Source organism: Phaeodactylibacter xiamenensis, assembly GCF_965229835.1.
Classification (GTDB): domain Bacteria; phylum Bacteroidota; class Bacteroidia; order Chitinophagales; family Saprospiraceae; genus Phaeodactylibacter; species Phaeodactylibacter xiamenensis.
The window spans coordinates 346029-576714 of record NZ_OZ245931.1 but is presented as its reverse complement, the minus strand read 5'-3'; the positions used below and the strand labels follow the sequence as shown (position 1 = coordinate 576714).

Genomic DNA, 230686 nt, shown 5'->3' with positions numbered 1-230686 from the left:
GAGCAGGCCACTTACAAGGCTTTGCTGGCACAGGGCGTGGTGCAGCCTACTGAAATGGAAATTTTCGTCTGTAACGTGGATGGCTCGGACATGCAGCAGATTACCGACCTTGGTGGTGCTAACTGGGCGCCTTATTTCCACCCTTCCGGTGAAAAACTGTTGTTCTCGACCAACCACCATGTGGAAGGTGGGCGGCAGTTTAACATTTTCTCCATCAACCTCGATGGCACCGGGCTGAAGCAGGTGACTTTCGATAAGACCTTCGATGCCTTCCCGATGTTTTCCTACGACGGCAAATACCTGGTTTTCTCTTCTAACCGCAATAACGGGGGCACGCGCGATACCAATGTGTTCCTTGCGGAGTGGCAGGATTAATAAAGACAGCCTTTCTGCAGTTATGGAAAGCCGGTATATCCTTTTGGGGTTATACCGGCTTTCCCGTATTAAATCTTAATTTTAGGGCCTGAAAAGCACCCTATGAAGTACCTACTGACCCTGTTCGCTGCATTATTAGCCATTTCTTCTCTTTTGGGGCAGAATGGTACACCTCCACCGGGGGGCGCCCGGGGCATTGGAATGGGCTTTACCGGCCTGACCTTCCATGATGTCCACGCGGTATTTAGTAACGCAGCCGGTATTGCCAATCTTGACCGCACTTCGGTAGCTGCTTTTGGAGAACAGCGGTTTCTCCTTGAAGAGTTGGGCGCCTACTCCTTCGCGGTGGCATTGCCTACCAATGCAGGTACTTTTGGGCTTGGTGTTCAGCACTTTGGGTTTGAAGGCTATAACGAGCAGCGTATAGGGCTTGCCTATGCACGCCCGTTGGCTGAAAACCTTTCCATTGGCGGGCAATTTCTGGCGCTGAACACCCAAATTGAAGAGTATGGCAGCCGGCTGGCTTTGACCTTCGCCCTTGGACTGCAATATCAGGCATTGCCACAACTGGAATTTGCAGCCCATATCAACAGCCCGGCGCGGGTGGAGGAAGGCAATGGAGCCTTTCTGCCTACCGTTCTCAGTGTTGGCGCACGGTATACGCCTTCCGGGCAGGTATCCATTTTGGTGGAAGCAGAAAAAGATATTGACTATCCGGTACGCACTAAAATCGGTATCGAATACCAGGTTGCCGATCCTTTTTACCTGCGGTTTGGCGCTGCTACGCACCCGGCAACGGTGACAATGGGTATTGGCTACCAAATTGCAGACCGGCTCTGGTTTGATGTAGCTTCCGGTTATCACGAAATCCTCGGCTTCTCACCCGCCGGGGGCATTCACTATCAGTTCTAAAAACGCTATTGCTTTGAATATACTTATCGTCGCTGCCACGCCATTCGAAATCGCGGCTCTCCGCGCTCACTTACAATCTGCATTTGTACAGACGGCTGAGCATCAATTTCAAAAAGGGGATGTCAAAGTAGCTCTTTTAATTACCGGTGTGGGCCTGCCGCTTACCGGTTATGCCCTGGGGCGGGTGCTGGCACTGGAGGAATGGAACCTCGTGATCAATGCCGGTATTGCAGGCTCTCTGTCTGCTAAGTTCAGTCCGGGCAGTGTGGTACAGGTGGTAACAGAACGTTTTGCGGACCTGGGAGTGGAAGAAGCGGACGGGCGCTTTACCTCCGTCCATGAAATGGGGCTCATCGAAAAGGGGCAGCCTCCCTTTGACGAGCAGGGGCGTATGCCTAATCAGCACGCGCAGGAGTTTGACTTTCTGCCTCAGGCACATGGCATTAGCGTCAACCGGGTGCATGGATCAGCGGCTTCCATTGAGCAATTGAGGCAACAATATCCGGATGCGGAGATCGAGTCTATGGAAGGCGCCGCTTTCTTCTACGCCTGCCTGATGGAGAAAGTACCATTTCTGGAAATCCGATCCGTTTCCAACTTTGTGGAGCCCCGCAACCGGGACAACTGGAAAGTGGAAGAAGCACTATCAGCATTGAATAAAACACTTATTGAACTGTTGCAATCGCTTTTTACCAGTTATTAGCGTTTCACCGCCTTCAAAATCCGGGTTTTGCCACTCATGTCCTTCTTCAGCTCAGCCTCCGCAAAGCTCTGGGCTTTAACGATTTGAAGTACTTCAGCTCCATTGAATTCATTAAGCTCATAGTAAAGCATACCACCCGAGGAAAGATGGATTTTCGCAAAGCGGGCAATGGCTTCGTAAAAGACCAGCGCGTCTTCGGTAGCGGTGAATAGCGCCAGATGAGGTTCGTGCTCAAGTACGTAATGGGGCATCAGCTTTGCTTCCGAGGGCGGGATGTAGGGCGGGTTGCTGACGATGATATCATAAACAGGGAATTGGGGCCAGTTTCCTTCGTCCAGAATATCGGCCTGCAGAAAATTGACAGCGGTTCCCAGCAGAGCTGCATTTTGGCGTGCGACCTTCAGTGCGCTCTGACTAACATCCAGCCCTTCGACTGACCAATTTGGGCGGTGGTGCTTAATGGTAAGCGGAATACAGCCAGTGCCGGTGCCTATATCCAAAGCGGAGCGTACCGGTCCTGCGGGATGGTCCTGCAATATTTCGTAGACCAGTTCTTCCGTTTCTGCTCTCGGGATAAGTGTATCCCGTGTAACCCTGAATTTCAGCCCGTAAAAATCAGCCTGCCCGAGGACGTACTGCAAGGGCTCACCATCGGTTAGCCTTTGTGTAATCTCCTGCAGCTTGAACACTTGCTCTGGTGGAAGGCCATCATCCCGGTTCAGGTTACGGACTCCGAAAGCATCCTCGAAAACCAAACGGGCGATGTTGCGGGCCTCCCGTTCATCGTATACGGCGGTAATCTGACGGACAAGCCCCCGGTAAGCATTGGCAATTTTCATTGCACAAAGGTAAGGATAAATGTAGAGCCCAGGCCCGGCTCGCTTTGTACTTCAATAGAGCCGCCGAGGGCTTCCACCTGCTGTTTGGTCATAAACAGCCCCAGGCCTTCACCCTGGCTATCCTGATGCAGGCGCCCGCCCAGTTTGAAAATTTTATCCCCGTAGCGGTCCAGGTCAATACCGATGCCATAATCCCGGACCCGTACCACGATCTGACTCCCTTCCTGCACGCCGATGATATCTACAGTTTTCTTGCGTTTAGTGGTGCCATATTTGATGGCATTGGTGACCAGATTGTGAAATATGCTATCCAGGTAAGCCGGTACAGATTGAACGTACAGGTCATCGGGCACGCCCACCAGAAATTGAATGCCTTCCCGGAAGATACTTTCGTTATTGAGCTCAATGACACGAGTAATGGTCTCCAGCAGATTGCACGGCACCCAGGTTGTCATATCAAGGCTCTGTTCAAAGTTCAGCAGCTCATTGACGTTGGAGATGGTATTGTTGAGCCGGTTGACTGTCAATTCCATCATATTGAGGTACTCCTCATTAGAGGGTTCTGAGCGGACCATTTCCAGTAGCCCCATAATATTGGCTACAGACGACCGGATGTTATGGGAAACCATGAAGGAAAAATCTTTGAGCCGTTTGTTTTGGTTGGTCGCAGTGCGGAGTAAATTCTGGTGCGCTACAGCAGCCGATTTCTGCTCGGTCACATCCTCGAAAATCCCGTACCATACCAATCCGCCATCAGCTTTGAGCTCAGGGCGTGCCCGCAGCCTGTTCCACCGGTGCTGCCCGGGCTGCTCTGATTTAACCCGGTATTCTATATTCAGCTCACTCAGGTCTCCGTTGGCGGCATTGGCAATTGCAGCCCTCAGCTGCTGTACATCATCTTTATGAATAGCTTCGAAGCCCGGTTCTGCAGACTCCCTGAGGAGTTCCGGCGTCAGTGTGTGCTGCAGGCGGTTGATTTCCCGGCTGATGTATGGGAAATACAATCTGCCGTCCGGTGTCAGTTCCATTTGGAATACCGCTCCCGGTACATTTTGCATCAGCTTACCCAACTGCTCTTGATGCCATTTTATGCTTTCCTGATGTGCTTTCTCTTCCGATATATCCTGCACAGTCGCAATAACGCCTACGGTTTGCCCAACGTCATTGACAATAGGGCTGTCGATGACTTTAACCGGGAAAATACGCCCTGATTTGTCTTTATGGATTTGTTCACCGCCCCATGTTTTGCCCGCCATTAGTGCCGACCGGGCAGCTTCTGTATCATCCGGCTTCTCTTCATGCACTGTAATATTGATCTGCCGTCCGAGCATCTCCTCCCGGCTGTAGCCATAGATTCTTTCGGCGGCTTTGTTCCAGTAGGTCACGACACCTTGCAAATCAAATGCCATCGCTGCCTGCCCTATAGTATCCAGCAGCCGGCTTTTAAACTCGACCTCTCTTTCCAGTTTTTTGTGAGGGCTCAGGTCGTAGCCAATGCACAGGACCTGTACAGGCATCCCGGCTTCATCTACCACAGCCTGAAACTCCCAGAGCGAAACCATTGTACCCGTATCTGTTTCTAATGGTTTGCGTAATTGGCCAATCACACTTTCGCCCGGGTTTGCCAGACACTCCTGCACCATAGCAATACAGGCAATCCGGTCTTCGCCAACTATCGAAAGCATGGAATCTTTGCCAATAGCTTTTTCCGGATCTACGTTAAATTTTTCGCAAAAGTGATGATTGAGATAAGTGTACTTTCCCTGCAGGTCTGTAGCAATAATGTAGATATTGTCGCTTTCTAGTACTTTTGCCGCTATAGCGTCAACTAAAATCTGCTCTTCTAACATTTTCGTGCATATTTGCGGGAGAAAGAAGGACAACGGAGGCTATATTCATCCGTCTGAATCCGAATGCAATATAATTGATTTTTTCTAATTTCTGACAACTTCGGATAATGCGAAAGGTAGCTGTTTACGCTCTTTGGGGGCTGGTCCTGATCACTGCCCTGCTCTTGTATTCAGGCCACCCGGTACTGAATTGGCCTGGCCCTTTTGGTCTGCCATTGGGCAACGGTATAGCATGGGCGGGCCTTGTTGCGCTGCCAACCGCGCAATTGCTCGGCCTGTTTCACAAGCACAATCGGGAAAAAGACCCCCGGATAGGTGTTTTCTACATAGCGTCTCTGGGCGCCCTTACGCTCAGCTTACTCTGGGGGGTGCTGAGTTATGGATTAGCTGGCAATTGGTCTTTTGTGTTCAATCAGCAGGAGGCCTCATTTGTCGGTGGCGCAGAGGCAGCAAGCTATTTCCTTTATCTCTCAGCAGCTACGGCAGGCATACCGCTGTTGATCTTATTGCTCTATCTCATTTACCGTTCTTTGTAACCTTGCGCAGGTACCGGGATTGCCTGTTGGCGAAAACGCTGCGTGAGTACGCCGGTGGACGGAGAAAACAATACTGCCAAAAGCAGAAAAACACCAGAGCTGACTGCCATGGCCCCTGCTACAGACCCATCAATCCATACGGCAAGGTAGTATCCGCTGACTGCGGTGAGAATACCGAGCCCAATGGTAAGCAGGAGCATATTATGTAGTTTTTCAGTAAGTAAATAAGCAGTTGCCGGAGGCACAATCAGAAAAGCAACCACAAGAATAGCACCCACTGATTCGAAAGCAACTACTGTAGTAACGGAGACTGCGCTCATCAGGAGATAGTGCCAAAATACCGTGGAAATCCCAACAGCCGCAGCGTACTCGGGGTCGAAAGTCGTAATCTTTAGCCCGCGGTAGCCGAGTATGATGATGAGCAGAATCAGAGCCAGCACCCCACTTAAGATCCAGACCGGCCGTGGCCCAAGTAAACGGCCGCTTTCCGTAATCCACAAGTCAAGTGGCACGTAGGCAATTTCCCCGTACAGAACACAGTCCTGATCAAGGTCAACCTGCCCGGCATAGAGCGAAATCAAAATAATGCCGATGGCAAATAGCCAGGTGAAAGTAATGCCAATAGAAGCATCAATCTGCAAACGGGCTTTCTGATAAAGAAATTCAATCATGAAAGTCGTAAGCACGCCAAGTGCAGCTGCACCAATGAGCATAGGCAAGACATCCCGGGATTCTGATAAAAGGTAGGCAATCACAATCCCGGGCAGCACCGCATGGGAAATCGCATCTCCTACCATGGCCATTTTTCGGAGAATGAGGAAAGTGCCAAGGAGCCCGCAACTTGTTGCCACGAGCGCACCGGTCAAAATGATCCAAAAGGCATTCATGAAGCAGAAGGTTTTGAAGGGTTCTGATATGGAATGACTGCATCGTGCGGATCCAGGATGGGATGGTCCAGCTCTCTGAGCAGCGCGGCTTCCACCTCAGGTGTAATCACATGCTCAATAGCCTCTGCGGTATTGTGTACGTGGTCGGCAGCGTAGTTCATCCGTTCGGTAAGGTATAATTCCCACAGCCGGTGGAGGCGGACGACCCGGCGGCTCTCCTGTAGCCCTGTGGGCGTGAGAGCGTAGGTACCGGGCTTGTGTTTATGGAGGAGCCCTTTTTTTACCAATTCCCGAAGCCCCAGCTGCAGAGCGATGTCTTCAAAGGGACGCTGTTGCCGAAGCATATCCACGGCTACAGTAGCAACAGGTGCATCCGCGGCTTCGCCAATACCGTAGAAGGCTTTCAGGATATTCTCCTGCCGGATTTTTCGGGCGTTGCTCCGCTGAAGCCGAAGCCTGGCCCAGATCCCACGCTTTGGGGCGACCACCACCGAAACCACGGCAATCAGGGAAAGCAGCACTACAATCCAGGGCCCGGTAGGCATAGAAGGCGCTGTGTAAGAAATCCAGGAGCCAAACAGGCCCGAAAGCAATCCAAATGCTGCAGCCAGCAATATCATCACCTGAATCCGGTCGGTCCAGAAGCGGGCAGCTGCAGCTGGCGTAATCAGCAGTGCTGCCATCAGCACTACGCCCACTGCCTGTATACCGGTAGCCACAGCCAGCACGGTAATTGTAGACAGCAAAAACTCCAGCCTGCGTACGGGCAGCCCGATACTTTTGGCGAAAGCCGGATCAAAGGAGATGAGCTTGAAGGAACGAAAAAAAGCCAGGACCAACCCCAGCAGCACCACCGCTACCCCACTGAAAACCCAAATGTCCCTTTGGGTCATGGCGGCAGCCTTTCCAAAAAGAAACTGGTCCAGCCCAGCCTGATTGGCACTGCCGGAATGCTGTATGGACGTAAGCAGGAGAATGCCTGCTCCGAAAAACACACTCAGGACCGCCCCTATCGCAGTGTCCGTGCTCAACTTCGTTCGGGAAGACAAGTAGTCCATCACAAGCAGAGATAGCCAGCCTGCAAGAACTGCTCCCACCAGAAGGTAGGCCGGATGTTTTTCTCCTGTGATCATAAACGAGAGGCATACCCCTGGCAAAATAGCGTGGGCTATGGCATCGCCCACCAGCGCCCGCTTGCGCAAAAAGGTGAAAGTGCCTACAATAGCCGCACTAATACCCAGCAGGATGGTGCCGGCAGTAACGAGGCGTACATTCGGATCAGAAAAGGTGAAAAAGTCACTCATAGCTACTTGGGCTGGTCTTTAAAGGAGCGCTCCCTGATCGGGAAATCCCGGGCTTTGACTAAATCGCTAACCTGAGAAAGGATGGTCAACTGCCCTCCATAGGCTTGCTTCAGATAGTCGGCTGTGAAAACAGAGCTGGTTGGGCCACATTTGATAAGCCGGGTGTTCAGCAACACCATCCAGTCAAAAAACTGATGGGCGGTATGCAGATCATGGTGAACAATCAGCACTGTTTTCCCTGCCTGTTTCATCTCTTTGAGCAGGGAGAGGATCGCTTCTTCTGAGGCGGCATCCACTCCGGCGAAGGGCTCGTCCATCAGGTAAAGGTCGGCTTGCTGAGCCAGTGCGCGGGCCACGAAGACCCGCTGTTGCTGTCCGCCGGAAAGCTGCGCAATCTGCCGGTCAGCAAAGGACAGCATGCCTACTTTTTCGAGCGCTTCGTCTGCCAGCCGGTGGTCTTCCTTGCTGAGCCGGCCCAAAAGCTTATGTTTCCGGTAACGCCCCATAAGAGCCACTTCCCGGACGCTGATGGGGAAATCCCAGTCCACACTTTCCCGCTGCGGCACATAGCTTATCCGGGAGCGCACCTCATCCAGGCTTTGCCCAAACAGGCGGACATAACCACTGCTGGGCTGTACGAGCCCCATCAGGCTTTTTAGCAAAGTGGTTTTGCCGGACCCGTTCGGCCCAAGTACACCGATCAGCTGCCCTTCCGGTATTTGAAAGTCAATATCCCAAAGCACCGGCCGACGGTTGTAGGCTACCGTTAAGTTGTGTGTTTCAATTGCAGTTTTCATGATTCCCGATTTACCTGAGCGCTTCTACAATGGTACGGACGTTTGCCTGTACCATGCCCGGATAAGTGCCCGCTGCTGTTCCTTCAGCACCCATCGCATCAGAATAGAGCGTACCCCCAATTTTGGTAGTGTGCCCACGCTGTTTAACGCCCTCCACAACTGCCTGCAGCGACTTTTCCGGTACCGAACTTTCCACAAACACGGCTTTGATGCCCCGACCGGTGATAAAATCCACCAGCTCTGAGACGTCACGCAGCCCGAATTCTGATACGGTCGAAATGCCCTGTAGCCCTCGCACTTCGATATCATAGGCTTGCCCAAAGTATTCAAAGGCATCATGGGCCGTGATCAAAACGCGCTGCGTTTCCGGTATCTTCCGGATTTCAGCAGCTACCCACAGGTGTAGTTCACTGAGTTTTTCCTGATAAGCTTTAGCATTGGCCTGATAGAGCTTCGCATGGGGTGGGTCAATTCGTCCCATCTCCGCTCCTATTATACCTGCTGCTTCTGACCAAAGGCTTACATCAAACCATACATGCGGGTCATGGGCACTTGCATAATCGGTGGAGTTGATCAGTCTGGCTTCCGGGAGCTGGTCCGCAACAGCGACTACAGGCTTCAGGCGCGCCAGCTTTTCAAGTACTTCTCCCATTTTACCCTCCAAATACAGCCCGTTGTAAAAAACAGCGTCCGCATCGGTTAGCCGTTTCAGGTCGCCCTGCGTGGCTTTGTATAAATGAGGGTCAACACCTGGCCCCATCAGCGCAGTGACCTCCGCCTGATCGCCAACGATTTCCTCCAGCGCATCGGCAATCATGCCGGTAGTGGCAATGATCTGAAGCTTGCTGTCATCCGTATTAGCCGTGGTGCCGGGGGGCTCACACCCACAGAGAGCAAGGAGGCAGAGTAAGAACATTATGGATTTGACAAAGCTCATAGATTTATCGCTTTTTACAGTTTGATGCTATGTTTACATTGCCGCCGACTCTTTTGTTTTAGACAAATCTAAAAATATTTTTCGATCAGCCAGGTGCGACAGTCAGGTAGATTTCTGAAGAAAATTTTGCTATTCGTTTCGTATCTTCCTGACAAGGGAAAGCCGTCATTAAAAAAACAATCCTCAATTATGCAGCAGCGGGAAGGACAACTGGTCGACCTACACCTCCGGAAAATATATCCTGCCCGAATCACCTGGGCATCAGGCAGAATTTTGGACATCGAGCCTTTGCAACAGGCTGAAGGCCCGTATTTTATACCAGGCTTCATCGATGCGCACGTGCATATCGAAAGTTCTATGGTAGTGCCTTCAGAGTTTGCCAGACTGGCGGTCCAACATGGTACAATAGGAACGGTATCTGACCCGCATGAAATTGCGAACGTCCTTGGCATACCCGGAGTCCTTTTTATGATTAAAAACGGTCAGCAGGTGCCTTTTCACTTCGCTTTTGGTGCTCCTTCCTGCGTGCCAGCCACTACCTTCGAAACGGCTGGTGCTGAAATAGACGTGGATGGCATCCGACAGTTGCTGGCTATGCCAGAAGTCTCTTACCTGGCGGAGATGATGAACTACCCGGGTGTACTGCACAAGGAGGAAGGGGTAATGGCGAAAATTGCTGAGGCTCACGCTGCCGGAAAACCTGTGGATGGCCATGCACCCGGCCTGAAAGGACAGGAAGCCCAACAGTATGCGGCTGCAGGAATCTCTACCGACCACGAGTGTTTCACCCTCGAAGAAGCCCGCTACAAAGCAAAACTGGGCATGAAAATCCTTATCCGGGAAGGTAGCGCCGCCCGGAATTTTGATGCCCTTATCCCACTGATCAGAGAATATCCGGGGCAAATCATGTTTTGCTCTGATGATAAGCATCCCGACAGCCTCCTGGAAGGGCATATCAATCTTCTGGTAGCCGAAGCTGTCGCACGGGGCTATGATTTTTTTGATGTCCTCCGTGCTGCATGTGTGCACCCGGTGGCGCACTATGGCATGGCAGCAGGGCTGTTACGGCCGGGCGAAAGTGCCGATTTTATCATGGTGGAAGACCTCAGGCATTTCAAAGTCCTTGAAACCTGGATTAAGGGGAGCTGTGTCTATCGCGAAGGGCAAAGCCTGATTGAGCGTGTGAGTGTAGAAACCCCTAATCAGTTTAACAGGCAGCCGCTCTCTGCCTCAGCCTTTCAGATCAAGGCAGAGAGTGGACAGGTGCATGTCATTGAAGCCATCGATGGTTCGCTCATTACAGGACAAACTACGCTGCCGCCGCTTGTTAGCTCCGGGTTGGCTGTTAGCGATCCGGGACGGGACCTGCTAAAGCTCACTGTGATCAACAGATATCAGGAGGCCGCCCCTCAGGTAGGCTTTATCCGTGGGTTTGGGCTGAAGCAGGGCGCTATTGCCAGCTGTGTGGGGCACGACTCTCACAACATACTGGCCGTTGGTACAGATGATGAATTGTTGGCCAGGGCAGTGAACCTCGTTATCGCCAATAAAGGCGGCATCAGTGCTGTGGGGGCTGAAACAGAACAGGTGCTGCCCCTCCCCGTTGCAGGCATTATGTCCAATGAAGATGGGTTTGAAGTGGCAAGTGCTTATCAGGCTATTGACCGATTCGTCCGGATGGAACTCGGCAGCCCGCTTCGCGCCCCCTTCATGACGCTATCTTTCATGGCACTGTTGGTCATTCCAGATCTTAAACTGAGCGATAAAGGCTTGTTCTCCGGGCAGCAATTTGAATTTATACCATTGTTTAAATCATAAACCTTCTATGAAGCAGCAACTATCTTCTTGGTGCCTTTTTTTCGGGCTTTGCACACTGGTCAGCGCACAATCTGTATTGGAAAATGAGCACGGCGACCCTATGACCATCAGGGGGGCTCCGGCTGAATACATTGGGCAGCACCTTCGCAACGAAGAAGCCATTATTCCTGCCGGAGACGAGGTGGAAGGAGATTATATCGGACAGATGGCCTTCACCGCAGATGGCGCCTATGTGCTTGTGCCCCACCGGCAGACCAACAACATTTCCGTGATCGAATGGGAGACCGGTGCTTTCGTGGCGGATATCCCGGTTGGCGGGAGCCCGATAGAAATAACAGTCATGGACACGATGGCGGTGGTACCTTGTTTTACCAGTAACGAAGCTTACCTGATCAATTTGAATGATTTTAGCGTCGCAGCAGTCATCCCCACCGGTGCTCAGCCCACCAAGGCACGCATCAGCCGGGACGGCAGCACAGCAGCCGTAGCCTGTGATGAAGCAGACGTGCTGGAGGTGATCGACCTGGCGACCCTTACCAAGCAAATGACCATCCCTGGATTCAATAATTACCTGTACAGGTTCTCCCTTATTACCTCCAATCCACGGAACACGCTTTTCTGGAGTGGGTTTGAGCTAAGCCCGGATGGCAGCCTTGCTGTTGTTGGTGGCGAAGATGCCCTGCAGTTTTTTGATACCCAAACCGGGGATTTGGTGGAGTCCATCCCTGATGTCCCAAACGCTGGTCAGATCAGCCTGAGCGGCGATGGCACGCACCTCGTAGCGGTCAGTACAGGCAATGAGGGGCAACTCTCAAGAATAGCACTAGAGACCCTAAGCCTCGTGGGGCAATTGTCGCCCCCGGGCAGCATTAGCAGCAGCTACAGCTCTGTGGCGGTCAATATGGACGGTACTCGTGCCGCTGTGACTGGTCTCTCCGGCACTATTTACCTGGCCCGTTTTGATGAGGGGGATGTGGTTGATGTCAGTGTCACGTCTTCTCCCAACTGGATCTTTTCTTCTGCCGATTATCAGTATGCGATTGGGGGGCAGTTTTACCTCAGTGTCATTGATTTTGAGACGGCAGAAATCGTTGGCTCCAGTCAGGGAATCCCTATCCAAAACGGTGCTGTTTCTCCGGCTAACAACCGGATGGTGGCGACTGACCCTCTGCGGTACGAGGGGCTGGATTATTATGAATTTGAAGACCCCACCAGCCTGAATTATCTGATGCGGACGCCTACAGGTTCGCCAATCGAGGCAGATGCCTCCTACTCGGCTACGCTTACCCCTGATTTAGACCGTGTCCTGGTTGCCAACCCACTTTCGGGCTCTCTTTCGGTCATCAATCTTGAGGAGGAGGCACTGGAAGCCCTGGTACCCTTCAGCAGTGAAGAGACCTACTTTGCTGCTACAGATGGTGCCTATGCCTACGTGGCTAAGCGTGGGGAAGACCAGGTGGAAGTGATTGACCTGGAGACTTTCGAAATTGTCAAAACCGTCAGCAGCGGTGGCGACCGGCCCGACCAAATTTACGTACTGCCGGGCGGAGACCGAGCTTACGTGCTGAATGCCGGGGGCGTGGACAGGATAGGTGTATTGCAGCAGGCAGGTGCAGGTACGTCACTGGAAGGCAGCTTCGCCTCAGGCAATACTGGTATCAGCTGGATCAACTATGGACTGAGGAGTAATCTGGCTATTGCAAAGGAAGGCGACTATGGTGTACTGGCCACTCCTTTCGACGATGCAGTGCAGATTATCGACTTGGGCGCTAATGAAATTATAGCCTCCGTGGAGCTGGAGAACTTTCCGCTGCGGAGCGCTATCTCCGATGAAGTTCCAGGTATTGGGCGCTTTGCAGCCGTAACCCTGCGTAATGGTGAAGGCATTGCCATCATCACACCAATTGGCCCAAATGCAGGGCTGCTTGACACCTATGATATTGGGGGTATTCCAACCCGGATTACCTATGACGCCACCCGCCGGGCTTTCCTGATCTGCGACCAAACCAACAAGGTCGTTCGGGTTTTTAGTATTGACAACCTGAGTTTTGAAGCCCCGATGAGCTTCAGTGGTGGGCGTATCCCCATCTCGGTAGCCGTGGACACCTTTGGGGTACAGCATACGCTGCTGCGGGGCGATAATCCGGATCAAAGTAATCAGTTGCAGATTGGCGAAGAGGTCTTTGAGCTGCCCGGAATACCTATTCACAATATGGCGGTGGCACCGGATGGCAGCGTTGTTGCCGTGCCCCTGATTGCCAATGACGCGGTTTTTGTCGTTAAGCGCACCGTGGTGGGGACCAAAGCTTTCTCCCTGCCGCTAGCCACGCCTTCCGGGTACAGTGTTTATCCAAATCCCGTCACTTCTACCGCTACCTTTGAGTGGAGAGACGGAGCCAAAGTGCCCAACGGGACGGTAACGCTCCGGTTATTTGATGCCACCGGCAAGCTGGTGCTGCAACAGGATAAGCTGCCGGCCGGACAGTTTACAGTCAGGAAGGGAGGATTGCCTGCCGGCACTTATAGTTATCAGGTGATGAGCACTAACCGCCTGCAGGGTTACGGAAAACTGGTGATTCGTTAATTAGGGCTTACAAGTTGCAGAAAGCTAAATGGGCAGGGTGTTAAATAGTACCCTGCCCATTCTGTTTACCAGAAGATCGCATACAATGCCGTCAGAATAATCATGATGGCAACAGCACTGATATTGAAGACCGGACCGGTAGCAAAATAGCCCGGTGCCAGCTTCAGCCCTTTCTCATCTGCTGCGCCTTTATTTTCGATCTGGCTTACAATCATAATGATGCCGATAGTGAGCAGGCAGGTATACAGCATCTGCTGCAGGAAAGGCAGGGATATGAACAAAACCTCCATAGCTAAGCCCTCTGCCCAGCCTTTGGGCCCCACCTTGAAGTACATCGCAATGGGAATCGATAGCAATACGCCCCAGATGGCAGCATTATTGGTAGCCTTACGCCAGAAGAGCCCCATAAGGAATACCGCAAGGATGCCAGGCGAGACAATACCCGTGTATTCCTGAATATATTGAAAGACCTGGCCCAGGTTCGCCAGCTGAGGGGCTACCAGGACTGCGATGACGAGCGCCACGGCTACCGTAATCCGGCCCACACGCACCATAGCGCTTTGGCTGGCGCCCGGGTTGATGTAGGGTTTGTAAATATCCATCGTGAAAATAGTAGAGGTGGAATTGACCATGGAAGCCAGAGAAGAAACAATTGCGGCGGCCAGTGCGGCCAGCACCAGCCCTTTCAGCCCGGCGGGAATGAAGTTGCTGATCAGCCAGGGAGCAGCATTATCATTGACAACTGTTCCTTCTGAATTAATGAAGCTCGGATCTAATGAAGCTGCCGTTACCGCTCCGTCCGGCCCCATATTGAGCACATAAGCAATGATGCCGGGAATGACCACGATAAGCGGGATAATCAGTTTGAGGAAAGCTGCAAAGGCAATGCCCCGCTGTGATTCTTTCAAGCTCTTCGCAGCCAGCGTACGCTGTATGATGTACTGATTGAAGCCCCAGTAATAGAGGTTGGCCACCCAGAGACCACCAATGATTACGGCTAGCCCGGGCAGGTCGAGCCAGGCGTCTCTTCCGTTGGGCGTAATAATCTCTCCTTTGGAAACGATCATAGAGAATTTTTCCGGAACCACTTCGTAAATGTAAGCCAGCCCACGGAAAAAACCACCTTCGGGCGTCACCTGATCCAGCGCCAGGTAGGTCATCACCAACCCGCCAATGATCAGCAGTGCCACCTGCACCACATCGGTCCAGGCAACGGCGGCCAGCCCGCCCCAAAGGGAGTAGGACGCTGCAAAAAGCGAAAGCCCCAGAATGCTGTACATGACGAGGCTGCCATCACCAGTGCCAATGATAGTATCCAGTGCCGTGGCGCCCAGGTAAAGAACGGAGGTCAGGTTGACGAAGATGTATAGCCCGATCCAGAAAACGGCGAGTATAGTTTTAAGGTTGGTGCTGTAGCGTTGTTCTACAAATTCGGGAATGGTGTAAAGCCCTTTTTTGATAAAAACAGGCAGAAAGTACTTTCCAACGATGAGCAGCGTAAGAGCCGCCATCCACTCGTAGGAAGCGATCGCCAGCCCGATCGCGAAACCGGACCCGGACATGCCAATAAACTGCTCTGCCGAAATATTGGCTGCGATCAGCGACGCTCCAATTGCCCACCACGGCAGGGATTTACCCGCCAGGAAGTAATCTTCAGCGGTTTTAGTTTCTCCTTTTTTGGTACGGGACACCCAAAGCCCAATGGACAGAATCAGCGCGCCGTAGGCGACGAAAATGACGTAGTCGATGTACGCGAATCCCATAGTTTGGTTTTTCGTTATTTGTTGGTTCCGAAACCTCTGTAGCTTGCTCAAAAGGCTCCTCTTCTATCTTGATCGTAAATTAGGAATCTTTTGCTGCTTTGCGACAAGGTCTCAAAATATAATTTGTCAGCTGTTCTATAGTATCCTGCCTAGACGCCTGAAAAAGCACTGAACCCTCCGTCAACGGGGACGACAATACCTGTAACGAATTTCGAAGCATCACTACAGAGCCACTGCACGGCACCGATCAGCTCCCCGGCTTCTCCAAAACGTCTCATTGGCGTTTGGGAAAGGATCGTTTGCGCTCTGTCGGTATAAGAGCCATCCGCATGGAGCAGGAGGCTGCGGTTTTGCTCGCCGATAAAGAAGCCGGGAGCGAGGGCGTTAACCCGGATGTGCTCTCCGTATTTTTGAGCCATTTCCACAGCAAGCCAGCGGGTAAAGTTATCGATAGCCGCTTTGGCAGCGCTGTAGCCCATGACCCGGGTCAGCGGTAACTGTGCTGCCATAGACGAAATATTCAGGATGACACCGCTCTTTTGCTGATGTGCCATGACTTCTCCAAAAACCATTGTAGGTAGAAGTGTGCCCTGTAAATTGAGCTGTACCACCTGATTGAAATCGGGGATTGAAAGGTCAAAAATTTCCTGATCGGGCTGTACGACAGCCCCGGGCTTGTTGCCTCCTGCTGCGTTGATGAGAATATCAATACGCCCCCATTCGCTAAGGACGCGCTGCTTGCTCTCAAGCAGATTTTCCCGGTCCAGGACATCAGCAGTAAGTGGTAAGGCCTCAAACCCTTCCTCCTTCAGTTCTTCGACCCTGCTATCCACTGTGGACGCCGTTCGTCCCAAAACAACCAGCTTGCATCCCAGTTCTCCCAACCCCTTTGCCATGGCTCCGCCCAATGCTCCGCTGCCTCCTGTGATGAGCGCAACCCGACCGGAAAGATTAAATCGATTCATAACTAGGTTTTTTGGTTCCCAATAAGAAAGAGGACGGGGCTGCTGTGTTGTAATCCCGCTTGTCTCAAGAAAGCAAGGGCCAAGCCCTCATTACAGGCTTCGGGCGCAGCGAAATCCGGTATGATTAAGCCCCGTATCCGGGCTGGAGCTCATCCGCCTGGCATTACGGTAGCCGGAGCAATAGCTGTCGTTGCACAGAAAAGACCCGCCCCGAAGTACTTTTTCTGCCTGATAGGGCTGCATAGGGTTCCAGGCTCTCTGCGACTCTGCGTTAGCCTGTTTAGCTTCCGGTTTTTTGTAAAAGTCATAATCATACCAGTCGCTGCACCATTCCCAAACGTTGCCGGCCATATCGTAGAGGCCGTATCCGTTTGGCTCGTAACTTCCTGCCGGCGCCGTCAGGAAGTAGCCATCTGCTTTGGTGTTTTCGTAGGGGAAAAAGCCTTCCCAGTAATTGGCCTTAGGCCCACCCTCTCCTACTGGTTCATCACCCCAGGGATAGATTGCGCCTTCCTTTCCGCCCCGGGCAGCCCATTCCCACTCTGCTTCCGTTGGCAACCGCTTGCCTGCCCATTTGGCATAAGCCTCGGCATCTTCCCATGCAATTTGTACAACGGGATGATCCATGCGGTCTGCTATTGAACTTTGAGGCCCTTCCGGATGCCTCCAGTTGGCACCGATGGTCCATTGCCACCATTGCCCGACGTTATCGAGAGGCACCGGGCCATCTGTAGCCTGGAAAACCAAAGCACCGGGCTGCAGTAGGCTGTCGGGTGGCTTTGGCGTGCCTGGGGGTACCGTAGATTTCAATTCCTCCCAGTCAATAGCCCTTTCAGCAACCGTTACATACCCGGTTGCTTCCACGAAAGCCTTAAATTCCCGATTGGTAACTTCTTTTTTGTCGATGTAAAAGGAATCGATATGTACAGGGTGCTTGGGATATTCGTTAGGGTCTGCCTGCTCGTTGTCGCCGCCCATTTGCAAGGTTCCGCCCGGAATGAGGGCCATACCTTCTGTGCCTGAATTATGATTGGTAAGGGTGGTAAAACCCGTTGAAGCAGAGGGGGCTGAATCCGCCTCCTTCGGTGAATCCGGGCTGCAAGCTTGAAAAAGAAGGGCTAAAGTCAGCCAAACGAGCAAACGATTATTCATATACAGTGGTTATTTTTTCAGTATTGTCCTTTTCGCACATAATAACTGGCGCTAGCGTTTCATTCAAGGTGATATCAAAAGTAGGAAACAAAAACAAAACCAGCGATGCAGCGGCACCTATTACTATTTGCCCTTCTGTGGATGACCACAAGCTTGTCTGCTCAAATGCCTGACCTCCGTTTTTTCAAAGAAGTCGAAATGCGGATTGACACTTCTGTCTTCCGCTGGACGGAGCATCAGTTGCAATGGCAAGACGAATCCTATCTCAGCTTTCATTACCGGGAGGAGACTCCCGTAGTGGAGTTCCGGTTCTTTCCTATTGGGCGCAGCGTGATCGAAAATGTAACCTTGTTGCCTTCAGGTGATTTCGAGTTGGTAGACAGTATCCGGCTCGTGAATGATGATCACTACAGGTTTAAAGTACGCTTTAAGTCTATTACCAATTTAGACTTCTTACAGCTCCCCCTGGAAGTTACCTCCATTTACGCCAGGCAACCCTACTTGCTGGAGTTCCGGCTTTTTCCGTGGACACGCACGCAGGTCAGCTTTCAGTCTCCGGTAGAGGAACTGTTTATCGGTGAGGAGCGGGTATTCGAGCTACAGACCAATAACCTGGATAATATCAGGGAGCAGCTCAACTGGTCTAAAAAAGGTGAAATTCCATACCGGATCACTAAAAAGGATGGCAGGTTGCTGCTGCACCTGCTTCCGGATGCCGTTGGGATGCGGTTGCTAAGCGCTACTTTCGAAACCCGGAAGCCTTACCTGGATTCACTGCGAATGCCTCATTATGCCCTACCGCCTTTGGAGCGGGACTTTACGGTCAAGCCGGCTAAACTGGGCTTCCTGAAGGTCCGTCCCGGCCAGTTTGTGCTGAATGATGATATTCGGGGCAAGGGCATCGAAGTAGAGCTGGATTATGACGCCGGGCTGGAGCTGGAAAAAACCTACCGTATGGAAGCTCAGGAACGGCCCGGCGGAGCATTGGTCGCTGAGCTGTTTACCCGTAGTATTCTCGGCAACGGCAAACTGCTTTGCTGGCTGCGCCTTTATGACTATCACCGCCGCAACAAGGGGTACCTGTACATCAAGGATGGGGATTTTGCCCGGTTTATAACGAATATGGATATCATGCCAGAAATGAAGATCGATCAGATCAGCCTGCAACGGGAAGGCCAAAGCTGGAAGCCCGGCAATCAGGTCTATCCGGGAGAGCGCGTTGGCATCCGCATAGAGGGACAGGAGCTCAATCGCGGCAGCTTCAGGTTTGAAGGGCTAAAGCAGGTAGAGCAGGATACCATCGCGAGTACTGCAGAGGCACAGGTTTTTTGGGCAAGAATACCACTGGACATTATTCAGCAGCAGGTACAAATTTTCAACCATGATCAGCCCACCGGCCGGGCACTTCAAATCAGGGAATATGACCGGCCCCGGGCATTGGACTTCATTACACTACAGTATGGCGATGAAGAGGTAGGGCTCAACGCTGCCGACAGGCTCCTGTTTGTGGAGGAAAACATGGATGATATTTTGCTGTCCTTCCACCCCGGGCGTATCGATAGTGGCATGCTGCATGGGCCACAACACCTCAAAGTGGAAGTGGAAATAAGAGATCAGCGCAATCAGCTCGTAGACCAGCGGGAACTACCAGGCTTTGTTGTCTGCCCCTCACCCAAATCGCCCCGGGCCAGCTTTTACAAGGAGCAGCAGTGCCAGACCTTCGACATGAGCCTCAACAAATTTCTGCGGAAAAAAATCTATACACTTGACCTTTGGTCTACGATACGGGTGACGATCCGACACGATGAAGACCATTACGGGCGGGGTAAGGGCTATAGTCATACTTCTGAGTTTGTACTCTACCGGAGCAGTAGTTTTGATATTGATGTCTCTTTCCCGGCAGGCTTGGTCATAAAGCGTCTGAATGAGCCAGGCTTTGGCAATCTTGGTGGTATCAGCATGGCTATGATTGCCCAGTTCAGCTTTTACAAAGACAAAAAGATTAATACCCCTAAGCCCTACAAATTTGGTGCGGGCTTCCTGGCGTTCAACGCCTTCAATTTTAGTGAAAACAATACCAACCGGGACGTGGGGCTCGTGGCACTGGCCAGCCTCTACCCCATCAAGACCAAGTACTCCAGCCGTTTGTCCTTCCCGCTGTTTGCCGGTGGGGGGTATTTTTTGTCCGAACAGAAGTGGTTTTTACTGTTCGGTCCGGGTATAAGGGTACGATTGTAAAGAAATGGTTTTCTTTGTACCATGAAACGTCAAACCCGCTACCGACTCCTCTGGCCGCTGCTGCTGCTTTCGGTGCTTTCAAGTTGCAATAAGCTGCGCAACTGGAAGTACAATCCGCCCAATGTGCTGCTGATCTCAGTGGAAGGACTGAGCCGCGCCCTGCCCTGCTACGGTGATACGGTTTTCCAGGCACCTAACATCGACCGGCTGGCGATGCGGGCCATAGTTTTTGAGGATGCGCTGGCGCAGCACCCTTTAGCAGAGGAAGCCATGACGAGCATTTTTACCGGGTGGTATCCCAATCTTTTTGGGACCATTCCCGGAGAGGGACCTTATCTGAATTCCCTGTTCCCGGGATTAGAATCGGGCGACTACCGTATTGCTTTTCCAGGGCTGAAGCCTCCGGGTAAATCTGCCTACGATCCGATCAGGGTAGCCCACTTCGCAAATAAAGCAGCATTGGAAACACCAAACGCAGACGGGAACGCTGGTGTTACAGAGCAGGTATTCAGTCTATGGTCAAAATACGGGGGCGACCCGTTTTTTATCAACGCCCACTACCAAATGACTGCCTTTTTGCGAGACAGCAATCAGGTGGCTTATCAGGACGCCCTAACGGAAGCAGACGTGGAAGTAGGCCGCCTGCTGGACCAGCTGATGGACATTCAGGAGGCCAGTAACACCATCGTCATCCTGTTGGGCGTAAACCCTATGGGTGTCCCAGCTGGAGACCTCGAACGGGAATACTTCAAACCACAATACATCAAAGTACCTTTCCTTTACTATGATTTCAAGCAGGATAGTAGCCACCGCGTACCCCAACTGACGGAGTTGCGCAGCCTCTTCCCCACCCTGGTGGAACGCTGCTTTGTGGATGGACAGCAAACGCATGCCTGTAATGCGCCTACGGTACAACAGATTTTGGATGGTGACTTTGGAGGAATAAAATATGCTGATTACGGGCGTAGCAGTAGCCTCAAGTATCATTCTTTATACACCCCAAACCTGCTTTACCTTTCTGATTATGAAGGTAATAGAGAACTGTTCCGCCTGAATGGTTTACAGACAGAACAGCTCCCCTCAGATTCCGTTTTGATGGATAGCCTTCGGTACATTTCCCATAGGAAGTACACCCTGTCTACGGTTGATTAACGATTAACCAAAATCCGGGTGTAAGCCACGTTTTCCTTCCCTTCTGCCCGGAGCAGATAAACGCCCGGCTGCCAGTCCGCAACGGATAGCCTTTGTACGCCTGTCCGCAATGAGGCACTCCAAATCAACTGCCCGCTGGCATTAAATACAGTAGCCATAGCCGGTTCATTGGTTTCCACAAAAATCTCCCCCTGAGCGGGTACCGGATAAGCCCTTAGTGCGAGCGCATTGGAGAGACCGGTCTGATGTGTGCCTGTAATGGCTGTTGGTGCCACGTCGCCTGGCAAAGCAAAGACATCCCCATCTGACTGCAGGAGAATCCAATCGGAAATCGTGAAATTGGGGTTATTTGCCAATAAATCACCGATATAGCCAGTGAGTTCGACGCCCTCCTGATTGGTCCGGACAATAGAGACAATCGCTTTATCAGTTTCCACTCTGACCAGGTTCAGCAAGGGGCTATGTGCCGAGTGGAAGGCGCCTTCCTGCGCTTCAAAATGTAAATGGGTAAGCGTGCCCGGCTCAAAGCGGAGGGTAAAGGACAAGCCATAGGCATCCTGTACAGGCTGGCTGATTTCACCCAGGTAGACCGGAATACGATACTGCCCGCCTGATTCGGCTACCGGGCCAAGTGATTTTGGCTGCTCTTTTTCCGGGAAGCTGAAGGGGACAATTGGCGCTAACGGATGCGTAAGCCCCCAATTTTGCTCAATGGCCTCCATATCATCTGCCGTGATGAAGCCATCCCCGTTACAATCGCCATATTTGGCATTAAATTCATAGGCAAAGGTGATGGTGCTCGGCCAGTTGAGCGCATATTGCCCCACCCAGTCAATACTGGCGTTCGCCCGCACAATACCTTCCCGGCCATAAGCCAGCCCGATCGCCCATTGGTCCATCTGATTAACGATACCATCGTTGCCTACATCGCCCGGCCAAACAAGATCGCACTGCCCTTCGGTTTCGTCGAGGAAGAGGAAAACAGTGGCCGTATCACAGCCAATGTCATTGCAAATTGCATAGCTGAAGGATTCTTCCTGAAGACAGGTGCTGAGATCGGGCTCGTAGAGAATGCTTCCATCCGGGTTCAGCGTGGCTATGCCAGTCTCAGGGAGGCTGACAAGGTACTGATCGGTAAGCGTAGTGCTGCTGATCCAGTCGTTGCTGAGCACATCAATGATTTTACTTTCATCATAAGCAGTGGTATCGTAGTCGTCTACTGCGTCCAGCAAATTCGTGAAGACACTCAGCACTAAGTAAGTGGTGTCGCAAAGCCCTGTATTGCCACAGGCGAGGAAGCAAAGGGTATCCTGCCCGGTTTGCAGGCCAGTATAAGTTGCGCATGCCGTGGTGGGATCGGTCAAAAGGGTAGCGGTTTGGATATTGCCGCAGGCTTCCGTGAAACTATCAACACTCTGGAACAAATCCGTATTCACACAGAGGGTGCCTTCCTGTCCTATGGCAATGGAATCGGTCAGCACTTCAGCTATCGGTTTCACCAGCAAGGTTAGCTGCACAAGGCTGTCGCATCCGTTAGCAGCGGTAAAGGCTTCTTCATAAGTGCCAGCGGCGGTCAGGTTTTGATTGGCGAAGAGATAGGACTGCCCTTCGTTGATGCTGACCGTAATTTCAGATTCCAGTGGCGTCACGAATACCGTATAATCCTGCGTACAAGTGCCCGCAGCATTGCCGTAAGTAAGCGTGTAGGTGGTGGTGGTAGGAGGATTCACTTCGATGGAGGCTCCAGTCATGCCATTGCTCCAGGAGAAATCGAAATCGGCCAATAGGGTGGAATCATGGGTTGCCGTAAGAGTCACAGGGTCCCCGGCACAAGCCGCTGCATCAGAGGGCCCTTCGATCAGGAGAGGGTCCAGAATCGTGAGCTCAAAGACTTTCTCCCGGCAGGTCGCTCCTTTTATTTCTATGCTTAGGGTATCAGCTCCTTGTGCCAGGCTGTCCGTCATGATATCTATTGGCAGAAGCCAGGTGTCCGCAATTTCATCAATGGAGCCAGTGAATGGGATTCCAGCTAAGCCGACCCCGGCTGTTGCACCACCGGTGATGGTATAAGTCAGCGGATATTCCTCTTCCGGAAAAAGGCTGAGGCCGACCTCCAGCTCCTGAGGTGCACAGTCTTCGGTGATAGTCAAACGCTCTGTAGTGCCATGGCTGCCGGAAAAGGAACAAAAGCTATTCGCCTCAAAGTAGATACCCGAATCCCACCATGCGTCTCCAACATCAGCAATAACAAGGGTCATTTGGTACTCCTGACAAGGCACTACATCAGCTTTGGCCAGGAGTACATCTGTAAAGCCATTATAGCTGGGCGCGACAAAGGGCGGCACCTGATTGAACAGGTTGGCGTAGTCGAGTGAACCGTTGAATTCTTCAGAGCACCATGCCGGATGGCTTCCGGGATACCCGCCCGGCACACCATTATTGATGCTGTTAATAGATACCGGAAGTTCCGTGCCCGGAATCTGGGCGAGGTTGCGAATCGCGGAAGTTCCCGTCTCCGGGTCTGTACCTTCCAGGAAGAAACCAAACACATCGTTAAAATTGCTGCATACAAAGTTGGGGTACTCATCAGAAGCAAAGACATAGCGGAACATGAGGGTATCGCCGGTGGGGACGAAGTTAATCCGGAATATAGCGACATCTCTGATCGTACTATTGTTGGAAATTGTAGCTATCTCCTCCGTGTAAGCATTGCTGTTATTAATGAAGGAGGCATCTCCAAAGCTAGCCATATCTGCCCCACCAAAGTTGCCGGAAGACTGTGCCAGTCCGGTTGTCATGAGGAAGCCCTGCTCCAGCCCAATAATATCACTGCCCCCGAGAAACCGGCCCACAGCCGGGCTTACCCCTTCAAATTGGATATTCGTGACTTCAATGCCCTCACCAAGGCATACATCTTCGATCAGCTCTACGGGCGTGAAGGTGGAATCAAGTGACCCAATCACGGTATAAGGTGCTTGTGCATACAGAGCACCGGTCAGAAAAAGCAAGCTCAAAATCGTAAAAAACCTCATCTTCATTGGTTATGGTTTGATATCAGGATTATACACTACTACGCCACCCGGGCCTCTCGATGAGTGGGTGTGAAGTGATGCCAATAGATTCAAAAAAGGGGGTGCTTACGATAAGATATCAGTGCATGATGCGCCAGACCATTTCTTTCATCAGTTCGCCTTCGGGCTTACCGGTGTTATTGTAGCCAACGCCTTTAGATTTCAGATCGAATTCTTTCAGGAGGGTAATGACTTGTTCAGTCTTGGAGTGGGAATAGTTGCGTGCTGCTGCCCGATATTCTTTCAGAAAGAAGCTCGAACGCAGCTGCAAAGTACTCAATAATTCGTTTTCCGGCAAATTTTTCGCGGCGTGGAATAGGTAGATTTTGCTGAAGTAGTTGTACAATGAGCCAATAAGCATAGGCATTGGGCCTTTCTTCGGATTGGCAGAAAAGTAGTTGACAATACGCTGCGCCTTGAGGGGGTCACGAAGCCCGATGGCCCGTTGCAGCTCGAATACGTTGAAGTCTTTGCTAATGCCGATGTGTTGTTCCACCGCAGCGTCGTCTACCTGTGTGCCGGGAGGGAGATTTAATGCCAGTTTGTCCAGCTCGTTGGCGATTTTTGATAAATCTGTCCCCAGGTTCTCCGCAATCAGCTCACCGGCTTTCGGGGTAATGGTCAGTTTATGGCTTTTAAGGTAGTTGCTGATCCAACCCGGTACCTGATTATCGTACAGGGGCTTGGACTCGAAAATCAGCGCGTTTTTCTTTAGCGCTTTACCAAACTTTGAATTGAGGTTGAGCTTTTTGTGCTTGTGGCAAATTACCAGAATGGTAGACTCCATGGGCTTCTCGATGTAAGAAAGCAGGTCAGACAGCGTGCGCATATCCTGAGCTTCCTTTAACAACACCACCTGATGGGAAGCCATCATCGGGAAACGGCGGGCCGTATCCACGATAGCCATGTGGTCTACATCTTTTCCATAGAAAACTGTTTGGTTGAACGACTGCTCCGCCTCCGAAAGAGCGTTTTTCTCAATGTAGTGAGAAATAGAATCAATAAAGTAGGGCTCCTTTCCATGCAGAAAGTAGATGGGGCGGAATTTTTTTTCCCGCAGTTCGTGTAGAATTTGCTGAAAGTCCAAAATGTAGCCGGTTACAGGTTCGGGGCAATAATACGTAAGGTACAAAGCAGTTTCTGTTTTTTCTGGCTGTTTTTTTTTGCCTTGTACGTTAGGAAGGCTGAAACAGAAAAAACAATTGCATTATTGCACTGCATTCCATCATGTCTCAATGGGCTGAGTGATACTTGCACCTAAAATAATAAAAGGCTGTGAACCAGCAGTAATGACTTTTGGGTATTTGCTGTTTTCGTTTTTATTTTTAAATTTTAAGATGCAAGAAATTTCTAAATGAGTAACAGAAAAAATTAAATGCAAAAACCGGAAATATCCAGTCAAAGCCAGTCAGCCCGACAAGCAAGGGTGCTCCGGCAGTTAAAATCAACCTTAAATGCTGCTGAAGGAGAAGAAAAGAGAGAAGCCTTTTTAAGAACGGCGGGCGCCTACCCGGTACTTGCTAAAGAAGCCCCGCATCCGCATTTGCAGGACCCCAAAGACAGCTTCCTTGATGATACCTGAAGACATCTTTGAAGTTCCTTCCACCCGATCGGTAAAGGTAATAGGCACCTCGATAATCTTATACCCCATCTGATAAGTTGCGAACTTCATTTCGATCTGGAAGGCATAACCCACGAAGCGGATTTTATCGAGGTCCATGGCTTTCAGGACCTCCCGCCGGTAGCAGACGAAACCTGCGGTCGGGTCATTGACCGGCATGAAGGTGATAATCCTGACGTAGAGAGAGGCACCATAGGACAGCGCAATGCGGTCGATGGGCCAGTTCTCAAGCTTTCCGCCCTTTACGTAGCGGGAACCAACGCTCATGCCAGCTCCGGGTTGGGCACACGCCTCGTATAACCGGATCAGATCATTGGGGTTGTGGGAAAAGTCAGCATCCATCTCAAAAATAAACTCATAGCCATGCTCCAGCCCCCACTTAAAACCAGCGATATAAGCCGTACCTAAACCCAGCTTGCCCTGCCGCTCCTTGAGGAAGACACGCCCGGGGTAAGCTTCCTGTTTCTCCCGGACCAAATCTGCTGTGCCGTCCGGGGAGCCATCATCAACGATAAGCAGGTGAAAATCCTTTTCCAGGTTCATCACTGTATCGATCATGCGAGGGATGTTCTCGCACTCATTGTAGGTTGGAATTATGACTAAACTATCAGACAAAGTCGGCAATTCTGAGATGAGTGTTGTAATAATATGGGCGACAAAGATAGACGCTTTGCCCTTTATTTTGAGCAGCGGAACGAAAAAGTTTGTCTACTGGCAGCTGCCTGTAAAAATTAATGGTTTTCGGCAGGAGCTGTCGTTGCTGCAACGTTAATTATGCCATCATAGCCCTACCTTTGTTCAAAACGACCGTATGCAGCCCGGAAAGCTAAAATTATTGACCGCTCTGACGCTCTTCCCGCTCCTCCTGCCGGCACAGGGGATGATTAGCGGATTTATGAACCCCAGGGGCACGCTTGATATCGCTCCCGGTTATGGTTACGAGCATTTTGATGAGTATCGCTTTGGAGATGAGCCCCGTGCACAGGAACTAACCACCATTAGCTATAACCTTTTTGCAGAATACAGCATGAGTGATCATGGTTCGGTGGTCATCAATCTGCCCTACCTTTATATAAACGAAAACATCAGGGGCGTTCAGGATGGCTCCATATTTATTAAAATCCGGAATGGGTTACGGGAGTTTTCATCCGGAAGGCTCAATACCATTACAGCCGTAGGGCTTACCATGCCTCTTTCCGCTTATCCGACTACTATAGATACGCCAATAGGCTATGGGGCAGTGCAGTTTCAGGGGCGCCTGGCAGTGCAATACAACGCCGGTTACGGTTTCTTTTTTCACTTGCAGAGTGGTGCTGATTTCCGGTTTTTATCCCCGCTTCAAACTTCCATCCCTATTTTGATCCGTACGGGTTTTGGCAGCGCCTATTACTTTGTCGAAGGGTGGGTGGAATGGTACAATACCCTCAATAATGCTGTTGACCAGCAAGTGACCGGAGGGGCAGGCTCAGATTGGACGCGGCTTGGCGGCACACTCTATGTTCCGGTCTACAGAGGGCTGGGCCTGGCAGGCAACCTGGCCTTTATTGTGGGCGGCCGTAACATCGGGCTTTCCAGCCGGTATGGTTTTTCACTTGTATATCGGCACCAATCGCGTTAACTTTGCGCGATGCATTCCAGAATCCGTCATCCTGAACGCGTATCTCCAGCTGAGCTCGACGATTACCTCCGGGCCGGTTGGCGCTGTACTGGCCAGGCTATCTATACCTCTCATTTCATGCGTTTCCCTCCGGAAACACATGGACGAATTTACTCCACTATTCCCACCCGGCTCAGCCTGCAGGGGTATAGTTTCCGCAAAAGCCTCAGGAAGCTTTACCGTAAGGTGCAGGAGCAGTTTGAGGTGCGCTCAGGTATGCCCCTTGCCTGGGATGAAGCGATGGAGGAAGTCCATGAAAAGTATCAGTTAGCATTCCCTGACCGCCCACTGGCTGACCTTGAGGTCTATCAGAAAAAGCCCACAGGCCCGTTTACTTTTGATACCCGCTGCGTCAAGGTATATCATGAGGGCCAACTTATCGCCTTCAGCCTGTTCAACCTTGGCGAAAAAAGCCTGTACAGCAGTCAGGGGATTTACGACCCGGAATGGAGCCGGTACAGCCTGGGCTTTTTTACTATGCTTGAAGAAATCCGGTACGCGCAGCAAACAGGCCGGTCGTACTTTTATCCCGGTTATGTGGTGCCCGGTTATCCGGAATTTGACTATAAAAAGCGAGTGGGGCCGCTGGAGATGTTTTTGTTGCATTCGCGTAAATGGGTACCAGAATCCGAAGTCAGGCCTGAACAAATCCCCGTAAATCGAATGCGGGCTGCATTGGAAATGCTAAAAACGAAGCTTCAAGACACAGGTATCGACAGCCACCTGCTGGAGTACGCCCTGTTTGACATCCGCTTTTTTGACAACCGCCCCCTACCCTTTTTGGAATTTCCTCTCCTGTTGCTGCTGTCTAGCCCGGAGCCTGCCCGTTACTGCCCGGCGGTCGTTTTTATACCTGAGTTGCAGCAGTACGCTGTACTGGACATCAAGTTCTTCGGTATCGGTGTGCACCATGTCCCTACTTATCAGGAAGTTATGGAGCGCAAGCCCACCGTTGTCCGTTACCCGATTGCTATTATGGAAATCATCGGGGAAAAGCTCGAACTGGAACCCACGGTAACCTTGTTGGAAAGAGAAATACGGAATACCAGTTTTTTATAACCTGATCAGCCACTTTTTTCGAGTATTTATTGTTAATATCGCCTCTACAAGAGCCTAACATGTTTGCAGAGAAGCATTATCCTGAATTACTGTTGCCGGAAGAATTGGATGCCTACCTGTCCCGAGGCTGGTACCGCATGGGGCAAACTGTATTCACGACCCACTTTCTCTGCTTCGGCCGGTCTTACTATTCGGCCATTTGGGTCCGGCTTCCCCTGACAGGCTACCGGTTCCGGAAAAGCCTCAGGAAAGTTTACCGAAAAGTAGGCCGCTACTTCGAATCCGAAATAGGACAGGCTGCGATTACCCCTGAAAAAGAAAGACTATACCGCCGCTACAAAGCTTCCTTCTCCGGTATGCTGGCCCCTACCCTGCGCGATGCATTAATGGATGGGGAAGATTTCAATATTTTCAGGACGTATGAAGTCAGGGTTTACGATAAAGACAAGCTCATTGCACTGAGCTACTTCGACCTTGGGCATCACAGCTCGGCAAGTATTATGGGGATTTATGACCCGGACTACAAAAAGTATAGCCTGGGCCTCTTCACTATGCTTAGAGAGATTGAATACTCGATGGAGCGGAAACTACTTTATTACTATCCTGGTTATGTTGTGCCCGGATATCCCCGATTTGATTACAAATTAAGGATTGGAGAGGTGGAATACTTCGACCTGAGCCTTCATGCCTGGCGCCCGCACACCGGCCTGGCTGAGACAGAGACCCCTTTGGGTGCAATGAATGCACGCCTTCAGGAAATGCAGCAGTTTCTTAGCCATAAAGGGTACAAGAGCCAGTTGCTGAACTATCCGCTTTTTGAAGCTAATTTATTCGGTTTTTGGAGTGCCCCTTATTTTGACTATCCCGTTTTCCTGCTTTGCTCTCCAAGAGACCACAACCGTCGTTTCCTCATCATCGTTTACGATCCGGCCGTGTCTTCCTACAAGCTAATGGTTGCAGCGCTCTTTGATGACCTTCAACTGTATTTCAACCATTCCTATACCGAGTCCTTCGACAAGCGGACTAACTTTGTAGAATTACTGGTCATAGAGCGGATGCTGGAGGAAAGCCGCACGCCCGGACACCTGCTTCAGGCCTTACTACAGGGAGCAAAGCTACAGTAACCGCTTACTCCGGCGACAGGCTTTCCTTAAATTGGTCGCGGTATTTAGGCCCTACCGGCAGCTTTTTCAAACCTTCCTCCGGCGCAGACCGCAATTCTAGATAGGTGTAATTGCTGGCGTAGCTTCGGATATGGTTTAGATTGACAACAAAGCTATCGTGTATACGCATAAAGTGGTCACGCGGGAGTTTTTGTTGCAAATTCTTGATACGGTTGCGGGTCACGTAAGTTCCGCCAGTCGTTACAATTCGTACGTCTACGTTGGCGCCTTCCAGATAGAGGATTTCCTCATGCGCCAATTTGACCCATTTGCTTTTGCTCTTGATGAGCAGATGCGCCTCTTGTTTAGTTATGGGCTTGCTATCATCTTTTTGTTCCAGGCTCCGCAGCGCCTTTTGAATGGCTTTATTAAGTTGCTCTTCCTCGATGGGCTTAAGCAGGTAACCAGACAAATCATAATCGTACCCTTTGACAGCATACTCTGCGAAGGCCGTTGTAATGATCACCCTGGGGCTTGAAGGGAGTTTTTGAATGGCTTCCAGAAAATTGAACCCACTGGCCTCAGGCATTTCAATGTCCAGAAAAATGAGATCCGGGACAAGGGTTGCGCTATCGGAAAGATAAAGGTAGGCGTCCTCCGCATTGTCAAATGCCCGAAGCAGCCGTAAGTCCAACCGGCTGTGCAACAAGTCAATAAGGTGTTCTCTCTGCAGCGCTACATCCTCAACAATGATAAAGCTGTAAACTGCACTCATAGCACAGGGATTTTCAGGTTAATGGTGTAGTAAGGCGGAGACTTATCCACTTCCAGCCGGTAACGCCCGCCATAGACCAGCTCGAGGTTTTCTATGGCTGCAGAAAGCCCGATTCCACTCTTTGCCTTTTGTCCATCTACCGTGCCTTCGTTGCGGGCGTGAGGTTTGAAGCTGTTTCGGATACAGGCTTCCAGCCATCCTTCAGTTATTTCAAAGTGGATTTGTATGAGTTTTTCTCCCGCTCCCCGGCTGTTGTAGTGTTTGAAGCAGTTTTCTACAAAGAGTAGCAAAATCATTGGTGCAATTCTTGCGTTATCGGGTGCCTGCCCTTCTTCCCGGTAGTCCAGTACGGTATGTGCGCCCAGTTGGAGCCGCTGTAGCTCAACGTAACTGCGGATAAAACGCAGCTCGTCCTGAAGCGGTACCAGCCGCTCGTTTGTTTGATAAACCAGGTGCCGCAGCAGTCGCGACAGTTCACCGATCAGGTCCGGCAAGCCCTCAGACTTTCGTCGTGCGAGGATTTGGAGATTCGCCAGGGTATTGAACAAAAAATGGGGCCGGATTTGCCGCTTGATGAAGTTCAGCTGCTGCTCAGCCTCCCTGCGGCGGCGGATGATATCCAGCCGTTCTTTCCGTTCCAGTTCGCGGCTTCGTTCGATAGCCTCTTTGGTATAGGAAATCCCGGTCGTGCAAAGAATGAAAACCAGAATGGCGATGACCAATTCATACCACTGCTGCTCGATGATGTCAAAAGCGGCATGCATGACAGGGGCGTAGATAAAGGAGAAGACCACTGCAGTGATGAGGCTCAGCAACAAAAAAAGATAGAAGGAACCATTCTTTACCCACTTCCGGTCATGAATGCTACGGGTCAGAAAATCCTGCAGCCGCCCCTGATACACAAAGAACAGGTTGAAATAAACCGGCACCCCCATCATAAGCGTGTACCCGAGGGCTTCCCGGAATACTTTCCAGAAAGCTTCCCGCTGATAGCCGAAGGTGTCCAGGAGCTCCGCTTTACCCTGATACCAGGCGTGCACCGCAAAGAAGCAGAAAACCACAATCAGCACCACTGCCCCAAATACCAGGTGCTGTACCAGGTCTCTGCGCAATGCTTCATAAAGCCGGTCTTGGGCATGTGTGATTTTCATTATTCCAGTCTCTGCTACAAAAACAGGGCTATCTGCTACAATTATTTGAATTTGGTGTCAGCAAATGGCAAATTAGTAATTGTAAGTGATAATGATAAACCTGAACAGGTTATAAAATACAGATTTGCATTCCCGACAATCCGCCAGCGTGGCTCAATACCCACTGGCGGATTTGTTTTTGATTAGGGGCGGATTTGCTCAAACAAGCCTCGCAGGGCCTCCCGTTCTACCGTATGCTTTCCTTCAAAAGTATGTACCTGATAATTCATAGGTAATTGCGCAGCAAGAGCTTCTTGGGCTGCTACGCGCTCCGGCGTGATAAAAGGGTCTTCCGTGCCATACACGAAGTGCAGGGGCTTGTCTTGAAAATGATGCCGGACAGGACCATAGTCAATATCCTCCGGAATACTACCTGCCCAAAGAATGAGGTGGGAGAAGGTGGGGTTTTCACGGGCTATCCACCGGAGCTGCGTGGCGCAGCCCTGAGAGAAGCCCAGCAGGATAATTTGGGCGCCGTCAGGCAAATCAGCCGTGAAGTGTATATACAGCTTTGTCAGGTAAGCCGAAAAATCCGCAATTTCGGCCAGGCGGTCCTCCTTAGTCATCCAGCTCGATACCACGTTGCCGGAAAGCCCGCCCCAGTAAAAACGGGAAAGCCCTTCCGGAGCGACTATGAGCGTATCCGGACGGGCAATAACATCAAATTTTTTGATAAAATGTTTAGCCAACTGCCCGTAGCCGTGGCAGGCGATAACCAGGCAATTGGTTTGCTCTGTACATTGGCCAAAGGTGAAATAGCGGGCCGTGCGCTGAACGCTAAGGTGGTGTTCTTCAATCAAAGCGGCAGTTATTGATTTCCACGCCCAAAGATATCTTTTTTGCGATTGTCTAAGATAGGTGATGGACGGGGCGCTTCCTCAGATACCTGATCGAAGACTTTCTCCACGTGAACCCATTTGCCGTCTTTTTCAAGCTTATAGGCTTCGTAGCTGCCATCCGGGTAATAGGTCAGTCCTTCACCATGAGGGCCGTTTTGCCCGATCAGATGGTCAAACATGATCATCTCCAGCACATCATCGTAGTTGAGGCGGGTGCTTACTTCAGCTGAATACTCCCGCACCACGCGGTGCTTAACCTTTCCCGGACCATGCTGGAAAACCGGCGCGCCAAATGTCGGCTCCCCATCTTTGAACACCAGCACGTCGATCAGCTTCCGCTTACGGAACAGCTCGTAGCCGTCGTACCCGAAAAGCAGGTAATGGCGGTCTCTTTTTTTGCCGGTTTGCTTAATATTGTAGTAAACCGTTCCATACCAATAGTCGGGGCTCATGACCTCATACTCCGGCATACGCACCTCTGCAGAGTGGTCTTCCAGCTGATAGACACTACCTGAGCTATGCTGCAAAAAACCACCGTAGCGGTAATCATTTTCACTCATATACAGCTGCCAGGTGAATATCCGGAAGGTACTGTCCTGAGGGTACTGAATGGAAATACCCTGTAATCCGGAAAAGGGATATTGAAAAGCATATTCTGCGGAAAGAGCCTTCTGAAGCAGGTTTTTGATTTCTGTACCTGCCTTTAACCGATGCTCCGCAAGCGTGTCCCTAAGCAGGGTTTTAGCAAGCCCCGAAAGAGAGTCCTCTACCATTTCAAAGTAGGTAAAATCTTGGGGAGCCTGAGCCGCCAGCGGAACCGCAGAAATCGTCAGAAGAGCGCAAATAAAGGACTGGATTAGCCTGGAAATCATACTATCGTTTTTGGACTAACCGAATAACGTTCAGTTGGCTTCCTATATTTTGAGCAACTAAAAATCCTTCCTGCAGTAACGGCTATAGCTTATTGATTACCGGTAACGTTTGCCCTTATTGTTTTTGTAATCCTGAAAAATAAACTCTCCCAGCCCCTGCAGGCTGCTGTAAAAGGCTTTGCCATTATTTGCCTGAGTAAATTGCTCTACAAAATTTTGAAGGTAAGGGTCACGGGCAATCATGAAGGTCGTTATGGGAATATCAATTTTTCGGCAGCGCTGCGCCAGATTGAGCGTCCGGTTGACAATGGTGCGATCAAGCCCGAAACTGTTTTTATAGTACCGTTTACCTTTCTTGATGCAGGTGGGTTTGCCATCCGTAATCATAAAGATTTGCTTATTCGGATTCTTGCGGCGGCGCAGGATATCCATGGCCAGTTCCAAACCCGCAACAGTATTGGTATGGTAAGGCCCCACCTCAAGATAGGGCAGGTCTTTGATTTCAATACGCCAGGCGTCGTTACCAAACACGATGATATCAAGCGTATCTTTGGGGTAGCGGGTGGTGATAAGTTCAGAAAGCGCCATGGCCACTTTCTTGGCAGGGGTAATCCGGTCTTCCCCATACAAAATCATGGAGTGCGAAATATCGATCATGAGCACCGTGCTCATCTGGCTTTGATAGAAGGTCTCCTTAACTTCCAGATCGTCGTGGGTCAGCTTGAACTCATCAATGCCGTGGTTGATTTGAGCATTGCGCAGGCTTTCTGAGACCGCCAGCTGATCGAGAGGGTCGCCAAACTGAAAAGGGCGGAGGTCAGAAGTCGTTTCGTTGCCCCCACCGCCGAAATTGGTGTTATGGCTGCCACGCTTGGACTTTTTGAGTTTGCCAAAGATATCCTCCAGTGCCTTTTGGCGCAGGGCAATTTCCATTTTAGCGGAAGGCACAAAGTTAGCGTTGTCACGGTCCTGTTGCTGAATATAGCCTTTATCAATCAGGTCTTGTATGAAATCTGCCATACCATACTCCTCGTCAGTCAGGTCATATTGCTTGTCCAGTTCGGTGAGCCAGGAAAGCGCTTCACTGACATCTCCCGAGGTATGTACCAGCAACTCCTGAAACAGCTTAAGCAGCTTCTCGAAAGAGGCCCCGTCTTCCTGTCCGGGAATGTATTCTGAGAATTTCCAACCTATCATACGTCTCTGTTTTTGGTAAGGCATCCGTTTTGGACCTACAGACATGAAATGACAGTCGCCCTGAAAAAGTTCAGAGCGACGAGGATTATGCTTTGTATGCAAGGCGGCTCAGGCAGGCGTATCGTTTTCTACTTCACAGCATTTTACCAACCCGAGATAGTCTACACGATCTGATGCCAGCTTGTGGATAAAGCTATTTCTAATTTCGCCATCCTGAATAACAAAGGCGCCGGGCATTTGAAAGCCATCGCCCAACTGCGGGCCAATGCCATGTCCTGCAACCACACCGGCAGAAAATCCACGTATCCAGGACTGCAACCCGAAAAGTTGGGTAAAATTACCTTTAACCAGGCCAAACTCTGTGTAGTACTTGCACTCAGGGTCACTAATATGCTGTACCCCTTCCAACCCGTAGCGGTTGAAGTAGCGCTCGGCCACCTCATTATCAGTCATGTGAACAAAAACCAATTCAGAGCCTGAAGCCTCAATATCTTCCCGTTCTTTGGATATATCAGCGAGAGCTTCCCGGCAGAAGGTACAGCCAAAATGCCGAAGAAAAACCAATAAAACCGGCTTGTTTTCAGATAACGCCATCAGGCTGGCGCCTTCATTGGTCACCATTTCCTTCAATAGCTCATTTTCAACTGGACGGTTGGTTTCCATATATTTTTTGATTTTCAATATTCTTCAACATCCGCAGCTGAACATTGTTCTGGCCTCAGCCAAAGAATGTATTTCAGGGTATCTGCTTTCAATTACATCTCCGACGATAAATATCGAATAAAAAATACAACTCTGGAAATGGAATTTGTCTGAAAAAAGCAACAATCCACATATAAAGCAGATGGGGCTCCCGCACGGTTACGAAAGCCCCATCTGACAGAGTCTAACGGACGGGACAATTTAGATGTCCATCTTCTCAAATACGTCCATTACAGAACGTACATGTTGAGCCGATTCAGTTAGCAGCGCTTTTTCGTCTTCATTGAGCTGCAGCTCGATGATCTGCTCAATACCATTTTTGCCCAGCTTAACCGGTGCCCCAAGGAACATGTCATTGATGCCATACTGTCCGTCGAGGCGCACGCAGCAAGGGAATATACGCTGCTCGTCGCGCACGATGGATTCCACCATTTGAGCAGCTGCCGCACCCGGAGCATACCAGGCAGAAGTACCCATCAGCTTGACCAGTTCGCCACCGCCAACTTTGGTACGCTCTACGATAGCATCCAGTTTGTCTTTGTCGATGAGTTCCAGCACAGGGATACCAGCAACCGTGGTATACCGGGGCAGTGGCACCATAGTGTCGCCGTGTCCGCCCATCAGTACCGCCTGAATATCTTTAGGAGACACATTCAGCTCTGTAGACAGGAAAGCCCGGTAACGCGCAGTATCAAGGATACCGGCCATACCAAATACACGGGAAGCATCAAGACCTGAAGCTTTGTAGGCTGCGTAGGTCATTACGTCCAGTGGATTGGAAACCACGATGATAATAGGGTTCTTCGAGTGCTCCATGATAGAGCTGGAAACCATATTGACAATCTTGGCGTTGGTGGCGATCAAATCATCGCGGCTCATGCCAGGCTTACGAGGAATGCCGGCGGTGATGACCACAATATCCGAATCAGCCGTTGCTGCATAATCTTCCGTTCCGATCAGCCGGGTGCTGTAGTAATCAATTGGAGCCTGCTGCCAGCTGTCCAGCGCTTTGCCCCGCGCCATGTCGCCTTTGATATCCAGGAGGACGACTTCGTTTACCAGGTCCTTATGGGCTAAAACATTAGCACAGGTTGCGCCCACATTGCCGGCGCCGACTACGGTCACTTTACTCATAACTTTTTATTGGTTTTTGCTAATTGACTTATCTGTATCCGCTGATCCTTAGTATCAGGAAAGTCAGCGGGGCAAACTTAATTAATTATCTTCAGCTTCCGAAGTAACTTTCGTCATATCAACTGCTGCCTTTAATCACTTCTTCAGGTCTCTTGCCCGGTTTTTAGCTTTGGATTTTAGCAGATTTGGCACACGTTAGACAAATCATATTTTAAATTTTTGCTACTTTTGCGGTGCCAAATTTACCTCTATAAAGATTAAGAGTAAAACAAATTTTGCCTCCTTCTACCGAGGTCTTCATCAGCAAAATATCTCTTGGAAATGTTAAAAAGGTTTTTCCTTCTGTTTTTTGTCGCATTGTCTGCCCTGCTTCCTTCACAGGCTCAGGAGACACACTTCCCCTGTGGGATCGACCACGAAGGTGCACAACTCCTCACCGAGCGCCTCCTCGAAAACAAAGCTGCTCTTGAAGCCGGCCTGATCACGGAACGCAGCACCAGCTATGTGCCTGTAAAATTCCACCTGGTCGGACAGGCGGATGGCTCCGGCCGCGTATCGCCTTCCAGAGTACTTGACCAGCTATGTGCCCTCAACGAGGATTTCGCACCAGCAGATATTCAATTCTATATTAAAGATGGTTTCAATGAAATCTTCAATAATGCAGTATTTGAAAACCATTCCAATACGCAGAATACCATTATGGAATTCGAAAGGGATAATAACGCCATAAATGTTTTCATTCCCGCTAATGCCAATACTGGCGGAGGTGGGATCGGTACCACTCTGGGGTATTATTCTCCCTTCAAAGACTGGTTGGTCATCCGTAAAAATGACGTGGGCACCTCTGAAATTACCATGACCCACGAGTTTGGCCACTTCTTCAGCCTGCCCCACCCTTTCAATGGCTGGGACTTTGAGCCATGGGATGCGGCCACGCATGGCACCACCGTCAATCAGACCACTGCTCCGGATAATTTTACGCCGGTAGAGCTGGCAGATGGCAGCAATTGCGGAAGTGCGGGCGACTTCATATGTGATACACCGCCCAACTACAACTTTGGCTTCGGCTGGGCCAACTGCAATTTCACAACAGAAGTGAAGGACCGCAATGGTGATGTGCTTGACCCGGAAGAGCGCCTGTTCATGAGCTACTTCCTGAATTGCCCACGGGAGGAGTACTTCTTCTCCGATGACCAGATTTCGCTCATGCAGGCAGACCTTGCTTCTTCTCAGCGGTCTTACATCAGGAGCAACCACACCCCGGTGCTGGAAGAAATTAATGAAACGCCGGTACTTACTGGCCCGATCAACAGCGAGATTGTGGAAGGCTTTAACGCGGTCAATTTGTCTTGGGATCCCGTACCTGGTGCTCAGGCTTACGTATTGCAGATTTCACGCCTGCCTACCTTCTCTGCCACGCTTACGGTTTATGATGAAGTGGTTTATGGCACCTCTAAAGTAATCAATAGCCTTCTGGAGAATACCAATTATTTCTGGAGGGTGCGTCCCTTCAGTGCTTACCGGACCTGTACAGAATTCTCGGATGCCGAAGCCTTTACCACCGGCAGCACCGTAGCTGCCGATGACATTGAACTGCTTGACGTATTCAACGTAGCACCAAACCCTGTAAGCGGGCAGGCCAACGTTCTGATCAACCTAAAGGCTAATCAGGCTTTCTCCGCATTCCTATCCGTACATAATATGGCAGGCCAGGAAATTGCTCAGCTGGGCGAAGTGAAAGTACAACAAGGCAGCAGTTCCTTTGAAATGCCCGCCCAAAACCTCAGCCCGGGTGTATACCTCATTGGGCTCAGCAGCCCGGAAGGCCGGCAGTTTAAGCGGCTGGTCGTCACCCGTTAACCTCCTGCCCTCCGCTGTCCTTCTTTTTCTGAAAGAGAAATGACAAATTTATCTTTACCGATAATGCCCAATGAACTACTTGTTTTATTGGGCATTATCATTGGGCCAGGCACCGTCACTGCGGCGCCTGCACATTAGAAATATGATAACAAATCTGCCAGATGAATTTAAAAAGACACCAATTCTACCTGTTACTGCTTGTTTTAATAGCCGGCTATTCCGAAATATCTGCACAGGCAACAGGCGACTTCTGCGCCACCCCTCCCGGAAAGAGCGAATGGCTGGAATCCTATCAGCGCAATCCGGAAAATTATGCCGTCCGTTCAGGAGAGCTACGCTACATTCCACTGACCATTCATCTTGTCGGCAATGATGAAGGCTCGGGCTTTTTTACCGGTGAGCAGCTGGCAGATGCGCTTTGCACTTTAAACGAAGATTTTTTGCCAGCTGATTTGCAATTCTTTATTGCCGGAGACATCCGGTATATCAGCAATTCTACCTACTACCAGCATACATTTGGGCAAGGCTTCCAAATGATGCAGGAGAACAACGTGCCCAATACGGTCAATTGCTACTTTGTACAAGACCCCGGAGGTGCCTGCGGCTACTTCTCTCCCGGAGCTGATGCGGTGGCGATGTCCAAGGGCTGCAGTGGCGTCAATAGCCATACCTGGGCGCACGAGCTCGGCCATTTCTTTTCCCTGCCCCATACCTTCTCGGGCTGGGAAGGTACGGACTACAGTCCCATTGACCCTACCCCTGCGTTCATCAATGGCCGGCGGGTAGAACGGATGGACGGTGGCTTTTGTGGCACTGCCGGCGATGGCTTCTGCGATACGCCACCAGACTATTTAAGCTACCGGTGGCCTTGCAATACTGAAGGATTGAGCAATGTACAGCAAAAAGATCCCGCCGATTCCACCTTCCGTTCTGACGGCACTTTCTTCATGAGTTACGCTAGCGACCGGTGCATGAATCGTTTTTCAGACGAGCAAATTGCCGCCATGCGCGCTAATATTGAGTTTCAGCGCCCCGGGCTTCTCCTCAACCCATTCCTGCCGGATTTGATTCCGGATACCTTTGAAGTGGCGCTGCTTGCTCCCGATTCAGGTGCGGTTTTTGACGTCACCAGTTCTGTTACTTTGGAATGGGAAGCCGTGCCCGGCGCCATTGGCTACGCTATAGACTTCGACCTCTATGTGCCTTTCAATGGGTCCACGATCAACTTCAGGAGCTATACTACATCCACCAACAGCCTGATGCTCAACAACCTGCAATCCAACCGTACTTACATTTGGAAAGTTCGCCCCTTCGGCCGTTACGATGGTTGCACAGCCTACAGCACTCCCAAAGCGTTCACAGTAGGCACCTTCGTGGATAGCAAAGATGCCTCATTGGCGGCATATGGGCTCCGGGCTTTCCCCCAACCAGCAAGCCTGAGTACCGGGCACTTCAGTGTGGAATACGAAATTCCCGGAAATGAACTGGCCCAACTCCGCCTGATCAACAGCAGCGGGCAGATTGTACAAACCCTGCAGTTTGAGGCTCAGCCCGGAAAGCAAACTGCAGAGGTCCCAACAAGAGGCCTGCCACCCGGATTTTACCTCCTGGAACTGACAACAAGCGCCGGGCGATGGGTGGAAAAGTTAAGCCTGTCCCGTTAGGCACTTCAGCTACCGGATGGAGAACTGCCTACCATTGTTTATCTTTCGAAAAAATGCAGACCAATGGCAAAAATTCTACACGCACTGGTTTTAATTCTTGGCCTGGCTACAGCAGTACAGGCACAATCCAACTGGGACTTCCCCTGTGGCACCCCACCGGGCAAATCTGACTGGCTGAAGCGCTATCAGGAAGCCCCGCAGCTTTATCAGCGGGACAATGACACGACCTTGTATGTCCCGCTTACCATACACATCGTAGGGACCGATTCCGGTAATGGGTTCTTTTCCCTTTCGGGGCTGAAAGCGGCCTTCTGCAAACTCAACGAAAGCTTTGAAGAAGCCAACATTCAGTTTTTCATGGCTGGTGAGATCAATTATTTGATGAATTCGGCATGGTACTCCCATGAGACTGTTTTGGAAGGAGCAGAAATGATGTTTGCCAACAACGTTGATGGCACCTTGAATATTTACTTCGTCAACGATCCCGCTGGCAATTGTGGTTACAACCTCCCCTATGCAGGCATCGCCATGCGCAAAAGCTGCTCCGGGCCCAATGACAATACCTGGGCGCACGAAATCGGGCATGCTCTGGCTATCCCCCACCCTTTCCTGGGCTGGGAAGGCGGTATCAGCCACGATGGGTCACAAACGCACAACTACAACAACCCGGCGCCCGAGATCATCACCTATGACTATACTTTTTTTCAGGATACCCTGATTGAGGATACCTTAATCATTGATACTGCCTACGTAGAATTGCTGGATGGCAGCAATTGCAGCTTTGCCGCTGATGGTTTCTGCGACACCTCGCCGGACTATCTGGCTCAACGCTGGTTTTGCGACGCCAATGGAGAAAGCCCGACTATTCAAACAGACCCTACCGGTGCCACCTTCCGCTCGGATGGAAGCCTGATCATGGGATATTCTGATGATGCCTGTCAGGCCAGATTTACAACGGAGCAGATTGCCGCCATGCGTGCCGATCTCTACGATGAAAATCCGGATTGGATTTCTCAGGAGCCGCCCATGGGCCTCGTAGCCAGTACAGTTACGGAATTCCTTAGCCCGGAAGAGGGCGCTGAGTTGCCTTTTGATGAAGTGTTGCTTTCCTGGACGCCAGTTGAAAATGCAACTCATTACATTGTGCAAATCAGCCCGCTGCCCACCTTTGGCCTCCGGTCTGAGTACATTGCGGAAGGTAATGCCCTTGTGGTAACCGACCTTGTGGCTAACCGCGACTATTACTGGCGCATCACACCATACAATGCCTATTCTTATTGCGCACCGATTTCGGAAGTAGGCACCTTTAGCACCACCGATGTAAGCAGTGTGTCTGCAATCGATCAGCTGGCCTCCCTCAGGGTTTTCCCTCAGCCAGTTAGTGGAGGAAATGCTTTTACGGTCGATTTCACAGTCAATGCGCCGATTGACGGCCGGATCAGGCTATTCAACAGCCTTGGACAGCCCCTTCAGGAGAGAGCGCTGAACTACAGTACCGGGCGGCACACGCTGGAGTTTCCAACCACACAGCTGGCAGCAGGGGTGTATTTTCTATCCGTTCAAACGGCAGAAGGCCAGGCAGTGCAGCAAATTGTCGTCAAATAATTTAAGCAGCGGCTATGGCTTTCATGTTAAGAAAAGCCACAGCCGCTACTCAAGCGCTATGATTACTCAGGCTTTTGCATCAGCAGTGTAAACAGATGTGGCGCTCCCACCAGAGGTTCACACTCAAACCACCCATCAGGCCTTGGTCTCATGTTGGGGAAGCAATCAAATGGCGATGCCGGATACTCTTCGAAAGCCTTTAGTTCCAGCCCTTGGCCCATCAGTGCATTGATCACTTCACTGATGCTGTAGCTCCAGGTGTACTCCATACGGGTGGTGCCCTCTTGCGGATTGGCGTAAGACCCCACGACTTCTTCCGCGTAGGAAGGCTCTGCACTCCCAAAATAACTGCAGACATATTTGCCCGTATCAAAATCGAACATCATCAGGCCCGGATGGAACTCGGCGATAAAGAAAATACCTCCAGGCTTCAGGTGGCGTGCCACTACTTCCCCCCAGCGCTTGAGGTCCGGGAGCCAGGTAAGGACGCCGTAGGAGGTAAAAACGATGTCATAGGTTTCTTTCAAATCGAGTACTAAAACATCCGACTGCACAAAACGGGCAGCAAGGCCCATTGATTCTGCCAGCGAGCGGGCGGTAGCAATCGCCTTGCCTGAAAAATCCACGCCTGTAGCCCGAGCTCCAAGCCTCGCCCAGGACAGGGTATCCTGTCCGAAATGACACTGAAGGTGAAGCAGGCTTTTCCCATCGACGGGCTGAAGCGCCTGCAATTCGGGTTCCATAAGAGAAGACGCTCCGTTTTTGAACGCTTCCATATTGTAAAAATCCGTCTGCGGATGGAAGCCGGCCCAGCCGTCCCAAAGTTCACGATTAGACTGCAGGTAGGTGTTCATGTTTTGCGGGCATGAGATTAATTGCGATATTGCCGTTCTTTCTAATTATTGGAAAACAAAAATAGTTCCAGAACATGGCAGACCAGAAGAAAAACCCACAAAATAAACTCAATATAGAGTTGCCGGAAGAAGTAGCCGAAGGTGTTTACTCCAACCTGGCCATCATTTCCCACTCCAATTCAGAATTTATTCTTGATTTTGTTCGCCTTGTGCCTAATGTGCCAAAAGCGAAGGTGAAGTCGCGCGTCATTCTTACCCCACAGCATGCTAAGCGGATGCTGAAAGCCTTGCAGGAAAACATCCAGAAATTTGAAGCCCAATTTGGGGCCATTGACGAGTCCGGCCAGCCACCGTTCCCTCCGATGAGTTTTAATACGCCAAAAGCACAGGCTTAAGGGGACAAAGGGGCGAGGCTGCCCGAAAGTAGCCTCGCCCCTTTACCAGTTATTTTTCCTCCAGAAATATCTCCGCCATCATACAGCGGGCACTGCCGCCGCCATGCTGCTCAATCGTATACAGCGGGCTATGGAGAATCTGGGTGTATTGGCCAATCAATTCCACCTGCGCAGGGTTGAGCGACTGATAAGCCTGCTCTGACATGACGAGGTAAGGCGTACCGTCTTTACCCGCTACCTGAAGCATATTTCCGGCAAAGGCCATCATCTGATCCAGGGAAATTTCGATAATCGCTTTTCCGGTGGCGGCAAACTGGTCTTTAAGGAATTGCTGCTCTGCTTTATCAGGCACAGCATCCAGGCAAATGACCACAAAATCCACGCCCAGCGCCATCATCACATTGGTGTGGTAAATAGCTTCCCCATCGCCATCTACGGCAGTGAAAGCGACTTTCTTGTAGCCCATCTTAGTACAAAAGGTGTCCAGCAGTTCCCCTTCCGTACGCGGGCTCAGGCAGGCATAGGCAATGCGGTTGGGACGGTCGAGAATGAGGCTGCCGGTGCCTTCCAGGAACCTGTCCTCGGCTTCCGTGCCTTCAAATTGTACCCGATTGGTGACCTCAAAAAGAGTGGAAAGCTGCTCAATAACATCCTCCCTGCGCTCTTTCCGGCGGGTCGGTGCATGCATTGGATAGGTGGCAACCGTCCCATCCTGATGGAAAGTAACCCAGTTATTGGGGAAAATGGCATCTGGCTTCACTGGTATGGCAGTGTCCTCGACTACATGTACCTGCACACCGGCATCGCGAAGGCGGGATACAAAAGTGTCGAACTCCTGAAGTGCTTTTTCTTCTACCTGATCAGAAGTTAGATCAGGGTTCAGGCTCTGAAAGGCATTATTGGCGGCAGTCTCCGGATTGTATCCGAAATGAGCTGGGCGTACCATTAGAAGGTGGCTGGTAATTTGGCGTTCTTTCACGGGCTGTAATTTTTGCCGCAAAGATAGGTTTTGGGAGGGACACCCCAAGCCCCTCCCCCGGCTTTTTTACGATTCCGATGCAGCAGTGGCTGCCGGGCGGGAGATGCTGGTCTTTTGCTGTTCCAGTACCAGGTCTGCCACGGTCTGAATCCACCTGGGATCGTCATTCAGGCTGGGAACAAGGTCGACGTGTTCGCCGCCCATTTCCTCAAATTCTTCCTGATACTCGGTACCAATTTCGATGATGGTCTCCAGGCAATCAGCTATAAAAGCCGGGCTGAACACCAACAGGCGTTTTGCACCTTTCTCCGCCTGCTCTTCGATGGTCTTGATGGTATAGGGTTGTGCCCAGGCTTCCGGCCCCAGACGGCTTTGAAAAGCGGTAGTGTACTGTTCCGGCTTTAGCCCAAGCTCTGCCACAATAGCTTTCGTAGTGGCATGGCACTGCGCAGAATAACAGAATTGGTTCACCGGAGAAATATTCATACAGCAGTCCTCCTTTTTCGTACAGTGGCTGTCCGTAGGATCACCCTTGCGGAGTTGCCGCTGTGGCAGGCCGTGGTAACTAAAAATGATGTGATCGTAGCTATTCAGGTCAAACTGACGGGCATTGTCCGCGAATATCTTAATCATGCTGGGGCGGTCGTAGTAGGAATTCACCATTTTAACATCGGGGATGATCTGCCGCTTGGAGAGCTCCTGCATGACCGCGTCGTGCACAGAACCGGTGGTAGCCGAAGCATACTGTGGAAACATAGGGATCACCGTAATTTCAGAAACCAGGGCTTTCTCCAGGTTTTCGATAGCATGGCCGATGGACGGATTCTGGTAGCGCATGGCGAGCTCCACAATATACTCCTCACCAAGCAATTCCTGCACGCCATCCCGAACACGCTCCCCGTAAAATTTGAGCGGAGAGCCTTCTTCCGTCCATAGCATTTTGTACAGCTTGGAAGAACTGCCGCTGCGAAAAGGCGCAATGATACCGCGCACCAGCAGGTTGCGGGGCAGCCACGGGTAGTCAATTACACGGGGGTCGAGCAAAAACTGCTTGAGATAGCGGTATACTGCTCCCCGGGAGGGGTCGTCCGGGGTTCCTAAATTAACCAGTAATACGCCTTTTTTTCCAATACTCGTCATGCTTACGTTCTGTCTGTTAGTACTCATTTTTCGGAATGTCAACCTTTCAAACGCTCACTTGCTTTCTTAGTTTAAAACCTTGTTTTTATTTATGGTCATGTTAATGTATTTTTGGCCACTCACCTGCCCAGCCCCAAGTTACGGGTATGGCTCAAAAAAAAATCCATGAAACGACCTCTGATACTGGTAACCAATGATGACGGCATCACCGCACCCGGCATTCGCACGCTGGTGGAAATTGCAAAAACACTTGGCGATGTGGTGGTGGTCGCTCCGGACTCCCCGCAGTCGGGCATGGGGCACGCCATTACCATCAGTGGCCCGATCCGGCTTCACCCCAACAAACAGGTATTTGAAGATGTGGAAGCCTACGAATGCTCTGGTACGCCGGTAGATTGCGTGAAACTGGCTAAACATGTGGTGCTGAAAGACCGGCAGCCTGATTTGTGCCTTTCGGGTATCAACCATGGGTCCAATGCCTCCATCAACATCATCTATTCGGGTACGCTCTCGGCGGCGATGGAGGCCTCGCTGGAAGGCATCCCATCCATTGGGCTCTCCCTGCTCGACTACTCCCACGAAGCAGACTTCGAGCCTTGTGTCCCTTTTGTTAAAACCCTGGCGGAATGGGTTTTGAATAACGGCCTGGAAGAAGGCAGCCTCCTGAATGTCAATATCCCGGCTATTTCCCGATCGGAACTCAAAGGGCTGCGGGTTTGCCGTCAGGCTGATGCCCGATGGATCGAAGAATTTACGGAAGCTGAAGACCCCCGGGGGCAAAAATACTACTGGCTCACCGGCCGCTTCTCCAATGATGACGAAGCCGATGATACTGATATCTGGGCGCTGGAAAATAACTATATCTCGGTAGTGCCATCCATGCACGACCTGACCAATTACCGGGCCATCAAGACTCTCAAGCAAATCGAAAAACTGTAAGGCATGTTCCAGAGAAACAACCTCTTTTATGGTGTGCTGATCGGGTTGTTGCTGCCCGCACTTGGCTTTGCGCTTATCTATTTTGGGTATGGCATGCTGGAAAATAGCGGCGTAGTGAGCGAGCGCGGTTTCTCCCCTTACTTTCGGGAACGGACATCCGCTGTAATTGCTATTTGCCTCAACCTGCTGCCGCTGAATAAGTTCATGAAAGCGCGCGCTACTCAATCCATGCGGGGCATAGTGCTTGCCACAGTCGTCCTGGTAGCAGCCTGGGTCATTTACTTTGGGAAATACATCCTTTCATGAAGTACTACATCATTGCCGGTGAAGCATCAGGTGACCTGCATGGCAGCAATCTGATGAAAGGGCTTAAAGCTGAGGATGAGCAGGCAGATTTCCGTATCTGGGGCGGCGATCTCATGGAAGCACAAGGTGGCCAGTTGGTCAAACATTACCGCGACCTGGCATTTATGGGCTTTTGGGAGGTCTTAATGAATATCCGCACTATCCTTGGGAATATCAAAATGTGCAAGCGGGACATCCTTGTCTTCCAGCCTGATGTATTGATTTTGATTGACTATCCGGGCTTCAACCTTCGAATTGCGAAATGGGCTAAAGCACAGGGCATACGTGTGTTCTACTATATTAGCCCACAGATTTGGGCCTGGCACAGCAGCCGGGTGCATGGTATTAAGGCCAGTGTGGACCGTATGTTTGTAATCCTTCCCTTTGAGCGTGACTTTTATGCGAAGTACGATTACGAGGTTGATTTTGTGGGCCACCCGCTTATGGACGTCGTGGAGACCTTCGAAGCGCCTGCGGATTTCACTACGGTCCACCAACTGAATGACGCTCCCATTATCGCTCTGCTGCCGGGCAGCCGCAAACAGGAAATCGAGCGCCTCCTCAATGTCATGCTCTCCATCGTCCCGGACTTTCCCGGTTATCAGTTCGTAATTGCGGGCGCACCTTCACAGGAGCGGGCGTTTTACGAGCGGGTCATACAGCAGTCGCCGCTTTCCAAAGAAGCGACAGAGCGGGTCCACTTTACTGACAACCAAACTTATGCCTTATTGCAACACGCGGAAGCAGCCCTGGTGACCTCTGGCACAGCCACTTTAGAGACCGCCTTGTTTGAGGTGCCTCAGGTCGTCTGCTATAAGGGCAGCCCCCTCTCCTACTACATTGCCCGGCAGGTCGTCAATGTGGATTACATCTCTCTGGTCAACCTTATTGCTAACCGGGAAGTTGTCAGAGAGCTCATACAAGACGACTGCAACCCGGAACGAATACGGGAAGAACTGTCAGCCATTCTGCCCGGTGGCCACCGCCGCCATTCCATGAAAGGCGATTATGCCTCCCTGAAAACCCTGATCGGGCAGGGCGGTGCTTCCCGCAAAGCCGCCCGGCTTATGGTGCAGTATGCTCAGCCTGAGGGTTAATCGGTAACGCGGACCAGCTTTGCGCGCTGTGTTTCCAGGACACCCAAAGGCTCCAAATCGAAGCCTTCTGCCTTTGCAGCTTTCTTAAAGTCGCTCACATGTCCGGGCGCTACTGCTGTCAGCAAGCCGCCACTGGTCTGAGGGTCGCAAAGCAAAAAGCGTTGTTCATCGGGCAGGTCCTCAATCTTGTGCCCGTAGCTGCTCCAGTTCCGATGAGTGCCGCCAGGTATGCATTTCTCGCTCAGGTAGTAATCCAGGATCGCTTTGTCGAGCAGTGGGACCTGTCTGAAGTTCACGGTAGCACTCAGCCCGCTGGCTTCACACATTTCGCTCAAATGCCCCAGTAAGCCAAAGCCCGTCACATCCGTCATGGCATGTACGTACGGCAGGCGGGCAAAAACCGCCCCCACTTTGTTGAGTTGGACCATACTATCGCGGGCGATGGTCCTGTGTGCTGGTTTCAGCTTTTTCTTTTTTTGTGCCGTACTGAGAATGCCTACGCCCAGGGGTTTGGTCAGAAAAAGCACATCCCCTGCTTTTGCGCCTCCGTTCATTTTTAGCTCGTCCATTTTTACCCGGCCGGTCACGGCGAGCCCAAAAATCGGCTCCGGGCTGTCGATGCTATGCCCGCCTGCCAGAGGAATGCCTGCTTCCTGGCAAGCCTGACGCCCCCCTTCAATCACCAGATTAGCTACCTCGGGCGGTAGTTTATCTATGGGCCACCCCAGAATGGCAATGGCGACCAAAGGCGTAGCCCCCATCGCATAAATATCGCTGATGGCATTAACGGAAGCGATCCGCCCAAAGTCAACCGGATCGTCTACAATAGGCATGAAAAAGTCCGTTGTGCTTACGATGGCGGTACCATCGCCCAGATCGAAAACTGCTGCATCGTCCCGTTTATCATTACCGACAATGAGCCCGGGGAATGGTACTTTTTCATTAGCATGCGCGAGGATTTCATCCAGGACTTTGGGAGCGATTTTGCACCCGCATCCGGCACCGTGGCTGTATTCAGTTAGCTTATATCCCATTTTAGTGTCGTTTTTGATTTGCGAACGCAATTAGAGTTTGGGCAGTTTGAGCCGGATCGTCTTTTTCTACAGGTACAGAATAAACGGTTTGCCGTCCCAGTTTCTCAAAAGTGTGGTGGTGATAGGCTTTATCGTAATAAACGAGGGCTATTTCAGCAGCCTTGTGGTAGTCCTTTTTCTCCAGGGCTTCAAAGGCAGCTTTGAGATTTTGCCCGCCGAGCCGTTTGCGGATACGCCCGAAAGCTTCTGTTAGTTGGGCATCAGAAAAGGACGCATACTGTTGCACCAGCCGGTTGAGCCGGTCATGGTGGCTCACCTGCAGGTCGAATAACGGGGCTTCGGTCATCGTTTTCCAAAAGCCCTCCGGAATGTAGACCCTGCCAATAGCCCTGCTTTCATTTTCGAGCCAAATCCGGCGATCAGGGTCGAGCTGCCGGAATGCCTCCCACAAGTCATTCTCAAACTGCCGCACGGTTGGCTGAGGAGCTTCCCCCAACGCACCGAAGGTAGAGCCCTTATGATGGGCCAGTTTTTCCAGGTCAATAATTTGCTCTCCTGCGGTTTTCAGCGCGTGAATGACCTCCGTCTTTCCGGCACCGGTAGGCCCGCCAACGATCAGAAAATTCGCTTTCACCTGAGCAAGTTCGGCTTGTACCCAGGTCCGGTAAGCTTTATAGCCTCCTTTAATGACCTGTACTTCGAAACCACTCAGGTCCAGCAGCCAGCCTACACTGCTGCTCCGCTGACCGCCCCGCCAGCAATGCAACAGTACCTTTCCAGCCGGAGCCAGCGCTTCAGCTTGTTCTACCAGTTCCCGCATTTTGGGGCCGACGAACTCCAGACCGCGCAGGAAAGCTTTTTTGGGGCTCACCTGCTTATAAAGTGTGCCTACTTCTGCCCGTTCTTCGTTTGAAAAGAGCGGTAAATTGTGTGCGCCCGTGATGTGCGCTTCCCCGAACTCAGCTGGCGTACGGACATCCAACATGGGGATGTCCTTTAATTGCGCAATAGCTTCCTTCGGAGAAATATAAATTATTGCCATTTATGTTTACTCTGCTTTTTCCCAATCCATACTGCGTTTGACGGCTTTTTGCCATCCCGCATAACGCCGGTCCCGCTCTTCAGCCGCCATCTCCGGCTGGAAGGCAATATCCAGTTGCCACTTCTGCTCCAATTCTTCCGGTTTCCAGTAACCCGTAGCCAGCCCGGCCAGGTAGGCAGCGCCCAGAGCCGTTGTCTCGATAATCTTCGGCCGTTCTACCTGTACGTTTAGCATATCGGACTGGAACTGCATGAGGAGGTTGTTAGCGCTTGCTCCCCCGTCTACACGCAATGCTTTTAAAGGGAAACCAGCATCCTTCTCCATCGCATTTAGCACATCCTTGGTTTGGTAAGCCAGTGATTCCAGCGTTGCCCGGATGATATGGGCTTTGCCCGTGCCCCGGGTCAGCCCAAAAATCGCGCCCCTGGCGTACATATCCCAGTAGGGAGCGCCCAGGCCTGCAAATGCAGGGACTACATAAACGCCATCAGTATCAGGGACTTTCATGGCATAGTATTCAGAATCCGGAGACTCATCGATGATTTTTAAGCCGTCCCGCAACCACTGAATGGCAGCGCCAGCAATAAAAACACTGCCCTCCAGCGCATACATTGGCTTTCCATCCAGCCCACAGGCTACCGTAGTCAGCAGCCCGTGTTTGGAAGTGACCATTTCATGCCCGGTATTCATCAGCATGAAGCAGCCGGTACCGTAGGTGTTTTTGCCCATGCCCGGCTTCACACAAGCCTGGCCAAACATGGCTGCCTGTTGATCACCTGCAATACCGGCAATGGGGATCGGTTTACCAAAAAGGTAGGCTTGGGTCTCGGCGTACACTTCGCATGAGGATTTCACTTCCGGAAGCATGGACTTAGGCACGCTCAGGATGTCGAGCAGGTGATCGTCCCATTCCAGTTTTTTGATATTATATAATAAGGTGCGTGAAGCATTGGTATAATCTGTCACATGTTGCTTTCCTCCGCTGAGTTTCCAGATGAGCCAGGAATCAACTGTTCCGAAGCACAGCTCACCCGCCTCGGCCTTTGCTCTGGCCCCTTCCACATTATCCAGTATCCATTTTACCTTTGTTCCGGAGAAGTAAGCATCAGCCAGGAGGCCGGTATTTTCACGCAGGTAGGGTTCATGCCCGTCTTTCTTTAGTTGGTCACAGATTTTGGCCGTACGGCGATCCTGCCAGACAATGGCGTTATGGATGGGCTCTCCGGTATTCCGGTCCCAAACCACTGCGGTCTCCCTCTGATTCGTAATGCCGATACCAGCGATACGATCGGCAGAAACACCCTGCTTGCGAAGAACGCCTTGCGCAACCTTCAGCTGAGTATTCCAAATTTCGTTAGGGTCATGTTCCACCCAGCCCGCTTTGGGGTAAATCTGGGTGAACTCTTGTTGCTCAGTCGCAACTATACTGCCTTCATGATCAAAAAGAATGGCCCGGGAACTGGTAGTCCCCTGGTCAAGAGCAAGGATATATTGGTCCATATAAATCTTGGTGTAATAATGATTTGATTAAGGGTAGCATGCCAAAAATATAAATTGTGGGTATATCTGCAAGAAATCTTATTTGATTTTCTCGCCATTACCCTTCTCTGGCAAAAAAACAGGTGGTCAGTCAACTATTGCCCACGGATTTGCTTTCTTCTAAAAAGCATCTGCAATCACCAATCTACAAACATTAAATGAGTAAACCGAAGCCAGGCCTTACCCGAGAACTTCTTTCTTTCGATAAAGTGCCGCAACTGTCTGAACGGGATCTAGCCTATACTACCGCCGACCCAAGACTCAAACCTTTTTATAAGTACCCGGTAACGCTGGAGGCCTTTGAATCTGTCATTCGGGACAAAGCCTTTGACCAGGAACGCCGGGAAACACTGGTCCGGGCTCTCAAAGCGCAATACGCGGGCAAGGAGCTGAGCAAGCTCACCAGCAGCAGAATAGATGCTCTGCTCGAAGCCAACACCTATACAGTGACAACGGCCCACCAACCCAGCCTGTTTACAGGGCCACTGTACTACATTTATAAGATCATTTCCACCCTCAATCTGGCGGAACAGCTCGGAAAAACCTATCCGGATTACAACTTCGTCCCCATATTCATTACTGGAGGGGAAGACCACGATTTCGAGGAAGTGAACCATCTGCATATTTTTGGCAAAACCGTAACCTGGGAAAACGGCCACACCGGACCTGTAGGACAAATGCCACTGGACGGATTGCAGGAAGCTTTGCAAACCCTTGCAGATATCATGGGCGATTCGCCTTCTGCTCAGGAACTGACGAACCTCTTCAAAGCTGCCCTTGAGGGGAAAACGAAGTACGGTGAAGTCGCTTTTGACCTGACCCACCGCCTGCTTGGCGAGTACGGGCTCGTCATACTAGACCCCAGCCATCCGGACTTAAAAGCTTCTTTTACTCCTTTTGTCCATAAGGAGATTTTTGAGCAGCCTTCCAAGCTACTCGTAGAAGGCACCGTCAAAGAGCTGGAAGCTGCTGGTTTTTCAGAACAGGCGTATCCCAGGGAAATTAATTTTTTCTACCTGGGCGAAGGCTTCCGGGAGCGTATTGTGCAGGAAGGAGAAACATTTAAAGTGCTCAATCAGGATATTTCGTGGACTACTGAAGCGCTCAGGGCAGAAATCGAAGCTCACCCACAGCGGTTCAGCCCCAATGTAGTCATGCGGCCTATCTATCAGGAACACATCCTGCCCAACCTGGCCTACATTGGCGGTGGCGGTGAGATTGCATACTGGCTGGAGCGAAAGAAACAATTCGAAGCTTTCGGCCTGAATTTCCCTATGCTCATCCGACGAAACTCAGTGCTTTTCGTTGACAAGGGCACCCGCAAACGCCTGGACAAACTCGATCTTCAGGTAGAAGACCTCTTTGGTGACATTGAAGCACTGATTAAAGCGTACGTAAGAGAAAATACCGAAAACGAGATCAGCTTATCGGAGGAGAAAAAAGCCTTAGCGCAGGTTTTCAAACAGGTAGAAGCCAAAGCTCAGGAAGTAGACCCTACATTGCGCAAAGCCGCAGCTGCTGAAGGAGCCCGGCAGTTGAACAGCCTGAATCAGCTCGAAGGTAAGCTCATGCGGGCGGAAAAGCAACGCCATGATACTGCGGTTAATCAGATGCGCACACTCAAAGACAAGCTTTTCCCCAATAACGGGCTTCAGGAACGCTACGACAACTTCACAATGTACTACCTCAAATACAGCCGGGGCTTTTTTGAAGCGCTGATGGAGCACCTCGACCCCCTTGACAACCGTTTCGTTGTGCTTATTGATGCCTAACCCGGCCCCCGGCCGAATTAAAAATGCACTGCTGAGACAGGTTCAGCAGTGCATTTTTTGTTTCCCGCAAATAAAAAATGAAAGTTTTTTGAGCTTTTTGCCCTGGAATCAGTGTCTGAAAAATGATTTTATTTTCACAAACTTAAAACAGATCCCTTTTTATATAGCATTTTATTTGCCTTACTTTATTTATTTTTTTTCACAATAGCCCGTTTTTGTCTTTGTTATCCCTTGTAATTATTAAGATGTTTGTAATGTCAAACGAAGATAGAAGCCGATGAATGAATTGGCTCTCAAAATTTGGGATTTTTATTTGGGATTTTAGTTTGCCACTTATAGCAAGTCGGATCTGGGAAAATCTGACTTGCTATACGGCAACTACTTCCAAACCTTGAAAGACTATTAAGCCTCCTCATCAGGAGAACTAAATATAAAGATTTATACTTTTCAACTAGCTCTTGCTAGTTTTCGTACATGTTCATGGGATTATGAATGATAAGTCGTACTGAGATTCAGTGCGACTTATTTTTTTTGCGCTAAAGATAACGTAAACCCTGGAAAGCAAATACTAAGAGCCGTGCGAACATCTAAAATTTTTCTTAATACGTTGGTTTTCAAGAAAAAGATGTGCTTTTTCTGGAACATTCAACAGAGGTATCCGTATAGATAACTAAAGGCAGGGATGCGGGCCCACCTTAAAAAGAAATGTTTGGTACACCTATTCCCGGCAAACTTCCAAAAAGTGATTGGAAGTTTGAAGCAAAATTTGTTTCTTTGTGACATAAGACGCCGGAATGCGTCTACACACACAGTAGCAAACATCTTGCCCCACCATTCCCCTTGGCTCCGGAATTTCCGGAGTTCCCTTCACGAAGAAAAGATCATAGCATTTGCTATGGTTGTTTGGTGTTTTTCCAGGTTTGACGATAGTCAGTAAACTTATTTATCGGTAGAAATTAGTGGTATTTAGTCTAACCATGACTATTATATATGCCTTGGTCTTTACTGATCCTAATCTGTTAAATACCATTTTTCAGCTAACAAATTCATAATCCAGATGCAAAGAATTTTACCATCTTCCATTCGCACAAGTTTGTTGTGTAAGCTGAAGAGCCCCAAAAACCGCATTATTCTAATGCTACCGCTCTTCCTGCTTTCCTTTCAAGTCTTACAGGCGCAGATCACAGTTGACTTTCAGGTCACTGAACCTGCCTGTTTTGGTCAACCGAACGGTAGCGTTACGGCAACCGCTTCCGGAGGGAACGCCCCTTACAGCTATACCTGGAACACAGGTGCGGTAGGGCCGGTACTTTCCGGGGTTACAGCTGGCACTTACACCGTTACTGTGGTGGATGCCTCCAATAATTCCGCCATTAAAAATATTACCGTTACTCAGCCGGATTTGGTCAATGTAGATATCACAGCTGATAATTGTACATTGCCTATCACCATTACGGCAACAGGCAGCGGTGGAGAATCACCTTACAATTACAACTGGAATACAGGACAAAACGGTTCGACCATTACTGTTCCGGGAGCAGGCACCTATTGTGTCACAATGACCGATCAGGACCTCTGTGGTGCAGTAGAATGTATAACCGTTGATTTCACGCCTCTGGATGTAAATGTTAATGTCAACAATATCACCTGCCCGGGCGACAACAACGGGCAGATCACCGCAACACCAATTGGAGGCACGCCTCCTTTCTCCTATCTTTGGAATACTGGTGCAACCACTGCCTCCATCAGTGGCCTTGCTCCTGGCACTTATACCGTTACCTTAACAGACAGTGAAGGCTGTCAGGCGGTAGGCTCAGGCACCGTGATTGAACCGCCCGCTCTATTTGCCAATGCAACCGGGCAAAACCCGGTCTGTGTGGGTGACGACAACGGCTCTGCCTCCGTAGTTGCTTCAGGTGGCACCCTGCCATACAGCTATCTGTGGAGTACCGGTGCAACGACTACTTCCATAGCAGGGCTTGTTCCCGGGGGCTATTCTGTAACAGTTACGGATGCCAACGGCTGTATTGCCGTAGATAATGTAGTCATCGCTCCTTTGTCTAACCTGAATGTATCCCTGCAAAAGAACGACGAGAGCTGCCCTGATCAGAACGACGGGTCCATCACCGCATTTCCGGTAGGTGGTGTACAGCCAGTTTCCTACAGCTGGAGTACTGGTGCAACCACACAGACAATTTCCGGGCTGGCACCAGGGGTGTATGCAGTGACGGTGACGGATGCACAAGGATGCCAGGATGTGGCTTCTACCATTATCATGGCCGCCACAGACCTTGAAATTGCGATTATTGCCAACGACGTTACGGTATGTGACGGCACGAACGGCTCCGCAACTGTTTCCGTTACCGATGGAGCAGGCCCCTTTACTTATCAGTGGAGCAACGGCGCAACGACTCAAACGATTTCCAATCTTCCTGGTGGTGTATATATGGTGACCGTTACTGATGTAAACGGCTGTATAGCTACCGAGGCGGTAATGATCGATACTCCACCCAACCTAATCGTTTCTATCATCACTTCTGAGTCGACCGTTTGCCTGGGTGAAAACACCTCTACGGCAACCGCAACCGTCTCAGGGGGCACGGCTCCTTTTACTTATCTCTGGAGCACAGGAGAAACCACACAGCAAATTACAGGCCTTGGCGCCGGCACTTATACGGTTACCGTAACGGATGCCGCGATGTGTCAGGATGTTGCCACGGTGGTTATTGAAGCTGCACCAAGCCTTGGCGTAACCATCAGCGGAGACGAGACCGTTTGTGATCCTGAAGGCGAAGGGTTTGCCACGGCCACTCCAATTGGCGGTACCCCGCCGTTTACCTACAACTGGAGCAACGGCAGCACCACAGCTTCTATCGGCAACCTGCCAGAAGGCACCTACACTGTTACCGTTACGGACGCCCTTGGTTGTACCGCGATCGAGTCTATTGACATTGAAATTGTGGATGACTTTATCTTAGATATTATTGTGACCAACCCACTTTGCCCGGAAGACGAGAACGGCAGTATCCTCGCTGAAGGCTGGGGTGGCACGCCACCGTACATCTATCAGTGGAGTAATGGCGTTACCGGCACCCCACTGCTTGAAAACATCGGCGCAGGCAACTACAGCGTGACCGTCACGGACCAGAACGGTTGTCAACTCATTGAAAACTTCACGCTGGTTGACCCACCAGCTGTAGTGGCAGATATTTCAGCGACTCAGGAATTGTGCCCCGGCGAAACAACGGGCATGGCGATGGCGATGGCCAGCGGCGGAACGCCTCCGTATACCTATCTGTGGAATACCGGTGCCACGACTCAAATGATCACAGGACTAAGCGCAGGAACTTATACAGTGACCGTGACAGATGCTAACGGATGTGAAGACCTCGCAGCGGTTGTTATCGAGGAAGCATCAGAGCTCATTGTGGTGATCAGTGGAGATGAAACCATTTGTGACCCGGAAGGCGAAGGGCTTGCGACCGCTATGGCTTCCGGCGGAAACCCGCCTTACAGTTATCAATGGAGCACAGGGGCAACCACACAGGCTATTGCCAACCTGCCCGAAGGTTCCTACAGTGTAACAGTAACGGATGCACTGGGCTGTACTGCCGTGGATGACATTGACATTGACATCGTGGATGATTTCATTCTGGATATCATCGTCACCAATCCGCTCTGCCCCGGTGATGAAAACGGTAGCATCCTGGCTGAAGGCTGGGGTGGCACACCGCCTTACATTTATCAGTGGAGCAACGGTGTGACCGGTACCCCGCTGCTTGAAAATATTGGAGCTGGCAACTATAGCGTTACCGTCACGGATCAGAACGGATGCCAGCTCATCGAAAACTTTGTATTGGCAGACCCTCCTACCCTGGTAGCAACGATCAATGCCACAGTTGAGGTATGCCCGGGCGAGTTTACCGGAACAGCCATGGCTGTAGGTATGGGAGGAACGCCTCCTTATACTTACGAGTGGAATACAGGAGCGATAACTCAAATGATTACAGGCTTAGGCGCAGGCACTTACACGGTTACCATCACCGACGCTAACGGCTGCCAGGCCGCAAAATCCGTTGAAATCGGTGAATACGATGGCGTTACGGCTGTAATTACCGGAACGGACATTGTATGTGGTTCTGAGACAGATGGTATGCTCACCGCCATGTCTACATCAGGCACACCACCGTTTACCTACGTGTGGAGCACCGGCGCGACCAGCCAAACCATTATGAACCTGGGTGCAGGAACCTACAGCGTTACGGTCACGGATGCTAATGGCTGTACAGACGATACGTCCTTCACCATTGATGTAAGCGATGACCTTGCCGTCAACGGTACAAGCAAAAACCTTCTTTGCTTCGCAGACGGCACAGGCGAAGCAACAGCTAACCCCACCGGCGGCACCCCTCCTTATACCTATCAGTGGAATAACGGATCTATGGCGCCTGCTATTCTGGGCGTCCCCGCAGGCTTCTACAGCGTTACTGTAACGGATGAAAACGGCTGTACGGCTTCTCAGACCTTTGTTATTTCTCAGCCTACCGAAATACAGGTAGATGGGAATGCCGGCGGGCTGGTTTGCCCCGGCGACATGAACGGAACAGCCATGGCAATGGCAAGTGGCGGCACGCCTCCCTACACTTATGAATGGAGCACCGGTGCCACCACACAAATGATTACCGGCCTTGGTGCTGGCACTTACACTGTCACTGTTACCGATGCCAACGAATGTGAAGCCACGGCAACGGTAACTATCGAAGAAGCGCCTGAACTCGACATCAATGTAGACGCCCCCGAGGTGGTTTGCGGAGCTGGGAATACCGGCGAAGCTTCTGTAGAGGCTATAGGCGGACTGCCACCTTACACCTACGAGTGGAGCACCGGTGAGTCCGATACCAATATTGAAAACCTCCCTGAAGGCACTTATTCCGTTACGGTGACGGATGCCAACGGCTGTACGAAGGTAGAGGAAATCTTTATTGAGGTCATTGAAGACTTCTCTATCACTGTGGTGCCAAGAGACGTGCTTTGCAACGGTGATAATACCGGCAGTATTTTGGTGACTGCTGAGGGCGGTACCGCACCCTACTCGTATGAATGGTCTACCGGCGATACGCTCAGCGAGCTGATTAACCTGCCGGCAGGGCAATACAGCCTGACTGTCACGGATGCCAACGATTGTACGCTATCCGAAACCGTAACAATTGGCGAGCCACCATTGCTTGAACTTGACCTCGATGTGACTGACGTTACCTGCGCAAATGCGGGCGATGGGCAGGTCATTATTAATGTATCAGGAGGCAATGATGCCAGCTACACGATCTTTGTAGATGGCAATGAAGTCGTTTCCAACACTATTACCGGACTCTCAGGACCGGACACGCTTATCGTTACAGTGCGGGATGCCAACTTCTGCGAAACTTCCGACACTGCCATTATCAATGAGCCGGAAGCGATAGAGCTGAGCCTTGATGTGCAAAACAATCCTTGTAATGGAGATATGCTCGGTGCAGTGATGACCACTGTTTCCGGAGGAAATATGCCTTACAACTTCGAGTGGAGCAACGGCGCCGGCACTCCGGACCTCATGGGCGTGCCCGCTGGTACTTACTCCGTAACGGTAACCGATATTGAGGGCTGTACCGCAACGGCAGAAGCTACCGTAGCTGAGCCAGACCCCATCAATATCACACTTAATAAAACGGACATTTTCTGTGACGACGATGGCACGGGTTCTATCACGGCTGTGGTAACCGGCGGTACGCCTGCTTACACCTACGAGTGGAGCAATGGTGAAACAACGGCTACCATTGATGGCCTTCAGCCTGGCCAGTACACCGTTACGGTAACAGACCTGAACGAATGTACAGCCATGTCTTCGGTCACCATAAACGCATTCCCAAGCCTGAGCCTGACACCGATCGCCACTTCGCCACAGTGCTTTGGCGAATCAACCGGTGCAGCAGCAGTCTCTGTTTCCGGTGGTACGCCACCGTTCTCCTATCAGTGGAACACGGGCAGCACCACGCCGGAACTTATTGACATCCCGGCAGGCATTTACGAAGTTACCGTAACCGATGATGCCGGTTGTACCGGAACAGCAATTGTAGGCGTAGCACAGCCGGAAGAATTAATTGCTTCCATATCCTCCTCTATGACGGAGGACGTTAGCTGTAATGGTTTGTCTGATGGCCAGGCCAGTGTGGAAGTAACCGGCGGCACCATGCCCTTCACCTACGAGTGGAGTGATGGTCAAACCACGCCAACGGCTACCAACCTGTCCGCCGGAACTTACACCGTAACAGTCACCGATGCTAACGATTGTGCAGATGTCCTTACCGTGGAAATTAATGAGCCGGAAGCGATTGACCTCAACATCTCTGCCGATGTAGGCAATACTTGTGAGAATACAACCGATGGTGCTGTAAGCGTTAGCGCAACGGGAGGTACGCCTCCGTTCTTCTACGAGTGGAGCAATGGTGCAACAACACCTTCTATTTCTAACCTGCCGGCAGGTACCTACACCGTCACGGTTACTGATATTGCAGAGTGTACGGCTACGGCGAGCATTGACGTGAATGCTTTCCCTGCTCCATCCTGCTCTATTGAAGTGACGAGCCCTATCTCCACGGCTGGCAACGATGGTGAAGCAACTATTACGGTCACAGGAGGCACAGCACCTTACACTTACCTCTGGAGTGATGGCCAAACCACGGAGACCGCAACCGGCCTTGCTTCCGGCGACTACACCGCAACCGTCACCGATGCTAACGGCTGTGAAACGACTTGTATGGTAACGATTGCACCACCGGCTCAGCTTGGCGACTATGTCTGGCTGGATGAAGACCGCGATGGCATTCAGGACCCGAACGAACAGGGCATCGAAGGCGTGATGGTCATCCTGCAGATTCCTGCTGAAAATGACCCGATCAATATCGATACGATGTTCACAGATGCCAATGGCTTCTACCTCTTCAATGTAGATCCGGGCGAGTACAAAGTACAGTTTATTGCACCGGGAGGCCTGGTCTTCACTGCTCCTAACCAAGGGGTGGACGATGCACTTGACAGCGACGCCGACACCCTCATGGGTATGACAGGTATCTACGTTATCAATGCAGGAGATTCTAACCTGACTGTTGATGCCGGTCTTTACACCAAGTGTGACAACATCGACGATCCGGGGCTCATTGGTCCAAACCAGTTCCTGTGCGGTCCTGGCAACGACCCAGACCCCATCATCAATATCGAATCACCATCAGGTGGTAGTGGTGCCATAGAATACCTGTGGATGCAAAGTACTATTGCCGGGCCATTCAACCTTCAGACCTGGCAAATCATCCCAGGCGCTACCGGAGACTCTTATGATCCGGGGCCACTTTCTGAAACCACTTACTTTGCACGCTGTGCCCGCCGGGAATGCTGTATTGTATACCTTGAAAGCAACATCGTTACTATTGAAGTAGGTAATGTGGCTGTAGCGGACATCAATGGTCCTGACTTCATCTGTGTGGATGAGCCAACGACCTTCTTTGCAGGCCCAACTGGTGCTAATGCTCAAATTCAGTGGTCCTTTAGCCCGGGGCTCAGCCCACAAAGTGCAACAGGCCCACAGGTTAGCGTTACGGCTTCCTCACACGGTTCCTTCACCATTACGCTGCAGGTGACCGAGAATGGGTGTACTTCCACGGATATCGAGACCATTACTGCAACCAACAGCCCGTTATACTGTGGTTCGCCGATGCCGCTCACCGCAGAAGTCACCAATGAGGTGGACGGAGAAGTCATGGTCAGCTGGATGACGGAAGAGTTTATTCAGGATCATACCTACACCGTCGAACACTCTGCTGATGGCGGAGAACGATTTGTGGAAATTGCGACCGTAGAAGAGCCCTCTGCCTACCTTGGTGTAATGAACTACTACGAGCAAATGCATGATAACGCCAAGCGCGGCCGCAACCTCTACCGACTGCGGATTGAAAACCCACAGGGTGATATCTTCTACTCTGAAGAGGCCGAAGCAATCCTCTACGGAGATTCGGAAATTGCGCTGCTTTATCCGAACCCTGCAGAAGAAGTGGCTACACTCGAGCTATTTGAAACCTTCGGGGAATCCGTAACAGTAGAACTCTTGGGTGTTCAGGGCAATGTCATCTATTCACAGCAGCTGGCACCCGATGCGCAGCAACTGGAACTGGATGTAAAACAACTGCCATCCGGCACCTACTTCGTTAAGCTGAACTACAGCAAGTCAGGCGTTAAAGTCCTGAAACTGACGAAGAAGTAAGCGAATTTGTTAGCTTTAGTATATCAAAAAGCTGTACCGGGAGACTCCCGGTACAGCTTTTTTTATTCCTCTCCTTTCTTTTTAAATTCCAGACTCCGCTTTTTTTGGTCCTGAAAAGTCCTTTTAGAAAAGAAAAAATTGAGCCTAAATACCTGTAATTCAACTGATTGACAGAATTACAAATCTATTTACCTAAATTCCTATCGGATTAGTATTGTTTTATTCGGAGTAAGGCTGTATACTTGCACTATGAAACAAAAGCAATATACCATGCAAGCTATGATGAGCCACGAGATATTCCGGCGGCATCTGCGAATGCGATGTTGTTGTTGCTCCTGCCCTACCCTCTGATTCACGATTCTTTCCCTGCTGAATTTTCAAACCAAATTGCCGGGCTAATTGGAACCGATTGCCCCTAAAATGCTATTGACCAAACCCAAAAAGTTTGACCATGTCTGCTACAACTATACCCACTGAAGACCACAAAGATATTGAGGAACTGAAGCAACGGATCGACGGCTTCTATTCCGGAAAAGAAGATGAAGAGCGTTTCAAACTGTACCGCCTGACCCGCGGTGTTTACGGGCAGCGGCAATTTGGGGTGCAGATGTTCCGTACCAAGATACCCTATGGCAAAATCACTACTACTCAGCTCAGGGCCCTTGCCGATATCTCGGAGCGCTATACCAACGGGAACCTTCACCTGACTACCCGGCAGAATGTGCAAATGCATTTTGTCAAGCTTAGCGATTCGCCGCTAATCTGGGAAGACCTGGCAGCGGCAGGCCTGACCGCCCGGGAAGCCTGCGGGAATACCGTACGCAACATTACGGCTTCTCCCACAGCTGGCATTGATCCGGAAGAGCCTTTTGATGTGGCACCTTATGTACAGGCGACTTTCGAATACTTCCTGCGCAACCCGATTTGCCAGGAAATGGGTCGTAAAATCAAGCCTGCCTTCTCTTCCAGCGAGCGGGACTCTGCCTATACCTATTTCCATGACTTTGGCTTCATCCCCCGTCTGCGGGAACACGGAGGCGAATTGCGCCGGGGGTTTAAGGTGGTCATTGGTGGCGGGCTCGGTGCCGTAGGTGCCATTGCCCAAACTGTTTACGAATTCCTGCCAGACGACCAGATTATCCCCTTCATGGAAGCCTGCATCCGGGTATTTGACCGCTACGGAGAACGCGAAAAGCGGATGAAAGCCCGTATGAAGTTTCTGATTAAGAAAATGGGCGTTGAGGCATTCATGAAGCTGGCAAAGGAAGAATGGCCCAGCCTGCCTCAGCAGTCTGTCCCGATAGTCCCGGAGGAAGAAGAGGTACTTCTGCCTGATGCACCCCAGGGGCGTCCTGAAATTAAGGATCAGGCTCACTACCAACGCTGGCTGGTCCTGAATACTTTCCGCCAGAAACAGGAAAGATTTTACGGCGTGCAGGTAAAAGTACCACGCGGAGACATTCACGCCCGCATTGCCCGCCCGCTGGCCGATCTCGTCAAAGCTTATGCTGCCGATGACATCCGGATAACGGTACAACAGGGATTGTTGCTGCGTTTTGTCCGCCCGGAGGCCCTGCCTTACCTCTACAACGGGCTACAGGCGCTGGGACTGGCAGACCTCGGCGCGGACAGCATCGCGGATGTCACCTCCTGCCCGGGTACTGACACCTGTGCATTAGGCGTCACCAACAGCACCGGGCTGGCTTCAAAGCTGGAGCAAGTCTTACTGGAAGAATACGACGAATTGCTGGAGACCAGCGATATCCGGATAAAAATCAGCGGCTGCATGAATTCCTGCGGGCAGCATATGGCCGCGCAAATTGGCTTGCATGGCAGTTCTATCAAGACCGGTGCGCAGGTGCTGCCAGCGATGCAGGTTGTGTTGGGCGGAGGTGTCTCTCCTGAGGGCGAAGGCTTCATCGCCCAGAAGGTTATAAAATTGCCTACAAAGCGCATCCCGCAGGCGCTCCGTACCCTGCTTGATGATTTCCAGTCAAACAGCACGACCGGGCAACGATTCAATGAATACTTTCAGGAACAGGGGAAGCGCTACTTCTACACCCTGCTCAAGCCCCTTGCTGAAACGGATAACCTGAACGCTGAGGACTACTTTGACTGGGGGCAGGACGAGGCCTACCGTCAGGAAATTGGCGTCGGAGAATGCGCAGGCGTCACCCTTGATGTGATCGGGACCATTTTGGGCGAAGCCCAGGTGAAGTACCAACTGGCAGAAGAAGCCGTGGGCGCAGAAGCTTTCGCGGATGGCATCTACCATGCCTACACCAGCATGATTATCGGTGCCAAAGCGCTGCTGCTCGCCAGGGATGTCAATTGCAATACCCATCGGAAAATCCTGAAAGACTTCCAGGAGCACTACATCGCCACCAACGATTTCCCGGCACTGACCCAAGACTTTGAAGCATTTGTATTGGAAATGAAAGAGCAGGCACCTACTCCTGAATTTGCGGCCACTTACCTGAAAAAAGCGCAATCCTTCCGCAAACGTGTCATTGCCGTGCGGGAGGCACAACTCAAGGAAGCCGGTCAGGACAAGCTCGTTGTCGATAACTACTACAAAGCCTGAGCCATGAACAAAGAACCTAAGATCACATTGGTAGGTGCCGGCCCGGGCGATCCGGAGCTGCTCACGCTGAAAGGCGCCCGGGCGCTGCGCACCGCAGATGTCATTCTGTACGATGCTTTAATTGATACCCGGCTGCTCAATCACGCCCGCCCCGAAGCGCCCCGCATTTTCGTAGGCAAGCGAGCCGGCGCACACCGCATGTCGCAGGAGGAAATCAATACCTTGCTCGTAAAATCAGCAAAGACACATGGCCACGCTGTCCGGCTGAAAGGAGGTGATGCCTTCGTATTCGGGCGAGGCAAGGAAGAAACCGCCTACGCACAGGAACAAGGCATCCCGGTGGAAATCGTACCGGGTATTTCCAGCTGCATCGCGCTTCCGGAATTGCAGCAGGTACCGCCCACAAGCCGTGGTTACAGTGAAAGCTTCTGGGTCATTACAGGCACTACCCGTTCCGGCGGCTTATCCGGAGATATTGCGCTTGCTGCCAAGTCTACCGCAACCGTTATTGTCCTCATGGGCATGCGGAAAGCAACCGCTATCGCGCAGGAATTCATCAAGCAGGGAAAAGCCGACCTGCCTGCAATGGTCATTTCCAAAGGTTCCACCGCTGATGAACGGCGCGTACTCGGTACCGCAGCAACCCTGCCGGCGCTCATTGAAGCAGCGGCACTGCCCCGTCCCGGTATTTTGGTCTTTGGGGAGGTCGTGCGGCTGCACCCCAACTGGAACTATCAGGCCATCGCTGCCGAACAACCCCTAAAAGAACGCGCCTGATGAAAAATACGCTCTATCCCGTTTTCCTAAAGCTTGACCGCCTGAAGATGCTCATCGTAGGTGCCGGAGAGGTGGGGTGCGAAAAGCTAACCTTTCTGCTCAAAAGCAGCCCGGATGCGCATATCACCGTAGTGGCCCGAGAGGTGCTGCCTCCTGTTTCAGAGCTACTGGAGCATTATCCGGATGTTGACCTCAATATCATTCGAAAAGACTTTGAACCGGCAGACACAGAAGGTTTTGACCTGGTTATTGCCGCAACGAACTTTGAAGATTTGAACCGGCAGGTACGTGACGCCGCAAAAGCCCACGGAGCCCTGGTCAATGTAGCCGACACACCGGCACTTTGCGATTTCTACCTCGGCAGTATCGTGACCCGCGGCAGCCTGAAAGTAGCCATTTCCACCAACGGGCAGTCCCCCACCTTTGCCAAGCGTTTCCGGCAGTGGCTGGAAGCTATACTCCCTGAGGAAACGGATGCCCTGCTCAGCCACCTCAAAGTCTTCCGGGACCAACTCAAAGGAGACTTCGAAACCAAAGTAAAGGAACTCAACAATCTGACCGCTTCCCTCGTGGAGGAGCGCCAAAACCAACAGACATGATAAGCCATACGCATATGACACAACAATGGTCAAAACTTGACGTCAAGCAACTCAACAAAATTTTCACCCCGCTGACCTTTGAGCAGCGGCTCCGGATGCTGAGCCGGTTCTTTCCGCAGGAGGATGTGCTATACACCTCTTCCTTCGGTACCCGTTCTGTGATGCTACTGCACCTGGTATCCCGCTTCCGACCTAAGCAGCCGGTGCATTTTATCAATACGACTTTTCATTTCAAGAAAACTTTGGAATACCGCGAGCAAATTGCGAATGAGTTTGGGCTAAATGTAATTGACGTGCTGCCGGACCAGGCTCAGAATGAGATCACAGCAAAGGAACGGTGGTGGCATTCTAACCCAGACGTCTGCTGCGCCGTCAACAAGGTGCTGCCACTTGAGCCGATCAAGGCAAAGCATAAGGTTTGGATCACTGGGCTAATGGCTTATCAAACCGGATACCGGTCATCCCTTGCCGTCTTTGAAGAGCAGGATGGCATCCTCAAATTCAATCCGCTGATCGACATTGACGAAGGCGAATGGTATTTTTACACGGAATACTACAAACTGCCACGCCATCCCCTGGAAGCCCTGGGTTATGGCTCGGTAGGTTGTGAGCATTGCACCGCCAAGGGGCAGGGCCGGGCGGGCCGCTGGAAAGGCAAAACCAAGACCGAATGTGGTTTGCACCCTGCCGGCTTTGTCAATCAGGTGCAAGAAGGTAAATAACGTTAAAACTCTATTTAGGCAAAAGTGTTTCTTTCACGGAACACGACAATTGGAATCAATGATACAGACTGACATTCTCATCATTGGGGCTGGGCCCTGTGGATTATTTACGGTATTTGAGGCGGGTTTGGTAAAACTGCGCTGCCACCTGGTTGATGCTTTGCCACAGCCGGGCGGGCAGCTTTCTGAAATATACCCTAAGAAGCCTATTTATGATATTCCGGGTTATCCGAGCATCCTGGCACAGGAACTGGTAGACAACCTCATGGAGCAGATCAAGCCTTTCAATCCTGGCTTTACGCTGGGCGAACGGGCGGAAACTATCGAACGGCTGGAGGACGAGTCTTTCCTCCTACGGACCAACCGGGGAACTGAAATCAACGCGCCAGTGATCTGTATCGCCGGTGGGCTGGGCTGTTTTGAGCCCCGCAAGCCGCCCATCAGCAACCTGGCACAATTTGAAGACCGTGGCGTGGACTACATCATCCGCAATCCGGAGGATTACCGGGACAAGCGGGTCGTGGTAGCCGGTGGTGGCGACAGTGCGCTGGACTGGACCATTTTTCTGGCGGATGTGGCAGAAGAAGTGACCCTTATTCATCGCCGCAAGCAATTCCGGGCGGCACCGGACAGTGTGGAGAAAGCCTTCCAACTGGCAGAAGAAGGCCGCATCAAACTGCTGACGGACGCCCAGGCTGTGGGTCTGAAAGGGAATGGCAAACTCACCGACGTGGTGATCAAGCACAAAACGGAAGGCGAGGTGGTCAAATCTACCGATCATTTCATCCCGCTCTTCGGGCTTTCGCCAAAACTGGGGCCCATTGCAGACTGGGGCCTGAATATCGATAAGAATGCCATTGAGGTGGACACCTTCGATTACAGCACGAATGTACCGGGTATTTATGCCGTTGGAGATATCAACACTTACCCTGGCAAGCTTAAGCTTATCCTTTGTGGCTTCCACGAGGCGACCCTGATGGTACAATCCGCTTACAAGCAGATCAATCCGGATAAGAAACTAAGCTTTAAGTATACCACCGTAAATGGTGTGGAAGGGTTCTAACCACACCCTCGTCAAAAAACGATCAGCAATCCGGTGTCAGCCCAGGTAGGGTTGCACCGGATTTTTAGTTATCCCAACTGCCCGCACGGGCTTTCATGGCCGCAGCCCGCTCCTGTCCAAGGTAGTTGTCGATAACGTAATGCGCCAGGTAGATCAAGGGTGTCAGGACAATCGCCATCATGAATTTGTAGGCGTATTGTACGGTCCCTACTGCCAGCAGCTGACTCCAACTCCAGGGCTCCACATTGCCCACCAGCTCCGGACCTAATTTAAAAGCAATAGCAAGTACAACAAAACTGTCGACCAGCTGTGAGATTAGCGTAGAACCAGTAGCGCGCAGCCAGATCATTTTTTCTCCGGTTGCCTCTTTAATTTGATGAAAAGACACCACATCCACCAGCTGTGCAATCAAAAAAGCCGCCAGGGACCCCACGATGATCAGCAGCCCCTGCCCCAGGATTACACTGAAGGCATCTTGCATATCCGGCACCCCTTTATTGACATTCTGCCCCACCCACCAATCGGCTGGTGACAGCTGAATAGCTGCGAAAATCATGAAGAAGGCATAGGTAATCAATCCTACCGCCAGAAAGGAAAGCAGGCGGATACCACGTTTTCCGTAATATTCATTGATCACATCCGTCATGACGAAAACGATGGGCCAGAGCAAAACGCCCGCTGAAAACTGCAGCGCCCCGCTTTGCCCGAAGAGGTTAAAATTGAAACGCTCCCACCCCATCGTGTCTTCCAGTGCGAAAATCTTGACTCCGATAAACTCGGCAACAAGAGCATTGGCAACAAAAAATCCACCGAGGATAACAAACAGAAAAGTAGGCCGGTGCTCAAGCACATCAAGAATCTTAAATTTTGAGGCGTTATTCGGTTCCGATTCTTGCTGCATGGTATCGTTTGTTTCTCCTCTTTTCATACCTTAACGAATGTTTACCCCAGCAAAATCAAATTTTATGCCCTATTGTTTGCTTTTTCCAGAAAAAATAGTTCCCTTTTTATACTGACGATTAAGTGGTTTGCCACAGCAAACCTACTCAATGTCAGCATTTACGCTGGGAAGTGGTTTGCGCTTGCCCTGACAAGCTACGCTTCGTCAGTGGCCAATGTCGCAAACCACTTCGTATTGCGTATATCCAAAATCCCGCCGGGTTCAACATCCTACCGGTAGGATCGTTTTTAGAATACAACCAACCAGTATATGGGAAAAAAGAATAAAAAGAAGCGCTTAGGCGTAGTGTACTCTACCAATCCGGATTTTGATTACGACTACAGCCAACAGGAAGAACAAGATGAAATCCCCGCCAATCAGCAGCGTCTGCGGGTGCTGTTGGACCGCAAACAAAGGGGCGGCAAGGAAGTCACCCTGATTACCGGCTTCCAGGGCCCCGCTGACCGCCTAAAGGAAATCGGCAAAATGTTGAAAACCAAGTGCGGGGTAGGCGGCAGTGCCAAAGATGGCGAAATCCTCATTCAGGGCGACCACCGGGACAAAGTGGTGGAGTTGCTTAAAAAAGAAGGCTTTTCGGATACTAAGAAATCCGGTGGGTAAGGCCTACGATTTCCGGGCTTCTTTCCAGGCTTTGACCATCATGACCACGCGGCTGTAGTTTTTAATCCCCTCTTTGATGCCCTGCGCCTTGAGGTAGGTATCGTATGCAGCGTAGCGCAGCTCCGGCATGATATCAGGGTACTTTCTCAAATTGTCATTGATGGCATCAAGGTCTGCCTGAATGCCTGCAGGCAATTGTTCCCGGAGTGCAAAGTAAGCTTCCCGGTCATAGCGGAGGTAATGCGCGGCAAGGGTGCGAAAATGGTCCAGGTGGCCAGCATAGGCAATAAGCGGGTCCGCTGAGCGGGTGCAGGCTACGTAGGCCCAGAAATTGCAAGTCCCTTCATCTCCAAAACCGTAGCCGTGGGACAGTTCGTGGGCCATTACGGGGATAATAGACAGCGGATCAAGCCCGGCATCCACCTGCCCTTCCCCCGACCAGGGAAAATACATTCCCGAAGAGCTAAACCGGAGGAAAATGCCCCTAGGATAGATACGCTTAGCCCGAACTTTACCGGTAGTGGGGAAGCCCAGTTCTTCCAGCACATCTTCCAAATCTGACCGCAACTGCTCTTCCAAATCTTCCGGCAGAAAAGACGCATCAATAGCGGCGGTATCCGCGCCCTGTATTTTTTTTCGTAGTGCGATTACCTGTTCCGCCTCATCGATCAGTTCTGCCTTCAGTGCCTCAATCGGCAGAGGGCTGAGCACCAAGCCTAATTGCTGCTCTACCGGCACCCGGCCATAGTTGTAGCCCCAAAGCACCAGAAAGAAAAAAACCGCCCCGCCCGCAAAGCCAAGCAGCCCGAGCACTGCCCGGATACCTTTTTCCAAACGGGATACCGACATGCGCCAGAGTGCTCTTGTTTTTACGAAAATGCCGACCAGCAACGCCAGAACAATCAGGTAAAGGACCGGAAAGGGAAGATAAGCTACCGTGTAGTCAATAAAAGTACGGATGCTCAGGAAAAATCCCCGGCTGTAATATTGTTCGGTCCATTCGGGGTAAGCCCCCAGCAAGAGGCGCAGCAGAATAGCTGAGACTCCCAACCCGGCCCAAACCAGGCTACTTTTGTATCTGTTCATGCAGCAATAAACTTTTCTTTTTGTGTGGTTGTTGTGTTCAGGTGACTAAAATCAGCAATTGGAGACGTCTTTCACAGGACGTTTAGATAAGAACAAAGTACTATCTTTGCAACCTCAGGCAAACAACTGCTGTTTTATTTCAAATCATTTAATAACTGACAAAACCACTGAAAATGGCATTTGAATTCACGGATGCAAACTTCAAAGATACCGTACTGGACAAAGAAGGCGTAGCTGTTGTTGACTTTTGGGCAGAATGGTGCGGCCCCTGCCGTATGATTGGCCCGATCATCGAAGAGCTGTCTAAAGAATATGATGGAAAAGCACAAATCGGGAAAGTCAATGTAGACCACAACCCGGAAATTTCCATGAAGTACGGCATTCGCAGTATTCCTACAGTACTCGTCCTGAAAAACGGCGAAGTGGTGGATAAGCAAGTCGGTGTAACGACGAAGAAAGTACTTGCCGATAAGATTGAAGCCCAGCTTTAATCCTTCGGTCAGAATAAAGTGTATCTTAAGCCCTTATCACGCGCAAGCGGTAAGGGCTTAAATTTTTATTTCCTCTATGACACTTAGCGACAATTACGACATTCGGGACCTGGATCAGCTGGAGCTTCTGGCCCGGCAGGTGGTGGAAGGCTTTATCATCGGGCTGCACAAAAGCCCGTTTCACGGTTTTTCGGTGGAATTTGCCGAGCACCGGCTCTACAATCAGGGCGAAGATACCCGCAATATTGACTGGAAGGTGTATGCCCGAACGGACCGTTTATTTACCAAGCGGTTTGAGGAAGAGACCAACCTGCGGTGCCAAATCGTTATCGATACGTCTTCCTCCATGTATTTTCCGGAAGCAGAAGGCAAAGACCGGGGCAACTACCTCAACAAGCTCCGTTTTTCGGCACTTGGCGCTGCCGCACTGATGAACCTGCTTCAAAAGCAACGCGATGCCTTTGGGCTCAGCCTTTTCGACGAATCCGTAAAGACCCATACCCGCTGCAAAAGCAGTACTTCTCACTACCGTCTGATGCTCACCCACCTGGAGGAAGCCATTAATAATCCGGTACGTAACCGTACTACTTCTGCCGCCGAAGCCATTCATCAGATTGCCGACAGCATCCATAAGCGCTCCATGGTCATGATCTTTAGCGACATGTTTGACCAGTCGAGCGATACCGAGCAGTTGTTTTCTGCCCTTCAGCACTTAAAGCATAACAAGCACGAGGTCGTCCTTTTCCACGTCGTAGACAAGGCTCAGGAAATGGACTTTGACTTCGAGAACCGCCCTTACTTATTTGTGGATATGGAGACGGGCGAAGAAGTCCGCCTGCAGTCCAATCAGGTAAAAGACTACTATATTTCTCAGATGAAGCAGTTCAAGGAAGACCTGAAGCTTAAATGCCTGCAATACCACATCGACTTTGTGGAAGCGGACATTAATGAAGGTTTTAAGACTATACTTCAGGGGTATTTGGTGAAGCGGGGGAAGATGCGGGTGTGATCACTCCTCCCCAACCAGCCACTTTTTGAAGTGCGGAGAGCGTTCCGTACTCACAATAACCTCAAAATCGGAAGGTGGTTCCAGTTCAATTTTCACCCTTGACTTTGAGTAGGTATACATCTCTTTGATCGCGTCCAGCCCGACAATAATCTGCCGGTTGATCCGGAAAAAAAGGCGGGGATCCAGCAATTCTTCCAGCTTTTCCAGGGAGTAATCTACCGGATAGCGTTTGCAGTCTTTGGTATTTACGAAGGTGATCTTGTCTTCTGTATAAAAGTAAGCCGCCTCCGCCACATCAATGACTTTGATCGATTGCCCGATTTTGACGAGAAATCGGCGGCTATAGGTATCCACACGCAGGGCTTTGGAGAGTTTTTGGTAATCCAGAGGCTGCGCCATGGAAGTATTACGATTACGGACCTTTCCAAGTGCACCGGCCAGTTCTTCCGGCTTTATGGGTTTCAGCAGGTAGTCCACCGCATTTACCCGGAACGCCTGAATAGCATATTGGTCATACGCCGTGGTAAAAATGATTGGACAAGTGATTTGAGTGTGATTGAAAATCTCGAAGCTCGCACCGTCAGCCAGGTGTATATCCAGGAGCACCAAGTCCGGCATTGGGTGTGCCGAAAACCAGTCCAGGGCGCTTTCTATACTATCCAGCTTTGCCAGGATATGAGCCTCAGAACGAATCGCCAAAATTTGTTTTTCCAGCCGCCGGGCAGCAGCCTGTTCATCCTCAATAATTAAAACATCCATGTTGAAAATCCATTTTTTTGTAAATCTGCAGTGGCATCCAGCAGAGGCAGCTCCACCCTGAAGAGATGATCGTCAGAAACTACCACCAATGGGGGCGCACCCAGCATTTCATATCGCTGCCGCAGGCTTTCCAGCCCAAATGAGGTGGACGATTCCTTCGTAAACTTTGGTTGTACATTATTAGCCACTATAATTTTTCTCCTTTTAATTTCAATTAGAATCCTAAGCTTGCGTGTTGAGGAAATCACATTGTGCTTGACCGCATTCTCCACCAACAGCTGCAACGCAAAAGGCACCACCGCGTACCGGTCGGCATCGGGTACCTTGTATTCCATTTCCAGATTCTCTCCGTAGCGATACTTGAGCAGATACCCATAATCTCTGACCAGGCTCAGCTCTTCTGACAGATTGATCACCGCCTGCTCCCTGTACTGCAGAATGCTACGGTAAAAATCCGATAGCTTATCCACATACTGAACCGCTTCTCCGGGGCTCTCCTCAATGATGGCCGCCAGCGTATTGAAACTATTGAACAGGAAATGAGGGTTAATCTGACTTTTCAGTGCCTCAAACTGGCTCTGCACTTTTTCCTTTTCCAGGCGGGCTATCCGCTGCTGCCGCCGGTCCCGTTGCCTGATCCAGCTAACCAACAACAGGAATAAACCAGCAAGTGCGAGGAGAATGAACCACCATCTCTGCCAGTAAGGAGGATGGATTGTAAACGCATAAGCCACTACCGGCTCGTCGCTGTAAGCATCATTTTCAGTGGAAACCACTTTAAAGGTGTAGGCACCAGGAGGCAGGTTAGAGTAAATCGCTTGCTGATCGCGGGTGGAAATCCAGTCCAGGTCAAAACCATCCAGCTTGTAACGGTATCTCACGGCTTTGGGGTCGGTATACCATAGTCCGGTGAATTCAAAAACGAGGTTATTTTGATTGTGATTGAAGGTGGAAACCAATGGATAATCCACGGGCTCCAAAAAGACAGAAACATTAGTAATCAGCGTTTGGGGGTGAATACTAAGGGGTTCTTCCAATGCGGTATACCTGAGCACCCTGTTTTCCATCCCCAGCCATACCGATCTTCCACTACCAGCGGCTACTGCATTAAGGTTGGGCTCCAGCCCCTTTACCCCGATTCCTTCGTCGTAGTAAATGATATGCCGGGTAAGGGGGTCCAGTAAGTCCACCCCTGAAGGATGAACGATTACGATATTGCCATCCGGTGCCGTGATCAAGCTTGTGATAGCCAGGTCGCGTATCCCTTCCCTAAGGGTCAGGTGGCGAAAGCGAACGCCATCGTATTCAAAGACTCCTTCCCGGGCTGTACTGAACCAAATATGCCCCTGCTTATCTTCGGTAATGGAGTAAACGGCCTGAATGTCGATGCTGTCAATAGTGTTATAGTTATGAAGCTTTCCATCTTCAAGCACACTCAGGCCTTCCCCATCCGTCCCAAACCAAATCCGACCGTGGCTGTCCGGAAAAACGGTATAGGTGAAATTGGTCCCCAGTGCAGACTGCTCATCAAACCTGGGGGTGATGACAGGGCGCTCACCGAATGGGGCTTCCTGAAAGCTATTGACCCCGCCCAGGGTAGCCAGCCAAATAGTGGACCCGCTACCCGTGATATCCAAAATACTGCCGTTGGATAAGCCATCTTTTGCAGTCAGATGAAGAGGCTGCCTCGTATCTGAAGTTAATATATACAATCCCTGCCCAAAGGTACCGGCGTAAAGCTGCCCACCGGGGCTTTCGTACAGGCTGAGCGTATTTTCGGGCAGAATTTTCTCAAATTGATGCGCGCTAAAGTCATAGCGGAACAACCCCGACTGACACCCCACCCAGAGAGCCCCGTCCCTGGATTCCAGGACAGCCTGAATGTCGGGTAGCTTTTGCAACACCTGCTCGAATTTCCGGTTGGCTTTCGAAATGCCGCGAAACTGCTGAATGTTCCAAAGGTTTCCTTCTGCATCTTTCAATAAGTCTAGAATGCGCCCATTTTCGAATGATGGATTTCGCAAATGCGTTAACAGGCTATCCCTGAAAGTGTAACGCAACAATCCGTCCCCATCCGTGCCAATCCATAATTCCTGATTTTGGTAACTGACCATAGCATTAATTGGTGCATAAGGCCAATATTCGAAAGGGATGCTTACTTCGCCCTTGGCAGCGTTGCATAATGCCAGACCTCCGCTATGCGTACCTACCCAGAACAGCCCGGCCTGCCCGGCGGGAATGACCGCACGGACAATTTCGTCAGGCATGCCCTCTGCTTTGCCGATGGTGGTAATTTGTTTCTGCTCCGCTCTAACCTTACAACGGCTCAGCCCCCCATCAGTCCCTACCCACGCATCACCTTCAGGGTCCACATGAATAGTGTAAATATCATCTCCCGGCAAGCCATCGTCTGTATTGATATTGTAAAGGTGCCTGCCGTTGTGGTAGTATAGCCCTTCGCCGTAGGTTGCCACCCAAATCAACTCGTTTGCTCCTTGTCCGAACCCGGTTATTGGTGCATTTGGCAAGCCTTCTTCAATCTGCCACAGCTGAAACTTTGCCTTAGCCTGAAAGAATACGCGACCGTCCTCATACCCCACCCAAAGGCGATCACCAATCTCACCTATTGCAGTTACTTTGTTGTTGCAAATAGAATCCGGCATTAAAAAAGGCTGATAATCCAGCCCGTCAAAGCGGAAAAGCCCTTGCTCCGTTCCTATCCAGATATATCGGTTACCAGCCTGGAAAAGGACAGTTGGCTTCACTTCCTGATATTGCTCGGGCATAGGCTGCAGCTCGAATGAAGGCACCTGCGCTTTCAGGAAGGCGGAAGTAGTGAGCAAGGTGAATATCAGGCTGATTTTATACATACATCAAGGCGTCTTGGGGAGGAAGACCGCCCGGATTTCCACTGCAATCTCTTCGGCAATTTTCTGGTGAACGATCTTAGGGATGCTAATGTCATGCTCTGCCAGCAGGACGGTAAAGTTGGCGTGGACTTCGATCTGCCCCTCTTCCACCTGCAGCTCACTGCGGATGATCCGTTCCCGCTTTATGCCATGTACATTGAGCTGTCCTTTGGCTCTTACCGTATAAAGCCCATCTTTTGTGAAGTCAATGTTTTCGATGATCTTACCGGAGAAAGTGGCATTGGGGTACTGCTTGCTTTCCATGTAATTCTCATTGAAGTGCACCCGCTGCAGCGGGCTGTTAAATCCCTCGAAGGAAGACATAGGCACTGAAAAGGCAAAGGTGCGCTCCTCCGCGTTGATCAGCCCCTTTAATTCCGTGGAAGATGCTTCGATAAGCTCCAGGGGAGCGTCAGACCGGAAGTCTACCGAGCCTTCATTTACTTCGTATAGCTTTGCATCGGGAAGCTGCCCGAAGGTGAGGCCTATCAATGCTATTATCCAGGTAAAGTTCATGTGCTTTCATTTCAGTAAAAGACGAATAGCTCCAAATTTATTGAATTTTCGGGCGGACAACCGTAAAGACCCGGGAAACATTAAAACCAAAGTGGATACCGCCGTTGCCCCAGGTTTCAACGGTTTGGGTCACCAGGCCAGGCTCAATCATAGAGGTGGAATTGGTAAAGTGAAGCTGGAAAACATGCCCGCCGGTTTCAATATCAAACCCTACAGAAAGTGCATTCCGGAAGCCCGGCAGCAATTGATCAGGCAGCACGTAGGTGTATTCTGCATTCAGGGCGACCCGTTTCGTAAGTTTAATTCGGCCGGCAGCAGCAATAGCGTATACATCATGCGCCTCTGCCACTGTTTTGACCAGATTCCGGTGCACCACGGTTGGCGAAACCTGCAGGGAAAAATTCTCACTGAATTTACGCCCTAAAATCAACTGAAAGGTGTAGTACATCCTGGAGCTGAAGTAATTCTCCCGGTCGGGGTTCTGCCATTTCATGGACTGAATGGCGGTGGTAGCCAGGAAGGCCGCCGTGACGGGCATTACTTTTTTTCCCTTGCTTTGCCGGAGAAACTTGTACTTCACAAAACCGTCAAAGGTTTTCTGATAGCTGCTCCGCCCAAGACCTACGGTCAGTTGGTCGGTTATGCCGTAATCTCCCCCGATACGGATAGAGGCGTTGTCCAGCCCAAAAAGCTCATACGCGCCCCGGTTAAGGGTACCAAAGCGGTGGCTGATCTTGATATCCAGTACACCAGCAGAAGTACTTTCCAGGGAATGCAAATTGATCACCCGGTTGGTTTTGAAACTGGCATTAGCATATTCTATGGTCTCTTCTTCTTCCCCCAGTAAGGCGAGCAGGTCGTCTTCCTGAGCATAGAGCACTGCCCCTGAGCCAAGCGTGAACAACAATAAAAACAGTGAAAATTTAGACATAATCCGGCAAGATAAAGGAAGCCGGGCAATTCGGGGGGAAGCAGCCCGGCTTCTACGAAGAGATTAAATATTAGTTCTCATAGCCTTGAGGCAGATGCATGTGATGAATCCAGTCCCCAAAATGCGCTGCTTAGCGGGACAGTGGCTGATAATCAATAGCGACCGTGACTTTTACTTCCTTAGCTATATTGTCTCTGACCACCGCTGGAATTTCAATGTCGTAATCGGCTACAGCGATCGGGAACTCGGAAGCAGCGGAGATAGCATCGCCTTTAACCGTTATTACGCCGGGGGCTTCCACCCTTTGGGTAACACCGTGGATGGTCATATCTCCCGCTACGGTGACCGGGTACTCCCCGTCTTTAGACAGGTTGACCTTCGACCAGTCTTTCACGGCACCCTTAAAGGTCGCCTTGGGATAGGTACTGCTTTCCATGTAGTTTTCATTGAAGTGCTCCTGCATCAGGGCTTTTTCAAACTGAAAGGCTTTGATGAGAATGGCAAATTCCATGCGCCCGCTTTCAGTGTCGAGTACGCTCGTGGCTTTACTGTTGTGCGCCTCAATATTCTCGATAGGTGTGCTGGAAAAGAAAGCAACGTTGCCATCGCGGGTGAAATATTTCTGAGCTTGCATTGCTGTGCCTGACATCAACAGGCAAGCTATAGCGATTGTGATCTTTTTCATGGTAGTATGGTTTATGGTTGTTCAAAAATTATCAATCCGGAAGAGGATTACCCCTTCACCACGCAGCGTACTAAGACTACGTCCATCAGCATGCCTGTGCAGATGCCTTTGACCGTGACTTCTTCGCCGGGCTCAAACGTCGTTTTCTGGTGCTCCGTCAGTTCATCGAGCTGGCAAATGACTCCGAACATATCGTTGCCGCTATTCAGGGTCAGGCTAATGCCGCCTTCTTCATTGGTTGATACCTGCTGCACTTCTCCTTTGACTTCCACTACCTTGTCCAGATAGGTTTCATTGGCAGACAGCTCGTCCTTTTCAAAAGCCTGGAAAAGCTCTGTTGCGGTCATGGTAACGTCCGCATCGGCTTTTTCCATGTTTTGGTGAGGCTTATTGTATTGATAAAATCCAACGGCAGCACCAATAACCGCCAATAACAGGAGGTATTTCAAATATTTCATAGCAATTGAGTTTTTAGTTATCCGGGGCGCCATCGTTCACCCACTTTTCAATTTTTTCGATGGCACAATCAACAAGCTGAGGAGCACCCTGCGGCATAGCCGGAAAGCCACTTTCGTGACGAATGACGCCCAGTAGTTGCCCGTTGTCTGCATAAGTTTTAAGGTTATTATGCCCTTCCAGTGTGACATTCCCGAAATTTGCGGCTGCGTTATGGCAGTTCATGCAGTTATCCTCAATAATCGGGGCGATAGTCGTGGCATAGCCAACATCCAGCGTATCACAACCGGTATTCGGGTACAACTCCTCCTCCACATCATAATAGCAGCCCGGCAAAACCGTAAGCAAAGACATTATTGCGGCAAGTGCGATCAGACAGTTTTTCATCGTACATTAATTGTTAGGTGCGCCTGCTGCTACCCAGGATTTAATTTGATCAATCGTACACTGCGGCAACGGCGACTGTGCGCCCAGCGGCATGGGATCGTAACCGGGAGCCCAGCTGATGACCCCAATCAGCAAGCCTTGTTCCGCGACAGCTTTGATTTTTTCGTAGCTGCTCAGAGAAATACCAGCGTTTGGCACATCATCATTGTGGCAACCGAAGCAATTCGTATTGATCACCGGTAAAACCTGTTCGGCAAAGCTGACCGTAGTCGTATCGCAACCACCTGCTCCGGGGTTGCAGGTTTCGTTCTTTGCGCCCTGTAAAATCCATTTACTGATCAGGTTGATCTGCTGGCTCGTCAGCGGATTATTGGGTGGAGGCGGCATGCGTTTATCGGGGTCATCATCAGTAATCACTTCGTATAAATCGCTGCCATCCAAATCAAAGGCCTCGACATCAGCTGTATTGATCACTGATGTATAGGAGGTCAGGATTACACCGTCCTGTGCACTGTTATCATCATGACAACCACCGAAGGCGCAATTTGAACGCAGGATGGGCAATACATCCAATTCAAAGTATACCACTTCCGGATCGCAAGGCGTCCCCGAAGTATCTACCGGGTTGTCTGTAGAGTCGATCGGGTTGGAGATATCAGTGGTATCTACCGGCGTAATCGGATCATCGCCCAATACCGGGTCATGCCTACAGCTATTGAGACTGAGCGCATAGAATACTGCGCCTGCAATAATAAATATCCAACTGTTGTGCTTCCGTATCATCGATTAAATTTCTGGTCTAAAGGTAAGCCTGTTATGTGGGGACAGGCAATTATTTCCTGCTGAACCGGAAAAAACCAGTACTGAACCCGGTCCATGTTGTGCGGCAACGGGTTCTTCCGCTACACTGCCGGGGCTCATCATACTCCTTCCGCCTCTGAGCTGTGCGGCAGCATCTATGGCAAATACACCGTTCACAGCGATCTCCTCTCCGGGGGCAAGCCCTTCTTCAATAGTGTAGACATCTCCAAGGGAAGGCCCTAAAACGACCGTTCGTGGCCTGAATACCGGTTGATTAAATGCCGAATCTCTAACATAGACCACGGACCGCTTTCCGGTCCACAGGATTGCCGATCGCGGCAGCAAAACCGGAGAATGGCCTGGGCCGGCACCTAATGCAACAGTACCTTCCATCAGCATTTCCGGCTTCAGGCGGTGGCCGGGGTTGGGTAATTCCACGCGCACCTCTATGGTGCGGGTATCCGGATCTACGACCGGGCTTATAAAAGAAATGGTGCCCCCAAAGCGTTCGCCGGGAAAAGCCTCTGTAGTTAGGTGAACCTGTCTGCCCAGCCTTATCGATGACAATTGAGTTTCGTACACTTCGAGGACAGCCCACAGCTTAGCAATCAGATCTTTGGAATAAATGGAAGCAATAGGTGCCCCCTTCTTCACATAAGCCGATGAGGGCACTTGCACAGACAAATCAGGTTCTCCCTTTACCTGTTCCTCAGTTAGCAACCGACCCTGAAGAGTGTGTACCGGGTTTTGCTGATGGGAAGTCATACCATCCCCGAAGCCCCAGAGCCATTGGTTCGGCATGCCTGACGTCAGATCGACAAACTGCATGAATAGTGGATTGTCAGGATTAACAGTATCATTCATGTTTTATAGCGTTTATTAACGCAAATTTTGTATGTCTCTGAATGGTCTTTTTCACCAGCTCTGCATCTCGTCCTCACCTTCGTAGCTACACGAAGAAAGGGAATTAAAGGACTCCCTTTCTGAAGTCGAGGTTCCGGGCGTTCTTTGATCTGGCAAAAAATACTCATCCATACCCTTTACAAAACTTACCTTAATAAACTCGCATGTATCTGGATTATAGTTCCGATTTAGGCTCTAACCTAATTGAAATCAGGTACATTTGCGTGCCCGACTACCCTGAACGGGAAAAAATGCCCACTGAACGGGAAGACGCCCGGGAATGTTCCTATTAGCAAACCTCGTGCAAAAGCCTGAAGAACCTACTAAAAATGCAAAACCGCACTGCTCAGCGCATAGCGTTATTTGTTGGCATAGGCCTGATGGCGCTCAAATTCCTAGCTTGGTGGATTACCAACTCCAATGCGATTTTAACCGATGCACTGGAGAGTATCATTAATGTGGTAGCCGCCAGTTTTGGGTTATACAGTATCTGGCTTTCCGCCATGCCACGGGACGAGAATCACCCTTACGGGCACGGAAAAATTGAATTCATCTCTGCCGGCTTTGAAGGCGCACTAATCCTGCTTGCCGGGCTAAGCATCATGGGCAAAGCGGGGTACAACCTGCTTTACCCTCAGCCTATTGGGAAACTGGACCTGGGTTTGATCCTGACTGCTGTTGCCGGGGCGATTAACTTTGGCCTGGGCTATTATCTGCAACGACTAGGGCGCAAACAGCACTCCCTTATCCTCACCGCAAGCGGGGCACACCTCAAATCAGACGCCTATTCCTCAGTAGGGTTGGTAGTTGGGCTGGGGTTAGTTATACTGACAGACCTGCCCTTGCTGGATAACATAATTGCTATTTTCTTTGGAGGTGTCATACTCTTTACGGGCTTCAAACTTGTGCGTACATCCATAGCGGGTATTATGGACGAGGCTGACGATCACCTGATCCGGGAGATGGTACAGGCTCTGCAGGCCGAACGCCGCCGGCAGTGGATTGATGTGCATAACTTCCGAGTGATCAAATACGGCGCTACCCTGCATATCGACTGCCATATGACGCTGCCCTGGTACTTTACCACCCGGCAGAACTTCCAGGAAGTTAAAGCCTTTGAGCGACTGATGATGGCGCATACGGAGCGCCCGGTGGAGCTTTTCGTCCACATCGACCCCTGCGACCCTCCTGAAAATTGCCGGTTATGCCCTGTCAGAGACTGCCCGGAACGGAAGGCTCCTCAGGAAGAGCGGCTCGACTGGACCCTGGATAACATCAAGGAGAACCAAAAGCACCGAATTTAAATTATCTTTGCAGCAAAAATCTGCCCTTGCGACTGACCTCTTTCAAGCTGACGCAATTTAAGAACTACGATTTCCAGTCTGTGACTTGTGATGCCCCTTTGGTTTGCTTTATTGGCGCGAACGGTATGGGCAAAACCAATCTGCTTGATGCCGTTTATTATCTCTGCATGGGCAAGAGTTATTTCAATGCGCCTGATAACCTCATTGCTAATCACGATAGCGATTTTTTTCGCCTGGAAGGGCAGTTCGAGGTCAATGGCTCACGGGAGCACATAGTAGCGAAAGTCATCCCCCGCAAGAAAAAAGAGCTCGAACGCAACCGCATCCCCTACCCCCGCCTCTCAGAGCACGTGGGCCTGCTACCGGTGGTCATGATCGCCCCTGATGATACATACCTGGTCAGTGAAGGCAGCGAGGCACGACGGAGTTTCCTCGACAATACGCTTTCGCAAATTGACCAGGGCTACCTGGGCCAACTCATCCTGTACAATAAGCTCCTTCAGCAGCGCAATGCCCTGCTCAAACAATTTGGCGAAAGCCGTACCTACAATGCAGCGATGATAGAGGTGTACAACATGCAAATGCTGGAGCCCGCCAGGTTGCTACATGAAACCAGGGCCGGATTCATGGAACAGTTCCGCCCTATTCTCCAGGAAGCATACACTCAGATATCCGGCGCAGCAGAAACAGTAGACTGTACTTATCGCTCAAAGCTGTCTGATACTCCCTTTGAGGCGCTGCTGAATGAAGCTGCCGAAAAAGACCGCCTGCTGCAACGCACCACTGTAGGCCCTCACCGTGATGACCTGGTGTTCACCATTTCAGGTTATCCGCTTAAGCGGTTTGCCTCACAGGGGCAGCTTAAATCCTTTGTCCTCTCTGTCAAGCTGGCGCAATACCAAATACTGGCGCAAAAGAAAAAAACCTTCCCTATTCTTCTACTGGATGATATTTTCGATAAATTGGACCGGCAACGGGTACAGCATTTGCTCCACCTGCTGCAATCGCAAACCTTCGGGCAGGTCTTTATTACGGACACAGAGCAGGACCGGCTCGCAGGTATTATTCAACAAACGGGGCAGCACTTCCTGGTCTATGAAATTCAGGATGGGACCGTTAACCAAATAACTCCCTGATGGACAACCGTGGCAACAATCAGACGACTTTAAAGGAAGCCCTCAAAGCAATGCTTGAGCACTACAAGCTCAAGGGCAAACTCAACCAGAGCCGCATAAGGCATCAATGGGAAGAAATGATGGGGCCCTCTATTGCTAACTACACGAGAGACATCAAACTCTACCAGGGCAAGCTATTCATTATTATTGATTCGGCACCGCTTCGGCAAGAGCTGTCGTATGGAAAAGAAAAAATCAAGCGGCTGCTGAATGAGCAGTTGGGCGAGGAAGCGATTCAGGAAGTCATTATCCGCTGATCATTACTGCCACCAATACAAAACCGCCCGGTAAATTAAGTTTCACCGGGCGGTTTTGATTTAGGATTTAAACCCGAGCCTTACGGGCGTACGGAGTTGCTATCCTCTTTGTCTTTCTTGGCATTCGAAGCACCGCTATTATTACGGCTCACCCCTTTCTTTTTGCCTTTAGTCTGTTCGGCCAGCTTAACCGCTTCGTAAGCATTGACGATACCGCCGGTTACGCTAAGGGTGGAGAAGGAAACCATATCTTCTTTGGAGCCCGGCTTCTTCACCTTCGTACGGTCCTTCACCGCTGACTGCATCAGGATACTTTTCACCTGTTCTGCGGTCAGGTCCGGATAGTAGGAACGGAGCATTGCCGCAACACCTGCCACTACCGGAGCCGCCATGCTTGTACCTTGCAGGTCCTCGTAGCCATTATCCGGCGTAGTGGAATAGATGGACATACCCGGTGCGAAAAGATCCACATACTCAGGGCTGTAGTTGGAGAATGGAGCGGCGAGGACTTCTCCCGTTTTCCAGTTGAGGGCACCCACTTCGATCCAGTTATCGGCGTACTTTGAACCGAAAAGGTTCAGGAAGCCACGCTTCTCAAAACGGTCTGTTGGGAAGTTGTTTTCGTTGGTCACTTCCTTACCATCATTGCCGGCTGCATGAACGAGGAGCACATCGTTCTTGAGGGCATAGCGTACCGCCTCGTCTACGACGTCCTTACGTGGAGAAGCGCCCTTGCCAAAGCTCATGTTGATGACGGAGGCGCCATTGTCAACCGCATAAACGATAGCTGCTGCCACGTCTTTATCGCGCTCATCTCCGTCAGGTACAGTACGGATAGACATGATCTTGACGTTATTGGCTACACCCTTCATACCCAGGTTATTATCTCGCTCTGCAGCGATAATGCCGGCTACGTGCGTACCGTGAAGTGCATCCGGGCCACGGACATCACCGTTGCCATAATCACGGTCATAAGGATCCTCATAGTTATCGGCGATTAACGGGCGGGGATTGAAATCCGGGTTGTAGTGGTATTCGTACTGTCCCTGCAGGTATTCAGCATAACCGTTCAGATCTTTTTTGATTTCCTCAAAAGTCTGTCCCTTCGCCATGAGCGATTTGGCGATTTGCACCGCATAGCCCACCATTGGATCAGAAGTGTCCAGCCCATCCAGGTCTTCGGCGGAAATTTCTTTCTTGCCAACTTCCTTTTCGAGCTTATCCAGGGCTTCAGCGATCGCAGCGTAAGTCCCGGCATTCTCTTCCAGGCTCTTCTGCTTGTCCTCTACAACTTTCTTGTACTCCTCATACTTGGCAAAAAGGGCTTTTTCCTTTTTGGAGAGGTCTTCGGGGTCTTTGCCCTCAAACATCTCTCCATATTTTTTGTACAGACGGGTTACTTCCAGGTTATCGTGCTCAATGTTTTCGCCGCTTTTGTTGCCCAGGAAATTCCAGCCATGGATATCGTCTACGTATCCGTTGTTATCATCATCTTTTCCATTGCCGGGAATCTCATCGACATTCACCCACATCACATCATCGAGGTCTTCGTGCTCGTAGTCCACACCGGAATCAATGACGGCCACAACGACTTCCTGTCCTTTTTTGCCTTTGAGCAATTCCTGATAGGCTTTTTCTGTGCTTACGCCCGGCACTCCTTCGGATGGGTCCAGGTTAAACCAGTTTTCCGGCGCTTTGTCCTGCGCTGTAAGGGCTACCGCACCCATCAAAAACAGGTAGAGCCCGATCCATTTCTTGTTCAACATCTATTCGCTTGTTTAATAATTTTAATCAATCAGCTTGTACTTGCAAAAGTAGCATTGTTCACCTGCAAAACAGGGTAAAAAATTGCCATTTTAGCGGTCAGCCAATAATTCTGCAAAGGTAGGATTTCTGGTGAATTTCTCATTTTCTAAACGGGCTAAACCCCAAAATGGGTGAATTAGCCATCTGATTTTTGGGGTTTTAGCCTGGCTTTAACCAAAAAGCAGTATTTTCCGCCGCTGTATGAAGTGGATAAAACTGTATTTCCGGTTGGTGCTGCGATATCTGCAGTATTTTCTCAGCGCGCGTACCCGTTACGATGTGCATGCGCCATTTGCCTATGAGCTGGCGGAGCATGTCCTGGAAGACAATCGGCGCTTCTATGCTTTCCAGGACATTGAATTGCTGCGCCGCGGGCTGTTGAAGAATCAGTATTCGGTCCAAATCCAGGATCATGGTGCAGGCTCTTTGGTGAGTTCCGGTTCTGTGCGGCAGGTCAGAAGCCTTGCACGCTACAGTGCCATCAGCCCGGGCTCCGGTGCCCTGTTATTCCGGCTGGTGCAGTTCATGAAGCCTCAAAAAATGCTTGAACTGGGCACTTCTCTCGGTTTATCCGCAGCCTATCAATCACTGGCAGCCCGTAATGCTGAGATGATCAGTATAGAAGGATGCCCACAAACCGCCGCCCTGGCCCGTCAAAATCTGGCCAAGCTGGATGTCCGAAATGTTACCCTTTTGGTGGGGATATTTGAGCAGCAACTCCCCCAGGCTTTGCAACAGCTGGAAAGCCTGGACTATCTTTTCATCGATGGGGACCACCGGAAAGGGGCAAGTTTAGCCTACTTTGAAACCTGCCTGCCTTATCTGAATGAGCATAGCGTGGTCGTCCTGGCTGACATCCACTGGTCCGATGGGATGGAATCAGCCTGGCAAATATTACAAAAGCACGAAAGTGTCCGCCTTTCAGTGGACTTATTTCATTTCGGGCTTTTATTCTTCCGGCCTGAAATCAAGGTTAAATCCAGCCTCCCTCTGATAAAGGCTAAGTACAAACCCTGGCGCATGGGCTTCTTCCCACTATCTGATCAGGCGCACACTGCCTGAGTATTCCTTTACCAAACCGTCAAGAAACACGACCTTTGCCACATAAGTGTACTGCCCCGCCGGCATGGGCTTTCCATTTTTAGTGCCATCCCAGCCATCGCGGGAAGTCTGAGGCAGATAATCCTGCTTTTCATAAACCAGCCCACCCCACCGGTCAAAAATCTGCAAGCTGGCAACAGATTGTACGTTAGGTACGCTGATAAATGGCCGGAAGGTATCATTGCGGCCGTCATTATTGGGGGAAAATGCCGTAGGCAGATAGACCCTGCGCACGTCTTCGAAGGCAATGACTATGGAGTCGGAAGCAGAGCAGCCACCTGCCTGCATGACTTCATACAGGACCGTCATACCATTCAAAGGAAAGAATTGAATGGTATGGCAGTCCGCATCCTGGCAATCATAGTCAATAGGAAGGCTCCATAATGCATTGTCTACAGACTGATTGACCTGAGCCTCCACAACAGCAGCTTCTCCCAGGTCTACACTTTGCGGACCGAACAAGTCTACCACCAGCGGTAAAGGGCTGAGAACAGCAACGGTATCTTCCAAAGTGCACCCAAAGCGGTCCGTAATGCGCACTCGGAATTCGCCGGGGGGTAGTCCCGAAAAGCTGCCATCCGGCCCGGGTATTGAGCCTTGTCCAATCAGTTCAATGGACACCGGGAAAAAAGCATTTTCCACTCCAGCTACAGTAACCATACCATCATCCGTATCAGCACAGGAGGTCGTGTCCCCGATAATCGTTGCGGTAATCAGAGGGTCAGGTACCATTTCCAAATTTAGGGTAACGATGCTGTCACAGCCGATTGAGGACTGCAGGGAATCTACATAAGTCCCGGCTTCTGTGAGCACTTCCTGACTGAAGGTATAAGCCCCGCCCTGGCAAAGGGTATCCGAGATAGTAAAAAACTTGGGCTGTACATACACCACTTTAATATTGGAAATGATTCTGCATCTGGAATTTTCCAGATTGCCGGGAGAGTTGGCCACCAAAAAGCGGTAGTAGTAATAGCCCCCTGACAGCTCTGTATGCATGATGGTCTCAGTATTGCCACCGGGGACATCCTCCCAGGTTTGTCCTTCATCGTAGCTGATTTGCCATTTGACAGCCGGGTTATCGTATTGATCGCCGGCTACGGTTGCATTTAGAGGAATAGGGCTGCCATCTTCACATATGTTTTCAATTTCTTCCGGAAGGATGAAGGCTTCAGGACCGCAGGGGCGAAATGCGATATTATCCAGCGCAAGGTCATTGCCAATACCGCCGGGAGCATTATTACGAAGCGTTAGGGTGACCGCTGTCTGCCCGGGCTCTGTCGTAAAGGTAAAGCCGTAAGTCTCCCAGGTTTCGTTTTGTGGCAGGGCGCCTGTAGTATACCGGACCTCACCATCGATCAGGAACGATACGTTGGGGCGGATATGGTCTGGTACAGATGACCGGATCAGATTGATCATGTCTGCTGAAAACTCATATAATGTATTTTCACACAATCCATCCACCTGCTGCTCATAGAATACGCCCTCCTCGAAACTCGCATTCACCACCATCATGTAACCGTTAGGGTCTGTGCTGTTATCTCCAATAGGGAGCCAGCTATCCCAAAGCGGCCATGGGGCGGTATGGTTGGTAATGGTGTAAAAGCCATCATTAGGCGGGGGGGATGTAGAGTAAAGGTAACCTGGAGCAATACCGGGGTTAACGGGCAGGAAATTAGCTGCGCCACTGCCAAAGTCGCCAGCTTCAAAAATATTCTCACCCAGGTTGCCCCCACAGGTATCCTGGGCACTGAGCCCGAACATACAACTCATCATAAAAAAGCATAATAGCAATTGGCAGCGGGCGCTCATAGATTTACATTTTGATTTTAGAGACTGAAGATAGCGCATTTATGGAAGAACTTGTCTCCCACTACCCGCAGAACAGCGGGCACACGACGGAAAATATCTTTATATTCGCGCAAAATGAAAGTATTATGATCGTAATAACCGGCGCAGCGGGTTTTATTGGCAGCTGCCTCGCCCGTCACCTCAATGACCTCGGCTACGAAGATCTTGTTTTGGTGGATGATTTCAGCCGTGCAGATAAAAACCGTAACCTGGAGGGGAAGGTTTTTTCCGAAAAAATTCACCGTAATGACTTTCCGGCCTGGCTTTGGGAGAAGTACTATTTTGTAGACGCTATTTTCCACATCGGTGCCCGTACGGACACCACCGAGCAGGACTGGGAGATCTTCCTGGAACTCAACCTCGACTATACTAAGACGCTTTGGACGCTTTGTGCACAGCACCAAATCCCCTTCATTTACGCCTCAAGTGCTGCTACGTACGGACTGGGCGGGCAGGGCTATGACGACCGCCACGACGTAGTCAATAGTCTTAAGCCTCTCAATCCCTACGGTGACTCTAAAAACGAGTTCGACAAGTGGGCCCTGCAACAGGAGGCACAGCCGCCACACTGGTACGGACTGAAATTCTTCAACGTTTATGGCCCTAATGAGTACCACAAAGGCCGAATGGCGTCCGTTATCTTCCATACCAGCCGCCAAATCAAGTCTACCGGGCAGATGAAGCTGTTCCGTTCGCACCGGGCTGACTACGAGGATGGGCAGCAGCAGCGCGATTTTATCTATGTGAAAGATGTACTTAAGGTCATGTACTGGCTTTATCACCACAAGCCGGAAAGCGGTCTCTACAACCTGGGTACCGGACAAGCGCGGTCGTTCCGGGATTTAGCTGTTAACACTTTTAAGGCACTGGGCCAGGAGCCTAAAATCAGCTTCATTGATACACCCGAGGATATTCGGGACACTTATCAGTACTTCACCGAAGCCAACATGGCAAAGCTTCGGCAGGCAGGCTACAAGGATGATTTCCACACCCTTGAAGCAGGTATCGAGGATTACGTCAGGGAATACTTATCGGAAGAAAAAATTTACTGATTATCTGGGCCTGGGGATGTTATTGAGCCCTGCATAATAAATAAGGTACCAACCATCCTCCAGCCGGGAGAAACGCCGCTCAATCTGAAGATTGTACTCCGGTTGTACCAGTTTTTCGATGATCAGGTCTTTGCTCACCGGGATCAGCTCCCGCTTGAAGTTGGAGCTTTCCAGGTTCAGGGGACGTTGCAGTGTCCAGGTATCCGGTGTCCAGCGGTATAGACCCGAAGCAATCAGGGCGCTATCGGCTTCTCTGGGCAAACCGGGCAAAGGGAAGAGAATGCGCTCCATCTGAAAAGCAGAATCCTGGTGAAAGCGATCGTAAAACGCCGCGAACTCCTGATAGGGCCGCGCCTGACCCTCTTTTCCCGTTGAAGTATCGGCAGATTGATCGGTGCCGCAGGAAATACTGCCTATTGCCAACAGGACAAGAAGTAAGAATCGGTTCATAAGCTACATCTGATTTAAAAGGAGAACGAAGGTAGCCAAATTCTCATTTTGCTCAAGGGGTCTTATTTTACTCGCCCGCCAGGCAATGCAGTACCGCCTGTGCCAGTGCCTCCTCATTAGGTGCGGAAGCCAGCACAGGTTCCTTCCCGAAGCTGCGGCAGGCTGATGCCGTTGGGTTGCCGATTGCAACGAGCTGTTGCCCTGGCAGTATTTCATACCGGCTCAGATAAGCTTTTGCATTGAGGGGGCTGGTAAAGACAAGCACTTCCGGGCAGCGAAGCGGAAAGTCCGCAGCTGGCCGGTTATCATAAACGATGATGCCTGTACTCTTAATGATGGAGCCCAGCTTTTTTTGTACGGATTGCCTGGAATGGCGCGCCTGAGGAAAAAGGACCCGTTGCCCATTTGCCGCCTCCGCAAAGGCATCAGCCGTGGTTTCAGGCTCGCCAGTACCTGTAAAAGCTACTTGATAGCCCATATCTGTAACTGCCTGAGCGGTGGAGGGGCCAATACAGCCCAAACGCACCTCCGGAGACAAAGGGTGGGGCAAATTGCCCAGGAAAAATCGGACCGCACGCGGGCTGTAGAAGAACACCCAGTCCGCATCTGGCACCACGCCGAAAGGTACTGGTTTAAAGTGGACCAAAGACTCTCCTTCCACCCCTACACCATGTGCCTCCAGAATGAGCCGGAAAGCACTCTGAGCCTGAAGGTTACGGGAGATGTAGGCGGATCTGCGTTGTAGCTTCATGCCCGCAAAAATAGCCAATGATCAGCGAACGCGCCAACGGTCCGTTGAAATGACTGCAATGGGATAGTCTGCCCCAATTTGTAAATGGAGTTGATCCTGCTCATCCGAAGAAAGCAAATCGGGCTGATGTATCATTTCTGAAGGGACACCTGCCAGTTGGGGCAGCCACTTTTTGACGTATTCTCCCTTTGGGTCATATTTCATGGCCTGAGAGATGATATTGTAGTGTTTATCCTCTCTTGGATCAGCGCTGATACCTGCGGCATAGTTCCAGTTCATCCAGTTGCTGGTCACATCATAATCAATAAGGACAGACTCAAAATATTCCGCTCCCATTTGCCAGTTGACCATCAGGTCTTTGACCAGAAAGCTCGATACGTTTTTACGGCCCCGGTTGGACATGTAGCCTGTCGTGGCAATCTCTACCATATTGGCATCGATAAAAGGCACTCCGGTTGCTCCGTCTATCCAGCGTTGCAACAGCCGCTCATCATCACGCCAGCGTGGGTCTGCCATTTCACTAATCCCTTTTTTTTCAAATACTTTGAACCCATGCTTCTTCACCATTAAACGAAGGAAGTCACGCATAAGTAAGCTATGAAACAAGCTTTGTACAGACTCCGATGCTCCCCGCTGCTGCTCATAAGCCCTAAGGTGGTGGTAAACCATTTTGGGAGAAAGGCATCCCTGAGCCAGCCATGCTGAGAAACGGGAAGAATGGCCTGCTTTGCTTACGCCGCAATGAGTGTGCGCGTACTCCTGAACGGTTTCCTGTTCCCAAATATACCGATGAAGGTACTCAAGCCCTGCTTCTTCTCCGCCTTTCCAAACGAAACCCTCCCGGTCATTCGAAACAAAGGAGACATGCCCGAGGTCTTCAAGGGCAGGAATTTCACCTTCTTCGAGCTTGACCATAATAGGCGCCATCTCTTCCGGGGCAGGCAGTGGTTCACGTATGGGCACATAGCGCTCCACCTCCTTTCTGAACTGTGAAAAACTATCAGGAGTATGAGTGATCGGGAACGGTAAGTCAGCAGTATAATAAAGCATCTTGCCTCTGGAAAACCGAATTTCCTGGCCGATCGTCCATAGTTTTTGTTCCAGGGTGTCCTGAACATAGACTTCATCCGGGGTGCGTTCCCGGTTACAAAACACCCAATTGGTTTTAATTTTTTGAGCGAGTTCAAAAATTTCTTCTTCCGGCTTACCCACTCTCACAATAAGGTTGCTACCGATAGCCTGAAGAGCCTCCCGTAAGTTCTGTACGCTTTCTATGATAAACTGTGCCCGGAATTTACCGGTTTTGGGGAAGCCAAAACGATCTGTTTTGCCAAGGAAAGTACGTTCGTCAAATACATAAACAGGGATAACTTCATCCAGAGAGTTAATGGCGTCATGAAGTGCTTCATTATCGTGGAGCCTCAAGTCTTGCCGGAACCATACAATGCCCCTTTTTGTGTACATAGGCTGTTGGAGGTTAATTGTTTCAAAAATCTTTGAAAGGCAACACGGGAGCCAAACAATGGTTGTGAGATTTTAGTCATTTTGATGTGCATTTATCCGGATGAACTAATCTGCCTGCCCTTTCGTTGCAGTCATGGAAAAAGCACAGAACCGCATTCTGCAATGGATCAGCAACAATTAGAAAAAGAACTGAATTTTTTGACCTCCCGAAGCTCCGGCAGCGGCGGGCAGCATGTCAACAAAACGGAGACGAAGGTTGAAGCCCGTTTTGAGGTGGATGCCTCTTCTGCTCTTTCACCAGCTGAAAAGCGCAAAGTCCACAGCGCTCTGAGTAACCGCATCAGCAAGGAGGGCATTCTCGCTGTGAGTTCGGACAGCCGGCGATCCCAGGTACTCAACCGGGGCGCTGCCGTTAAGAAGCTGCTCCGGCTGGTCAAGAAAGCCCTGCGTGCCCGCAAGCGCCGAAAAGGGCCACAGCCTCTGAAAGCCAACCCTCAGAAGCGCCTCGAACGAAAGCGCCAACAATCTGAGAAGAAAGCCCTAAGGGGAAAAATTAAAATTTAACCTACTTTTGCGGCAGACTAAATACATTCGCATGCGCTACGGATTACTTCTGATTGCATTCCTGGCTATCACTAACCTATACGCCCAGGACAAACCCAATTACCGGATTTTTGACAAAAAAGGGAACCCGGCAACCTTTGAAGACCTCCTGAAGGATAGCCGAAAGTCTGACATCATTTTCTTCGGAGAGCTCCATAATAACCCTATCGCGCACTGGCTGCAGTATGAGCTGACGGCTTCCCTGCATTCGACAATAAAAGGTGATCTGGCACTCGGAGCAGAAATGTTTGAAGCGGACAACCAGTTGCTGCTCGATGAATACCTTTCCGGAACCATCAAGGAAAAGACCTTTGAGGAAGAAGCCCGGGTCTGGAATAACTATGCCACTGATTATAAGCCGTTAGTGGAATTCGCGAAAGCCAATAACTTATCCTTCACAGCCACCAACATCCCGCGGCGCTATGCAAGCCTGGTATTCAAAGGTGGTTTTGAAAGCCTGGATGATTTGCAGGAGGCTGCGAAAAGCTATGTCGCTCCCCTGCCTGTAAAGTATGATGCCAGCCTTCCTGGTTATCAGAAGATGGTAGAAATGATGGGCGGTCACGGTGGCGGCTCTGACAACTTCCCAAAGGCGCAGGCAATCAAGGATGCAACGATGGCTTACTTTATCAGTGAAAACCTGCCGGAAAAAGGGGTGTTTATTCATTATAACGGGTCCTACCATTCTGACAATTATGAAGGTATTGTGTGGTACCTGCAAAACGACTACGCCCCTAAAGCCAAAATAACGACCATTACTACTGTGGAGCAGAGCGATTTGTCCGCTATTGACGAAGAGCATGCAGGCAAAGCGGATTTCACCATTGTCGTTATTGATACGATGACCAAAACTTACTAAATATCTATGCCGTTAAGGTTGCTGCCCTTCTTACTCGTCGTTTTTGCCACACTAAGTTGTGAGCAGAAAGATACGTTGCCCATACTCAGCAAAACCGAAAATGCAGAGGGGCAAACGGTCTATAAAGTCATACCTGATTTCACCTTTATCAATCAGGATAGTCAGCTGGTAACGCCAGCTACTTTTGAAGGCAAGGCCTATATCGCTGATTTTTTCTTTACTTCCTGTCCGACGATATGCCCCATCATGAGCCAAAATATGCTTGGGCTTTATGAGGCTTACGCTGACGAACCACGCCTGGCTTTCCTTTCGCATACTATTGACCCGGTCCGGGATACAGTAGCCATGCTGAAACACTACGCCACCAACCTTGGCGTGGAAGACCAGCGCTGGCATTTCGTTACCGGGCCCAAAGACAGCCTGTATGCTATTGCTGATGATTACTTCAATGTAGTAGTGGAAGACCCTACCCTTCCCGATGGTTTTGACCACAGCGGCAGGTTTGTTCTGATAGACCCCCGTGGCTACATCCGGTCTTACTGCAACGGCACACAGCCAAATGAAGTCGAGGCTTTTAAAAAAGACATAGAAAACTTACTCCATGAAATGGAAAACCCCGATACTGCTCATTAGCCTTTTCAGCCTTTTGATATGGATTAGCTGCCGGGATGACCCCTACAAGCAGGGGCGGATTTTGTACCAGAATTTTTGCGCGAGCTGCCATATGGATGATGGCAGTGGCCTGCAAGGCGTGATGCCTCCTCTTGCAAATGCTGATTATGTAGCCGAAAACCAGGACCGGCTGGCCTGTATTATCCGCTACGGTATGGAAGGGCCTGTTGTCGTCAACGATACCACCTACAACCAACAAATGGCCGGCATTCCTCAACTTACTGACTTTGAGGTCACTAACATCATCAATTACATCAACCATTCCTGGGGCAATGACTACGGCTATATGCCCTATGCTGATGTTAAGGCAACACTGGAAGAATGCAAGCCTTAAGTCACTAAAACTGTTTTTGCCAGCCGCGCACTCTTTTATTTTCGTGGGAATTGCTACTTTAGGGTTTACAAAATTGAATTCCTAAACAAACGATTCACACCTCATTGATCTTCAGCGTTTTAAAGATTTTGAGGTTTGTCTTTTAACCGTCTAGCAGTTCCTTGCGTGTTATGATGAAGAAAATTACCCTGCTTTTTTTAGTCCTTCTGCCGATTATAGTTTTTGCTCAGCCCGAAAATGATGATTGTGCAGGCTTGATTGACCTGGGTGTGGCTCCCGCCTGCCCGGATACCGTATTCTTTTCCAATGTGGACGCCACGTCCAGCGATATTGGATTTGGCAACATACCAAGTTGCTTCAACGGCGGTGTTGTAGGCAACGATGTCTGGTTCGCATTTACGACCAGCGATACCATTTTTGATTACACCATTACTGCTACCGGAATCTCGGATCCAAGCGGGTCTGATCCTTTGAGCAGCCCGCAAATCGCCCTTTACCGAGGGGTTTGTGAATTTGACAACCTCGCTGAAATCGCCTGCGAATCCACGGAACTGGGCACCTCTGTAGTTGAACTCGACGTACAGGGGCTGACTCCCAACGTCACTTATTTTATCCGGATTACCGATTACAGTGCGACAGGTACACCAAACTGGGGATCGTTTCAGCTTTGTGTGGAGGAGCAGGAGCCTGCTTCTACGATTGACGAAGGAGGGTCTAACTCCTGCAGTGGCATCCTTTATGACACAGGTGGCCCGGATGGCGACTATGGCAATAACGAAAATAATGTCTTTACAATTTGTCCGGATCAGCCGCATGACTGTATCCTCTTCACCATGAATTATTACAACCTGGAGCCAGGCGGATTTCCGATCACTGATGTGATTTCCTTTTACGATGGCGATGGCACCGACAGCCCGCTCATTTCGCAGCTGGGCGATGGCGACTTCCTAAATAATGATGAAGGGGGCGGTGGTGTTTGCTTCCAGGTGCAAGCCACAAGCGGCTGCCTCACTGTTGAATTCATATCTGACGGGACCAACACTTTTGAAGGGTTTGAAGGTATGTGGGAATGCCAGCAAAACTGCGAACCGCTACAGCCAATTACTGTTAACGGGGGCGTGACAGAAGAAGAGATTGTCAACTTCGTTTCCACGCCCGATGTAACGGCTGAAATCACCAATATTGACTGTCCCGAAGAATCCTACGGAACCTTCGAAGGGGGTGACATGACAGACCTCGGACTCGAGCGGGGCTTACTTTTGACTTCCGGTAGCCGTGACTATGCCGTTGGCCCTAATACCGGGGGCGGTGGCGGAAGCCCGGGCACGGATAACGGTGCACCTGGTGATGCCGACCTCGATTACCTCTCTACTGTTTTTGGTGAGGGCACTACTTCTCAAAACGCTTGTGTGGTGGAGCTTGACGTCTTTGTCGCTACCGATGAGCTGTCCTTTGAATATGTTTTTGCTTCTGAGGAATACCCGGAATTTGTCAATACGACCTTCAACGATATTTTTGCCTTTCTGGTTTCCGGGCCTGGCATCACTGGCGACCCTAACCTTACGAACAATGCTGTAAATATTGCCACCCTGCCCGATGGCACACCGGTGCAGATCAATAGCGTAAACAATCTCCTTAATTGGGAATATTACCGTAACAACCTCGGTGGCCAAAGTATTCAGTACGATGGTATGACCTCTGATTTCCTCGGAATAAAGAAAAGCCTGACTGCCAGTATAAATGTAGAGCCGTGTAATACCTACAGCCTCAAACTTGCTATTGCTGACCGGGGCGATTCTTCTTATGATTCCGGTGTGTTTGTTTCTGAACTCAAAGGCGGCACACCGAATCTGACCGTGCAGTTTAATTCTGGTATTGATTATCTTGTAGAGGATTGCGTTAACCAAAATGACGAAGTGATTGTCTCGCTCATTGATCCGGTAGAAGACACGACCTCTTTCCTCGTCTCCATAGGCGGTACAGCAGAAAACGGGCTGGACTACCTTCTGGAAATTCCAGACTCTGTGATTTTTCTGCCCGGCCAAAACGAATTGTCCTTCCCCCTGACTACCTTATCCGACATTCTGACGGAAGGCACAGAAACCATCATACTCACCCTCAGCAATGACTTCGGGTGTGGTGAGGTCATCTACACAGAGCTTGTGGTTGAGCTCCGCGATCAAATTGACGTAAGCATTGACGCTATTGAAGTAGGGCAGGATACCGTACTGGTTTGTGCAGACAGCTCAATTGTACTCAACGTAACCGGTGCAGCATCGTTTTTCTGGAGCCCGGTCAGTGTATTTGATGAGCCTACCTCTCCCAATCCTACAGCATCTCCGATGATGAGCCAATGGGTTCAAGTGGAAGGGATTGTAGGGCCTTGCGTCGATACAGACTCTATTTTCCTTCAAATTATTGATCCGGAGATTGCAGCGTTCCCGGAAGATTCCCTATTTATTTGCCAGGGAGATATGGTGCAGCTCAACTCCACCAACAACGCCAACAACAGCAACCTGACATGGTCGCCCGGCATCGGTCTAAACGATTCTACCCTTGTTAACCCCGTTGCCACTCCTCAAGTTACTACGGATTATATTGTAGCTGTGGATATTGCGGGTTGTGTGGTGCAGGATACAGTTCATATTGATGTGGCACCGTTTGACTTCCCTGAAGTTCAAAGTGATACCACCATTTGTGAGAACTTTGGGGTTCAGCTGGCCAGCTTTATCGATCTGAACGAGACTACCACCACCTACCAATGGACACCCAATATTGGATTGGACAATGATACCATTTCCAACCCGATCGCCTTCCCCGAAACAACAACCACCTATCAGCTGATTGCGGAAAGTGGTAATGGTGCTTGCGCAGACACTGCAGAAGTAACGGTAACCGTCTTACCTGCTAATGTGGAGATTCAGGGACCCGACTCTTTAGAGATATGCCTGGGCACCGTTGTGGACCTTGAAGCGATTACGAGTACCGGGGCCGGCGAGACCCTGGTATGGTCACCGGATAACGGAACCATTAGTGATACCAGCGGGCTGACCACTCAGGTTACCACTGATATAACGGACTGGTATTTCGCAGAATTCACCGTCGGCGCCTGTACCGTTTTCGATTCTGTCTACATCCGGGTCGATTCACTGCCTGCTACGATGATTATGCTGGATCCGGAAAAAGACAAGTACTGTGAAGGTGAGATTGTGACGCTTTCCTCACCGGTTTACGAACCCAGCTTCTTCCCGGATATCGAATTTAGCTGGGTAGAACCACTGGGCGCAGAAACACCGGATACCTTATGGAATATGGTACTCACACTTCAGGATACCTTCCTGTACGAGCGTATTACAACCAACAGGGCCTGCGTGGATACGGCCTCGATTCTGATCAATGTTCAGGCCGTGCCGGTCGCGACGATTACGCCTTCAGACTCCGTAGTTTGCCTGGGCGACGCCGTTGATTTCCAACTCGAAATAACCGGCCAGTATGAGTCTTTCGAATGGATGGGCAGTGGTCTGAGCTGTACAGATTGCTTCGATCCTACTGCATCTCCGGCGAGCGGACAATATACTGTTGAAATTGATGCAGATGGCTGTGATGCCAGTGTCAGTGCCAGTATTCAGCCGGTGGAAATTCCGTTTTTGGGCAATAGTCAGACCATTTGCCCTGGTGAAAGTGCCGAGCTTAACCTCGGTGGGCCATTCGGGCCTGATGACACCTACACGTGGTCGTCATCCACCGATCCTGATTTTAGTAGCAATGAGCCTAATCCGGTGGTCAGCCCTGAGGTTACAACAACCTACACTGTGGTGGCTGAGAACGGTGTTTGCCCGCCTTTGGAAGAAGAAGTGACCATTACGATTTCAGATTTTGCAGAAATTGTGAGCGTCGACCTTTCACCAACCGACTTGTGCCAAAATGAGGAAGCTAACTTCACCATCGAAGCGATTAACCTGTCAGACGGAGACCGTTTCGAATGGACAGACCCTAATGGCATGCAGCTCATTGGTGGCACAAGCACTTCCGGCTCCTTCAACCCTACTGTGAGTGGAACTTACACGCTGACTTACATCAACGCTAACGAATGCGGTACGCTAACCGAAACGTTCGAGCTTTCCGTACAGCTTGCCCCGGCCGTTGAACTGGCTAACGACACAACGATCTGCCTCGGGCAGTCCGTGCAGCTCAACTTCGCGGAAGATGAGAATACCACCTACACCTGGACCTCCACTGACCCGCTGTTCAGTGATTTCAATAATCCTCAGCCGGTAGTCACCCCTACGGAGACCACAACCTACACCCTGACAGCAAGCAATGGGGTGTGCGATGACTTTATGGGCTCCGTTACGGTGGAAGTCATTGGCAACATCCTGCTGGACATCCTGCCCGAAGACTTCTTTATCTGCCCGGGCAGCTCTACCAGCATCATTGCTCAGGCTGTGGGCGGCAGCAGCGAGGAGACCTTCACCTGGACCGGCAGCGATGGCACTACCTACACCGGGGACAGCATCACGGTTATGCCGGAGGATTCCACCCTCTACACCCTCGTTTACGAAAGCGGCGGCGGCTGTACCACCATTACCGACTCTGTGCTCATTGAGGTAGGCGACGGCGTGTTCCCGACCGGCGCAGAGATTATTCAGGAAGTACCTGGAGACCTCTTTGAAGGGGACTCGATCATCTTAGGCGTCAACTACGGTTCGCCCTTCGACCCCAGCCAGCTGAACTTTACATGGACGGTCCTTTACCAGGACTCCACTACGGCGACCCCACTGGCCAGCGGGCTTGGGCTCGATACCATTCAAACCCAAATCTTCTCTAGCGGGGTACATACTTTCCAGGTGGAAATCACCACGCCCGATGGCTGTTCCTATTTCGCCACCGTGCAAGGGAATTTTATGGAAATTATCGTTGCTGTGCCCAATACCTTTACCCCTAACCGGGATGGCACCAATGACTTCTTCAATTTCGTAGCACAGGCCAATATCGAGGACCTGGAGGTGCTGGAATTCAAGGTCTACAACCGCTGGGGCCAACTGGTCTACGACAATGAAACGCCGGACGATGGATGGGACGGCAACGCCAATGGAAAGGAGCAACCTACCGAGGTCTACTTCTATCTCATCCGGATTGCACGCCCGAACGGTTTCGAGCTGGGCACCTTCCAGGGAGATGTGACCCTGATCCGGTAGGACACCTTACGTATAAGAATCAAAAAAGCGCCAGACGACTCGTTGTCTGGCGCTTTTTTGTTTATACCTGTTCTTATTGCCGATGAACCCGGGTGGAAACACACGCGGGTACGAGGCTACATTGCTTACAGCTTCAGCTTGCTGGCAATATCCGTTGGGATAGCATCCTTGTGTACCATCATGCCCACCGTTTTCATACGAAAGTAAGGAGCTGACATGTATAGAAAGCCTTCATAATCGCTAATCTCGCCCCAACTGTTTTTCGTAATATAGTAAGTCTGCCCATTCTGATCTTTAGCCAGACCTGTCAGGTGCATAAGGTGGTCATCGGTTGTTGAGAAGTTTTCGAAGGCCTGCTGCCGGTTTTCCTGAGTCACCTTTACCTCATCCACAGGGCTTTTGAATTTGTCGTCATCATTCTGGTTTTCAGGCAGTATAGCCAGGCCATCACCCGCGCTAAAGCCCTTTTCACTGACATCTCCATCCCAGGCTACGGTGTACCCGTTGCTGAGCGCATAATCCGTAACCGCCTGTAGTTCATCAAGCGGCACATTGAAGTAACTACCATTGGAATAATTATCGGGGATCTCCAGAATGAAAGTCTCGTAGAAAGGGTGGTGCGCAAAAGAAGTCAGCGAAACGTAGTCATCCGGATTAATAGGCAGGGCTTTTTTGAAGGATTCCGGTGTGTGAGTCTTGCCATTATAAGAGAACGACTCAGGCACAGCACCCATATACTGATCGATGATGGCTTCAAAGGCACCTGACCACTTTTCGCTGGGGCGTTTACTTTCCAATACACCGTCCAAAAATCCTTTCAGTGCGGCTTCCATTTCGCTATGGTCATGGTAGCGGTCGCCCTCCTTCAAACCCGAATAGACGGACTCCGGTACTGCGCCGGCCATTTCCAGGGCACGCATCACATCATGGTTCAGGCTGCCCTGACTGAAGTTGGCTTTGCCCTGCCGCAAAACATAGTTGCGGGCTTTGTCCTTGTAAATATTGCGGACCATATACATTTCAGAAAGGTCATAGTCACCCTTTCCCAGGCGCATTAATTCTGCTTCGATAAAAGAAATGGTAGAAAAACTCCAGCAGGTACCGGTGCGTTGCTGGTTCTTCACATCTGTACATTTCAGTTCTTTCTCAACCGTAAATTCGTACTGTCCGAATACAGGGGCTGACAGCAAAAAAATTACTGCCCCTAACATCCATTGTTTCATGGTGCTATTGTGTTTTGTTTGGCACTGTAATCCAGGCCGGGTTAAAAAATTATCGCAATAAGGTAATATTTCCTTTGGTTTGGTAAGATTCCTGGTTAAAACACCGGACTTCCAGGTAATACCCATAGACATCAGCCGGAAGTTCCCGGTTTCGGAAGGTGCCGTCCCAACCGTCATGCTGTGGGTCAGCCGTTTCGTACACCTTTTCTCCCCAGCGGTCATAGATGACGAAGTAGAGCTCGTCAATCGTCCCTCCCTTCACCTGCAGGCGGTCATTCAGCCCGTCCCCATCCGGTGTGAAAGCATTGGGCACAAAAATATAGGGCGGCAGGCATTCTGATAGCCATACGATTTGTACCACCTCCTCATTCGGGCAACCATTGCTATCCGTAACCCGCACTGTAAAGGTTCGTGAAGTATCAACGAAGACCTGCGGATTGAATACCCCCGGGTTGCTCAGCCCGTTCGGAGGCAGCCATTCGTAAGTGTAATCGGGGTCCTGTGTGGCCAGCAATTGTACCAACTGGGGTTCGAATATAGTATCGGGAGCAGCCGATACGTCTAGTGGAGGTACTGTGGAAGCCACAGAAACCGCTATGGAGAGCGTTTTTACACAACCGAGTTCGTTGGTAATCCAGACTTCATAATTGCTTCCGGTTCCTGCATCAGCCGTCACGGTGGAAGTGCCCTGCCCATTCAGGATATTTTCATCGGGCAGCCATTCGTAAAACAGGTTTTGGCCTGGTGCCAGCTCGACGACTTCGAGCGTGGCCGTATCACCTTCGCAAATGCCCACAGTCGCATCCGTGAACACCAGAATGTTGCTACCCTCCACCTGAACGCTGTCCTGCACAAAGCACCCCAAGCTATCCTTGATGGCAACGTAAAAGGTCCGCAGCCCGGAAGGGTTAACGGTGAAGCTGGGATTGTTACTTAGTTCCACACTGAAGTCCCCTTCATCCGACCAGGTATAACTTGCCGCTTGTGCGCTAAAGGCTGAAAGCGTCAGGCTACCCTCGCAAATCAGTGTGTCATTGCTCAGCGTATAGGCTATAGGCGGGGCCACCTCAACGACGATCTCCCGCTCAAAAGCACAGTTGCCGTCAGTTTCCGCCATGACCACCGAATAAGTCTGAGGGGTATCCAGAGTAGCCGCAGGGTTTGGGCTATTTTCATCACTCAAGCCGGTAGCCGGCGACCATGTGTAGGTATATCCCGGGAGCGGATTAGGATTGAGGTTTAAAGCTACGCCCGGGCAACCTTGTAGAGTATCAGGAAGCATGGGGTCTGGAATATTGATAGCAACCGGCTGAGTGATTTCATCCACACAGCCATCACTTGAAGTAATAGCCAACTGTACCTCGTATATACCAGAGGCAGTGAACGTGAATTCAGGGTTAGGCCCGGTATCCTGTGTACCGTTACCGAAGTCCCACGCCCAGTCGATAATGTCACTTTGCGTATTGACAGAGACATCCGAAAATTGCACCGTTACAGAATCTGTGCAGGCAGTGATGTCATAAGTAAAGTCAGGGGTGATCTGTGGCGCGGTCACCTCGACTTGCTGAATGATAGTATCCTGGCAAGCACTAAAATTATCCAGGATCGTCATCACTTCGTAAGTGCCTGGCCCAGGGTAAGTATAGCTCACGGCACTCCCCTGCCCCACGGCACCGGGATTGTCAGGATCGCCGAAGTACCAGTCATAAAACGGCGCATTCACACTCGTACTGCTGAACTGTACGGTGAACCCACTGCACTGCTGTACCACCTGAAAACTATCCTGAGGTAAAGTATCAATCTGAATCAAATGCACACTATCCACCAGAGTGCATCCAAATTGATTCTCCAGGCTAACCGTTAGCCCATAACCACCGGGGGCAGGAGGAGAAATAAAAACAGTCGGATTGTCATTCCCAAAAACAAGAAGGGAATCAGGCGCCCATAGGTAAGTCAGCGTATCTGTAAGGTCCTGATTGATGACAGCCGCTGCCCCAAGCGCACCCGGGCAAATCCCACCCTGACTAGTTGTAATGACCTCTATCGCGTTCCCGGTCACTGTTACGGAATCTACAGCCGTACAGCCGAGTGCATCCCTGACCAAAACATAGTACACAGCAGCGCCCATCGGACTGACCTGCAGCGTGTCTTCCCCCCCAAGCGGTTCAGTCAGCGCTGCATCTGCGTACCAGCTGTAGAATATAGCATTAGGATCACTGGCCTGCAGGGTTAAATTTGGAACGCAAATCGTGGTGTCCGGAGAAAGATTGGGGCTTAGGGCAGGTACGACTTCCACCAGGACCTCTGTTTCTAAACTACAGTTGCCCGCTACATCTGATACCGTCACCGCATAAGCTGTAGTTTCCAGGGGCTGAACGACCGGATTGGGCTGGTCAGGATCGTTAATATCCGGATGACTGCCCCAGGAATAGGTGTAAGCCGCGTTGAAATCAGGGTTCAGCGCGGTGCTGTCCCCGGGGCACTGACTAAACTGTACAGCTGTTAATGCATCGGTTAGCAGTTCGACCTCAATCGTTTGGCTGAGGGTGTCCGTACAGCCTTCTGTGGAAGTCAGCGTAAGGGCAACAGTGTAAGTTCCGGCTTCTTCAATCGTAAAAACGGGCGAAGGGACCTCACTCGTAAGCCCGCCCGGGGTTACCGTCCAGTTCCAGGAAGCGATATCGTACAAGGTATCCCCGCTATTGTCCTGTACCTGTAACTCTGCCACATCACTGCAACCGTCGATTGACAATTCAAAATCAGGCACCAGGGTATTGGGCTTCAGGTGAATCTCTTGAAAAGCGGTATCCTCGCATACTTCTCCGGGCGCAACGATGAGCATGACCGTATACTGCCCGGTATCTGAGAAGGTGTACACGGGGTCCGTCATCGCAGAAGACGCCCCAGGGTTGCCAGGGTCATTAAACAGCCACAGGTAGTTGCCGGAGCCATTGCTCTGGTTATCAAAGTTGACAGTGAGGCTGCCACATTGCACCTCGGGGGCTGCAAAGGCGGCATTGGCTTCTCCACAGAGCCCTATATTGTACTGAAAATCCCGGCGCGTTGTGGAAATCAGAATGCCATCCCGGTATTCTTCCACGCAAATGCCTACCACAAACTGCCCCTGTGTGACCGGAAACCCGGTAAGCAGGCCGGTTTGAGGGTTGATGCTTAATGGCGCTCCGCCCGGCGAGCCATTCAGCATATTATCGACGTTGTAGGGCGGATCGATCCATTGTATTTCATCGTAGGGTGGATTGTTCGGGGGCTGAGGTTGAGGAATATCGGGCGTGGCACCGGTCAGAGGGGTACAAAGCCGGTATACGATGGAATCGCCATCCTGGTCAATGGCCGACTGATCGAAGACGATGGGCTCATTCACACAAATATAAATGGGCGGCCATTCCTTAAATTTGGGATTGCTATTACAGGCCTCCAAAGCCGCTTCGGAAATCGTTACGCCGTAGGTTGCCCCGGTGTCAAGGGGATCTACAATATTGACAATGGTTTCGTTCCGGCAGCACCTTTGGTACGCCAGCTGATACCCTCCGGGAATGGGCGGCAGCGTCACAATGGTTCGGTAAGTTGTAGTATGCACGCAGACATCCGGCGGAACAACCAGGCATTCGCTCGTCAGCACCGGGTTAAGGGTATCGTTGTTCATCAGGGGGAGCAGGATCTCCTCCAACAGTACATTATCCTCATTGAAGACACCAATAGAAGCCGGATTATCAAACCAGGCATTGGGGTTGCCATTGTAGCAATCCCGGAAAATGGTCAGCGTGATTTCGTATTCATCATTGCCCAGACAGGTGTAATTCATTTCTCCCCCTACGATATGCGTGGCCTGCAAAGCAGTAGGCAGGCACAACAGCAGGAAGGAAAAAAGCAGACCAAAGCGAAGCAACGGGTTCCACATCATGACAAGAGCTGGTTTAAGTGCAAAAAGATAAGGCAGAATTCCCGGCTACCGAAGCAAAAGGAGGCAAATTGGAAGCTATTGTCTGAAAAATAGCACAGCTGTACACCAAAAAACTTATCTTTTGCATCTGCTCTAATGTGATGAAAGTTGTGAATCGAAAATATCAGTTTGTGACAGAGGAAGACTTGATTGAAGCTTGTCGGCAAAACGACCGGCGCGCGCAGAAAACCCTGTACGACCGTTATTCTGCGGTGATGTACGGTGTTTGCAAGCGCTATGTCAAGTCTCCGGAAGATGCAGAGGATGTCCTGGTGGAAGCCTTTTACAAAGTACTGACCAACCTGCACCAATACAGAGGCAGCGGCAGCTTTGAAGGCTGGATCCGGCGGATTGTGGTGAACGAATCGCTCATGTTTTTACGCAAGCGGCACAATTTCCGCCTGACGCTGGAAATCAGCGAAGTGGATCAGCCGACCACCACCAATGTGATCAACCGGATGGCAGCAGAAGACATCCTGGGGCTGCTGAGCAAGCTGCCCACTGGTTACCGCACGGTATTCAACCTGTACGTACTGGAAGGCTACAAGCACCGGGAAATTGCTGACATGCTGGGCATCAGCATCAATACTTCGAAGTCACAGCTTATACTGGCCAAAAAGAAAATGCAGGATATGCTTGAAGATTTTGGCTACCCCGGGCTTCAAAAATTCAATAAATGAACCGCCTGGCTTTCATGATTCACCTGAATAGAAGGAAACGGTAAATCATGCTCAACGTTACATTAACCCTGTAAAAACACGCCAGATCATGGCCAATAAAAAAGATCTCTTTTCCATATTTCAGGACAACCAGCACCTGTTCGATTCCGCCCCGTCCCCGAGGGCATGGGACAAACTGGAACGCCGCCTCGACGGGCACCGCAGCCGCAACCGCCTGTCTACGCTTCGTACAATCTCGATGGCAGCAGCCGTCCTGCTTTTGGCGGTAGTCGCCATCCTGATTTCCATAGCGGTAGGTGAAAAACCAACCCGGCTGCTCAATCAAAGCCCTCAGCCCCTGGCCTCCGAACGCCTGCAGGCTGATGACATAGAAGCCGCTGAAGAACTGCGGCAGACCCTATACGCTCAGCAAGCCGAACAGCAACGGCAGCGCCCGATTAACGAAGGGCCAGCCGACCGCAGGCTCGTACTCGCTAAAAACCGATCGGCCTCTGCGGCACTCGAATCCCTCAGCCGCTTCGACTGGATGGAGGGAGAATGGCAACCACAGGATTCCAAAGCTCATCCGGCTATACAGTGGAAGAAAATTGGCGATCATGCTATCGAAGGGCAGATTGCGCAGGGCGAAGTAACTGAGCGCATTCGTATTTTCCAGGACGGTGAAACGCTATATTTTTCGACAGATTTCCGCAAGGATCAGCAAGTCCGTTTTGCCCTGCAATACGCTACGCCCAACACCGCCGTTTTTGAAAGCCATTCGGAGAGCATCCCTCAGCAGGTCACCCTCACCCGAAGCAAAAACAACCGCCTGACGCTCATATATGAGCAAAAAGATGCGGCGGCCGCTCCGGGGCTGCTCAACCGCAAGCAGCAAGTCCGGTCCTGGTACAAAATTCAGCTTCAATAAACGTTTCTTACGAACTATATCCGTTTGTGCTCATTATAATGGATACACTTTTATCCACTGGCATACCACTGCCCAACACGAAGCGAGCCCAAGGATATGAATTTTTTACTGCGCAAGCTAGAGAATGAAGTGCCTGAGTCAGCGCTCCTGGAAGGAGAAGCCTTGCTGGAAGACGGTGCAGTGGAAGGGCTCCACGAACTGGAAAAGCAACTTTGGATCGCGCAGTCCGAAGGCTTTGAGGTGGAAGTTCAACTCTCCGGCCAAAAAGTTTCCGCTGGTACTTGTGAATGCGGCACCTTTAAGAAATCAGGTATCTGCGGGCATCTGACCGGTACTTTACTACAGGTGCGCCAAAGGCAACAACAGCAAAAGGAAAAACGCGAGCAAAAGAAAAAGGCCACAGATAACCCCCAACGTCTGACGACCGGTGTGGTACTCGATCAGGTAGACCCCGCAGAACTGATTGGCTTTGTGCGGGAGTACGCACGCACCAACCGTAATTTTGCAATTGCTCTGAAAGCCCGCTTTGCCTCATCTGTTTCCAACCTCAATAGTAAGGAAAAATACTTACAGCTACTGGATACCACCATAAATGCGGTGCGCAAGTCAGACCGGCAGATTACCCTGCGCGGTGCCCAGCGCCTAAGTAAAGTACTTGATGAGCTGCATCAGCAAATGGAACAACACCTGGACGCAGGAAATCTGGTGGAACTGGCGGATATAGCACTGAGTATAATTGAGAAAATCAGCCCTGTCTTGTCCAAAGTACAGCAGCGGCGGGAACAAGTCAGGTCCCGGGTGGTAGGCGCTTTCGACTACCTCCTTGAGCTCGTTGAGCGTTCTCCTGCCCCACAGTTGCTGCGCCGGCTATGGGCTGATTGCCAACGCGAGTACCCCAAGCGCACCTACCAAAGCAACCAACTGGACAGATACTTTTTCAAGCTGATGCTTAAGACCGCACAAGAGTCTTCTCAATTAGAGGCCCTGCTCGGAACGCTGGAAGAACGGGCAAGTCAGGAAGAAGAAAAAAACGGGGCAGGGGCGGATTATATCCTGTTGCAAATTGCTGTTCTGGAACAACTCGACAGAGTAGAAAAAGCCCGTAAGCTGATAGAAGCCCACCTCACCTCCCCTGATATACTGGAATTCGCCATCAAACAGGCTCAGCGGCAGAACAACCGCCCCCGGGAAAAAGCACTGGCGCAGATCGGGCTGCGGCTGGACCTGCCCGAAGATTATAAGGACCAGCTGGAAGCATTGCTCCTCCAACTGGCGGAAGCAGAAGCAGATCTGAACAGCATCAAAACCTATGCCCTCCTGCAATTTTTCCGGAAGCTTGACCTGCAGTTCTATAAAAAAGCCCGGGAAGCCACGCCAAAGACGGAACGACCTGCTCTTTTTGAAAACACCCTGGCTCAGCTGCGGCAGCGCCCCTACAGCGCTGAGCTGCGCAATACCCTCGCCGGCTTATTGCTTGCCGAAGAACAGTGGGCGATACTGATGGCTTACACAGAAGAGGTGCAGTCCCTCGATCTGCTCGGCGAAGTAGATGAAACCCTGCTCTCCCGTTTCCCCGAACGGGTAAAACAGCTGTACCGCCAACTCCTCCACGAGTACGCCCGGCACTACGTGGGCCCCAAAACGGCACGGCGCATCGCCCTTGCCCTGCGGCACCTGCAGTCCCTCAACGCTCAGAAGTTTGTGTCAGAACTGGCACAGGAACTGCGGGAACAATACCCCGAACGCCACACCCTTACTGCCGAATTATCTGCATTTGAAGAATAATTCCTAATTTCCCGACATGAAAGTAGAACTGTGGGCGATTGGAAAAACCAATGAACGCTACCTGGGAACCGGTATTGAAATATACACCAAACGGTTGAAACACTACCTGAAGTTTGAGTTCAACATCCTGCCTGACGTTAAAAAAGCAGGTAAGCTAAGCCCGGTACAGCTCAAGGACAAAGAAGGCGAAACCGTGCTCAAAGCTTTACAGCCCGGTGACTATCTGGTCCTGCTGGATGAGCGCGGCAAGCGAATGACCTCAAGCGCCTTTGCTGAATTCATCAACCACAAGTTGCAGCTGAGCCACCGGCGCATCATTTTCCTCATTGGAGGTGCCTTTGGTTTTTCGTCAGCGCTCTACGAAAGAGCCGACTACAAAATTTCGCTTTCGGACATGACGTTTTCTCATCAGATGATCCGGTTGTTTATGGCAGAGCAAATCTACCGCGCCATGACCATCCTCAACAATGAGCCTTATCATAACGACTAGAAACCACAACTATGAGTATCAGCCTGACGATTATCCTGATTGGTATAACCGCTCTGATTTCCTATCAGGCGTTCAACAACCGGGAGCTATTTTACAAATCTGCCTTTCATCCGGCTTCCATTAAGGAATTTGGCCAGATGTCCCGTTTTCTTACCAGCGGGTTTATCCATGCAAGCTGGGGCCACCTGGCCATCAATATGTATGTGCTTTACCTGTTTGGGGATATTCTGGAGCAGATTTTCACGCAATGGCTCTTTTCGCCAGCTATTGGGCGCATCGTCTTTCTGTTTTTCTACCTTTCTGCGATCGTGGTATCAGATATCCCCTCTTATTTCAAGCATCAGGACAACCACGGTTACTCCGCTGTTGGTGCTTCCGGGGCGACTTCTGCACTGGTGATGGCTTACATCCTGTTCGACCCCTGGAACTGGTTCATCTTTCCTCCGGTGCCGGGCGTTATTCTGGCAGTAGGCTATCTGTGGTATTCCTCTTACATGTCGAAGCATGGCGAGGACCTTATTGCGCACGATGCCCACCTTTGGGGCGCGGTCTACGGAGTTACCTTCATGATTCTTCTTGCCGCGCTGACCCAACCGGAACTGCTTATGATGTTCTGGGAACGGTTGATGGAAGGCCCAAGAATGCCAAACTTTTAAAATCATGTTTTTTATCCTGTCCAAAGTGCTGGTTTTCCTCCTCAAGCCCATCACCTGGGTGGCAGGATTGCTATTTTTGAGCTGGTTTTCTGCCAGGCCCGAACGGAAGCGCAGGTATGTGATGTTTGCCCTTGTGCTGCTGCTGTTGTTCTCCAACGGGTTCATTTTCAATATGGTGATCAGCGCCTGGGAGCCGGAAACGGTGACGGCCGATAAGATTGAAAAGCCCTACGCCGTGGGCATCCTGCTCGGGGGCTATTCCAACCTCAACATACGCCCTGCCCACGACCGGCATAACCTCAATGAACGCGCCAACCGCTTTGTGAATGCCCTGGAGCTGTACAAGAAAGGGAAAGTCCGAAAGCTTCTACTTACCGGAGGGCAGGGCTCCATTACCAAGAGGAACCCGCCGGAAGCCAGCGAGGTGGTCGCTTTTTTAGAAACCATGGGCGTACCACGCAGGGATATCATCGTGGAGGATCAAAGCCGAAATACATATGAAAATGCGGCCTTTTCGAAGGCATTGATCGAAGAACAGCAACTGCAAGGCCCTTTTCTGCTCCTCACTTCCGCCTGGCATATGCCCCGGGCCAACGCTTGCTTTAAACAGGTAGGATTGGAAGTGACGCCCTTCGCCGTAGATTACCTGACGGAAGAATGGGCTCCTTCGCCCGAGCAGCTCATACTGCCCAGCGCCCGGACTTTTTACTTGTGGGAACTAATCATCAAGGAGTGGGTGGGCATACTCGCTTACCGAATTAAAGGCTATAATTAAACGTAAAGAGGTTGCTTCTTAATTATCTGATTACCAACCTACTCCCCTACTTCACCTGAATCAGTACAAAATCTCCGTCGTGAAAGGGGATTTCCAACAGCGGCTCGTAAGCCGGGAATTCACCTTCAGGCACCATCATAAAACTGCCCGGCTCCAAATCCTTGTTAAAATGCACTGTTTTGCCGCGCAGGCGGTTGAGTTCGTAAATCACAGTGTAGGAAATACGGCCGTCCTGATACATATACAGTGGCGCCTCACCCGCAATGGCTTGTATTTCGTGAGCCAGGTCTGTATTGAACTGCCCGGCGCTGTCGTGCGCCCGCTGCGGAAGAATAGCAAACGCGAAGAGAAAGCGCCCGGCAACCAGCCCAAACAGCAGCCAGTTAAGCGCCAGGGCCGGCTTTCTGAAATGCAAAAAAGCCAGACCGGCAAATACAAGAGCGCCCAGGCCGGTGATCCATACACGCCCGGGCAAAAAGTCAAACGCGGGGACAACATTCAGGGCAATAGCGCCAAGTGATAGCACCACCAACAGTATGCCTACGATAACCTGAAAGGTACGTTCCCGCCACCGGGCCAATGCACCCCGCTCCTGCCACGCATAGACGCCCACGGACAACAGCAAAGGATACAACATATAAATGTAGCGCTGCTTGGCGCCGGGTGCCAGCCAGTAGACCACAAAATTCGCCAGGAACACAACAACTGAGAAAGCCAGTAAAGGCTGTGCTCTGATTTGTCTCCATATGCCCCGGTGCGTGGAGAAGAGCAGCAGTAGCAAGCTCATGGGCAGGGTGTCCTTCAAGGTATCAAGTGGGAAAGTGAACAAATGCTCCATTGTGCGCCCCAGGCTGTTTTGAACGGCAGTGCGCCCCACAGATTCGGAAAAGAGGTCCGCCAGATAATTGTCCAGGCTGTTGTACTGATTATAAAGGGCAAGGTAGCCCCCGGCAAGGCCCACAAAAACCATGATTCCCAGCAGGTGCTGCCAGGAAAAGAGCAGCCGCCAGCGCTTTTGGTAAATCAGCCAGGCTAAAACGGTCAGCCCCAGAAAAGGGATGGAAGGCAGCCCCTTGGTCAGCAACCCCACAGCGGCTAGCCCGTAGCTCACGGCAAACATCAGGCTCCAGCGCTCCTTCTGCTCGTGGTGAAAGAACACCAGCATACTGCCCAGGGTAATCAGGCTGTAGAAAACATCAATTTCCCCCAGCATAGAAAAGTAAAAATAGATGGCACCGCAAAAAACGTAGGACAACGCCCAAAGCCGGCCAAAATCTGCACTGAGGTGCCTGCGCCCTATCTGATACAAAAGCAGCAGGGTAAACATCAGGGACAAAACCGTAGGCAGGCGCAATGCCCACCGGTTGTATTCACCAAATAGCGCAGCACTGCCGATAATCAGCCAGTTAAATACAGGTGGCTTTTTGTAATAAAAGTCTCCCAATTGCCGCGGGACAATATAGTTCCCATTCTCTTGCATCTCCATAGCAATCAATGCCCGGCGAGGTTCTTCGAGGTAAACCGGCTGTACGCCCAGGTTCACAAACAAGCTCAGGAGCATAAGCCCTGCTGCCCATCCCATCAGGCGTCTTTCCAGTGATGATACGGCCATGCTAACGGTTTTGATACGCCCGCAAAGATGCCAATTTTTTTCCCGCTAATGTACGCCCGGATTCTCTTTGACAATAGCAAGATGAAAAAGACTCAACCGGGAGCAGTGTGGAAGCGTTTCTAAATCGGTACAAAAGAAAGTCGGGCATGAAACTGTGACGGTAATTACAGACCACTTTGCCCAAACTTTTTATTTTTGCCCGGAAAGTAAAAAACTACAAAGAAAAACCACGATGGCAGAAGATATCCAACAAGTAAAATGCCTTATTATCGGCTCCGGCCCTGCGGGTTACACCGCTGCTGTTTATGCCGCGCGTGCCAATATGTCTCCCGTATTGTATACCGGGCCAGAGCCAGGCGGCCAGCTCATGATTACCACTGACGTGGAAAACTACCCCGGCTATCCCGAAGGCATCATGGGCCCGCAGATGATGGAGGACTTCCGTAAGCAGGCGGAGCGTTTTGGCACTGATGTACGTTATGAGCTGATTAGCAAGGTGGACTTTACCGGGCCGGTACATAAAGCCTGGACAGAATCCGGTCAGGAAATCCACGCCAACAGCATTATCATCTCCACAGGAGCCAGCGCCAAATGGCTGGGGCTGGAGTCTGAGAAGCGGCTAACCAATAAAGGTGTATCTGCCTGTGCTGTATGCGATGGTTTCTTCTTCCGCGGTATGGAAACTGCCATCGTTGGTGGCGGAGATACGGCTGCAGAGGAAGCTTTATACCTTTCCAAGCTCAGCCCGAAAGTGCACATGCTGGTGCGCCGGGACGAGCTGCGGGCTTCTAAAATCATGCAGGAACGGGTGATGAACACCAAGAATATCGAAATTCACTGGAATACAGAAACCGAGGAAATCCTTGGCGAAGAGGAAGTGGAAGGCGTACGTATCATCAACAACCAAACCAAAGAAACTTCCGTCATCCCGGTCAAAGGCTTCTTTGTAGCCATTGGTCATAAGCCAAATACAGCGATCTTCAAAGATTGGCTGGATATGGACGAGACCGGCTACATCGTGACCAAAGGCAAGACTACCAAAACCAACATCAAAGGCGTCTTTGCCAGTGGTGATGCCCAGGATAACGTATACCGTCAGGCAGTAACCGCAGCGGGTACAGGTTGCATGGCTGCCCTCGATGCAGAGCGTTATTTGACCGAAGAAGGGGTGATTTAAATCAATTCCCGCTCCAAAAGGGGGGCGATGCTCGCCCAAAACATAGAAAATGGCTATATTACCGCCTCGGTGATATAGCCATTAATTTTTCAAAACCGAACCCAATAATATGTCAACTGCAACCGCAACCCGCTTTCGCCCGGGTGTACTTCACGGTGACGAGGTTACCGAATTGCTAAACTATGCAAACGAAAACAATTTCGCACTGCCTGCCGTCAACGTGGTAGGCACCAACTCCATTAATGCAGTACTCGAAACTGCCCGGGAGGTCAATTCCCCCGTTATCGTCCAATTCTCTAATGGTGGTGCCAGCTTTGTAGCCGGCAAAGGCCTCTCCAATAAAGGGGAGCGCGCTGCCATCCTGGGAGGAATCTCCGGGGCAATGCATGTGCATACAATGGCACAGGCTTATGGTGTGACCGTCATTCTGCACACCGACCACTGCGCGAAAAAACTCCTGCCCTGGATTGACGGACTGGTGGAAGCCGGAGAGAAATTCTATAAAGATCGCGGCTATCCGCTCTACAGTTCTCACATGCTCGACCTTTCCGAGGAAAGCCTGGAAGAAAACGTAGAAATCTGCGCCAGGTACCACGAGCGTATGAGCAAAATCGGCATGACGCTCGAAATTGAGCTTGGCGTGACCGGTGGAGAGGAAGACGGTGTGGACAACACAGATGTCGACAGTTCCCGCCTCTACACACAGCCTGAAGAGGTTGCCTACGCTTATGAAGCCCTTAATAAGATCAGCGAGCGCTTCACTATTGCTGCTGCTTTCGGTAACGTGCATGGCGTTTATAAGCCGGGTAATGTTGAGCTGAAGCCTGTTATCCTTAAGAATTCACAGGAGTATGTGAAGGAGAAATTTGGTACAGGAGATAACCCTATCAACTTCGTATTCCACGGTGGTTCCGGTTCTTCCCGCGAAGAAATCCGTGAAGCTATCGAATACGGAGCCATCAAGATGAATATCGATACCGATTTGCAGTGGGCCTTCTGGGACGGCATCCGCAACTATGATCAGAAGCACCATGACTATCTGCAGGCTCAAATTGGCAACCCGGATGGTGATGATGTACCGAACAAGAAGTTCTACGATCCCCGGAAATGGCTGCGTGCGGCTGAAGAAAGCTTCAAAACCCGCCTGAAGCAGGCATTTGAAGACCTGAACTGCATCGATCAGAACAAGTAAGCAAAAGACAACCTAAGCAGGTTGACGGACATGTCTGCCTGGCCGTGACCTCACGGGCAAACAGGCATAAATGATGCCATTTATATCTTTCTCCGTCACTTTAACAGGTATATTTGCCGCAGTCCTTACAGGGCTGCGGCATTTTATTGGCACATCAAAACACCACCGTCCCCAGCTCCTTAGCCAATTCGTTACGCAGCTGCTTTAGCTTTTGGTCCAGTTTCAGGTGGACCATGTAATCCCCCTCTCCTTTTTCCATTACTGCTTTGAGCTGATCCGCGTTCTGCATGATCATGCGATTGAGTTTGCGAAGCCGGAACCGTTTCATGGCAGAAAGGCTGTCTTTGGCAAAATTCTCATCGGGCATTTTCTGGGTGTTTAGGAAAATTTCCCACTTATTCGCCCAGTTTTCGCTGTATTCATAAGGAGAAGCCGACAAGTCCACGGCCAGCCGCTGCACATCGTCCTCAATATGGTGTAGGAACAGCTTGGGCGTAACAGCCTTGCCCTCCGACAGTGCCTCCATGGCAATTTGAAAAACCCGCTGATACAGGCTGTTGTCGAACTCATCAAGCACATCTTCCACATTGGCGATGAGGTACTCAGCAACGGTAAGACCATCCTCCTGATCAAACTGAGCATCACCGCCAGTAACCAGGATCCGGACCAGGTCCCGCTCCTGGAAACCATCGCCAACTGGTTTTTCCCGAACGGGAGCCGGCATTTCTTCCGGCGGCAGCTCTTCGAACGGCAGGTCTGTAATTCCTCCCGGCTCTTCAGTAGGAAAAGGCGGTTCGTCTCCGGCACCGGGAGGAGGAGGCCCCTGAGGCAGCGATTTGGGAGACGATGGTGGAGGTGCTTCCTGCAGGCGGCGGGCACGTTCCTGCTGACGGGCTTCCCGCTGACGCTCCTGCTCCTTTTTGCGCAGCCTTGCCTCCACAGCTTTATTGGCCTCATTGACCAGAAGCTGCTCGTCCACGCCCATCAGGTTGGCACACTCCCGGACGTACAGCGAGCGTTTGATCGGGTCAGGAATCTTAGAAATACTCTCAACGATTTCCTGTATGAGTTTGGACAGCTTTACCGGGTCGCCTGCAGCTTCCTCCTGCAACAGTCCCGCCTGAAACATGATGAAGTCCTTAGCTTCCTGATCAATGTAGTTCCGGAAAGCATCCGTACCTACAGATTGTACATAGGAATCAGGATCTTCGCCATCCGGCAGGAGTACGATTTTGACATTCAACCCCTGCTCCAATACCAGCCCAAGCCCCCGTAGGGCAGCTTTGACACCGGCTTTATCCCCATCGTAGAGGATTTTTATATTTTCGGTATACCGCTTAATCAGGCTGATTTGCCCCACGGTAAGTGAGGTGCCTGAAGAAGCCACGACATTCTTTACATCTGCCTGATGCAGGGAGATGACATCCGTGTAGCCTTCCACCAGAATGCACTCATCGAGCTTACGGATGGCCTGTTTGGCATGGAACGCACCGTAAAGGACTTTGCTTTTGTTGTAGACTTCCGTCTCCGGCGTATTGACGTACTTCGGGGCCTTGATATCCTTCACGAGGATGCGCCCGCCGAAACCTATGACCTTTCCGGAGAGATTGTGAATGGGGAACATCACCCGGTCCCGGAAAAAATCACGCCCGTACTGTGAAGTTAGTCCGAGCTGCTTCAGCAAATCTGCGTTATACCCTTTTTGGACGGCAGTCAGGGTAAAGGTGTCTTTACCGGCAGGGGCATACCCCAGTCCAAACTTTTTGATGACCTCCTCGCGAAAGCCGCGTTGCTTGAAGTAGCTCAGGGCTACGCTTTTGCCACGGTCAGTCTCAAACATCTGTTCCTGATAAAACTGTTTGGCAAACTCGTTGACCAAAAACAGGCTCTCCTGATGCTGCCGCTCGGCACGGGCCTCGTCACTGACTTCCGTTTCCTCTATTTCGATACCATACTTATTGGCCAGGTAGCGCAGGCCCTCCGGGTAAGAGAGCTGCTCGTGCTCCATGACAAACTTCAGGGCATCACCACCTTCTCCGCAGCCGAAACATTTGTAAATCCCCTTAGAAGGCGAAACGGTGAAAGAAGGCGTTTTCTCATTGTGAAAAGGGCATAGCCCAATCAAATTTACACCCCGCCGCTTAAGATTAACGAAGTCTTCGACCACATCCTCCACCCGGGCGGTTTCCATGATTTCATCTATGGTCTTTTGCTTGATCATAGTGCCGAAAATACAATTTTTGCCCCGAACAGTCCATGTGCTATTGGAGCCTGCGGTTCTTTTTTATGCTTTAACAAGGTATTAACGCCACTCTTTCCCAGTCATTTTAACGTGCAACCCAGCGCTTATCAGAGCATTAGCAGATTTAGTTAACGGACGTTAAAAACGCTAACATCCTTCCGTATAACAATTACCCTCCGGCCATCGTATTAGAAGCGAACAATTTAATGGGTGTTCTCATAGTGTGGGCTGCCCCGCCTCCGTAAGGATGTGCGGGGCAGCGTTTTTTATGGCACCCCGCAAACGTTCAACTCCTGGGCCTTAGCAACAATTTTTTAAAAAAAAACAGCCATCATTAAACAAATAGTGCAAAAAGGCTGTATATTTGAGTATACAGAGAGAGCGCGTTAGTGAGCCCGCTGCACCTTCCTTCAAAATAGCAGCGGGTTTTTTTATGCCCTATATTAAGCATCTCCCTACCTAATCCACTGATAACCAAGATAGCATATAACAGATTACCTCTTATTGGTTCCCCGGTTGAGGCTTCACTGTGGTAGAATCTACCGCTTCTATGAAAAAAAAGCGGGCAGACTTTGGGGTAAAAAACATGGATTGGACATAATCCGGCTGACGGGTAATGAGGATAGGCGCGGTGGTGCCGGAAGAATTGAGGGCCACGCCTTCCAGGTCTACTTCTGCTGTGAAGTCTTTGTAAGTCATCCGGTCGTACTGACTCAGTCCCAGGCGGGAGGTTACAGTCACCTTCTCCGGGAAAATCCGGATGCTATCGGGCGCATTTTTGACGACTACGGGGACGTAAACAGATTTTTCCGTGAAGGATTCGACTTCTATCTGAGCTTCGGTTTGTTCCGGTGAAAGAGCAAGTTCCGGAGGTGGTTTTTGTAAGCGTACGGTAGTCAGCAGGCTTTGCTTCAGATTGCTGAATACAATAGAATCCGAAGACCAGGATTCATACTGACTAACGATGGATTGTGGCCCAATAAGGGTTACAGAGTCCGGAGACAAGGCAACCGGAGCTTTCAGCTGATGGTCAGGAGCAAAGCTCAGGACAGTGACCGGTACAATGGGTACCCGACGGCTAGCCTGTTCTTCCGCGCGGAGGTTCAGCTGATCGTAATTGATTTCCAGTACGCTGATGTCGTCAGAATAAAGCTGTGCCTGAATATCGCTGCGCAATTGCCCGCGGGAAAGATTTAGACGGCTAATGCCATCCATATTATAGGTCAACCCCAGCTCGCGACTGTAGAAGTGGTCAAAGAGCAAATCCCATCCGGTCCCTTCAAGGTCAACCACCAGGTTGTCCGGCGGCAGCGCAGAGAGGGAAGAACCTTTGGGCAGTTCGATATTGAAATAAACCTCCTTCTGCGCGCGGTACGTTTGAGAGAGCTTGATCAGCAACCAAAAGACGAAGGCTATCCCGATACAAGCAAGCAGGATAGCCCGGTCTTCTTTCAGTTGAAACTTAAATATTTGCTTATTTATCTTGATCATCGCCTTCTGATACGAAGGACTCCGTCATCTCCTTGGAAATCGCACTGCGCGTCACCCGGATGAAGGTTTTGTTGGAGACTTCAAGGGTGGCTTCCGTTTCACTCAGCTTATTGATACGGCCAATAATGCCGCTGGCGGTAACCACTTCGTCCCCTTTCTGTAGCCCTTCGTTAAATGATTTTTGTTCTTTTTGCCGTTTCTGCTGCGGGCGGATCAGAAACAGGTAAAAAATTACAATCATTGCACCAATGAACACCAGGTTCATCATGCCTGCATTGCCGCCCGCTTGTAGCAGTAAGATAGCGTTTTGAGTCATGTTTAAGATGAATTTCGTTTGTTTTTATTGTTCAGCGCCTTCTTCCTGTACGAAGCCGCGCAAATATACTTTTGTCGTTGCCGGGTAGGAATTCGCCGTAATGATAACAGGCTTTACCTGCCGCGCCCGTTTGTTTTTGGTATCGAAGCGGACGAAAATCTCGCCCTCCTCTCCTACCGGTATCGGGTCTTTCGGCCATTCCGGCACAGTGCAGCCGCACGTTGAGCGGGCGCCCTGAATGACAAGCGGAGCCTTGCCCGTATTCCTAAATTTGAAAGTATGCTCAATGATTTCCCCTTCCGTCACTTCACCAAATTCATAGTTCTGCTCCTCAAAACTCATTTTAGCCACATTGACGGTGTCGATAGGCGTATCCACAGAAACCGGGTTGCGAATAATATCCGCATTGCTGATGGCACCATCCTTTTTAATCTCCTGAAGCGTCTTTTCGGAACTACTTTCGGGCTGTTGGCTGTCGTTGCTGCAAGAGATGAACAGGAACAGGGATACGAACAAAAAGACCGGCAGTGATTTCATCATAGCATTTCTATTTTCAGCACAAAGGTAATGAACTCCATGAATCCTTAGCCAAATTATCAACTAATCCGGGAAAGGATTTGTTTTGTCCCCTGTAAATACCTACCCTCAGACATGCAGATTTACCTTATCGGATTTATGGGTTCGGGCAAATCCTATACCGGACGGCAACTGGCTCAGCTGCTCAATCGCCGGTTTATTGATCTCGACGACTGGATTGAGCAGGAGGCAGGGCTTTCCATACGCGAAATCTTTGAACAGCAGGGCGAAGCGCACTTCCGGAAAGCCGAAGCGGAAGCTGTCCGGAAAATGGCTGAAGAACTGAGCGCGGTGATTGCCACCGGTGGCGGTACTCCGTGCTTTCACCAAAATATGGAATGGATGAACGCAAACGGGCTGACCGTTTACCTTGATACTTCGCCGGAGGTATTATTCCAGCGCCTGAAAAGCGGACGGGGCCACCGGCCCCTCATCCGTTCCCTGACCGATGAGGGCCTGCGGGCATATATCAGCCAAAAGCTGCGGGAGCGCACTCCCTACTATCAGCAAGCGAGCATCGTCTATGCACAAAAAACTGGCGGGGAGGCTGTTGCAGAAGATCTGGCGCACCAATTTTCTAACATAACCGGGCATTAATGAATTGGGCAGGTGTAGATTACGGTAGCAAAATGGCAGGCACAACGGTCATTGCATGGGCTGAAGGCCGGGCGATCCGGCTGGCACAGAGCGCCGCCAAAAAAGATGCTGACAAGTGGGTCAAAAGCTGGGTGGAAGCACATCGCCCGGCTGTTTTATATCTGGATGCTCCTCTCAGCCTGCCCGGCGTTTACCATGCCCCCGGTGGGTACGAGGACTTTTTCTACCGGGCTGCCGATAAAGAGGTACAGGCTATGTCGCCTATGTTCCTCGGTGGGCTGACCGCCCGCGCCATGCGTTTAAGCCAGGAACTGAAAGCCCTGCAGTGCACCACCCTTGAAGTATACCCGGGGCAGCTTTCCAAAATCCTGGGCCTGGACCGCAAGCGGTACAAAAAAGACAAAGCCTACCTGCAGGAAGCTACCGAGATGGTCCTGGCTCATCTGCCGGATTATCAAATGGCAACGCCCCCAACCAATTGGCATCAGGTAGACGCCCTGCTTGCCTTCTGTAGCGGATACCGGCATCAGCAGGGGCTGGCAGCCATTTATGGTGGCATTGAAGAAGGGCAGATCATAGCTTAACTTTTCAGAACCGGAAAAAAGCACTAGTTTTAAGCCTTACCAAATAAAGGGCTACTGCTGAGCCCATAATGGCCTGGCCCTATTCAATCAACCCAATTGCCTGCATGGCTTTCGAACTCACGATCCCGTTCTACGCTTTTCGGCTCCACCTCCAAACAGGCGGCAGCCTACTCGCCCCGCTCAACGACCGGGAAGTACTCCGCATACGGGAAAAACTCCCCATTCTCGCAGGGCAATATGCGGAGGCGCTGCAAAATAAAGTGCTCAATCAGGGGCAAATCAGCGAACTGCTCAATGAGTATCAGCAGGGCCACTTTATCCCAGCCAAGGTCAAGGTGAGTTTTCCGGCTTCCCGGGATCAGTTCACCTATCCTGCCTTTGAACTTGAGTTCACCTACTACTTCAATCAGTTGCACCCCGGTGAAGGCATATGGGCCATTGTCCCGGCTCTGGATTTAGAGGCTTATTCCGCTGTCCCCGAAGAGTTGGAGCAAAAAATTATCGAGACTATACAACTGGACTTCGCCCGCCATCGTCGTCTCCAGGCTGTACAGGACATCGTGAGCGCGATCTGGTTTGACCTTATTGAACTTAAGCAGTACCCGATTACCCTTCAGGTACCCAGCCCCAAGGAACTGGAGCAAATGGGCAATGAGCAACAGGACCGTCTACTGCCCAAAGCAGCTACCGAACTAAAAATTGAAACGCCTGCCAGTTACGGCAGGGAAAAAGAGCTTAAGCAGCTGGCGCAAATCCTTACCGGCAACTTTCACCGCAATACCTTACTCGTTGGCCCAACCGGGACCGGCAAAACCGCCCTGGTCTGGGAGCTTGCCCGCCGGCAATCCGAATTTAAGCTGCCCGGCAAAATTTGGGAGACAACAGCCTCAACTCTTATCAAGGAATTGATGAAAGATACCGGATGGCAGGAAAACCTTTCCTTGCTTTGCCGGGAGCTTTCCGGGCAGCCCGACCTTCTCTTTGTACGTAACCTAATGGACCTTTTCGAAGTCGGTAAATATGAAGGCAATACGGTAAGTATCGCAGACTACCTTCTGCCCTACCTTAGCCGGGGAGAGGTAACGCTGATCTCAGAATGTACGGATGAAGAGCTCGCCCGTATTGAGATCAAGAGCCCGTCCTACCTCAACGTATTTCAGCGCCTCACCATCACCGAGCCGGAGTCCGGCGAATTGGAGCAGATCATCCAGCAAAAGGCCAATGATCTGGCCAGAGGGCAAAGAATCAGTATTGACCCTTATGCGATTCAGGAGACGGTGCGGCTCAGCCGGCGGTTTACGCCCTACGATGGGATGCCAGGCCGGCCTGTCCGCTTTTTGGAAAACCTTCTCCTCAACCAGAGGGGAAAATCTCTGCCTGGTGCTCCTAATACTACAGTTGCTATTCACCGTTCCGAGATTATTGCCCAATTTAGCGAGGAGACAGGTATGCCGCGGTTTATGATCGACCCGGAACTGCCGATGGACCCGGAAGCTCTGCTCACGCATTTCAACAGTAGAGTCTTCGGGCAGGAAGAGGCTGTTGAGCGGATCGTGGGCATTCTCTCAACGGTCAAAACCGCTTTGGCCCGTACCGGGAAGCCGATCGCCTCTATGTTATTTGTAGGTCCTACAGGTGTGGGCAAGACTGAACTGGCCAAGCAGCTTGCTGAATTCATGTTTGGAACGGCAGACCGGATGACCCGCTTTGACATGAGCGAATTCGCAACGCCTTATTCCGTGCAGCGGCTCGTAGGCCACAGTTTCTTTTCTGAAGGCCTTTTGACTTCGGCCATCCGGAAAGCACCCTTTGGAGTGCTGCTGTTTGACGAGATAGAAAAAGCGCATCCGGTCTTTTTTGACTTGCTTTTGCAAATGCTTTCTGAAGGCCGGCTGACCGACAGTCAGGGCCGGCTGGTCAACTTCTGTAGCACGATCATCATCATGACGTCTAATGTAGGGGCTGGCAGCCTGCAGCTCAACCCCATTGGTTGGCAACAGGAGCAATCTATCAAAAGTGTGGAAGACCACTTCCTTGGTGCTGTGCAAAAATATTTCCGCCCGGAACTCTTCAACCGGATCGACCAGATTATCCCTTTCGCCCCACTGGACAACCTAACCATACGCTATGTGCTGGACCGGGAAATCCAACAGCTCAAGCGCCGGGAGGGTATTCGCTTCCGCAAAATGAATTTTGTGCTTACGGAGCCCTTCCTGGAGCATCTGGCTACCCGGGGCTACGACAAACAATATGGTGCCCGCCACCTGCAGCGGACGCTCCGGCATGAGCTCATCCTGCCTCTGGCCTATGCACTGAACCAACAGGATGTTGACGATCAGGTTGAGATTGTGGTTGACCTAAGAGATGGCAAACCATACCTGACAACGAAATCGGACCCGCTCGGGCTCGATTTATTACTGGAAGAATACACCAAAATCGCCTATGCGGACCACGCCAGTAACCTGCGCCGTTCAGTGGAAAAACTGATGGAAGGCAGCTCATATGTGCGTATGCTTTCCGAACTGGACCTGCTGACAGCCTCCCGCCGCCGCAAGGGCAAGCAGTTCTGGGAACAAAAAGAAAATGCAGAACGCTATGGCATGCTGACGGATCAAAAGGCTCGCTTCGAAGGCCTCTTGCAACATACTGAGCAACTGGAGCTGCAGTTAGCGTTGTCCTGTCTCGACGTGCAGCCTTATCAGCCCGAGTGGGTAGATACCCTCGATCAGGTGGAGCAACAGCTGCAACAGGAAAAACTTAATCTTTTTGAAATCCTGAACCCGGACAATAATGAATGCCCACTTTATATTATAGGTGAGGACCCCGAGCGGGTAGTCCGGTTTTATGAGGAGCTAACCAGAGATTTGCCTTTTGAGATAGCTGAAACAGCAGCGATTTGGCTACGGGGCACAGAACCTAAAACTACCGTTATTTCGACGGTGCATAACTGGCATAACAGCAAGAAGCCGGAGCCCCAAAATACACAAGACAAACTGATTGGGGCCTGCCTGCTTTTTACGGGGCAAGCTGTCCGCGTTTTTTTTGAGCCCGAAACCGGTGTGCAGTGGTGGCAGGAGGGGCAATCAGAGTATCAGGAATACTACATCATTGCTGCACCTCAAAACCTCAGGCAGGCTCATGAACAGGTGCGGACAGCCGAACGCCTGTCTTTCCCGGCCCCGCACCGCATTATTAACGAGGATACCATTCAGGATACCCAGTTTGATCTTAAAAGGGAACACCACGGCAATCAGTTACTGGAGCTAATTCAGGATAAACTGGACCAGGAGTTCCGATTCAACATTGATACGACAATTGGATAACAGACTATGAAAAAGACCATTTTCAGCAGCGCTATCGCCTGTTTATTGTGCTTTGCCCTGCCTGCGTTGGGACAGGAAAAGACAACAGATAACAACGACCAGCAGTTTTACTGGGTCGCCTTCAAAGACAAAGCGAATACGCCTTACACGGTGGATGCACCCGAGGTCTTCCTGTCTCCGCGTGCCATTGCCAGAAGGCAGAAACTAGGCATCCCGGTGACTAAGGAGGACTTCCCGCCCAATCCCGGTTACCTGAAAGGCATTACCGAAGCCGGAGCCAAAGTGCACCATACCTCCCGCTGGCTCAACGCCGCTACCATTTATGGAGAATCGGCTATGTTGCCAGCTATTAAATCCCTGCCTTTTGTGGACACCATTTGGTATGCCGGCCCCTACCGGGCTAAAGGCAAAGCAAGTGTCGAACGGGACGCAAAAATGGACAAGCTGAAGAGTAAAGCCCTAACAGGGCAGCACTACGGTTACGGCACTAAGCAAATCAAAGCCATAAACGGAGATAGCCTCCACCTGATGGGATACCGGGGCAAGGGCGTCCTGGTAGCCGTCATGGATGGCGGTTTCACCGGCGTGGACCGAAGCCCATTCTTTGACTCCCTCCGCGCTGACAACCGGTTACTAACATCCATGGACATAGTAGATAAAGATACGCTGGTCTGGGAGTCCAGCAGCCACGGTACGAAGGTGCTCTCCACTATGGCTGCCAATCAGCCGGAAGTTTTGGTAGGTACAGCACCAGATGCCACTTACGTTTGCATCAAAACTGAAGATACACGGGGCGAACATCGTATAGAGGAATGCCACTGGGTGGCCGGGCTTGAGTACGCAGATAGCCTCGGAGCGGATGTCATGAACTCTTCTCTGGGCTATACCCAGTTTGATGAGACCTCTATGAACTACACTGCGAAGGACTTGACAGGGAGCATTTCTGTAGCCAGTCAGGCTGCCAATATTGCCGCCCGGAAAGGCATGCTGGTGGTCACAAGCGCTGGCAATGAAGGAAGCAGCCCCTGGCGCCGGATCGGCATCCCGGCAGATGCAGCAGGTGCTTTTTCAATCGGAGCTACTGCACTAAATGGTGATTTGGCCAGCTTTAGCTCGGTAGGGCCTACAGCTGACCGGCGTATCAAACCGGATATTGTGGCGCCCGGTGCGTGGGTGACACTGGCCGATGCCTATCAATATCAGGTAACAATTGGGTCCGGGACTTCATTTGCCAGCCCTATTGTGGCGGGCATGGTTGCCTGCCTGCGCGAAGCTTATCCTGAAGCAAGCGTGGAGGAGTTGCTGGATGCCATCCGTAGTAGCAGCAGTCAGTCTGATTTGCCTGATGTAGCTGTAGGGTATGGGATGCCAGACTTTGTCAAAGCTTACCTTGCTCTTCGCAAGCAGCCTTAAATAATAAAGACCGGGCGCTGGCATTAATTGTGCTAACGCCCGGTCTTTCTGCATTTTCAGAAATATCTCGCTAGATTACCTGATGGTTGAATGGCTGTATAACCATTTCAGATACCACTCCGGAGGTAGGTTGCTGGCACATAAACCATACCGCACGCCCGGCTTCCTGAGCCGTGATGAATTTATCCCGGTTTACAGGCATATCAATGTCATCCCAGAATTCTGAATCCACGCCGCCCAGATATAGATTGGATAGCCGGATTTCGGTACGCTTCAACTCTTCACGCAGCGACTTCACCATACCGTTTAGCCCGTATTTAGAGGCAGCGTAGGCTGCTGCCGCCGCCATGGGCGCCCGACCCAGTACGCCAGGAATATTGATGATCATCCCTTTTTTCGACTCCTTCATCGGTGGCAGAAAAGCCTGCATGACCAGGAAGGCACCCTTGAGATTGATGTCAATCATACGGCTCATTTGCTCGTATTCGATCTGTTCGAATTTTTTGAGGTAGCCTACCCCCGCAGCGTTCACCAGGATGTCGATTTGGCTCACTTTGCTATGGATTTGGTCTGCTACCTTCTGTACAGATTCGGGGTCGGTGACCTCCATTGTAAAAACCTGGTCATCGGGGATTTTATTGGCCTTAGCTACCTTCTTCAGCTTCTCCTGGTCTCTGCCGGTAATAAAGACATTCCCCTGAGAGTTTTTGATCATCTTGGTCGCTTCGGCTCCAATACCACCGGTAGCGCCCACAATCAGTACTTTCTTATTGGCTAATAATTCAACCGCCATAACTTAATTTCGCTTTTTAGTCTTTGATAGTCTTTAGAAATTCCGCGCGTACATTTTCATTAAGGAAACGACCGCCATACTCTGTGGTAACGGTGCTGCACTGTGTGTGTTTAATACCGCGCATTTCCACACACATATGCTTCGCATCCATGTATACGGCCACATCTTCGGTCTTAAGCACGCGCTTTAGCTCTGCCGCAATCTGTACGGTGAGCCGCTCCTGTACCTGAGGCCGGCGGGCGAAGTGTTCTACAATACGATTGAGCTTAGACAACCCAATCACTTTGTCGTTCGCGATGTAGGCAATGTGGCATTTGCCATAAATGGGCAGAAAATGGTGCTCACAGAAAGATTGTACCTGTATGCCTTTTTCCACCAACATCTGCCGGTAGCCAAATTTATTCTCGAACAGGGAAATCGCAGGCTTGGATTCAGGATTCAGCCCGCCAAAGATTTCCTTGACAAACATTTTAGCCACCCGTCTCGGCGTGCCATTCAGGGAATCATCATTCAGGTCCAGCCCGAGGGTTTCCATGATTTCCCGGAAATGCTGACTAATGATCTCCATTTTTTCTTCATCAGAACGGTCAAAGGCATCTGCCCGCATAGGCGTATCAACAGAGGTCGCGGCGTGCATATCTCCCAGTTCCTCCACCAGGTCTTCCCCATTCTTAGGCGCATAGCCATTTACTTTCCGGGCAATACCATTGCCGGAATATTTTGAATTCACCATAAAGGATGTATTTTGAAATTTTTCGGGTTATTTGAGTAGCAAATAGTTTACTATTGCCATATGATCTTAAAACCGATAGCCTAACACCAATTGCTGATAATTGTTTAACCATCGATCAACCGAAATGAAGCGAGCCCTGGCTGGTATCATTTTCTCCTTCGGGCTTTGGGCCCTGGCCGGGTTGGGTGGCTGTGCCTCTGACCCACCGCAGCGCCAATCTTTTGAGGATTGCTTGTATGGTGCTCCGGAGCCCATTTTCGATGCATCCCTGCCGGGGGTTTCTCAGCATCGGTTTGAGCTGCAGCCTGGTAAAGGTGTGGAGCGTTTTGTGTTGAACCAGTCTACGATCGTGCAGATAGAACAGACCGGTTGCGATCAGATCAGGCAGGAATTCACATTCTCCTGGGATGCGGCAGGCCGAAGGGAAGACTGGGCTGCACAGGCTATTCAAAAATACCGGGAGCTGGGTGAATTAGGTGCGCCTTACCTCTCTTTCAGTGCGATCAGCGAGGTACTTCAGGCCAGGAAGGAAAAATTGCGCCCCCGGGGCGAAGCTATCTCTTTGCAGCCTGGTTTAGCATTCCGGATCACGGCTGCCGAAACAGGTCAACAGTCGAAACTCGTCACTGTCCTCTACGAAACTGCTCCCGAGGAGGAATAAAAAACAAAAATTCAGCCTGACAGGCATTGCCCCTGATTTACAAGGAATAGCAGCAAGCGGCATTGATTTGTGCTAAAAAAATAAAATATGTATTTGTTTAACTTACAAGTTCTTAACCAAATCATGAGCACCTTTCACCATTTTGTTGCTTGACAAATTGTCAGTGAGAATATTTTAGAAACCGCCCCCTTTGTTCTACTTTTAAACTATCAAAAGAAAATGTCAAACTCCCTATAGGCACAAAGATTAAGTATCAGCAAGTTAGAATGGACTCCGCTGCGGTAATAGCAGCGGAGTCCTTTTTTATGCCTTCCCGAGGTTCAAAATTGTACTATAAGCTGCTTTGTTGTGACAACCGCGTTTTGGTCAGTATATTTGCGGTAATTTCCCAGCAGTCTGAAAAGCTGGCGGTTTGAAAATTTTCGCCTACTCCTGCTGAGCGATTCGCAGGTAGACTCATAATTAAAACCAGAAATAAGAACATGGATAAGTTTGATCTGATTGTAGTTGGCAGTGGTCCCGGAGGATACGTTGCTGCCATTCGCGCTTCACAACTCGGTATGAAAGTTGGTGTGGTGGAGCGGGAATCACTGGGGGGTATTTGTCTGAACTGGGGCTGTATCCCAACCAAAGCCCTGTTGAAAAGTGCGCAGGTTTTTGAATACATCAACCACGCAGAGGATTACGGTATTAAAGTGGATAAGGCCAGCGTTGACTTCACCGGTATGGTGAAACGCAGCCGGAACGTGGCAGATGGCATGAGCAAGGGGATTAACTTCCTCTTCCGCAAGAACAAAATCACCGTACTCGATGGGCACGGCAAATTGCTCCGCGGAAAGAAAGTAGAAGTCACGGACAAAGACGGCAAAAAGAAAGAATACAGCGCTGAGCACATCATCATTGCTACCGGCGGGCGGGCCAAGGAGCTTCCTACCGTTCCCATTGACGGGGAAAAGGTCATTGAGTACCGCAAAGCGATGAGTCTCGAAAAGCAGCCTAAGAAGATGGTTGTGGTGGGTGCAGGCGCCATTGGTACCGAATTTGCTTATTTCTACAGCTCTATCGGCACGGAAGTGACCGTAGTGGAATTCATGGAGCAGGGCCTGGTACCCCGCGAAGATGCCGACGTGAGCAAGGAAATGAATAAAATCTACAAGAAGAAGGGCATCAATATCCTGGGCAACACCTCTGTGGAGTCGGTTGACACCAAAGGCAAAGGCTGCACGGTGACCGTTAAGAACCGCAAGACCGGCAAGACGGAAGAAATCAAGTGCGATGTCGTGCTTTCTGCAGCGGGCGTAACACCAAATACGGAGAATATAGGCCTGGAAGCACTGGGCATCAAAACAGACCGTGGGCTAATTCAGGTGGATGAGTTCTACCGTACTAACGTAGCAGGGATTTACGCGATCGGCGATGTGACGCCTGGTGCCGCGCTGGCGCACGTTGCAAGTGCGGAGGGCATCATTTGCGTGGAGAAAATCGCGGGCGAAAATCCGCAGCCAATGGACTACAACAACATCCCGGCCTGTACTTACTGTGTGCCTGAGGTCGCTTCAGTAGGCTACACCGAGCAGGCGGCTAAGGATGCCGGTTACGAAATAAAGGTGGGCAAATTTCCATTCTCCGCTTCCGGAAAAGCCAGTGCAGCTGGTGCGAAGGAGGGCTTCGTGAAGGTCATCTTCGACGCGAAATACGGTGAGTTCCTGGGAGCTCACATGGTTGGCATGAATGTAACAGAGATGATTGCAGAAGTAGTAGCCGCCCGCAAACTGGAAACCACTGGCCATGAGATCATCAAAACGGTGCACCCTCACCCCACGATGAGCGAAGCGGTGATGGAAGCAGCAGCAGCGGCTTACGACGAGGTCATCCACCTGTAGTAATTTACACTGCGGTGTGAACTGCTAACATCAGGGCTCATGCGGATACGGACTTAGTGCGCGTGAGCCCTTTTTTTAACTTCTGAAGTGCTCGAAAATCCGCTCAATAAAGCGCTTATCCTTAATGATAATGTTGGCGTTGCCCTTCATAGTCTGAGAAGCATCCAACTCCCGCCCAAACTCAGTGACCAGGCCCTTTGGGAAATCAATGGTTAAGGCCACCTGACCGTTGATCGGCACCTGGCTGATAGACTCGACCCGCCCTATCGTTGAGCCAAATTCCAGTACCGGGTAGACATCGAAACTAACGACAACTTTTTTACCCGGCTTCACCGGGCTGGCTTTCGCTACCGGCAACCAGATCGTCCCTTTCGCTTCCTGCTCCAGTTGCGGGACGACTACACCGATTTCAAACCCTTCTTCAATGAATTGTTGCTCCGTAATATCTTCCATGTACAGAGATACGACACCGGTTACCGGAGCCGTGATGACATACTTGAACATCCATTCCTCCACGGCGCGCTGAAGGTCATTAAAACGCTCCCGAAGTTCAATTCCTGCTTGTTTTTTACTTTCTACGGAGCCTTCACGGACACCGGTTTTTTCAGCACGGATGCGCTCTTTTTCCAGTTCGCGGTTTTTTATGGAAGACTCCACACTCTCCCGCATGCGTTGCAAGCTAAGCAACGATTCCCTGGTTTTTTCAATACGCGACTCAGCCAGGAGATTATCCCGGACCAGCTTCTCCTCCCTTTCCAGCCGTTCCTGAACCAGCTTAATTTGGCTATCCAGGTTCTCAATTCTTCGAAGGTCAGAGCGGATAATGCTTTGTATCTTTTGCAGTTCCCGTTCCAGTTGATCAATGCTGTACTTATTGTAAGGGTTTTCCTCAAACTGCTGCCGGACTTTTTGCTGGCGATAAAAATCATAGAGCGGCTCTTTGATTGAGCCAAGAACAAAAGTGTCGGGCACCGAAAAGGCGAGCAGGGCAGAATCGGTAGGCGCCTCCATCATCATCATTTTGGACTCCAGCGTGAGCATATCCTCAAGGCGGGCGTTACTTTTGAAAACGACGATCACATCATTTTCCTTAACAGCGGCCTCATTTTCCACCAGGATGGACTGAACCCGGCCACTAATATTAGACACCAGCCGCTTAGGCGGCTCTTTGGAGGTTACCGTAATCCCTGCATCCACGACCACCGGATATTCAATAAAATAACTAATGTAACCGAGTACCACCACGACAAGTAATGCCAGCAGTGTGCCGAACCGGGCCATCCATGGTGGCGGAGTGCCCAGGATTTCCTGTACCTCCTCGCTCCGTATTTCTATATTTTCGTGCTCTTGCATAGGTGGTAGGATTTATGCGCCCAGCTCCAGCTGATTGCGGACCAATTGGTAATAGGCGCCCCGCAGATAGGTCAGTTCGTCGTGCGTGCCCTGTTCCACAATTTCTCCACCTTCCAGTACAATGATATTGTCCGCGTTCATCACTGTGCTCAGGCGGTGCGCTACGGTGACCACAGTACGGCCACGGAAGAAATCCTCCAGGTTTTCCATGATCAGCATTTCGTTGTAGGCATCCAGGGCGGTCGTTGCTTCATCGAAGAAGATATAATCCGGATTTTTGTAAACCGCACGGGCGATGAGCATTCGCTGCCGCTGCCCCTGACTGAGCCCAAGGCCATCCTGCCCGATTTTGGTATTATAGCCCAGTGGAAGAGATTCGATGAAGGACTGAATATTGGCCACCTTTACGGCATTCAGCAGTTTTCGTTTATCGATGATCTCATCTCCCAATGCAATATTGCGGGCGATAGAGTCAAAGAAAATGTATCCATCCTGCATGACCACCCCACATTTATTTCGCCACAGCCGGTTGTTGACATTAGAGAGGTTGATATCGCCAAGGCGGATCGCGCCTTCTGTGGGCTGGTAAATATTAAGTAGCAGTTTGAGAATGGTGGTCTTGCCACTTCCACTTGTACCTACAATTGCGGTCGTTTGTCCTTTGGGGATGCGCAAGTTGACGTTCCGCAGGACAGTTGGTGAGTGTGGCCCGTTATATTGAAAGCTTACTTTCTCCAGAATCAGGTCTCCATACTCGGGTAAGATGGTAATTTTCTCTTCCAGGTTCTCCTCGTTATCACGAATGTGGATTTCGTTGAGGCGTTCCAGGCTTATCTTAGCTTCCTGCCGGGCCCGCAAAAACTCGAACAGCTGGTTCAGGGGCGAATTCATCTGCCCGATAATGTACTGAACCCCCAGGAGCATTCCCAGCGACATCTCATTATCCATAACCGCTTTAGCGACTATGAAAATGATTAGAAGGTTCTTAGTCTCATTGAAAAACCCGGAGCCGGCACGTTGTATCTGCCCGATACGCAAAGCGCTGACACTCGTTCGGAACAAACGGGCCTGAATACGCTCCCATGCCCACCGCTTCTGCTTTTCGGCATTGTGCAGCTTAATATCCTGCATACCATTGATGAGCTCCATCAGGTTGCTTTGGTTCTCTGCAGACTGGTCAAAATGCTTATAATCCAACTCCCGCCGCAGGTATTGGAAATAAAAAATCCAGCCTATCTGAGCCAGGGTAAAAATGACAAAAACAGCAAAAATCGTAACATTCCACGCTAACAGCACCCCTGCAAAAACCAGGATATTGGCAAATGTAAAAATAGAGACCAGTGAGGTGGAAGTCAAAAATCGCTGTACCCGCTCATGGTCCGCAATCCGCTGCATTAAATCACCAGTCACTTTTGAATCAAAGAAGCTGATGGGCAGCTTGGTGAGTTTGATCAGGAAGTCAGAAATCAGGCTGATGTTGACGCGTACCGTAACATGCAATAGTATCCAGCTTCGGAACTGCTCCACAGCCATCATAGTCGCGAACAGGAAGAACTGTGCCAGCAAAATAAGCTGTATAAAATTAAGGTCATCATTTTCTATTCCTGTATCAATTATGGATTTGATCAGGAAAGGGAAAATAAGCTGCAACAAACTACCTAGTGCCAACCCTACGCCCAGCTGAATAAGCAAGGGGCGGTAGCGCTGAAAGTAGCTCCTTACGTAGCCAAAGCCTGATTTGTTGATCTTTTCTCCCTCCCGGGCATAAAATTCAGGTGTAGGTTCCAGCAGTAGCAGCACGCCAACGTCTTCCCCGTCCTCCACATCGCTTGCCCAGTTTTCCAGGAATTCTTCCCGCGTCAGTTTAAATTTACCCGCTGCCGGGTCAGCGATCCAGACATACCTTGAATTGGCTTTATAGATCACCACGAAGTGCTCCTGTTTCCAGTGCGCCACAGCGGGTACCGGAATATCCCTTGCAAGACGGTCGAAGGTGGTCTTGACAGCCAGGCTTTGCAGGCCGATATGCTCAGCTGCATCACTGATGCCCAAAAGCGTAACACCCTGTTTGCCCATATAGGTCAGGTCACGGAGATACTCAAGCGAGTAGTACCGCCCAAAATGACGAGACACCATGCGCAGGCAGGTTGCCCCGCAGTCCATCGCGTCGAGTTGCTGGTAAAATGGAAATCTCCCTGACATTTTTTTAGCCTTAGTGGTCAAGTTAGGAGCAAAACAGGTGCTGTTTTACTTTAACTTTACTTCTGCGCCAGCTTGCTGTTAGCATGAATCACTGGTACAGAAACATCTCTGATTGAGCCCTCCAAACGAACACCACAGCAGTGTTGCCTATTCAGAGAACAAATTTAAATACGAAATATAAGGCGTTCAGGCATCTTTTAAAACAAAGTCACCGCAATTTCTTGAAAAACCAGGCAAAAAGCAACTTCTGTAAGTATAATAGTGATATTTTTGGGCAAATTTGGGCTGAATGTACAATAGTTTCATCACTGTGGTCTGTGTTTTGGAGCATACACATGAGCTCCGTTTGTTGCCGGAGTACCTGCAAAACACCTTTACCGTAGTTCGGCAGCACTTCACTGACTTCGAGTTCATCGTGGTCAACAACAATCCGGAGGCTTCTGCGGATGATGCTATTGATCAGCTGCCGGACGATCTGAAACACAACGTATATCTGCTCAATCTTTCCCGGTCCACCAACCACAACCATGCCGTTTTGGCCGGTTTGGACCGCAGCAACGGGGACTATACAGTAATTTTCGAGTTTGACTTCTATCAGCAGCCTGAATTGATCCTGCAGCTCTTTGAGCACAGCCGCAGCGAAGGGGCGGATATTGTATACATGAAGGCCAGGCAGCGGCAGGCAGGTGCCCACTTTCGACCGTTTTACCGGCTTTTTTATTTTATCCTGCGCCGCTACTCAGCGCTGGAGGTAGACGAGATGGCTCACAACACCCGGATTATTTCCCGCCGGGCGCTTAATTCACTGCTGCGCCTGCGTGAGAATTTGCGGTACATGAAGGCTATCTACTCCATCGTGGGCTACAAAACCCGCTGCCTTGAAACCGATGCTCCCCTGCATGGCAGAGGACAGGAATCATTCTCAGAGCGTTTCCGGACTTCCCTCATCGCCATTACCTCCTTTACCACTTTTCTGCGTTCCCTGCTGCTCTGGATATTTCTGTTTTCCCTGGTCTTTCTCATCGGCGTTATTGCTAATGCCCTGAAAGTGAAATTTACGGGCGTGGATTTGTTCGGCAGTGCCGGAGAGCCTTATCCGGGATGGACTTTTCTGGTCATCCTCATTGCCATTTTCTTTGCTACCACCTGCCTGAACTTGTACATCATGTCGATCTATCTATCGAATATTTACAATGAAATCAAGCAGCGCCCGCTTTACATTCTGGAATCGATCAAACGATTCTAGCACTTAGCCACTGCTCCACATACTGAAAATGAGCCTCTTTCTCCGGTTCGTTATGAATTTCGTGGTATAGCCCGGCCCAGCCCTTAAAAGTTACATCCCCTTCCAGCTGTGCCGCGAAAGTTTCACTTGCTTCAGAGGAGGTGACGCCATCTGCCTCCCCGTGGGCAATCAACAGCGGTACGGGAAACCCACCTTTCTGCTGCATCAGCCAGTCGCCTTCCTGCATCATGTCGATGCCCACTGCTGCAGAAATACGATCGTGGACCAGTGGATCCGCTTCATATGCCTGCACTACTTTGTCATCTCTGGAGAGTAACCTGGTCTTTAGGTTATTGCCCTGCAGGAAGCCGGGGTATATTTTCCGCATCAACTTTCCTACTGCCACCAACGCAGCAGGTGGAGTAAAGGACAGTTGAATCCACGGGGCAGAGGCAATTACACCGCTGACCTTTGGATTGCGGTGCAAGGTATAGGAAAGGACCAGCCCTCCTCCCTGACTATGCCCGTACAGAAATACCGGCAAATCCTGATAAGCAGTGCGGGCTTCAACCAGCAGCTGTGCGATCTCGTCCAGCAGGGGACCGACCCCGGGGCTGTGCCCACGCTTGCCTCCCGATTGCCCGTGTCCCCGCCTGTCATACCCTATAACAGCGAAGCCTCGGGCGTTGAACCAGCGTGCCATATGATCGTACCGCTCAATGTGCTCGCCCAGGCCATGGGCAATCGCTACAACAGCTTTGGGGGTAGCCGCCGCCCATTCACAGGCGTGTATTTTAATGCCGTCTTCTGTTGTCCAGGAAAATGTGCGCTTGTGCATTACTCTTTTTTTGGTGCTGCCTTAAATTGCCGCTGACCTTCGATGTAGCCTACGACCTTCGAATCCGGATAACGCCCTTCCAGGAAGGAAGCCCGGAAGGTTTCTGCCTTTGCCTGTTCCTCAAAATGACCTATGAGATAGGAAAATTGACCTTCTCCTAATTCCTCCAGCGTGATGTTCCCATGCTGGAAAAACAGGTCATGATCGGGAGGAAGCGGGATGGCCGTAGACATGATCTCAATTTTAAAGCCGTTGTAGCCTTCCGGAATTTCCTGCAGGCTGCGATAGGCAGTATCCGTTTCTATCGTCTCAATTGGAATGACCTTACGGTCGGTGGCTCGTTGCCGGAAAGTGGGGTTGGGGGCTTCATTTTGCCGTACAGCTCCGCTCAGTGGTTCATCAAAACGCTCGGACAACGGAATGGTGTCCAGCTTAGGTGCCTGTACCCAAACTCCGGAGTAGCTGTTGCAGGCAAGCCCATGCCCCGGCAAAAAGAAAATGACAAATACGCTATAAAATAAGGCTGATTTCATCATATTGTGCGATACCTCTGTTGTAATTCTTAGAACTTTTCTGAAAATTAGATACAATAACGCAAAAATACCAACTTGTCTTCTATGAGTTTGAGAATAGTTTTTATGGGCACACCTGATTTCGCAGTCCCTTCCCTTCGCATATTGGTACAAAACGGGTACAAAGTCGCGGGCGTAGTGACAGCTACCGACAAGTACGGTGGGCGCGGGAAAAAACAACTCCTGGAATCCCCAGTGAAAAAATATGCCGTGGAGCAGGGCATCCCGGTCCTGCAGCCCAAAAACCTGAAATCGCCCGAATTCCAGGAAGATCTGCGGGCATTAAATGCCAATCTTCAGGTTGTCGTTGCTTTCCGTATGCTACCGGAAACGGTTTGGGATATGCCGGAATACGGCACCTTCAACCTGCATGGTTCTCTGCTGCCACGCTACCGGGGCGCAGCACCCATCAACTGGGCCGTCATCAACGGAGATACTGAAACGGGTGTTACAACCTTTTTTATCCGGCACGAAATTGACACCGGTGATGTCCTCTTGCAGGAAAAAATGCCCATTGGGCCCAATGAAACCGCCGGAGAGGTCCATGACCGGATGATGATGCTCGGTGCTGAAACAGTACTAAAAACAGTCCAAGCCATTGAGTCTGGTAATTACCATCTGCAAAAACAGGACGATGCCCAAGCGACCAAAGCACCAAAGCTGTTTCGGGAAACCTGTGAAATTGACTTTGTTCAGCCAGTCGAAAAAGTGCACAACTTTGTCCGTGGGCTGAGCCCCTACCCCGCTGCCTGGACTACCCTTGAAGACAAACAGCTGAAAATTCTCCGTGCCCATTATAAGAAAGCGGATGTGGAGGCTACACCCGGTACTTTCCGTTCTGACAATAAAAGCTGGATTAAAATCGCAGCTCTGGATGGATGGCTGGTCATAGAAGAACTTCAACTGCAAGGCCGTAAACGCATGAAAGCCAATGATTTCCTTAATGGTTTCTCTTTCTGATTTTTAAAATTACAAAAAAATAAAATTTAAGAAAATTCTAACTGAGTAAAAGCAAAAATAAAATGATTAAAGTTCTGGATCTTCATTTTCTGGACAAAAGCGACACAATTGCTGCATTTCTGGCCGAGACTTCGGCAGGGCCCATCCTGTTTGAAACCGGCCCCTACTCTACCTTTAGCCATCTGAAAGCCGGGCTTGCAGCACATGGCTATCGGCCTGAAGACATTGCCCATGTTTTCATCACACATATACACCTGGACCATGCCGGAGCAGCCTGGGCTATGGCAGAAGCAGGAGCCACCATCTATCTGCACCCCTTTGGTAAGGCGCACATGCATGACCCTTCCAAGCTCGTGGCCTCCGCTACCCGTATCTACGGTGATGATATGGAGCGGCTGTGGAGCACGATGAAGGGTATCCCGGCAGCACAACTAAAAACTGTAGAGCATGAAGACACCATCAAGATCGGGGATACAGAGATCACCGCATGGCATACGCCCGGGCATGCAGTGCACCATATTGCATGGCAGGTAGGCAGTGTATTGATTGCAGGCGATGTTGCAGGGGTTAAGATTGGTGCAGCTCCGGTCGTTCCGCCCTGCCCGCCACCGGATATCAACGTTGAAGACTGGCAGGCTTCTCTCAACCTCATCCGGCAGCTCCCCCTGCAAAACATTTATCTGACCCACTACGGGCGGATTGCAGGGGCCAATATTCCCGTCCACCTTGATGAGCTCGAACAGGAGCTTCTGGACTGGGCCGAATGGATGAAGCCACACTTTGAGGCTGGTAGTGACCCAAAATCAATCACGCCGGAATTTATGGCATGGGTACAAGGACGCCTCATCGAAAAAGGCGTCTCAGCATCCATGCTGGAAATCTACGAGAATGCTAATCCCTCATGGATGAGCGTAGCCGGGCTGCTGCGGTACTGGAAGAAGCGGACCGCCGGGTAAATAGCGGTTCATGAGGAAGAATAAGCTGCCTGTGAGGACAAATTCATTACTGTTTTTTTATCCTCTATATTACCGACGTAACGCTCCGGGAGCCTCTGCCCTAACCCCAAACTAATGGAAAATCCTGGCAGGGGCTCCTTTTATCCCATCATGCCTGCTATTGCGTGCCCGGGGGCCACAAGTACGGCATCAAGATCCTCGCCAGGCTGAGCTATAATTTGTTCTGCCGTTCCATCCCATTCCACTCTGCGCCCAAGTTTCCAGGACAAGCCTGCCATGTGAGCGGACATCGCTTCCTCAAACCCTTCGTCTATACCGCAGCTCACTGGCGTTCCGTTGCGGATGGCGCCCAGCCACTCCCGGAGGTGCAGCATGGCAGAATCGACCCGCTTGCCGCCCCGGTAAGTCCAAAGCAGCCCTTTCTGAGCAAAGTATTTGGAGGTCGCTGATGTCACCCCATCCGCATTGCCGGAAGCCGGATCATAGGCATAAATCGGTACACTGGGGTCCATCACGCCGCTTTCAATCAGGTGCCGGTAGCGGGTAGAGTTAGGATCGGCATGCACCCGGAGTTGACTGCCCAGCTCGAGTGTGCCATCGTGTCCCATAAGCAGGGTTTCCCGCCAGTGCTGATTTCCAAGGGTAGCGCTGTAAACGAAGGTCATACCCTTTTCCAGCCCGGCTTCCCGGCTGGAGCCCGTGGTGAAGTCCGGGTATTCCATTACCGCCTGAAAAACGTCTGGTACATCCCGCCCATCGCGGTGGGTATAAATGCCGCCGGAAGCCGTTACGAAGCGGGGCATCCCCATATCGAGAATACAATTGACCCGGTCGTAGTCGTGGGTCATCAGGTCGCCGGACAAGCCCGAGCCATAGGCCCACCATTTGCGCCAGCGGAAGAAATGCTCTTTATTGAAAGGAATCCGGGGCGCATTGCCCAGGAAGAGGTCCCAGTTGATGGTCTGCGGGCTGGCTTTTTCGTGGATATGGTACTGCCAGGCTCCATTATCGCTGTTACGGTTTGTATTGGCCTGTACCAATGAGACATGCCCAAGTACCCGTTTTCGTATGATATCCTGAGCGGTAATAAAACTCTGGGTCTGCCGGTGCTGATGCCCTACCTGAAAGATAGCTTTTGAGCTCCGGGCTGCTTCACGGAGGGCGTAGGTTTCCGCGATTTTATGGGTCATGGGTTTTTCCACATACACATGCTTGCCAGCCTGCAAGGCAGCGATAGCTACCGGTGCGTGCCAGTGATCGGGGGTAGCAATGACCACCGCATCTATATCCGGGCTGTTGATCAGTTCTTCGTAATGCCGGTAGCGTTTGCAATCCGGAGAAGCAGATTGTGCCAGTTCAGCATTGATGTCGAATACATCACAGACCCCCGTGAGTTTTACATTAAGATTCTCCTGGCTGAAGTAAGCTTCCAGGGCACCAGTATTGCTTTGTTCCTGCATTGCCTGAAGCCAGGCTGGTGTAGCGAACCCCAGCACGCGGACCAGGTGCTGCCCGCGGCCTCCGTTGCCCACAATACCTATCCGGATAGGTTCGCCAGACATATCGGAAGCGATCTCCGGGCGTTCTGCCTCAATATTCAGCTCCCGGAGTATTTGCTCTTTCTCCTGCTGCTTTTTGCGCACTTCTATGTAAGCCCCAGCGGCTATACCTCCGATAAATGGCAAACCGATTAATCCTTTCAAAGCCTTACGGCGACTGTGGGAAGCCCCTTTTTGTTCCTGTTGCTTATCCATGATGTACGGTGCTTTGTGCAGCGTTGTCTGCCTGCGGATTAAAAAATACGCTCAGGCCCCATAAATGGCCGGTGGGGAAATAAGCCAGCACGCCCAGAGCTGCCAGTTCCACCAGGTTCTTATTGACAATAAAGTAATTGCCTTCTGCCGGGCCAGCAGCAGGAATGCCAGGCCATGAAGGGTGTGCCAGATAGAAAAAGGCGAGCATGGCCATACCGATGTAAGCGCCTGCTTTTTCCCAAATCCCAAGGATGAGGGCCAGCCCTGCCGCGGATAATGCCAGAGCCGTTAAGGTATCAGAAATGCCAATGAGGCTGTCATTGCCTAACCATTGAAAGAAAGGGGCAAACGGGCCTTGGGCAGACATCAGGTAGCCCTGTGCCGTCCAGCCCGGCGTCAAAAATTTTATAAAGCCTTCAAATAAAAAATGCCAGCCGGCAAACAAACGGAGCGCAATCAAAAAGAAGAGCTGTGGTTTGGAATAGGTCATAGCAGTACCATTTTGGTGTACAGCTACTAAAGTCCACCATTACCTTCACTCCTAAAATGATAATTATCAGATAAAAAACTGATTATTGACGGGCTGCTTCAATGGCCTTACGCACACTGCCGTGCTCCAGCAAGAGGGCTTTGGCGTCATCGTAAGTACCGCCTACGGTATTTTTGATAATCTTGGTGCCCCGGTCCACCAGCTTTTGGTTGCTCAGCTGCATGTCCACCATTTTATTGTCAACCACCCGCCCCAGGCCAATCATTACGGTGGTGGAGATCATATTCAGGACAAGTTTTTGGGCGGTGCCTGCCTTCATGCGCGTACTACCCGTTACAAACTCAGGCCCCACGATAACTTCCAGCGGATAATCGGCGTAAGCGCTAACCGGTGCGTCAGGGTTGCAAGTGATACAGCCTGTCAGTATCCCATGTTTCTGGCACTCTTTAAGCCCATGTACTACATAGGGGGTGATACCTGAGGCCGCAATTCCAATAACCGTATCCTGATCATTGACGAAGTATTCTTCCAAATCTTTCCAGGCCTGTGTTTCGCTGTCTTCGGCAAATTCGACAGCGTTGCGGATGGCGTGGTCTCCCCCGGCAATCAGCCCAATGACCCAATCGGGCGGCACCCCATAGGTGGGTGGGCATTCAGAGGCATCCAAAATCCCCAACCGGCCGCTTGTGCCTGCGCCGATATAGAATAGACGGCCGCCCTGTTTCATGCGCTCCAGGATGGCTTCGACCAGTTCGGTTAGCCTGGGTATTACACCTTGTACGGCGAGGTGAACTTTGGCGTCTTCTTCATTGATGTGCGTAAGGATTTCCTTTACCGGCATCTTTTCAAGGTGCCGGTAAAGGGAAGGTTCTTCGGTTACTTTTTGCATGCGCGTGTTTGATGATTTGCGCTAAAGTTAGAAAAACCTCTGCATTCTCCGCGGATTAATCTTCCTCTACTACTACGTCAACCGACCGATAAGCATCGATGACCGCCTGCTCGCCCTCTTTACCAGGCTTGGAGTTGCCATGCTCCATGCCGAGAATGCCGTTAAAGCCGCGTCCATGGATGTACTTAAAAATATTGGTATAGTTAATTTCACCCGTAGTCGGCTCGTTGCGCCCGGGGTTATCGCCAATCTGGAAGTAAGCGATCTCCTCCCAGCACTTTTCGATATTAGGCAACAGGTTGCCCTCCTGAATCTGCTGATGGTAAATGTCAAACAGAATTTTGCAGGCCGGGCTGTCCACCGCTTTGCAGATTTGGTAGGCCTGGGCGGCTTTGCTGAGGAATAGCCCCGGATGGTTGTAGAAGTTGAGGGGCTCCAGCACCATCACCAGGCCATGGGGCTCTAAAATCGCAGAGGCTTGCTTCAGGCTTTCAAGCACATTGGCTGTTTGGTAGCCCATATCCTGCCGCATATCGACCAAGCCAGGCACGACGGTCATCCAGGTCGCGTTGACCCGTTTGGCTACTTCCACACTTTCTTCGACCTCTTTGAGAAAAACCTGCCGCTTCTCTTCATCGCCGCTGGCCAGGTTGGCATCATTCCAGGCTATATTATGGGCAACGAATACCCCCATTTGCATGCCCCGGCTTTCCATCGCCTTCGCCATCGCCTTTTGGAGTTCAACCGGCTTCTTCTTCATGCCGTTGTCTTCAAAAGCCGTGAAACCCTGATCTGCCATAAAGTGTAGCTGCGCTACCGGGTCTTTCCCTGCAGTCTCGGCAAACATGCCCAGGTGGGGAGCATATTTCAAGTTGAACGGTTGATTATCACGCCGGTCCGTACCAGCAAAACTATGAGTGCCTGCAGCCATAGCTCCGGCTGCAAGCCCGGCCTTCTGAATAAATCCTCTTCTGTCCATCATGGTTTTGTTTTCCGTTTTGTTGGTCATGATTAAGCCCTTAATTTAGGGATAAAGCGGGAACAATTTATAGCAATAGCGAGGTAAAACCTAACTGTTATGCCCACAAATACCTCCAGCCTGAAAATGAAATCAGGGCAAAATGTCTATATTGCAAGACTTTCAGACAAATCTCGAGCAAACCTATTCATGAGAGCGGATAACAAGGTGGTTCATGGGCTGTGGATAGGGGAAAAACTGACCCCCCTGGAGATCCTTTGCATTAAATCCTTCCAAGCGCAGGGGCATACGTTTTGTTTGTGGATTTACAATGACCTTGTCACTCCTCCACCTGCGGGCACTGTGGTATGTGATGGGAGGCAAATACTGCCCCGTGATGCTATTTTCCGTTACATTGACGGAAATGAATTTGGGCACGGCAAAGGCAGCCTTGCCGGCTTTTCGGATATCTTCCGGTACAAGCTACTGTATGAGCATGGCGGATGGTGGACGGACATGGATATCACCTGCCTGAAACCGCTTGACTTCCAGAATGCCTATGCATTCAGAGAACATGATGTGCTGCCTGTTGTCGGTAACCTCATGAAGTGCCCCAAAGGAAGCCCACTGATGGAATGGTGCTATCAACGGGCACGGGAACAGGTTGATGCCTGGAATACCGATTGGCTCCTGCCCATCCGCATCTTGAATGAGGGCATTTCCCAGTTCGGCCTGAATGACTGCATTCACTCTATCACCAATCCAGATCGATGGGAGGTTGTGGATTGTTACCGCGAACAGCAATTGCGGCCAGCTCCTCAGTGGTATGCATTTCACTGGATGAACGAAGAATGGAGAAGCAAGGCCTTGTCGAAAAACAAGGTCCGGGCCCAGAGCTATCTGGCCAGTCTTTTTCACCGTTATAGTATTGAAATCCAGTTGTTGCCCCGACTACCGCTCCGAACACGCCTGAACCGGCGACTGGCTAAACAGGTGATTCCCTTTCTCCCCCTTTTGGTACGCAGAAAGCTGAAAATACTATTATTCCGGTTTAACAAGCTAATCCCTTCCTCCTGATGCCTAACTATAAAGTTGCACTGTTTTTTTCATCTTTGTTAAAAAAACGCTCGCAAAAGCATGCGTAAATCCGCCCGCAAGACCATTGCGATCCTTTCTAATACCAGCTGGAGTATTTACAACTTTCGCAGGGGGCTTGTCAGGCGGTTGGCCAAGGAAGGATATCAGGTTTTAATTCTTTGCCCGCAGGACCGCTATACGGAGAAACTAAAAAACGAACCCTGCCAATTTATCCCAGTCAAGCTATCCAGGCATAAAGTTAATCCGATTCCCGACCTGCAGTATTCCTTTGAGGTATTTAGGATTTTAAGGCGACATCGCCCGGATTTTTTAATCAGCTATACGGTCAAGCCAAATATCTACGGGCAATTTGCTGCCCGGCTCCTTCGCATCCCACGGTTAGCAGTGGTGACAGGCCTGGGCTACCTGTTTATCCGCCGAAATTGGAAAACGGTATTGGTAAAGTGGCTGTATAAGCATAGTTTTAAAGGTGCAAAAAAGGTATGGTTTTTAAATAAAGACGATCAGTCCTGTTTTTTGACAGAGGGTGTAGTTTCGCCCGCCCAGGCAGCCTATCTGCCCGGGGAAGGCGTAGATACCGGCTATTTCAAACCTAACCCGGTGCGGCCTGCAACAAGCTCCGCTCTCTGTTTTGTTTATGCCGGGCGCCTGATCAAAGAGAAAGGGGTTCCTGAATTTGTACAAGCCGCCCAAATCCTCAAACCCAGCTATCCTGAGGTGGAATTTCAAATTGCAGGCTTTTTAGAGAAGGACGCACCTGGCGCGATTAGTGCAGCTGATATTGTAACCTGGGAAAAAACAGGGGCCGTAAATTACCAGGGGGCCAAGGAAGACATTCGTCCTATCCTGGCCGAAGCCCATTGTGTAGTGCTCCCGACCTATTATCGGGAAGGTGTCCCCAGGATACTCCTGGAGGCTGCAAGTATGGGCATCCCAATAATCGGGACGCCCACTCCAGGCTGCAAGGATATTGTACTTGAGGGCAAAACCGGATTTCTCTGCCAGCCCATGGACCATAAGCAATTAGGGAGAGTTATGGAAAAAGTTATCAGAATGGACGATACCCAGCGGCACCAATTAGGAATAGAAGGCAGAAAAATTGTTCGAGCCTATTTTCAGGAAGAAATAATCATAAACCGTTACCTTCACTTCCTCCAACAGCTATTCGGTGCTACAGCAGAGCCAAAAGATAAAGCTACTTTAAAATTCAACTAAATTCAGCAACCTCAATCTTGCACCGACCAACCCATTGAACGCATGGCTTCTAAACAAAAGCATACGCCTAAATCCTCCCCACTTCTGATTGGCTGGGTAGTTGTGGGGTTGTTTATTAGTGGCTTCATCGTTGACCCGGCTGCCAGGGAGCCTTTTCTGCCAATTCGCCAGTTATTGATTGCCCTGTGGTTAGTGGGCGGTGCAGTCCTGGTTTTCCGTGTACCAGGCTTAAAAGTTGCCTTGCCTCCGGTCACCCGGCTTTTCATAGGGCTCAGCTTGGCTTTTCTGGGCTGGAATATCTTAAGTATATCCTGGAGCATTAATCCAACTGAGGCAGTTCTCGCTTCTAACCGGGTACTGCTGCAGGTAAGCCTTTGTGCCTTTTTTATTATAACTGCCCCGCTATTGCTGGAACGGCTGGGCCTGCTTGCGCGTATCCTTGCAGTGTACCTCTGCTTTTTGAGTGTGCTTAGCATTTTGCAGTACCTGGGCTGGACCAACTTCCCAATAGAGAGCAGCAGTCCGCCTGCGGGTTTGTCGGGTAACAGAAACCTGCTGGGGTCCATCCTGGTTATCCTTCTGCCCTGGGCACTTTACCTATTCTTTTTGGGGCAGCGGTATTGGAGTATTGCTGGCCTAATAGGTTTAGGGGCCGGTGTTATTGCGCTGCTGCTTTCGCAAACCCGTTCAGCTTGGGTGGCTTCTTTCGTCGCTTTTTCTGCTATTCAGATACTTTTGATGCTTCGGCGGAGCACTTTGTCTCCTGAATTGAAAGCGAGATGGAAACTTGTGAACTTATCGGTAGCAGGGGCCGTAGTGATGCTCGCGGGTTTGCTGGCAATAAGTGGGCAAGGCAATCAACTAAAGAATAACCTCCTAAATCGATTCTCCACGCTGGTTCAGGTTCCTGATGTTGATGATCAAGCTGAAAACGAGGCAGAACGCAACATTTTGGACCGATTACACCTTTGGCAACACACCACCGAACTGATAAAAGACCACCCCGTAAAAGGAGTAGGTGCCGGAAATTGGAAAGTCCGCTTTCCGGAATACGGAGGGAGCAGCGCACCCCGCTTCGAGGAAAAAGACAAACTCCGCGTTCGCCCTCACAACGAATACCTGAGCATTGCAAGTGAACTGGGCCTGGTAGGTCTGGCCCTTTTTGTCTTGCTTTTGGCAACGCTAGCCTACCAATCTTTTCAGCTTCTTTTGAAAGCCCGGACGGAGCAGGGGATCATTCTCAACATCCTACTTATTGGAGTTGGTCTCGGGCTGGCTGTAGACTTTCTGTTTAGCTTTCCCCTGGAGCGGATGAGCCATAGTTATCTTATTGCGTTAAATATTGGATTGGCGCTTCAGGGATCCAAAAGCAGTTCTACCCGCAAAGCCCGACCGGGCGTCTGGGCGGTGCTCCTGGGGCTTGGCGCACTGGCCGCTTTGGCAATAAGTTACTACAACTGGCAGGCGAACCGCAGTTTCCATCAGTTGCTGCGGGCTGAAGTCAGTGGGCAGTGGGACAAGGCCGTCTCCATCAGCCTGGAAACCGAGCAGATGCCATTGACGAGCCTGGACCCGCTTGGCGATCCTGTTGAATGGCATTCAGCAAATGCCTTAAAGCAAGTGGGCAAAAGTGAGGCAGCGTTGGAAAAAATTGAGGATGCGATCGAGGCGCACCCGAACAGCCATCGGATTTGGAACACAAAGGCTGCCATTATGATACAGGAGGAGCAATTTCAGGAAGCCATAGAACCGCTAAATCGTGCGCTTACGTTGGCATCAGATTATGAGCCAGCCCTCTCCAACCTGGGTTATGCTTTCTACCGGACCGACCAATTCGAGGCGGCTGTCACTACCTTACTAAAGCTCGATCTGGAAAAGCATGCTAAAGTCCTTCCCGTCATTTGGGATGCCGGGCAGCGGATGGAACGCTCCTGGTTGGGCAGCAGCCCTTTTTACCAGGCAGGCTTGAACGCGCTGAAGCCCCCTACTCCACTCCCTATGGTACAATGGCCGGCGCAAATGCGGCAGCTTCAGCACCAGTTTGAATCAGAGAAAGCCTTCGTTGTCCAATACTTTGAGACACTGGGCCATTATGCGATGCTGAAAGCCTGGTCTGAAAAGCAGCCCCCCGAAGCCGTCATGGGCTTAAATGCGGCCTTACAGGAGCTTTACGAAAACCTGGCGCAGCAAGAAGACTATGCGGCCCTTGCAGATCGAGTCATTCAGAACCACCACACAGCAACTCTGCAAAAAATCCGGCAATTAACCAAAGATGAAATCATCACCGTAGGCGCAGTCCTGGTCCCATTACCAATTTAGGCTCACATGCACATTATCAACAACAAGCCTAAGCCATTTTCTCAGGAGCTAAAGACCGTTTGGCGGGCATTACCCATCGCTATGGTCTTCGCAAAACGAGCGATCCGGATTAAGTACAGCCATACCGCACTGGGCTTACTGTGGGTTATTGTGCCTATTGCGGCCTATGTGGTGATCTATTCCGTTTTTTTTTCGGTCCTGCTTGAGATCGACACCCGGGAAACGCCCTATCCGCTGATTGCCTTTTCAGGCCTGTTGGGCTGGAACTATTTTAAGGATATCATTCATAATGTAGGCCCTTCGCTGCATCAGGAAGGCGAATACCTGAAAAAGAATGTATTGCCTAAGTTTATCATTCCACTGTACAAAAGCTTACTCGGGCTGGTGGAACTGGGCATTTCGCTGGGGCTCTTCTTTATTTTGATGCTCATCTATCGGGAGCCGTTAAGGTTATCCATTTTAATACTGCCCGTACTGATCATCATCAATCAGCTCCTGGGGTTTAGTATAGGGATATGGGTTTGTAATTTGTCCGGCCGAAGAAGGGACGTAGTACACCTGGCCATTTCGGGCCTCAATGTGGCCATTTGGCTGACTCCTGTTTTCTACCTCCCCGGGCTACTCCCGGAAGTTTATGAGCCGTTTTTGTACCTTAATCCCATGACGACATTGATTGGTGCCTACCGCTGGACATTGCTCGGGTTATCTTTCCCGCCGGCCTATGCCTGGGCAGCACTGCTGATTTGGGGAGTGGTATTGGTAGCGGGAATAAGAACCTTCTTCCGGCGGCAGTACGAACTTATTGACTATCTTTAATTAATGATTCAGGTAGATAACCTAGGCAAGAAATTTGGTATTCGGCAGCAATCAAAAGGCCAACCCACTACGGAAAAAGAGGTCTGGGCAATCCGTCAGTTGTCCTTCACCCTGCCCAAAGGGAAAGCTCTGGGGCTTATTGGGCCAAATGGCGCCGGCAAAAGCACCCTTTTGAAAATATTAGCCGGTATTTATCTGCCGACCTGTGGACAAGCCATACTTAGTGGGCAGTCAGGTGCGGTGCTGGACATCGGATCAGGATTCCACCCTGATCTAACGGGAAGAGAGAACATAAAATTTGCAGGCCGCCTGGCCGGATTAACCAAGGAGCAACTCGAAGCGGCTCTGCCAGAAATCATCGCATTCAGTGAGCTGGAGGAACATTTAGACACGCCGGTGAAGTATTATTCTTCCGGCATGTTTTTACGGCTGGCTTTCTCGACGCTCATCCATACCGAATGCGAAATTTTACTTTTTGATGAAGTCCTCGCTGTGGGTGACAGTGCATTTCAGGAAAAGTGTTTTCAAAAAATACAAAGCCTTAAACAGGACGGGAGGACCATGATTATGGCCAGTCATGAACCTGCAAAACTTGCTCAGTTCTGTGATGAGGTCATGGTGATGGCTAATGGGGCATGCCAATTTTTAGGGCCGGCACAGAAGGCGCTGTCTTTCTACAGCAAGCACTTTGCACTTAGCCCCACACCTCAACCACGGGACAGCCGCTACCTGGAGCAGCTGACTTATGAGGGGGCGACTGTAATTGGGGAACTCCCAAATGAGGAGATAGCGGTCACCTTTACCGTAAAACTAAAAGTGAAGTCCCGTCCGCTTACAGTCGCCATAGCCCTTACCGACAGTTTAAACCAACTGCTGTTTAGCGGCCATCAGCCTCTGGTTATGGAGAACGTCAACGCAAACGAGAGCATGGAAGTCCAATGGTCCTTTCCCAAATCACACTTAAACGAGGGCTTGTTTTGGGTCAACTTTTATCTTTTTGAAGAGCAGAACATCGTAGAGCAACTCCCTAAAGTAGGGCAACTGGAAATCCCTCCTTATCAGGACCCCAAACGGAATATCGAAGGAGGGTTCCACGCCATTCATATTGACAGTCAAATTCAGGTGAGCTATGAATAAAATGGTTGTCGCATTAACCGGAGCTACGGGCTTATTGGGTAGTAACATCTTATTTGAGCTCTTAAAACGGTACGAGGGTTCGCCCGGTTCGCTTACGATTTGGGTTTTAGGCCGGGCCGGGAAACAACTTTCCCTGAGGGAGCGTATCCGGCAATTGTTAGCCAATGATGGCGCCCACTACCTAAACATGCCGGACACGGCCCCATTGCTTGAGTGCATTCGAACTGTAGACTGCCACCTGGGCCAGCCAAACCTGGGAATATCGGAAGACAGCTTCAGGAAGATGAAAAAAGAGCCCCCGCATTTATTTATCCACGCAGCGGCAGCTTTGGACTTTCGGGATCAGGCAGCGGTCCTGGATTTACTGCAAAAAATTAACGTAGAGGGGACACAGCAGGCCCTGAATCTTGCGGAAGCGCTGGGCACTCCCGGCTTTGCCATGATCAGTACCGCTTACGTTTGCGGCATTCGGTCAGGGGTGGCCAATCCGAATTTCATGCCTGAGGATCAGCTTTTCAGAACCCCCTACGAGCGTTCTAAGCTGGACGGAGAGCGACTGGTCAGGCGTGCCGAACAGGAAGGCCGGTTCCGGCGGGTTTACTTTTTCCGCCCCACAACCATCTGTGGGCGCTTAATTGAGCATCCGGTTGGATACACACCTAAGTTTGATGTCTTTTACGCCTGGCTAGCCTTTTTCCTGAGGCTTAAGGCGCGGCAATTAGGCCGTATGGACTATGAAACGCCAGCTAAGATTGACATTCGTGTGGCGCTGAAACCAGGATCAGGCCTAAATATTATCCCGGTAGATTATGCAGCCAAAGCTTTAGTGGAAATCAGCCTCCAACAGCCTCCTTCTAACGCCTTCCATTTGGCTTCGCCTTACCTGACCGATAATTATGAGGACCTTCCTGCCCTCTTAAAGTTCATCAATGTCCATCTACCCACGTTTGTCGAAGAGATGCCCCCTGCACTTAACACCCTGGAATACCTTTACTACCATAGGTCGGTAGGGAAAATCTATGACCCTTACATTAGCAAAAACGTGCCGGACTTTTCACTGGATTCACTGCACCAACACCTCCCCACCGGCTTCCCCGAGTGCCCAGCGGTGAAAGGTACTGTAATGACTCAGCTGCTAAAATTTGCAAAAAAGCATGACTTTGGACTCTAGAGCCTGCTTCCGGATTGGCGAAGGCCAGCTAAACCCCTCCCAATGTGGTGCCAAAGCTTTCCGGCAGCATGAGCTCAAACGTTTAGGGTTCCTGGTCCCCGATGGACTTATCCTGACGTATGACCAGGTTGACCACTGGGCAGCTGCCTGTCAGCTTTCCCAACGTGACACCTACGCTACTGCACTTAAGCGCATCAGAGGTGCTGATCAAGGCAATGATTTTCTAGCGGCCGTCCTTAGTGCCCTCCCGGGGAAAGGGCCATTAATATTGAGAACAGCAGCGGCAACAGAAGACCGCCCGGACGGGACAATGGCCGGCCAGTTTGTCTCACGCCCCGGCATCCATACTACCGAGGACCTTCAGGAAGCGCTGGCAGCGGCATGGGCTGCTGCGGCAAGCCGGTCCTCTGCGCCGCTCCGGCTGTCGTTTTTGGTGCAGGAATATATTCAAACCGAGTATGGTGGCGTGGCCTTCACGGTTTCACCTACAGCACCTAAAGCGTCCGAAATAATAATGGAGGTTATTGAGGGAAGTTGCGCTCAACTCACAGGCGGAGCATCTCCGGATGCCAGGCTCACTTTTGACTGGAGAAACCAAACACTGGACAAGCCCTTCCCGGGCCATTTATCCAGGTTAGTTAGCAATGACCAAATCACTCAATTGGGCAATACTTTTCTCGACCTGCAAAAGCACTTTGGATGCCCACAGGATATCGAATGGGGCGTTTGCAAAGGCGTACTGTATATATTTCAGTCAAGGCCCATCACCCGCATTGCTTTTTCGGCTGATACCATCTGGACGAATGCCAACTTCCGGGATGGTGGCATTGGGGCAGATATGCCTTCTCCGTTGATGTGGAGTTTGTATCAAATGACCTTTGACCAATCCATTGATGCTTTTTCAAAGCGCTACCACATTACGCCCGATACCCCGCCAAAAGCCTGGTCCCGCACCTTCCTGGGCTACCCGTACTGGAACCTTGCTGCAACCAAAAGCGGTGCCCGAAAAGTGTTGGGTTACGTGGAACGTCAATTTGACCAAGGCCAGGGCGTCACCCCCTACTACGAGGGCGATGGAGAAGTGTCTAAGCTGACCCCAAGGCGGCTTTTCACGTCTCTCAAAGCGCTCCTTGCCATTCGAAAGTCGATAAAATCCCGTTTCAAGGTATGCCAGCAAACGAAAGCCTACTTTGAAAAGATAGCCAGCACGGAATTGGTAACGCCCCCTGATGAGCAGAGTGCCACGGCAGACCTGGTGCTTTATTTCGAGCGGTTGGTTACGCAACATCTGATGTACATCTATACCCGCTACTGGGAGATCATTTATGACAACACCTTTGTCAGTACATTCACACAACAAGCACTAGACCGTTACAACCGTAAAACAGGTTCCAATCTTGAGTTCCCGGCAGTTACAGCTAACCTCGAAAATGTGGCGCACCTACGACCGCTGGAAGCGCTTCTGGAATTAGGACAGGGTATTTTATCTGATGACGCCGCCCATGCCTGGTGGACTGCCCATTCAGTAGAGGAAATATTCGAAACCTGGTATAATGGCTCCCCCTTTCCTTTTCAGGATCAACTCAAGGATTACCTGACGGATTATGGCTACAAAAGCTCCCGCGAACTGGAAATCCAGGCTCCAAACTGGTCGGAAGACCCTACCCCTGTTTTTCATGTCCTACGACAATTCCTGGCTGGTGCTTTTTCCGCCTCAGCTAAGCCGCATACACCCTGGCACAGCGACCGCTCACTCCCCCACAAGTTTAAGAGGCAGATAGAACAGCAGCGAAAACTACTTTGGTGGAAAGAGGAAATCCGGGACATCACCACCCAACTGTTCCACTATATCCGCAAATCTGTCATTGCGCTGGGCCAACGACTGGAAAAAGAGGGGATTTTGCCTAACGCCGAAGATGCTTTCTTTCTTACCCATCAGGAGCTCATCTGCCTGGGTAAAATGGGAACCGTAACGGCGGACTACCGGGAGCGAATTGTGTACCGGCGCAACCTTCAGGCGAGTTTCAGAAATTTTCAAAAACCAGATCTTATTTTTCCTGACCCGGCAGAGCATAGGACCACAACCGTAGGGTACTCTGGTTTGAAAGGCATTGGAGTCTGCCATGGCAAGGTGGAAGGGGTTGCTGTTATCGTTAGTGAAATCAATGATTATTTTGACCCCAGCACTCTTGATGGCAGGATCCTTGTCACCCCCTATATCAACCCAGGACACCTTCCCTACTTTTCTAACCTCAAAGGCCTGATTACTGAAAACGGCGGTTTGCTTTCTCATGCGGCCATCATTTGCAGAGAGCTTAACATCCCTGCTATTTTCGGAGTACCAGACGCAACCCATAAACTCAGAGATAACCCCCGCATTCGACTCAATGGAAAGACTGGGGAAGTTGCTATCTTAGCTGAATGAAGCAGCTTTTTAGCATCGTGGGGACAGATGGTAGCGGAAAGGACTACCGGCTGGCGCAGATTATGGCTAAGGTTGACCCCGGCATTTTCTTTCCGCTGTCCTGTACGGCTTACCACCACTCTGCCTTTTGTGCGAACCCTGCTTTGTCCAGAACGCTGCAACGACTTGGGGAGGAAGCCGACCGGAAATCAGATGCTGCCCTCAAAGGCATCTCCCTCTTTCTCAAGATGCTGCTCTTCGGTCAGGAGCTCCGCCATTTGCAGGAATCGCATCAGGCGAAGGTGGTCCTTTCCACCCGGCATCCGGTTACCGACACCCCGGCTTATGCCCGTTTGTTTATTCAGCAATTGGCCATGAGTGCTGAAGACCGAACCCAGGTCCTTTCCAGGGCACAGTCCTTTCTATCCCCAACAGAGTGGAAGTCGGTGGCAGCACTGCTATCTTTGGTGAAGGACAGGATGAACATGGAGCCAATACCTGATTTCATCGCCCGCACGGCCAGGCTTGACTGGACCGAACAGCTGAAAGTTTATATCCACATTTTTAATATCCCCCTTCCTGAGAGAATTCTTTTCCTGAATCCACCAACAGCGACGATATTGGAACGGCTACAGGCGCGTACAGACCGGGTCCGGGAAACCCATGAGCAAGCGCTTTTTATCCAAACCCTAAACAAATACCTTGAACAAGCCCTAAGTGCCTTATGTGCCTGGAAGCCGGAAATCAAGTTGTATGCCACCCCAAATACAGGGGAGGCACTTGATAATACGATCCGTTCCTTTTTTAGCCTGGACAATTAAAAAGTGAATCCCTTGAGAGCATTTGCCGCTAAAAACAACTGGCTTTTTTCAAAAGTACCAATGGCGTTTGGCTATTGCTATTTGGGATTACTGGTGGCGCCGGGGGAGGTGGGAAACAAAGCAGCCCTGCACTTAGCCACTATGCTCTTTGTTTTTCTGGGAAGCGGGCTCTTCGTCCGCTACTTCAATGACTTTTGCGATATTGATCAGGACCGAAAGGCAGGTAAGCAAAATATTGCCCGGGGTGATCACTCTGCCATTCGCTGGCTCAAGTTATCAGGGTATACCGCCATAATTCCTGTTGCCTTATGGTTTTCGGCTGCCCCATTCCCATTGTATCTGCTGATGGGCGTACAACACTTGCTTTACCTCCTCTATTCCATTCCACCCATTCGGCTAAAAGAAAAAGGCTGGCCAGGGCTGGTCTGTGACGCCGCCTACGGGCACGCTGTCCCTGCTGCCGTTGGCTTTGCCTTTGGGTATACCGCTGGTGCGAAAAGCAGTCCTGAAAGCCTGTGGATACATATAGCTTTTGCGGCCCTGTCCCAGTTCGCGCTGGGCATCATCAATATCCTTTATCACCAGATTGAAGACCATCCGAAAGATAAAAAAGCGGGCGTCCTCACCTGGGTCGCCCTCAAAACGCCAGCCACTGCCCTTAAAATAGGCTTTAACCGGTACGCCCCGCTTGCCCTGGCTTCACTTGGAGGCTTTTACCTGTATTGGGGTATTAATGGCTTTCCGGTTTTAGCCCTCGCCCTTTTATTGACCTTATTCCTAATCTCGGCTGCCTGGTTTAGCAATACCGCGAATCCACCTGCCCGGCACTCCCCCAGGCTTCTGGCTTTAAATGAATTAACAGAAATCTGGGCCCCGCTTTATACCATTACGGCCCTTGTGTTCCAGGATCACAGATTTATTTATTTGCTGTTGCTCCATACGTTTATGTTTTACCGGATTATTTTCCCTTTCGTTTTTTATTACTTCAGACGGTTAGGAAGTGGCCTCCAATGGCTAAGTGGCCAACTGGTTTATTTTTACTACCACAAACTGCTGGTCTTGTACGCCAGATTAAAAAAACGCTTTTTCAGCTAAGACTATGTGCGGAATAATTGGTCAGGTTTCCCTTCAGGCTCCTATTCAGCAACGGCAATTCAATGCCATGCGGGATACCCTTCAGCACAGAGGGCCTGATGGTTTTGGCTCCTGGTTTTCTGAGAATCGTCTCGTTGCGTTAGGCCACCGGAGGCTCTCCTTCCTGGACCTTTCCGACAAGGGCAAGCAGCCTATGACCAATGAAACCGGATCGGTATGGCTGACTTTTAATGGAGAGATTTACAACTATATCCCCCTCAGAGCTGAACTGGAAACAGCAGGGCATCATTTCAGCTCAAAAACGGACTCCGAGGTGCTGCTTCACGCTTATGAGGAATGGGGCACAGGTATGCTCGGCCGGCTAAAAGGGATGTTTGCATTCGGTATCTGGGACGAACACCGAAAGCGGCTTCTAATAGCCCGGGACCGTTTTGGCATCAAACCACTTTACTATGGTTTCCTGAATAATCAATTTTATTTTGCCTCCGAGCTAAAAGCCATCCTCAAAGGGCTGGCCAAACGCCCTGCCCCATCTATGGAGGCGGTGGCTGACTTTTTGGTCTACCGGTATGTCCCCAGTCCGAAGACCATCTGGAAGGGGTTGAAGAAATTGCCGCCAGCCCATTACCTCGATATTTCCTTTGCCTCGGGGTCTCCTGATTTATCCCCCCAATGCTACTGGCAATTGCCAGATCCCAGGCTCAGGCCCACTCCCCGGGAAGCCGTCCATCAGGTACATGAACTTCTATCCGAGTCTGTAGGGCAACACCTGCAAAGCGATGTACCGGTAGGCAGCTTTTTGAGCGGTGGATATGACAGCAGTGCGCTGGTCGCCTACGCCCATAAGCAAGGGAAAGCGCTAGACACCTTTTCGATTGGTTTTGAAGGCTGGGAAAAAAGTGAGGATCAATACGCCCGTCGGGTTGCCGACCATCTCAACCTGCCTCTTCACACCCGATTAGCCGGCCGGGAACAACTCGCTTTGCTGGACCAGCTCGCTTATTTCTACGATGAGCCCCTCGGGGACATTTCTACCATCCCCACATTTATGGTGAGCCAAATGGCCAGTCAGCACCGAAAGGCCGTACTTTCCGGAGAGGGTGCGGATGAGTTATTCGCAGGTTATACCTGGCAAAAGCCCATTGCAGGCCTCAGCACCCTGAGCCGCCTTAAGTATTACCTCCCGGAACAAATTTCCGGAACTAGTATTACCAGCTACTATGCCACTGCCATGGCAATGGGCCGTTTTGACCTGGAGGTATTAAAGGATACGATCCATCCCCGGCTGCACGATCAGCTGCCGGCTTTTCCCGACTGGTTTTATAAAAAGCATACCCGGCAGTACCCTCAATTATTAAAGACGGTTCAAAAGCTAGATATTCAAACCTTTATGGGTGAACTTGTGCTGACCAAGATCGACCGGGCGAGTATGGCGCATGGTTTAGAAGTGCGCGTCCCTTTCCTGGACCACGAATTGGCTGAATACCTATTTTCCCTACATCCGAAAGTATATTACCGGGCCAGCCAGACCAAGTTTTTGCTTTACGAGAACATCAAAAACACCCTGCCGGCAGAAATTTTGAAGCGGCCTAAACAGGGATTTGTAGGGCCAGACTCTTATTATATGGATATTGCATTTTATGCGAATTGTCTGAGGGATGGCCAATTGATTAAATCGGATGTGATTAGCCCGGCAGGCCTTGAACGATTACTACGGGACAAGGATCACTGGCGGCTTTGGAAACTAGTAGTACTCGAAAAATGGTGGCAGCGATGGATGACCTGAAGTCAAATAAGGCTAAAAACGTACCAGCCTTTCTATCCAGTGAGGTTAGGGCGGCATACAACGGGCAACGACCGCCAGCGTTGCAAAAGCGGCTGTGCTTTGCGCCCTTCAGCAGCCTATACTTCTCCAGAAATGGCGATATCCTGGCCTGCTGTTATAACCGAAAGTTCGTTTTGGCACGCTATCCCGCCGACAACCTGCTCGGGGCCTGGTGTGGGGAAGAAGCCCAGAAAATGCGGCAGGCTATGATGGGAAAAGCTCTTCCTGCCGGCTGTTCGAGCTGCCAGGAGCAATTCAAGGCTGCCAATTTCAGCAATGTACTGGCTCGCAACTACGACCGATATGCAAATCTCCCGTTCCCGCAGGCACCCCTGCGACTGGGAACCGCTCTCTTTGCAGCTCCTTTTCCCCGGGCCTTTTTTCAGCAATTAAAAGCTGAGGCTCGTCAATTGAAGTACGGCCGTATCAGGGCTGCCTCCCCTCCGGATATGCCCCGCCTGATGGAATTCGAACTCAGCAATACCTGCAACCTCGAATGTGCATTTTGCTTTGGGGAGTTCAGTTCAAGCATTCGGCGCAACCGGGATCAATTGCCTGCATTCCCGGAACTCTACAATGCTGATTTTGTCGAAGAACTTCAACCCTTTTTACCTCACCTTTGGGAAGCTAAATTCCTGGGGGGAGAACCCTTTCTTATTCCGTTGTACTTCGAAATATGGGCAGCCATCCGAAAGCTCAATCCAGGCATCAGGGTACATATTACCAGTAACGGTACTGTGCTGAATCAAAAAGTAATAGCGGCACTAGAAGGGCTAAAAGTAAGCCTGATCCTGTCCATCGATTCCTTTGAGGAAGATACCTTTGAAAACATTCGGAAGAACGCCAAGTTTGGCCAGGTTATGACCAATCTCCAGTATTTCAGCCGCCTCGCAAGGCAGAAAGGCAGCCGCCTCACACTCGCAGTCAGCCCCTGCATACTCAATGCATGGGAAATCCCAGCAATTGTAGCGCGCTGCAATCAGGAAGGCTGGTATGTACATTTCAACACGGTTTGGTGGCCAGAGGAGTTATCCCTGCGCCGGTTGCCCGTACAGGAATTAGACCGCCTCATCCATCACTATGTACAATTCCGGACACACTTAAATACGAAGGTCAAACGACAAAATGCCAATGCTCTATCGGGTTTGTGCAACCAATTAAAACTGTGGAGTAAAAATGCTGGATCATATTGGACGCAAAAATAGGCAGGCAGCTACGAGGCTTACCTGGTTTTTTATTTTTACAGGCATAACTGCGCTGGTACTTTTCATATCCTCCTGCACCAGTAAGCCACCCCAGGAACAACGGCAGGAAACGTACAGGCTGGACCACCCGGAGCAAACGGTCGTTCACCTGACCAACACCGGACCAGAGGAAAGCCAATTCTTTATCGACATCAACCAGGGATGGTATCTCCAACGCACCCGGGTAGCTCAGCGAATCAAAGCTCAAAATATCGGGCAGGAAGCACAGGCCAGAGCAGCCTGGAGGCTCGTCGCCAAGACCACTCGAAATGCCCACCTCACCAGCGCCCGCTGGCTCCATGCACCAGAGTATCTACTGAATTCGGCCGGATATGGGTTCTGCGACGATATAGCCAGTGCCCTGGCTACTATCTGGCAGGAAATGGGCTTACCGTCCCGCATATGGCACCTGGGAGGACATGTGGTGCCTGAGGTAAACATTGGTGGAAAATGGCAAATGTATGATCCAGACCTCGGATTGTATTATTTGAGCGATGCACAGCAAGTTTTATCCGTAGAGGCCATTGCAGGCGGAGCAGCAAGGTGGGTAACCAATGGTACACAAACGGTAGACCTGCAAAACTTGCCCAGCCCCGTTACCCACCAGGAAAAATTCCTCCGTCCGGAGGATAATCACATCAATAGCTGGTTTTTAGACTCCATACCTGAGGAATCCGGGCAGTTTATTTTAGGGCCGGGTGCCCGCTTATCCTGTTGTGATTATCACCCGGGTTACTTCCCAAACAAGGTAGTGAAGATTTCACTCCCGGCAGGATTCAAAGGGCTCATCAAGACACCCCTGATACTTGTAGATGCAGATGGTTTTACAGCAGAGGTGGAAAGTCAAATTAAAGCCGGTCATTATTTGCTCCCATCCGGGGAAATCTCCATTAGAACCCCGCTGCCGGAACTAAGCCACCTGTACTTTTTAGCCAATCGCCAATGGCCTGCTCTGGAAAATGAAAATTCATTATTCCTGGAGGGGACCAGGCTTCAACAATTGGAAGTCTCTTTTTCTCCTTCAGCCTCTTCTGGGGAATTGGCTGATTTTCATCATATTCCATCCTTTGATTTCAAAGATTACCTCACCTTTCTGTCCATTTGGCCCCAACTGCCGAAAGTACAAAGCCTGGAAAACCTGAAGGCAACTTACCATCGATATCATTCCATTAAGGCAGGAAAAACTATAGACACTCAACTAGATTTTAAACCTCGCTATGAAGCACTGATGGACTTTCTTAAGCAAAATCCGGAATATGAAGAAGTCATTTTAAGTTCTCTTAGTCAACCTGAATTCCTTTATTTTATCCTTGAATATTTTTTAAAGGAGTACCCATCAGTGCAGCTTCCGGGCTTTATTGAACAAACTTATAAATCAGCCATTACCAACCAGCCAGAGCAATGAAGTATGTTTTTGTCGTTTGTGGCGCCGCGCAACATATCCAGGCTTTGCACTTTGCTTTGGGCTTATTGAAGCAGTTTTCCCGAAAGCCGGCTGTGGTGGTGACGGATGCCTCCCGCAATGCCATTCCCATACAGCATAATGAGATCATAGACATCGCAACGCCGCCTCAGTTATCCGCTCACGAAGCTGCAATTTACCTCAAAACGAGCTTGCACCGGCACCTGGATTTCAATAACGACGAAACTTACTGCTACCTCGATTCAGATGTGTTGGCCGTACGGCCGGGTGTAGATGAGATCTTCAACCAGTTTATTCCTCCCATCCGATTTTGCAGTGACCACTGCCGGATGATGGAATTTAGTCCCAGTGCGGTGTATCAGCCTGGCTCAGAGGAGTTGATCTGGAAACAAAAAGAACTGGAAGTACTCCGGCACCGTTACCAGCCGCTGGAGGAAGCACAAAAGGCCGAAGTCGGCGCACATTACGAGCGCATCCAGGCCATCAAAAAAGCATTCAATGCTGCCCAACCGGCACATGCAGGAAAGTTTAAAGACTTTGGCTCCTGTAAGGGCAGGCTTCGGTTACTCCTGGCAAAAACCGCCTTCAAGGCGCTATTTTGGAGCAATTCCGTGCTCACTTTCCCGTTGGAAATCCTGTATCCGGGCATTCGGAAAAAATCATTTGAAAGTCTCCACAAGGCGGTATTTGGAGCACCGTTTGAATTTGACGCCTTTGTCCAGAAACATGGCTACCGTTATGACAAAAAGGAAAGAAAATGGTACGATGAGCAAGGGCAGTTTATATTCGATGAAGCTATTGTCATCCGGGCCATAGAAGCCCAGTCTGCATTTCGCTGGGATGGGCTCACATTATCCTGGCAAGACAGCGAAGGGAGGAAGATCAGTTGGCCCAGCTCTGATGCATTGCGGCAGCTGATTCATCAAAAATTTGGGGTGCACATTAATCAGAAAAACTGGCAGCACTGGAACGGTGGGGTATTTCTGTTCGGCCGGGCATCCATTCCTTTTCTGGAACAGTGGCATGCATGGACCCTTGAAATATTCCATGACCCAAAGTGGAAAACCCGAGACCAAGGAACGCTTATCGCCACCGTTTGGAAGTACGGCCTGGAAAACCACTCTACCCTTCCTATAGAATACAACTTCATTGCAGATTATTACCACCCCCGCATTCAGTATAATGGAGATTTGTCTTTCAGGTTCAGGGGCTCACCAGACTGTATACGCCCTTTTCTCCTTCACATTTACCATCATTTTGGCGATACCAGCTGGCCCCTGTGGCTGGATGTGGAGGACCGGGCCGACCAATCCTTTTCACCAACTGAATAGTGTGGTGCCCTACGGGAAGGATAACAAAATCAGAGCGGAAGTTACTGTTTTTCTCCTCCTCACTGGTCAATCCTTATCAGCGCAACATTTACCTTTGGCTGTCCAAAACACTGAAAAAGAGGTAAGCTCAAGCAGGATCAAAACAACACCTTACTCTACCACAAACTGCCGCCGCACCGGCTCTGACCAAGCGCCATCATTGTCTTTCACTCTAACCTGTACAGCGTAAGTGCCCGGACCGGGGTAGATGTAGTCCAGCTCAGATCGTTCCGTCTCAACGGTGTAGATGCCTTCCAGGGTAAACTCGTATGCCATGATCTCACCGCCCCAGTTGCCATCCTGATCAAAGCTTTGCTTGGCGTCAAAACGCATGTGGTAAGGTGCTACCTCGTCCACCTGTCCCGCAACCAGGGCAGCTACCGGCTTGTAATTGCCGATAGCCAGAATTTCCACCAGGGCGGTTCCGGAAGCTCCAAATGGGTCTTCTGCCGACAAAACGAAAGAATGAGTACCCTCCTCCAGGGCCTGCAAAGTTAAGGTGCCCGTCTTTGGGGACTCTTCGATACGGGCATTATTGAGTATAAAGTCACCGGACCTGACCACTGCGCCGTTGAGTTTGGACATACTGAGCGTGTGGTCGTTTTGGTCATCCTCAATGCTATAGGACAATTCCATCAACTGCCCGGCACTGACCTTAAGGGTATCCTCGTACACATCAGTGCCGTTCACCAACAGGATAGGCGGCTGTCCGTCGCCGTTGCCATTGTTTTCTTTTTTACAGCCAGCGAAGATTAGGCCTGCCAGGCAGCAGGTCATGATCGCGAAAGTTTTGAAGTTTCTGGGCATGATTTATTGCTTTACGATTTTAGTAATGGTTTGCTGGCCGTGCCCCTGTATACGCAGGTAGTACATGCCTGAGGGCAGGGCATCAAGGTTATTAAGCTGCCAGCTCCGGGGCTCTGGCCCGATTTCCAGCTGCTCAGTTGTTAACGTCCGGCCGAGGGCATCTGCGAGGCTTATGGCATACTGCCCTTTATGCTGCGCCGTCAGCACTGCAGTAAGGGTGGAACGGAACGGGACCGGGAATACGGTGCCCCGCACTTCGCTGCTCCCCTGCATTTGGCTGGAGCGTTCGTCCAGGCCCGGGCCAAAGCCCTGATAGGGCAATACTTCCACTAAATCCGGCATCATTTCGTTATTGGTACATCCATCCGGGTCTGTGACTTCCAGGGAAACATCAAACATGCCCGGCAGATTGTAAAAATAGAAAGGCTCCATAGCGGTGCTCCATCCGCCGTCTCCAAACTGCCAGTAATAGCTATGCCCGTTGGCAGGAGCCGCAGGCAGGAATTGCACCAGGCCTCCTTCTTCAAGGGTACCTTCAGGCGTGACGGTGAACGCAGCTTCCGGGGCCTGTATTTCTACTGCATATTGCAGCCTATCAGACTGGCACCCTTCGACAACTGCTTCCGTATACAATACCGCATTTGTGGCATAGCCTTGGCTCACGAATACATCACCCTGAGCAGCGGGGTCGGACTGGGACAGGCTTTCGTACCAGCTGATGGTGGCATCCGGGTAGCCAGGGACGGTGGCGGCGAAAAAGGCAGGCTCATTTTTACAAACGGCTGCCCCGCCATTAGCGGTGATCACAGGCTGCGGGATATCGGCTTCCAGGTTATCCACCTCGACGGTGCCTTCAGTAGCAAGCCCCATAGCGTCGGTGACGGTTACGGTGTACATACCTGCTTCCAGGCCCGTAAGTGTTGCGCCAGTCTGCCCGTTGCCCCACGTGAAGTTGTACGGGGGCATACCGCCCTGTACCGTCACAGTTGCTGAACCGGCAGTGCTGCCTGCGCAAAGCACGTCTTTCGTATTAAAGAGCAACAATAGCTGTTCTTCTGCTTCTACGTCCAGGCTCTGAGCCGTTACCGAACTACAGCCCGACTGGCTCACCACTTCCAGGGAAGCTTCGAAGGCCCCGGGGATAGAATAGGTATGCTGAACACTCTGGCCCACAGCTGTATTTCCATCACCAAAGTCCCAGTTGTAATTGGCATAACCGGCGTTATTGGCCTGGAAGGATAAGCTCTCGCCAACCTGAGCATTCCCTGCCACTTCAAAGGAAGCGTCTATTGTTTCCACCTCGAAGGCAGCGGATGCCAGGGCTGAGAAGCAGCTTCCACGCTGAGCCTGCACCTGTAGTTTTAGGGAGTCGCCTTCTGCCACAGCCAGATAACTGTTGCCCGCCCCCAGCAGGGCACCGGACTCATTGTACCAGAAATACTGGTCCACCACCTGTCCGGAAAAGGCCGTTGCCAATACATTTGAACCGCCACAAAGGGGCAGGCTCGCAGACAGGTTGATAGCAGGAATATTGGGTGTCGGGAAAAGTGCATTGAGGCTAAAGGATTTCTGAGCGCTATTGCCTTCGCTATCCGTGATGGTCACGGCATATTGGCCCGCCGGCACTTGTTCAAGAACCTCGGCATTACTGCCCGTACTCCAGGCATAGGTAAACGGTGGTGTGCCATTCAGCAGCGTGGCTTCCACTACGCCGGTGGCTTCACCCGCACAAGCAGGCTGTCCCATTTCCAGGCTTACAGACAAAGCACCCTGAGCAATGACTTCTACAAAAGCAGGCTCTTGCACGGTCTGACTACAGCCCGATGGGCTTTCTGCCTGAAGGCTCACCGTGTATTGTCCTGGAGCATTATAGGTATGCACCGGGCTCATTTGAGTGGAAACCGTCCCATCACCAAAGGACCATAAGTAATCGTATGCTGCATCTCCATTGATAGGAGAAAAGCTGACTGTATTGCCGGCCGTGACAGTATTTGCAGAAGCCGTGAAGCCTTCATTGGGAGATTCAGATGCTATGGTGATCGGTGTGCGCGTACCGCTGCGGCAAGTGCCGGCCGCGGCTTCCACAAAGAAAGTCTGTGCAGCGCCTGCCAGCCCCTGTTGGCTGTAGGTCGGCCCACTGCCCAACAAATCGTTTCCGGAAGCGCTGTTGTACCAGAAGAAAGTGTTCGCAGCACCTGTATTGTCGTAAGCATAGAGCAACAGGAAGCCATCGCCACAAATAACATCATTGTTTGAGGCCGCCTGTGGTGCAGGGAGTGGAGGCACATTGCTTCCTACTGTTGCCTGTGCTACCGCTGTAATGCCTTCCACATCGGTAACTGTTACGCTGTAAGTGCCCTCGCTCACGCCCTGCAGGGCTGGGCCAGTGGCACCATTGCTCCACTCAAAAGTATAAGGGCCGGAGCCGTTGAAGACCTGGGCCGCTACCGCACCATCTGTCCCACCGCTGCATTGCGTATTTACCGCTTCCAAAAGCAGTCCAAGCGCCTGGCCAAAGCCAACGGGGACAGCCTGTGTATTGGATACGGCACAACCGGATCCGTCAGTTACCGTCAAAGTTGCGAGGAAAGTATTTTCTGTGGTGTAGGTGTGAGCAGGAGTTTGGCCACCGGAAGTGGAACCATCCCCAAAGGCCCACTCATAGATATAATCCGGGTTGATTTCATCTGGTGTGAAAGCCACCTCGTCACCGGTTAGGATATCAGCCGGACTAAAGGTAAAGCCAGCATCAGGGCCACTGGCAGGGACTTCCACCATCACCCGGCTGCTGTTGCAGTTGCCCAACTTTGCTGCTACGTATACGGTATCTGTATCAGTGATAGGGCCAAATGGGAAAGTAGCGCCTGCGTAGATGAGGTTGCCACCAGTTGGGGCATCGTACCAAAGGTAATCAGCCTGCGAAGGGTTATTGCCTGCGATCAGGTTAATTACAGTGCCAGGGCATGCCCCTCCGGCAATGGTCACTTCAGGGGTAACCAAAGCCCCGGCAGGGCTATTCAATTCAACTTCGGCAGAGGCTGTATTGCCTAATCCGTCCGTAACGGTCACTTCATAGGTGCCCATAGACAGCCCATCCCGGTCTTCCGTAGTAGGGCCATCTGCCCATTCTATGCTATATGGCCATGCACCGCCTTCTACCGACAAGGCTAAAGTGCCATCGGTTGCATCCGGGCAGGTAGGCCCCTCTGCGTCTATGGCAAGCTGCAGCCCGCCACCAGGCAGCACCTGCACGGTTTGCGCCTCCGTTGCCTGACAGCCGTTCTCTGTAGTGGCTTCCAGCATTACGGTGAAGAATCCGGGGCCGTTGTAGGCATGCATGGCACTAAACCCGATAGCTCCATTGCCATCGCCAAATGACCAGGCGTAGGTTTGATCGCCCGGGCCGCTCTGAGCAACGAAAGTTATGGGTTCGCCGGCCGCCGTTACCACTGGTGAGGTGGAAAATGCCGCGTCTGCTGCTTCCACTTCCACAAAAACAGGCGTACGGGTAGCGGAAGTACAGCCCTGGTATCGTGTTTCCACAAAATAGGCCTGTGCTTCGGTGAGTGCATTGAGTTCCAGATAACTGCCGGTAAAGACCGTCGTGCCGCCAACCGGCGCATCGTACCAATGATAGGCCGCACCGGGCACCTCTGCAGTAGCTGCAAGCCAGGCGGTCCCCTCAGCGCATACCGGGCCTGCCTGTGCCTGCCCAACCTCGGGTGCCGGTAGTTCATCAATTAATGCAGGGAGTGTGGTTGTGGCAACAGCTGTGGCCCCATTCACATCTGTCACCGTAACTTCGTAGGTGCCGGTGGGCAATCCAGTACGGACATTGCCATCCGCACCATCTTGCCATTCAAAAGTGTAAGGAGGCTGGCCGCCAAAGACCAGGGTGTTGATCGCCCCGGTTTCATCTTCCGGGCAAAACGGGTATTCCAAAGCAAACGCAGCAGACAGCAGCCCGTTCGGCGCTTCATAAACATTGACAAAACGGCGTTCAGCAGCGGTGCAACCGGATTCGGCCTGTACTTCAAGTTTTACTTCATACAATCCTTCCTGTGTATAGCTGTGGGTAGCCAAGGCACCATCGGCAGCTGAACCATCCCCAAATGACCATGCGTAAGAAGCGCCCGGCACAGTGGCCTGGGCAGCGAATGTAATTTCCTGGTCAACTGATGCGGTAGGTGCACTAATATTGAAGTTCGCTGCTACTGATTCGTACTGAATGGTCACCGGAGTCAGGTCAGAAATACACCCCTCATCCCGTGCCTGAAGGTAGAGGGTATCCAACAGGTCACTGCCTTGTGCCTGGATAGAAGCGCCAGCATAAAGCACTTCCTGCCCCAGGGAATCTGCATACCAAAAATAAGACAGCCCTTCGCTTTGATTGGCGGCAGCGGCCCATATTGGTGTGCCCGGGCAAGCTGGTTGCCCACCATTCACCACAGCCAGAGGCGGGTCTAACTCATCCAATGCGCCCACTGTGGCACTGCCTACGGTGCTGTTGCCTTCACTATCGGTAACGGTCAGGAAATAGGCCCCGCTACTCACACCGTTTTGATAAGCTTCTGTACTGCCATTGCTCCACTCGTAGCTATACGGAGGCGTACCGCCTATAGCATGGGCGGAAAGGGTTCCTGATGGGCTGCCCTGGCAACGGGCGGGCTCCGATAATGGTAAGGCTAAAAGGGTGGCCTCCCCACCGCCGCCTGAGCCGCCATCTGGTGCCTGTATAATTTGGATCCTTAGGGTTTCTTTGGCGGCACAACCTGATTGTACCGCAACTGAAGTAAGCATTACCTCGTAAATACCCGGCTCTGAGTAAGTGTGCTGCATATCCGGGAACTGCCCGTTGGGCGTGTTATCGCCCCAATCCCAGGACAATATGGTGCCCAGGTTCGTATTCAATGCAGAAAACTGAATTGGGGTCCCTGGGTAAGCGACCTCCAGGGTTGAAGTAAAGCGTGCATCCGGATTATTTACCTGAATATTTACCGGGGTACGGTCTGACACACAGCCGCCTCTGCGGGCTTCCACGTAGTAGGTATCGCTTTCCTCTATGCCGAAGAGCAGGAAGGTATTGCCCACAAAAACCGGGTTGTTGCCCAAAAAAGTGGGGTACCAATAATAAGTCACCCCTTCATCATCTGAATAAGCTGTAGCCCAGGCATCGCCACCGGCACAAATGGCATTGCCACCATTTACGATTACCGAAGGTGGTGCAGGGCCATCGATTTCTGCTCCAACTATGACTTGTATGCTGGCTCCCAGCCCGTTGGCATCCGTGATGGTAGCGCTATAGATGCCGGGGGACAGCCCGTTGAGGGCTGGCTGTGCGCTGCCGTTGCTCCAGGCATACGTATAGGGGCTTTGCCCGCCCTGAATCTGTAATTGGATAGACCCGCTATCGTCACCGGCACAAGTGGCGTTGGTGACAACAGGCAGTAGCTGCATCGCTCCGCCCCAGACATTGACAAATTGAGAAGTGTTTGCCACGCAGCCTTCCGGGCTTTCTACCTGAAGGGTTGCTTCAAAAGTGCCCGACAGCAGGTAGGTATGATCATGCGGGCCGGGCCCGGAAGCACTGCCCCCATCGCCAAAAGACCAGGTGTAGGTGTAGCCTGCCTGCTGAGCGGCTGCCTGGAAAGTCGTGGGCTCGCCCAAAGGCAGGGCTGATGTGCTGATACTAAAACCGGATTCGATGGCAGGCACTTCTATATTGACCGGTGTCAGTGCAGAGGCACAACCACCAATCCGGGCCTCTGCCCAAAGCTGCTGGCTGCTGCTCAGGCCAAAAAGCGTGAGCTGGCTGCCTGTGTAGAGCAACTGCGCACCGGAAGCGTCTCCGTACCAGCGTATTTCCGCGCCTGGGCGGTCAGAAAAAGCCGCAACCGTTACGTCATCACCTGCGCACGCCTGTCCGTTGCCATTGGCGATTACGGTAGGGGCTTGCAGGGTGCCGCTGGCCAAAAGGTCAAATACCGCTTCCCGCTCATTGCCCTGTGCATCGGTTACGGTCAGGCCGTAGCTGCCTGGCAACAAGCCGGCTACAGTTGCAGTGGCTTCCCCATTTTCCCAGGCGTAGGTGTATGGCGGCGCTCCGTTGATGGCTTGCGCCGTGATGCTTCCTGAGGGGTCATCGTCACAGGCAGGGGCTTGCTGCGCAAACAACACGTCTATGCCCGTAGCGCCAACACTGAGGTATTGTTCCGTCCGGCTGATACAACCATCTGGTGTGGCCATTTCCAGCGACACTACATAATTACCAGCAATGGTGTAGGCGTGGCTGGGCATGGGCGCTGTACTCGTAGCGCCATCTCCAAAATTCCAGGCGTACGCATATTGCCCGTCGTTGACTGCCGGGGTGAATATTACGGTATCCTGTATGGAAGGGGCATTATTATTTAGCGTGAACGCTGCACTTGGCACGGGCAGTACTTCCACGTCGATTGCAGTAGGGGCAGACAGGCAATTGCGGACATTGGTAAAAACCTCCAGCTCCCTTGAAAAAGCAATTTCGGGTAAGTATAGTGCGTTGCCTTCCTGAATAAAGTTGCCGAAATTGTCAAACCATTCGTAAGCAGGCATCTCAGTTTCTGCACTGAAACTGAATAGATATACATCCTGGCCCGCACAGAGGGTGTCTTCTGGCGCTGCTGCCAGTACCGGTGACAAAATTGCCCGGTTGAGATTCAGGATGTCTACGCTATCGACCTTCGCAAACCCATTATCGTCTGTGATGGTCAGGTAATAACGCCCCTGACCGATGTTATCGATCCGGTCCGCGGTGGCTCCGGTGCTCCAGAGGTAGTCATAGGGTGGCAAACCACCGGTCACGTTAGCTTGTGCAAAGCCGAAAGTGTCGGCAGCACAGAGCACATCGTCTTTAGTGAAATTGGCCTGAATGCGCACCGTGAAGATCGTGTCCGGCTGAGCAAAGCTGCCCACGGTTTTATTCGTACTAAAAAGTTCTGTAGTGGTGCAGGGCAAGACCACATCTGTACTGGCATCGTATACCTGGAAGGTGATATCGTCCTGGGCACCGCTTACGGAGTAAACAAACAAGCTGACAATATAGCGATCAAGCGCTGCTACGTAGGCCGGGCTCGATACACCACGGATACCATTGGAATTGCCTACGAAAGCCGCAACCCGGTCATTGGGGTCAACGGACTCCTCCCCTTCTATATCGATCACTGCCGTAATGACCATGCTATTGGGGTAGTTGGCCGGGGCTACGGACCAGGTGGATTCGTCGAAGCGGTCGGCAGTGTCTTGAGCCAGTGCAGCACTACTACACCAAGCCATAAGGATCAAAAATATAAAATATACTCTAGGTGCCATGGAGCTAGTTTTTTCTCATTTTTATAATGAACACTATGGCCGGGGGCTTTGCTTGATTATTGGCAAGGCTAAACGATGCCCCCGGTCTGTTCTCAATTGCAATAAATAAGTACCGTCTGAAATATCTGGTGTCAGACGAATGCTGCGCTTCCCAGCTTCCCAAACCGATTGTATCCTTTCGATTCGCTGACCGGAAATAGATAGCAACTCCAATTCGAAAGATCCGCCGTAGGGAAGATCCAGCATTACATCGAGGTAATGGCTAAAGGGATTGGGCGTTGCCTGGAGTTGAATTTTCCCCTCAGGCAGTTCCAGCGTTTGTGTTGCTGCTCCCACCCAGATATCGTACAATCCATATCCTGTGCATCCTGCAAGATCGGTCCGTGCCAATGAAGCCTGATAATGCCCTGGCAATTCGTACTGATGGAGTGGCGCAACGAGATTGCTTACTGCACCGTCTCCGAAGGACCAGGCAAAACTACCGGTATTGTCGCCCGGCAGGAATTGTACTGCGGTGGCAGTAGTCAGCTCTTCCGGTGGCGCGATGGTAAAGCCCGCGTCTGGCTCATAAATGTCAATAGTAGTTTCCAGCGGTTCTGACTGGCATCCCCGGTAGACTGTTGAAGCGTAAGCGGTGAATTGCGATTGTAAGTGCTCAAGCAACAGGGTATTGCCCTCTTCCAGGATTTCACCCTCACTATTTTGCCAGATCACGGTAGCCTCCTGATTTGGGGGCATAGCATGCAGGACAACATCAGTGCCGCTACAAGCGGGGTTGTATGTGGATAGCTCTACCGTTGGAGCGGGGATTGCTATTTCCAGGTTTTCCAATACTAATGTATCTACAAAGGAAATACCTTCCTGCCCGGTAATGGTAACGGAATAGTCGCCAGAGCTAAGACCAGCCAGGGAAGCGCCAGAAGCACCATTACTCCATTCGTAGGTGTAAGGAGCAGTGAGGCCACTTACCATGGTGACGCTAAGTGAACCGCTGGTATCTGCTTCACAGTAGGTATTCACACGCTCATAGATCGCGCTCATGGTTTGGTTCTCAAAGGCATATGGGGCTGTAAAGCTGCCCACAATACCATTAGGTTCGTACACCAGGGTTTCCTTAGCCAGGTAAACCTGGCCCTCGCTTGCATCGTACATCAGTATCTCCACCACATCTCCCGCATTGGTTCCATAGATAAACATGGGTGCCATATAATCACCCAGAGCAGGAATGTGGCTAATGTGGGCTGCGCCTCGGCACTCTCCATTTACATAGGCAGCGATTTTGTCACCCTGATCCAGGCTTTGTACCTCATCAAATAAGGCTACGCCGGTCACGACCATGCTGGAAGGATACTCAGAAGGATCTACAGACCAGGTTGATGGATCGGATGGCACGAAAGCAGCGATACGCTCTCCGCTCCCATCGGATACCGGAGCGGCAGTGAGTGGAGAAGTAGCGCCATCATATAGCATGACGGCGTTGGCTGCTGCCACCCGAATTTGATAAGCAAAGTTTGGCCGGATCACTTCCATGCCGCTGCCCAGGCCAAATAGCCATTGGGAAAGCCCCTGATCGTATTGGGCAACCATGTTCGCGGATAAGCCTGGTAGTGTCGGATCCTGTGCTACGGTAGTCAGGAAGTCTCCGTTTGATATGTTTGAAACATTAAAGGCGTCGTTGATAGCTATCGTATCCTGGACAGGAGCTCCGACTAAATTCCAGCCCTGTTCTAAAATTATGGGCCTGAACTCAGCATCCATACCGGTTACCCGTATTGTATCATCCACGCCGCCCAGGAATAAAATGTAACCTTCTTCAGCTTCTATGCTATCCAGGCCATTGGTGCTTAACCAACCTATACCTTCTACGTAGCCTGCTGACTTATTTTCTGTTTTGATGATATCACCATTCTGGAGGAACTTCAATTCCCGCAACTGTTCATCAACAGCCATATCCTCTTCCTGGCTGTTAAAGGAAAGCCAGGTAATGCCACCACCACCGTCTTCCTCTCCGTTCACCGGAATGTAACGGGCTAGGTCACGGTTACGGTCTACCATGAGGATTTCCGGATCTCCAAACGAGCCGATGGACTGAGCATCATCAAAGAACAAACTGTCGACCGGATAGCCATTGTATTCCCGGCCTTCATTGGCATCCCAAACCCTGAACTCTAATGGTGTGCCAATATCCTCCGGATCACCGTAAACCAGCATGAAGGCGGCATACTGCCCTACCTGTGTGCTGCTGATTCTGGCTACGCCCCGGATCTCATTGCCGATCCAGGCACTGATAATATCCATCGTATCTCTCGAGGTAACACCCGGTGCATTTGTGAATTCAAAATTCGTGATGACGGGGGTACTCGTAGCGTATTGAGAAGGATCGACCACCCAATAGGGAGGCTTAGCCAAGACGTTGACTTTAATCCTGACAGAATCTACACCCTGGTTCATCAGCCCAGAGGTGGATACAAAGCGAATAACCGCTGTGGTATCCCCTACCGGAAGCTGTGAGCCATCTATAGTAAAGGTAACCGCTCTGCCCGTTGCAGCAGGCACAGAACCAGTGGTCGGATCAACCGTCAACCACGGGTAATCTGCATTACCGTCCGTTACATAATTGATGAAACCAATGTCATCATTATAGAAAATGACGGTATTGAGCTCTCCCTCACTATCCTGATAGATGGTCGTCTCCAGGAGGGTATCCTGAACAAAGATATCCCTGGCAACGACTCTGAACTCCCATCTGAAGGTATCGAGGTATCGATTACCAACCTCATCTTCCAGATCATAGACTATGGCATCAAGAATTTGACCGTCGTAGTCCAGCAGCGTGGTATTATCGGGTTGGAAGACCAGTTTATTTTCATTCGCAAAGCAGAATACCTCTCCGGGCACGGTATTGCCAGAGGCTCGCTCTGTGACTTCAAAGGTAAAGTTACCCAGCTGCGCACAATCCAGTTCTTTATTAACCTTGATGCTAATCTCATCACCAGCCTGCCAGATACCGTCTGCCGGTTCCGTCAGGGCAAATACATCGCCGGTTTGCCGGCGGATTTGCCCGCGGATGATATTGGACTGCACTTCTCCGGATGTACCGCAGAAGGAAATCGCCCGTACTTCGTAGATACCATCAGGGTATTCCTCATACAGCTCTGTGATATCCCAGACAAAAAAGAACTTAGGTATCTGCCCGGGCCCAAAGTTTTCTTCGTTATAAGCAACCAGGGAATCACTTTTTACGACGTAGTTTGGATCTAACTGAGAGGTAGGGATGCGTTCCCACCCTGAACCATCGCCAATACGGCGGTACTCCAGGTAGATTTCTTCCAAAGCCGGATTGTCCGCTTCGTAATCCCGAATTTCAATGGATAAACTCTCAAAGCTATCATCTAAAAATGGGTTTCGTCTCGATATCAACCAGTCATTCCCTGGTGAAGCAATGCTGATATCGCTGCAGGGGTAGTCGAAATTGGCACTAATCGTAACCGTATCCCGTTGACCCAGCAAAAACAGATCGCCATCCGTACAACTAGGTCTCAAAACGACGTAGATACTATCAAACTGATAATTATTGACTGACCGGGTAAGGGTAAGCGGGAGGATGATAGGCTGATTAGGATTAATAAAGGTTAACGTTTGCCCACTTTGATTACCTCCTCCCAGCAATCCGCCATTCAGTCGCAAGGTTGCGCCGTTTTCATTACTTTCTCCTTCATGATAAACGAAAAGGTCTCTTTGTTCTCCAAAAGGGTTAAGGTTAGTGAGCTGAACGAAGAACTCAGCCGGTTCGTCCGGGTTCAGGTTGAGCAGCTCTTGAGAATCGAAAGTAGACTCTGTTTCGGGATCATAAAGTGAAATATCGAAGATATCCCTTAGAATGGTGCCTTCCTCAGGTGGGCAACTGGACCGACCGCCGAGCAATTGGAAGTAAGGCGTATGCCCCGGGTCCCGCCCTTTGATTGCCGTAACGCTGAACTGGTCGCCAGGATCGTCATCAGAAAGGGTGTAGCTGATAGTAGACTCCACCTCTTTAGAGTTATAGCGGTCTTTGCCCCACTCGAAGTTAAGTTCGATTTGTCCTCCCAGCTTATTTTCAGCAACGGCTATATCCGTAATAAGACCAAATCCCCCCGAGGCACGTGCCTTCAGGTAGCCTCCCAGGATCAGAGAGAAATCTACAAATCCCCGGGTTGACCACTTGCTGCTGGTCGTACGATTGACAGTCCGGGTTTTAGTAACATCTACACCCGCAGAGAATGTAGTATTTTCTACTTCCGGGAATATCCCCTCGAGCGTGGTAATATCAGAAATTCGCTCCTCTACATCATCAATGGAAAGATAAAGGGAGTCTACCCACAGGTCAACAGCTCTTGATGCCTCTTCATACCGCTCAGCCAGATCAGTTGTAAAAATAACCTCATCCAGGGGTTGGTTGAGAATAAAGCTGTCCTGAGCATTGTAAGAGCCAATTTCTCCACAGAAGCCAGCCCTTGCATCTCTGGCGTTTTGTATCCTGGTAATAAAATCCTCATCCGGGTCAGCATCGGGCGTGAAATCATCTGGCTCTTCTCCAAATACACCTACGTCTAAGCCCTGTACGAAAGTCTGGAAATTGTCAAACTCAATTGATTCATCCCACAGGGAATCGGCATTGAGCTGCTCGGCACAAAGCTGGTAATAAGGAACAGATTCGCGGGCATGATAATCAAGCATCGCCTGCCAGTTATTGGCAAGCGCGCTGAGCCGTCCGATAGCTTCAGTTGTATCCAGCACTTCTCCATTCACCTGAAGCTCCAGTGTTCCATCTCTCACCTGATCCACCTGGTCGAGCTTCTCATTTCTCAATTGCTTGATCTGCCCAACTGTATAAAACCAATCCGTCTTTATCTCATTCAGCGTAATATCAATAGTTTGGACTTTGACAAATTTGCAGCTATCCTCGAGATATCGCACTTCTTCAATCAAGCCATATTGAGTTGAAGCTCCAATCCCCACCAGGACATCAGCATCCGGTCCTACGAAGTCACTTGTAGCCGAAGTGGAGATTTCCTGGGTTGTCGTAATGGAGAGTTCATAAGTATCCTCATCAGCGGTACTTCCTCCAGCCAGGGCATCAATTTCTAAAAATAAGCCTACCGTACCCACTGCAAACTTCAAGTCAGTTACCACACCAGCACCTCCCCGGAAAGAGAACAGCTCCGTAAGTGATTTTGTAATGGTAGTCCCTTCTTCAATAGAGCTGAAACTACCATCTCCGTATGGGTCACGAAGCACATAAATAGGAAGTTTAATCTGGCCTTCCTGATCTCTTATGTCCACAATAACATCACTGCCCGGCAATGGCGCAGAACCGGTAATAACAAATGGGATATTGACTTCTGATAAAAGGTCGCCAACTGCAGAGAAATACTTGATATTAACCCCCTTCCGGAAAGGCGCAACAAGGTTGGGGGCACCGGCAGTGAAAAGGTGTTTTTCAAAACCATTCAATTCCGGCAGGTAGTTCAATGTATCACGGGTGTTGGATTTGGCAGCAGCATTGGTTACCACTAAGAACCCTTCGTCTACACTGCAGGTAAGCCCGTTAATGGTTTCTTCAACACTGAATGTCAGATTGTAATTGCTGTTTTGCCTTAATATCCGAGGCTCAGAGGCATCCCCACAGAACAACTCTCCGATTTCGTTCGACACATCGATTGTTGCAGGCTTATGATACACCAGCTTTGTGAATAGCAGGGAATCCAATACTTCCTGGCTGTAGTCGTTTTTGAAATTATCGATATGGGTACGCTCCAAATCTATTTCAGTTGGGCGATAACGGAGATAGTCCGTGATCAACAGATTTTCTACCGTTGCCGGCACTCCCGACCTGACTGTCACCACGAGGTCATCCAAAGGCGGCAAATTCGCTGTTACCTTACCTGAAATATTATTGGTAGCTACAATTTGCTGGTAACAACCATCTCTTCGGCTGATTTCAATATTAAAGCTGCCATTACTCGAGGCAGGCAAACCACAAACCGTCGTTACAAAGAACTCCGCTTCATAAGTAAGGGTATCAACAAAGTCAATTTGATAGTTTTGCCTGAAATTAGAAAAGTCTGTAAAGACGGTTGCGCTATCTGTTTTAAACAGATGCAGGATAGTGTCAGCATTATTGCCCATTACATCTGACCTGATCTGGAAGGAATCAATTTCTATCCGAATCTCTTCCAACCCGGCCTGACCTGGTTGAAGCACCAGGGAATACTTGCCTTCTTCATCTGTCATAACCTCATCCACGGACTCTGACCCGTTAGAAAACCTGTGTACTGATCTCACCGTGATGCTGTCTAGCCCGCAACTCACTCCTTCGTAAGCAACTGTTCCTTGTGCAATAAAAGCGGTATTATCAATGAATATGATATTGGACTTCACGGGGTTATCCGGTGAGATCACCACCGGAATCGGATTCACCAGGAAGACATGATCCAAATAGGAAGCGGTCAGGGTGTAGTTGACCGTCTCGTCAGCGAAGAATACACCGTCGATATAGAAATGACCATTGACATCCGTAAGGCCGGAATATTCATATTTTTCGCCATTAATAATCCCCTCGGCAGTTATGGTAACTCCCGGAACCGGTGCACTTCCAATTGCGGTAAACACATCGCCTTCAAACACGCCAATCGCTTTACGGAAGCCTTTATCTGATTTAGGTATAGACTCCCGGTCTTCGGTGGTTAGTACCTTGACCTTGTAAGTGTATTCTCTGCCCGGCACACCATCCGTGTCCATGTATACGGATTCATTGAAGGCTGCATTGTGAATGAGCTCATCATCCCTGTAAATATTAAAGCCGTTGATGTAATCACGGTTGCCGGTAAATTCCCATGCCACACGGGTGCGGTTGGAGAATTGGCCATCGCTGGCGGTAACGGATATTAGTTTCTGATTCCAAAGTTCAAGCAAGTCCGGGGAGTAATAAAAGGCTCCTCCATCGCTGCCCCAATATGGTGCACCTACAAAGAAGCCACCGGTGGAGGCTGCCACACTAAAGCCGTAATCATCACCTGCGTCTCCCGTACCATCAGGAAGGCTTAATACATCGACATAATCAAACGTGTTACCTGATTTTTCATAGAGGAAGGCAAGACCTGTCCGATCAGAAACTCCACTTTCGATGCTTTGATGATTTCTCGCCCCCACTAACAGATATTTGCCAGATAAGGAAACATCGCTACCAAATTTATCAGTGTCAGAAGCATTGTCCAGCCCTGGTGGCGTAATCTGTTGAATTTCATCAGCTGTAGTGCCATTATCTTTGATCTGGTAAATATATACCTTCCCCCCCTGACTACCTGTTGCGCCTACCGCCATGAAATTGCCCTCGAGGTAAATAGACGTTCCAAATTCATCACCATTTTCTTCTCCTTCCGTTCTGTTAGCATGGACCAAGACGTTTCCATCTCGTCTGAAAATATCTACGAAGCCAGCCTCAGAAGTTGTGGTAGTTGTCGCACCAGCCACAACGTAGGAATCACTGGCATCCATAGATACATAATCCTGGGATCCTGTGTTGGCAGGCTGTGTAACTAATCCATTGAAGGTCGAAGGTTGCGCAAAAGAAAGAATTTCATTGTTTCCTGTAGCCTCCCTGGTGGTATAATATCGATTACCGGTAACAGCTACATCCTCTCCAAATCGACTATCATCTGTGCTAATTGTCCACCCGATTAAGCCACTTAAAGTACCTGTAAATCCAGATGGGATGTAATCTATCCAGCCCCAATTTATATCACCGTTTTTCTGAGTTCTGGGTGCTCCTACAGCAACTTCTCCTCCTACTACATCAACACTATACCCATAGTCATCAAGTGTCCAGGTAGCATCATTGCCATGCGAGTAAGAAAGCTTAAGATCCCATTCATTGGTAGTTGAATTTTTGGTAAAGAAAGAGGCAAAGCCACGACCTGTAAGAGGCGAGCCAACAATGACGTTATTCTGATCTGCTGCGACATCCCACCCAAAAGAGGAGGTTACGTTAGCATCAGATAAGACATTGTACCCTTTTCTGAGCAACCCAGGGTAACCCGAATCAGTAGCTGACACAGAAGGAAAATTAACGCCATAATCACTCCGGTAAGCTACTACAGTGTAAGTGTAAGTTCCACTAGGATCGTTGCCAATTCCGTTGAATACATCTGTAAACTTACGAAGCCCTCCTTCTACCGTACCAATTACAGTATTACCCCTCCTTACTTCAAAAAAGTCGATATTGGCTTCTAAAGGGCTATCCCAGCTCAATTCAACCCGGTTTTCATAGGTACCATCGGTGGCGACCAGGTTCATAGGCATAGGTGGGCGTGGATAAGAGGCAATGGTAGCCGTTTCCGAGTCAGAAAAATAGGTAACACCATCTCTTACGGATACTGCTTTGACCATGTAATCAATACTGGCCTGAGGGATTGCCAATTCGTCCTCAAACTCCAGTATATTATCTTCCAACTGATCCGGAAACAGCGTCAGCATAACTGACGAATCCTGCATTACATTATTCGCGTCAGTGTAAGAGATATCATACATCATTTCAAACCGGTCCACACCACCTGCATAATACTCAAAGGAAAGCATAGCATTACCAAGAGAGTCTACTGACATGGCCATCAAATTAACGACTGGCTTGAGCTTGGGGTAGGTAATGGTATCCATTGCTCCCTCCGATTGGAATTCCATGCCATCGCGGTTCAACAAGCTGATCACCGTATATTCATGGACGGACTCCGGGCTCCCTTCCTTATCCCAATATATACGCTCATCCGGGTCGAGTGTCGCGATCAGGTTATTATCCCGAAGCACCCGGAAACCATCCACCTCTTCTCCCATATAAGTCCATTCCACCCTGACTGCATTACTATCTTGCACAGCCAGCAAGCTAAGCGCAGGATCTCCAACAACCGGATAGCCAACAGTTACAGATTTGGGATCGGAAACAACTAAGCCGTTATCTTCAATCAGTATTGCACGAACCGTATAATTGTATGTCTGACCAGGCTTACCGGTCTTATCTTCAAAGGTCAGCTGTTCTCCTGCCTGTATGATGCCAATTACTTCATCATTTCTGGTTAGCTGGTAATAGGATACGTCACCTTTAGGATGGCTCCAGTTGAGGTTTAAAGTATTGGCATCACCAAAATACCCAACGGTAGCAGTTAGGTTTTCTACAGGTTGAAGCGCGGGAAAGGCGATAAACGCCCCAACTTCTTCTCCACGGATAATATCTCCGTTATCAATATAGTACGGACGAACGGTATAAAGGTATTCTATGCCTCCAACTCCTGTACTATCTATAACGTAATTGGGCTCCCGTCTTTGGACGTCTGCAATTTTTGCAAGACCACGGTAGACTTCAAACCCGTCATAACGACCCTCTGAAACAGACCAGCTAATGACGACCTGCCTCCAGGTCTTAAGCGCCTGCGCAGAGACCTTCACCACTGCCGCAACAGAGTCCACTCTGGGTAATGGAGGGGCATTTGAGGGTTCGAAAGTTTCTTCAAATTCAAGGACTTCTATATCATTTCCAGAAACGCCTCCTGCCGGACTCAGTGTCGCAGCAGGCACTTCAAGCGTCCGTCCTTCAGTATCCAAGATAAATGATACTACTTCGCTGTCAACTGGCAGGCAATCGAAAACAGCTGTACCAGACTCGTTCGTAAATACAGCGCCCAGTGGGCCTGAGCTCCCCAGAATATTAAACCTTAAACTGTCCATCTGCCTTCCATTGGCATCGGAGTCAATGTGGGCAATGACATAACCTCTGCCTAACCTTGAGCCCTGATCATAAACGGAGATGGAGGCAGCGCCTTCGTATATAGCTTGTACCGCATATTCATGGCGGACCGAAACCAACACATCATAGTCATAATACGCACGGGCGGTAGTGGGTAGGGTATCCAAAGCTACGCCATCCCGATAAACCACAAACCGGGATAGCTTGAAGATGGGATAGGTCCAGGTCAGCGCCACATGCATAGGGAAATGCTCCGAAGCATTGATATTCCCAGGTGCTTCAAGGGGGTTGTTCCCAAGCGGTACCGAAGCTGTCTGAGCATCGGCATCGGATGTGAATATCCTGCCATTTATGTTTCGAAATGCCCGAGCCTCGAAGTTTATTGAAATGGCACTTCCTCCGGTTGTGTTCGGGTAATAGGTTGCGCTGTTCTTATCTACATCGACGGTATCAAAAGGGACGCCATCTGCATAGAAAACAAACCCATCAAAATTGCTGTTGGCAGTGGAATAGCCTGCCCCAAGATTGACCGTAGCCTTACCCAGCGCAGGCACTACAGAATTAATGACCGGAGCTTCAATAACAGGAAAGTTCACCGGATTATTAGCGGCCGGAGTTCCGCTGCTCAGAGAAAGGGTGTCGGGCTGTAGCACGAAAGTTCGTACCGCATATTCCACACCTGCTCCCGGAAGACCCTGCAAGTCCAAAAATTCGTAATCATCCCCTTTTAAAATGGTGCCTATTTCTACGCCATCCCGATAAACCTTAAAGCCAGAGTAATTGTCAATCGTAGAAGCAGCCACCGGTACATCCCAGCTGACCAAAACCGCGTTCTCATTGACCTGCGGCGCAGCGTTTACATTATCCGGCTCAAAAAACGGAGGATACAGATTGCCATCAGAGCCCAAATAAGCGGATTCAAACGTTTCTTCTCCCAATACCGGTCCATTGAATTTTCTAAAGGCCGAGATATTATAATCGTAAACTGCGCCGGGAATACCCGTGTAATCTGAGAAAAAAGTTACGCCCTGGTCTAGCATGGCAATAAGGCTATCATTACGATAAACCTGAAATCCGTCGTAATTATTCGAAGTGTGGGTCCAGCTTAATGTCAGTATCCCCTCTGTTTCCGCGCTAAAATCATCCTGGACTATAAGGTTTTCAGGCGCTGTCACCTCTGGAAACTGAATCGTATCCTTTACAGATGCTATGGTAAACGAATCATTACGAATAGAATAGGCCCGAAGCTCATAAACGTAAAAATGCCCGGGTTTGCCAGTGCGGTCCGTAATGCTACCTGGCAATCCATCCGCATCGTCTTCTATCCCAATGAGGGTCCCATACCTGTACAATTGAAAGTGCGTAGTATCCGCATCAGAAAAATAGCTCCAGGAGAAATTGAGCACATCATCACCCGGGCTGGAAGTAAATGAATTCACTGCTATCGAATCGGGGCCGGTGCTGAGTGTTCCCCGGAAGGAAAAATTAATATCTAATGCAACCGGGCTCTCTACATCAAGTGTTACCTCCTGGCTGGCGGGAAGGAAAGCCCCTTCACCAGGGCGAGAGGGCGTAATGGTAAAGTTCCCTGTTCGCCCAAAGAATACAGGACTGAATGTATAGGCCCCCGTGTAATCTGTTATCGTGGAATCCTGAATTACCGAATCCAGAACTTCAACTTCATAAAATATTTTAACTCCTGAAAGGCCAACGCCCTCTTCACCACGGACAAAACCTGATATATTGCCAATAGGGTCTACGCCTCCCATATCCTGGTCTTGCACCTGAATAACATCTCCCTCTTCATCGACCAGTAAACTTATAGTGTACAAACTATTCAGCCCGTACGTTGGGATTGAGTCTACGTATTGCGTCACTGACGGGACCTCAATCACCTCAATAACCTCTCCGTCTCTTCGGATAACTAACTTATCAGCAAAGGCTGATACATCATCCCAAGTCATTTCCACCCGATCTGAAAAAGCAAAATCAGATGCCTGGAAGTTAATATCGTACGTACTGCCCTGGTCACAAACAGAAAAATCAGTCTCAGAAAAAGTAGAATCTACGAGCTCACTGAAGGTCCGGATGCAATATTCATACTCTATGCCATTCTCCAGGCTATTTTGATTGCCAAGCAAAAAGTTGTCCTCAAATGTAAAAACAGAATCAATAATAGAAGTTCCAGGAATAATCGCCGCAACAGTCTCTTCTGCCCCAACTTTTCGTATCACCTGGAAAGAGGAACTCAACTCAGACTTATTCGTCCAGGTGAGCTCTACCGCATCGGCACGAGTGGCATCTGTAGCAGTTACCCCAACCGGGGGCTGAAAAGCCAGGGTGCCGCCAGTTGCAGTCAAACTTGAACACCCCATCGCCGTAATTTCGTCACCGGGCCCGATTTCATAGAGGACAAGCTCATAATTAATGGATCGCCCCGGACCAACAAAGTGGCGGTAAACATTGTCTACCGGACCAGGCATAGCCTCATCTATGATCTCTGTATAGATGACAACACCGTTTGCTGTCAGCTCAAGGAATACACCATCTTCATAAGCTTCATCATTATTAGAAGCATCTTCAAAACAAACCTGAGATAAGTCCCACTCCACATCAATATAGGAGTCACTCATTCCGGAAGTGGCCGAAAAAGGTTGGGAAAAAGCCAGGTTGCAGCTCAAAATAAAGCAACAGCTCAACGCTATGGGGAATAGTCGAGTCATGAGTTTTAGGATTTGTTATCTGTCTCACACGCCCATCCAGATAGCTTATCTGAACAAAACGTATGTGAAAAAACCATTTTTGAAGAAAATCCCTGTTGTTTAGGTCGTCTCAAAGGCAGGAAACAGCGACTTTCCCGAGTCAGCAGACTCATGGCTTTTTCAAAAATAGACTTTTTTTCATGACTTTGTGTTTCTAACATTCTGATTACATGCTTTTAAATCATTTAATTAGAAAAATACTCCTAAAAATAAATTGCCTTTTATCCCTTTCATTGCCAATACTTTAAGGCCTTGGCGTCTGCTTGACAATTGGTAATGCCAGCTGATGCCCCTTACTGCTTTCCAACCGGATCAGATACGTGCCATCCGCCAGATCAGGCAGCAGGCGGATCGTTTGCTCACCAGCCTGCCAGACTTGCTGCTGCCGCTCAAGAACCTGCCCGGAGATGGATAACAGTTCAAGCGTATACTGACTGTTGTAGGGCAGGTGGAGCTGTACATCTATGTACTGCCCAAATGGATTGGGCGTGGCCTGCAAGCGTAATTCGCCCTCTGGCAGTTCGAGTACCTGTGTGGCCGCATTTACCCACAGGTCATAAAGCCCCTGGCCTGTACAGCCTGCAAGATCGGTACGGGAAAGAATGGCCTGATAATGCCCCGGCAGGCTATACTGATGCTGTGGGCTAACCAGGCTGCTGCTCTGTCCGTCCCCAAAATCCCAGGCGAAAGCACCTGTGGCTTCTGCGGGGCTGAACTGTACTTCTGTTTCTGTAGTCACTTCTACGGCCGGCTCCACCGTAAAGCTTGCGTCAGGTTGGTATACCTGTACGGTAGCTTCCAGTGGCTCAGACTCACAGCCCCGGTACATCGTTTTGGCATAAGCGGTATAAGCAGACTGAATGCCCTCTATCATTAACGCAGGAGTTTCCTGTAATAAGTTTCCATCGGCTGTTTCCCAGCGCACGGAAGCTTCCTCATTCGGAGCCTGCGCGTAGAGCACGACATCCGTACCCCGGCAGACCGGATTGTCAGCTGACCATTCCACTTCCGGAGCTGGAATTTCCACCTCAAGATTTTCAAGGGCCACGGTATCCGTGAAGGACAAGCCATTTGCACCGGTAATAGTTACGGTATAATCACCGGTGGTCAGGCCTTCCAGGGAAGCCGTATGCGCGCCGGTATTCCATTCGTAGCTGTAAGGTGGCTGCAAGCCACTGACCATGGTGATGCCCAGTGTACCATTGGCATCCGCGGCACAGTAAGTGCTGCTTTGGGCATAGGTAGCGCTCATGGACTGTGCTTCGAAAACGAAGGGTTCTACAAAACTACCTTCGATGCCGTTGGGCTGGAAAGATAATTGCTGTGCGGCCAAATGAACCCGGTCCGTGCTGGCATCATACATGAGGAATTCGACTGTTTCGCCAGCCTGCGCGCCGTAGACAAACAGCGGTGCCCGGTAAGCATTCAGCGCTGATACAAAACTCACCGGCGCAACGCCCCGGCATTCGCCATTGACGTAGGCAGCTACCCGGTCTCCTTCGTCCAGACTTATTTCTCCGCCAAATTTCAGCATTGAAGTAATTACCATGCTAGAAGGATAAGCGGAGGGGTCAATCAACCAGGTAGTGGGGTCTGCAGGCGTGAAGAGCGGCGAATTACTGCCCATGCCATCGCTAACAGGCTCAGAATTCAGCGGTGTGGTTGCCCCCTGGTAAAGTAACGGGCCTGCTTCTCCCACCAGTATCTGGTAGGCAAAATTGGGGCGCATCACTTCCATACCAGGGGCAAAAAGCCATTTCATTAATCCTTCATTGTACTCAGCAATCATGTTGGGTGGAAGGCTAAGGGCTACCGGATCCTGTGGAACCGTTTGCAGGCGGTCGCCATCACGGATATTAAAGAGATTGAATGCATCATTAATCCCGACCGTATCCTGTAATGGATAACCGATCTGATTCCAGCCCTGCTCCAGCACTATCGGACCGAAAGTTGCATCACGCCCGGTCACCCGTATCGTATCATCCAGACCGCCCAGGTATAAAATATAGCCCTCTTCTGCCTTAATGCTGTCAAGGCCATTTGTACTAATCCAGCCTACTCCTTCTACATAGCCAGCTGAGGACAATTCTGTCTTTATGATGTCTCCGTTTTGCAGTGACTTCAGCTCCCGGAGCTGTTCACCCACCGACATATCGGTTTCTCTATTATTGAAGGACAGCCAGGTCAGCCCACCACCCCCATCGCTCTCTCCATTCACTGGGATGTAGCGGGCCCGGTCGCGGACCCGGTCCACAAGTAGACCCTCTGGTTGACTAAAGGAACCTACGAGGGTCGTTTGGTCAAAAAAGATACTGTCAACCGGATAAGCATTATACTCCTCGCCGGGGTCAGCGTCCCACACCCTGAATTCGAGCGGCTTCCCGATATCCTCCGGATTGCCATATACCAGCATAAAGGCCGCGTATTGACCAGTTTGCGTACTCGCTATCCGTGCCACGCCCCGGATTTCATTACCAATCCAGGCACTGAGGACGTCCATGGTATCTCGGGAAGGGGCATTTCCAGGAGGTTGGGTATACTGATAGTTCGCGACCACCTGCATAGAATTGGAATACTGCGACGGGTCCACCTCCCAATAAGGCGGACGAGCCAGTACATTGACTTTGATCCGGATATTGTCAACACCTGCGTTAGCCAGGTTAGAGTTGGACACTACGCTCAGCACAACAGTGGTATCCCCTACCGGTAACAAGCTGCCATTGATATTGAATTGAACAGGCAGCCCATCAGAGGTAGAGACTATACCGTTAGGAGGAGTAGCCTGCAGCCATGGAAGCCCCACAAGTTCAGGAATAGAGAAGCCAATGGTCGCTCCTGCCCCTTGATTAGTATTGAATAAGACCGTATTGAGTATCCCCTCGCTATCCTGATAAATCGTGGTTTCCAGGAAGGTGTCCTGCACGAGAATATCTCTCGCGACTACCCGGAAATCCCATTTGAAGGTATCCCTGGCCGGTACGGTATTTCCATTGGCATCTAATGTTTCCTGTACAATACCCTGAGCGTTTCTGAGCAGAGGGAAGGGATTTCCAAATTCATCACGCAACCCGGAAACCTTAATGGTCAGCAACTGATTATCAAAGGGCTGCAACGTCTCAAGCAGGGAGGAAGGTGCGAGTGGGAGAAACACCAGTTTATTCTCGGTCGGATCACACCCAAAAGTGCCAGGAACAGTGTCCTGCGCTAATTCGTTGACGACTATAAATGAAGCTTCATTCAGTGTAGCACAGTCTATTTCTCTATTGACCTTCATGCTGATTTCATCGCCAACCTGCCAGACCAGATCGGAAGGTTCAAAGAGGGCAAATGCTTCGCCCGCTTGTCGGCGGATTTGCCCGCGGATGATATTGGATTGAACTACGCCATCGGTGCCACAAGCAGCCACAGCTCTAACTTCATAAATACCGTCCGGATACTTCTGGTTTAAATCCGTGATGTCCCAGGTGAAAAAGAAACGGGGAGATACCCCCGGTCCAAAGTTCTCCATGTCGTAATTCAGCAGGGAATCCTTATTGACGATATAGCGGGGCTCGAGTTCAGTGAACGGTATGATTTCCCAACCCGAGCCATCACCGATACGCCGGTATTCCAGATAGATTTCCTCCAGGTTGGGATTTTTGGAATCATAATCGCCCACTTCCAACACGATCGCCTCCCGGCTGTCTGCCTGGAAAGGATTGCGGCGGGTGATGAGCCAGTCGTTGCCTGGTGAGGCGATACTAATATTGCTGCAAGGAGATTTGAAGTAGGCACTAACTACCACCGTATCCCTACCATCTGGTGTAAAGGTGTCTCCGTCGGCGCAAAACGGTCGCATTATGATCTCGACATTCTTAACTTCGTAACCATTGAAAGGCCGGTTTACGGTCAGGGGGAAAATCAGGGATTGCCCTGCATTGACGAAAGTAAATGCTTGACCGGATGCATCTCCTCCTCCTATCCCTAAACCATTGATCTTAATTTCTGCGCCATTTTCGTTACTAGCTGCATTATGATAAACGTAGAGATCTCTCTGCTCACCAAATGGGTTCAGATTAGTGAGCTTCACGTAGAAAGTCGCGGGTACATTTGGATTAAGCTCCCGCTGTTCCAGAAAATCAAATGTGGACTGCGTCACTGGATCGTTTAGAGAAATATCAAACCGGTCACGTAGTATAGCTCCGGCCTCAGGGGGACAACTAGAACGCCCACCAAGGAGCTGGAAATATGGTGTATGACCAGATATCCGACCAGATATTGAAGTAACACTGAACTGGTCGCCGGGGTCATCATCGGTATAAGTATAGGAAACCGTAGATTCGGTTGTTATCTCCTCATAGCGTTCATCGGACCACTCAAAAGCAGAATTGAAAGTGGCGCCGACTCTACCCTCGCTGTCAGATACCTCTGTAACTAAGCCGAGTCCGGCAGATGCTGAAAATCCTAGAAGAACACCAGCACTGATTGAAAAATTCAAGTACCCTTTCTGGGTGAATTTTGAGCCGCGAGACCGCACTGAAGTTGAGGATTTTTCGATAGTAACACCCGCAGAAAACGTTGTATTCTCGACATTGGTAACAACAGCGCTCGTTGGCGCCTGTGCCACAGCTTCCGGTATTTGTGAAGTAGCGATTTGCAGAGAGTCGAGATAATAATCTACAAGTCGGGTGGACCGTTCGTACTTCTCAGCGACACCTGTATTAAAAATCAGAGGCTGAAGACCTCGAGTCAACGTAACAGAGTCCTGCGCAAGAAAAGTAACTACGGCGGGATCAGTACAGAATAAATCCTTAGCGGCCTTGGCTTTATTTACGCGATCAGCAAAATATGTAAAATCCACATCACCACCAACTTTTTTCGCAGCTTGCCAAAGTTGAGTGGCATTGAGGACCTCTGTACAAAAATTATGATGAGGCAACGACGTTCTGCCGTGGTAATCCAGGACCAATTCCCAGTTTTGGGCACGGGTCTCTAGGTCTTTTATTGCTTCAGTTGGTGACTTCTCCACTCCTGCCTCCTGTATCACTAATGATCCAGCCCTCACAGAATCAGCTTGCGCTTTCAATTCCTTCGCAATTTGTTTGATTTGCCCGACCGTGTAACTCCAGTCGGTTTTAATTGCGTTGGGCTGAATCGATAGCTCCTGGATTTTTTGAAAACTACAACTCTCCTCGCTAAACGAGATCCGCTCGGAAAGCCCATACTGAATGGCCATGCCTAAACCCACCAGTACATCTGCATCCTCACCAACAAAGTCAGGTGCACTTGAAGTAGATATAGTTTGTTTAGTGGTGAAGGACAGGTTCACCGATGACTCATCCGTTTCGCCGCCGCCGCCGGCAAGTTGGGCATCAACATAAGCACCTACTCCTCCCACGGTGAAAGCGGTTTCCAAATCAACACTGCCACCAAGTTCGAAGCCGAAAGAATTCGACAGAGACTTCGTAATGGTTGTCCCTTCCTCTATTGAGCTAAAGCTGCCATCACCCGGAGGGTCCCGCAGGATCATTACGGGCAATTTCACCTGTCCATCCTCATCAATATCAACGATAATGTCACTGCCTGGCAGTGGTGAAGAGCCAATTACAACCACCGGAATGGTCCGCTCAGCCAGTAAATCCCCCTGGCCTGAGAAATACTGTACGTTTATCCCCTTCCGGTACGGGGGGACTAGGTTTGGGGTACCTCCAATAAATTCATGCCGTTTAAAATCACCAGTAGATGGCTGGAAGGAAAGCGTATCAAGGGAATTTTTGAGTGCAGCGCTATTATTGACAATTAGATAGCCTCCCTGTACATCGCAATCCACGCCCTGATGAAGTTCAGTAACACTTAAATTGATATTGTAGGGCATATTGCTATACAGAAAGCGTGGCTGAGAAGGATCGCAGGTAGGGCGCTGTCCGAATTCATTGGCTATGGTAATCGTTGCGGGTTTGTGGTACACTAGTTCCCGTTCTATCAACGAGTCTGTGTTAAGTTGAACAAAGTTGCCAAGCTGATTAAAGCCCGTGTTTTTCTGATGAAAAGCTGCCAGCTCAAGGTTGAAAGGCCGATTTTCCAGGTAATCAACAATCAGGTTATTCTCCAGCGTAAGGGGTGCTGCGCTGACTACTCTCGCTACCAATCCATCCAATGGGGGTAAATCTATCGTTACCCGCCCGTTTAGGGCGGTTTGGCGTATCCGTTTAAAGCAACCATCCCGAGTAGAAACTTCGACATCAAAGCGGCCATTGCTGGACGCTGCGAATCCGCATATGTTATTAACCGCTACTTTAACCGGGTAAGACAGCTGATCTTCAAAATTTATGATTGTCTGCTGGGGCACAGGAACACTAATAATATTACTTGAGGTAGAGACAAAATTATGCAAGACGCGGCTTTCGTTCGGCGTGCCCTGATTTCTTACAAAAATGCTATCCGCCACAATCTCAATACGAGTAAGCCCCTCCAGATAAGGATTAAGAATCAGGGAGTACTGCCCATTCTTATCCGTTTGTCCAGTTTCTACCACCACTATGCTGTCAGACAAAATATGTCGTGCCCGGACCGTTATGCTGTCTATACTGCAGTTCGTATTGGCATAGTCAATACGGCCGGTGGCTACATAAGCAGTAGTATCAAAGAAGACTATGTTAGACCGCAGATTATTCTCTGGAGAAAGATTAAACGTTTGCTTCGGCTTAATAAAACTATGGTTTCTGAACTTTACCCCCAGTTCATAGGATACTGGTTCTTCACCAATATACATTCCGGGGATAACAAATTGCCCGGAATTATCAGTCTCAGCAACATAGGTATACAACTGCCCTTCCACAATACCGCTGGCAGTCAGCGATGCACCCGAGACGGGGGCATTGCCCTGTGATGTTCGCACTTCCCCTTCAAGCTGTCCATTTCCTTTGGAGAAGCCCACATCAGATTTTCCAGAATCAAGGGTGCCGTTAACTCTTGCCCTAACCGTATAAACGTAAGGTCTTCCAGGCACTCCCTCGCTGTCATTAAGAAAGAACTCATTGGGTTCAAGATTAGCAATTATTTCCTCATCACGGTAAACCAAGAATTCAGAAACACCAGCGCCGTTGTACTCCCAACTTATACGAGCCCGATTGGGTAAGGTGCCTCTCGTAGCAGTAACGTTGAATAAACTGGAAGAAGAACCGCTATTCTCCAGTTTACCTATACTTTGGCTTGAGCCATTGGAATAATAGTATATTCCGTTAATCAGGCGATAACTCCTAAGTGAGTAATTGAAAATAGTGTTGGGCAGAGGGTCGTATGGAAAAAAGACGTCTCGGTATGTTCTGGATCCCGCTGATGAGATAAGGAATGAGTCCTGATTACTACCAATGTTTCTAGTTAATAAGAATCCATCCACATTACCTGCGAAGTCCATTGACCAGTTTAAATCCACCCAAGTGGGGTTACCCGTAGTTCCACCAAGGCCCTGAGGGTCCGGAGGGCGAGGATAGATAATTTGAACCATAGCGGGCTCCGATTCAAAAGAATTTCCATTTATTTTCTTCACCGCAACAGCGTTGTACGTATAAGTAACCCCGGGCTTAGGCGCCTTATCTACCTCTTCAAAGGTTTGAACCTGACCGTTATAATTATAAAAAATGGTATTAACATTTTCAGTAGGCTCACCCACAGCACTACGAGTTATTTTAAACTGACTTACGCCAGCTGCGCTGTAATCAAAGGATAGGACTGCTGAGCCAACCGTGGTATTTGCAACAGCCTGAAGATTATTGGGCGGCAACAAGGAAGGAAATTGTGCCTGCACAGTAGTTGGACGGGATTGATACACCATGTTTTCTCTGCTCAACAAGGCAACTACACTATACGTTGGGGTAGAGTTTGGAAAACCCTCCGCATCATAATAGCTCCTCGCATTAAAAGGCACATCAGCTACCGGTATCTCATCTCGAAAGATACGGAAGCCACTGACCACATTACCATTATAACTCCAATTTAATCTAACCGCATTGGAATCAGCAACCGGGGTAGCGGTTAGTGGTACGGGCCGGGCAACCTCCGGGAAGGTAACAGTTATACTTTTCGGCTGGGAAATATCCTGCCGCCCATTTGAAATACGAACTGCACGAACTTCATATTGATAGGTCTGATCAGGTTTTCCCTGTGTATCTACGTAAGCAAGGGAGTCTCCCCGCAAGGTTTGCTTCACGGGCAAGCCATTTCGGCGCACCTCATAGTAAGAAACCTTATCATTATTATGACTCCACTGCAGCTTCACGGTATTGTCCCGATAATTCAGATTGGGAATTGCAGATAAACAGCGTACCGGAGGCAAAGTTGGGTAATCCACTCTACGTGAACGGGCACCTGCTTCTGCCTCTGAAAGCCGACGGCCCTCTTTCAACAAATAGGGGCTGCTTACGTACGGGTAGGAAGCACCGCTGATGCCTGTACTATCCATATAAAATGTACTTTTGTTTGCGGAGATTTCCAGGGCATCTAGCTCTGTAAGACCTCGGGAGACAAAAGCCCCATCGTATTTTCCTTCTGATAAAGAATACGAAGTAACCACCGCCTGCTCCTCCGGGAATAGGTGCAGTTGAAAGGCAGTCACCAGCGCAAAGCTGTCCTGCCTTGGTAAAGGCGGGACGCTAGCTACCTCAAAATTGTCTCTGAATAAAACCGTCCGGTTGCCGGTAGTCAGTCCACCTCGCTCCACTGACGCTAACTTGTGGCTTCCACCTTCTCCATCAACCAACAACTTCCAGTTGCCGGTACCAACTTTGTCGTGTAGCTGAGCCAACCGGAAATAACCCGAACTATCCGTAAAAGTGCGCAGTAGCAACTGATCCCCATTGTTTTCATCCACCAAAGCTACCATAATGCTGTTGCGATCATTGGTATAACGACCAGAGAGAACTTGCCCATGCAGATAGGCCGTACCCCGCCGCTGACCAGTGGTGTAAACAACCGGAGACAGACTACCTTCAAAATTGGCCTGCAGGCTGTACAGGTGGCGTACTCCAGGTTCCGCAGTATAATCGTAGTAAGACCTGGCTGTATTAGGCATGGTATCCAGCAATACGCCATCCCGATAAACGTAAAAGGTAGAAAATATGTAGTCCGGGTACTGCCATTGGAGTCTAACGTGCATAGGGACTTCACAGGAAGCATCAAATTGGGTGGGCGCTTCAAGCGATAAATTGCTTTGACTGGCCACGCTGCTCGTACCTGCTGCCGGGTCACTCAGTTCGGTACCGCCCGAAGTATGGCGGAATGCCTTTACTTCTATGTTGACAGCGGCTTGACCTTCTTTTATATTAGGAGTATAGTATGACAGGGACTCAAAGGGTTTAAGCGTATCGAATGGCTGATTATTAGCGGTAAGTAAAAATCCGTCAAAATTTGCATTATTTTTACTGTATACTCCGTCAATTTCTACCTTTATTGTACCTGGAATGGCATTATCAAGGCCCACCATTTGAGGGGCTGAAAGCGTCGGGAAATCAGCAGACTCGGCAACTGAAGGACCAATGAATATGGTATCCGGAGTAGATAGAAAAGGCTGTACCGAGTAAGTAACCATTCCTGGTACGCCCTTATAATCCCGGAAACTATAATCCATACCTTGCTTTAGTACAGTTTTTATGGGCTGACCGTTCCTGGAAACCAAAAAACCTGTGACATTATCGAAGTCCTCCGCACTTGACGGCCAACTCCAATTCAATAGCATAGCATTGTTCGGCTGTTCAGGCGTAAGGGTAAGCACAGATGCTGGCTGAAGGGCAGGAATAATCAAAGGCCCTGCGGAAGAAGGCACCGACTCCAGCAATGAGGGACCTTCATTTGCTTTTCGGTAGGCTGTTAGCAAATAATCATAGGACCGGCCTGGCTCAGCGTAGTAGTCATAGAAAAAGCGGTCATCCGGTCCCAGGACCGCCAGCAGGCTCATGTCCCGGTAGAGACGAAAACCGTCAATATTTGATGACTCATGCTGCCACACCATCGTCATTACGGCATCGCTATTAACATCATAATCGACGATACCCTGAAAGCTAGACGGAGCTGTAACCATTGGCATTGTATCCAGCAGCACACGGCTGCCAGTAACAATAGAGTCTCCTTTAAATCCATAGGCGACGATCCGGTATTGATAAATATAACCTCCACTTCCGCTAGTATCCACCATTTGCAGCGGCACAGGTGACTGATCATCCGTGATATCGATCAGCTGCCCTTCCCGGAACAGCTGGAAATGCAGCGTATCTCTTAGGTTACCGGAAGACTGATAGGACCATCCAAAAAATAAGCTATCCAGACCTGCTACCGTGGTTATGGTATCGACGCTAATGCTGCCATCAGTTGCTATTGGGTAGTTTTGACGGGCGGTGAAATGCAATGTACGGCTTAAGGGCTCTTCGTTTGCAAGGGTATCGCGCAGTTGCTGCCCATCAAAATTAAAGCCTGCAACATCAATAGGGCGTACCTCGAAAATAGATCGCCTGCCGAAGAATACATCCGTAAATTCAAAATATCCGAGGTAATCCGTATAAACTGTATCGCGCAGCGTATCCGGCGCCACTGCCGCACTGTAAACAACAGGAATATTGGCTATACCTACCTGAGTCGGTGTGCGCACAAAGCCACTCACCAAGCCTACCGGTGACAATTCTATCGTCGCTGTAGCTCGGGCAACAAGTTGATCCGCTTCATTCAGTACAGATATTTGGTAGCTGGAAGGAATACCAAAAGTTGGGACCCGGTCTACAAATGTAGTGGCAATGCTGTCCAGGGTAGCAATAAGTTCTCCATCCCTAAGGATAGTTAGCCTCTGCCCAAAGGTGCTTACATCAGACCAAGCTAAGTTAACCACCCGGTTATTAGGGGAGGATACATTTAAATTTATTGATTTAGTGCTTCCCTCATCACATACCAACTCTGGCAAAACGCGGTCGAGCTGATCATTGAAAGTCTGGATACAATAATTATAAGTGAAACCATTATTCAGGTTGTTGGGATTGTCCTGCGCAACTTCATCGACGAAACTGTAAAGCGTATCTCTTTTGATCGTGCCTGGCAAAGCTGCAATTAGCGTGGAGTCTCCGTTGCGCTCCCGAAAAATCAATATATTACTGGATAACTGAGACTTATTGACCCAACTCAATTCCACCCGTCCGGGGTGCAAAGTATCCGAAGCAATAAAGTTTTGCGGAAGTTGAAACAACTCAGACCGGCAAGAGGTAGTCAGGCTGGTGCACGACATCTCACCATTGCCACGAATAAATAAATTGAGCGTATAATCAACAGCACTGTCCGGACCGACAAAATGCCGGTAGCTATCTGTTAACAAACCATTAGCATCGTAGATGATATCGGAGTAAATCCGCTCGCCGTTGCCAAGCACCTCCAGGAGAATGCCATCCGGATAAGTCTGGCAACCTTCCTCAAACACCTTAAAACATTCCTCCTTTATGCTCCATGCCAAAGTAATAAATGCATCAGATGAGTCGATCACCTCGAAGGTGCTCTCCCGGGTCAGGGTAGACAGATCTGGCTGTATGGCTCCTGGATAGATAGTACCATTGCAAGACTGAGATATGAGGTAAATGGGGCTGCCTATCGCTGCCGTCACCTGCCCTTTGTTTGTAGCAGATACCGCCGAAGCAGCATTAATGGCGGTTTGTGACTGGGCGGTAACAGCGATAAATAGCAAGAAAATAATCAGACAGGAGTATAGTTGATTCCACATGAGAATTCAGTTATTTAGTCATTGACAAAAAGTAGAAGCCGGATTAGACACCGATACAGTCAGCCTCACCCCCCTCTTCTTAAATCAGCTAATGACAATATCGTCACGGTCGCACCTTGATAATAAAGCTCATGGTCAGATAGGGAGGGAGATTTGAAAATGGGGTTGGAATTACATCTCCATAATTATCTGTAGCTCCTTGTATATTAAACTTATGAGTATGTTTTCCATCCGTAGTTGTCTTTGGGCCGTCAGTTATATTATTCCAGCTGGGGCCCTGATTGTCATCATCGCCCATAATTGAAACAAATCCATTACCATTTTCATCTGAACTTTTCGGATAATCCAGTTTATGACTATGTTCACCTGCAGAATCAGTCTCGATATTAAGGATATTTATTCCATGTCCATGCGAAGCAAGGTTTTCAGACTTAAGGGTAGATGACTTGCTCCCACCAGTCTTTCCTGTGGTGTTGAACTCGGTTTGCTGATTATCAAATCCAACTGGAAAGCGTCCTTTTAAATTGGGAATTAAGAACTGCCCGCCATTACTCCCGTAAGTAGTACCAATAACAGCGAACAATTCCGGGTATTGTGCCTGCTGCAATGGACGACCGTCACAAACAAGCCATCCATCCAAATTAGCATCAACATATGCCGAAGGTCCTGCGAAGGGAAGTACTGTACCTACAGGCAAAGATAAGCCACCAAGAAAGGAACCCGATACAGAACTAGCCATGTCTGCTGTGGCAGCACTTGTGGCACGGTTAGCTGTATTGGAGTGCTGGGCATAAGGTACGCTAAGCAGGGGCACAGCATCGCCAAAAATATCGTAAGTGCCATCCTTTTCCAGGTCTACCTCTTGTTTGACAAAGTACGACCCGTTTTTCCAGTCTATATTAGTAAATACAGATCCAGGGCTAGGGGTACCTCCACCAATATTGAAGCCCATGATACCGGCTGTTGTCGTGACAACATCACCATGGATTTCCTGGTATTCGACGGTTCCGCTTGGGCTGTTTTTCAGAATAGATATACGTACAGCTATATTCTGGCTTGATACCAGGTTGTTACTAGCATCTCTAACTACTGCCTGATAACTTATGCTATTTGGCACCTGGCTGTAAAGGATGGAAGGCAAGCCTAGCAACGTCACGGTTAACAACGCAACAGAGAAGGCATGTAACGGACAAAAAGAACAGATGCCCCTTGATAGGTTTGGGTTTTTCATAAGATTGTTTATTTTGATTTGCTTCTCAAAATTAGAAGACATGATTGAATTGAAGCCGCACAATTCATTCAATTACTCGCACAAATTGGGTATACGATAAACCCGCTTTCCTGAATTGCTTGGGCGTAATCCCGTGAACCTTTTTAAATTGCCGGGCTAGGTAGGTTGAACTTGAAAACCCACAGGCGTAAGCAATCTCTGTAATATTTAGCTCATCTCTCTCAGCTAGCATTATTCCTGCCTGCTGCAATTTGCAAAAAGCTATAAGTCGGCTAGGGGACTTTTCAAAGGTTTCCTGGACCTTCCGGTAAAGCGTGGAGTGGCTTAGCTTCATGTACCGGCATAATTCCTCCACGTTGAACGAAGGCTGCACTTCAAGCAAATGCTTTATGGCTGCTAATAATTCCTTTTTGAAATTGGCACCCTTTTCTCGCTGCAGCGGCCGCAAGTTTACCAATTGAATTACGGTTTCTATAGCTAGGACCAACTCCACTTCTTCAAATGAGGACTCAACAAAGCTGATTACTCCGTGTAACCTAGCTCGCAACCGCTCATCTGTATTAGTTTTCAATTCATACCCAATAATTGGTATCTGACAGTCAACTATGGATTCAGCTTTTGCCAAATAGCTAAGGGCTATTCGCCCTACCAGTACTAAAACATCATATTTTAATATCTCGCGAAGGTTATCTGGAAAAGTCAGGTCTAAAACATCTGCTTCGTAGTTCTTTGATAAAAACTCTTTGACCTTCTCCAAAACAAGCTGGTTTGAGCCTATCAGCAATATCCAACATTTAGCCCTGCTGAGTTGGCTATCAGCAGAGACCTCTTTGTTGTTTAAGCTATCCATGTATGCAGTAAATGTTCAGCACAATTGCGTGCTGGTTAATTAAAAGAGAATAAAACAATTCTAAATGGTTCCTCAATGCTTTGAAAGCATTTCAATTGCCCTTACATACCGTGAAGAAAAATTCCGGATTATTGGAAGGCAAACCAGCAGAACTTTTCGATACTCCAGTACTGTTTACCAACTTTAAGGAATTCTCTACATTCCACCTGTTGAAAAACAGGGCCGACATTCGTAAAGCTGGAGCATTAAAATCGTGGGTAAGGTGCTAAGTAGAGGTTTACTTGTTTTGATTTGTCAGGAGACATCTTTTGGATGCAAAATTGAGTCCTCTCTAGGGGGCAATCGTTTTCTAAAAAACCTCTGTAAACAATTGACAACTAGGACTTTTTTGAAAGCCCTGGGTTTCTTAACCGAACACTACCGCTGACCGAACAAAATTAGAATATGTTATTACTTTAAAGCCGTACAAATCATTCAATTATTCGAATAAATCAGGCAAGCAACAAACTATATTTACTGAACTACTTGGCCTATTCCAGTAAAATTGTTTAAATTTCAACGCGCGCGGTAGGTTGTACTTGAAAACCCACAGATGTAGGCGATCTCCGTAATATTCAGCTCGCTTCTGGTTAGCAATATTGCGGCCTGCTGCGACCGGTAAGCTGCAATAAGCCGGTTCGGAGATAGATTGTAAACCTCCCGAACCTTCCGGTATAGCGTGGCGTGGCTTAGTTTCATATTCTGTGACAAATCCTGAATGCCGAATGATGGCTGTTCTTTAAACAGATAGCCCAGGGCGGCTAACAGTTCTTTCTTAAAATCCGCATCCTGCTCTTTTTCGGCTCCTTGTTTTGACACCAAGGACAATTCGTTTTCAATAGCTATAATCACCAGGGCGTCACAAGCATTTGACGATGTAGAGCTTTATTTAAAAAGAGGGAATATGGTTACCACACTGCCACTACCAAAACACCAGATTGGAGTCAATGGCATACTGGTTTTCTAAAGATACCGAATGGAATCCATCTTACAAAACAGCCACTTTGAAAAGAAGGCTGATTTAGTAGTGTTGCGAACCCTTTCCTTTGCTTTGTACCGTTTCAAATGTAGACTCAAAGGGTAAAGATTCCGAGAGAAACTCAGGGAACAGCGATGTATACTCAGGGAAGGGAAAAACAGGCGGTTATTGTATGCATAACAAATTGCACTACCTGAATAGCCTGGAAGCATTCGTGGATCAGCTGGAGCAGATTGGGAAGCTCACACCCCGCAGCTATCACGCTTAATGTAGAGGGTTGCACCCCTGGTATTGACAGCTGGTGTTCACTTTCTGTTTGGTGCAATTTGTTATACGCAGGCTGTTATCCCACCACCTCCCCAAATAAATCATAATCCGTAGCCTCCGTAATGCGAACTTCCGCAAAATCCCCTACCCGCACATAATGCTCGGCGGCTTTCACCAGGACTTCGTTGTCGACCTCGGGGCTGTCACCCTCCGTGCGGCCTACAAAAAACTCGCCTTCCTTACGGTCGAAAAGGACTTTCAGGGTCTGCCCTACTTTCTCCTGGTTTTTGGCTTCGGAAATGGATTGTTGGATTTCCATTATTTGGCTGGCACGCTCGGCTTTGACCTCGGCGGGCACGTCGTCCTCATACTCGTAAGCGATGGTGCTCTCTTCGTGAGAATACTGGAAGACGCCGAGGCGGTCGAACCGCATTTCTTCCACGAAGTTGCAGAGGTCCTGGAATTCTTCTTCGGTCTCGCCGGGGAAGCCTACGAGCAAGGTGGTGCGCAGGGTCAGATCGGGCACTTTTTCACGGGCAGTGCGGACCAGCTCCACGGTTTCCTCCCGGGTAATTTGCCGGCGCATGCGGTCGAGCACGGCGTTATTGGCGTGCTGCAAGGGCATATCGAGGTAGTTGCAGATTTCGGGGCGCTCCGCCATCACATCGAAAATCTCCGTAGGGAATTTGCTGGGATAAGCATAGTGCAGGCGGATCCACTCTATGCCTTCCACATCAGCAAGGGCATGGAGCAAACGGGGAAGCTCGCGTTTTTTGTAGATGTCCAGCCCGTAGTAGGTCAGCTCCTGAGCGATGAGCATCAGCTCCTTGACGCCAAAACGGGCAAGGTTTTTGGCTTCTTCCACCAGTGCCTCGATAGGCCGGGACACATGCTTGCCACGCATCAGGGGGATGGCACAAAAAGCACAGGTCCGGTTGCAGCCTTCGGATATTTTCAGGTAAGCATAGTGTTGGGGCGTGGTGGTGATGCGCTCCCCGATCAGCTCATGCTTGTAGTCAGCATTGAGTTTGGCCAAGAGGCCAGGCAGCTCCAGGGTACCAAAGTAGGCGTCCACTTCGGGGATTTCCTGCTCCAGGTCGTCTTTGTAGCGCTGAGAAAGGCAACCGGTAACATAGAGCTTGTCAATGCCGCCCTGCTTTTTGATCTCCGCATAATCCAGAATGGTATTGACGGACTCCTCCTTGGCCAGGTCGATGAAGCCGCAGGTATTCACGATGACCACGTTAGCATCCTCGTCATTGCTGTCGTGCACCACCTCGTAGTCATTGCCTCGCAACTGAGTGATGATATTCTCAGAATCCACCAGGTTTTTGGAGCAGCCCAGGGTAATGACGTTGACTTTATCTTGCTTTAAGGTCTTGGTTTTCATGTTATTCCGGTTTCGAGCCCGCAAAGATACGTCCCGGACTCCACAACATCAAACCCTAATGCCTGGTTGAGCCGAACATTTCAATATTTAGCTCTTTCTATAGAAAACCCAAATGAAAATTTCTGCTTTCCTTCCTTTCCTTTCTCTATTGGCAATGATGAGCTGTTCATCGACCAGTCAAAGCCCGCAGAGTTCAGCCACAGCGGGCAGAGGGGATACCACCTACGTTGATAATCCCCAAACGCTCGCTGATGTCCTCATCCGGGAGCCCGGAGTCAGCTTTCAGAGTGGCCAAATTACTGTACGCGGGCAGGCCTATCCGCTGTTCATTGTGGATGGCGTACCGGTTGGGCGCACCTACGGCGATGCGGTCAGCACGGTGAGTATTGAGGATGTCCGGTCAGTGGAAGTGCTCAAGAGTGCTTCCGAAACGGCGATTTACGGCCGGCGCGGTGCCAATGGCGTTATCCTTATCAATACCCGGTAATCCGCTACAGATCGCTGCGGGTTACCCGCCAGTAAGCCAGGTAGAGGAACAAGGCGCTGTAAACGAGCACGGTAATTGAAGCTTCCCAGGGCTGCAAATAGATGCTAAAGCCATACTTTGAGGTGAATTCATCGGCCATCTCCAGGAAAGGCAGAGCAACCAGGTCTTCTACTGCATTCATCGGATAAAAATGCATGCTGCGGTGCTCTACGATTTGCAAGTGTACACCCCACCTTAGGATAAGCTCAATGAACATGATGTAAGCCAGGTAAAGAAACAGGGCAATCCCCGTACGCCGGATCATAAAGCCCAGAAAAAGGCCAAAGCTCATGTACCCGAAGCACATGAGGAAGTACCGGGGGATATAATCAGCATGCTGCCAGACTTTGTGCCAGTAGATGGCTTCCGTGTTCAGGTACCCGATGGCAAAACCACACAGGGCATAGTATAGCGCTGCCAGCAAACTCACCACCACGATCAGGTAAAACTTGCTGAGGAAATACTGTTGCCGGCTCAGCCCGGTGATGATGTTCTGTCGCATGGTGCGATAGCTATGCTCTGTTGTCACTACTACTATGGATAAGAAACCAAAGAAAAAGAAGCACAACCAGTTGCCGATGTAGCCCAGGTACTGCCATACGGTAGGGAACATGAAAAACACCTCATTGGAGTTAATAGGCGGCGGCAGCTCGTCAAACCGCAATCCGGTAAGTAGTATAGCGGGCAGTAAAACGAGGTAGCAAACCGAAAACAGCCGGAAAGAGGTCAACTTCCGGATTTTCTTCCATTCCAGTCGGAGTAAATACAACATGAGGTTTATTGGTTGGCGGTGATTTCCAAAAATTCAGCTTCCAGGCTTTTCTTTACGATGCGCAGGTGAGAAAGGGTGTGTCCCTTACTGAACGCCCACTCATTGATCGCGGCAGCCGGCGTTTCATTTTCCAGGTGCAGCAACAGGATTCCATTGTCCTGCAATTCTGCTTTTTTGATGCGGCTGTCTGTCTTGAAAGCAGCTTGCAGCCCGGGCATGTCCCCGGCAGCGACTTCTACCAGAAAGTCGTCGCTAATGATCGCGCCTACCGTGCCGGAAGCGAGCAGTTGACCATTTTTGATGATGGCGACATGGGAACAAACCTTTTCCACCTCATCCAGGATATGGCTGGCCATAATGATGGTCTTGCCAGTCTCGGCAATCCGTTGCAGGGTGTTACGGATTTCGGCTATGCCCTGAGGGTCGAGCCCGTTGGTAGGCTCATCAAAAATAAGCACTTCCGGATCGCCGACCATGGCGGAGGCTATAGCCAGGCGCTGTTTCATACCCAGAGAGTAGGTGCGGAATTTGGAAGTACGCCGCTCGTAGAGATTGACCAGCTTCAATAATTCATCAAAGCGGGGCGCTTTCACCTGTTTGATGTGGGCTACGATCCCCAGATTGTCGATGGCGTTGAGGTAGGGGTAAAAATTGGGCGTTTCCAGCAAGGCACCTACATGACGGCGGGCATCACGGCCATACTGCCCTTCAAACCACTCGAAGGAACCGCTGTCCGGGTGTGTAATGTCCAGGACCATCCCCAGAGTGGTGGTTTTCCCACTACCATTAGGCCCCAGGATACCGTAAGCCATCCCCTGCTCCACTTCCAGGCTGAGTTCATCCACTGCTGTGATGCGGCCGTACCTTTTTGTCAACCCGTTGATTCGTAATACATTCATTTGAGGTCGTTTTTCCAATGGTGAAACTAATAAACGGAATTCACCTGAGTGAATAGCTTTTTTAGGTTGAATAGCCCGATTTTTTAGATGAACCAAGTGCCCGGATTCACGTTTCATCCCCGAACACCATCAACTGAATATGTCAAAATCTTACCGCACGCTCCGCCTTGTGTTGGGCGATCAGCTCAATCACAAACACTCCTGGTACGAAGATAAAGATGCCGATACCCTCTACTTTTTGGCAGAAATGAAAAACGAAACGGGCTATGTGCGCCATCACATCCAAAAGGTCGTCGGTTTTTTCCTGGCTATGCGCCATTTTGCAGGCTACCTGAGCCAGGACGGGCACGAAGTGTTATACTACACCTTGGATGACGAAAGCAATCAACATTCGGTGACCGCCAATATTAAAGCGCTAATCGAAAAGTACTCCATTCAACGTTTTGAATATCAACTGCCAGACGAATACCGCCTCGACCATGAGCTCAAAAGCCTGTGCGGGCAATTGGATATTGAAACAAAAGCGGTAGATACCGAGCATTTCCTTACCGCCCGGGACGAGGTGGAATCCTTTTTTGCCGGCAAGAAAACCTACCTTTTGGAAACCTTCTACCGGGATATGCGCAAACGCTACAACATCCTGATGGAAGAAGACGGGAAAACACCGCTGACCGGCCAATGGAATTACGATCAGGACAACCGCAAGAAGCTGCCCAAAAAGCAGGACATCCCAAAACCCCTGCACTTCAAACGCGATGTCACCGAAATTGTGGAGCTGATCAAAGCAGCTGGTGTAGAAACGATTGGCAGGATTGATCCGGAGTACTACTTCTGGCCAGTTACCCGGGACGAAAGCCTGGAGCTCCTGGAACATTTCACTAAAATCCGCCTTCACCTCTTCGGCACCTATCAGGATGCAATGACCGACCGGGACTACCTGTTATTCCATTCTAAACTGTCCTTCGCCATGAACGCCAAGCTGCTTTCACCTCTGGAGGTTGTGGAAGCATGCGTCGATTACTGGGAAGGGCATCAGGAGCAAATTGACATCTCGCAAATTGAGGGTTTTGTGCGGCAGATCATCGGCTGGCGGGAATTTATGCGGGGCATTTACTGGACCAAAATGCCGGAGTATGCCAAGCTAAACTACTTCGAGCACAAGGCTCCCCTACCCGACTGGTACTGGACCGGCAACACGAAGATGAAGTGCCTGCACACCGCCGTGAATCAGTCGCTGGACCACGCCTACGCCCACCACATTCAGCGCCTCATGGTCACCGGCAACTTCGCCCTCCTCCTTGGGGTCGACCCCGATGAGCTTGATCAGTGGTATCTCGGTATTTATATGGATGCCATTGAGTGGGTTGAAATCACCAACACCCGTGGCATGAGCCAGTTTGCTGACGGCGGTATCGTGGGCACCAAGCCTTATGTCTCCAGTGCTAACTACATGCACAAAATGAGCGACCATTGCACCAACTGCGCCTACGACCGGAAGAAGAAAGTCGGCAAGGATGCCTGCCCCTTCAATAGCCTCTACTGGGACTTTTACGACCGCCACACTGATAAATTAGGCAATAACCCGCGTATCGGTATGATGTACCGCATCTGGAATAAAATGGACAGCGAGCAGCAAGAAGCAATTCTCAAGCGGGCTGAATATATAAAGGCTAATATCAACGAGTTTTAGCGTGGCCAGAGCTCTATCCGGTCATCATGCAGCCGCACATCCATTTCCTTTGCTGTAGCCAGCCATTCGGTGAAGTAAGCGCCCAGCATCTCCTTGCGCCAGCCATCTCCTATGGCTTCCCGGGCGGTTTCCTCCCCGCTTCTGATCGACTTCAGAATCTGACGGGGCACCACCATATTGATGGAAATCTCCTCCTGAATGCAGCGGTACTTGATCACGTGGTAGAGCAGCTCCATGAGCACGTCTTCTTCCGGAGAGGTGTCGGATTCGTACGGCAGGTGCTTTAGGATTTCCAGCTCTTCAGGAGTGGCTTCCCTGGTGTACAGCTTTTCAAACTCATCCCCATACTTTTTGGCCAGTTTATCCGGAATACGGCGGTTTTGTTTAAGGGCGTTGGCACCGGAGGCAATACCACGTACAATGTGGCTGATATACTTTGCAGGCAATACCATCTCTTTGGAGTGGTCCCGCCGCTCAGCCGTGGCATTGCGCCAGGCAAAAAGCCGTAGCAGAAATACCCGGTCTTTCTTTTTCAGGCTGCGCATGATGTTGCTGTTCAGCGCATCGTGGTTGGGGTCCTTATAATAGTAGGCTTCTTTTTCCAGGTGGGCGAATTCTTCGACCGCCCAGTGCGTACGCCCTCGTTTTTCCAACTTACGCTTCAGAGCCTCGTGCAGCTGAGGCAGGGGAATGACATCATCCAGGGCATACTTCAGGGCTTTGGTATCGAAAGGGCGTTTTTCCCAGTCAGCCACTGCATACCCTTTCTTGAGGTGCTGTCCGGTTTCTCCTTCCACCAGTTTGCGGAAGGAAGTGGGATAATTGTACCCGGCAAACCCGGCAGCAATCTGGGTATCGAAAACATTCTTCGGCAGGGTGCCGTACAGATTGTAAAGGAGCCGGTAGTCATTATCACCAGCATGAGTAATTTTCTCAATCCCTTCATCTTGAATAAGCCTGAGGAAAGGCCCAAGGTCATCCTTCAGCTTAATGGAGTCGATCAGGTAGAGCCCTGCATCAGAAATGGTCTGAATCAGGCAGAGCGTGGTCCGAAAGCGCTTTTCGCCCACAAATTCAGTATCGAAGCCCATCCACTTCAGGCCACGGTGGGCCTGATAGAAGTCTTCCAGTGCCTGAGGGGTTTCAATCAGTATGTAAGGTGGTAGTCTGTGCGACATCTTGTAGTGCTAAATAACAAATAGTGATTGCTATATCAGAACTGCCGGGAGGACTTGTAGCCGCCCGGCAGTTGGCAAATGTATCAAAAAGTTCTTACAGCTGGCTTAGAGTGGGATATTACCGTGCTTCTTAGCAGGGATTTTTGCCACTTTATTCTCCAGCATCGTAAAGGCTTTGATCAGTTTGCGGCGGGTGTAAATCGGGTCAATGACCTCATCGATAAACCCGCGGCTCGCAGCCCGGTAAGGGTGGGCAAACTTTTCCTGATACTCTTTTTCTTTTTCCAGCAGCATCGCTTCCGGATCTTCTGCTTCCATGATTTCCCGGCGGAAGATGATCTCAGAAGCACCTTTTGCTCCCATTACAGCGATCTCAGAGGACGGCCAGGCGAAGTTCATATCCGCACCTATGTGCTTGGAGTTCATTACGTCGTAGGCACCACCATAGGCCTTTCGGGTAATCAGAGTCACCCGTGGCACAGTAGCCTCGCTAAAGGCATACAGCAACTTCGCGCCATTGACGATAATGCCATTCCATTCCTGATCGGTGCCCGGCAGGAAGCCCGGTACATCCACCAGTACAAGGAGTGGGATATTGAAGCAATCACAGGTACGTACGAAGCGGGCGCCTTTCTTTGAGCTTTCCACGTCAAGCACGCCTGCCAGGCTCATGGGCTGATTGCCCACCACACCTATACTACGGCCACCAATACGGGCATAGCCTACCACGATATTGTCTGCGTAATTGGGGTGGATTTCCATAAAGCTGCCTTCGTCTACCACTCCTTTGACAACATCGCGGATATCATAGGGCTGATTGGTATTTTCCGGTACGATTTCCCGTAGCTGAGGCCTCAGTTCATCGCCCAGTTCATAAGGCAGTTTTGCCGGCTTGTCTTCACAGTTTTGAGGCATGTAGCTCAACAACCGCTTAATCTTTGCGATACAGTCAATGTCGTTAGCCGCAGTCAGGTGTGTAACGCCGGATTTGGTGGAGTGAGCAGAGGCACCGCCCAGCTCTTCAGCCGTTACTTCTTCGTTGGTTACCGTCTTGACCACGTTTGGCCCGGTCACGAACATATAGGAGGTATTTTCCACCATGATCGTAAAGTCGGTCATGGCCGGAGAGTACACAGCACCACCGGCACATGGCCCCATGATGGCAGAAATCTGAGGAACCACACCGGAAGCCATCACATTGCGATAGAAAATATCAGCATAGCCGCCCAGCGAGCGCACCCCCTCCTGAATACGGGCTCCCCCTGAATCGTTCAGGCCAATGACAGGTGCGCCATTCTTCATGGCCATATCCATGATCTTGCAAATCTTTTCGGCGTGGGTTTCTGACAGAGAACCTCCAAAAACCGTAAAATCCTGAGAGAACACATAAACCAGGCGCCCGTCGATCGTGCCATAGCCAGTAACCACGCCGTCACCCGGCACCCGTTGCTTGTCCATGCCAAAATCAGTACAGCGGTGTTTAACAAAGGCACCAATTTCTTCAAAGGAGCCCTCATCCAGGAGAAAATGTACGCGCTCCCGGGCAGTGAGCTTGCCCTTTTCGTGCTGCTTGTCAATGCGTTTTTGCCCCCCGCCCAATTCGGCTTTTGCCAGGCGGTCTTTTAACTCTACGAGTCGGTCTTTCATATTCGTAATAGGTTTACTTTTTTATAATAAAGCCTTTGCCGACAGAGTGTGCAGCACTGCGGAAAAGGGCATGGTCAATGGCGATAATCAGGTCTGTCAGCTTAGTCAGAAAAGGCTCCCGGGTAGAAGGCCGGAGTGCCATGCCTTTATGGGGCTGCCTTTGGAGGTTGGTAGCGTTGGCCTTGAAGATGCGCTGAACGATGCCCGTCCAGTACATTTCAAGCAGCCCGATGATATATCCACTTAGGTTTTGTTCAATCATTATGCTCAGCCGGTGCCGGTCTGACCACTGCCGGAATTCCGTTTTTGAGACGAGGTACTCATGCCCGAAGGCATAGGCGCCCTGTGGAATCCGTTTTTCGCTGAACCAGCTCAGCACCCGGTTGATCGGGTCGTAAGTTAGGGGAAAATCCAGAGATGGAAAAGTAATTAGGGCAATACCGTTGGGTTTTAATACTCTTTGTACTTCTTCGATCATCCTTTCCGGCTTGCCCACATGCTCAATCACATCTACGGAAGTGATCAGGTCAAAGTAGTTGTCCGGAAAGCTCAGATTCAGGGCATCTTCCACCCGGTAAGTCACATTTTTAAGCCCGGCATTGAGCTGACGGGCGTAGGCAATGTCCTGCTCATTGATATCACAGGAAATCAGCTCCTCACAGTATTGACTGATCATTGGGTCGTAATCGCCTTCTCCGGTGCCCAGATTGAGGGCTTTTCCAAAATGGTGGCCCTTTGACAGCGTTTTGAGATTGCGCCGGACAAAGAGGTAGCGGTTGCGGTAGGTCGGGAAGAGTAATTTATAGTTCATTGCCGTATTTACATCAGGTTGAAAAGCCGCAAAATTAGCATTTTATAACTTTTGTGCTGCTTCCAGATAGCGCTGCGCATTTTGGTTGTCTCCCAAGGCCTGTAAAGCCTGCGCAGCCAGCTGATAGCCTGCCCGGAACCTGGGATTCGCTTCTATCGCTTTTTGAGCGCTTTCATAAGCTTCCCGGTACCGCTGCTGTTGCTGATGGATAAGCCCCATGTAGTAGTAAGCAGCAAAATATTCATCGTTGACCCGGGTGGCGTAGTCGAAAGTCTGCAACGCTTCGGATGCCCGCCCTGTATTGAGATAAGCCAATCCCTGATAGAGAATGGCAGACTCCACATCCGGTGCCACCTCCAGGGCCTTTTGAGCTGCATTCAGCGCTTCATTATACTGTTGGGTATTGATGTAAGCATTAGACAAACCAATCCAGGCAATCTCATTGTCGGGGTGGTTTTGTACTTCTGCCGTAAATTGGCGGATCGCTTCCTGCCAGTTGCTTTGCTTGATCGCCTGTTGGCCATTGTAGGCAGCCAGGGTTTCGTTTTTCTCAATCGTGGCAATGGGTACGCCATTGGCCGTCACAGTGTGCACGGACTTGCTCGTAGGCCAGTTCCCCGACCGCAGATGAGCGCCCCGGATAAAGCGGGACGGGAAGATCGCGTAGTCCCAGGGCTCATCGTAGCGGGAGCTAAAGCGCACATACTCCATCTTCACTTTGCCGTTAAACTGCTCGCGGGTCTGACGGCTCGCTGGGTAGTAAAAGGTAGTGGCCAGTCGAATGGTGTCCTGCATTTGCTCACTCAGAATACCTTCATCTTCCATCCAATCGATCGCCTGCTTGACGCTGATGCCCCAATAGTCCGTTTCATAAACACCGAAAGCGCCCTGAAGCCCTCCGCCGATAGGGTTAAAGTAGACATAGGACAAATGGGGATTGCGGACAATAAACTGGGTCGACTCAACCGCCATTAGCCCAAGAATGCCATACAGACCGTATAACAGAGTTTTCTTGTTGACAAATAAATCCTCCATGCTGATCCAAAACAATGCTGCTACAGCAATCATGCTCGGGTAAATGAACATAAGGTGCCGCCAGCCATCGTGGAGGATAGAGTCCTTATAAATGATATAGGCGACCGGGAAAACCGTAGCAAAATAAGCCAGCAACACAGCCGTTTTATCGTACTTGCGGAGCAATCGGGGCAGCAGGAACAAACTACCCAGGAAACCTGCCAGCACATAGAGCGGAATCGTTTTCACAATCCAAACCAGCGGATAAGACCAGGCGGTATCATCAGACATTACGTTCTCCCCTTCAAACAACAACCGGATCTTCACACCAAGTTGAGCGAACTCCGTTAATGCAGCCAATGGATGACCAATCGGGTCCACCAGTGCCGCCGGCCAAAACAGGACAGCAATAATATACCCCACTAATGCAGCACCCAGACACCAAACCAGGTACTGTCCAACCAGTTTGGTCTGTGTGGTCAGGCCTTTCACACCATATTTAAAAAGAAAGTCCAGCCCGGCAAAAAGCCCGAGGTAGGCAATCAGCAAAAGCCCGCCCGCCCGGGTAGCCAATGCCAGCCCTATGCCCAGAGCAAGCCCCAATACGTTGCGCCAGTCTGGCTTGGGGAGCGTACGGAATACCCGCACCATATAGTAGAGCGAAACAGCAAATCCGGCTGCAAACGGAATATCTTTAGGGTTCATCATACTATGCCCCAGAAAACGCGGCGAGAGAAACATCATCCAAATAGCCAGTACCGCGGCTCGCCACCCGGCGATCTGCCAGACAAAAAGCCCTACGAACAATACCGCCAGCATGCCCATGAGCGCATTAAACACATGCCTCACCTGATGGTAGCCCGTATCAAACTCATCGAACCCAAGGGCAGCATTGATCAGCCCGGTGGTCAGGTCAAAAAAGCCACCGTAGTAGTGCATATTCCCCTTCTCAATGTAAAGCGCAGCCGTATCCGCACCGAAGGATGTGTAATAATCCACCAGCTTTTCAGAGTAGTCCACCTGGTACTCATCATCACCATTGATACCCGTACCCAATGACAATAAACCAGCCACCAGAACCATACCAATAATTGAAAACTGAAATATCTTTTTCATCAATGGGTCATTAGGGCGCTCAGGCGGCGTGATCGCAAATGCCTTTGGCGGTGCAGTTGCTACACTCCTGGCAGTAGTAGCCCCCTTCTTCGTACCCTGTTTTTTCTTGCTCATGAATCGCGGTCGTATTTGGTCCGAAGATAGAAAAAAATGGACATTTGACTATCCCAGGCCCTTTTTGTAACATATTTTACATCCTCAGCTCTAATCCCTTCAAAAAAAGTGGAATGGATTGGTAAAATATCTAATTTTGCACCCGTCATTTTTCGATTTTATTAATGCAAAAACAACAAGCAAATGGCATTGGCAGCAAAGACGCACCTCGCTCAGCGCATTCTGGAAATGGAAGAATCCGCCACCATCAAGATGGCACAGATGGCCCGCGACCTGGCCGCAGAAGGGCACGAGGTTATCAGCCTCAGCCTCGGCGAGCCCGATTTTGACACCCCTGACCACATCAAGAAAGCCGCTAAGAAAGCCCTTGATGATGGTTACACCAAATACACGCCGGTCCCTGGCCTGGTGGAGTTGCGCAAAGCCATTCAGACGAAGTTCAAGCGCGACAACGGGCTGGAGTTTGAACTGAGCCAGATTGTGGTTTCCAACGGTGCCAAGCAGTCTATTGCCAACATTTGTATGTCCCTGCTTGACGAAGGCGATGAGGTCGCCATCCTGGCACCTTATTGGGTTTCCTACTCTGAGATAGTCAAAGTCGCAGGCGGCGTGCCCGTGCTGGTAAGCGCCGGTATCGAACAGGATTACAAAGTAACAGCAGACCAGGTCCGGAATGCACTGACAGAGCGTACTCGAATCCTGCTATTCTCTTCCCCCTGTAACCCTACCGGTTCCGTTTACACCAAGCCGGAACTACAGGCTATTGCCGATGTCATTGCCGAGCGGGATGATATCTACATCATCTCTGATGAAATCTATGAGTACATCAACTTTACCGATGAGCACGTCAGTATCGGCACTTTCGAGAACGTCAAAGACCGCACCATTACCGTCAATGGCTTTTCCAAAGGTTTTGCCATGACCGGCTGGCGCCTGGGCTACATTGGTGCTCCGGAGTGGATTGCCAGTGCCTGCGCTAAAATACAGGGGCAGTTTACCTCTGGCGCAACCGCTTTCGGGCAAATGGCAGGTGCTCACGCCCTGACTTCCGATATGACGCCCACCCACGAGATGAAGGAGGCTTTCCTGAAGCGCCGGGATATGATGATTGAGGAACTGAGTAAGATATCGGGCATGAAAGTCAACAAGCCGCAGGGCGCTTTCTATATCTTCCCGGACATCAGTGCCTACTTTGGGAAAAAAGCAGGCGACTTCGCCATCAACGATGCGGATGATTTCTGCGAATACCTTTTGAAGGAAGCCCACGTGGCAGTGGTCACCGGTTCTGCCTTTGGCGCACCCGAATGTTTCCGTATTTCCTACGCTGCCAGTGAAGCCGAACTCCGGGAAGCGGTGAAGCGTATTGCGGCGGCGGTGGAGCGTTTGGGGTAAATCCTATTGCAACGTAGAACACCCGGCGAAGGGGAGTCCGCCGGGTGTGAACACACAGGACGCCCGGCGCACTACCTTCGCCGGGCGTCCTTGTTTAGCTCTTTTACCAGAATTAGCTCATAGCAACAGCCATCACTCCCCCAGCGTTGCTATGAAAGCATCAAAGGTCTCGGCCTCCACACTCCAGTCCGGCGCGGGGATACCTTCCCCCCATACATCCGGATTATCATAGAGGTTGAAGTAGCAGGCACCGTAGATCTTATGCTTCTGTGGCCGTAGCACCTCTGCCGCTTCCTGTAGCCAGAAAGCCTGAAAATCTTCCGGCCCTTTTACGCCAAATTCGGTAATAAACAGGGGCTTTCCGGAAAGCGCTACCCGATGGCGTTTGCGGTCAAAAATCCGCTCAAAGCTCTCCTGTTGCTCATGGTCCGTGATATTCTTGTCCGGTAGCCCGTAGATGGCAATACTGACGTAGTCCGCCACATCGTCCCCAGGATAAAACTCCATACTGCCCCGGTCGCCCGCCGGCCCCCAAACCCGTTTGATATTTGCCGGGAAGGTATCCGGAAAATCCATAAAGTAACGGTAGGCCATAATGTATTCCAGTGGGTCCTGACTTTGCCAGGGGTAGCGCTCAATCGGAATTTCCATTTCATGAGCGAAGCGCAGATAAATGGTCTGATCTGCCTGCGCCAGGATTTCGTAAAGGTCCCGGATGTAGGTGTCATACTGCCCATTCTGCATTTTGGACAGTACCTGACGGTCGTGATTGGCTTCTTCATCTTTAAAGGGCTCGGCGGTGACGATCACTTCGTGCCCCCGGTCCAAAGCATCCTGCAAATCTTTTTTAAAAGGCCCCTTTTCCAGGTCTGCCCAGTTGACGAACAAATGCTCTACAGCCACACCCGGCAGTCCGGTCAGCCGGTCTTTTGGGTCATAAACGCCTACCCGAAAACTGCTTTCATCCGCCTGACTGCTGCCTGCTGTCCCGAGAGGAATATCCGCAATCGGCTCTTGGGCCTGCACAGCCTCCTTAAGCCCTTCCTGAACCACTTCCACCGGTACATCCTCAAAAGCAAAGACCGCAATAGGCTTATCAAAAAAACGCAGGCGATGGACTTTACGGTACAATTCCTCACTCACTGAATGATAAGGCGGATAGGGCTTGGGCTGCACCTCTGACTCATGGGCAATATCCAGGCTGATAACATCTACCACATCAGCACCGGGCCAGTATTCTTCAACGCCCGGATAGCCGGCCGGTCCCCAGATGAACTTTAGGTCCGGATTGATGGCCTGGGCGGCCGTTGCAAAATGCCGGTAGGCATCAGTGTAAAGCTTGTGGTATTTCAGCTGCCAGGGGTAATCTTGCGCATCCACTTCCATCGCTTCTCCCCACCGTAGGTAAACCGGTGCGCGGTGGGCTTTCAGGCGTTCTGCCAGCTGCTTAATCCGTTGGTCATAATCCCCTCTGATGGTTGCATTAAGGTTGGCGCCATAGCTGTCGCTAAATCCGGGTTCCGCTAATGCATGAACGGTTAGAACCAGGGGCTCGGATTTATCAATCAGATTATAAAAATCATCCAACTCCGCCTGATTCAGGGAGGTTTTCCACCATTGAAGCAGGTAGCTCTGTGCACCTATAAGAGCGGTATGACCAGCAGAATCGGAAACCGCCATGACTTCCCGGAACAAAGGCCTTGGCCCTGCACCCACCGACCGGTCAAAAAACATTCGGTAAAGGAAGAAAGCGAATAGTACGGCCGCAATTAACAGGAAGAGGGCTTTTAGATTTCTGTGCATACTTGACGAAATTTATGGCTCTATCGTCTGCTCTTCACAGTACCGGATCAGCGCCCGGTAGATGTCACTGCGGTTAAGCAGATCGGGGTTGCCGATAATGACGATATGGTTGCGCGCCCGGGTCAGAGCAACGTTGAGTTTGCGGTCTACCCCTTCTTCAGACAGCGAAGTGAGCATTGCCAGCTGATTGAGGGAATTAGTGCAAAGCGAAATGATGATCACATCCCGCGCCCCGCCCTGATAGCGCTCTACGGTATCAATTGTCAATTGCTCCAGGGGTGCGCCCTGCTCCTCCAGTACCGACTTGATTTGAGCAATTTGCGCCCGGTAAGGCGTTATCACGCCAATGCTCCCTTCGTGCAAGCGCCATCCCTGCTGCCGGAATAGCTGTTGGTAGGCCTGTATGACCTCCCCCACTTTTTCGGCTTCATAAGCATTTGTTTTTTGAGTGGCGCTGCGGTCATCGGCCGGTGTGGGCAGAAAAATGACCCGCCGGGAGGCAAGCTGTTGCAGGAGCTCATCTGCTTCTTCTTCCAGAGCGACCGATAATAACCGTTTTTGTTTTTGGGCGACGGGTACAGAATCCGGCAAAATCTTCAGGCTGTTTTCATAAAAAAACTGGTTTGGGAAGCGCATAATGTCCTGATGCATACGCCCCTGATGGCTCAGCTGTGCATAGGCCCAGTCCCAGCCATTCTCCCGGCACCGCTTGAAGAGGCGCTCAAAGAGGGAGTTGCGCAGGTTGTACAGCCCAAGGTTATGCAGCATCGGGTCTTCAATTTCCGATACCACCGGGTCCTGCACCACCACAGCAGGCAATTGTTTATGGTCGCCAATCAGGATAAACCGCTCAAACTGCGGCAGTAAGCCGACCAGCATGGGCTCCAGAATCTGCGAGGCTTCATCGATGATCACCCGGTTGAAATGCTTGAGCAGCAATAGTTCCTGTTTGCCCGCTACCGAGGATACCGTGCCCACTACAATGCGGTGCTTATCAATAATGGTTTTTAGGGCTTCCCGGTCTTCCACCCCTTTGATCTTCTCCTGCAGGAGCTGCCCCTGATATTCGGGGGACGTACCATAGCGGGAGCCTATACGCAAGTAGTGCTGCCGGATGTCCGGGCGAAGCCGTTCAATCGAGGCACAAATCTCATCTACTGCGCGGTTGGTGTAAGCCAGCAGCAGTAGGGTTTCCTCCGTTTCTTCAAACAAATAACCCACCAGGTGCTTGAGCATCATGCTCGTCTTGCCGGTACCGGGCGGGCCCCAAAGCAAAAAGTAATCTTCGGCAGCCAGCGCTTTTCGGAAGATATCCTGCTGCTCGGGGGTAAGCTCTGCGCTCACGGGTATGTCTTCTGGTATCCCCTCCCGGGGCGGGTCCTGCGTGAGCAGCAGGCGCTGCTGTTCCTTTGGGCTGTTGGCAAAAGCGTACAGCCCCCGGTACATGGTATTGAAACTGCTGTCCAGCAAGTCGTGCTCCAGGTTCCATAACGGCTGCTCCTCAAAAATCCGGGTATTGAACTGCCGGCTGCGCAGGCGGACCACCACCTGTTCGTTATTGATGTGTATGATAGAGCATTTGAAAATCTGATTGGATAGCACCGCCTGCCCCTCCTGATGCGGGTAAAGGACTGCGATATCACCTGTACGGAAATTAGCCAGGGGGTTGGTGTCCTCCGATTTCTGAAAAGTGATGGTGGGCTCTCCTTCCTGAGCATTCAGCTCCTGAACAGTCAGGTGGCTGATGATATCGAAGCCCGCCTGTTTTTCCTCAAAGCTGTTCAGCCAGAGCGAAGCCAGCCCATTGACTTGCTCCATGCCCTGCGCTCCTGCTTTAGCGAGCTGATGCTCCCGGGCAATCAGGCCCGAAAAGGCAATGAAATATCGTTTGGCGACAGCCCCCATGCCCTGAAACACTTTCTCAAAGACCTCTATGTCGCGCCTGGTAAAACCCTTGAGGTTGCTCTGCCGGCGGGGGCTGAGCTTTCCAAAAAGCCGGTTGCCCTGCTCAAGCAAATCACCGGCAGCCGGGTCGCCAAGCTTCGCCAACAGCCGCTCTATAGCTACGAGTTGGTTACGGACTTGCAAGGCTTCGTACTGCTGTGCCTGAATACGGGGCGCATAGCGCAGTTGGCGGTCGTCCTGCCCGGAGTAAAGGATATAATTGGCGGGGTCCACAGATTTCCCGAAGGCAGAACGCACCATCAGGTCATAAAGCAAAGTCTGCGTGTAGTGGTTCGCACTAAGCCCATAGGTATTGGGCATGAAAGGTTTGCCACTTTTCAACTCTACGATACTTGCCCGGTCAGCTCCGAGGTGCAGCAAATCAAGGCGCCCCTGCAATCCGTAGGTTTCGGCGTAAAAGCTGGGCTCCAGATAGCAGTCTTCAGGTGTAATCCCCTGCTCCCGAAAACCCTCCTTTACCATTTGCTTCAGATTGAGAAAGTGTTTTTGAGATTGCTGCATGATTTCCCGGACTTCCCGGTTCTCGAACAGGCAATACTGCAGGGGGTTATTCACAAAGGTTTGCCGGAAGACTTCCCGGAAGGGCTGCTCAGAATCACTCATCAACTCATCAAGGAAGAAGTTCGCAATATTTCCAATCATGAGGTATTTACTCGGCTCTTTAGGCAGGTACTTCTTGAGCAGGTAAGGCCAGGGATTGGTGCCATCCGGCTGGAAACATTCCGCTACAGCGGTCACATCCATGAGGTAGTCCGGTTCCACCACAAAGGCGCGGGGATGGTAAAAGCCCTGGTCGTCCACCTCTACATCGAGCAGGTTTAGCACCAGGGGGAAGCCGAAAACGGAGCGGATCGCTTCGATGGTTGGCATGAAATTATCGTTGCGGTCGGCATCATTGTACTGTACCCGGACAACTGTATCGGCCTGAGCTTCATCGCGCACCAGTAGTTGCTCGGCTGCCTCATCATCCTCAAGTGCTACTACTCTTGCCTGCGGGATAAATTGCTCCACTTTATGGGCTTTCATACCCGAAGGCCAGGCTGGCGGATAGTCGCCTCGAAGGTGTTCCGGCAAAGGAGTGTCCAGCAGTGCCTCAATCATATCGAGCAATACCTTAAGCCCAAGCGCGCGGATGTTTTCATCAACCGCATCGGGTTGGCGCATGGCTTTCAGGGCGCGTTTCCGGAATTGATGAAGGTAAAATTGCAGGCGCTTGTCCACCTCATCGCGGTGGCACACATAGGCCATTCGGGCAAAAAGCGTGGAAAACTGTATACGCTCGGCTTTGGTGCACTCTACAAAAAGCAGGGTGAGCAAACGGTAGCAAGCCGCCACCTGATCACCGAGCGGCATCTTATTATTGCGGACTACCTTATTTACTTCCTGGTAAAAGAGCTCCGCTAGCGCTGGTTTGTTGAGCTGATCGGACATAGCAGCAATATACGGCCAAATCCGGGAAGTTTGCAAACGCAATTACCCCTGCAGCTTGCTTCGGACTTCCTCCAGCTGATGTTGCGTTTCCTTGATTTGTTCTTCAAGGTTGAATTTCATGGACGGGTCAAAGGCTTTGATGAGGGCTTCGTTGAAGGAATTGAGTTTGCGTTGCAAAAGTGTTGCCTGATTCTCCAACCCCTGCCGCTCGAGATCGCTCAGGGTATTGGTTGTTTGCCCGCTGGCATTGGAAGGGGCAGGCTGTTCTTCCTGCACTTCGCCCAGGATCAGGTCTTCTTCCTCCAGGCTGTCCACCAGGTCAATCATCGCATACTGAATCTGATTAAAGGTCAGTTGAGCAGATTCGCTACGAATGGTGCCCTTATTTTGTTCCCGTTTGGTACGGTTATACCGGGCCTGCTGCATGATGATGTCGGTCTCCCGGTAAGAATCATCGGAAATCAGGTCATTGAGCGTATCAAACACCCGCTCGAATTCTCCGGCAGCGAGGAAGCCTTTGAGCTGTTTTTTCAATCCCTTGAGCGTCGTTGGTTTGGCTTTTTTCTGAGCCGGGCTGCCCGGGGAGTCTCCAGGGGCACCGGGGTTGCTTCCCCGGGTTGGCACAGCTTCACTCTGAGCCGCGCTGCGCTTCTCCTGCACAGGCGCATAAGCAAAGTCCTTCAGGCGGAACATAAACTCGCCGCCCATGTCGCCCACATCGTACAAAGCTGCGCCACGTGGCAGCTGGTCCTTTACATTTTGCCCTACTGCATCAAGCACCATATTGCAAAACATGGACACCCGCAGGCGTTGATCCTGATTGTTTTTCAGGACCGCCAGGACCGCTTGCGCAAAAGGGCTGTGCTGCCCGGGCCGGCCGTCAGAAACCGGCTCGTTGCGGCCCGCTGTAAGCAACCACCGGGAAGGCATGCTTTCCAACCGGTCGATGTAGCTGGTGTCCCGCTTTTGGGTGAAAATACTGCCCGAGTAGCAGGAATCCGTAATAATAAAGGTGTGTTTGCTTTTGATTGCCCGGATCAGGCGGGTGATCAGGTCAAATGAAATATAGGAGCCAATATGGTTTTTGCGGGCATCATAAGGTATCCAATAGCCCACATCCAAAGCCTTGTCATACTCCCCGTGCCCGGCAAAGTACATCAGGAAGTTATCGTCCTCCCCTACCACATCCACCAGGCCCCGAAGGTGCTGAGTGATGTTGGCCTGCGTCGCTTCCTCGTCAAAATGGCAGTGTGTGAGGTCCGCATCGAACTGATACTTTTCCTCCAGGACCGATTTGATTTTTTCAGCGTCCATGCGGGCGTTATAGAGCTCAGGCATAGCAGTATACTGGTCGATGCCCACGATATAGAGGTAGTTCTTGCCCTTTGGCTGATAAGTACCCAAGTCCATTCCTCCGAAGTTTGACATAGTGCTACAGGCTTAGTTCGGCGGCTAATATAGGTTTTTTACAGATTAGTCCGTGTATTGTGCCACCGTATCTTCCGGCACCCATACTTCCATAGGCTGTACGGGATGGCCGTCGCTCCACTGCCCCATGAAAGCCGCCTCAGGGCCACAGCCTTTTGCCAGTTCGCAGTGCTCCCCACGCAACTCGCAGGCCATCATGGCATCAAGCATTTTCCAGTAGGCCAAATAATCGGCAGCATTTTCCTGTGCGACCCGGCGGGCGCGCTTAAGGGAAAGATTCTCAACACCTCCGTCGAACTCAGGGCCCATAGCATAGCATTCATTATGCCCGGCTGTAAGTTCCGGAGTGCCGTGGGTATCCGGGAACTGCCGCATCAGAAAACGGTAAGGCGTTTGGGTTGCCGTTTGATAAACCGTACGGCCAAGTTCTTCCCCGACTACATAGTCATTGACACTCACGATGATCCCCAACCGGGTTTGAGGCGAAATGCCCTCGTAAGATTCCAGCAGCCCTCCGTTTAAGGGGCCGGTACCGGGGGCACACAGTAACACGCCTTTGGGGTGCGGAAGGCCCAGTTCAGCGTAGCGGGCAGCAATATGAGCAGAAATCGCGCCACCGTAACTATGCCCCGCTATAAAAAAGGCATTGGTATCCGGGCGCACCCGGCCTGCTTCCTCAGACAGCAGCTTCAATGCCGATCGAATACCTTTTGCAGCATTTGGCACGAAGTGCTTTGAGCCGGGAAATAACAGATTTTTTTGATATCGTGGATAAATGACAATATTGCCCTGCCGGACGATGTGCCGGATCCATGCCCCGTAAATCATAGGATTGATTGCCCCATAACCATGATGAAACACCACTACCGGGGCGTTTTCCGGTATAGGCGCGGCGGGCTCGAACAACCAAAAACCATCAGAACGGCGGGCATGGTCAGAAAAGGTTACCTCAGCGTGTAAGTAGTTTTGTCCTCCGGGGCCATCTGCCGGTTGAACAGGTGCGGCAGGTTTTCCGGTATCGTGCGAATAAACCAAACTGCCGATCAGCAACAAAGTAGGAATCCATACATTTATCATATGCAACAAAACGGGATTTCACCGGGAATGTTTTAATCTGTCGACCAACTCGGGCAAGCTTCCGATAAGCTTTGAAAAAAAGTGTACATTTACGCCAAATCAGAGCAGCGCTTCATGCCATCAATCGCAGTAGAACAACCTGTAGGAATTATTGGAGCAGGCAGCTTTGGCACCGCAATTGCCAATCTCCTGGCGTATAATGTGGACGTGCTGCTGTACAGCCGGCAGGCACCGCTTGTGCAGCAAATTAATGAAACGCACCGACATCTTGACGTAGACTTGTCACCAAGGGTGCGCGCCACTAATGACCTGCAGGAGCTGGCCCAGTCCTGCACCCTGCTCTTTCCGGTCGTCCCCTCCAACAGCTTCCGCAAGATGATGCACAGCCTGGGGCCTCATCTGCGCCCTTACCATATTCTGATCCATGGTACCAAAGGGTTTGATGCCCCTGAGCACCTTTTTCAGGATGTGGATGACGGCAATCCCGTGTCACGCAGCGATGTAAGCACCATGAGCGAAGTGATCCTGCAGGAAAGTATCGTTCAGCGGGTTGGTTGTCTATCGGGGCCTAACCTGGCCAGTGAAATCATGGAAGGCCAACCAACCGCTACAGTAATAGGCAGCGCCTACGACGAAGTGATCAGCCTTGGAAAGCGCGTGCTCAGCAGTGAGCATTTTCATGTCTTCGGCACTTACGACCTGCTTGGGGCCGAACTGGCAGGTGCTTTGAAGAATATCATAGCTATTGGCTCCGGAGTGCTGAAAGGCAAAGGGCTGGGCAAAAACATCCAGGCTATGCTCATCACCAGAGGCCTCACCGAAATGGTGTACTTTGGCAACGCTATGGGCAGTCAGAGCAGTGCCTTTTTTGGCACGGCTGGCATAGGCGATCTGGTGGCTACGGCTACAAGTAAAAACAGCCGGAATTTCACCTTCGGCTACCGCCTCGGGCATGGCGAGGCCATCGAAGACATAGAGGCGACCATGCCGGAACTCGCAGAAGGCGTACGCACCCTTCAAATCGCCCGAAAACTGGCCCGGCATTATAAGCTCAGGGTGCCCATCACCGATATGCTTTACAAAATTGTATTTGAAAACTTTGATATAGACCGCGCGATCCACTTCCTGATTACGTATCCTTACGATGTGGACGTAGACTTCATCTGACCAAAACAACAACCATTATGTTACAGAAAGCCATTCCTCACCTTATTGCCTTGGGCATTTTCTTCGCCCTTTGTGCCGCATTCTTTTTTCCGCAGCTGGAAGGCAAAATGCCGCAGCAGGGGGATATTATTCAGTACCGGGGCATGTCGCAGGAAGTCCGGGAATACAAGGAACAAACCGGTGAGACCTCCCTGTGGACCAATGCTATGTTTGGAGGGATGCCCACTTATCAGATCAATACCGTGAGCGAAGGGAACACCCTGAAAGTCCTCGACAACATCGGCACGCTGGGCATGAAGCCGCCGATTGGCCGGTTCTTTCTGGCTATGGCAGGGTTTTACCTGCTTATGGTTGTATTGGGCGCTAACCCCTGGCTGGCAGTGATCGGTGCTATCGCCTTTGGCCTGACCACCAACAACCTCATCCTCTTCGAGGCAGGCCACGAGACCAAGGTCAAGTCTATTTCTTATCTCCCCATCGTGACGGTGGGGCTGCTCATGGCTTTCCGAAAACGGTACCTGCTGGGCGGCATTCTGTTTGCGACAGGGCTGGGCCTGAACATCATGGCTAACCACGTGCAGATGACGTATTACTTCGCCCTTACCCTGCTCATTTTCGGTGTGGCGGAGCTGGTCTACAACATCAGGCGCAACCGCCTGCCTCATTTTGCAAAAGCAGCGGGCGTCCTGATTGCGGGTGGGCTTCTGGCCCTTGGCGCTGCGGCTTCCAATCTCTGGATCACCTACGAATACTCCAAGGATACCATGCGCGGGGAGCCGATTCTGGAAACAACCGGTGACGCTTCTTCCAGCAGTGAAACAGAAGGCCTGGCCTGGGACTATGCCATGCAGTGGAGCAACGGGGCCATTGATTTATTTGCCTCCTACATCCCGGGAGTAGCCGGTGGTGGATCACAGGAAGCCATTGGGGATGATTCAGCAATCGCCCAGGATTTGAGACGCAAAGGCGCGCGCCTGCCTGCCAACTTTAAAGCGCCACTATACTGGGGCGACCTGCCCTTCACGAGTGGCCCGATTTACTTTGGCAGTATAGTGTTTTTCCTCTTCCTTATGGGGCTTTTCCTGGTCAAAGGCCCGGTAAAATGGTGGATTGGCCTGGGCACGCTCCTGACGATGCTACTGTCGATGGGCAATAATCTGGAGGGCTTCAACCGATTGTTCTTCGATTATTTCCCCTTGTACAACAAGTTCAGAACGCCTAACTCCATTTTGAGTGTCACGGCATTTTTGGTGCCTGTACTGGGCTTCCTGACGCTGCACAAGATCATCAACCAAAAGGTAACCAAAGAGGATGCCATGCGCAGCCTCAAGATCGGCGGAGGGATAGCCGCAGCCATTGCCCTGTTCTTTGCCTTGCTTGGCCCTTCTTTTTTCGATTTCAACAGCGCGGGTGATGCCCGGCTGGAGCAAAGTGGATTTGACCTAGGTGCTGTCCGTGCAGACCGGCAGTCGCTGATGCAGGGGGATGCTTTCCGCACCCTTATCCTGGTATTGCTCAGTGGTGGATTGCTTTGGGCTTATTTGCAGGAAAAAGTGAAGCTCAATATCCTGCTGCTTGGGCTCGGTGTACTCATCACTTTCGACCATTGGACGGTGGGCCGGCGCTATGTAGATGAAGACCTATTCGTAACCGAGCGGCAATACTTTGCCGGCCTTGCACCCCGCCCCGTGGATGAGCAAATCCTGCAGGATACCGACCCGCACTACCGGGTTTACGATGCCTCGATCAACACATTCAACAGTTCCAAGGCTTCTTACTACCATAAAACTATTGGGGGCTACCATGCTGCAAAGCTGCAAAGAGCACAGGACCTGATCGACCGCCACCTCAGTCAGGGCAACCAGAAAGTGCTGGATATGCTGAATACCAAATACTTTATCATTGGGCAGCCCGGGCAGGAACAAGTGCAGCAAAATCCGAACGCACTGGGTAATGCCTGGCTGATCAGCAATTTCCAAACGGTAAATTCTGCCAATGCCGAGATTGATGCGCTCACTGATTTTGACCCCGCAACTACGGCAGTCGTGCACCAGGATTTCCAGGAATATATTGCCGGGCTGTCGCCATCCGGTGCAGGACAGATTAAGCTAACCAGCTATGCGCCTAACAAACTAACTTATGAAGCGACCGTACAAGGCGATCAGTTTGCTGTCTTCTCTGAAGTCTGGTACGGCCCCGACAAAGGCTGGCAGGCTTACATTGACGGGCAACCGGTAGACCACATCCGGGTGAACTACCTGCTGAGGGGCTTGAAAATCCCTGCCGGGCAGCACGAAATCACTTTTGAATTTTCCCCCGCTTCCTTTGACCGGGGCGTTATGGTTTCCCGTATTTTCAGCAGCCTGATCCTTTTGGGCCTGATTGGTTATGTTGGGTACTCCGGCTATCAATTCTATCAGAATCCACCGGCCGACCCTTCGCCACAGCAGCCAGGCACAAAACAGACAAAACCGACAGCCACCAGTACCCAACGCAAAAAGAAGAAAAAATAATGCCGAAGGATAGCCACGTCGCGGTGGTCGTCCCTTACCGCTTTGTGCCGCCCCATAACGGCGGGCACAAAGCGGCATTCGGGCTGTGCCGGTTCCTGGCGGAGCGTACCCGGCTCACTGCCATTTCAACACCTGATAATACCGATGATGCCGCGCCATTCCAACTGAAAGGCCTGCTGAGCAGTGGTGTGGCCCGCTATGTGCTACCGGGAGGAGCCATGCGTATTAGCCGGTATTTCAAAGAAAATGGTGTGGACCACTGCATCGCCTTTCAGCCTTTCATTGCCTTGTTGTTATACTGGCCTTGCAAGAGGCAGGAGGTTAAACTTTCCATTTACATCCAAAATCTGGAGTACCAGCGGTTCCGGAGCATGGGAAAGGCATGGTGGCCTTTGGTCTTCGCCGCCGAGTGGCTCGCTTTCCGGCTGGCGCATCACCTTTACTTCATTTCTCCGGATGAAGTCCGCCCCGGGCAGCAGGCCTTTGGGCTTTCGCCGGAAAAGTGCAGCGTCTTGCCCTACGGTACGCCTCATCCCCGCCAACCGGAGCAGCAGCCTGCCCGGGTAAGTATCCGGCAAAAGCATGGCTACGGTGAGGAGGATTGCCTTATTATTTTTTTCGGGCCCCAGACGTATCAGCCTAATCTGGAAGCGGTGGTGCGCATTGTGGAGCACATTGAGCCGGCCTTCCGGCAAATAGCGGACTTCCCCTACCGGTTTCTGATCTGTGGAGGGGGCCTGCCGGCACAGCACGATCAGTTGAGGGCCTACCGGAATGTCGAATACCTGGGCTATGTGGAGGATATCGAAGCCTACGTTCAGGCAGCTGACCTGATGGTGAACCCGGTCAATTCCGGTGGTGGCGTGAAGACCAAATTAGTGGAAGCCATTGCCTTGGGCACAACGGTGGTCTCCAGCTATACCGGTGCACTGGGCGTAGTCCCGCAAGCCTGCGGGCCCAAGCTCAGGCGGGTAGCTGATGAGGACTACCCGGCATTTGCGGAAACACTGCTGCAATGCTTCCGTGAAGGACGGGTCCCCACTCCAACAACATTTTACGAAACCTATTACTGGGGGAATATTGTGCAGTCCGTTATCGGTTAATTTGAAAAGCCTTACCTTTGCCAGCCATCAAAAACAATTACCGTGACCAAAGCAGAAATCAAGACCGAAAAGGGCACCATGAAAGTCGAATTCTATGACGAGGATGCCCCGAATACCGTTGCTAACTTTGTGAAGCTATCCAAGGATGGCTACTACGATGGCCTGACTTTCCACCGCGTCATCCCCAACTTCGTCGTTCAGGGCGGATGCCCGAATGGCGATGGCCGTGGCGGCCCCGGTTATACCATCGATTGTGAGCTTGATGGCGGCAATCAGTACCACGACCGTGGCGTACTGTCTATGGCGCACGCCGGACGGAACACCGGAGGTTCTCAGTTCTTCATTTGCCACAGCCGCGACAACACCGCTCACCTGGACGGCAACCACACCTGCTTCGGCAAAGTAGTGGAAGGCCTGGATGTGATCGACGATATTCGTCAGGGTGATAAGATTGAGGCCGTGGTGATCCACGAGGAGGTTTAATCATTCCAAATTACAGCGCAAAACCATACCAATGAATCTGCTCCAGCAAATTTTGCAGTCCAAAGCCCTGGAACGCACCAAGCGCTTCGTGGGCAAACAATCGGGGCTCTACCTCAAGCTTAAGCGTTTCACCCCTTCCGCCAGCGAAGAGATGCGCACCGCTATGCTTTGCAAGCACATGGGCATCACCCACGTGGTGGATATCGGTGCGAACACCGGGCAATTTGCGGAGTCGCTTTACGATTTTGGGTTTTCGGGCAAGGTTGTCTCCTTCGAGCCGGTAGCCGCCGCTCGGGAAGAGCTGGAAAAACGCTCTGCCCCCTACCCCAACTGGACGGTTGCGGAGCGCTGTGCTATCGGAGCTGAGGACGGCACCATCACCATGAACGTGTCTGATGATACTGTCTTCAGCTCAGCTTTGCCGATCAAGGATTCCTACGTTTCCCACAATCAGAAGTCGAGGATTGTCCGGCAGGAAGAAGTTCCGGTGTTTCAAATCGATACCATCCTCCCGAGATATATCAAAGACCTGGACCACGCCAGCATCCTCTTCAAGATTGACACACAGGGCTTTGAAAAGCAAGTGCTCGACGGAGGGCCGGAGACGCTGGCCAATGCCAAGGGATTGAAAATTGAGATCCCGCTTTATGCCATCTACGACAATACTGAGTTCCAGTTTTACGACATCATGAACCTCGCGCGGCACCATGGATTCCAACCCTACAGTTTCCACATAGAAGGCGTAGACCTCACCACGGGCCGGGTGAATACGATTGATGGATTGTTCTTCCGGGAAGACTAAGTAATATGAAGTATGTCATCGTCATGCCGGCCTACAACGAGGAGGGCTTCATTGGGCGCGCCATTGAGTCCATTGCAGCGCAGACGCTGATCCCACAGCGCCTGGTCATCGTCAATGATGGCTCTACGGACCGTACCCGTGAAATCGTGGAGGGCTATCAGCAAACCTACCCCTGGATTCAGCTGGTCAATAACGATAAAAAGGAACAGCGGGCGGCGGGCTCCAAAGTCGTACGTGCTTTCTATCTGGGCTATCAGCAAATTCAGGATGCCTACGACTTTCTGGTCAAGCTGGACGCCGACCTTACCCTGCCCACCCACTATTTCGAGCGAATCGCTTCCCTCTTTCAGGCTGACCCAAAACTGGGCATCGCCGGCGGCACCATTGCCATAGAAGAAAATGGGGAATGGGTGTACGAGAATTTTTCGGATGTTGATCATGTTAAAGGTGCCTTCAAGTCCTACCGGCGGGCATGCTTTGAACAAATTGGAGGGCTGCGGGCCTCTATCGGCTGGGACACCGCTGATGAACTGCTGGCCCGCTTCCACGGCTGGAGCATTCAGGTCGACCCGGAGCTACAAGTCAGGCACTACCGGGTACTGGGGGCAGAGACCGGCTCCGTGAAAATCCGCGTCAAAGTTGGCAATGGTATGTACCGGCTGCGCTATGGTTTTTTTATCACTCTTATCAGCGCCATCAAGGCCGGCTATCTGAACAAGCCGTATGGCATTACCGGGCTGGCTGTGCTCTGGGGCTGGGTACAGTCCTTCCTTAACCGGGATGAATTTATTGTGACGGCTGAGGAAGGGCGGTTTATCCGAACCTTCAGAAAAGCAAGGATGCAAGAAAAAATAGGATTAAAACAACTCGCCTAGCGATACAAAATCGTGGTCCCTTTTTCCGTGAATAGGTACTGCTCCTTAAGGTTATAGGCCGCTTTCCATTTTTGGATGGTCGCTTGTTCATCCGGCCGGTTGGTATCATCCAAAATAATGACCGCTTTATCGCTGAGCTTTTCCAACAACAACGGCAAGGCCGGGAAACGTGCTTCTTTTTGAATATCTTCCGGCGGTCCATCGATAATTAGCAAATCGATATCCTCAACGTTTGCCAGACCCGAAATATCGTACCATTTCCAGTCGGAGCCATTCAACGAATAGCTCTTGAGCGGAGCAAAAAGGACTTCGCTATTGAGGTTTTCCACTTTTCGGGCAGTCTCTCTGGCGTATTTTTCCAGATGGTCCAGAGCATAATGCCTGGCTTCACTATTCACTGATCTTAGCCATTCTGAAATAACAACGGAAGAGACACCGGAGCCTGCTTCAACGATAACTTTAGGTTGTAACTGAATGCAGTGTTCTACAATGACCTTGAAGAAATCCGGCGACCCCGCAATCACCCTCATAGGAGGAAAAGCCACTTTAGGCTGAAACTGCTGGTAAATCCATTGCATGCTTTCCACCTGATTGGTATCATGCACGCGATCGAGCTGAAGTTTGTAAATCAGCTGAACAATTCGAAAGCCAAGAACAACAAACCCCAGGCTAATCAGTGCAAGCCCTGGCAGAAGAAAGCCAGGATACCCCAGGGATTCCATTAAAAGCAGCGCCAATACGCAGAGCGCACTCAACGCCGCTGCCCCTTTGAAAAAGGAAAAGGTCGTGTAGATTTTTTGCTTATTCATAGGGCGAAGTTATCATATTTGGCGGAGAAAGGAACGCACCCGGTCGACCATACTTGGAGAAACGGATGGATTATTTCGGATATCCCATTCTGCAAGTGCGGCCTCCAGGTCTCCCTCTGCTCCGATAGCATTCCAAAACCGCCGGAACCCTGTTTTGGCCTCTTCCAGGTCAACCTGAATACGGTTGGGCTTATCCCTCAGAAAATAACCCACGTTCTGATGTACTGTGTCTACGTAATCTGCACAAAACTCCAGCCCACGTTCCCTGGGGCGCATGAGTATACCCTCTGTGTAAGCGTCGATAATGCTCCGGGCTCTGCCCCATCTCCGGTTAAAGCTCGCCGCCGTAGCCTCCACATCCCGCTTGAGGTGCACATAAAACGCATCCTTGCCATATTTTTTACCTAACTTGCCGAGCATCCAGCTCAGGCGGTTGTCAGCCTCAATGTGCTGATCGGGGTAGGCAATCCGGTCTTCGCCCAGGAGGGTCGACCGGGTTTCGTGGCCCGCTGTGTAGTTGGTGATGTGCTGGCAGGCTCTGATGAATGTCATAGACCCACTCCTTCCGGTACACAGTATAAAGACGTTCATCTCAGTTTCAATAGTTTTGCTGCATGGGAAGCATTAAGCGTCAGGGAATTGGCTCCGGCTTGTTTATGTACATCGGCTTGCTGATTGGTTTTGCCAACAACATCCTCTACCCGCGTATGGTGGGCGAAGAGGTGCTGGGTTTTACCAACTGGCTGATGGAACTGGCCATGCTGTTTACGCTGCTCGCGAGTTTTGGGAGCAATGCCACCATTATCCGCTTTTTCCCATATTTCAAAAATAAAGACGAGCAGCACAGCGGCTACCTGTCTTTTCTCTTTCTGCTCCGCACCCTCGGGTTATTGGTCACCGGGTTAGTGCTTTTTCTTGCCAAAGACTTTCTGCTACAGATTTATACTACCGACGAAGGACAGACTTTTGTAGATGACTACTACAACCTGCTCTTCGTAGCCCTTGCGATGGTAGCGTACCTGGAGTTGCTCGAAAATTACCTGGCTGCTTTGCTGCGGCCAAGAGTGCCGACCTTTTTCCGCGATGTCTTCGCCAGAATACTGGCACTGGGGTTTATACTGGCGTATGGCTTCGGGTATATCAGCTTGTCTGCCTTTATCGTCCTTTATGTTTGCCGGTTTGTAGCAAGTATTGCAGGCATGCTGGGCTTTACCTGGTACATTGGCGAACTGCACCTGCGCAGTGGGTGGCCGGTATTCCGGAAGCCTGTTTTTAAAGAGATCGCTAGTTATAGCTTTTACTCGGTTTTTGCAAGCCTGGGCAGCAAAATCACCACCAAGATCGACATCCTCATGATTCCTGCATTGCTCAATTACGCAGCTGCGGGCATCTACACAGTATATATGTTTTTCGCACAGGTGATCATCATTCCGCATCAGGGGCTGGCCAAGATCGCTTCCCCCTTGCTGGCGGATGCGTGGAAACGGGAAGACTTTGAAGAGATTCAGGATTTGTACAGCCGCCTGGCACTCAGCAATCTGGCAGTAGGTGTCCTAATCTATGTTGGCATTCTGATCAACCTGGATCACATTGCCACTATACTCGGAGAAGGCTTTGAAACGGGTAAAATGGTGGCTGTCTTTCTGGGGCTGGGGCAGCTGGCACATGCAGCGAATGGCTATAACGGATTGTTGCTCAACTATTCACCGCTTTTCCGGTACGATCTCCTGTTCAAAGGTGCTACCGCTATCCTGACCATCATCACAAACTATATCTTCATCAACTGGCTGGGCATCGCCGGGGCGGCATTGGCTACCGCGCTGACGATCGTATTGATCAATGTCTTTATTCAGTCTTTCATCTACCGGCATTATCAAATGCACCCTTTCTCGTGGCGGATGCTAGGGCTGGCAGGGGTTGGCCTGGCCTGCCTGGGGATAGACTATCTTATTCCGGTTTGGGAATGGCATTTCCTGGCCGACCTGGTCCTGCGCTCGGGTATTGCCACCCTGCTGTACTGCACAGCGATTATCGCACTTAGGCTCACGCCGGATATTTCAGACTTCTTTTGGGAATACGTCGGCAAGGCAAGAGCGCTATTGAAGCGATAATGCTCTTTCCACATCCCGGAGCATCAGATTCACCCAGCCTGTATACATTTTGGCAGAAGGGTGCAGACCGTCTTCTGCCAGTAAATCGGGATCCTGCAAGCCCTCACGGGACATCGGGGTGACGTTAATAAAGGGTATTCCGTAGAGCTGAGCCTGCTGTTCCAGATAACCATTATACTTGTCAATTTCGGAGGAAATCTGTGCAGGCTCACCAAAGTTCTGCCCAAAGGGCGTATAAGCATAATCAGGTACCGAAACCAGCACTAAACGACTCGTATCGCCGGCCGCTGCCTCGATTGCAAAGTGCAACAAGTCCTCCAGGTCGCGCTCAAAAGTCACAAAGGGCAGGCGCTGATACTGATTATTGACGCCAATGAGCAGGGTAACAAGGTCGTAGGGCCGGTTAAGTGCTTCTGCCTGCTCTGCGGCATCCAGCAGATCTGATGAGGTCCATCCGCTCTTGGCGATGATGTCCGGGCTCTTGATGAAAACGGAGTCCTGATGCACTGCATTCAGACGGGCCCTAAGCTGTACCGGGAACCGCCCCTGTGGCTCTACGGATGCTCCTATCGTATAACTATCGCCCAAAGCCAGGTAGTATAGGGTGTCTGTACCGGATGTGCTTTCACCCCCCGAGTGCTTTTTGCCTTCAGGAGTCAAACCAGTATCGGTGCTGCATGCGCCCAATAAAACCATGACTGCCATTAGTACCCCAATATATATTCTATCCATTCAATTCAGTCTTTTTTGTCTTTGTTATCAGTTTCGTGCTTTAATGACACCCCATTCACTAAATGTACGCATGAGAATTTAGAAGGTTATGTTTTCCAGCTTACATATTTCCTGTTTTTTGATTTCCCTAGTGCCTTAAGCCCCTTGTCACATCAGGGTATCATTCAAACAAAAAACAAGCCACTTTGTCAGCAAATACTGCACACGCCTGCCACTTCGTCTGTTTGCATTAATATGGCACGCCCATTGAATGCATTTATCAGGTCGCCTACACATTAGTGAAGGTTGGCTAATCATTTGACCTAAACCAATACCACCCAATGAGCAACGATATCATTACAGACGAAGAAATCATAGAAGAGGTACAATCAGAAAGTGCAGACCAGCAGCTACAGCGGGTAGAAAATGTGCTCCCGCAAAACCTGACCATCCTGCCGCTTCAGCAGCGCCCCATTTTTCCGGGGCTGGCCATGCCCCTGACTTTCAAGGGTAAAGAAATGGTAGAGGCCATCAAAAAAGCAGTAGAAGAACAAGATGGTTACCTCGGCTTAGTCCTGACTCAGGAATACAATACTGAGGATTATACCGAATCTGAATTCTACGAACATGGTACCCTCTTCCAGGTCCTCAGAGTCAATGAAGCGGCTCCCGGCGTTGCCCAGATTCTGGGCCGGGGCGTGTCCCGTTTCCACAAAAAGCGGGTGGTGCTCGTGAAGCCCGCTCTGCGTTGGGAGGTGCAATACCACAATGAGCCCGAAGAAAAGCCCGATCAGGACCTCAAAGCTTACATGATGGCGATCAGCGGGGAGATCAAAGCCCTGCTCCAACTCAACCCCCTGTTTCAGGAACAGGTCAACATGGTGGTCTCCCAGCTCAATTACGATGCGCCGGGCCTGACCATGGACGTCATCAGCAACCTCTTGTCTTCCGATGCCGAAGTCCTGCAGGATTTGCTTGAAACCTACGATCTCCACGAGCGCGCTCAAACCTTGCTCAAACTGATCAAAGAGGAACTGGAAATTGCCAAAATCCAGAAACGCATCAATCAGCAGATTGAGGAAAAGGTCAACAAACAGCAGAAGGAATTCTTCCTCCGCGAGCAACTGAAAGCCATCAAAAAGGAGCTCGGCATGGAAAAGGAGGAAGGCGAATCGGAAATTGAGAAGCTGGAAAAACTTTTTCAAGGCAAAGTCCTGCCGGAGGAGGTGCAGAAGACCGTAGAGGACGAGCTCAACAAACTCCGGACCCTCAACATCCAGTCCCCGGAATTCAACGTCACCCGCACTTACCTGGAAACCATCGGCAGCCTGCCCTGGGGCATTCATTCAGAAGATAATTCAGATATCAAAGCTGCACGCGCGATACTGAACGACGAGCACTACGGGCTGGAAGAAGTCAAGGACCGCATCCTGGAGTTTCTCAGCACTGTCATAAAGCGGGGCGCAGTAAGCGGCTCCATCGTTTGCCTTGTTGGCCCTCCGGGTGTGGGCAAGACCTCTATTGGAAAGTCCGTTGCGCACGCCCTGAACCGGGAATTTTTCCGTTTCTCCGTAGGAGGTATGCGCGATGAGGCGGAAATCAAAGGGCACCGCCGGACCTACATCGGGGCGATGCCGGGCAAACTCATTCAGGCGTTGAAGCGGACAGGCACCTCCAATCCGGTCATTATGCTGGATGAAATCGACAAAATCGGCAGCAGCTTCCGGGGCGATCCGGCTTCAGCTCTGCTGGAAGTCCTGGACCCCGAGCAGAACAACAGCTTCATGGACCACTACCTGGACCTGCCTTATGACCTGTCCAACGTCCTCTTCATCACCACCGCCAATCAGCTAGATACCATTCCCGGGCCATTGCTCGACCGTATGGAGGTTATCCGCCTGGCGGGGTACATTTCTGATGAGAAGGTGCAAATTGCCCGGCGCTACCTGTTGCCCAAGCAACTGAAGGAACATGGCTTCGAACCTGACGAAATCGACATCACAGAAGACGCCCTCCGGGTCATTGTAGAGAAGTACGCCCGGGAAGCCGGCGTGCGGAACCTGGAAAAGCAAATCCGCAAGATCATCCGCAAAGCGACCCTGAAACTGGCAGAGGAGGAGACCATCGACTTTACTGTAGATAAGGATGATATCGAGGAATTTCTCGGCAAGCCCATCTTCAAATCAGAGCGGCTTTACAACAAGTCCATCCCCGGCGTAGCGCTTGGGCTGGCCTATACCTCTCTGGGCGGTGCCACGCTGTACATCGAAGCGAACGGCATACCTGGGCAGAGCGGCAGTTTTAAACAAACCGGTCAGTTGGGGGATGTGATGAAGGAATCTGCCGCCATTGCTCATACTTATGTCCGCTCCCGCCTGGCAGCCTTTGAAGCGGAGGATATAAAAAACTACTACGACAAGCATCAGGTGCACCTGCATGTACCTGCCGGCGCAACGCCGAAGGATGGCCCTTCCGCAGGCATTACCATGGCGCTGTCCCTCTTTTCGCTGGCTACAGGCAAAGCGATCCGTGACGATATTGCCATGACGGGCGAACTGACCCTTACCGGAAAAGTACTGCCGATCGGTGGCGTAAAGGAAAAAACTATTGCGGCCCGCCGGGTAGGAATTACCAACCTGATCCTGCCGGAAGACAACCGCCGGGACTTTGAGGAACTTCAGGATCACATCAAAGCGGGCATCAACGTCCACTACGCTGATTACTTTAATGATGTGCTCGCCGCAGCCTATCCGGATGATGACTTCTGGAAAGTTTAGATTAACTTGGCGGCATGATGCATCAGCCCAAAATCTTTGCGCCTCACCCCGTAGTAGCTGCCGAAAGTCAGCGCAATGGCGGGGTGAGCCCGGCGCCTTACCACAGCCTCAATCTGGGCATCAATACCGAAGATGCTCCGGAGCATATCGGGCAAAACCGGGAGCGGTTCTTTAAGGTGCTGGGCTGGCCGGTTGGCGCATTTTGTTACAGCTATCAGGTGCACGGCAGGGAAGTCTTGGTGTCAAATGCACCGGGCGATCATCATGGCTATGACGCCATTGTCACCAAAGAACCAGGTCTGCTTATTGGAGTGACGATTGCGGATTGCACTCCGGTCTTAGTCTTCGACCCTAAACAACAGGCCGTAGCCGCCATACACGCCGGATGGCAAGGTACAGCTGCACAGATTGTAACCCATACCCTAAACCGGATGCAAGAAGCTTTTGGGACGAACCCGGCAGACTGCCTCGCATATGTAGGTACCTGCATCACCCAGCCCCACTACGAGGTTGACGAGCGGGTCGCAAGCCGCTTGCCCGAAGCACACCTAAAGCCCGGCGCTAAGCCAGGTAAATGGATGGCTGACCTCAAAGGCGCCAATCAGGCCCAGCTGCTGGCGGCGGGCATTCCTGAAGCCCACATCGAGGTGTCGCCCTTCTGTACCTGGGCGGACAATGACCATTACTTTTCACACCGGCGAAACGAGGGCAAGACCGGGCGCATGTTAGCTGTCATTGGCATCCAAAACAAATCATCATGAATTACTGGCTCGTCAAATCAGAACCGGATGAATATGGCTTCTCTGACCTGCAGGCGGAAGGTACGGGGCGCTGGGATGGCGTACGCAATTATGCCGCCCGCAATCACCTGCGCAGCATGCGTGTGGGCGACCTGGTCCTCTTTTACCACAGCAGGAAAGGGCTTGAGGTAGCGGGCATCTGCAAAGTGGTACGTGAAGCCTATCCTGACCCTACAGCTGAAAAAGGTGATTGGAGTGCGGTGGATATGGCCGCCGTCAAGCCATTTTCAAAGCCCGTCCCTTTAAAGGCCATCAAAGACAACCCAAAGCTGCAGGAAATGCCGCTTGTGCGTATTGGGAGGTTGTCGGTTATGCCGGTGACGGAGGTGGAGTTTTACGAGATTCTGAAGATGGGGAACACCATTATTGAATAATTACTTTCTTTACCGTCCGAAAGCCTTCGCTTTGCACGATCAGCCAATAGACACCGGCAGGCAGTCCTGATACGTTGATCTCCGCATTTTCGGTGCTATCTGTCAGCTGCTGCAGGACCTGCTGGCCTTGTGCGCTAATCAGGTGCAGTTGTACTCTATCGTTGAGATCCCCTTCCTTCCATTGCAAATTAAGCACATGACTTGCCGGATTGGGCGCAATGGTAAAATCCAGACTGGGACCGGACCTGTTTTCCGTATTCACAATCTGAACCTGCTGGCAAGACTGATTATTTCCAAAAAAACCATCCTGCTGATGGTTGGGCCCTAAGGCAAAAAAGCAAATATTGTACGCGATGTCGAATTCAAAAGGGCTGTTACTACCATAAGTGTTGTTTAACTGCACCGGAGCTTTACAGGAGCCGCCAGGCGGGAGATTTAGCCCATGCAAGCTTTTGATGATGCGTAGTTCTCCACAGTTAAAACCATTAAGCCTGGGTGTGGCAATTAAGACCTCCTGCAGGGTATCCGGACCGGCATTGACTACTTCGACGCTAAAGAAATGTTCTACCGAAAAGTAAGTGAGCGGATGATCCACTATAGTGCTGTTCAGGTTAAGGCTGTCCAGCTCAATAGCTCCAATTCGCACATCGGTTTCCATGAATGCCGGAGGTACTGATAAATCCTGACGGCTGCCCAGGACTGTCCGGGGATAAGTAAAGTTTAAGGCGGATTCTGCCGGGCCTTCCAAGGTGTAAACAAAACGCCCAGCCTTCCACTTCAGGTTCTGTATTTCCAGTTCCGGTCCGGAAGTCCAAACCGAATCCCACACCCCAATACCGGTGCGGCGGTAGATATTGCGGTCATCGAAGGCAACCAGCTGTGCATCGTCCATGGTAATGCCTTTGAACCCCGCACCTGATTCAGCATTTACATTCCCGGATGCAATATGCAGTAGCTTAAAGCCGGATGCGGTGGAATAATGAACAAAATCCTCCGAGGGGTCTAACAAAAAGTTAGACGTTGGGGCATCCTCTAAGTCGACGCTGTCCAACAATACACCTTGTGCATCCACTAAATAGCCCTTTGCACCGATATTGAGCAAAATCGTATTTTCATCTAATACAAGCTGCTGGTCGATGACCGGATAATCACTTAACGTTTCAAAATCAAGCGTGGCCAGGCTGTCTAAATTAGAGTCCAGGATCAACAGCCGCCTGCCTGTGGACAGAGCGATATTCCCATTAGCCAGTGTGCTAAACCGAACAGGGTTGTCAAATCCATTCTGGAAAATGAATTGCCGGAAACCAAGGACCTGACCCGCAGTATCTACCCGCACAATAGCGTAGCCATCTTCGGGTGAGCCCACATCATCTGCCTGCCGGAAATTGCCTGATGCCAGAATACGACCATCAGATTCAAACGCTACCTCATGCAAGTAGCAAAAGCCGCAATCATATGGTGTTACGGACCATAGACTGTCTCCTTGTGCATCAAACAGCGTCATCAGGGGCATCATACAGGACTCCTGCTTGCCTACTGCAACGGTGAGGCCTTCCCTAATGGCGACGTCATGGTAGGTCGCATGCGGCTCGAAAGGGACGTACTCAAAAATACCTTGAGCAAAAAACAAATGGGGCAGGCAACAGATAGCCAGAAAGATGGTGTACTTTTTCATATTTGGGGTTTTCTCTCAATATACCTCATCACAGGGTAATGAAAAACCCTTCTTTTGCCATCCGCACGACCATCACACCAATAAATCAAACAGCATCTTACTGTCATTCAATGTTTGGTAATCAATTTTGGAGGCTTGCATACGCTCCAGCAAGCGGTTGTAGTCTTCCCACTGCTGCAACTGAATGCCTACAAGCGCAGGCCCGGAATCCCGGTTGTGCTTTTTGGTGTACTCGAAGTGGGTGATGTCGTCGTTGGGGCCGAGGACGTTATTGAGAAAATCGCGTAGAGCACCTGCCCGCTGCGGGAAGCGGATGATAAAGTAGTGCTTTAACCCTTCGTAGAGCAGAGAGCGTTCCTTGATTTCCTCGGTGCGGGTGATGTCGTTGTTGCTTCCGCTCAGGATGCAGACGACGTTTTTGCCTTTGATCTGCTCTTTGTAAAAATCCAGTGCAGCCACAGTCAGTGCGCCAGCCGGCTCGACTACGATACCCTCTTCATTATACAGCTGTAAAATGGTACTGCAAACTTTCCCTTCCGGCACCAGCACCATATCGTCCACCACCTGCTGGGCGATTTTGAAAGTCAGGTCCCCTACCCTGCGCACGGCAGCACCATCCACAAAACTGTCGATATGCTCCAGGGTGACCGGCTCACCAGCTTTAAGCGATTCGTACATGGCCGGGGCGCCTGCCGGTTCCACACCGATGATTTTAGTATTCGGGCTTAGCTGATGAAAGTAACTGCCAAGACCTGACACCAATCCGCCTCCACCAATAGCGCAAAAGACGAAATCCAGGCTTTCATTGCAGTCTTCCAGGATTTCAAGCCCTACAGTCCCCTGCCCTTCAATAGTCCGCGGATCATTGAAGGGATGGATGAACTCCTTGCCATTCTCCTCTGCATCCCGGACCGCTTCGTGATAAGCATCATCAAAAGTATCCCCCGTCAACACCACTTCCACCCATTCTTTGCCAAAGAGATTGACCTTTTTGATCTTCTGCCGGGGCGTCACACTGGGCATGTAAACCTTGCCTTTCACCTGCATTTTCTGGCAGGCCAGGGCAAATCCCTGCGCATGATTGCCCGCACTGGCACAGACCACGCCGTTCGCCAGCTTATCCCTGGGCACCGTTGCCATTTTGTTGTAGGCACCCCGGATTTTGTAGGAACGTACCACCTGCATGTCCTCCCGCTTGAAGTACAAACGGCAACCGTAATGCTCCGACATGTGGTAATTGTACGTCAGTGGCGTAGGCTCTGCCACTCCGCGCAGGCGCATCTTCGCTTTGTAGATCGCCTCTACGGAAGGCAGGACAGTGGTCGTTGTGGATGTTGACATGGGATTACTTTTTTCCGATAGTTGCTATACCTCAATAGTCTATTAAAAGCAGAGATGGCCTTCACTTAAACTTACCCGGGTTGTCCATCATATACCCCAGCAAAGAGCCCACCTCAACGGAGTTTTCCAACCACGTATCATGCTGCCCCACAGGAATATAACCGAACCGGTAGGCAAATTGCGTCCAAACCTGCACCTCCGC

Annotated in this window: 163 protein-coding genes and 1 pseudogene (2 of these 164 only partly in view); 82 read left to right on the top strand and 82 right to left on the bottom strand. The window is 50.6% G+C overall.

Going from position 1 to position 230686, the window contains the following annotated elements; all coding sequences use genetic code 11:
- From ACO08I_RS02105 to mqnB, 3 genes are all read left to right on the top strand, one after another.
- Positions 1-375, top strand: the end of a protein-coding gene (locus tag ACO08I_RS02105) for a PD40 domain-containing protein (protein WP_044226501.1). The gene continues 741 nt to the left of window position 1, outside the view; only the last 375 of its 1116 coding nucleotides appear in the window; its start codon lies beyond the left edge, outside the window; its stop codon occupies positions 373-375.
- A gap of 102 nt (positions 376-477) precedes the next feature.
- Complete coding sequence (locus ACO08I_RS02100; protein ID WP_421948320.1) at positions 478-1287, top strand: hypothetical protein; 810 nt, start codon at positions 478-480, stop codon at positions 1285-1287.
- Positions 1288-1300: 13 nt separating this feature from the next.
- Positions 1301-1990 (top strand): futalosine hydrolase, encoded by a 690-nt coding sequence (gene mqnB / locus ACO08I_RS02095; protein WP_421948319.1) that lies wholly within the window; start codon positions 1301-1303, stop codon positions 1988-1990.
- Here the strand turns inward: mqnB and prmC are convergent.
- Both prmC and ACO08I_RS02085 read right to left on the bottom strand, forming a co-directional pair.
- Entirely contained in the window at positions 1987-2829 is an 843-nt protein-coding gene (gene prmC, locus ACO08I_RS02090) for a peptide chain release factor N(5)-glutamine methyltransferase (RefSeq protein WP_421948318.1), read from the bottom strand. The two genes, mqnB and prmC, sit on opposite strands and share 4 nt — an antisense overlap.
- On the bottom strand, positions 2826-4679 hold the full coding sequence (locus ACO08I_RS02085) for a PAS domain S-box protein (protein ID WP_421948317.1): 1854 nt from the start codon (positions 4677-4679) through the stop codon (positions 2826-2828). Before ACO08I_RS02085 ends, prmC begins: the two co-directional genes overlap by 4 nt.
- Before the next feature lie 107 nt (positions 4680-4786).
- Between ACO08I_RS02085 and ACO08I_RS02080 the strand changes: the two genes are divergently transcribed.
- Complete coding sequence (locus ACO08I_RS02080; RefSeq protein ID WP_044226491.1) at positions 4787-5215, top strand: hypothetical protein; 429 nt, start codon at positions 4787-4789, stop codon at positions 5213-5215.
- Here the strand turns inward: ACO08I_RS02080 and ACO08I_RS02075 are convergent.
- From ACO08I_RS02075 to ACO08I_RS02060, 4 genes are read right to left on the bottom strand one after another with little or no spacing between them, the layout of a single operon-like run.
- Positions 5200-6102, bottom strand: coding sequence for a metal ABC transporter permease (locus tag ACO08I_RS02075; RefSeq protein ID WP_421948316.1), 903 nt, complete (start codon positions 6100-6102; stop codon positions 5200-5202). The two genes, ACO08I_RS02080 and ACO08I_RS02075, sit on opposite strands and share 16 nt — an antisense overlap.
- On the bottom strand, positions 6099-7406 hold the full coding sequence (locus ACO08I_RS02070) for an iron chelate uptake ABC transporter family permease subunit (protein ID WP_282781904.1): 1308 nt from the start codon (positions 7404-7406) through the stop codon (positions 6099-6101). The genes ACO08I_RS02075 and ACO08I_RS02070 overlap by 4 nt, the downstream gene beginning before the upstream one ends.
- 2 nt (positions 7407-7408) lie before the next feature.
- On the bottom strand, positions 7409-8203 hold the full coding sequence (locus ACO08I_RS02065; protein ID WP_421948315.1) for a metal ABC transporter ATP-binding protein: 795 nt from the start codon (positions 8201-8203) through the stop codon (positions 7409-7411).
- Between the two features lie 10 nt (positions 8204-8213).
- Positions 8214-9140: a metal ABC transporter solute-binding protein, Zn/Mn family gene (locus ACO08I_RS02060; protein WP_421948314.1), complete on the bottom strand. Its 927-nt coding sequence runs from the start codon at positions 9138-9140 to the stop codon at positions 8214-8216.
- A gap of 189 nt (positions 9141-9329) precedes the next feature.
- Between ACO08I_RS02060 and ade the strand changes: the two genes are divergently transcribed.
- Positions 9330-10958 (top strand): adenine deaminase, encoded by a 1629-nt coding sequence (ade, locus tag ACO08I_RS02055; RefSeq protein ID WP_421948313.1) that lies wholly within the window; start codon positions 9330-9332, stop codon positions 10956-10958.
- Between the two features lie 7 nt (positions 10959-10965).
- Positions 10966-13542, top strand: coding sequence for a T9SS type A sorting domain-containing protein (locus tag ACO08I_RS02050; protein ID WP_421948312.1), 2577 nt, complete (start codon positions 10966-10968; stop codon positions 13540-13542).
- Positions 13543-13607: 65 nt separating this feature from the next.
- Here the strand turns inward: ACO08I_RS02050 and ACO08I_RS02045 are convergent, their stop codons facing one another.
- The 3 genes from ACO08I_RS02045 to ACO08I_RS02035 form a co-directional block, all read right to left on the bottom strand.
- On the bottom strand, positions 13608-15305 hold the full coding sequence (locus ACO08I_RS02045; RefSeq protein WP_421948311.1) for a sodium/sugar symporter: 1698 nt from the start codon (positions 15303-15305) through the stop codon (positions 13608-13610).
- Positions 15306-15454: 149 nt separating this feature from the next.
- Positions 15455-16270 (bottom strand): SDR family oxidoreductase, encoded by an 816-nt coding sequence (locus ACO08I_RS02040; protein WP_421948310.1) that lies wholly within the window; start codon positions 16268-16270, stop codon positions 15455-15457.
- A 90-nt stretch (positions 16271-16360) separates the two neighbouring features.
- Complete coding sequence (locus tag ACO08I_RS02035; RefSeq protein WP_044226480.1) at positions 16361-17422, bottom strand: formylglycine-generating enzyme family protein; 1062 nt, start codon at positions 17420-17422, stop codon at positions 16361-16363.
- A 105-nt stretch (positions 17423-17527) separates the two neighbouring features.
- Here ACO08I_RS02035 and ACO08I_RS02030 point away from each other — a divergent pair, with 105 nt between their 5' ends.
- Together ACO08I_RS02030 and ACO08I_RS02025 are read left to right on the top strand one after the other, a co-directional pair.
- Positions 17528-19660, top strand: a complete 2133-nt coding sequence (locus ACO08I_RS02030; protein WP_282781918.1) for a hypothetical protein — start codon at positions 17528-17530, stop codon at positions 19658-19660.
- 21 nt (positions 19661-19681) lie between these two features.
- Entirely contained in the window at positions 19682-20812 is a 1131-nt protein-coding gene (locus ACO08I_RS02025; protein ID WP_421948309.1) for a hypothetical protein, read from the top strand.
- On the opposite strand, the gene ACO08I_RS02020 is transcribed toward ACO08I_RS02025, so the two are convergent.
- The 3 genes from ACO08I_RS02020 to ACO08I_RS02010 form a co-directional block, all read right to left on the bottom strand.
- Positions 20809-23850: a choice-of-anchor L domain-containing protein gene (locus tag ACO08I_RS02020; protein ID WP_421948308.1), complete on the bottom strand. Its 3042-nt coding sequence runs from the start codon at positions 23848-23850 to the stop codon at positions 20809-20811. The two genes, ACO08I_RS02025 and ACO08I_RS02020, sit on opposite strands and share 4 nt — an antisense overlap.
- Before the next feature lie 112 nt (positions 23851-23962).
- Positions 23963-25015 (bottom strand): DNA polymerase III subunit delta, encoded by a 1053-nt coding sequence (gene holA / locus ACO08I_RS02015; protein WP_238578330.1) that lies wholly within the window; start codon positions 25013-25015, stop codon positions 23963-23965.
- A gap of 357 nt (positions 25016-25372) precedes the next feature.
- Positions 25373-26119, bottom strand: a complete 747-nt coding sequence (locus ACO08I_RS02010; RefSeq protein ID WP_072013679.1) for a polyprenol monophosphomannose synthase — start codon at positions 26117-26119, stop codon at positions 25373-25375.
- Positions 26120-26315: 196 nt separating this feature from the next.
- Here ACO08I_RS02010 and ACO08I_RS02005 point away from each other — a divergent pair, with 196 nt between their 5' ends.
- From ACO08I_RS02005 to ACO08I_RS01995, 3 genes are read left to right on the top strand one after another with little or no spacing between them, the layout of a single operon-like run.
- Complete coding sequence (locus ACO08I_RS02005; RefSeq protein WP_282781927.1) at positions 26316-27122, top strand: hypothetical protein; 807 nt, start codon at positions 26316-26318, stop codon at positions 27120-27122.
- 9 nt (positions 27123-27131) lie between these two features.
- Positions 27132-28220, top strand: a complete 1089-nt coding sequence (locus ACO08I_RS02000) for a GNAT family N-acetyltransferase (protein ID WP_282781928.1) — start codon at positions 27132-27134, stop codon at positions 28218-28220.
- Between the two features lie 59 nt (positions 28221-28279).
- Complete coding sequence (locus tag ACO08I_RS01995) at positions 28280-29344, top strand: GNAT family N-acetyltransferase (protein ID WP_282781930.1); 1065 nt, start codon at positions 28280-28282, stop codon at positions 29342-29344.
- A 4-nt stretch (positions 29345-29348) separates the two neighbouring features.
- Here ACO08I_RS01995 and ACO08I_RS01990 read toward each other — a convergent pair whose 3' ends face one another.
- The 7 genes from ACO08I_RS01990 to mdh form a co-directional block, all read right to left on the bottom strand.
- On the bottom strand, positions 29349-30098 hold the full coding sequence (locus tag ACO08I_RS01990) for a LytR/AlgR family response regulator transcription factor (protein ID WP_421948307.1): 750 nt from the start codon (positions 30096-30098) through the stop codon (positions 29349-29351).
- A complete protein-coding gene (locus tag ACO08I_RS01985; RefSeq protein WP_421948306.1) occupies positions 30095-31249 on the bottom strand; it encodes a sensor histidine kinase in 1155 nt (384 codons plus the stop codon). The genes ACO08I_RS01990 and ACO08I_RS01985 overlap by 4 nt, the downstream gene beginning before the upstream one ends.
- 182 nt (positions 31250-31431) lie before the next feature.
- Positions 31432-32088 carry an alpha/beta hydrolase gene (locus ACO08I_RS01980; RefSeq protein ID WP_421948305.1) on the bottom strand — a complete coding sequence of 219 codons (657 nt, stop codon included), beginning with the start codon at positions 32086-32088 and terminating at the stop codon, positions 31432-31434.
- A gap of 8 nt (positions 32089-32096) precedes the next feature.
- Positions 32097-32999: a hypothetical protein gene (locus ACO08I_RS01975; RefSeq protein WP_421948304.1), complete on the bottom strand. Its 903-nt coding sequence runs from the start codon at positions 32997-32999 to the stop codon at positions 32097-32099.
- A gap of 96 nt (positions 33000-33095) precedes the next feature.
- The gene (locus tag ACO08I_RS01970; protein ID WP_044226448.1) at positions 33096-34196 is read right to left on the bottom strand and encodes a vWA domain-containing protein; all 1101 of its coding nucleotides are present in this window, start codon (positions 34194-34196) and stop codon (positions 33096-33098) included.
- A 108-nt stretch (positions 34197-34304) separates the two neighbouring features.
- Complete coding sequence (locus ACO08I_RS01965; protein ID WP_282781940.1) at positions 34305-34859, bottom strand: peroxiredoxin-like family protein; 555 nt, start codon at positions 34857-34859, stop codon at positions 34305-34307.
- Positions 34860-35099: 240 nt separating this feature from the next.
- Complete coding sequence (mdh, locus tag ACO08I_RS01960) at positions 35100-36032, bottom strand: malate dehydrogenase (protein ID WP_282781942.1); 933 nt, start codon at positions 36030-36032, stop codon at positions 35100-35102.
- A gap of 321 nt (positions 36033-36353) precedes the next feature.
- Between mdh and ACO08I_RS01955 the strand changes: the two genes are divergently transcribed.
- The 3 genes from ACO08I_RS01955 (at position 36354) to ACO08I_RS01945 (ending at position 41161) form a co-directional block, all read left to right on the top strand.
- Positions 36354-37892 (top strand): T9SS type A sorting domain-containing protein, encoded by a 1539-nt coding sequence (locus tag ACO08I_RS01955; protein ID WP_421948303.1) that lies wholly within the window; start codon positions 36354-36356, stop codon positions 37890-37892.
- A 161-nt stretch (positions 37893-38053) separates the two neighbouring features.
- Entirely contained in the window at positions 38054-39556 is a 1503-nt protein-coding gene (locus ACO08I_RS01950) for a zinc-dependent metalloprotease (RefSeq protein ID WP_282781946.1), read from the top strand.
- Between the two features lie 63 nt (positions 39557-39619).
- On the top strand, positions 39620-41161 hold the full coding sequence (locus ACO08I_RS01945; protein WP_282781948.1) for a T9SS type A sorting domain-containing protein: 1542 nt from the start codon (positions 39620-39622) through the stop codon (positions 41159-41161).
- A 62-nt stretch (positions 41162-41223) separates the two neighbouring features.
- Here the strand turns inward: ACO08I_RS01945 and ACO08I_RS01940 are convergent, their stop codons facing one another.
- On the bottom strand, positions 41224-42015 hold the full coding sequence (locus tag ACO08I_RS01940) for a class I SAM-dependent methyltransferase (RefSeq protein ID WP_421948302.1): 792 nt from the start codon (positions 42013-42015) through the stop codon (positions 41224-41226).
- Between the two features lie 74 nt (positions 42016-42089).
- Here ACO08I_RS01940 and ACO08I_RS01935 point away from each other — a divergent pair, with 74 nt between their 5' ends.
- Positions 42090-42410 (top strand): DUF3467 domain-containing protein, encoded by a 321-nt coding sequence (locus ACO08I_RS01935; RefSeq protein ID WP_044226432.1) that lies wholly within the window; start codon positions 42090-42092, stop codon positions 42408-42410.
- A 49-nt stretch (positions 42411-42459) separates the two neighbouring features.
- Here ACO08I_RS01935 and ctlX read toward each other — a convergent pair whose 3' ends face one another.
- A complete protein-coding gene (gene ctlX / locus ACO08I_RS01930) occupies positions 42460-43389 on the bottom strand; it encodes a citrulline utilization hydrolase CtlX (protein ID WP_282781953.1) in 930 nt (309 codons plus the stop codon).
- A 66-nt stretch (positions 43390-43455) separates the two neighbouring features.
- Positions 43456-44556, bottom strand: coding sequence for a ferrochelatase (hemH, locus tag ACO08I_RS01925; protein WP_421948301.1), 1101 nt, complete (start codon positions 44554-44556; stop codon positions 43456-43458).
- A gap of 138 nt (positions 44557-44694) precedes the next feature.
- Between hemH and surE the strand changes: the two genes are divergently transcribed.
- From surE to lpxB, 3 genes are read left to right on the top strand one after another with little or no spacing between them, the layout of a single operon-like run.
- Complete coding sequence (gene surE, locus ACO08I_RS01920) at positions 44695-45468, top strand: 5'/3'-nucleotidase SurE (RefSeq protein ID WP_282781957.1); 774 nt, start codon at positions 44695-44697, stop codon at positions 45466-45468.
- A gap of 3 nt (positions 45469-45471) precedes the next feature.
- Entirely contained in the window at positions 45472-45774 is a 303-nt protein-coding gene (locus ACO08I_RS01915; protein WP_282781959.1) for a hypothetical protein, read from the top strand.
- Positions 45771-46910 (top strand): lipid-A-disaccharide synthase, encoded by a 1140-nt coding sequence (gene lpxB / locus ACO08I_RS01910; protein WP_421948300.1) that lies wholly within the window; start codon positions 45771-45773, stop codon positions 46908-46910. Before ACO08I_RS01915 ends, lpxB begins: the two co-directional genes overlap by 4 nt.
- Here lpxB and selD read toward each other — a convergent pair.
- Genes selD through glpK form a run of 3 tightly spaced genes read right to left on the bottom strand, consistent with a single transcriptional unit; the run spans position 46907 to position 50486 of the window.
- Positions 46907-47944: a selenide, water dikinase SelD gene (gene selD, locus ACO08I_RS01905; protein ID WP_421948299.1), complete on the bottom strand. Its 1038-nt coding sequence runs from the start codon at positions 47942-47944 to the stop codon at positions 46907-46909. The genes lpxB and selD overlap by 4 nt on opposite strands.
- A gap of 1 nt (position 47945) precedes the next feature.
- On the bottom strand, positions 47946-48986 hold the full coding sequence (mnmH, locus tag ACO08I_RS01900; protein WP_421948298.1) for a tRNA 2-selenouridine(34) synthase MnmH: 1041 nt from the start codon (positions 48984-48986) through the stop codon (positions 47946-47948).
- Positions 48987-48992: 6 nt separating this feature from the next.
- The gene (gene glpK / locus ACO08I_RS01895) at positions 48993-50486 is read right to left on the bottom strand and encodes a glycerol kinase GlpK (protein WP_421948297.1); all 1494 of its coding nucleotides are present in this window, start codon (positions 50484-50486) and stop codon (positions 48993-48995) included.
- Positions 50487-50683: 197 nt separating this feature from the next.
- Between glpK and bshC the strand changes: the two genes are divergently transcribed.
- The 7 genes from bshC to ACO08I_RS01860 all read left to right on the top strand — a co-directional run bounded on the left by bshC (position 50684) and on the right by ACO08I_RS01860 (position 66332).
- Positions 50684-52297: a bacillithiol biosynthesis cysteine-adding enzyme BshC gene (gene bshC, locus ACO08I_RS01890; RefSeq protein ID WP_421948296.1), complete on the top strand. Its 1614-nt coding sequence runs from the start codon at positions 50684-50686 to the stop codon at positions 52295-52297.
- Positions 52298-53432: 1135 nt separating this feature from the next.
- A complete protein-coding gene (locus tag ACO08I_RS01885; protein WP_421948295.1) occupies positions 53433-60587 on the top strand; it encodes an SdrD B-like domain-containing protein in 7155 nt (2384 codons plus the stop codon).
- Positions 60588-61038: 451 nt separating this feature from the next.
- Entirely contained in the window at positions 61039-63171 is a 2133-nt protein-coding gene (locus ACO08I_RS01880; protein ID WP_421948294.1) for a nitrite reductase, read from the top strand.
- A gap of 3 nt (positions 63172-63174) precedes the next feature.
- Entirely contained in the window at positions 63175-63948 is a 774-nt protein-coding gene (gene cobA, locus ACO08I_RS01875) for a uroporphyrinogen-III C-methyltransferase (RefSeq protein ID WP_421948293.1), read from the top strand.
- Entirely contained in the window at positions 63948-64547 is a 600-nt protein-coding gene (locus tag ACO08I_RS01870; RefSeq protein WP_282773779.1) for a precorrin-2 dehydrogenase/sirohydrochlorin ferrochelatase family protein, read from the top strand. Before cobA ends, ACO08I_RS01870 begins: the two co-directional genes overlap by 1 nt.
- On the top strand, positions 64544-65269 hold the full coding sequence (locus tag ACO08I_RS01865; RefSeq protein ID WP_421948292.1) for a phosphoadenylyl-sulfate reductase: 726 nt from the start codon (positions 64544-64546) through the stop codon (positions 65267-65269). Before ACO08I_RS01870 ends, ACO08I_RS01865 begins: the two co-directional genes overlap by 4 nt.
- A gap of 58 nt (positions 65270-65327) precedes the next feature.
- Positions 65328-66332: an NAD(P)/FAD-dependent oxidoreductase gene (locus tag ACO08I_RS01860; protein WP_044226409.1), complete on the top strand. Its 1005-nt coding sequence runs from the start codon at positions 65328-65330 to the stop codon at positions 66330-66332.
- 64 nt (positions 66333-66396) lie between these two features.
- Here ACO08I_RS01860 and ACO08I_RS01855 read toward each other — a convergent pair whose 3' ends face one another.
- The gene (locus tag ACO08I_RS01855) at positions 66397-67260 is read right to left on the bottom strand and encodes a queuosine precursor transporter (protein WP_282773783.1); all 864 of its coding nucleotides are present in this window, start codon (positions 67258-67260) and stop codon (positions 66397-66399) included.
- A gap of 282 nt (positions 67261-67542) precedes the next feature.
- Between ACO08I_RS01855 and ACO08I_RS01850 the strand changes: the two genes are divergently transcribed.
- A complete protein-coding gene (locus tag ACO08I_RS01850; RefSeq protein ID WP_282773785.1) occupies positions 67543-67893 on the top strand; it encodes a translation initiation factor in 351 nt (116 codons plus the stop codon).
- 3 nt (positions 67894-67896) lie between these two features.
- Here the strand turns inward: ACO08I_RS01850 and ACO08I_RS01845 are convergent, their stop codons facing one another.
- Positions 67897-68979 carry a DUF3810 domain-containing protein gene (locus ACO08I_RS01845; protein ID WP_421948291.1) on the bottom strand — a complete coding sequence of 361 codons (1083 nt, stop codon included), beginning with the start codon at positions 68977-68979 and terminating at the stop codon, positions 67897-67899.
- 173 nt (positions 68980-69152) lie between these two features.
- On the opposite strand from ACO08I_RS01845, the gene trxA reads away from it, so the two are divergent.
- Both trxA and ACO08I_RS01835 read left to right on the top strand, forming a co-directional pair.
- A complete protein-coding gene (gene trxA / locus ACO08I_RS01840) occupies positions 69153-69470 on the top strand; it encodes a thioredoxin (protein WP_282773789.1) in 318 nt (105 codons plus the stop codon).
- A gap of 76 nt (positions 69471-69546) precedes the next feature.
- Positions 69547-70479 (top strand): DUF58 domain-containing protein, encoded by a 933-nt coding sequence (locus tag ACO08I_RS01835; protein WP_282773791.1) that lies wholly within the window; start codon positions 69547-69549, stop codon positions 70477-70479.
- Here ACO08I_RS01835 and ACO08I_RS01830 read toward each other — a convergent pair whose 3' ends face one another.
- The 9 genes from ACO08I_RS01830 to ACO08I_RS01790 form a co-directional block, all read right to left on the bottom strand.
- Entirely contained in the window at positions 70480-71238 is a 759-nt protein-coding gene (locus tag ACO08I_RS01830; protein WP_421948290.1) for a LytR/AlgR family response regulator transcription factor, read from the bottom strand.
- Positions 71226-74108, bottom strand: a complete 2883-nt coding sequence (locus ACO08I_RS01825; protein WP_421948289.1) for a two-component regulator propeller domain-containing protein — start codon at positions 74106-74108, stop codon at positions 71226-71228. The genes ACO08I_RS01830 and ACO08I_RS01825 overlap by 13 nt, the downstream gene beginning before the upstream one ends.
- Positions 74109-74111: 3 nt before the next feature.
- Positions 74112-74663 carry a YceI family protein gene (locus tag ACO08I_RS01820; RefSeq protein ID WP_282781853.1) on the bottom strand — a complete coding sequence of 184 codons (552 nt, stop codon included), beginning with the start codon at positions 74661-74663 and terminating at the stop codon, positions 74112-74114.
- A 37-nt stretch (positions 74664-74700) separates the two neighbouring features.
- Positions 74701-75594, bottom strand: coding sequence for a DUF5777 family beta-barrel protein (locus tag ACO08I_RS01815; protein ID WP_282781851.1), 894 nt, complete (start codon positions 75592-75594; stop codon positions 74701-74703).
- Positions 75595-75724: 130 nt separating this feature from the next.
- On the bottom strand, positions 75725-76279 hold the full coding sequence (locus ACO08I_RS01810) for a YceI family protein (protein WP_421948288.1): 555 nt from the start codon (positions 76277-76279) through the stop codon (positions 75725-75727).
- 47 nt (positions 76280-76326) lie between these two features.
- The gene (locus tag ACO08I_RS01805) at positions 76327-76737 is read right to left on the bottom strand and encodes an OB-fold protein (protein ID WP_421948287.1); all 411 of its coding nucleotides are present in this window, start codon (positions 76735-76737) and stop codon (positions 76327-76329) included.
- Between the two features lie 13 nt (positions 76738-76750).
- Entirely contained in the window at positions 76751-77122 is a 372-nt protein-coding gene (locus ACO08I_RS01800) for a hypothetical protein (protein ID WP_421948286.1), read from the bottom strand.
- 6 nt (positions 77123-77128) lie between these two features.
- Positions 77129-77905 carry a c-type cytochrome domain-containing protein gene (locus tag ACO08I_RS01795; protein WP_421948285.1) on the bottom strand — a complete coding sequence of 259 codons (777 nt, stop codon included), beginning with the start codon at positions 77903-77905 and terminating at the stop codon, positions 77129-77131.
- A 3-nt stretch (positions 77906-77908) separates the two neighbouring features.
- Positions 77909-78787, bottom strand: a complete 879-nt coding sequence (locus ACO08I_RS01790; RefSeq protein WP_421948284.1) for an efflux RND transporter periplasmic adaptor subunit — start codon at positions 78785-78787, stop codon at positions 77909-77911.
- Positions 78788-79155: 368 nt separating this feature from the next.
- Here ACO08I_RS01790 and ACO08I_RS01785 point away from each other — a divergent pair, with 368 nt between their 5' ends.
- From ACO08I_RS01785 to ACO08I_RS01775, 3 genes are read left to right on the top strand one after another with little or no spacing between them, the layout of a single operon-like run.
- Complete coding sequence (locus tag ACO08I_RS01785; RefSeq protein ID WP_421948283.1) at positions 79156-80130, top strand: cation diffusion facilitator family transporter; 975 nt, start codon at positions 79156-79158, stop codon at positions 80128-80130.
- A gap of 26 nt (positions 80131-80156) precedes the next feature.
- Positions 80157-81266, top strand: coding sequence for a DNA replication/repair protein RecF (gene recF, locus ACO08I_RS01780; protein ID WP_282781836.1), 1110 nt, complete (start codon positions 80157-80159; stop codon positions 81264-81266).
- Positions 81266-81562, top strand: coding sequence for a DUF721 domain-containing protein (locus tag ACO08I_RS01775; protein WP_044226303.1), 297 nt, complete (start codon positions 81266-81268; stop codon positions 81560-81562). Before recF ends, ACO08I_RS01775 begins: the two co-directional genes overlap by 1 nt.
- Before the next feature lie 80 nt (positions 81563-81642).
- Here ACO08I_RS01775 and ACO08I_RS01770 read toward each other — a convergent pair whose 3' ends face one another.
- The gene (locus ACO08I_RS01770) at positions 81643-83328 is read right to left on the bottom strand and encodes a S8 family serine peptidase (protein ID WP_421948282.1); all 1686 of its coding nucleotides are present in this window, start codon (positions 83326-83328) and stop codon (positions 81643-81645) included.
- Positions 83329-83569: 241 nt separating this feature from the next.
- Here ACO08I_RS01770 and ACO08I_RS01765 point away from each other — a divergent pair, with 241 nt between their 5' ends.
- Positions 83570-84430 carry an O-methyltransferase gene (locus ACO08I_RS01765; protein WP_421948281.1) on the top strand — a complete coding sequence of 287 codons (861 nt, stop codon included), beginning with the start codon at positions 83570-83572 and terminating at the stop codon, positions 84428-84430.
- Here the strand turns inward: ACO08I_RS01765 and ACO08I_RS01760 are convergent.
- Entirely contained in the window at positions 84404-86278 is a 1875-nt protein-coding gene (locus ACO08I_RS01760) for a gliding motility-associated C-terminal domain-containing protein (protein ID WP_421948280.1), read from the bottom strand. The genes ACO08I_RS01765 and ACO08I_RS01760 overlap by 27 nt on opposite strands.
- Before the next feature lie 125 nt (positions 86279-86403).
- Here ACO08I_RS01760 and rfaD point away from each other — a divergent pair, with 125 nt between their 5' ends.
- Positions 86404-87369 carry an ADP-glyceromanno-heptose 6-epimerase gene (gene rfaD, locus ACO08I_RS01755; protein WP_421948279.1) on the top strand — a complete coding sequence of 322 codons (966 nt, stop codon included), beginning with the start codon at positions 86404-86406 and terminating at the stop codon, positions 87367-87369.
- Here rfaD and ACO08I_RS01750 read toward each other — a convergent pair whose 3' ends face one another.
- The 3 genes from ACO08I_RS01750 to ACO08I_RS01740 form a co-directional block, all read right to left on the bottom strand.
- Positions 87370-87819 carry a hypothetical protein gene (locus ACO08I_RS01750; RefSeq protein WP_421948278.1) on the bottom strand — a complete coding sequence of 150 codons (450 nt, stop codon included), beginning with the start codon at positions 87817-87819 and terminating at the stop codon, positions 87370-87372.
- A gap of 67 nt (positions 87820-87886) precedes the next feature.
- Positions 87887-88570, bottom strand: a complete 684-nt coding sequence (locus tag ACO08I_RS01745) for a uroporphyrinogen-III synthase (protein WP_421948277.1) — start codon at positions 88568-88570, stop codon at positions 87887-87889.
- 21 nt (positions 88571-88591) lie between these two features.
- Positions 88592-90034 carry a DASH family cryptochrome gene (locus ACO08I_RS01740; protein ID WP_421948276.1) on the bottom strand — a complete coding sequence of 481 codons (1443 nt, stop codon included), beginning with the start codon at positions 90032-90034 and terminating at the stop codon, positions 88592-88594.
- 162 nt (positions 90035-90196) lie between these two features.
- Here ACO08I_RS01740 and arfB point away from each other — a divergent pair, with 162 nt between their 5' ends.
- The 5 genes from arfB (at position 90197) to ACO08I_RS01715 (ending at position 97700) form a co-directional block, all read left to right on the top strand.
- Positions 90197-90598 (top strand): alternative ribosome rescue aminoacyl-tRNA hydrolase ArfB, encoded by a 402-nt coding sequence (gene arfB / locus ACO08I_RS01735; protein WP_282781821.1) that lies wholly within the window; start codon positions 90197-90199, stop codon positions 90596-90598.
- Positions 90599-90629: 31 nt separating this feature from the next.
- Positions 90630-91496, top strand: coding sequence for a ChaN family lipoprotein (locus tag ACO08I_RS01730; RefSeq protein WP_282781820.1), 867 nt, complete (start codon positions 90630-90632; stop codon positions 91494-91496).
- Between the two features lie 6 nt (positions 91497-91502).
- Positions 91503-92129 carry an SCO family protein gene (locus tag ACO08I_RS01725; RefSeq protein WP_421948275.1) on the top strand — a complete coding sequence of 209 codons (627 nt, stop codon included), beginning with the start codon at positions 91503-91505 and terminating at the stop codon, positions 92127-92129.
- Entirely contained in the window at positions 92098-92502 is a 405-nt protein-coding gene (locus ACO08I_RS01720; RefSeq protein ID WP_282781816.1) for a c-type cytochrome, read from the top strand. The genes ACO08I_RS01725 and ACO08I_RS01720 overlap by 32 nt, the downstream gene beginning before the upstream one ends.
- 170 nt (positions 92503-92672) lie before the next feature.
- Complete coding sequence (locus ACO08I_RS01715; RefSeq protein ID WP_421948274.1) at positions 92673-97700, top strand: choice-of-anchor L domain-containing protein; 5028 nt, start codon at positions 92673-92675, stop codon at positions 97698-97700.
- Between the two features lie 125 nt (positions 97701-97825).
- On the opposite strand, the gene ACO08I_RS01710 is transcribed toward ACO08I_RS01715, so the two are convergent.
- Together ACO08I_RS01710 and ACO08I_RS01705 are read right to left on the bottom strand one after the other, a co-directional pair.
- The gene (locus tag ACO08I_RS01710) at positions 97826-98923 is read right to left on the bottom strand and encodes an aminopeptidase C (protein WP_421948273.1); all 1098 of its coding nucleotides are present in this window, start codon (positions 98921-98923) and stop codon (positions 97826-97828) included.
- Positions 98924-98972: 49 nt separating this feature from the next.
- Complete coding sequence (locus ACO08I_RS01705) at positions 98973-102845, bottom strand: PKD domain-containing protein (protein ID WP_421948272.1); 3873 nt, start codon at positions 102843-102845, stop codon at positions 98973-98975.
- A 170-nt stretch (positions 102846-103015) separates the two neighbouring features.
- On the opposite strand from ACO08I_RS01705, the gene ACO08I_RS01700 reads away from it, so the two are divergent.
- The 6 genes from ACO08I_RS01700 to ACO08I_RS01675 all read left to right on the top strand — a co-directional run bounded on the left by ACO08I_RS01700 (position 103016) and on the right by ACO08I_RS01675 (position 108177).
- Entirely contained in the window at positions 103016-103564 is a 549-nt protein-coding gene (locus ACO08I_RS01700; protein ID WP_282780663.1) for an RNA polymerase sigma factor, read from the top strand.
- Positions 103565-103652: 88 nt separating this feature from the next.
- Positions 103653-104471 carry a DUF6265 family protein gene (locus ACO08I_RS01695; RefSeq protein WP_421948271.1) on the top strand — a complete coding sequence of 273 codons (819 nt, stop codon included), beginning with the start codon at positions 103653-103655 and terminating at the stop codon, positions 104469-104471.
- A 96-nt stretch (positions 104472-104567) separates the two neighbouring features.
- Positions 104568-106256 (top strand): hypothetical protein, encoded by a 1689-nt coding sequence (locus tag ACO08I_RS01690; protein WP_421948270.1) that lies wholly within the window; start codon positions 104568-104570, stop codon positions 106254-106256.
- A gap of 16 nt (positions 106257-106272) precedes the next feature.
- Positions 106273-106746: a 23S rRNA (pseudouridine(1915)-N(3))-methyltransferase RlmH gene (rlmH, locus tag ACO08I_RS01685; RefSeq protein WP_421948269.1), complete on the top strand. Its 474-nt coding sequence runs from the start codon at positions 106273-106275 to the stop codon at positions 106744-106746.
- Positions 106747-106757: 11 nt separating this feature from the next.
- Positions 106758-107402, top strand: a complete 645-nt coding sequence (locus ACO08I_RS01680; RefSeq protein WP_044226273.1) for a rhomboid family intramembrane serine protease — start codon at positions 106758-106760, stop codon at positions 107400-107402.
- Positions 107403-107406: 4 nt separating this feature from the next.
- On the top strand, positions 107407-108177 hold the full coding sequence (locus ACO08I_RS01675; protein ID WP_282780672.1) for a YdcF family protein: 771 nt from the start codon (positions 107407-107409) through the stop codon (positions 108175-108177).
- Between the two features lie 46 nt (positions 108178-108223).
- Here the strand turns inward: ACO08I_RS01675 and ACO08I_RS01670 are convergent, their stop codons facing one another.
- Positions 108224-109789: an ArnT family glycosyltransferase gene (locus ACO08I_RS01670; protein ID WP_421948268.1), complete on the bottom strand. Its 1566-nt coding sequence runs from the start codon at positions 109787-109789 to the stop codon at positions 108224-108226.
- A 232-nt stretch (positions 109790-110021) separates the two neighbouring features.
- On the opposite strand from ACO08I_RS01670, the gene trxB reads away from it, so the two are divergent.
- Both trxB and fbaA read left to right on the top strand, forming a co-directional pair.
- Positions 110022-110966, top strand: coding sequence for a thioredoxin-disulfide reductase (gene trxB / locus ACO08I_RS01665; protein ID WP_282780676.1), 945 nt, complete (start codon positions 110022-110024; stop codon positions 110964-110966).
- A 109-nt stretch (positions 110967-111075) separates the two neighbouring features.
- Positions 111076-112158 (top strand): class II fructose-bisphosphate aldolase, encoded by a 1083-nt coding sequence (fbaA, locus tag ACO08I_RS01660; RefSeq protein ID WP_282776880.1) that lies wholly within the window; start codon positions 111076-111078, stop codon positions 112156-112158.
- A gap of 154 nt (positions 112159-112312) precedes the next feature.
- Here fbaA and dnaG read toward each other — a convergent pair whose 3' ends face one another.
- From dnaG to ACO08I_RS01640, 4 genes are all read right to left on the bottom strand, one after another.
- The gene (gene dnaG, locus ACO08I_RS01655) at positions 112313-114379 is read right to left on the bottom strand and encodes a DNA primase (protein ID WP_282776882.1); all 2067 of its coding nucleotides are present in this window, start codon (positions 114377-114379) and stop codon (positions 112313-112315) included.
- Positions 114380-114901: 522 nt separating this feature from the next.
- Positions 114902-115891 (bottom strand): CdaR family protein, encoded by a 990-nt coding sequence (locus ACO08I_RS01650; RefSeq protein ID WP_421948267.1) that lies wholly within the window; start codon positions 115889-115891, stop codon positions 114902-114904.
- Positions 115875-116207: a preprotein translocase subunit YajC gene (gene yajC, locus ACO08I_RS01645; RefSeq protein ID WP_052516321.1), complete on the bottom strand. Its 333-nt coding sequence runs from the start codon at positions 116205-116207 to the stop codon at positions 115875-115877. The genes ACO08I_RS01650 and yajC overlap by 17 nt, the downstream gene beginning before the upstream one ends.
- Before the next feature lie 24 nt (positions 116208-116231).
- The gene (locus tag ACO08I_RS01640) at positions 116232-116747 is read right to left on the bottom strand and encodes a DUF1573 domain-containing protein (RefSeq protein WP_282776886.1); all 516 of its coding nucleotides are present in this window, start codon (positions 116745-116747) and stop codon (positions 116232-116234) included.
- Positions 116748-116858: 111 nt separating this feature from the next.
- Between ACO08I_RS01640 and ACO08I_RS01635 the strand changes: the two genes are divergently transcribed.
- The 4 genes from ACO08I_RS01635 (at position 116859) to ACO08I_RS01620 (ending at position 122700) form a co-directional block, all read left to right on the top strand.
- The gene (locus ACO08I_RS01635; RefSeq protein ID WP_282776889.1) at positions 116859-117380 is read left to right on the top strand and encodes a shikimate kinase; all 522 of its coding nucleotides are present in this window, start codon (positions 116859-116861) and stop codon (positions 117378-117380) included.
- On the top strand, positions 117380-117964 hold the full coding sequence (locus tag ACO08I_RS01630; protein WP_421948266.1) for a DUF429 domain-containing protein: 585 nt from the start codon (positions 117380-117382) through the stop codon (positions 117962-117964). The genes ACO08I_RS01635 and ACO08I_RS01630 overlap by 1 nt, the downstream gene beginning before the upstream one ends.
- Positions 117965-118068: 104 nt before the next feature.
- Positions 118069-121287 carry an AAA family ATPase gene (locus ACO08I_RS01625; RefSeq protein WP_282776892.1) on the top strand — a complete coding sequence of 1073 codons (3219 nt, stop codon included), beginning with the start codon at positions 118069-118071 and terminating at the stop codon, positions 121285-121287.
- A gap of 6 nt (positions 121288-121293) precedes the next feature.
- The gene (locus ACO08I_RS01620; RefSeq protein WP_421948265.1) at positions 121294-122700 is read left to right on the top strand and encodes a S8 family serine peptidase; all 1407 of its coding nucleotides are present in this window, start codon (positions 121294-121296) and stop codon (positions 122698-122700) included.
- A gap of 70 nt (positions 122701-122770) precedes the next feature.
- Here the strand turns inward: ACO08I_RS01620 and ACO08I_RS01615 are convergent, their stop codons facing one another.
- Together ACO08I_RS01615 and folE are read right to left on the bottom strand one after the other, a co-directional pair.
- The gene (locus ACO08I_RS01615; RefSeq protein ID WP_282776895.1) at positions 122771-123493 is read right to left on the bottom strand and encodes an SDR family oxidoreductase; all 723 of its coding nucleotides are present in this window, start codon (positions 123491-123493) and stop codon (positions 122771-122773) included.
- A gap of 16 nt (positions 123494-123509) precedes the next feature.
- Positions 123510-124226, bottom strand: coding sequence for a GTP cyclohydrolase I FolE (gene folE, locus ACO08I_RS01610; RefSeq protein WP_421948264.1), 717 nt, complete (start codon positions 124224-124226; stop codon positions 123510-123512).
- Positions 124227-124350: 124 nt separating this feature from the next.
- Between folE and ACO08I_RS01605 the strand changes: the two genes are divergently transcribed.
- Together ACO08I_RS01605 and lpdA are read left to right on the top strand one after the other, a co-directional pair.
- A complete protein-coding gene (locus ACO08I_RS01605; protein ID WP_282776899.1) occupies positions 124351-124887 on the top strand; it encodes a hypothetical protein in 537 nt (178 codons plus the stop codon).
- A gap of 482 nt (positions 124888-125369) precedes the next feature.
- Positions 125370-126770: a dihydrolipoyl dehydrogenase gene (gene lpdA, locus ACO08I_RS01600; protein WP_282776901.1), complete on the top strand. Its 1401-nt coding sequence runs from the start codon at positions 125370-125372 to the stop codon at positions 126768-126770.
- Between the two features lie 75 nt (positions 126771-126845).
- Here the strand turns inward: lpdA and ACO08I_RS01595 are convergent, their stop codons facing one another.
- Together ACO08I_RS01595 and ACO08I_RS01590 are read right to left on the bottom strand one after the other, a co-directional pair.
- A complete protein-coding gene (locus ACO08I_RS01595; protein ID WP_421948263.1) occupies positions 126846-128123 on the bottom strand; it encodes an HlyD family efflux transporter periplasmic adaptor subunit in 1278 nt (425 codons plus the stop codon).
- 12 nt (positions 128124-128135) lie between these two features.
- The gene (locus ACO08I_RS01590; protein WP_282776905.1) at positions 128136-130325 is read right to left on the bottom strand and encodes a peptidase domain-containing ABC transporter; all 2190 of its coding nucleotides are present in this window, start codon (positions 130323-130325) and stop codon (positions 128136-128138) included.
- A gap of 289 nt (positions 130326-130614) precedes the next feature.
- On the opposite strand from ACO08I_RS01590, the gene ACO08I_RS01585 reads away from it, so the two are divergent.
- A complete protein-coding gene (locus tag ACO08I_RS01585) occupies positions 130615-131571 on the top strand; it encodes a glycosyltransferase (protein ID WP_282776907.1) in 957 nt (318 codons plus the stop codon).
- Here the strand turns inward: ACO08I_RS01585 and ACO08I_RS01580 are convergent.
- Both ACO08I_RS01580 and ACO08I_RS01575 read right to left on the bottom strand, forming a co-directional pair.
- On the bottom strand, positions 131558-132388 hold the full coding sequence (locus tag ACO08I_RS01580) for an alpha/beta hydrolase (protein ID WP_282776909.1): 831 nt from the start codon (positions 132386-132388) through the stop codon (positions 131558-131560). The genes ACO08I_RS01585 and ACO08I_RS01580 overlap by 14 nt on opposite strands.
- Entirely contained in the window at positions 132388-132924 is a 537-nt protein-coding gene (locus ACO08I_RS01575) for a hypothetical protein (RefSeq protein ID WP_282776911.1), read from the bottom strand. Before ACO08I_RS01575 ends, ACO08I_RS01580 begins: the two co-directional genes overlap by 1 nt.
- A gap of 81 nt (positions 132925-133005) precedes the next feature.
- On the opposite strand from ACO08I_RS01575, the gene fmt reads away from it, so the two are divergent.
- On the top strand, positions 133006-133920 hold the full coding sequence (gene fmt, locus ACO08I_RS01570; protein ID WP_421948262.1) for a methionyl-tRNA formyltransferase: 915 nt from the start codon (positions 133006-133008) through the stop codon (positions 133918-133920).
- Between the two features lie 62 nt (positions 133921-133982).
- Positions 133983-134876, top strand: coding sequence for an MBL fold metallo-hydrolase (locus tag ACO08I_RS01565; RefSeq protein WP_282776913.1), 894 nt, complete (start codon positions 133983-133985; stop codon positions 134874-134876).
- 140 nt (positions 134877-135016) lie between these two features.
- Here the strand turns inward: ACO08I_RS01565 and ACO08I_RS01560 are convergent, their stop codons facing one another.
- From ACO08I_RS01560 to ACO08I_RS01545, 4 genes are all read right to left on the bottom strand, one after another.
- Positions 135017-136630, bottom strand: a complete 1614-nt coding sequence (locus tag ACO08I_RS01560; protein WP_282776916.1) for a Gfo/Idh/MocA family protein — start codon at positions 136628-136630, stop codon at positions 135017-135019.
- The gene (locus tag ACO08I_RS01555; protein WP_282776917.1) at positions 136623-137120 is read right to left on the bottom strand and encodes a hypothetical protein; all 498 of its coding nucleotides are present in this window, start codon (positions 137118-137120) and stop codon (positions 136623-136625) included. The genes ACO08I_RS01560 and ACO08I_RS01555 overlap by 8 nt, the downstream gene beginning before the upstream one ends.
- A gap of 82 nt (positions 137121-137202) precedes the next feature.
- Positions 137203-138009 carry an N-acetylmuramic acid 6-phosphate etherase gene (murQ, locus tag ACO08I_RS01550; RefSeq protein WP_421948261.1) on the bottom strand — a complete coding sequence of 269 codons (807 nt, stop codon included), beginning with the start codon at positions 138007-138009 and terminating at the stop codon, positions 137203-137205.
- Between the two features lie 55 nt (positions 138010-138064).
- Positions 138065-138988, bottom strand: a complete 924-nt coding sequence (locus tag ACO08I_RS01545; protein ID WP_345894615.1) for a hydroxypyruvate isomerase family protein — start codon at positions 138986-138988, stop codon at positions 138065-138067.
- Between the two features lie 189 nt (positions 138989-139177).
- On the opposite strand from ACO08I_RS01545, the gene ACO08I_RS01540 reads away from it, so the two are divergent.
- From ACO08I_RS01540 to ACO08I_RS01475, 14 genes and pseudogenes are all read left to right on the top strand, one after another.
- Positions 139178-140044 carry a glycosyltransferase gene (locus ACO08I_RS01540; RefSeq protein WP_282776824.1) on the top strand — a complete coding sequence of 289 codons (867 nt, stop codon included), beginning with the start codon at positions 139178-139180 and terminating at the stop codon, positions 140042-140044.
- A gap of 60 nt (positions 140045-140104) precedes the next feature.
- A complete protein-coding gene (locus ACO08I_RS01535; RefSeq protein WP_044226233.1) occupies positions 140105-141280 on the top strand; it encodes a glycosyltransferase family 4 protein in 1176 nt (391 codons plus the stop codon).
- 42 nt (positions 141281-141322) lie between these two features.
- The gene (locus tag ACO08I_RS01530) at positions 141323-143599 is read left to right on the top strand and encodes an O-antigen ligase family protein (protein WP_282776821.1); all 2277 of its coding nucleotides are present in this window, start codon (positions 141323-141325) and stop codon (positions 143597-143599) included.
- Between the two features lie 6 nt (positions 143600-143605).
- Positions 143606-144415, top strand: a complete 810-nt coding sequence (locus ACO08I_RS01525) for an ABC transporter permease (protein WP_282776819.1) — start codon at positions 143606-143608, stop codon at positions 144413-144415.
- A gap of 3 nt (positions 144416-144418) precedes the next feature.
- Positions 144419-145552, top strand: a complete 1134-nt coding sequence (locus ACO08I_RS01520) for a polysaccharide ABC transporter ATP-binding protein (protein ID WP_282776817.1) — start codon at positions 144419-144421, stop codon at positions 145550-145552.
- The gene (locus ACO08I_RS01515) at positions 145545-146723 is read left to right on the top strand and encodes an SDR family oxidoreductase (protein WP_282776816.1); all 1179 of its coding nucleotides are present in this window, start codon (positions 145545-145547) and stop codon (positions 146721-146723) included. The genes ACO08I_RS01520 and ACO08I_RS01515 overlap by 8 nt, the downstream gene beginning before the upstream one ends.
- The gene (locus ACO08I_RS01510) at positions 146713-149148 is read left to right on the top strand and encodes a PEP-utilizing enzyme (protein ID WP_282776814.1); all 2436 of its coding nucleotides are present in this window, start codon (positions 146713-146715) and stop codon (positions 149146-149148) included. Before ACO08I_RS01515 ends, ACO08I_RS01510 begins: the two co-directional genes overlap by 11 nt.
- Positions 149145-149948, top strand: coding sequence for a hypothetical protein (locus ACO08I_RS01505; RefSeq protein WP_044226223.1), 804 nt, complete (start codon positions 149145-149147; stop codon positions 149946-149948). Before ACO08I_RS01510 ends, ACO08I_RS01505 begins: the two co-directional genes overlap by 4 nt.
- 12 nt (positions 149949-149960) lie before the next feature.
- Complete coding sequence (locus ACO08I_RS01500) at positions 149961-151043, top strand: UbiA family prenyltransferase (protein WP_282776812.1); 1083 nt, start codon at positions 149961-149963, stop codon at positions 151041-151043.
- Positions 151044-151047: 4 nt separating this feature from the next.
- The gene (asnB, locus tag ACO08I_RS01495) at positions 151048-152829 is read left to right on the top strand and encodes an asparagine synthase (glutamine-hydrolyzing) (RefSeq protein WP_282776810.1); all 1782 of its coding nucleotides are present in this window, start codon (positions 151048-151050) and stop codon (positions 152827-152829) included.
- On the top strand, positions 152817-154073 hold the full coding sequence (locus ACO08I_RS01490; protein ID WP_282776808.1) for a radical SAM protein: 1257 nt from the start codon (positions 152817-152819) through the stop codon (positions 154071-154073). Before asnB ends, ACO08I_RS01490 begins: the two co-directional genes overlap by 13 nt.
- A pseudogene (locus ACO08I_RS01485) lies at positions 154045-154569 on the top strand (transglutaminase domain-containing protein); the annotation flags it as partial. The gene ACO08I_RS01490 and the pseudogene ACO08I_RS01485, both read left to right, overlap by 29 nt.
- Positions 154570-155517, top strand: coding sequence for a hypothetical protein (locus ACO08I_RS01480; RefSeq protein ID WP_421949750.1), 948 nt, complete (start codon positions 154570-154572; stop codon positions 155515-155517).
- Positions 155514-156866, top strand: a complete 1353-nt coding sequence (locus ACO08I_RS01475; RefSeq protein ID WP_421948260.1) for a hypothetical protein — start codon at positions 155514-155516, stop codon at positions 156864-156866. Before ACO08I_RS01480 ends, ACO08I_RS01475 begins: the two co-directional genes overlap by 4 nt.
- Before the next feature lie 150 nt (positions 156867-157016).
- On the opposite strand, the gene ACO08I_RS01470 is transcribed toward ACO08I_RS01475, so the two are convergent.
- The 8 genes from ACO08I_RS01470 to rimO form a co-directional block, all read right to left on the bottom strand.
- A complete protein-coding gene (locus tag ACO08I_RS01470) occupies positions 157017-157712 on the bottom strand; it encodes a PKD domain-containing protein (RefSeq protein ID WP_282776802.1) in 696 nt (231 codons plus the stop codon).
- A 3-nt stretch (positions 157713-157715) separates the two neighbouring features.
- Entirely contained in the window at positions 157716-165059 is a 7344-nt protein-coding gene (locus ACO08I_RS01465) for a PKD domain-containing protein (RefSeq protein ID WP_421948259.1), read from the bottom strand.
- Between the two features lie 33 nt (positions 165060-165092).
- A complete protein-coding gene (locus ACO08I_RS01460) occupies positions 165093-177557 on the bottom strand; it encodes a PKD domain-containing protein (RefSeq protein WP_282777478.1) in 12465 nt (4154 codons plus the stop codon).
- A 283-nt stretch (positions 177558-177840) separates the two neighbouring features.
- Positions 177841-189324 (bottom strand): PKD domain-containing protein, encoded by an 11484-nt coding sequence (locus ACO08I_RS01455; protein WP_421948258.1) that lies wholly within the window; start codon positions 189322-189324, stop codon positions 177841-177843.
- Positions 189325-189427: 103 nt separating this feature from the next.
- Positions 189428-190555 (bottom strand): phage tail protein, encoded by a 1128-nt coding sequence (locus tag ACO08I_RS01450; RefSeq protein WP_282775817.1) that lies wholly within the window; start codon positions 190553-190555, stop codon positions 189428-189430.
- Between the two features lie 64 nt (positions 190556-190619).
- Positions 190620-191405 (bottom strand): helix-turn-helix domain-containing protein, encoded by a 786-nt coding sequence (locus ACO08I_RS01445; protein WP_282775815.1) that lies wholly within the window; start codon positions 191403-191405, stop codon positions 190620-190622.
- Between the two features lie 555 nt (positions 191406-191960).
- Positions 191961-192263 (bottom strand): helix-turn-helix domain-containing protein, encoded by a 303-nt coding sequence (locus ACO08I_RS01440; protein WP_421948257.1) that lies wholly within the window; start codon positions 192261-192263, stop codon positions 191961-191963.
- Positions 192264-192766: 503 nt separating this feature from the next.
- On the bottom strand, positions 192767-194080 hold the full coding sequence (gene rimO / locus ACO08I_RS01435) for a 30S ribosomal protein S12 methylthiotransferase RimO (protein ID WP_421948256.1): 1314 nt from the start codon (positions 194078-194080) through the stop codon (positions 192767-192769).
- A 112-nt stretch (positions 194081-194192) separates the two neighbouring features.
- Here rimO and ACO08I_RS01430 point away from each other — a divergent pair, with 112 nt between their 5' ends.
- Positions 194193-194567: a TonB-dependent receptor plug domain-containing protein gene (locus tag ACO08I_RS01430; protein ID WP_421948255.1), complete on the top strand. Its 375-nt coding sequence runs from the start codon at positions 194193-194195 to the stop codon at positions 194565-194567.
- A 4-nt stretch (positions 194568-194571) separates the two neighbouring features.
- Here ACO08I_RS01430 and ACO08I_RS01425 read toward each other — a convergent pair whose 3' ends face one another.
- Together ACO08I_RS01425 and ACO08I_RS01420 are read right to left on the bottom strand one after the other, a co-directional pair.
- The gene (locus tag ACO08I_RS01425) at positions 194572-195378 is read right to left on the bottom strand and encodes an ABC transporter permease (RefSeq protein WP_421948254.1); all 807 of its coding nucleotides are present in this window, start codon (positions 195376-195378) and stop codon (positions 194572-194574) included.
- Between the two features lie 5 nt (positions 195379-195383).
- Positions 195384-196277, bottom strand: a complete 894-nt coding sequence (locus ACO08I_RS01420; RefSeq protein ID WP_421948253.1) for an ABC transporter ATP-binding protein — start codon at positions 196275-196277, stop codon at positions 195384-195386.
- 139 nt (positions 196278-196416) lie between these two features.
- Between ACO08I_RS01420 and ACO08I_RS01415 the strand changes: the two genes are divergently transcribed.
- On the top strand, positions 196417-197967 hold the full coding sequence (locus ACO08I_RS01415) for a cryptochrome/photolyase family protein (RefSeq protein WP_421948252.1): 1551 nt from the start codon (positions 196417-196419) through the stop codon (positions 197965-197967).
- Here the strand turns inward: ACO08I_RS01415 and ACO08I_RS01410 are convergent.
- The 4 genes from ACO08I_RS01410 to ACO08I_RS01395 form a co-directional block, all read right to left on the bottom strand.
- Positions 197964-199145 (bottom strand): ribonuclease D, encoded by a 1182-nt coding sequence (locus tag ACO08I_RS01410; RefSeq protein ID WP_282779911.1) that lies wholly within the window; start codon positions 199143-199145, stop codon positions 197964-197966. The two genes, ACO08I_RS01415 and ACO08I_RS01410, sit on opposite strands and share 4 nt — an antisense overlap.
- Before the next feature lie 105 nt (positions 199146-199250).
- The gene (locus tag ACO08I_RS01405) at positions 199251-200792 is read right to left on the bottom strand and encodes an acyl-CoA carboxylase subunit beta (RefSeq protein ID WP_044226188.1); all 1542 of its coding nucleotides are present in this window, start codon (positions 200790-200792) and stop codon (positions 199251-199253) included.
- A gap of 13 nt (positions 200793-200805) precedes the next feature.
- The gene (locus ACO08I_RS01400) at positions 200806-201603 is read right to left on the bottom strand and encodes a class I SAM-dependent methyltransferase (RefSeq protein WP_421948251.1); all 798 of its coding nucleotides are present in this window, start codon (positions 201601-201603) and stop codon (positions 200806-200808) included.
- Between the two features lie 42 nt (positions 201604-201645).
- On the bottom strand, positions 201646-203847 hold the full coding sequence (locus ACO08I_RS01395; RefSeq protein ID WP_421948250.1) for a tetratricopeptide repeat protein: 2202 nt from the start codon (positions 203845-203847) through the stop codon (positions 201646-201648).
- 183 nt (positions 203848-204030) lie between these two features.
- Between ACO08I_RS01395 and ACO08I_RS01390 the strand changes: the two genes are divergently transcribed.
- Complete coding sequence (locus ACO08I_RS01390; protein WP_421948249.1) at positions 204031-205239, top strand: pyridoxal phosphate-dependent aminotransferase; 1209 nt, start codon at positions 204031-204033, stop codon at positions 205237-205239.
- A gap of 132 nt (positions 205240-205371) precedes the next feature.
- On the opposite strand, the gene ACO08I_RS01385 is transcribed toward ACO08I_RS01390, so the two are convergent.
- Genes ACO08I_RS01385 through ACO08I_RS01370 form a run of 4 tightly spaced genes read right to left on the bottom strand, consistent with a single transcriptional unit; the run spans position 205372 to position 212943 of the window.
- Positions 205372-207042 (bottom strand): hypothetical protein, encoded by a 1671-nt coding sequence (locus tag ACO08I_RS01385; protein ID WP_421948248.1) that lies wholly within the window; start codon positions 207040-207042, stop codon positions 205372-205374.
- 12 nt (positions 207043-207054) lie between these two features.
- Complete coding sequence (locus ACO08I_RS01380; protein WP_421948247.1) at positions 207055-210438, bottom strand: DEAD/DEAH box helicase; 3384 nt, start codon at positions 210436-210438, stop codon at positions 207055-207057.
- A gap of 42 nt (positions 210439-210480) precedes the next feature.
- Positions 210481-211866 (bottom strand): caspase family protein, encoded by a 1386-nt coding sequence (locus ACO08I_RS01375; protein WP_421948246.1) that lies wholly within the window; start codon positions 211864-211866, stop codon positions 210481-210483.
- Positions 211867-211911: 45 nt separating this feature from the next.
- Complete coding sequence (locus ACO08I_RS01370; RefSeq protein ID WP_421948245.1) at positions 211912-212943, bottom strand: alpha/beta hydrolase; 1032 nt, start codon at positions 212941-212943, stop codon at positions 211912-211914.
- A gap of 114 nt (positions 212944-213057) precedes the next feature.
- On the opposite strand from ACO08I_RS01370, the gene ACO08I_RS01365 reads away from it, so the two are divergent.
- The 6 genes from ACO08I_RS01365 to ACO08I_RS01340 are packed head-to-tail and all read left to right on the top strand — an operon-like array spanning position 213058 to position 219886.
- Positions 213058-214110 carry an NAD(P)H-dependent glycerol-3-phosphate dehydrogenase gene (locus ACO08I_RS01365; protein WP_421948244.1) on the top strand — a complete coding sequence of 351 codons (1053 nt, stop codon included), beginning with the start codon at positions 213058-213060 and terminating at the stop codon, positions 214108-214110.
- 17 nt (positions 214111-214127) lie between these two features.
- Positions 214128-216623 carry a YfhO family protein gene (locus ACO08I_RS01360; protein WP_421948243.1) on the top strand — a complete coding sequence of 832 codons (2496 nt, stop codon included), beginning with the start codon at positions 214128-214130 and terminating at the stop codon, positions 216621-216623.
- Positions 216623-217726 carry a glycosyltransferase family 4 protein gene (locus ACO08I_RS01355; protein WP_421948242.1) on the top strand — a complete coding sequence of 368 codons (1104 nt, stop codon included), beginning with the start codon at positions 216623-216625 and terminating at the stop codon, positions 217724-217726. Before ACO08I_RS01360 ends, ACO08I_RS01355 begins: the two co-directional genes overlap by 1 nt.
- Positions 217727-217768: 42 nt before the next feature.
- The gene (locus ACO08I_RS01350; protein ID WP_421948241.1) at positions 217769-218209 is read left to right on the top strand and encodes a peptidylprolyl isomerase; all 441 of its coding nucleotides are present in this window, start codon (positions 217769-217771) and stop codon (positions 218207-218209) included.
- Between the two features lie 31 nt (positions 218210-218240).
- On the top strand, positions 218241-219011 hold the full coding sequence (locus ACO08I_RS01345; RefSeq protein ID WP_282779937.1) for an FkbM family methyltransferase: 771 nt from the start codon (positions 218241-218243) through the stop codon (positions 219009-219011).
- 5 nt (positions 219012-219016) lie between these two features.
- Positions 219017-219886, top strand: a complete 870-nt coding sequence (locus tag ACO08I_RS01340; protein WP_421948240.1) for a glycosyltransferase family 2 protein — start codon at positions 219017-219019, stop codon at positions 219884-219886.
- Here the strand turns inward: ACO08I_RS01340 and ACO08I_RS01335 are convergent.
- Positions 219883-220695, bottom strand: coding sequence for a class I SAM-dependent methyltransferase (locus ACO08I_RS01335; RefSeq protein WP_421948239.1), 813 nt, complete (start codon positions 220693-220695; stop codon positions 219883-219885). The genes ACO08I_RS01340 and ACO08I_RS01335 overlap by 4 nt on opposite strands.
- Before the next feature lie 12 nt (positions 220696-220707).
- A complete protein-coding gene (locus ACO08I_RS01330) occupies positions 220708-221286 on the bottom strand; it encodes a hypothetical protein (protein WP_282779944.1) in 579 nt (192 codons plus the stop codon).
- Between the two features lie 23 nt (positions 221287-221309).
- Here ACO08I_RS01330 and ACO08I_RS01325 point away from each other — a divergent pair, with 23 nt between their 5' ends.
- Positions 221310-222806, top strand: coding sequence for a lipopolysaccharide biosynthesis protein (locus tag ACO08I_RS01325; RefSeq protein ID WP_421948238.1), 1497 nt, complete (start codon positions 221310-221312; stop codon positions 222804-222806).
- On the opposite strand, the gene ACO08I_RS01320 is transcribed toward ACO08I_RS01325, so the two are convergent.
- Positions 222792-223538, bottom strand: a complete 747-nt coding sequence (locus ACO08I_RS01320) for an SGNH/GDSL hydrolase family protein (RefSeq protein ID WP_282779948.1) — start codon at positions 223536-223538, stop codon at positions 222792-222794. The genes ACO08I_RS01325 and ACO08I_RS01320 overlap by 15 nt on opposite strands.
- A 320-nt stretch (positions 223539-223858) precedes the next feature.
- On the opposite strand from ACO08I_RS01320, the gene lon reads away from it, so the two are divergent.
- Genes lon through ACO08I_RS01305 form a run of 3 tightly spaced genes read left to right on the top strand, consistent with a single transcriptional unit; the run spans position 223859 to position 227468 of the window.
- Entirely contained in the window at positions 223859-226294 is a 2436-nt protein-coding gene (gene lon / locus ACO08I_RS01315; protein ID WP_421948237.1) for an endopeptidase La, read from the top strand.
- A 14-nt stretch (positions 226295-226308) separates the two neighbouring features.
- On the top strand, positions 226309-227055 hold the full coding sequence (pgeF, locus tag ACO08I_RS01310; RefSeq protein ID WP_421948236.1) for a peptidoglycan editing factor PgeF: 747 nt from the start codon (positions 226309-226311) through the stop codon (positions 227053-227055).
- The gene (locus ACO08I_RS01305; RefSeq protein ID WP_421948235.1) at positions 227052-227468 is read left to right on the top strand and encodes an EVE domain-containing protein; all 417 of its coding nucleotides are present in this window, start codon (positions 227052-227054) and stop codon (positions 227466-227468) included. Before pgeF ends, ACO08I_RS01305 begins: the two co-directional genes overlap by 4 nt.
- Here the strand turns inward: ACO08I_RS01305 and ACO08I_RS01300 are convergent.
- The 3 genes from ACO08I_RS01300 to ACO08I_RS01290 form a co-directional block, all read right to left on the bottom strand.
- The gene (locus tag ACO08I_RS01300) at positions 227458-229143 is read right to left on the bottom strand and encodes a T9SS type A sorting domain-containing protein (protein ID WP_421948234.1); all 1686 of its coding nucleotides are present in this window, start codon (positions 229141-229143) and stop codon (positions 227458-227460) included. The genes ACO08I_RS01305 and ACO08I_RS01300 overlap by 11 nt on opposite strands.
- Positions 229144-229215: 72 nt before the next feature.
- Positions 229216-230484 carry a threonine ammonia-lyase gene (gene ilvA / locus ACO08I_RS01295; RefSeq protein ID WP_421948233.1) on the bottom strand — a complete coding sequence of 423 codons (1269 nt, stop codon included), beginning with the start codon at positions 230482-230484 and terminating at the stop codon, positions 229216-229218.
- A 61-nt stretch (positions 230485-230545) separates the two neighbouring features.
- Positions 230546-230686: the 3' portion of a four helix bundle protein gene (locus tag ACO08I_RS01290; RefSeq protein WP_345894636.1), read on the bottom strand. Its footprint extends 219 nt past the window's final position; 141 of the gene's 360 nt are visible here — the last part of the coding sequence; the start codon falls outside the window, past its right edge; the stop codon is at positions 230546-230548.

Coding starts and splice junctions, on each gene's coding strand:
- ACO08I_RS01965 (WP_282781940.1), bottom strand. CDS start 34,859: ATGGAAACCAACCGTCCAGTTGAAAATGAGCTATTGAAGGAAATGGTG.
- ACO08I_RS01340 (WP_421948240.1), top strand. CDS start 219,017: ATGAAGTATGTCATCGTCATGCCGGCCTACAACGAGGAGGGCTTCATT.
- yajC (WP_052516321.1), bottom strand. CDS start 116,207: ATGACTCAAAACGCTATCTTACTGCTACAAGCGGGCGGCAATGCAGGC.
- ACO08I_RS01830 (WP_421948290.1), bottom strand. CDS start 71,238: ATGGATGTTTTAATTATTGAGGATGAACAGGCTGCTGCCCGGCGGCTG.
- ACO08I_RS01970 (WP_044226448.1), bottom strand. CDS start 34,196: ATGATAGGTTGGAAATTCTCAGAATACATTCCCGGACAGGAAGACGGG.
- ACO08I_RS01650 (WP_421948267.1), bottom strand. CDS start 115,891: ATGATCAAGATAAATAAGCAAATATTTAAGTTTCAACTGAAAGAAGAC.
- ACO08I_RS01425 (WP_421948254.1), bottom strand. CDS start 195,378: ATGTTGTATTTACTCCGACTGGAATGGAAGAAAATCCGGAAGTTGACC.
- ACO08I_RS01405 (WP_044226188.1), bottom strand. CDS start 200,792: ATGAAAGACCGACTCGTAGAGTTAAAAGACCGCCTGGCAAAAGCCGAA.
- ACO08I_RS01750 (WP_421948278.1), bottom strand. CDS start 87,819: ATGAACCGATTCTTACTTCTTGTCCTGTTGGCAATAGGCAGTATTTCC.
- ACO08I_RS01300 (WP_421948234.1), bottom strand. CDS start 229,143: ATGAAAAAGTACACCATCTTTCTGGCTATCTGTTGCCTGCCCCATTTG.
- ACO08I_RS01955 (WP_421948303.1), top strand. CDS start 36,354: ATGTTAAAAAGGTTTTTCCTTCTGTTTTTTGTCGCATTGTCTGCCCTG.
- ACO08I_RS02000 (WP_282781928.1), top strand. CDS start 27,132: ATGCATTCCAGAATCCGTCATCCTGAACGCGTATCTCCAGCTGAGCTC.
- ACO08I_RS01480 (WP_421949750.1), top strand. CDS start 154,570: ATGTATGATCCAGACCTCGGATTGTATTATTTGAGCGATGCACAGCAA.
- hemH (WP_421948301.1), bottom strand. CDS start 44,556: ATGAGTACTAACAGACAGAACGTAAGCATGACGAGTATTGGAAAAAAA.
- ACO08I_RS01540 (WP_282776824.1), top strand. CDS start 139,178: ATGAGAGCGGATAACAAGGTGGTTCATGGGCTGTGGATAGGGGAAAAA.
- ACO08I_RS01675 (WP_282780672.1), top strand. CDS start 107,407: ATGTTTTTTATCCTGTCCAAAGTGCTGGTTTTCCTCCTCAAGCCCATC.
- ACO08I_RS01365 (WP_421948244.1), top strand. CDS start 213,058: ATGCCATCAATCGCAGTAGAACAACCTGTAGGAATTATTGGAGCAGGC.
- mnmH (WP_421948298.1), bottom strand. CDS start 48,986: ATGGCAATAATTTATATTTCTCCGAAGGAAGCTATTGCGCAATTAAAG.
- ACO08I_RS01545 (WP_345894615.1), bottom strand. CDS start 138,988: ATGGACAGAAGAGGATTTATTCAGAAGGCCGGGCTTGCAGCCGGAGCT.
- ACO08I_RS01795 (WP_421948285.1), bottom strand. CDS start 77,905: ATGATACGGAAGCACAACAGTTGGATATTTATTATTGCAGGCGCAGTA.
- ACO08I_RS02065 (WP_421948315.1), bottom strand. CDS start 8,203: ATGAAAACTGCAATTGAAACACACAACTTAACGGTAGCCTACAACCGT.
- ACO08I_RS01525 (WP_282776819.1), top strand. CDS start 143,606: ATGCACATTATCAACAACAAGCCTAAGCCATTTTCTCAGGAGCTAAAG.
- ACO08I_RS01975 (WP_421948304.1), bottom strand. CDS start 32,999: ATGATTTCCAGGCTAATCCAGTCCTTTATTTGCGCTCTTCTGACGATT.
- arfB (WP_282781821.1), top strand. CDS start 90,197: ATGGATCAGCAACAATTAGAAAAAGAACTGAATTTTTTGACCTCCCGA.
- ACO08I_RS01470 (WP_282776802.1), bottom strand. CDS start 157,712: ATGCCCAGAAACTTCAAAACTTTCGCGATCATGACCTGCTGCCTGGCA.
- ACO08I_RS02100 (WP_421948320.1), top strand. CDS start 478: ATGAAGTACCTACTGACCCTGTTCGCTGCATTATTAGCCATTTCTTCT.
- ACO08I_RS01395 (WP_421948250.1), bottom strand. CDS start 203,847: ATGAGCAAGAAAAAACAGGGTACGAAGAAGGGGGCTACTACTGCCAGG.
- lpdA (WP_282776901.1), top strand. CDS start 125,370: ATGGATAAGTTTGATCTGATTGTAGTTGGCAGTGGTCCCGGAGGATAC.
- ACO08I_RS01800 (WP_421948286.1), bottom strand. CDS start 77,122: ATGAAAAACTGTCTGATCGCACTTGCCGCAATAATGTCTTTGCTTACG.
- ACO08I_RS01885 (WP_421948295.1), top strand. CDS start 53,433: ATGCTACCGCTCTTCCTGCTTTCCTTTCAAGTCTTACAGGCGCAGATC.
- ACO08I_RS01995 (WP_282781930.1), top strand. CDS start 28,280: ATGTTTGCAGAGAAGCATTATCCTGAATTACTGTTGCCGGAAGAATTG.
- ACO08I_RS02025 (WP_421948309.1), top strand. CDS start 19,682: ATGAAACGTCAAACCCGCTACCGACTCCTCTGGCCGCTGCTGCTGCTT.
- fbaA (WP_282776880.1), top strand. CDS start 111,076: ATGTCAACTGCAACCGCAACCCGCTTTCGCCCGGGTGTACTTCACGGT.
- ACO08I_RS01530 (WP_282776821.1), top strand. CDS start 141,323: ATGGCTTCTAAACAAAAGCATACGCCTAAATCCTCCCCACTTCTGATT.
- ACO08I_RS01775 (WP_044226303.1), top strand. CDS start 81,266: ATGGACAACCGTGGCAACAATCAGACGACTTTAAAGGAAGCCCTCAAA.
- ACO08I_RS01385 (WP_421948248.1), bottom strand. CDS start 207,042: ATGCACAGAAATCTAAAAGCCCTCTTCCTGTTAATTGCGGCCGTACTA.
- ACO08I_RS01710 (WP_421948273.1), bottom strand. CDS start 98,923: ATGAAACAATGGATGTTAGGGGCAGTAATTTTTTTGCTGTCAGCCCCT.
- ACO08I_RS01345 (WP_282779937.1), top strand. CDS start 218,241: ATGAATCTGCTCCAGCAAATTTTGCAGTCCAAAGCCCTGGAACGCACC.
- ACO08I_RS01825 (WP_421948289.1), bottom strand. CDS start 74,108: ATGTATAAAATCAGCCTGATATTCACCTTGCTCACTACTTCCGCCTTC.
- ACO08I_RS01620 (WP_421948265.1), top strand. CDS start 121,294: ATGAAAAAGACCATTTTCAGCAGCGCTATCGCCTGTTTATTGTGCTTT.
- ACO08I_RS01335 (WP_421948239.1), bottom strand. CDS start 220,695: ATGAATAAGCAAAAAATCTACACGACCTTTTCCTTTTTCAAAGGGGCA.
- ACO08I_RS01705 (WP_421948272.1), bottom strand. CDS start 102,845: ATGATGTGGAACCCGTTGCTTCGCTTTGGTCTGCTTTTTTCCTTCCTG.
- ACO08I_RS02020 (WP_421948308.1), bottom strand. CDS start 23,850: ATGAAGATGAGGTTTTTTACGATTTTGAGCTTGCTTTTTCTGACCGGT.
- ACO08I_RS01360 (WP_421948243.1), top strand. CDS start 214,128: ATGTTACAGAAAGCCATTCCTCACCTTATTGCCTTGGGCATTTTCTTC.
- mdh (WP_282781942.1), bottom strand. CDS start 36,032: ATGAGTAAAGTGACCGTAGTCGGCGCCGGCAATGTGGGCGCAACCTGT.
- ACO08I_RS01325 (WP_421948238.1), top strand. CDS start 221,310: ATGGGAAGCATTAAGCGTCAGGGAATTGGCTCCGGCTTGTTTATGTAC.
- ACO08I_RS01630 (WP_421948266.1), top strand. CDS start 117,380: ATGAATTGGGCAGGTGTAGATTACGGTAGCAAAATGGCAGGCACAACG.
- ACO08I_RS01680 (WP_044226273.1), top strand. CDS start 106,758: ATGAGTATCAGCCTGACGATTATCCTGATTGGTATAACCGCTCTGATT.
- ACO08I_RS01935 (WP_044226432.1), top strand. CDS start 42,090: ATGGCAGACCAGAAGAAAAACCCACAAAATAAACTCAATATAGAGTTG.
- ilvA (WP_421948233.1), bottom strand. CDS start 230,484: ATGTCAACATCCACAACGACCACTGTCCTGCCTTCCGTAGAGGCGATC.
- ACO08I_RS01585 (WP_282776907.1), top strand. CDS start 130,615: ATGTACAATAGTTTCATCACTGTGGTCTGTGTTTTGGAGCATACACAT.
- ACO08I_RS01465 (WP_421948259.1), bottom strand. CDS start 165,059: ATGGCACCTAGAGTATATTTTATATTTTTGATCCTTATGGCTTGGTGT.
- ACO08I_RS01320 (WP_282779948.1), bottom strand. CDS start 223,538: ATGGATAGAATATATATTGGGGTACTAATGGCAGTCATGGTTTTATTG.
- ACO08I_RS01865 (WP_421948292.1), top strand. CDS start 64,544: ATGATAAGCCATACGCATATGACACAACAATGGTCAAAACTTGACGTC.
- ACO08I_RS01305 (WP_421948235.1), top strand. CDS start 227,052: ATGAATTACTGGCTCGTCAAATCAGAACCGGATGAATATGGCTTCTCT.
- ACO08I_RS01490 (WP_282776808.1), top strand. CDS start 152,817: ATGGATGACCTGAAGTCAAATAAGGCTAAAAACGTACCAGCCTTTCTA.
- ACO08I_RS01760 (WP_421948280.1), bottom strand. CDS start 86,278: ATGAGCGCCCGCTGCCAATTGCTATTATGCTTTTTTATGATGAGTTGT.
- ACO08I_RS01450 (WP_282775817.1), bottom strand. CDS start 190,555: ATGAAAAACCCAAACCTATCAAGGGGCATCTGTTCTTTTTGTCCGTTA.
- prmC (WP_421948318.1), bottom strand. CDS start 2,829: ATGAAAATTGCCAATGCTTACCGGGGGCTTGTCCGTCAGATTACCGCC.
- selD (WP_421948299.1), bottom strand. CDS start 47,944: ATGGGATATAAGCTAACTGAATACAGCCACGGTGCCGGATGCGGGTGC.
- ACO08I_RS01515 (WP_282776816.1), top strand. CDS start 145,545: ATGAATAAAATGGTTGTCGCATTAACCGGAGCTACGGGCTTATTGGGT.
- ACO08I_RS01945 (WP_282781948.1), top strand. CDS start 39,620: ATGGCAAAAATTCTACACGCACTGGTTTTAATTCTTGGCCTGGCTACA.
- ACO08I_RS01770 (WP_421948282.1), bottom strand. CDS start 83,328: ATGTTGAACAAGAAATGGATCGGGCTCTACCTGTTTTTGATGGGTGCG.
- trxA (WP_282773789.1), top strand. CDS start 69,153: ATGGCATTTGAATTCACGGATGCAAACTTCAAAGATACCGTACTGGAC.
- ACO08I_RS01580 (WP_282776909.1), bottom strand. CDS start 132,388: ATGCACAAGCGCACATTTTCCTGGACAACAGAAGACGGCATTAAAATA.
- ACO08I_RS01390 (WP_421948249.1), top strand. CDS start 204,031: ATGGCATTGGCAGCAAAGACGCACCTCGCTCAGCGCATTCTGGAAATG.
- ACO08I_RS01590 (WP_282776905.1), bottom strand. CDS start 130,325: ATGTCAGGGAGATTTCCATTTTACCAGCAACTCGACGCGATGGACTGC.
- ACO08I_RS01635 (WP_282776889.1), top strand. CDS start 116,859: ATGCAGATTTACCTTATCGGATTTATGGGTTCGGGCAAATCCTATACC.
- ACO08I_RS01785 (WP_421948283.1), top strand. CDS start 79,156: ATGCAAAACCGCACTGCTCAGCGCATAGCGTTATTTGTTGGCATAGGC.
- ACO08I_RS01880 (WP_421948294.1), top strand. CDS start 61,039: ATGTCTGCTACAACTATACCCACTGAAGACCACAAAGATATTGAGGAA.
- ACO08I_RS01805 (WP_421948287.1), bottom strand. CDS start 76,737: ATGAAATATTTGAAATACCTCCTGTTATTGGCGGTTATTGGTGCTGCC.
- ACO08I_RS01455 (WP_421948258.1), bottom strand. CDS start 189,324: ATGTGGAATCAACTATACTCCTGTCTGATTATTTTCTTGCTATTTATC.
- ACO08I_RS01860 (WP_044226409.1), top strand. CDS start 65,328: ATGATACAGACTGACATTCTCATCATTGGGGCTGGGCCCTGTGGATTA.
- dnaG (WP_282776882.1), bottom strand. CDS start 114,379: ATGATCAAGCAAAAGACCATAGATGAAATCATGGAAACCGCCCGGGTG.
- ACO08I_RS02040 (WP_421948310.1), bottom strand. CDS start 16,270: ATGAATCGATTTAATCTTTCCGGTCGGGTTGCGCTCATCACAGGAGGC.
- ACO08I_RS01430 (WP_421948255.1), top strand. CDS start 194,193: ATGAAAATTTCTGCTTTCCTTCCTTTCCTTTCTCTATTGGCAATGATG.
- ACO08I_RS01445 (WP_282775815.1), bottom strand. CDS start 191,405: ATGGATAGCTTAAACAACAAAGAGGTCTCTGCTGATAGCCAACTCAGC.
- ACO08I_RS01400 (WP_421948251.1), bottom strand. CDS start 201,603: ATGAACTATAAATTACTCTTCCCGACCTACCGCAACCGCTACCTCTTT.
- ACO08I_RS01725 (WP_421948275.1), top strand. CDS start 91,503: ATGCCGTTAAGGTTGCTGCCCTTCTTACTCGTCGTTTTTGCCACACTA.
- rfaD (WP_421948279.1), top strand. CDS start 86,404: ATGATCGTAATAACCGGCGCAGCGGGTTTTATTGGCAGCTGCCTCGCC.
- ACO08I_RS01560 (WP_282776916.1), bottom strand. CDS start 136,630: ATGGATAAGCAACAGGAACAAAAAGGGGCTTCCCACAGTCGCCGTAAG.
- ACO08I_RS01420 (WP_421948253.1), bottom strand. CDS start 196,277: ATGAATGTATTACGAATCAACGGGTTGACAAAAAGGTACGGCCGCATC.
- ACO08I_RS01575 (WP_282776911.1), bottom strand. CDS start 132,924: ATGATGAAATCAGCCTTATTTTATAGCGTATTTGTCATTTTCTTTTTG.
- ACO08I_RS01520 (WP_282776817.1), top strand. CDS start 144,419: ATGATTCAGGTAGATAACCTAGGCAAGAAATTTGGTATTCGGCAGCAA.
- ACO08I_RS01640 (WP_282776886.1), bottom strand. CDS start 116,747: ATGATGAAATCACTGCCGGTCTTTTTGTTCGTATCCCTGTTCCTGTTC.
- ACO08I_RS01605 (WP_282776899.1), top strand. CDS start 124,351: ATGAAGCGAGCCCTGGCTGGTATCATTTTCTCCTTCGGGCTTTGGGCC.
- ACO08I_RS01820 (WP_282781853.1), bottom strand. CDS start 74,663: ATGAACTTTACCTGGATAATAGCATTGATAGGCCTCACCTTCGGGCAG.
- ACO08I_RS01475 (WP_421948260.1), top strand. CDS start 155,514: ATGAAGTATGTTTTTGTCGTTTGTGGCGCCGCGCAACATATCCAGGCT.
- ACO08I_RS01410 (WP_282779911.1), bottom strand. CDS start 199,145: ATGTCGCACAGACTACCACCTTACATACTGATTGAAACCCCTCAGGCA.
- cobA (WP_421948293.1), top strand. CDS start 63,175: ATGAACAAAGAACCTAAGATCACATTGGTAGGTGCCGGCCCGGGCGAT.
- ACO08I_RS02070 (WP_282781904.1), bottom strand. CDS start 7,406: ATGAGTGACTTTTTCACCTTTTCTGATCCGAATGTACGCCTCGTTACT.
- fmt (WP_421948262.1), top strand. CDS start 133,006: ATGAGTTTGAGAATAGTTTTTATGGGCACACCTGATTTCGCAGTCCCT.
- surE (WP_282781957.1), top strand. CDS start 44,695: ATGAAACGACCTCTGATACTGGTAACCAATGATGACGGCATCACCGCA.
- ACO08I_RS02030 (WP_282781918.1), top strand. CDS start 17,528: ATGCAGCGGCACCTATTACTATTTGCCCTTCTGTGGATGACCACAAGC.
- ACO08I_RS01870 (WP_282773779.1), top strand. CDS start 63,948: ATGAAAAATACGCTCTATCCCGTTTTCCTAAAGCTTGACCGCCTGAAG.
- ACO08I_RS01940 (WP_421948302.1), bottom strand. CDS start 42,015: ATGAACACCTACCTGCAGTCTAATCGTGAACTTTGGGACGGCTGGGCC.
- ACO08I_RS01720 (WP_282781816.1), top strand. CDS start 92,098: ATGAAATGGAAAACCCCGATACTGCTCATTAGCCTTTTCAGCCTTTTG.
- rimO (WP_421948256.1), bottom strand. CDS start 194,080: ATGAAAACCAAGACCTTAAAGCAAGATAAAGTCAACGTCATTACCCTG.
- ACO08I_RS01915 (WP_282781959.1), top strand. CDS start 45,472: ATGTTCCAGAGAAACAACCTCTTTTATGGTGTGCTGATCGGGTTGTTG.
- asnB (WP_282776810.1), top strand. CDS start 151,048: ATGTGCGGAATAATTGGTCAGGTTTCCCTTCAGGCTCCTATTCAGCAA.
- murQ (WP_421948261.1), bottom strand. CDS start 138,009: ATGCAAAAAGTAACCGAAGAACCTTCCCTTTACCGGCACCTTGAAAAG.
- ACO08I_RS01595 (WP_421948263.1), bottom strand. CDS start 128,123: ATGCAAGAGCACGAAAATATAGAAATACGGAGCGAGGAGGTACAGGAA.
- glpK (WP_421948297.1), bottom strand. CDS start 50,486: ATGGACCAATATATCCTTGCTCTTGACCAGGGGACTACCAGTTCCCGG.
- folE (WP_421948264.1), bottom strand. CDS start 124,226: ATGGTGAATTCAAAATATTCCGGCAATGGTATTGCCCGGAAAGTAAAT.
- rlmH (WP_421948269.1), top strand. CDS start 106,273: ATGAAAGTAGAACTGTGGGCGATTGGAAAAACCAATGAACGCTACCTG.
- pgeF (WP_421948236.1), top strand. CDS start 226,309: ATGATGCATCAGCCCAAAATCTTTGCGCCTCACCCCGTAGTAGCTGCC.
- ACO08I_RS01810 (WP_421948288.1), bottom strand. CDS start 76,279: ATGAAAAAGATCACAATCGCTATAGCTTGCCTGTTGATGTCAGGCACA.
- ACO08I_RS01615 (WP_282776895.1), bottom strand. CDS start 123,493: ATGGCGGTTGAATTATTAGCCAATAAGAAAGTACTGATTGTGGGCGCT.
- ACO08I_RS02050 (WP_421948312.1), top strand. CDS start 10,966: ATGAAGCAGCAACTATCTTCTTGGTGCCTTTTTTTCGGGCTTTGCACA.
- ACO08I_RS02080 (WP_044226491.1), top strand. CDS start 4,787: ATGCGAAAGGTAGCTGTTTACGCTCTTTGGGGGCTGGTCCTGATCACT.
- ACO08I_RS01330 (WP_282779944.1), bottom strand. CDS start 221,286: ATGAACGTCTTTATACTGTGTACCGGAAGGAGTGGGTCTATGACATTC.
- ACO08I_RS01730 (WP_282781820.1), top strand. CDS start 90,630: ATGCGCTACGGATTACTTCTGATTGCATTCCTGGCTATCACTAACCTA.
- ACO08I_RS01985 (WP_421948306.1), bottom strand. CDS start 31,249: ATGAAAATCACACATGCCCAAGACCGGCTTTATGAAGCATTGCGCAGA.
- ACO08I_RS01555 (WP_282776917.1), bottom strand. CDS start 137,120: ATGACCTATTCCAAACCACAGCTCTTCTTTTTGATTGCGCTCCGTTTG.
- ACO08I_RS01950 (WP_282781946.1), top strand. CDS start 38,054: ATGAATTTAAAAAGACACCAATTCTACCTGTTACTGCTTGTTTTAATA.
- ACO08I_RS01370 (WP_421948245.1), bottom strand. CDS start 212,943: ATGATAAATGTATGGATTCCTACTTTGTTGCTGATCGGCAGTTTGGTT.
- ACO08I_RS01845 (WP_421948291.1), bottom strand. CDS start 68,979: ATGAACAGATACAAAAGTAGCCTGGTTTGGGCCGGGTTGGGAGTCTCA.
- ACO08I_RS01695 (WP_421948271.1), top strand. CDS start 103,653: ATGGCCAATAAAAAAGATCTCTTTTCCATATTTCAGGACAACCAGCAC.
- ACO08I_RS01460 (WP_282777478.1), bottom strand. CDS start 177,557: ATGACTCGACTATTCCCCATAGCGTTGAGCTGTTGCTTTATTTTGAGC.
- ACO08I_RS01375 (WP_421948246.1), bottom strand. CDS start 211,866: ATGTCAAACTTCGGAGGAATGGACTTGGGTACTTATCAGCCAAAGGGC.
- bshC (WP_421948296.1), top strand. CDS start 50,684: ATGAGTAAACCGAAGCCAGGCCTTACCCGAGAACTTCTTTCTTTCGAT.
- ade (WP_421948313.1), top strand. CDS start 9,330: ATGCAGCAGCGGGAAGGACAACTGGTCGACCTACACCTCCGGAAAATA.
- ACO08I_RS01670 (WP_421948268.1), bottom strand. CDS start 109,789: ATGGCCGTATCATCACTGGAAAGACGCCTGATGGGATGGGCAGCAGGG.
- ACO08I_RS02045 (WP_421948311.1), bottom strand. CDS start 15,305: ATGGGATTCGCGTACATCGACTACGTCATTTTCGTCGCCTACGGCGCG.
- ACO08I_RS01765 (WP_421948281.1), top strand. CDS start 83,570: ATGAAGTGGATAAAACTGTATTTCCGGTTGGTGCTGCGATATCTGCAG.
- ACO08I_RS02005 (WP_282781927.1), top strand. CDS start 26,316: ATGCAGCCCGGAAAGCTAAAATTATTGACCGCTCTGACGCTCTTCCCG.
- ACO08I_RS01505 (WP_044226223.1), top strand. CDS start 149,145: ATGAAGCAGCTTTTTAGCATCGTGGGGACAGATGGTAGCGGAAAGGAC.
- ACO08I_RS01790 (WP_421948284.1), bottom strand. CDS start 78,787: ATGAATGATACTGTTAATCCTGACAATCCACTATTCATGCAGTTTGTC.
- ACO08I_RS01565 (WP_282776913.1), top strand. CDS start 133,983: ATGATTAAAGTTCTGGATCTTCATTTTCTGGACAAAAGCGACACAATT.
- ACO08I_RS01745 (WP_421948277.1), bottom strand. CDS start 88,570: ATGAAGCTACAACGCAGATCCGCCTACATCTCCCGTAACCTTCAGGCT.
- ACO08I_RS01415 (WP_421948252.1), top strand. CDS start 196,417: ATGTCAAAATCTTACCGCACGCTCCGCCTTGTGTTGGGCGATCAGCTC.
- ACO08I_RS01835 (WP_282773791.1), top strand. CDS start 69,547: ATGACACTTAGCGACAATTACGACATTCGGGACCTGGATCAGCTGGAG.
- lpxB (WP_421948300.1), top strand. CDS start 45,771: ATGAAGTACTACATCATTGCCGGTGAAGCATCAGGTGACCTGCATGGC.
- lon (WP_421948237.1), top strand. CDS start 223,859: ATGAGCAACGATATCATTACAGACGAAGAAATCATAGAAGAGGTACAA.
- ACO08I_RS02085 (WP_421948317.1), bottom strand. CDS start 4,679: ATGTTAGAAGAGCAGATTTTAGTTGACGCTATAGCGGCAAAAGTACTA.
- ACO08I_RS01815 (WP_282781851.1), bottom strand. CDS start 75,594: ATGTCTAAATTTTCACTGTTTTTATTGTTGTTCACGCTTGGCTCAGGG.
- ACO08I_RS01535 (WP_044226233.1), top strand. CDS start 140,105: ATGCGTAAATCCGCCCGCAAGACCATTGCGATCCTTTCTAATACCAGC.
- ACO08I_RS01380 (WP_421948247.1), bottom strand. CDS start 210,438: ATGTCCGATCAGCTCAACAAACCAGCGCTAGCGGAGCTCTTTTACCAG.
- ACO08I_RS01855 (WP_282773783.1), bottom strand. CDS start 67,260: ATGAAAAGAGGAGAAACAAACGATACCATGCAGCAAGAATCGGAACCG.
- ACO08I_RS02075 (WP_421948316.1), bottom strand. CDS start 6,102: ATGAATGCCTTTTGGATCATTTTGACCGGTGCGCTCGTGGCAACAAGT.
- ACO08I_RS02060 (WP_421948314.1), bottom strand. CDS start 9,140: ATGAGCTTTGTCAAATCCATAATGTTCTTACTCTGCCTCCTTGCTCTC.
- ACO08I_RS01355 (WP_421948242.1), top strand. CDS start 216,623: ATGCCGAAGGATAGCCACGTCGCGGTGGTCGTCCCTTACCGCTTTGTG.
- ACO08I_RS01715 (WP_421948274.1), top strand. CDS start 92,673: ATGATGAAGAAAATTACCCTGCTTTTTTTAGTCCTTCTGCCGATTATA.
- ACO08I_RS01850 (WP_282773785.1), top strand. CDS start 67,543: ATGGGAAAAAAGAATAAAAAGAAGCGCTTAGGCGTAGTGTACTCTACC.
- trxB (WP_282780676.1), top strand. CDS start 110,022: ATGGCAGAAGATATCCAACAAGTAAAATGCCTTATTATCGGCTCCGGC.
- ACO08I_RS01990 (WP_421948307.1), bottom strand. CDS start 30,098: ATGAGTGCAGTTTACAGCTTTATCATTGTTGAGGATGTAGCGCTGCAG.
- ACO08I_RS01690 (WP_421948270.1), top strand. CDS start 104,568: ATGAATTTTTTACTGCGCAAGCTAGAGAATGAAGTGCCTGAGTCAGCG.
- ACO08I_RS01740 (WP_421948276.1), bottom strand. CDS start 90,034: ATGTACACAAAAAGGGGCATTGTATGGTTCCGGCAAGACTTGAGGCTC.
- ACO08I_RS02035 (WP_044226480.1), bottom strand. CDS start 17,422: ATGAATAATCGTTTGCTCGTTTGGCTGACTTTAGCCCTTCTTTTTCAA.
- ACO08I_RS01625 (WP_282776892.1), top strand. CDS start 118,069: ATGGCTTTCGAACTCACGATCCCGTTCTACGCTTTTCGGCTCCACCTC.